Raw genomic sequence first — 230,686 nt, forward strand, 5'->3', positions numbered from 1 at the left:
GAGACAGTCTAAACTGGAGATTTCTGCCACATAACAGCAGGAGATCACCATGAAGAAGTCACGGTTCACCGAAACACAGATAGTCGCGATTCTCAAAGAAGCGGATGCTGGCCTGAAGGTCGATGATATTTGCCGCCAGCACGGGATTAGCAGCGCCACCTACTATAACTGGAAAGCCAAATATGGCGGGTTGGATGCCTCTGAGCTCAAGCGAATCAAAGAGCTTGAAGCAGAAAATGCCAAGCTCAAAAAGATGTTCGCAGACGTCAGTTTAGAAAACCAGGCCATGAAGGAGCTGTTCGAAAAAAAGGGTTGGTAGCAAGCAGCAAGCGCGATTGTGCATGTATGTTGGTGGCTGCAGGTCTTAGTGTCACCCGTGCGTGCCGACTCACGCTTTTGGGACGGGCCAGCTACTACAGAAGTCCCAAGGATTGGCGCATTGCCGACAGCGATGTCATCGATGCCCTGAACGCGGTGCTTGAGAAGTCACCCAATGCAGGATTCTGGAAATGCTTCAGGCGAATGCGACGAAAGGGAAAAGGGTTCAATCATAAGCGCGTATACCGAGTTTACTGCCGGATGGGGTTAAACCTAAAAAGGCGACAAAAACGCGTATTACCGGCTCGCATCGCTACGCCATTAGATGTGGTGAATCAATCGAACTATCAATGGGCACTCGATTTTATGCATGACAGCTTATATTGTGGCAAGCGTTTTCGGACACTGAACATTCTTGATGAATCGACCCGAGAATGTCTGGTGATAGAAGTGGATACGAGTTTGCCCGCAGGACGCGTGGTGCGCGCCTTAGAGCATTTGAAACAGGAGCGAGGTCTGCCAAAACAGCTTCGAATGGATAATGGGCCAGAGCTGATATCGTCCCAGTTAACCGACTGGTGTGAGGTTCATAACATCGAGCTGGTTTATATCCAGCCAGGAAAACCTCAGCAAAATGGGTTTGTAGAACGCTTCAACGGGTCATTTCGCCGCGAGTTCTTGAATGCCTATTTGTTCGAGTCACTTGAGCAGGTTCGGGATATGGCTTGGGTATGGATGTGCGATTACAACGAAGAGCGAACACACGAGAGTTTAGGCAATATTCCTCCGGCTGAATACCGGAGGCAACTGGAAACCTCTAGTTTTGAATTGTCTCGCTAAAGGGGAAGTGGACAAAATCCCATCACCATCTAACTGATTTAAAAATGGAATTGTCTGTTGGGCATTTGTATTGTTAATGCGAACGCATGGAAGGAAAGCCGCTCCATTACCATGAAGAAGAGAGAAATTCGACTGTAATGATTCTGATTTTAAGTCTCCAACTTCAGCATTGATGATTACTATTGGAGTGATCCCGTGTGAATTGAGCTTTTTAACAGCAGCAATTAATGGGTTAATATTTTTTCTAACCGGTTCAATAATTGGCCTGACTTTTCCCGGATGTAACCTTTGTGCAACATCTTTCAAAGCCCCTAAGTCAAACTGCTTGCCCCTTAGATATGGAAAGTACATTCGTATAACCTCTTTGTTGTTCTATGTTATTCAACAGTGAGCTTATGATACTGGTTTTTCCTTTTCTATCGATCTTGTAGCTAATCCCTATGTTTTTTAGGGATTCTGGCAACGAATTGATAAATTTGTGATCGTTCTTACGAAAATGCTTCAGGTTCTCTTTGAAAAGCTGATTGGCTTTATCAGAAGGGAGTGAGCAGAAGACTGATTTGCAAAAGTCAAAGAGCTCATAGCATGGTACTTTTGGTTCTTCGCCAAGCACAGTTTTGGCTATGTTTGTGTACTCAGGTTTGCGAAGAGAGTAGTACATGAGTTCAAGATCAAACGCTGTGTTTTGAGGAGCTTCTTTTACTGGTCGGCTTAAGTTGCCATTTTTGTTCGCTTTAATTACCCCGAAAACAGGCATTTCATCATGAAGCTTAAGAACTGAATTTAGGTGGGATTCGTGTGTAACAACATAGGTTTTATCGAACGCACGGTTGTACGCTTGGAGCTGATCGGGCAATCGTTTCAAAGAATCAAACTGGGTTTTGATTTCATAGCAAGTAGAAAGGCCATTTACAACAACACAATCAGCTTTGTTAATGCCTATGCGCAATTCACTCAACATGCTAGCAGTGTTCATGGAGTGCTTTCCGAGTAAAATGCGATTGGCAATTGTATTCTTGACTACATACTCGTTAGGGTACTTCAATCGCAGCAGGCGGTAAGCTTCTTCATAAATGTCTCGTAATGTATCAAGATCAGCTAACTCACCGTAGGACTCTTGCAGTTCTACTACAGTGCTAAAATTGCCTTTTGCAACCTTGCTGATATCTGCGCTGGTGAACAATTTTGCGAGTGGTTTGTAGTCCATACCGTCAGTTTTCTTCTCTGGGAACATATTAAATCTATAGCACTTTTAATCGTTTTCTTCGTTGTGACATGTCACAACGGTCGGTGATAATATGCAAATTACATCTGATCATCAACCTGTATACTTTGACAGTAGTCGTGTAGTAAATGTAATGATTTACAATATTCATTTCTTGTAAGTCTGATTCGTCGAAAAGGGCAAAGTTCATGTGGCTACGAGTCAAGGTAAACCCCCACCATCACACAGGAGATGTGCTGAGTACTTCAATGTGTGTTTGTAACTCATTGTACTGACAAACGTTTATCCGCAATAAGGACCCCGGCAGGAACAAGAAAGCTGGGCGCCATCATCAACCGATTTACTCTTGCTGATAATTGCGTGCTCACCGCATTGCAATAGATACGCATAGTTTTCCTAACTGCCTGACTGATAGGGTAATAGTAAGGAAAGACTGTGTTTTTGTGCATTGCTTATGTTGGTCGTTATTACAATGAGGTTTTAATCTGAGGTAAAGAGAGGTCGCACTGGATAAGCAAATTTAACTCGTTAGTCGCAGAGTAAATACAGGTAAGCAAGGACATGATAAAATTCGGGAAAATTTATTTTTGGCTGATGATTCTGCTAAATGTTGCTGTAGTTCTTAGTATGTTCGGAATGAATGTAATTACTTACCTTGCTCAAGGGTATTACGCTCTTCCTTCATTTTTTGAGCTTTGGAGCTGTGCAACCTTTATTAGTCTTATTTTGGGTGTACGTGCTTCGGTATATGAAAAACCATCGCTGACTAACAGCCATGTGATCCTGTTTATTTTAATTAATGGTATCGTTAGGCTTATTTTTCAGCTTTATGGTTTCAGTGAATCCACAATTCAGAAAAATATGAACTATGTCTACTATCTGACAGCATTTGTTCATTTACCATCTTCGTATTACATTTTTCAATACTGGCGTAAATTGGTAAATCGACACACAGTTGAAGAATGTAAATAAGGCCGCTAATCGGCCTTATTTACATCTGTATTGAAGGTTAACTACAAACCCTTTGAAATATCCGGATCAGCATTTACTTCATCCATAATCAGTTCACACACGGGAATCACTTCATCTTTCGCGTGGCTTTGTTGACTAAATCGGCTTGAACTTTTCTCACAGTCGCGATCGGATTTGATCAACGAAGCTCAATATAAAAGCCCGTTTTAGTACGAATTGCATCACTTACGCCCAAATTAAATAAATTGTGACTTCCATCCTCATCGGTTCTATCGTGGCTGATATGCTTGTGGCCATACCTTACAGATTGATGTCGTAAGAAACTTATTGTTAGAACTTATACATATAGGCAGCAATAATGAAAAAGGCCGCTGTGGCGACCTTTTTCTATTACGGCTTTTACGTTGTATTTTACTTGTCTGAACAGCGAATCACTCTTTCCCGTACACGTTATTTTCTTGCTCACGAACTCGGATAAACGTGGTGCGTTTGGTGAGCTCTTTGAGCTTCGCCGCGCCAACGTAGGTGCAGGTTGAGCGTACGCCGCCCATGATGTCCTGGATGGTGTATTCCACAGGGCCGCGGTAAGGCAATAGTACGGTTTTTCCTTCAGCGGCACGGTAGTTGGCAACACCGCCGGAATGCTTGTCCATCGCGCTCTGGCTCGACATCCCGTAAAATTTCATCAGTTGCTGGCCGTCTTTTTCAACGATTTCGCCGTTGCTTTCTTCATGACCAGCCAGCATACCGCCCAGCATCACGAAATCGGCACCGCCGCCGAAGGCTTTCGAGACATCGCCGGCGCAGGTGCAGCCGCCGTCGCCAATGATTTGTCCGCCCAGACCGTGTGCGGCATCCGCACATTCGATAATGGCAGACAGTTGCGGGTAGCCGACACCCGTTTTCACGCGAGTGGTGCACACTGAACCCGGGCCGATACCCACTTTGACGATGTCTGCACCCGCCAAAATCAGCTCTTCCACCATGTCGCCAGTGACGACGTTACCGGCGCTGATGACTTTATCAGGGAATGCGTGACGGACTTTTTCCACGTACTCGACCAGGTGCTCAGAGTAACCGTTCGCAATATCAATGCAGATAAACATCAGATCGTCGCTCAGTGCCATGATGTCTTTGGTTTTCTGAAAATCCGCATCTGATGTACCGGTAGAAACCATGGCATGTTTCAGGACATCGGCCTTGTTTTCTTTGATGAAACCGGCCCAGTCATCAACCGTATAGTGTTTGTGAATAGCGGTCATGACATTGTGTTTTGCCAGTGCTTTTGCCATCTCAAAGCTGCCGACTGAATCCATATTGGCGGCAATAATGGGGACGCCGGACCATTGACGGCCGCTATGCTTGAATGTAAAATCGCGGGTTAATTCAACTTGAGATCGGCTTTTCAGGGTTGAACGTTTCGGGCGAAACAGTACATCTTTGAATCCCAGTTTCAGGTCTTGTTCGATACGCATGGAAGTTCCTTCTTTATCTTCACTGTGACTATCGGATATTGCTCGACAGATTTGCGCTATTGGCAGATAGCAAGTTTCCTGAAGAGCAGGCACAAAAAAACCGGAGCGTTGGCAGACGCTCCGGTTTTCAGCATTATAGGCGCAGTTATTTTTTCTACAAGCCTGAAAAATGCATTTTTTTATGATATCCTCCCGAAGATTGCATCCTTACGCTTTACCCCGACGTTTCACAATCAGGTGACGTTTTGGTGAATCCTCAAGCACTCAAATCACTTCATAACCAGACGCGGATGACTTCCTGAATCCGAATGTCAAATTTATTATTTTTTGCTTCCAATCTGTTTCAATCCTTGGATAATCCTATGAGTCTCGCTGGCTAAGTGGATCGATTTACCTTGTTCAATAGAAGAAAAACAAAACAGATATTCCCGCTGGATTTTTACGGTGAAGATGGCAGCTGGCGCTTTATTCTGCGGGCATACTCGTCTGATGAAGTGCTGGATGCTATGTATTGGCGTGCATATATTTCTTGTCACCGGAAGGAGTTTGATCTGCTTCATCTGGCAATCGACAAGTTTAACTATAAGTACAACTACTCGGCCTCTGACGTCTCGGAATTGCATTTGGGAGCCGTGGGCTCTGCGATGCGGGTGAATATGATGGGGCCGATTGTGCCGGTTCAGCATTTGCTGGCTAACATTGCAGAAAGGCTGGCAAACAAGACGGGCGGCACTGAGAAAACTCAGGCCACAACGCATACCGGGCACCTCCAGGCGAAGTCATCATAAGCGTTGGCGTTTGGTCTGAATAACGGATGAATATTGAAAAGGAGCGATGGCTCCTTTTTTAATGCCCGATTTTGGTAAAAGCTTGTGGAGACATTATCTTAAGTTCGCTATGTTAGTAAACGGATCTGACAATAATCGTGTAGGTGAATCGATGAACTCATGGAAGCAGGGCAGATATGTGGCCGTATCATTGTTGCTGGCAACTCAGTTTGGGGTGGCCAGTCATGTGCACGCCACCACGGATCTGGCATCCATGTCAGAATTGGTCGGTAAGTGGCAGTGCCTGCCCGATGAAAAAGCGTCAGACAAAGAAGAAAGCTGGGTGAATTATGATTTTCAACTTGATGGCAAAGTGAATTCTAAAGAATGGATTCGCTATCAGGATCAAGGCAAAACTGAGCTGGAATTCAATTTGTTTGTCGACTATCACCTGGAGTCACTGGATGGTGAATACCGTTTAAAACCGTTATCAATGAAACGGGAAATTCTGTCAGACCCCAACCAGGCCAATCCTTTTGATTATGATGCACAGCGTGATCTCATGGGTTACCGTATATTCTTACAGCCTGTGATGAAAGGCAAAAACGCAGCGCAGTTCGAAATGTGGTATCACATCACTCCCCAGAATCATTTTTCTATGCAGTGCCAGCGGCAGGCAGCCTGACGGGCAATCAGTCTTTGCGCAGATTGCTTACACTTGAAATCGGCGTAGGAAAGCGGCTGACGACCCAGTAAGTGGACAGGATGAAAGTTGTGAGTGTTGCAGCCTGAATAAAGAGCATACCCTGATCGGAAACCAGACCGGCAGTTAAGGCTGAATAGGCCAGCAAAAGGGAAAACTCGCTGGCTTGACTGAGCCGGGCAGACAGCTCCTGAGGGGCTTTTTCGTTTGCCAGCTTCAGCGCAATCATGAAACCTGTCGCTTTGACTACCACCAGCAGGATGCCAAACAGCCCACCCCAAAGCAGAACGGTACCACCTTGCGTGATGTCCATTTTTGCGCCTACCGCGAAGAAAAATAAAATCAGAAAAAATTCCCTCAAGGGTTTCAGGTGCAGGGAGATGGCTTGCGACACCCGGCTGATGGCGATGGACAGTCCGGCGACGAATGCCCCGATTTCATAGGACAAGCCCGCCAGGTGAGCCATTTCCGCCCACAGCAGGCACCATGCCAGTGCAGTGACAAAAGTGTATTCCTGAATGACATCAAAACGACGAAACAGGGGAAGCACCAGGTAACGGACGCCTAAATATGCCAGCAGGCACAGCAATCCTAATTTCAGCAGGATGAGCACAAAGGCGCTGATCATGTCATCCGGTTCACGCACATTCAGGAACAGAATCACAATGATAGCCAGTATGTCTTGTATCAGTAGCACGCTGGTCATGACTTCACCCACACGCTGATGGTGAAGGGTAGTGGTTGGGATCAATTTCAACCCGATGACGGTACTGGAGAACATCAGCGCGGCGGCAGCCACAAGGGAATCACCAAGGGACAGGCCGATCAGCAAGCTAAACCCCAATGTCACCAGAAAGAAAAGACAGCAGGTCCCCAGTGTGATCAGCGCGCTCTCTTTAAAGAGACTCAGCAGCTTGAACGGTTGCAGGTTCAGACCCAGCAGGAACAGCAGAAGGATGACACCGAACTGGCCGAACTGGATGATCCTGTCGTTGTCATTCAGCAAGCCTAAGCCACTCGGTCCAAGAGCAATGCCGGCAACGATGTACGCCAGGATAATAGGCTGGCGGGCGTACAGGAAAATGGTGCCGATTAACGCTGAACTGACCACAATGATCCCGAGCTCGAAAATCATGGTTTGCAGTTCATTGAACATAGAGCACCTATACGACAGTCATCGGGCTTGTTGATCCCTTAAAAGCATAGATGCTTTCGTGGGACAGACACGATTGTGACAGGCTGCTTTAGCGGGACAGACACTTATATGTGCCGGGTAAATCCGGCCAGGATACTCGCCAATCGATCGATTTTGCTATTGGAGAGCTGGCGATAATCAAAGTAGGGGCAGATGACCAGCTTGTGCTCGCGGTTGAGTGCGAATTCATTATCCAGCCAGATGAATGGCACAGTTAGTTTCTCTTCGTGAATCAGCTTCTTGGCGTAGGTTCTGCCCATAATGATGTGATAGCGGGGGACGGTCTCAGTCACATCAAGAACAGGCGGATTGAATAACAGCGCTGTTTGGCTGGATTGCTGGAGAAGGAAATCATCTCTGAATGACTGCCAGCTCGGTGCATTCGTTGAGTGAGGAAACACCTTGCTGTCGAGGGCGTAAATCAGCTTAGCGTACACATTGAACACTTTTCGCCAGCCGTTGCCGCACGCCTGGCCGATAGTATGGATTTCACCTGATGTCGCCGGCTGTAATCGATCCAGATATGCTAATTCCGGCATAGGTGGCCTGTGTTCAATGTAAGCGGCCAGAGTAAAGTCGGGGCAGCCCAGTCCGATAAGGCTTCGTGTGCTATCTTCGGCGAAATTGTTTGTATTTTCAGGCATCTGTGACGATCTTCTTTTATGCAGTATGTTGCGCTTTTGTAAGCGTGATTTTACTTAAGGTTTACTTGCGGTTGACACTGCTTTACCAAGCAATATGTACGCTCTACACATATGTAGAAAAACAGGTAGTGTTATATGAAAACTCTATGGATTGGTATCTTGTGCGTGTCTCTGATTGCACCAGCAACCAGCTTTGCTCATGGAGGCAGAGATCACGGTGGCAGAGACCATGGTTATGATCATGGTTATAAAAAATACTATAAACATAAGCACAGACACCATCATCGTAAACCGGACAGACATTATCACCATCGTGAGGTTGTCGTCATTAAGGAACGCCCACGCAGGGAGTACCACCGGACCAATTTACCCGAATTGGTAACCTTTGCTGTGGTATCTGGCATTACCTATGCCATCATTGATAACGCATTTTATAAAAAATCTGGTGACAATTACGTTTATACCCCATACCGCCCTTAAGCTGCCACCAGACGGCTCCGTTTAGTATCCTCCAGATTTACAGACCTTCTGTCAGAAATGGCAGGAGGTTTTTTACACTCTGCGTTTTCACTTCCTCTGTACATGAAGAGATTATCAATATTTTTGGTGGGACACGCATCACAAACGGTATTTTATGCTGGCTTTTTGACAAGTTTACATCAGTGCCGCAGCCCGAGTGTCAAATCAGTAATCTATAAAAATCAGATGGTTATGATTTTTTCTAGCAAGGAACACTGCTTTTTCATGATGCCCTGTTAAAAACCCAGACTGTTAGGCCAGTCATAATCACTTTATTAGTTAAATATTCTTAATTTAACTAATTTAATGAAGTTTATGTCTGTTTGATCTTGGCATTGTCGAATTTTCCTTTACCCTACCTTGTAACTGAATTGTTAATCTCTTGTTTGTGGTTTGATGCAAATAGGAGAGCGTCCGGCACAGTTTCGGACGGCTAGGGATAAGGCGCTGCTAAGAGGAGCTGATGCAATGAATGTTTCACTGGATCGTACTTTTCAACTTACACAATTAAGCGGACAGGCTATCAATGAGCTTTCCCCTTCGTTTAATCATTTACCCAAAACCGGGCACGCAGATGGTGAATACCGTCTTCGCCGCTATTCCATTGTAAAAGCGACCGCCAGTGGTGTGCAGCACATGCCGGTCAGAGCTTTTGTTCAATCTGACGACATTAACCACTTTCAGGGCAATGTCAGCCGCACTTTTGAGCCTTTGGAAGACAAGATACTCTTCAGTGCCGGAATGCGTGAAATGTGTGAAGTGTTTAAACGCGCCAATGCCTTATCAGATGATCAGGAAATTGAAATTCATCAGATTCGTATTGCGACGCTGGAGGGCGAGACTCAGGTGGCGCCGGAAGGGGTTCATCAGGATGGTTTTAATCACATTGCGGTGATTGGGATTGGGCGTGAAAACATCGAGGGCGGTGAGTTTCTGGTCTACAAAAACAAAAATCAACTGCCTTTTCTGAGCATGGCGCTCGAGCAGGGTGAGGTTGCGATTCTGGCCGATGATCAGCTCTGGCATAATGCGCGTCCGATTAAGGCTGTGAAAAAAGATCAAAAAGGCTATATGGACCTGTTTGTTCTGACCGCCCGGGAGACGCAGTATGCAGTTTGATGTCTCAAGTGTTCGACAGCAGTTCCCTGCACTGGATCAACAGATCAATGATGCCCCTGTGTATTTCTTTGACGGACCGGGTGGCGCACAGGTGCCCGCCAGTGTTTTACAGGCGATGACGGATTATCTTGGCCGATACAATGCCAACCTGGGCGGTTCGTTTTTCTCCAGTGAGGTGACAGTGTCACTCATGGCAAAGGCGCGTCAGTCGGTTCAGGCACTATTGAATGCGCCGTCGCCCGACAATATTGTCTTTGGTCCGAATATGACCTCACTGACTTTTCAGCTCAGCCGTGCCATTTCACGCGACTGGAAGCAGGGGGATGAAGTGATTGTGACGTCTCTGGATCATTATTCGAATGTCTCCAGCTGGCAGCAAGCGGCAGATGACAAAGGGGTATTGGTTCGCCAGGTGCGGGTGAATGAACCCGACTGCACGTTAGACTACGAGCACTTTGAGTCTTTGCTGAATCATAAGACGCGGCTGGTGGCCGTCACCTATGCGTCGAATACGACCGGCTCGCTGGTGGACGTGGCACGTATTGTAAAAGCAGCACACAAGGTCGGCGCGCAAGTGTATGTTGATGCCGTGCACTACGCCCCGCACAATCTGGTGGATGTGCAGGCACTGGGCTGTGATTTTCTGGCGTGTTCGGCTTATAAGTTTTTTGGTCCGCATGTGGGAATCGCATATGTGGCGCCTCAGTGGCTGCAGACTTTGAAGCCGTATAAAGTTGAACCTGCGACCGATCTCGGTCCGGGACGCTTTGAAACGGGCACCCAGAATTTTGAAGGGTTGGCCGGTGTTGTGGCTGCCATTGATTATCTGGCACAGTGGGGCGATCCGCAGGACAGCTTACGCGAGCGCCTGACAGCCAGTTACACTCAGTATCAGTCTTATGAAGCAACGCTGAGCCAGCACTTTTTGAACTGGGTCAGAAAATTCAGCAACATCACTTTGTTGGGTATTGAGGACGAGAAACGGCTCGCAGAACGTACCCCGACGTTTGCGATACGTATTGATAATGTACCGCCGTCGGATATAGCTGCTCACCTGGGTAAACAGAATATGTGCGTCTGGAACGGTCATTTTTATGCGTTAGGGCTGTGTCAGCAGTTGGGCGTGCTTGAAAGTGGCGGCGTCGTCCGAATTGGTTTCATGCATTACAATACTCAGGCAGAAATTGATCGACTTTTCGAAGCGTTAGCGCCGTTTCTGGCCCCTGTTCCAAATAATAAATTACAATGATAACTGCAATTTGCAGACCCCTGTCACAGGCTTAATCCATTAAGCTGATCGAATCAAAGCCCACGTTATCTCGTGGGCTTTTTGTTGTTGAATACATGGTACGCCAGCTCAGCATCGGATTTTCTGTCAGGGGTGGTCTGACGCTGTTGGTTGAGAGACACACCGAACAAAATCAATATCATTCCCGCGATTGGCCAGATCATATCTAAAAGTGACTGTCCCTTTAAGAACAGCAAAACCAGGGAAAGTAAAACACCCACCAGCATTTGCCCGCTGATCACCAGCAAGCTTGTTCTCATTGCTCCAATTTTGGGGAGCACAAGGCTATTTATCGCCACAAACAACACACCAATGACTCCCCTGCGTACGCACTTAATGGGGTATTTTGTGGCAAAGTGAAAGAGCTGCCATGAACAAGCAGCACGAGTAGTGACAGAAAGATAAACCCTATCAGGTGGTTCCAGTAAGATGAGATCATTGCAGTTCGGTCAAGACTTAACCGACCGTTCAAAATGCGGCTTAGGCTAATACAAATACCGTTGAGTACAGCAAAAAAAATGAACCAGGTCATGGTGTATCCTCATTAATCAGGAATATTTTAATAATCAGCTTGGTGTAAAAATGATCAGCATGCTGCCCGAGAGAATGCAGCACACCACAGCTAAATCTTGCGAAGAAAATTTCCTTTTATTCGAGCCCATGAGCCCTAACACATCACTGAGCATCGCGAAAAGTGTCTGCCCCACCAGCATAAAAGCCACAGAGCCTGACAGTCCCAACGGGCTATTTACCGTAGCCGCAGCCAGAATCACGGTCAATGCACCGGGAATACCGCCCAGATAAGCCCACTTGGGAACAGGTTTGGTTGCCGGGCGAGTCGGTTTGCTCCGAAAATGACAGACGAACAATATCAAGCCAGCAAAGGCTGCCCCGATGCCATGTGCAATCCAGGAGGCCAGTAGAGGAGAGCTGTATGCGGCCAACTGGCTATTGAGCAGAATCATGAGCGACAACATGGCGCCCGCAAAAAGAGCAAGCAGCGCAGGGGACAGTTTCAGCATAGGTGATCCAATTTGTTGTGTGGTGGGTGAGATAGATTTTATATTGTGTCTATGAGGTTTATAATTGGGTTCAATAGAAAAACACTGTTGAGTAATAGTATACAAATGCGTGATAACGATGCTTTCAGTGCTATTCCTGTTTTCGTCACTGTGGTGGAATGTGGCAGCTTTTCAGCAGCAGCAGAACGGTTGGGGATCACTAAATCTGCAGTCAGTAAGCGTATCAATTACCTTGAAGCGAAACTGGGGACGCGACTGCTGAACAGGACTACGCGCAGTCTGAGTCTGACCGATGCCGGTGAGCAATACTTTGAATCTGCCAGAGCCGCTTATCAGCTTGCTCGTGATGCTGAAGATAAACTCGGTCAGTTACAGGGCAACCCCAGCGGACTGCTAAAAGTGACTGTCCCGATGACGTTTGGGCGCTTGCATATCAGTCCGTTGATCCCTGAGTTTCTGCAACGGTATCCCGATATCCGGCTGGAAATGACACTGGATGACAAAATGGTCGATCTTATCGAAGGGGGTTATGACCTCTCCATCCGTATTGGCCACATCCCTGAATCCAGCCTTGTTGCGCGGCGTTTAGCGCCTTGCCGAAGTGTGCTTTGCGCTTCTCCGCACTATTTGGAAATACACGGAACGCCGCAATCCCCTGCGGATTTACAGAAGCATAACTGTCTGTATTACAGCTATTTTCGTGGCGGTGCAGAATGGCGATTTGAAGGATCTGCTGGTGTAGAGAGCATTCAGCCCAGAGGGAATTTCCAGGCTAATAACAGTGAAGTGCTGCGAGATGCCTTGGTTGCCGGTTTGGGTATTTGTCAGATGCCGACCTTTATCGTGGGTCCGGATTTATCCTCCGGAAAATTGATTCCGGTAATGTCTGATTATGTTTTACCGCTGCATGCTGTTTATGCCATGTTCCCGGAACGTAAGCACTTACCTGAGAAGGTCAGGGTGCTGATTGATTTTCTGGTGGAGCAGTTGGGAGGCGATCAGCCGCAGTGGGATAACTTTTAGGAAAAGAAAACAGGACAGGCACTTTTGGGATAGTCGTACCTAAATGGGACAGGCAAATTAGCAGGCTAACCGGTTGAATTTTATTTGAGGTGGCTATTTGGTTTGAAAGGATTTGGACTCTTAACAAAAATGGAGCCAGATGCAGGGAAAGTGGAGGATAACCAGTAAAACTAGCAATAAGCGAGAAATGAGCAGTGATTTGAGATGCGTTGACCCGATCCAAAGTCTTATGCTGAAGCTTTGTAACGATTGACCGATCAAGGTTTAATTGGCGGGTAACTGAGTGCCGGAAATACGCTTCCGTCCCATTATTGGCAGGCCGGCTGTCATTGACGACTTTGCCCCTATGAGGCTGCCTTTCTCAAATTGTTTGTATGTGCGCAGCCAAGGTGAACCATCCAGTCCTAATCGTTTAAGAATGGGCGGCGCGTCGTGAGCAATCTGCCCCGTTTTGCCTTCATGAAAATGCCTGCCGATCCAGTCGAGAAGTCCCAGATAATCCGCCAGATGATAGGGGATTCCTTCTCGCGTGCTGCTGCTCTGGCCAATAAAAGGATACAGATAAGTAGCGCTGGTCTTGGGTTTAGACAAGTTATCGAGACGTGATTTGACTGACGTGAAGTTTGATGTTTCCGGTGTTTCAGCTATACCGGCACGGACGGGGTTTAAATCGACATACGCCATAGCTGCGGCCAGTGCTTTATCATCCAGTAGGGCCTGACTTTTGAATCGTCCCTCCCAGAAGTGTCCGCTACAACCATCTTCTTTATTGGCTTCGGTGGCAATGAATTGATTGAGCAACCGCATAAACCAGCTGATGCTGTAGAGACGTTGCCGCCAGGTCTGAATGATGGAACAGACTGCTTTGTATTCAATCTGGGTACGAATATCTCCTCGCAGGTAACGTTGGATCAAGACGGGCGGATTGTGAAACGATAGCCAGCGATCAATGACGTCACTGTCAGACAAAGAGTCAGCTTTAGCTTTGTGAATATGCAGTACAAGGTGATAGTGATTACTCATAATGGCGTAAGCACATAGGTCGATACAAAATACTTTTGCTAGTGCAAACAGTCTGTCTTCAACCCAGCTGCGGCGGTGCTCATAACTAACACCGGACCCTTCATCCAGCCCGCAGAGGAAAGCGCGACGAACACACCGGGAGACGCAGTGGTAATAGGCTGTGGCCTCAAGGCAAATTTGCTGATTTCTGGCTGTTGTCATGGATGCGCTCACAAAAATAACTGGATGTATAAACAGTATATGAGCGCGAGTTGGATGAGAAATCGGATCGTAAACAAATCGACGCAATACTCAATCTAGTGAAATTGAGAAAGTTGTAACTTTCATCTAATCCGCAGAATCTGCCTTGAAGTGTCTGTCCTTTTAGTGTCTTTTCGGTGTGCATGACCCATTTAATCGCGTCTGTCCCGTTAGGGGTAATATGCCTGTCCCTTTAAGATCGCCTCTCATCAGATCGCTCTGCGTCATACGGTAAGATACTCCCGGATGTGAGCCTCAGAAAGGCTTGCCATTTCTCCGCTGGCGACGGTTCGGCCTCGATCCAGCAGACAAAAACGGTCGCCGACTTTACGTGCAAAAGGCAGCTTTTGCTCAACCAGCAGCACAGTCAGGCCGAGCTCTTGGTTCAGTTTCAGGATGATGTCGCCGATTTCTTGTACGATGTTGGGTTGAATGCCTTCGGTGGGTTCATCCAGTAAGAGCAATGTCGGATCCAGTACCAGTGCGCGGGCGATCGCGAGCTGCTGTTGCTGGCCACCGGATAAATCGCCGCCCCGTCGGTGCAGCATGTCTTTTAATACCGGAAACAAATCGTAGATGTATGAGGGAATGCGGCGGTCGCCGCGCGGGCGCACAGGCAGGCCAATTTGCAGGTTCTCCTGTACGGTCAGCAGGGGAAAGATTTGCCGTCCCTGAGGCACATAGCCCAAGCCGCAGCGCGGGCGGGCTTCGGTTGTCAGCGGTAATAAGTTCTGTCCGTTAAAGGTAATTTGTCCACTGCGGGCTTTGATTAAGCCCATAATGCATTGTAACAGCGTGGTTTTTCCTACACCGTTCCGGCCCATCAGCACAGTACACTGACCTTCGGGGACAGACAGTTCAAGATCCCACAAAGTATGGCTTTCACCGTAAAACTGGTTCAATTTTTGTATTTCTAACATAGTGATTCCTTTTAACGTTCAGTGAAAAACTTACTGACCTAAATACACTTCCCGGACTTTGTCATTGTTCTGAATCTCTGCCATGTTGCCTTCAGCCAGCACATGCCCCTGATGGAGCACGGTCACTGTGCTGGCGATGGAGCGAACGAAATCCATATCGTGCTCGACAACCATCACAGAGTGCTGTCCGGCCAGTGAGCGCAACAACTCGGCGGTTCGATCCATTTCCTGATGCGTCATGCCTGCCACCGGCTCGTCAACCAGCAGTAGCTTGGGTTTCTGCATCAGCAGCATGCCAATTTCCAGCCACTGTTTCTGGCCGTGAGATAAACTTCCCGCCAGCATCTGGCGCTGCTCAGCTAATCCAATCAGTACTAGTACCTGTTCAATGTTGTCCTTTTGTTCGCCAGAAAGGCGTGCTCTGAAGGTCTGCCAGACCCCTCTGGGGCCGGTCATGGCCAGTTCCAGATTGGTCCAGACCGGCAGGCATTCAAAGACGGTGGGTTTTTGGAATTTACGGCCGACACCGGCAGTGGCAATCTCCGCTTCATCCATGTTCAGCAGGTTGAGATTCGAACCAAGCCAGACCTGGCCGCTGTCAGGGCGCGTTTTCCCGGTAATGATGTCCATCATGGTGGTTTTACCGGCCCCGTTTGGCCCGATGATGCAACGCAGTTCACCTTCTTTGATGTAGAGGTTGAGATCATTGATGGCCTGGAAACCATCGAAGGAGACGGAAACGCCTTCGACATACAGCAGTATGTTGTGTCGGGTGTCGATCAGCGGGTGGTGCTGAGGTTTCAGGAAGTCAAAGACTTCATGACGACGAGCCAGCGGCTGTAACGGATTGTGCGTCAGCAGCTTGTCCAGCCGTGATGACGTGGCGTGCGGGTTGAGCGTGGTGACTGTTGTCATGCGGATACCTCACGGCGTTGCAGCAGGCCGGCAAGACCTTTGGGCAGAACAAGGGTGGCGAGGACAAACAGGCTGCCGAGGGCAAAGAGCCACACTTCCGGGAACTCCACCGTAAACCAGCTTTTGGCATAATTGATCAGTACCGCACCGATGACGGCGCCATACAAAGTGGCACGGCCGCCAAGGGCAACCCACACCACGATTTCAATAGAGTTGAGCGGGGCGAATTCTCCCGGGTTGATGATGCCGACTTGCGGTACGTAAAGCGCACCGGCAATGCCAGCCAGAACGGCAGACAGGACAAAAATCGCCAGTTTGACATGTTCCACTTTATAGCCGATGAAACGCGTACGGGGTTCGGCATCACGGATGGCGATCACCACACTGCCTAACCGGCTGGCGACGACGGCGCGGCAAATCAGATAACCAAGGATCAGGGCCAGCACACTGGCAACAAACAGGGCAATTCGCGTGGTGTCGGCCTGCAAGTCGGCACCAAGCAAGTCTTTAAAATCCGTCAGGCCATTATTGCCGCCAAAGCCCATCTCGTTGCGGAAAAAAGCCAGCATCAGCGCAAAGGTCAGTGCCTGTGTCATGATAGACAGATACACACCCGAAACCCGCGAGCGGAATGCCAGCCAGCCAAAGACAAACGCTAATGCCCCCGGGATCAGCACGATCATCAGGCAGGTCAACCAGAAATGATCGAAGCCGTGCCAGAACCAGGGTAATTCGGTCCAGTTCAGGAAGACCATGAAATCCGGCAGTTCGGGGTTCGCGTACACCCCCCGGTCACCAATCTGGCGCATCAGGTACATGCCCATGGCGTATCCGCCCAAGGCAAAGAAAGCGCCATGGCCCAGACTGAGAATGCCCAGATAACCCCAGACGAGATCGACGGCCAGTGCCAGTAAGGCGTAACACAGGTATTTGCCCAGCAGCGAGACAGTGTAAGTTTCCAGATGAAGCGGATGCCCCTGCGGGACAGCAAGGTTGAGGACAGGCACGATGATCGCGGCAGCAAACAGCAGGGTCAGTAACACCTGTCCTCCGCGGTCCTGTCTGAGTATTGAGGTCAGCATAATGAATCCTTTTCTTATCCTTCAACGGCTCTGCCGCGTTGCGGGAACAGGCCACGCGGGCGTTTTTGAATAAACAGAATGATAAAAACCAGCACCAGGATTTTCGCCAGCACGGCACCTGCCCAGGGCTCGAGGATTTTGTTGAAAATGCCCAGGCTCAGACCGGCGACCAGGGTGCCCCACAGATTCCCGACACCGCCAAACACCACCACCATGAAGGAGTCGATGATGTAGCTCTGGCCCATGTTCGGCCCCACATTGGTCAGTTGGGATAGTGCAACCCCGGCAATGCCGGCAACGCCGGAACCCAGTCCGAATGTCATGGCATCGACCCACTCAGATCGGACCCCCATGGCCCGGGCCATGCCTCTGTTTTGCGAGACGGCGCGAACCTGCAGGCCGAGTGAGGTTTTTTTCAGCACCAGCAGCAAGAGGGTAAAGACCAGAATACAAAATCCGATGATGATCAGCCGGTTCCAGGTCAGGCTGAGCATGGGGGTGATTTCCAGCATCCCACTCATGAAATCCGGGGTCGTCACTGAGCGGTTCAGCGGAGAAAAAATACTGCGAACGGCTTGTTGCAGGATCAGGCTGATGCCGAATGTGGCCAGCAGGGTTTCCAAAGGACGACCGTACAGAAAGCGAATCACACTGCGTTCAATCGCGACACCGATAAGTCCCGACACCACAAAAGCCGCCGGAATAGCAAGGATCAGGGCCAGTGCCGTATGCTGAGGCATGAGCTGTTGCAGCACATAGGTGGTGTACGCGCCCAGCATAATCAGCTCGCCATGCGCCATATTGATCACCCCCATGACGCCGAAAGTGATGGCCAGACCAATACCGGCCAGCACCAGCACTGACCCCATGCTCAATCCGAAATACAGGGTTTCGACACCGTTGTAGAGGCGTTGCCGCTGCTCATACGCGCTGAGCGCGCGTGTTAGTGCGCTGTGAATCTCGGGATCCTTTGCCAGGGGTTCGGCCTGAGCCAGAGCGCGTTGGGCGGCAGGGTAGGCCGCATCTGTCAGCGACTCAATTAAGGCCAGCTGGCTGGCTTTGTGGTCTGCGATGCTGCTGTTCAGGCTCTCACCGGCCTCAAGATCAGTGGCCTGGCTGAGCTGGCCCAGTCTGGCGATGTCGAGCGCCAGGTTGATGGCCGCTTTGACCGCCGGGCTGCTTTCCTGGCTCAGCTGCAGGCTGAGCGCTGCAAGGATGTCCGGTTCTGTGTTGCCCGTCAGCGCCTGGACTGCCGTTAATCGGACAGACAGATCAGGGCTGCTCACATCAAGTGTGGAAAGCCGCCGTTGAATCAAGGTGCGCAGTGCATTATTGATGGCTACTTTTTTGTAGTCACGCGGGTTATCGAGCGTCACCGGTTTATTGCTGCTCAGCAACAACGCATGATGCTTATCCTGTAACAGGACCAAAGCGTGCGTGCGTTTCTGGTAAGCAATGCCGCGATTGAGCAGGCCATCAAGTATGGTTTTGGTCTGCGGATGATGCCGGGCAATCAACCATTCGATGGCTTCGGCTTTGCGCTCGAAATTGCGTTGGGCGAAGCTGTTTTCGACATCGGTGAAGCTGCTGACTGAACTGGCGTAAGCCGTTGAAACGAACATGGGTAAGCTGATCAACAGTATCAGCAGTTGCCGAATATCAGTGATGAAAGCCTGGTGCAAAGTCAGCAGTCCCGACAGTAACTGTTTGGTCATGAGTGTCGTCCGTGAGTGCAGGAAACAGGTCCAATCGTCCGGCAATCCGGGCCGGACGGTGGAGTGATGGGGTCAGTGGTTTATTCGTTGCTGCCCGCACATTTGCCTGAGACAACATTGAAGCTGCCGCAGGACATGGGTTTTTCCCAGCTGGCGAACAAGTCTTTTGAGCCGGGCAGAAAATCGGACCAGGCATCACCGGCCACTTCGTCTTTGGTTTCCCATACGGTCACGAACTGGCCGTCATCCTGGATCTCGCCAATCAGCACCGGTTTGGTGATGTGGTGATTGGGCATCATGGTGGCATAACCGCCGGTCAGATTCGGGACAGTCACCCCAATGATGGCTTCCTGTACTGCATCGGAATCTGTCGTTCCGGCTTTTTCGACCGCTTTCACCCACATGTTGAAGCCCAGATAAGAGGCTTCCATCGGATCATTGGTGACACGTTTGTCATCTTTGATGAACTTGTGCCATTTTTCGACAAAATCGTTGTTCTGATCTGTGTCCACACTCATGAAGTAGTTCCAGGCGGCGAGGTGACCCACCAGAGACGAGGTATCCATCCCTGACAATTCTTCTTCACCGACAGAGAAGGCAACCACCGGAATATCAGCCGCTTCGACGCCCTGAGCGGCGAGCTCTTTATAGAAGGGGACATTGGCATCGCCATTAATGGTGGACACAACGGCGGTTTTCTTACCGGTTGCGCCAAATTTCTTGATATCCGAAACAATGGACTGCCAGTCGGAATAACCGAACGGCGTATAGTTGATCATGATGTCGCTGTCTGCGACGCCTTTATCTTTCAGGTAAGCCGCCAGGATTTTATTCGTAGTACGTGGGTAGACATAATCGGTCCCGGCAAGGACCCAGCGTTTGACGCCCATTTCATTCATCAGATAATCAACGGCCGGGATGGCCTGCTGATTGGGTGCCGCACCTGTGTAGAATACGTTTTTGGACGATTCCTCTCCCTCATACTGCACCGGATAAAACAGCAGGCTGTCGAGTTCTTCAAAAACGGGCAGCACAGATTTACGTGAAACAGATGTCCAGCAGCCGAACACCACATCCACTTTGTCTTTCTCGATCAATTCGCGCGCTTTCTCCGCAAAAAGCGGCCAGTTAGAGGCAGGATCGACAACAACAGGCTCCAGCTTTTTCCCCAGAACACCGCCTTTTTTATTTTGTTCGTCGATCAGCATCAGCACAGTGTCTTTGAGCGTGGTTTCACTGATTGCCATGGTGCCGGAGAGTGAATGAAGGATACCGACTTTAATGGTGTCATCGGCGGCTAACGCATTGAAAGAGAGAGTCATTGAGGCGGCGAGGGCAGCCCATTTCAGTGTCACTGCTTTTTTATCCATGATGTTTGCTCCTTTTTAGTGTTATCACAGACACAAGCAAGGGACAGGCCAGAAAAATGTCTTCAGATAACAATCAAAAGAGTCAATGAAAAACAAGAGGTTACTCTGATTGAAATGAAGGTGTGCAGAGAAAGTAATACAGAACTGTCCATGAATGGTGCAGGCTGATCAGCCAGTGCACAATTTTGAGCCAGGAGTCAGAATTGTGATTTCACTGACCCCGCACCAGAAGCGTGAAAGGCACCGACAGTGACTTTCATCTATTGTCAGCTGTAGGTCATCTTTGGTCACTTATCTTGGCTTCGGTCTTGTTTTCTGGGAGCGAAGTGGCAAGCTTACGGTCTGTGCTGGCGGTATACTGCTTGTGAATCAACACAAATAACAGTGAGATAGCTATGTTGAAATACATTGTGATTGCCCTGGTGGGCCTGGGGATTTATATCGGTGTGACCTATAAAGATCAGATTGAAGATGCGATGAATGCACGTCCGATGGAGGAGGCGCAGGACATGCTTGAGGATGTGGGCGATCAGGCCGCGGATGCCAAAGATGCGCTGAACAAGCAACTGGAGACATTACAAAACTGATTGGTATCGCATGACTTAAAAAGTCATTCAAATAAAAATGGCGACCTCTAGGGTCGCCATTGTTGTTAGGTGCTTAGGTTCTGTGTTCAGAAAAGCGTCAAGCGTTATGCTCAGGCTTTCACTGGATTAGCAGCAGCTTCTTGCGCTTCGGCAGCACGGCATGCAGCCGCAGTGAAGATAACGTCAGTCGAGCTGTTCAGAGCCGTTTCAGCTGAATCCTGAATCACACCAATGATGAAACCAATCGCAACAACCTGCATTGCAACTTCGTTGGATACACCGAACAGGCTGCAAGCCAGTGGGATCAGCAGCAGAGAGCCACCGGCAACACCGGATGCACCACATGCAGACACGGCAGCCACGACGCTCAACAGCAGGGCAGTACCCAGATCAACCTGAATACCCAGCGTATGGACAGCCGCCAGAGTCAGTACAGTGATGGTAATTGCTGCACCCGCCATGTTGATGGTGGCACCCAGAGGAATCGATACGGAGTAAGTATCTTCGTGCAGATCCAGATCTTTACACAGTTGCATGTTCACCGGGATATTTGCCGCGGAACTACGGGTAAAGAAGGCAGTGATACCACTTTCACGGATACACTTCAGCACCAGTGGGAATGGGTTCTGCTTCGTTTTGTAGTACACAATCGCCGGGTTAACCACAAAGGCAATAATTGCCATAGAACCAAGCAGTACGGCCAACAGGTGCGCGTAGCTGGTCAAGGCAGAGAAGCCTGTTTCAGCGAAGGTTTGTGAGACTAAACCGAAGATACCGATAGGTGCCAGACGGATAACAAAACGAACGATCAGTGTGACGCCGTTAGACATGTCGTGGAACACTTGTTTGGTTGCATCTGATGCAGAATGCAGCGCAAAACCCAGACCTACAGCCCATGCCAGGATACCAATGTAGTTTCCGGTCAGCAGCGCGTTGATTGGGTTATCAACCACTTTGAACAGCAGTGTATTCAGTACTTCTGCAATACCTTCAGGCGCGGCCTGATTTGCAGTACCTGCGTCCAGAGTCAAAGTCGTCGGGAAAAGGAAACTCATGGTAACGGCAGTTAAGGCGGCCATCAGCGTACCGAACAGGTACAGCATAATGACTGGCTTCATATTGGTATGTGCGCCTTTTTTCTGGTTTGCAATTGAAGATGCAACCAGAATGAACACCAGCACAGGTGCTACAGCTTTCAGAGCACTGACGAACAGGCTGCCCAGGAAACCGACTTTTAGCGCGGCATCAGTTGAGACAGCGGCTAGGACGATACCTGCCACGATACCAATAATGATCTGGATAACCAGACTGCCATTGGCAATTTTAGCTAGGAATGGTTGTGGTTGACTCATACTACATCCTGAATGTTTTGAGTTGGTGTGGAAGCGTTTTATGTTGTTTGCGGGAGGTTTTTTAACAGGATAATCGAAGGATTTCCACTACTCTTTTTAGAAACTTTTAGGTTACACAATTTTAACGTTACTGAACGCTGATATTTGTGAGCGAATTATCACTAACAATTATCTGCTTCAGTCGGAGATGGCCTGCATTTATCTTGCTCTGTGCCGTGTCCATCGAACATTGCGCTGGGGCATGGGTGCTGAACAGAAAAATCCTGCCCGAAGGCAGGATTCGCTTTCACCTCATCTTTCGATCGCAGTTCATCACAACCGTGCGGGTTGGATGGAACAGGAACTGTGAGGGCCGGCAACTGTATGAGTTAACCGATCATTTTCGGTCTGCCGCCGGTATCTCTGGCACCAGCGGCTCCAGTCCATTGGCCGTTTGCGCCTTTTTACGGCGTTTCTGCTGGTGTTGCAGCAGAGCCAGCAGATCACTATTGTTCCATGCCTGAGGGGACTCACTGTAATGGGCAGCCATCATGGCATTTACCGCCTGATCCAGCTGCTGTCGGTGTTCCGCTGTCAGGTACGATTTATCCCAGGCATTGTAGTAGGTTTGTACCTGCATAGGCTGACATGCTGTCACCGCCGCGATCAGTTTGTCTGTGATGCTGTTATTGTCAGAGGCTGAATTGACGGGCTCTGTGGTCCGTGGAGGCTGTTTTCGGCTCCGCCACCACATCATCACAGTACCAAGCCAGAGAAGCGTGATGGCCAGCGTCAGCCAGGGCCACCAGGCAGAGACGCCCTGAGCCTGCTGATTCACAGCCGCAGGATTGTTATTCTGCGGGTTACTGAGCCCGGTCTGTGGCACGCCGTCACTCTGTTCATCCGATGGACGCATGTCACCGGGAATACTGGCTGTGGCATCTGGCTGAACCTGAAGCACTTTACCTTCAACCTGGCTGATGACTTTTTCCCCTTTATCGGTATTCCACCAGTTCACTTTCAAAGACGGCAAGGTAATCGTTCCGCTCTGACGGGGGATGATGACTTGTTTCAGCGTCATGACACTGTAATCGTTCTCTTGTTTGTAAACAGGCTTTTCGCTGTATACCCGGACCGAATCAGGATAGGTCAGGGACAAATCCGGCAGGTTACTTTGTGGTGTGCCTTTCATTTTCAGTGTCAGGGTACGTGAAACCGGTTCACCCACTTTCATATTCGGCTCATCTTTGTTCCATGTCTGCTCCAGCTGAAGATCCGCGGTTGGCAGCCACAGCCCTTGATAGTCATCGGGTTCAGCAAGGACAGTCAACGGCATTGGCTCGGCCTGAATATTGACGGGGATCCGCATGCCAAATCGCCGGCTGCTGTCACTTTTGAAGGCAGTGCCAGTGAGTTTGGCTCCCTGAAGGGTGATATCACCCGGCTTGGTTGCTGTGACTCGGTACTTACGGTTAATAATGGTGTAGCGTCTGCCATTCAGTACGGTGTCTGCCTGATGATCATCACCCACCTGAATCACTTCCAATCCTTCGCCCTGAGGGGCGATTAAACTGGCTTTTTCCAGCTGTTCTCCGAGCTTGAGTTGTACCATGTAGATCTGACTTTCACCGACATACAGGCGGCTTTTGTCCATCCGCCCGTTGACCTCAATCGCAAGATCGGTGGTGGAAGCGGCAGCATCTGAACGGTCATTGACCTGAATTCGAATCGGATCTGACGCGGACGCGCCAATACGAAAGGCCGGAATGGTGAAATTACCTTTCGCTTTGGCGGCGAGCGGCACTTGCCATTGCGTTTGTCTGGTGACAGTACCGTTGACAAAACGGCTAGAAGAACGGGTGCTGGCAGTACCGACAGTGAAGTCTTTTTCGAGTGGCGATAAATCAAGCGCACTGGCGCTGACATTGTCATCTATGCTGACCGTCAGCTCAAAGATCTCATTCACTCCAATCTGGCTGGACGACACAGTCGCCACCACCTGGGCGGCATACGCCGAGTAAGAGAGCAGGCTGCCAATCAGCAGCACGACACTTAACCAGAGCTTTGTCCGGCAAAATGCGGAAAGAAAAATAACATACTTAGAATGCATTGTGAGTCCTTGCTTCTGTAACTGTCTGTGGCTACCAACGATTTTCAGGTGCGTCCGGGGCTGGTTTTTCTCTCGCCTGGAGAATGATCTGAGCCCTGAGCAGTTCACGGGTGCTGTCTGGTATCTGCTCCAGTTTTTTTAATGTCGGATGGCTTGCACTCAGGCCACTGGTGTCTCCGCCACTGTCTTCATCGTCACCGTCTTCATTATTACCGGCGATTGGCTGCTCGCTTTTCTCAGCGTTTGGCTTGGCCTGTTCACCAGCAGGCGATATGCGCGACTGGTCGTCATTGCCAGCGGAATTGGCTGAGCTTGGATCTGAACCGGCTTGGGCTGGATTTCCCGCTTGTGAGGATTGCAGACTGTCAGCCGAAGAAGGGGATGATTCTCCGGCACTGTCATTATGATGACCCGACGCCGGCTGGCTTTGTTCATCTTGCAGCGATTGCCTGTCTTGCTGCGCATCGCCAGCAGACGCAGAAGCAGTCTGGTCAGATTGACTGGCGTTATCAGACTGGCCAGTTTGACTGTTTTGCTGGCTGGATGGCTGCTGCTCTGATGCTGATTGTCCATTGCTATCACGGGATGAGTTGCCAGCTTGTTGCCCGGACTGTGAGCCTTGGCCTTGCTGACCTTGCTGACCTTGCTGACCTTGCTGACCTTGCTGGTTCGCTTGTTGCTGGCGGAGTTGCTGCTCGACGATATCCAGATTGGTTTTTGCATCTGTGTTATCCGGATCTGCGTTCAGCAAGTCCTGATAGATATCGCGGGCCTTGTCCAACTGGCCGGCTTGTGCGTACGCATTGGCCAGGTTGTAACGAGAGGCCGGGTCGGTTAAACCTGACAGGGATTCGATGGCGCCTTCATAATCGCCCGCCTGATACTTGGCTGCTCCTTGCCAGGCGGGTGACTGGAACAGATCCGCTGCTGCCTGGTAGTCCTGTTGCTGATAGTGTTGATAAGCGTCCTGATCCTGATTCAGCCAGGGAGAGGCAAAGCTTTTCTCAACCGGCAGGAAAGCGATCAGTAAACAGGAAAATGCGATGCCTTTGCGACAGGCGGGCAGAAAGAGCAGGATCAGCGGGATCAACAGCCAGAATCCGCCATTGAGTTTTTCCTCAATGGTCTTGTCTTGCGCTTGTTCTGACTGCGCGCTGAGATGGGTCGTTTCCTGAATCAGCGCTAGAATATCCTGATCATTCCCCCGCCATCGCACCATGATGCCACCATGGCTGGCAGCCAGTGTTTCCAGCCGCCGGGGATGCATTTTGCTCACGATAGTGTTGCCCTGGTTGTCTTGTAACAGCCGGCCGTCTGGCATAGTGACCGGAGCTCCTTGCGGGGTCGCGACAGCCAGAATGGACAAGCGGTATTGATTGTCTTGTAGCAACTGGTCAGTTTGCGTGGCTTCCCGCTCACTGAGTCCGTCAGTGATCAAGATCAGATCCCCCTGAGGGTGCCCGGCTTGCCTGAGCAGATCAATGGCGGCTTTCACACCCGCGGCAGCGTTACTGCCCTGTATCGGCAAAATAGCAGGTGATAACCCCGGGATCAGGTGGCTCAATGTCGCACTGTCTGCAGTCAACGGGCTGATGATGTAGCCATCTCCGGCATAAGCGACCAGGCCTGTGCTGCCTTCCTGCCAGTAGGGCAGAAGGTCCATGGCTTTATAGCGGGCCTGGGTCAGGCGGTCAGGTGGCAGATCGGTCGCGTACATGGAGTTCGACATATCCATGATAATCACTCTGGCACCGCTCAGGTGAGAGGCGGGCAACATTTGTTTTTGCCAGCTGGGACCGGCCATTGCAACCACTGCCAGTATCCATCCTATGCTGAGGAGCAGAAGCGATAGCGCGCGGACTCGCTGCGAGGAGGGTTTATTGTCGGGTTGAAGGTGCGCAGCAATCAGCCCGGACTGTGCACGGCGTTGCGCCAGCCAGGGCAAAAGGACAGCCAGCGGAATCAATGCCAGCAACCAAGAAGGATGTAAGAAAGTAAAATCAGCCATATCGCCTCCAGCGGATTGCCAGCAGGACGCTGAAGAGCAATGCCCCTGCCAGTGGGAAGCGAAACAACTCTTCTCTTGGCCGCCAGGTTTGCTGAGCGGTTGATACAGGTTCCAGATCATTGATTGACTGGTAAATGCTGGCTAATTCCTGCGGATTCCTTGCCCTGAAATACTGACCCTCAGTGAGGGCTGCGATTTGGGTCAGCGCATGCTCGTCCAAATCCTGTGAAGGGTTAACCATACGATCACCAAAGAAACTGCGCTGCACCATTTCATCGGCACCTATGCCGACTGTGTATATCCTGACCTTATTTTCAGCGGCCAGCTTTGCCGCTTCCATCGGATTGATCACACCGGAAGTATTGGCACCGTCACTGAGCAGGATAATCACGCGTTGCTCGGCGTCACTGTTGATAAAGCTTTTCGCTGCGATGCCCAGTCCTTCACCAATAGCGGTGCTTTGTCCGATCAGTCCGAGCACTGTTCTGGCTAATTGCTGCTTGACCGTGTTCAGATCGAAGGTTAACGGCGTTTGCAAGTAGGCATGATTGGCGAACAGCACCAGACCCAGCCTGTCGCCCTGACGTTTGCTGATGAAGTCGGTGACTACCTGTTTTACCGCAGTCAGGCGATCAATCGTGTTGCCCTGGCCATCGATCATATCTTCAATCGACATTGAACCGGACAAATCGACAGCCAGTAACATGTCTCTGTGTTCAGGTTGTATCTGAACCGGATCACCAAACCAGACCGGCCTGGCGAGTGCCCCTAACAAGCTGACCCAGCACAGCAGGGCCAGAATGCTTTGCCAGCGTCGAACCGGCTTTTTGACCAGATTCTCCGGCAGCACCGGCAATGTGATGGCGGCCACGGGTTGAACCGGTTTGCTAAAGCGGTAGATAAACCAAGGCAGTGGAAGCAAAATGAGCGCCCACCACCATATAAATTCAAACATGCCTGTCCCCTTTTGCTGCGTCCTCTTTTATAGCTTGGCTATGCTGAGGAAAACGGGGCGGAAGGGCATGCCTTAACCAGATCTCTGCCTGATGCCGGCAGGCATCACGAATGTTCTCCTCAGTTTCTGAGGCATACATCGCCTGTGTCCATGCATCATGCAGCAACACAAACCCCTGGTGTTGTTCAGGCAGCTGATGGTCTAAAAATGCCATCCAGTGATGGCCACTTAGCCCTGCGACTTGCTCACGGGGAAAGTAGGTGAGCGCGGCCTGTCTGAGTAAGGTATTCATTTCTGACACCGATTGCGCGTGTTTGAGTTGTCCTAATGCCTGTTTTTTACCTGCTTTTAACCCGCGTCTGGCCGTGAGGTGACTCACGACCAGATACAGCAGGACAAGCAGGATGATGATAAGCAAAGCACTTGCCCACCATCCCCAGGCCAGAGGCCAGGGATCCGGCAAAGCTGGCAAATGGAGATCGGCCAGCTGCAATGGATGCGTCTGTGTTTGTGCCATAAAAGTTACATCTTGTTCTGTGTGGAAGGCTCAGTCGCCGGATGAGGCGCTTGCGTACTCCCGATTTGTTTCAATAATGGAATGCCAGCCGAAACAGCATGCAGAGGTATTGCCAGTGATGATGCCAGTTCCGTCAGATTATGCAGATGACGGGAAAATTCCTGCGCCATTTGTTCCCGGGTTCGCTGGGTGCCAAAGTTAATCCAGGCTGACTGCTGGCTGTCAGTGACGAATTCACGGCCGCGAAAACCCGTGTCACCCTGCTCAAGAGGATCAAACAGGTGCACAAACTGTAATCGGTTATGGCTTCGTAACTGACTGAGCCGTTTTTTATCACTGGCCTGTAAAGCATAGAAATCACTCAGAATGACAATTTCACTGCCTTTCGGGCATAAGTGGTGCATGTGGCGCAGCACATCAGAAAACGTCAGTCCGTTATCTGCAGAGGCGTTCGGGTCTGGCTGATGCATGTTGATCATGGCATTGATAACCGCCAGTGGACCTTGCTGACGAGCCGTCGGTTTGCACTCACTTAACCTGTATCCGTTGTACACCAGTGCACCAATGCGATCCTGCTGCTGTACGGCAAGCCAGCTTAGCAAACTGGCAAAGTGAGCAGCCTGTACCGATTTCAGCAATAGCTGGCTGCCAAAGCGCATACTCTGACTAAAATCTATCAGTAACATCACAGGTTGTTCGCGTTCTTCGCTGAACAATTTGGTATGGGTCTTTCCTGTCCGGGCCGTGACACGCCAGTCTATCGCTCGAATGTCATCTCCGGCATGATAGGGGCGCACTTCGGTAAAATTCATGCCCCGGCCTTTTTGCCGGCTTTGATGTTGTCCATTGAGTTGAGACCAGACGCTGCGAGCTGGAGGGAGCCACTTCACGGACTGATTTTTGTACTGTAACAGCTCGGCAAGGCACAATTCATACCCGTTACTGTGCGGTGGTAGCAGAGGGGGCGTTTTCGCCGTTGCTTTTATCATGCACTGGTGACCTGTTGAATCAGTGAATGAATGATGCTGTCCGGGGTGATGCCTTCAGCTTGTGCTTCATAGCTGAGTAGTAACCTGTGTCTCAGCACGGGAAAAGCCATGCGCTGAACATCGTCCGGCATAACAAAATCCCGACCATTTAACCAGGCGTATGCCCGTGCGCAGCGATCAAGCGCCAGCGTTGCCCTCGGACTGACCCCCATCTGCAGCCAGGCTGCCAGCTCATCGCTGTAACGCTTTGGTTCCCGTGTCGCCATGATGAGGCGGATAATATAGTGTTCAATGTCTTCGGCCATATGGATCTGCAGGACTTCTTTGCGGGCACTGAAGATATCAGCCTGACTGATTTGAACGGCTTCAGAAGGTTTGGGGATGTTGTCTTCCAGTGCTTCGCCGCGGTTCAGCCGTAAAATCGCAAGCTCGCTGTCAGCATTCGGATAATCAACGTTCAGTTGCAGTAGAAAACGGTCCAGTTGGGCTTCCGGCAACGGATAAGTCCCTTCCTGCTCAATGGGGTTTTGTGTCGCCATCACCAGAAATAATGCTGGCAGAGGATAAGTATTCCTGCCTGCAGTGATCTGCTTTTCGGCCATCGCTTCAAGCATCGCGGCCTGTACTTTTGCCGGGGCGCGGTTTATCTCATCGGCCAGTAACAGCGAGTTAAAGATAGGACCGGGCTGGAACACGAACTCGCCGGTTTCGGGGCGGAAAATATCGGTGCCCGTCAAATCTGCGGGCAGGAGATCTGGGGTGAACTGGATCCGGTGAAAATCACCTTCAATGCATTCGGCAAGGGTTTTGACCGCACGTGTTTTGGCCAGTCCCGGAGGGCCTTCTACGAGGATATGTCCGTCTGCTAATAGTGCAATCAGTAATTGTTGCACCATTTCGGCCTGGCCGATGACCTGTTGTTGTAAGTATTGATCGAGTTGTTGGAAGGTCTTTGCAAGCATGTGTTTTTTATCCCTTGGAGCGACTGTTTTTCCTGCACGCTCAGAAGCGTGTTGTATACACCAATAACGTATTAAAAAGAATGACGTTATTGGTATTCGACTTTGTTCCGCCAGTGAAGTTCACAACAAGTATCAAGCAAATGATAAATATTATTTCTCTTTTTTACATTGCAAGGTGATTTTTGTCACTAATCGGATAAAAAATAAAAAGCAGGACAAAAAGAATGAATCACTTAAAACTATTTTTCGTGAGGTCAGATGTGTTTTTTTTGTTGCAGTAATGCTTCATTTGTTTGTTTGGACATTAAAAATCACTTTTCCGAAACTTATTTATGCACCAGATGAAAAATGGTGCAACCCTGCACCATTAGAGTGCGATGAATCGAGTTTTGCGGCAAAAAAATCAATCTTAAAGCGTGAAATAGCTTGATTGACAGCATTTTGTAAACTTGGCATCACTCATGCATTGAAATATTCCGTTAACAAATCGAACCTATTATGTAATCGATTAATTGTTATTGAGTTGATTCCATATAGGGATTTCATGGAGAAGATGAATTCCCTATGTTGATATCTATATGTGCATGTGTTCTTATAATAATTGTGCAATGTAAACTTCACACAAGTGACTTGTGCGGTGGATACGCTGCGTAACAGTGGTGCAGGGAACAGGTCTGGTTCAGATGTACAGCAGCAGGTTCTCTTCAGAAAAAGTACAAAACCAGCCATCAGCGAGATGCGGTTTTTGTTTTGGCAACGGATGGAAAGGAGTCTGGTAAATGACAAAGGTAGCATTAGTAACTGGCGCGAAAGGTGGTATTGGTTCTGCAATTGCTCAGGGTTTAGTAGATGCAGGTTATCGTGTTATTGCCACCTATTTCCCAACAGGTGAAGCAAAAGCCAAAGAGTGGTTTGCTGAAAACAACTACTCTGATTCTCAAGTTCGCTTATTCCCTCTGGATGTTACGGATGCTGCATATTGTGAAGAGGCGCTGACTACTCTTTTAAAAGAAGAGGGTAAGATTGATGTGCTGGTTAACAATGCAGGGATTACCCGTGATAGTACGTTTAAACGTATGACTGTCCAGCAATGGAAAGAGGTGATGTCCACTAATCTGGATAGCCTGTTTAACGTGACTCATCCTTTGTTTGCTGCAATGTGTGATAGCGGATTTGGCAGAATTATCAATATTTCTTCTGTGAACGGCCTGAAAGGGCAGTTCGGCCAGGCAAACTACTCAGCGGCCAAGGCAGGCATGATTGGTTTCACCAAAGCACTGGCTGCAGAAGGCGCACGTTACGGTGTTACTGTAAATGCGATTGCACCAGGTTACACGGGTACACCTATGGTTGAAGCGATTAAGCCAGAAGTGCTGGACGCGATTAAAGCTGAAATTCCAATGAAGCGTCTGGCGCAACCCAATGAAATATCAGCATCAGTGAACTTCCTGGCCAGTGATGCTGCAGCCTATATTACCGGAGAGACTCTCTCGGTAAATGGCGGCTTATACATGCACTAATTTAGAAGTAAGGACACTCGACACATGACCAAAGTTTATATTGTTGCAGCCAAACGTACGCCAATCGGCAGCTTTAATGGCGCACTGAAATCAGTCTCGCCTGCGCAACTCGCTGCTGTTGCAATCAAAGGTGCCATCGCTCAGGCAAATGTTGACCCCGCTAAAATCGACGAAGTGATTTTAGGTAACGTAGTGGGTGCAGGCCAGGGTATGGGGCCAGGACGACAGGCGGCAATTTTTGCAGGGATTCCAGATCAGGTTCCGGCCTACAGCCTGAACATGGTCTGTGGTAGTGGCATGAAAGCGGTAATGGACGCTGCTGCACACATTAAAGCCGGTGACGCTGAGCTGGTGGTGGCTGCCGGTGCCGAAAACATGTCGCAGATTCCGTTTACCGTACCCGCTTCCATCCGTGATGGACAGAAAATGGGTAATCTGCAACTGACTGATTTACTGATTAACGACGGTCTGACCGATGTCTTTAATCAGTACCACATGGGTGTGACGGCTGAAAATGTCGTTGAAAAAGTGGGTCTGACCCGTGAACAACAGGACAACTTTGCACTGGCAAGTCAGCAAAAAGCAGTCGTTGCCATTGAACAGGGCAAATTTGCTGAAGAAATTGTTTCTGTTGAAGTGAAAGAGCGTCGTGAGACGAAAACGGTTGATACGGATGAGTATCCGAAAGCCGATGCAACATTGGAAGGTTTGCAGAAACTGCGCCCAGCATTCAAACCTGAAGGTTCAGTAACCGCAGGAAATGCATCAGGTATCAATGATGGTGCGAGTGCAATCATTGTGGCTTCTGCTGCCGCCGTAGAAAAATATGGTTTAACACCGCTGGCAGAAATCGAAAGTTATGCGCAAGCGGGTGTGGCCCCTGAGGTCATGGGTCTTGGCCCTGTACCAGCGGTCATGAAAGCCCTGGAGAAAGCCGATTTAAACATTGATTCAGTGGGTCTGTTTGAGTTTAACGAAGCCTTTGCCGGTCAGGCATTGGGCGTGTTGCACGAGCTGGCTGACAACTTGAATACCAAGGTCGAAGACTTGGCCGAACGTAGCAATGTGAATGGTGGTGCGATTGCCTTGGGTCACCCTCTGGGTGCATCGGGTAACCGTATTATTGTCAGTCTGCTGCACGAGATGCGCCGCCGTGGAACAGAGTATGGCCTTGCCACACTGTGCGTCGGTGGCGGTATGGGTACAGCAATCGTACTGAAAAGTGTCTAAACGACTCGTTAACTAACTGGCGTCAGTATTCACTGGCGCTGAAAATAGCACTTAAATTAAGGAAACATATTATGTATACGGAAATGTTTAAATCTTTCTCTGAGCAAACTGAAAAATCTCTGGCACCTTATGTGAAATTCAACAAGCTGTTCACTAAGAACGTGGAAGAGCTGACTGAGCTTCAACTGGCAGCAGTACGTGCTTACAGCGATTTGGGCCTGTCTCAGCTCAAAGCAATCAGTGAAATCAAGGATCTGCAATCACTGACTTCTTTCCAAAGCCAACAGCTGGAAAACCTGACGAACCTGTCTAAGCAACTGGTTGACGACAGCAACAAGTTTTCAGCACTGGCTCAAGGCTTCAAAACTGAAGTAGAAGAGCTGGTCGCAGAGAATGTAAAGCAAGTTACACCCGCTTAAGTTCTTTTCCTGTGTTCATGCCGTCCCGTCTTGTGGACGGCATTTTTAGTCCAAAAGCAGAGGTCATTGCGATGAACCCGAATTTTTTCACGGACTACTTTGCTAAACTCCAGGAAATGAACCAAGCGTGGTGGAAGGAGTTTGATTCCGGCAAGGCAGCCATTAATACTCCGCTCAATAAAGCGCTGAGTGAGTTGAATCTGGAAGACACAACGGCTTGGCTGGAAAATGCATCTGCGCAGCCTGCTGTTATTGCAAAAATTCAGATGGATTGGTTTGAAAGCCAGATGAAGATTTTGCAAAACGTCACTATGTCTGGTGATAATCAGGATGTTGTGACTCCGGCAAACGATGATAAACGATTTATCGATCCTGCCTGGCAAAACGAAGCTTTTTATAACTGCATCAAGCAATCTTATTTGCTGTTCAGCAATAAGATGAAAGAGACCATTGATTCTATTGAAGGTTTAGACGATAAAGCGAAAGAACGTTTGAACTTCTTTTCGCGTCAGGCCATTAACGCACTATCGCCGACCAACTTTATTACCACCAACCCTGAGCTGGCAAAACTGACGGTTGAAACCAACGGTCAGAACCTGATTAAAGGGATGGAACTGCTGCATGAAGACATGCAGTCCAGTGCGGATGTACTGAAAATTCGCATGACAAATGGCGATGCATTCCAGGTGGGCGATAATATTGCCAACACGCCAGGACAAGTCATTTTCAAAAATGACTTGTTTGAACTGATTCAGTACAAACCGCTGACAGAAACCGTGAATGCGACCCCTGTACTGATTGTTCCGCCGTTTATCAACAAATATTACATCATGGATCTGCGAGAAAAGAACTCTCTGGCTCGCTGGATGGTGGAGCAGGGACATACTGTTTTCATGATCTCATGGCGTAATCCTGATGCGACAATGCAGGATGTGGATTTCGATACCTATGTATTGGAAGGCGCGCTAAAAGCATTGGATGTCGCTGAAAGTGTGAGTGGTGTCAATCAAATTCATACCGTAGGTTATTGTATTGGCGGTACCTTGTTGGCCACTGCCCTGGCGTACAGCTCTGCGAAACGCATGCGTAACCGTGTGAAGTCTGCCACTTTCTTTACCACTATCCTCGATTTCTCTCAGCCGGGTGAAATTGGCGCTTATATTAATGATCCGATTATTTCGGCCATTGAAGCCCAGAATGAGCTGAAAGGCTATATGGACGGTCGCTCACTGAGCGTGACCTTTAGTCTGCTGCGTGAAAACAGCTTGTACTGGAACTATTACGTCAACAATTACCTGAAAGGAAACAGCCCAATCGATTTTGATTTGCTGTTCTGGAACGGTGATAGCACCAACGTGGCAAAAGCGTGTCACAGTACATTGTTACGTCAGTTCTATCTGGAAAATAAACTGATGGATCCGAAAGGGTATAAAGTAGGCGGCGTGTATATTGATTTGTCGAAGATCAAAGTACCGACTTACTTTATTTCCACTCAGGAAGACCATATTGCTTTGTGGCAGGGTACCTATCGCGGCTCGAAAGTCCTGAAAGGTGATTCAGTGTTTGTGCTGGGTGAGTCCGGTCATATTGCTGGCATCATTAATCACCCTGACAAAAATAAGTACGGTTTTTACACCAACGATAAGGCTGAATCTGATCCCGAAGCCTGGTTGGCGGGGGCGACCCACCACGACGGCTCATGGTGGAATCACTGGAATACCTGGTTGAGCGGCTTTAATTCTGAAGAGCAGGTATCTGCCCGTGATATCGGCAATGAAAGCTTCCCACCTATAGGTCCAGCGCCAGGTGATTATGTGAAGCAAACACTGCCGATTGAGTTTTCAAACCCAAATTAATCGTTTGATAACAGTATCGACATTGCAAAAACCAGTGGCTTGCCACTGGTTTTTTTTATGGGTGAAACTGAAACGTTTTTACTCGTCTGAATCATGGGTGCCTGTCCTAGGACTGTGGGCTAAAGTGCCTGTCCCGTTAATCTCGGTTTCGAAGTTATTCGCGTGGACTAAAGTGTCTGTCCTGACAATGCTCGTCAGCGCGGTGTTAAAGTGTCTGTCCCGACAAGACTCACCAGCTCGATTCATCTCTCTGTATTTGAACACTTTATCTCTTAAGAAATCCCCCTCATTTAAGGCGTCCCTATCTATACTGGTTTTATGACGACCCAAAGTGGTAAGGATGGCATGCAGCACGAGCAGAAAACTGCAGGGATAACAGGGTGTGAGGAATGCGGCCTGGTGGTTGCTTTACCTGTGTTAGAGCCTGGGCAGCGTGCATGTTGCCCGCGCTGTGGGCATTTGCTGATGAAAACCATTAAACACCCTCAGCAGCGAACATTGGCCTATGGCATCGCCTGTCTGGTTATGCTGGTACTGAGTGTCAGTTTTCCTTTTATGTCCTTCAGTGTGCAAGGTATTCAGCAAGAAATTACCCTGATGCATTCTGCTCAGATGCTCGCTCAGTTCGAGAACAGTTTATTAGGTTTATTGTTGTTAATGACAGTTGTCATTTTACCGGCTTGTTATATCACCTCGGTGTTATATCTGTATTGGGTCAGTGCAGAGCATGGAAAGATAGACAGTGACAGTGTCAGTCACAGAGTCAAAAGTTTGTGCCGGCTGACGCTGCGTATTGAACCCTGGTTGATGGTCGATGTCTTCCTGATAGGTATTCTGGTCAGTCTGATCAAAATTGCCGCACTGGCAGATGTCGGGCTGGGGATGTCATTTTGGGCATTTTGCCTTTATACAATGCTGGTTGTGAAATGTGTTGCCATGGTTGACAGAACCTGGCTCTGGCTGCAGTTTGCCCCTATGGTGCCATTGCCGGAAGTAAAAGCGGGTGACAGCCACCACTCTCATAACCATATCTCCTGCCACATTTGCGCGCAGCTGAACCCTATGACGGATGTGCAACAGCAAAGGTGTATACGCTGTGGTGGGAAGTTGCATCCCTACCACCCCGCTAAAAACCTGCAATATGCCTGGGCGTTATTGCTGGCTTCGGCCGTTTTTTTATTTCCGGCAAATCTGTATCCGATGATGTACACGGTCAGCTTGGGCAAATCGGAAGGTTCAACCATCATTGGTGGGGTTGTGCTGCTTTGGCATCACGGATCCTATCCTATCGCCATGGTGATTTTTCTCGCCAGCGTGGTGATCCCTCTGGCCAAAATCTTTGCACTTGGATGGCTTTTCTTTGCGGCAGCACGAAAGAATGACGATGAAGACAGAAAAGCCATACGGCGTTTAAAGCTATACAGGTTGGCCGAGTTTATCGGTCGGTGGTCGATGATTGATATTTTTGTCGTGGCACTGCTTGTTGCTTTAGTGCAGTTACAGAATTTGATGGCGATTTATCCGGGGCCGGCCGCGCTGTCTTTTGCTTCGGTTGTCATACTGACCATGTTAGCGGCGATGGTGTTTGATCCGCGTGTTTTCTGGCAAAGCATGTTGCCAGGAGAACAAACAGACCCGGCAACGAAACCGGAACACGGTGCCAACACGACCATTATTCAGAAGGAATCCCATTCATGAGCGATCAAACGCCGCCAAAGGCTGAAGTCAGCCAGATTCGACAGCTGTCACTGATCTGGCTGGTCCCGATTGTTGCTGTATTGATTGGCTTTTGGATGCTGATTCAGTTTCTGGCCAGTAAAGGCCCGGAAGTAACACTGAAGCTCAATACCGCAGAAGGTCTTGAAGTGGGTAAAACTGAAATCAAAGCTTTGAATGTTAAAGTCGGTGTCATTACCAATGTAAAACTCAGTGATGATTATAATTCAATTATTGCGACAGCCCAGATGGACAAAGACGCGGAAAGAATGTTGAGAACCGACACGCGGTTTTGGGTGGTGAAACCACGTATCGGCAAGGAAGGGATCTCCGGGTTGGAAACCTTACTATCCGGCGCGTATATTGAGTTGCAGCCCGGTGTGAAGAATGATGAGCAGCGCACATTCACCGTTCTGAATATCCCACCGGTGGCACCGCTGGATGCGAAAGGTTTGCGCTTGATTCTGACCCATAATGAGGCAGGTAAACTCAGCGTTGGTGATCCGGTTTTGTACGAAGGGTTTACTGTCGGGCGGGTGGAGCAGGTCAGCTTTGATACCCAATCCAAAAAAGCGAATTATCAGCTCTTTATCTTTGAACCTTATGACGGCCTGATTCGGAAACGTACCCGATTCTGGTTAACCTCTGGTGTCGAACTGAACATGTCGGCCGAGGGGTTTAATCTCAAAATCGGTTCGGTGGAATCACTCATCACAGGAGGCGTGAGTTTTAACATTCCGCAAGGTGCTGAACCTGGCGAACTCATCACCAAACAACTTAGCCGGTTCCGGCTATATAACAATCAGAATGAAGTCCGTGAGCGTTTTTATGATCAGTACCTGGAATATGTGCTGCTGTTCGACGAATCTGTACGTGGGTTGAGTGAAGGGGCGCCGATTGAATATCGCGGAATACGCATTGGTACTGTGTCTAAAGTCCCCCTGCGTTTGCCCAACCAAACCCGCGGTTTTTCCAATCAGCAAATTCCGGTACTTGCCAGATTAGAGCTCGCGCGCGTGCAGGAGTATGTAGGGACTGAAAACCTGCAGACATTACAGGAAGATCTCAGTCATCAGTTTCGGGAAGGGTTACGCGCCTCTTTGAAAACCGCGAATTTCTTAACCGGGCAATTAATGGTGGATGTAGAGTTTTACCCCGAAGAGCCGGATCCCAGGCTGCTGACCTACCAGGAGTATGATGTCTTTCCCACCAAAGCCGGTGGGTTTGCCGAGATTCAAAAACAGGTCGCTTCGCTACTCGATAAGTTGAACAACTTGCCGGTGGAAAATACCCTCAAGGGTCTGAATCAGACCCTGGCCGCGACAGAGCGCACGTTGAAAGCTGCCGAGCAGGCTGCAAAAAGTGTGAATGTGCTGCTTGCACAGCAGGATACAAAAGCCATACCAGCAGAACTGCGAAACAGCCTGGCTCAAATTCAGGCGACGTTAAACAGTTACGGCTCTGATGGGGCGACTTACCGAAATCTCGAACAGGTGCTGATACGGTTTGAGCAGGTGATGAAAGAGTTGCAACCGGTACTAAGGCAAGTGAACGACAAGCCTAACTCGCTGATTTTTTCAGACAGTAAAGGTAAAGATCCGATACCCGCAGCAGGAGTACAAGAATGAATTTTCGTCACTGTTTACTATCTGTCGTTTGGCTGGCTGGGTTGGTGTTGTCAGGTTGCAGCAGTCAGCCTGAAGAATCGGATATCACGACTTACCTGCTACCTCAGTCGCCTGAACAAGCGGCGCCGGCGTTAGTGACACAACAGCCAATATTAGTGGTATCACCGGTTGAGATGGCGTTGCACTTAACTGGCACGGGGTTAGTTTATCAAACCAGTCACACTGCCGTGGTTCAGGCGCAGCAAAACCTGTGGGCTGAAGATATTACCCGTCAACTGACCCGGCGTATTAACGGCGATCTGCGTCTGAAGCAGTCACGTTACTGGCCGACAGAGCTATCGGCAGCGATCAAAACGGCCAATGTGCCCAGACTGCAAGTCAGGGTAAACGCCTTTAATGGCCATTTCAGCGGCTTGGCGTATTTCAGTGGTGAGTGGATCTTAACCGGGCAAACCGGAGACCTGAAAACGGTGCAGCCATTCAGTTTTCAGGTCCCTTTAAAAGAGCCGGGTTACAGTGCGCAGGTGGATGCCTTGTCGGAAGCGGTGAATCGACTGACCACTCAAATCGCTCAGCGCTTGTCAGCTGTGACTTTGTATTCCGGGGAGCGCAGCAGCCTTTAACGTTGTTGTAATCGGTAATATCCGTTCATCCAGCACTCAGGCAGTCCTTCACCCGACGGGAAAGCCAGGTGCTGTTTGTCCATTGAGACAGGATCAGCCAGATCCTCACCGGATTGAAACTGTACAGTGACATGGCGTTTGAAGGGGTTGGTGAGTGAGGCCATGTCTACCACATCAACCAGATCCCCGGTTTTCGCTTCTTTCAAAAACATAGTACCAACCTCCAGCAGTCTTCAGGTCTTGGAAGGGGTATTCTAATTATGGTCGATTTTATCTCAGGCGTGGAAAAGGACGGTTTTTAATGGATCAGTATTATTGGGGCATCGATCTGGGTGGCACAAAAGTAGAGTGTGCGGTGATGGCACGCTCAGATGATCGCTGCGTCCTTCGTGAGCGCATTCCCAGTCAGGCCGAGAAAGGTTATACGCACCTGCTGCATCGAATCAAGTTGCTGGTGGATAGCTGTGCAGAGCAGCTTGGATGCTCCCCGAATGCGATTGGTTTTGGAACGCCGGGTGTGTTGGACCCGGCAACGGGCGTCATGAAAAATTGTAATTCAACGGCCTTGAACGGGCAGCCACTGGATGCTGATCTGGCGAAGTTGCTGAATGTTGAAGTCCGGCTGGCTAACGATGCGAACTGCCTGGTGCTGGCAGAAACGCATTTAGGTGTGGTGAAACAGATCAATCCTGATGCTGAAGTCGTTTTTGGCATCATTATGGGGACTGGTGTGGGCGCTGGCATTGTGGTGAATGGAAAAATCATTCACGGCTTGCATGGCATAGCCGGTGAGTGGGGACACAATGTTATCGAGCCGCAAGGACGTGCGTGTTATTGCGGAAAATTCGGTTGTCTCGAAACCGTGATATCCGGGCCGGGTTTGGAGCAGGCTTATCATGCCAGGACTGGCGAGCACATATCTTTGAGTGACATTATGCGACTGGCGCAGCAGGGCGATGCTGATGCGAGGTCTGTAGAGGAACGATTAATTCACTATTTTGGCCTTGCCGTTGCACAGGTGGTGAATATTCTGGATCCTGATGTGATTATCGTCGGCGGTGGTGTTGGCAATATCGACAAGCTATACGATGAAGGCAGGCAGGCGATCATGCCGCATTTATTTAATTCAGTGTTTAAAACCCCTGTTGTGAAACCGATTTTAGGGGACAGCGCAGGTGTTTTTGGTGCTGCAATGCTAGTGAAATAAGTCTATTGCTCTCTGTCAAACAACAAGATAAAGGCATGCATTGAGATATCACCCTCTGCTTTTGTAAGAGATATCTCACAATGACGTGGGAGATTACGTTTATTTTATTGCTGTGAATTCTCATGGAAAATAAATTAATCTTTATGATTCAATATAGTAGGTTAAATTACTGAGTTGTTGCTTTAATTGACATGTAAAGTGTGATCTCCGTTCGTTGCGCAGAATCCTGAATCGAGTAATCTGTACCGCGTCGGAAGGAACTGACGGAACGGAACAGGAACAAGCCACGGATTTTGGCAGTCTCAGGATGAGACAGGTACATCAGGAAGGTGTATCGACAAGGACTGTGAAGGGAAGAATCGGATGGATTCGATACGGTAGGTAGGATACTTACTGGTCAGGATGACAGAAGGACCACTTCAGGAAGAAGTCAGGGACACCTCCAGGATGGAGAAGAGAGTTGTGACAGGATGTTGCAATGGGTCAAGGTAAGACCAAGTGGAACACCTCCGGGACGGAGTTTTAGGGAAACGCTGAAGGATACAGCAATATCAAGGAATGATGCAGGGAGCACATTAGTAGCTGGATTGCTGCAAGTAAGACCTAAGGGCGCAACGAAAGTTGCGCCCGCTCTTTTTTATCGGCAGAAATTTTGGATTTCCGAAAAAATGCCTGTCAACCCGCCACAATCTGCGGCTTCTGTTTCAGACTGACAATCAGCATATAAACCGCCGTGCTGGCCAAAGCAACAAAGAAGAAGTTGTTCAGTCCGTGCTCCTGTTCCAAAAAGGTACCGGCGACCAACGGACCGGCAACAGAACCGAAGCTGTAGCTGAAGAGCATGATCTGTGTTGCCGATACAATCACTGACGAATCCAGCTCATCACATGCCAGCGAGATAGCAATCGGGTACAGCGCAAAAGAAGACATACCCAACAGCGCCAAACCCACCACCATAATACTGTAACCAGGGATCAGGCTCATCAGCCCGGTTGCAAAAATACCTAACAGACAGGCCGCTGCCATCAGCAGGGTTTTACTCATCTTACAGGACAATGCGCTGACCACAGGCTGAATGGCCATGCCCCCCAGAACGGTCGAAGCCATTAAGCCACCAATTTGCTCAGCGGTCAGGTTTTGCATCTGCAGCGAAATGGGCAAAAGACCATATACCGAGCTCATGACAATACCTGAAACGAAACAACCCAGTATCGCAGGTTTGCTCAATGCAAAAATCTGGCGACCAGACAGGCTGATGTGCTGTTCGCAAACCGGTTGGGATTGCTTGCAGGCCAGCGCGGGTAATGTCGCCAGCGCGATTAAACCCAGAATACTGACAAAAGGCAGCAATCCTTCCACACCAATGAAGCCAATGCCGAATTGCCCCAGCGTGCCGCCACCGTAAAGGGCTGTCATGTATAAACCCAGGCGCTTGGCTCGCTCTTTCTTGTTATCGCCAATCAGCAGCCAGGACTCAACGACCACAAAGATGCCTGCCACAGCGATACCGGCCACAAAGCGTGCCATCAGCCAGGTTAATTGCTCTGGGACTATCGGCATAATGACAATAGTGACTGCCAGCAGTGCCAGAAAACAGACAAAGGCCATTCTGTGCCCGACACGAGCCACCACTTTTTCGACCAGCAAGGCGCCAATCAGCAAGCCTAAATAAAACGTACTTGCCAGCCAGCTTGCCAGAGAAGCAGGCAAAGCAAAAAAACTTAACGTCAGTGGGATCAGGCTCATTAGATAACCTGATGCAATAGCAAAAATCGCCAGGCCGGCAACCGGTACAAAAATACCGCCGGACTGACGCGTAGCAGTGATATGACTCACTACACTAATCTCCAAATTAAAGGGTGCAGGCCTTGCAGGGGAGCCGTTTGGGTCAACAGCTTTGGGGTGACCTGCGCAAAGACGTTACAGGCAGTACCTGTGTATTTTGCGCAGAATATGGACTGAAACACGATGAAGGTAAAATGAGAAAAAGTAATATCCAGAGTCGTTTTTTCTCACACATATTATATGGAAAAGTGGCTATTTAGAGCTGTTAGTGTTTAATCTGGTTAAATTAGTGTTAACTACAATATTTGTTGTTATGATTCAGTCATTTATGGGTGTAAGAATGGAAATTAGCCAACTATTTAGACATGTAAATATTTGTTGTCTATCAAATAATTATGGTTAATTTTTGTACACTGCCTGGGCTGACAACATAAAATAATTTCTTTTTTATCTCATTGTCAGCATTGGTCTCGTGAAAAGAGGTCCGGTCGTTCTTTTTGGTGCAAAGATTCACTTATCCAGTGCAAATTTTTAGGGTTGTTATTGGTAAACAAGCGGAAGGAATTACATCAACTCGTTAAAAATTAATGACTTATAAAGTTGGCACGATGTGTGCTTTGTTATGGTCAGGCTGTGGTGGTGAAAACTTGTTATCTTGCAAGTCACTGATGACAAGCGATCTCCAAGCCACTGCAGACTACTGAGTGTAGGTACATTTTGTCGATTGATTGACTGTGGTGCTGTTCCGCGTAGCGGGGAACAGCACCTTTTTTTATGCGGCGTTTATCGCTTGTTTCTCAGATAGCGTTTACGTCTTTCTTCTTTGTTCTTGGCTTTATCGGCCGCTTTACGTTCGTTGTCCAAAGCGACATCAATCAATTCCTGAGTGATCATTTCAGGCCGTTCCATGGTGATTTGTCCCAGAGTGCCATTGCGCAGCTCATTGATCAGAATCTCGGACGCTTTGTGTAAATCCACTTTGCCGCCTGAACGCAAGCAGCCGCGTTTGCGGCCAATGGCTTCCATCAGCTCAATTTCAGATTCCGGTAGATCATCTTCCAGCTCGTAACGCTTCTGCAAAAGGCTCGGGTAGGCGTCTTTTAAATATTCCACCGTAAAGAAAGCCACATCAATGTAGTCCATGGCGGTATCTTTTACCGCACCGGTAGCTGCCAGGCGGAAACCACTGTGCGGGTTTTCTACTTTGGGCCACAGAATTCCCGGAGTGTCAGACAGTACAATGCCGTTTTGCAAATTAATGCGTTGCTGCTGACGGGTAACGGCTGGCTGGTTTCCTGTAATGGCCACCGATCGGCCCGCGAGGGTATTGATGATGGTTGATTTACCGACATTGGGAATCCCCATGATCATGGTGCGAATGTTTTTGCCCATTTCTTCACGGTTAGGCGCCAGCTTACGGCACAGCTCCAGAATCTTGTGCACTTCATTGTGGTTTTCTGTGGTGATCGCCATGGCTTTCACATTGTGCTCTTTCTCCAGATGCGCAATCCACAGCTCTGTCATTTCCGGATCGGCAAGATCGCGTTTGTTCAGCACCTTAATAACCGGTTTATCGCCACGCAAAGACGCAATCAACGGGTTTTCGCTGCTGAAGGGGATGCGGGCATCAAGCACTTCAATAATGACGTCGACTTTTGGAATGGCTTCTTCAATTTCTTTACGGGCTTTGTGCATGTGGCCCGGAAACCATTGGATAGTTGTGCTAGACATTAGAAAATTTGACCTTATTTGTGTTTCTTGGTGGAAATCCAACATCCGCTTGTCTGAGTCAGGCCAAAAGCCCGGATGTTGTTTTAGACTGATAGATCTGCAACCCTCATGATCGCAGCCCACAAAGTCGTGTTGTTTTTTGTGATCTTAACACTATAACGCCCGCACGTGGTAGGCAGGAGGGTGCGGACCAAAGGGATATAGATGTGGCACTGCCTGAAACCTGGTTTTTTATCCAATATTTTACTTGAGCGCCGTCACACTCAGACTTATAGTGCCATGTTGGTTATTGAGTTGGCATCTTATGTCCTGGCATATCATTCGCATGTTCTGGTTATCGTTTTTTGCGCTGTTCTTCTCTGCGCAGGCGATGGCGTGCCTGGATGATCAAGGCGCTGGGGCGTCGGTAAAGCCGCGGGTCGTTGCTGAATCCCGTCTGATCAATGCCGTTCTCAGCGAAACTTCTGCCCGCCATAAACAATCATCGGACTCAGCACCGGCAACCCAATCACAGCAATCGGGTTCTGCGGTCGCCATTCTTCATTCTGTCCGCTGGAACATCTCGCAGCGATACCAAGTTCACGACGGTGATCCGGTTGATCTGACATCACCTTGGTATCCGATCAGCGATAGCCGTCTGACGCAGCGTTTTGTTCAGCCGTCAGATTACATGGCTTATCAGGATTTTCGCCCTTCTTATCGTCTTTCCGGCTGGAAAGAGACCAACGCCATGTATGTGGCACTCAACAGCCATTACTTCATCTGATCATCCCTCGTTATTGAGTGACATTGTCACATTTATTGTTTTTTAACTCGGCATATTGCTGAGGGGATATTGATGAAGAAAAATCATTCGAGAGCATCAGTGCGGGTGCTGAATCACTACGCTGCCTGGAAATATCTGGTGCTGGCGGTCACCGTTGCAATACTGGCATTGAGTGCCATTCCGACCTGGTACGGCGAGCAGCCGTCCATTCAGATCCAGTCAACCAGCGCCGATAGTGAGCTGAATCATGTGGTCAGCGTGAACCAATACCTGAAACAGCAGGGGATTGAGGCGCAGGAAATTAAGCAGCAAAACCATCAGATGGTCATCGTTTTTGACAATGAAGCGGATCAGTCTAAGGCACGCGAAGCGCTGGATAAGCGGGTGAAAGAAGGCGACAACATCACCTATTCATACGTCTCCGTGGCGCCTGAGTGGTTCGGAAAAATGGGCTTCAGCCCGATTCAGCTCGGTCTGGATTTGCGCGGTGGGGTGCAGTTTCTGCTGAATGTGGATGTTGATACCGCGTTTCAGGAGCAGCGTGCCGCCATCGTGGATGATGTGACGGAAATGCTGCGCAGTGAACATCTGCGCGGCGTACGCATCAGGCAGCAAGGTACGGATGGCTTCAGCGTTGAAACCAAAACAGAGATGAAAGACGACGCTGTGTTGCGTCAGGTCAGCCAGTATGTGAAACAGCATTATCCGGGCTGGGAAGTCAAACGGGGCTCAGACAGCCTGACCGTAGCGCCGACCAAACAAAACAAGCTTGAATTCCAGTCGGCGACACTGCAGCAGAACCTGAAGATCATGCGTGATCGTATTGAAGAGCTGGGTATTACCGAAGCACTGGTTCAGCGCCAGGGCGAGCACAGCATTCGCATTGAGTTGCCTGGAGTGCAAGACCCGTCACAAGCTAAAAATGTACTTGGTGCTACCGCCAGCCTGGCATTTTATGAAGTGAAATCGGGTTCCGCAGTTGGTTCCGCTGAGGTGCTCCGCCTGAAAGACAACCATGGTCAAACCGTGATTCTGAATAAACGTCCGGTCCTGAGTGGCGAGCACATTGTGAATGCGCGGGCAGGGATGGATCCGGTGGGGTTCTCGGAAGTGAACATTTCACTGGATCATGCCGGTGGCAAGATCATGAGCGAGTTCTCAGGCAAACATATCGGCAAACCCATGGCGACTGTCTACCGGGAATACAAAACCAATGCCCGGGGGGACACTGAACGCAGCGAGCGCGTCATCAGTGTTGCGACCATTCAGTCGCAGCTGGGAAACCAGTTCCGTATTACCGGAGCGGGTTCCCCTGAAGAAGCGCAGCAACTTGCCTTGCTGTTACGTGCCGGATCGCTGACTGCACCGGTGACGATTGTTGAAGAACGCACCATAGGCGCATCGCTGGGGGCGGAAAATATAGAAAACGGTTTTGCAGCACTGGCACTGGGTATGGCGCTGACGCTGACCTTCATGGCCTTGTGGTATCGCCGTCTTGGCTGGGTGGCCAATGTCGCGCTGATGGCAAACATGGTGTGTCTGCTGGGCCTGATTGCCCTACTGCCGGGTGCTGTGCTGACGCTGCCAGGGATCGCCGGGCTGGTGCTGACTGTGGGCATGGCGGTGGATACCAATGTACTGATCTTTGAGCGAATCAAAGACAAACTGGCAGAAGGCCGGAGCTTTGCTCAGGCCATCGATCTGGGCTTTAGCAGTGCATTCAGTACCATACTGGATGCCAACATCACGACTATGATAACCGCCCTGATTCTGTACTCGATCGGAAACGGGCCCATTCAGGGCTTTGCGCTGACGTTGGGGCTGGGACTGCTGACCAGCATGTTTACCGGCGTATTTGCATCAAGAGCATTGATTAATCTGGTTTGGGGACGCGACAACCGTCGTGATGTGAGGGTATAAAGATGGTTCGTTATTTGACATCCCGGATTCGGAAAATCCGTTATATCACCAGTATTGTGTCTGTCGCACTGATGGTGATTTCGCTGGCAGCCTTTGCTGTCAGAGGGTTGAACATGGGGCTGGATTTTACCGGCGGTATGGTGACTGAAACCCTGATCAGCCCTACGGTGACCAGCCACCAACTGCTGGACGTGCTGAAACCGGCACTGGGCGAGTCCACCTCAGTGACACCATCCGGCGCTGACGGGCGCTGGGTGATTCGCTACGCATTGCCAGAGCAAGGATCGGCGCAAGGAGCAGAACAAAGCCAGACAGCACCGGATGTCGCACAGCTGCTGCATCAGGTATCCGAAAAGGTCGACATCATCAGTAACAGCATGGTGGGCTCTCAGGTCGGCCAGGATCTGGTGGAGCAGGGCGGACTCGCACTGCTGGTGTGTGTCTTGTGTATTTTGGCTTACCTCTGCTTTCGTTTTGAATGGCGTCTGGCCAGCGGGGCTTTACTGGCACTGATGCACGACGTCGTCCTGGTGCTGGGCTTTTTCGCGCTGACCCAGATGGAATTTAACCTCACGGTATTTGCGGCGGTGCTGGCGATTTTAGGGTACTCGCTCAACGATTCGATCATTATTGCAGACCGGATTCGGGAAATGCTGGTGGCGAAACAACAAACGCCGACGCCGGATATCAATGATCAGGCGGTAATTGCGACGTTTTCACGCACCATGGTGACTTCTGGCACGACGCTGATCACCGTTGCCGCACTCTGGCTCATGGGCGGGGCGCCCCTGGAAGGTTTCGCGACCGCCATGTTTATCGGCATCATTTCCGGTACCTGGTCATCGATTTCGATCGGGACTGTTTTGCCTGAATGGTTAAAGCTGGAGCCGAAACATTATCTGCCGGCCGAGGTCGATTCGGCGCCTTAATTTAGCAGATAAAAAGAGGTCAGCTTACGCTGACCTCTTTTTTTGCTTTACCGTAGGAATCTGGTTAGCCCTGGTCATAGCCAGACTTCGGCACCTGTCTCAATTTCCTGAGTCGGTTTATCTCTACAACGCAATGATCTTGTGACAGATTTTCTCCAGCGCTATTTTGTCATGGCTGATCAGCACTAAAGCGCATCCCATCTCCTGAGTCAGTTCCACAATCAACCGGAGCGTACTGGCTGCCGTAATCGGGTCGAGACGTGATGTCGGCTCATCGGCGATCAGCAGCTTAGGTTTCATCAGCAGTGCCCGCAAAATGGCAAAGCGCTGCAGTTCGCCGCCAGAAACCTGAGTGGCTTTACGGCTCAGCAGATCCTCAGAAAGTGCCAGTCGTTGCATCAGCGGTTGAATTTGACGGGTATCCAACTGATGGTGACGGCACACATCATTGAGCAAAGTCTGCAGCGTGACACTTTTGGCAAGTGCGCTGGGGGGATCCTGATACAGTTTCAGCGCATCACCGGTTCTGAGCTGCTGTTTGTTCACCATGCGCCCCGCAGCGGGGGCCTGTAAACCCAGGATCACATCCGCGAGTGTTGACTTACCACAGCCACTGTCGCCGCTGATGCCGAGAATTTCACCTTCTGCCAGTGTGAAACTCAGATCGCGGAACAGCGTTGTATCGCCAAATTGCATCGTCAGTGATTCGGCTTCTATCAGCGGCTGGCTGATATCTGTCAGCGTTGTCTGCGGCCAGAAGCGGGGATCGGCGGCGATCAATGCTTTGGCGTAAGCGGATTCCGGCTGTTGCAGAAGGCGTTCGGCCGGACCGCGCTCCTGAATGACGCCTTTTTTCATCACGATGATCTCACCGCCTAACCGCTGGGCAACTTCAATATCGTGGGTAATGGTCAGAACAGCACCGCGTTGTTTGTGGCTGACGAGTTGCTCGATGATCTGATCTTTGCGGCTGGCATCCAGCCCTTTGGTCGGTTCATCGGCGATCAGCAGCTCACCGCCTGCCTGCGTTGCACACAGGTACGCCACCCGTTGCGCCATGCCCCCGGAGAGCTGATGCGGGTATTTCGCCATATCCTGTTTCAGCGCCACGCTGGCGAACGCGCGCTCGGTATGGGCTTGTGCCTGCGCTTTATCATTGTTGACGATCTCATGCACTTCACGGACCTGATCACCCACGGCCATCAGAGGGCTGAGCGCATACCAGGGCTCTTGCGGCAGTACCGAGAGTTTTTTCCCCCACAGCTTCTGCCGCTCGGACAGGTTCAGATCCTGCTGCGCCTGTCCGAACAGGTGAATGCGCCCTTGCATCGACAGTGTGTCGGGCAGGGTGCCGATAATGGCATTGGCTAACAGGCTTTTGCCTGAGCCGGTTTCACCGAGAATCGTGACGGCTTCACCTTGGCGCAATTCAAAGGACAGCGGATTGACCAGCATGTGATGCTGCGCCTTCACCGAGAGTTGTTCGACATTTAAGAGTACGTTCATGACGGCTTACCTTGTGCCAGCAGGTGGAAACTCATCACCAGTAAAAAGACCACAGCGATAGGTTGCATCAGCACCCAGGGCGCCTGCTGGTAGTAACGGAACAATTCCACCATCATCAGGCCCAGTTCGGCTTCAGGCGGCTTGAGTCCGACATAGAGAAAACCGATGGAAGCCAGTGCCAGAATGGCGTTACCGGCGCCAAAACAACCCAGCGTGAACAGATCCGTTTTCAGCTCTGGCCAGAGGTGGCGTTTGAACTGGTACCAGGCACCAAAACCATAAAGGCGGGAGGCTTCGATCTCCGCTGAGCGCAGCAGCACCTGCGTACGGCTGCGAACCACCCGGAAATATTCAACCCAAAGCATCAGTGAAATCGCCAGATACAGGATCATGAAGGAGCCCGGCACCATCGCGCCAAACAGCAGCACCAGAATCAAACCCGGCAACGACAGCAAGATGTTCACCAGCCAAGACAAGGTTTTATCCCACCAGCCGCCTTTCCATGCGGCGATGATGCCTGTCAGCAGGCCGAACACCGCCGAGGTTACCACACTCACCAGTGCCATCAGCAAAGATGTCGTGATGGCGCTGCCAAGACGGGCATAGTTACTGCGTCCGTAATGGTCGCGGCCGAGCGGCTCCTGCCAGCTTGGTGCGGCAAATGCCTGAGACAGGGATTGCTGCGCCGGATCGCCACGATATAGCAATGTTTCAATGGCAGTGAACAGTACCAGTGCGGCCAGCACACAGAGGCCCAGCCACTGACGGCGAGAAAGTGATGTGAATACTGTCATGCCATCACCTGTTGCTTCGCCAGACGCTGGCGTGGATCAAGCAGGTACTGTGAGATGTCGACCAGGGTATTGATGGCAACAAACAGCAGGCCCATCAGCAGGGCGGCACCCTGAATCACAGGGATATCGCGACGAAAAATCGCGTGGGATAAAGCATGACCGATACCTGGCCAGGAGAACAGCGATTCAATCATCACAATACCTTCCACCAGGCTGACCGCCTGGATGCCGACGAAAGCCATGACGGGCAGCGCGATATTGAGCTGACCATGGCGGGTAAAAGCCTGTTCGTGGCTCAGTCCTTTCAGCCGGGCAAACTGAAAGTAGGGCGCGTTCAGCACCTGATGGGTAGCGTTGCGGATCATACGGCTCGACATGGCTGCCATACTGAGTGCCAGCGCAAGTGCAGGCAATACCAGGTATTCCGGACCGCCGAAACCTGCCACTGGGAACAGGTTGAAATGCAAAGCAAAGACCAGTACGAGCAGCAGACCAATCAGAAATACCGGCTGGGCTTTAATGATAATGGCACTGAACAGCGCCGCATGGTCGCTCCACTGATTAACGCGGCGGCCGCAATACAGGCCCACCGGAATCGCAATGAGCAGCGACAAAGCAGTGGCTGCCGCCGCCAGCAGCAATGAGTGGCCTAACTGGTGAGACAGTGCCTGTATGACAGGTTCGCCGCTGACCAGAGAGTTACCCAGATTAAAGTGCAGCAAATCCCACAACCAGTTGAAATACAACTCAATGCCGGAGCGATCCAGCCCCAGTTCAGTCTGAACCGCTTGTGCCGCTTCGGCATCGACGTAGTCGTAGCCATAGCGTCCTGCTGCAATACGATAAGCGATATCACCCGGGATCAGGCGCATCAGGACAAAGGTCAGTGTGCCGACAGACCAGGCGACAAACAGCGCCTGGCAGAGCCGAGAGAACAGTATCTTAATCATTGAACTGCATCTCCGACACCCGGTAGTTGATTTCAAACGGGTCGAACGAGAAGCCGCTGATCTTGTCGTTTACCGCAACAATCTGACGGTAATAAGTCACCGGAATCAGCGGCATTTCATCGGCCAGTAAGCCGGCAGCCTGCCGGGCCAGTTGGCGGTATTTCACTGAGTCCGGTTCTGCCGCCAGTTGGGCAAGCAGGCGAGTGAAGGTCGGCGAAGACCAGTGCATCGGTCCCCAGTCTGAGCCTTTTTCAGTGGCGAAGTCATTCATCAGCAGCGGTAATGGGTCTGCCAGAGTACCGAAGTTGCGGGCGATCAGGGCCATTTCAAGACTGTTGTCATGATGTTTGGCCGGGATTGCACTGGAATTATCAATCGAAATCTGAACATCGATGCCCAGCTCACGCCATTGCGCCTGAAGTGCTGTGCCGATCAGCGGCAGTTCCGGGCGATCGGCGTAAGTGACAAGCTGAAGGCGAAAAACCTTGCCGTCTCTTTCCAGCAGGCCCTGCTCGTTCGTGCGCCAGCCTTGTTCAGCAAGCAGATGTCTGGCCTGTTCCAGATTACGCTGAGCCGTGTCTTGCTGGTTAATATGCCAGGCCCCTAATGCCGGGGAAAAAAGCTGGTAGGCTTCCGAACCCGGTAAACGCAGCACCGATTGGGCAATCCCTTCACGATCCAGGGCCAGACTCAATGCCTGACGCACCGGCTTGTGATTCAGAAACGGATGAGCGTTGTTGAGCTTTACCAGCACAGTACGCGGCATGGACTCGACATGCAGCTGAAGATTGTTGGCCGCTTTCAGGCTCTCAATACTGATAGGATCCAGCGTGTAAACCAGATCCATCTGACCACTTTGCGCCAGTAACGCCCGGCTTTCAGAACGGTGGCCTGCCAGATATTCAATGGTTTCAATGTGCGCTTTTTGGCCCCAGTAGTCGGCAAAACGGCTGGCTTTGGCTTTGTGTGGTGGCTGCAGCGCGTCGATCTGATACGGACCTGTACCCTGAAGTGCCACGATCTTGCCGTTATCGCTGAAAGAGCCGGGGATCACAATCGCGGTCGAGTAGTGTGCCAGCACTGAAGGCAGCGCGCGGAATGGACGATCCAGCGTGATGATCACCTGGTTGTCCCTGGCCTGAATCGACTGTACAGGCACCTGCCGAATGACACCCGGCTTAGCCAGTGCCTGATTGAGCGACTGAGCTGCTGCGTCGGCCGTCAGCAGGCTGCCGTCGTGGAATTTGACCCCTGGGCGGATGTTGAAGACCCAGTTCAGGCCGTCTGTGCTTTGCTGCCAGCTTTCAGCCAGCAGCGGATAGAGTTCAGCCTGTTCGTTGATGCCGACCAGTGATTCCACCGCTTGCAAGCGGGAAAACAGAAATCCGTCTTTCGACAGATCCTGGCTGTTAAATTCAAACGGGCCGGAAATGGCCAGTGTCTGGGGGCCGGCGAAGACGGTTGCCAAAAGACGAGGGCGCCAGCTGCAATTACTAAGGTGAGCAAGAAGATTTTTTTCATGTGCCTTTAAATTGATTTGTTATAACATAACAATATTCCAGCATGAGAAAGGTTCTCATGTCTAGCGGATTTTTCTGGAGTGCAAGAAAAGTGAATCATCTCGAAGACGTTAAGGTGATATCAGGGGTTGCCGGTAAGTAACCTCGAAATAACTCCCTATCTTTACGGCAAGCAAAAAAGTGCTGACAATTTATGGTCTGTTCAAGCTGCATTCAACTTTGTTGTGCGAGGCTGAGTGCCTGGATGCAGGTATTGTCCTGTTTCCTGTACCTGATAATGAGGTGACAGATGAAAAATATCCTTACTGGTGTGATCGCACTGGTTATAGGTTTCTTTGCGTTGACCTTTGCGGCAGTCATGGGACTGACGATGGCCTTGATTGCATTCATTGCTCAGCCATTCCTCAAGCGCAAGCTAGCGAAAGAATTTGCCACTTTCAATGCAGCACAAGCTGATAATACCACGCCAAAAGGGCGTGTAATTGAAGGTGAATACGAGCCGGTTCAAGGCCGATAAGATTCATACATGCCAGATACCGAACGCCAGCACACAGTGCTGGCGTTTGTTCTTTCTGTGGCTGTGATGTTAACCCCGGGACATCCTTCTTGCTGCTGTTCCACTTATTTTGTCACCTGGTTTCTCAGGCAATCCAAAAAATCATTCAGATGACCGTCTTCCAGATAGAATCGATAGTGCTTGCTAGCACTGCGCAATTCAAAACGGCCTTCATCTTCTGCGATCAGCCTGACTAAGAGGTCAAAAGCTTGCCTTGGACTCGTGCTGCCTAATCTGACCAAATGGGAAATGCTGTAACTGCGGGAAGCGTTTGACAAGTTCAGATTGCCGTAATACTTTTTCCAGTCCGCGGTAAAAATCTCAACAGGCTGGCCGGTACGAAAATAACTGAAGTTTTCAAAGCCGACTGGATAAGAGATATCGGCTTTCAGTGCGACATACCGCCGGTTAAAGCCGTGATCCGCGACGAGCGCAATCTGAAAATCCGCTGCAATGTTGTTGTCCTGATTTCTGGCCAGATGGTAAAGGTCTAACCGGCAGGAGCGGGCATCCAGTTTTGTGGTGCTGGTCGGCAGAGGCAGAGGAGGGGCGCTGGAAGCAGAGTAAGCTACGAACAGCATGAAAAACACTGGGAGACGACCATACATCACTTGATTTTCCAGTTCATCGAGACAGGCATTACCCCAGTTAAACTCGAGACCTTATTGAATTGTTCGTTACTAATAGCATAGCGACTGGGTGACTATCAGTGAGGCAGGGAATGGAGCTAAGTTATTGATCTGGCAATTAAGTGATGCGAAATCTCATAAGTGAGTAATTCAGGCCTGGTAGATCTTCGCTTTGACCATATGACGGTACTGAGACGGACTCAGTGTAAACTGTTGCTGGAAACGGGTACTGAAATGATGGGCATCACGGTAACCGACCTGCTCTGCGACATCCTGAACAGATAATCCGAAATCACGTAACAGGATTTGTGCCGCTTCCATGCGCAGAGACTGTAAATATTCATGCGGAGTCTGGCCGACCTGGGTTTTGAATCGGCGTTGAAAAGTACGCAATGGCAAACCGCAATGCTCAGCCACGTCTTTTGCTGTTATGGGCCGCGATAAGTTGCGTTTGATCCAGTCCTGTGCCAGCGCGATGGATTCATCAAACTGGACCTCCCCGCCAATCTGATAGAAGGGTTGCTGATCCGACTGAGAGATTTCATGCCCGAAATGCGTTTCGACCGTTTTTGCCACGCTTTGGCCAAAATGCTCACGAATCAGGTACAGGATCAGCTCTGATTGCGAGTTGATACTGCCGGTACAATACAAACCATTGGCAACAGTAATGGATGCCTGGCGGTTCAGTACCACGGCCGGGTAGCGCGCGGCAAATTTATCGTAATAATACCAATGCGTGGTTGCGACTTGCTGATCAAGCAGCCCGGTTTCGGCCAGCCAGCACACACCTGTACCGGTTGCGATAATTTTGGCGCCTTGTTGGTACTGGCGGCTCAGCCATGACACCAGTTCCGGGCATTGCTTCAGCGCGGAGATCGGGTTGCCCCAGATAGGCGGCAGAATCACAAAATCGAATTGTCCTGATTTTTTCAGGGTCAGATCCGGTTGTAACCGCAAGCCGGATTTGACCGCTGGCGGCGAAAGGCTTTCTGCAACCACCGAAATAGAAACGGGCTTTGACCTCTGATCCTGTTTGGGCCTCAGGCTGGCAGCACTGCTCAGCATCTCTGCAGCAAGAGAAATACCTGTAATTAATGCACGCGGATAAAGGACAAAGGCAATCTTCATGGTCAGCGCTCTGTTTTAAACATCATGAGTAAGTTATTCGGGGCGATTTTTTCTGAACCTGAGCTGAAGCCGGCATCTCATCCCGACACAAATTTGTCATCTTGGGCAGGTTTGGCATTTATGTCAGCAATTATGGCGTAAAAGCCAGGTGAATTGCCAGTGGAACTTGGTAATCTGATAGACAAATAAATCATGAAGCAAGAAGCATACAATGAAATTACCTCTGATTGTCGGAATGGGCGGTATCAATGCCGCAGGTCGTAGTTCAGGTTTTCACAGTTATAAACGTATGCTGGCAGACATACTGCCGGCCAGCGATATGCATTCAACCTGGCAAGATCTGGCGCACCGAATGGGCCTGGCAGACGGTGACATCACTGACACTGTGATTGAGGCGATCAAAGACGGCACCTTAATTCGTCGTATTGAAACCTTCGATCCTAATCGTGTACTGCAGCAATATAAAACGGCGATTTCAGGCGGTAATGAACAGATCTGTTTCACGCTGCGCAAATCCAAGCTGCCCGCGCATGTGCCAGAGAACTGGCATCTGGAAGAAGAGGGTAGCAAAGTCCATATCACAGTCACTGGTGAGCTGGATGCGCTGCTGGCCGATTATGTCACTTTCCCTGTCAGCAGCGGCGGCAACATTCCCCGTGGCTTTGAACCGGGTAAGTTATATAACTCACGGTTTCATCCGCGCGGACTGCAACTGACCATTTACGGCGCTTCAGATGCGCTCAATTCCCTGGGTGTTGACTGGTCGGAAATACTGACTCATATCCGTCCCGACGAAGTGGCCGTGTATGCCGGTAGTGCGCTGGCGCAGATTGATGATCAGTCCATCGCTGGTATGGTGGCCGCACCGCTGACCGGCGGCCGGGTCAGCTCGAAAATGATGGCTTTATCGCTGGCTGAAATGCCAGCCGATTTCATCAATGGCTATGTGATTAACAGCGTGGGAACAACGGGGACCAACATGGGTGCCTGTGCAACCTTCCTGTACAACTTGCGTCAAGGCATGCAAGACATCCAAAGTGGTGCGGCCAAAGTGGCGATTGTCGGAAACGCCGAAGCGCCTGTAGTCTCGGAAATCATGGAAGGTTTTCGCGTGATGGGGGCGCTAGCTGAAGACGCACAAATCTGCGCCCTGGATGACAGCGAAACCGTAGATAACCGCCGGGCCTGTCGTCCGTTTTCTGATAACGCCGGATTTACCATGGCAGAGTCAGCCCAGTTTGTGGTGCTGATGGAAGAAGAGCTGGCCCTGAAACTGGGCGCAAACATCTATGGTTCTGCTGCCGATGTGTTTATCAATGCCGATGGCAATAAAAAATCGATTTCTGCACCGGGCGTTGGCAACTATGTCACTGTTGCGAAGGCTGCGGCGCTGGCGCAGGCCATTCTTGGCCCGGACGGTGTGAAGAAAACCTTTGTCCAGGCGCATGGTACAGGTACACCGCAAAACCGTGTGACGGAAAGCCACATACTCAACGAAGTGGCAAAGACTTTTGGCATTGAAAACTGGCCGGTGACGGCGATTAAATCTTATGTCGGCCATTCAATGAGTGCGGCAGCCGGCGATCAGCTGATGGCTTCTCTGGGGGTCTGGCAGTACGGCTGGATTCCGGGCATCAAGACCATTGATCATATTGCCGATGATGTGCATCAGTCCAATCTGAATATTCTGATGGATCATTACTTTGCCGGCACAGCGGGTGATGATATGCAGGGCGTGATCATTAACGCCAAAGGTTTTGGTGGCAACAATGCATCAGCCTTGGTGCTGTCGCCACAGAAAACCCTGGCGATGCTGCAAAAGAAATACGGTCAGCTTGCGATTGCCGAATATCTGGCACGTAATGTCAAGGTGCGTGGCGTCACCGCTGCGCATGATCAGCAGGCTTGCCAGGGTCAGGAAGAAATCCGCTATTCCTTTGGTGAGTCTGTGATGGATGAAACCTCAGTGACCATGACACAGGACAGCCTGACACTGTCGGCGTTTGGTGAAGCCATTGCATTGCCAACTGCCAATCCGTACGCCGATTACGAATAATCTATCTGTTCTCTGCAAAAAAATTCGGGCAGCGAAAAGCTGCCCGAATTTTTACAGATGTAAACGACCGCTTGTTGTCGCGGTGACGATGGCCGTGTTTATTCTTCCCATTGGATCAGTTGATCTTTTGGCCAGTTACAGCCGGTATCGTGATACTGTTTTTCCAGCAGATGACGCTTAATTTTCAGCGTAGGGGTCAGGATACCGTTCTCAATACTCCAGGGCTCTTTGATCATCAGAACCCCTTTGATCTTGGCGTGTGATTCCAGTTCCTGATTGATGGTTTCGATCGCCCGGCTCACTTTTTTCGCATATCTGTCACGGTCAAAATTAGGGTAAGCATGCGCGACTGCCAGCAAAATAGGGGCCGGCATCCCTGAACCCACCACACACATCATTTCAATGCCACAAAGTTCAAAGAGGCGTTTTTCAATCGGAACCGGTGAAACGAATTTGCCTTTCGCTGTTTTGAAGTTGTCTTTTTTCCGGCCCTGAATCGTCAGGAAGCCTTCTTCATCCAGACTGCCAAGGTCGCCGGTATGCAGCCAGCCTGCCTCATTAAAGCTTTCTTTGGTCGCAATGTCGTTTTTGTAGTAACCAGAAAACAGGCCTTTGCTGCGCACCAGAATTTCATCATCTTCGGCGATCTTGATATCGACTCCCGGTCCCGCATTGCCGACCGTGCCGATCTTGTCGCTACGAAACGGAAGATTGAGTGTGCCATAGGCATAGTTTTCCGTCATTCCCCAGGCTTCGGTGATATTGAGCCCGATGCTCTCATACCAGCGCAACAGTGCCGGTGAAACCGGAGCGGAACCACAGCCAAGTACCCGTGCTTCATTCAGGCCCAGGCCGTCTGCCAGTTTGCGTTTGATGAGACCAGACACAAAAGGGATTTTCAGCAAGATGTTCAGTTTTGCCTGTGGCAGTTTTTCCAGAATCCGCTGTTGAAATACCGTCCAGAGGCGAGGGACTGAGATAAATAATGTCGGGCGGTGCATTTTGACGTCTTCAATGAAAGTATCCAGTGATTCGGGAAATGCAACCTGCACGCCTGCCATCATTGACGTCCCCAAAATATAAACACGCTCTGTGATGTGCGCCAGAGGCAGATAGGAGAACAGACGTTCATTTTCTATGATGCCGATATGCTCGATCAGGTTCTGCGCTGAAAAAGCAAAGCCGCCATAAGAAAGAATGGCCCCTTTGGGTAAGCCTGATGTGCCGGATGTATACACCAGCGACATCACATCGTTGTCCTGATGGGACGGGCGCTCTTCACTCGGTGCGTGCGAGTCAATGAGCGCATGGAATGAATGCTGACATTCCGGGGTATTCGGGTACGGGAAGCTCACCGTGATGATCTCTTCCAGATTCTGGCAGACGCTGTTGATCGCGCGGTTATCATCCAGTTTACCGATGAAAACCAGCTTGGCTTCACTGTGCGTCAGGCAGTGCTCTATGGTGTCTGCACCGGCTGTTGGAAAGACAGGCACACTGATGTAACTGCCGAGCATCATCGCCAGATCGCAGATATACCATTCTGCGCAGTTTTTCGAGATCAACCCCACTTTGTCGCCAGGCATGAGGCCCTGAGCACGTAACGCGCTGACAAGACGAAGTGCCTTGTCGACAACTTCAGCGTAGGTAAAATCGGTAAACTGCCGGTTAATGATCTGGCGGAGAAAAATGTCATCCGGGCGCTCTTCTGCCCATTTCAACATGCGTTCATGAGGTAATGCCTGCGTCATGAGCGAATCCCTTAATGTGTCTGGCTGTAAAGGCAAAGTCATTGTAATGTTCCATTCCGTGGTTGTTATTATCTTGTTAAATAATTAAATGCGGCTTTAGGTGGAGCGTCAAGATATCACTGTATTGTATTTGCGGTAAAAATCTAACTTAGTGATCAAAAATAGCGATTGAAGTCATTGATAAAGCAGGAAGAGAGTCTGGCTGGCTGTACACCTGCAGCAGCTCTGTGAATTGTCAGAGCTGCGATGCAGTTTGCATGTGTTTTTGTTACTGAATGTAAACAGTCACCTGAATGAAGGGGATCCGTTACTGTGCTTGTGGCGCGGCAGGCGCCTGATACGCTTTCGTCCCCCACAGTGGCACAGTGGACAGGCTGTGTTTATAGCTGCCTGATGTTTCTTTGGTGGAATAAGACAAATACATCAGTGTCTGGCTGTCGTGATCAAATACCCGGCGAATTTTCATGGTTTTGAAAAAAACACTTTTTGACTTTTTGAATACCACTTCACCTGATTTCGATTTATCAATCGCGGCGATCATTTCCGGGGTAATTTCACCGGTTTGCCGGCAGGAAATGGATGAATCACTGGGATCGGAAAAATCCAGATCCGCTTCGATGCTGGCAATGTGGCAAGTGACACCAGGGACCAGCGGATCATTGAGCACATTCAGTTTGATGTCTTTGGTGGTAAATACGCCCAGACTGACGTCACCGACTTCGTTGTCTGAACAGCCTGCCAGTAAGGATGCTCCTGCGATCATGGCAGAAAAGAGCAGAGCGCGCTTCATGCAAAGTCTCCATTGTTCTGTAAGAATCGTGTGTGGAAAGGCGTCCGGAAAATAAGGACGCTTTCGCGGCGTGTGCATTCAGTTAGCGGTTTCTATTGCTTTTATTGGCTGCATGCCGTTCCAGATACCAAGATAGCAACCCGCCCAGCATGACTCCAGAAAGATTTGCCACGGCATCGGAAAAAGAGCTCTCGCGCCCAAGATGAAGAATGCCCTGAAAAACTTCAAGCAGACTGCCAAACATCATCAGCCCGACAAGCAGAGTCGTGTAGAAACGGTATTGCCGGCTGACACAAAGTGCCAGCATGGCGAAAAGCATATAAGTCAGCCCATGAAGCAGTTTATCCAGGCCTGATATGCCGTAACTGTCTAAGTCGGCCAGTGACCCTTTCTCTGCGGCCGGCATTAAGGTCAGTCCTGCGATAAAAACGCCATATAAGATAAATAGCAGCCATATCCATATCAGTAATTGCCGCGCTTTCAGTGAAACATACAGTGAGATAGGTTCCGTATGCTTGCTCATGGTCGATTGCGTGAGCTTAACAGCTGATTCAGGTGCCGAACGGGAATGGCATAAGTGATGGCGCTTGGCTGACTCAGTGCGTTTTCTTTGCTGGTTTGGACTAAGACCTTATTGATGACGGCGATGACTTCACCAGTATCCTGATGGTAGACCGGACTGCCGCTGTTTCCGGGGTAGGCCGTGGCATCAAACTGATAGACGACAAAAGGATTTTTCAGATGTTTGAGGCGCGCAACTGATAGCTCTTTTGCGGTGCGGGCCGGGACTGCAATGGGCGTGATGCTGGATACCATACCTCTGTGTGTCACCGGGTACAGGCCGAGTACGGCACCGATGGGAAAGCCCGTGAAGCTGTAGATCTCACCTTCACGCACCGGGCGGGGGAAAGCGACAGGCTGGGTAAGGGACTGCCTGTAATTTTCAGTAAGGCCAGATCGTGCTCGCTGTCACGTGCGACCACGGTTGCGGTGCGCACATCCGGCGAAGTGCCTGTCCCGACAAAGACAACAAAGCCGGTGCTCCTGTCCACTTCGATGGCCGTGGGGACAACATGATTATTGGTGGCAACCAGTGTACCATCGCCGACGACAAAGCCAGTTCCGATGAGATTCGCCCGCGGCGTCGCCAGCTTGTTATAAGTGCCGACGCCGACCACTGAAGGTTTTATTTTCGCAATCACGTCAGGCAATGCGGCTTGCGTGTTCGCGGTTGCAAGCAGCACACAGCCAAGGCAGAACAGCATTCGCATGATGAGCGGAGTGACTCGACGGCTACAGAAAAGCATGATTTTTTTGTCCTTACACGCTGGCAGAAAAGAAGGTGAACCTATCGCCCCGCATTGCGGGGCGTGAGTTTACAGCTGGATTTGTTCTTCCAGTTTGTTTTTTAACATCAGTAGCTTAGGGTCGGAGGTTGTCACGCCAACGAGAATTTCTCGTGCATTTTCCTTCATATTATTTGCCAGCAGGCTTTCTGCATAGTGAAGGGCGATTTCAGGATTAGTCTGTGCCTGTTTATAGGCTTTCTCCAGCATGGGCAGTGCATTGGCGGCCTGTCCTGATTTCAGCAGGCAATAACCGTAGGTATCCTGAATTTGCGGGTGCTCTTTCGCTAACCCTAAGGCTTTCGAAGCACTGTCGCAGGCTTGCGGATACTTTTCCTGAGACAAATACAGCCAGGCAAGATTATTCAAAGCCACGACATTATCGGGCTGTTGCTCCAAAATGCGCCGGTATTGCGCAATCGCCTGTTCAGGCTGTTGCTCAAATTGCAGCTGAGCCAGGGTCAGGCGCAAGGGAGCGGCTTTATCACCGTACTCTTTGATGACCCCCTGCAGGAATGCAATGGCTTCATCAGCTTGCTGGTTCAATGAATAAGCACTGGCCACATCGTTGGCGCTGGCGATCCCAGGTGAGGCATCATAGCGTTTCCGTTGCCACTCAATCGCCCGGGTAAAATCTTTGCGTTGCAGGTAATTCAGGGCTTGTAATCGCATGAAATAAGCTTGAGCCTTGACGTTGTCCGGCAATGCATCCAGCGTAGCCTGGCTGGCGCTGGCATTGTCCAGTTTCAGCTGCAACCCGGCTTTCATCAGTGAAAATATCGCCGTGTTCTGAAATAACTGTTCGGCTTTTTCAGCCAGTAACAGGCTGTCTCTCATTTTGTTGTTTAATTCTTTAATCTGGATATTGCGCATATAGGCTTGCTGGCTGAGTACATCTTGTTCAAGCCATTTGGTGTATGCCGGCTCGGCCTGACGGTAGTCGCGCTGACTGAAATAGATATCACCCAGCAGTCGCCAGCTTTGTGCGGTTTGCTGCTGGGGGTCAGACTCGTCATGAGACTGAGTGCCTGGTCCGGTTTTTTGCAGCATATAACCGCGGGCCAGATCTAATTTCAGTGCGGTATCATCCGGGTGTGCATCGACCTGAGAGGCGACCAGAGACACCGCCTCATCCAGCTGATCACTGAGCCGGCCATATTTGTACAATGCCCGGGTAGTCAGATTCTTTCCCGGGTAATCGGCATAGGCGGTGCGGGCATACCCGAACGCGGTGGCCATATCATTTTTGCTGGCGGCAATCTGGCCAAGCCCCAAGGTGGCTTGCAAGTTCTTGGGGTCTTTTGCCCGTACCTGCTGATAGATGGCTTGCGCCTGATCGGGCTTTTTCTCAATTTGCAGCACCAGCGCATTCAGCATCTGAGCCGTCTGATCGTCCGGATTACGTTCAAGCCAGGTCGCGACAAGTTGTTTGACCTCACTGGTCCGGCCTTGTTTTAAGTAATAATAGGCCAGACCCAAATTCGCTTCCGCCAGGGTCGGGTCGGAATCGAGAATGTGCTGGAGCGTTTCGACCCCAGTCGTATCATTACTGGCTAACTGAAGCAGCCCTAAACGAAGCTGTTTGCTGGTGGTTGGAGTCTGATTGGCTTTTTCTGCCAGTGACATCGCGGCGTCATTACGGCCGACTCTGGCAAGTTCCAGACTCATATCTGAGATAAAGTCGCTGCTTGCCTTGTCCGTGGCATCGAACTGATTCATGGTTTGCATGGCACCTTCGATGTCGCCCAGCTTAAGCTGGCTGGACGCATACAAGCGTTGGATCAGATGGTTTTGCGAGACAAAAGGTGCGACTTTTTCAAATCGTTCATTGGCCTGTTCATAATTTCCCTGATGATAGGCAACGACACCCGAAATTAAGTAAGTGGGCAGGTTTCTGGAACCGTTTCGGATGGCTAAGTCGGCGTGGACTTTTGCTTCAGTCTGTTTATCTTCGGCGTAGAGAATGGTGGCCTTCAGTTCATTGCTCAGGACGTGACCGCTTAATACCGTCAGCAGATGATCGACATACTTTTCAGCTTCCTGGTACTGCTCCGTTTTCACCAGCGCCTGTGCCAGATACAGGGTGTTTTGTAAGGCTTTCGGCGCGGTTTCTACGGCTTTGCGATAGCTCTCTGCTGCGGCTTTGTTATGACCCATGCTGGTTTCAATATGGCCTTTCAGCAGCCAGGCGTCACTGCTGGCGGGGTACACTTGTACGATGTTGCTGACCTGGCTCAGCGCTGTATCATTGAGCGCTTTGGTGGCATCTAAACTGGCTTTGGCAAGGCGGGAATAGAGCGTGATCTGTCCGGTTTGTTCGACCCGCTGAAAGGCTTGTTCAGCGCCATCTGAATCGTTATCGAGCAACAAAGCCAGAGATTCGATCGCGTATATATCTGCCAGTGCTTCAGCTTTCCGGCTCTGCGGATGTTTGGCCAGATCCATGATATCGGTTGTTTTTTTCTGTCCCAGATAAGCCTGGGCAAGCAGTGGTTCAATCGCGTCTTTCTCGTCGGCGCTTCTGAGTGCTTTATACAATTCTTTTTCGGCACTGGCATAATCGCCCTGAGCCAGGTAAATCTTGCCCAGCATAAGCCGGGCCTGGTTGGCATCCGGGTGTTGCTGTATGGCATTTTTCAGTTCAATCACCGCCGCATTGATTTGATTGCTGCTGAGATAAGTCTCTGCTTTGGTCATGTACTCATCAACAGACTGCTCTCCACAGGCTGTGAGTGTGACAGCGACAACACCAGCGAGTGCCAGCACATGAAATGTGGAGCGAGGTAAATTGGCCATATTCATCCCTGTCAGAATTTTAAGATGGACTTTTTTAGGATAGTCACATTTTTGACACTGAGACCAATCGCATTGACATAAAAACTGTTGCTGCACTTGCCATGACATGAAAAAACGCCGATCAAAGCGCCTGAAAAGTGTGTTGTCTGTTGCTCTGCTATGCTTGAGGCGAACGGATAAATCACGACGCAGGGCAAAGAAATGGAAAGCAAAAACAGTTCGATACAGTGCGAGTGGATGGTGAACCCCGATCAAAAGTGGTTAGAAAGACACTGGCGTGCGCTTGAGGCGCAGGCTGAACCGAATCTGTTTTTGTCCTGGTTATGGATAGGCACCTGGCTGGATTGTTTTGTGGACAACTGCTGTGTTGTTCTCGCCCGGCAAGAGGACAAAATTGTCGGCCTGGGCATTATCGTGATGAAAGAGAAAAAGATCGCCGGTTTGTCCTATGGCAGACAATTCTGCCTTCACCGGACAGGTATTCCCTCGCAGGATCAAATCTGGATAGAATATAACGATTTTCTGATGGAAAAGGCGCTGGCCAATACCGTTCGCCCGCTGATGACAGCCTGTGTGATGTCGCAAATGAACGGGACGGATATCTTTGAGATTGGCGCCAGTCTGGATGTGGATTTTGTCAATCATGGGCCACAGTCCGTGGCGGCGGATTGTGGCAGCGGAGGGGCTGATCCTCAGCCCGTCTTATCCGGGCTGGCACTTGCAGAAAAAGAGGTCGTGTGGGAGTCGGTCGGCTTTGCACTGGATTTTGGCCCGCTGAAGGATGAGCAGCAGACGCTCGACAGCTTCTTGTCGCGAAATGCCAGATATCAGATAAAGCGCAGCCTGAAGAAGTACAGTGCGCTGGGTGAAGTGAAAATCACGACCGCTTCTTCTGTCACGCAGGGACTTGAGTTTTTCAATCATGCGGCGGACTATCACCTGAGCCGTTGGGGCAGCAAATCAGAACAAAGTGGTTTTGCGAATCCCGGTTTTCTTCATTTTCATCACGAACTGATCCGGCGCGGGCTGCCTCAGCGGCAGGTTGCCATTCACCACCTGCAGGCCGGCGAGGAAGATCTGGGGGTGATTTATAATTTTCACCATGCCAACTGGGTGCTGTTCTATTTAAGTGCGCTGAATTATGGCTCGGGAGATAATCATCTGAAGCCCGGTTTGGTTGCGCACTATCTGCTGATCCAGGATGCCTGGAATAAAGGAGCACTGGGATACGATTTTATGGGCGGGATTGCCCGCTATAAAAAAACGTTTGCCAACCGAGAGTGCCGGTTGGCAATCAGTCAGTTCCGTTACCCGCATTTTACCTATTCAGTGAAGAAGGTTATTCGTGCTTTGAAGCGACGAGCTCTGAAGCGTCGGGTGTTGTCCGAAAGCAGTTCTGACTGTCCTTAAAGGCCCCGGCAAAGGTGTCTTGTGCACTGACCGGATTGCCACAGAAGTCCGAAAGATTCTTTTCCTGAGCCGTGACAGGATAGCCAGTGGCACTGCGGGTTAATTTGGCTTTGATTTCATCGTCTTTGGGTGAGAAATTACCGATGGCTGGCGAGGTAAACCAATCGTCCAGTTTCTGTTTTTCGGTCAGATAGTCAGGGGAAAGAATCAGGTTATGGGAGGCCGACGCTTTACCCTGGTCGCGTTCCCGTATTTTGCCGCTCACAATGTTGTTAATCAGCTCGGCACTGGATTGCGCAAACCGGACGTCGATGCCTGAGGTGTGATAGAGAATGTTGTTGTTTACCAGCGAATTACTGGATTTATTAATGTAAAGACCCACATCATTACAGTGCAGAACGATATTGTTACGCACAGTATGCTGATCCCCTTCGAAAGCGATTTGTCCTCGCCGGTTTTCCTGTTCCATACCGCCGCCACCGAGTGACAGACCAATCTGATAACCATTATGTTTCCGGCTGGTGCTGTTACAGATAACCAGGTTGTTTTCTATGATGCCTTGCTCGTTGCCGCCTTTCATGAAAGCGCCATAGCTGACCTGATTGCCACCGGATTTGATGAAATCACGAATGATGTTGCGGTCAATACGCCAGGCATTGCCATGGTCAAGGTTGATGGGCGTCACGGATCTCGAGGTGTCTCTTGGCTGAGTATTGTAAAAGTGATTGCGACGAATGGTGCCGTGATCCGGAAACTTGTCCGCCATCCGGTTGACCTTGATGGCGGCGTTGAAATCAATGAAGACATTGTTCTGAACCAGGCTGTGATCGGCATCGCCAACAATGTGCAGCGCATGATCGCAATCGGAAGGGGTTGGACAAACACCTTGAAAGGTCAGCCCTGATACCGTCCAGTAGGGCTGGTTAATCACTATCCCTTCCAATCCGTCGAGCTGCAGCAGCACTGTACCCGGTTCTTCTGCCCGTAAGACCACAGGACGCGATGCAGAGGGTGTAATCTGGCTGATATTCAGGCGCTTGCTGCTGAAAAAGTAAGTGCCTTTTTTCACGACTATGTCCTGGCCGGGTAACACCTCTTCCAGTGCTTTTTCAAAACTTTGTTCATCGGATACCCAAAGAGTGCCGAGCGAAGCGGGTTTGATCGCTTCTGGCTGAGGGCCTGCTGATGACCAGTCAGGTCCGACGGATGGCCAGTATCTTGTATCAAATTCGCGCCAGAAATAGGAAGGACTGGCGAGGTTACTGGCGACACTGGCAACGGCCTGATTGACAGGTGTCAGGCTCGGAAACTCTTGTTCAATGTGGCTGACTGACTGGCGCAAAGCGGCGGGCAGGGTCTGATTGTGTTTGCTCCAGTGTTTCACCAGAGACACACCGGCAACAAGGATGACCACGTGAGCGAGAACACCGATTGTCGCGAGATATGTTTTTATTCCTTTCGAAATCATCAGTCCGCTCCCGGCTAAAATCTGCTTTAAAAGTGTGATTAACATCAAACAATATTCATGATCGAGTATAGGTAAGAATGTTGGCATCGGGTGAAGCAAGTACCACAAATTAACCATCATTCTTCCATGTTATCAGGCTGAATATGAGTGCCGTGCTGGCGCAATCACTGAGTGGAGGGAAGCAGAAAAACTGAAATTATAAGCAGTTAGCTCAATGGCTGAAGGCGAAAGGACGATAGCTGGCAGGAATGGATTCAGAAAAAGGGTAAGACAATTTTATGATCTGACATGGTGGCACCGGGGTTCATGTGCCATTTTTAACTGAGGTATCCCAAAGAATTCATGCTGATTAAAACTGACCTCTGATGGCTGTCTGGGCAGTTCGGAATGGTGTTGTCGCAGGCTGGTATTGGAGTGAATCAGGAGAAAAGATGGACGTTAAACTACTGGTTGTGATCCATGCTGAGGAAGAATTTGAATGGGATCAGGGATTTAATAGTCGCAATACTGCCGTTACACACCATGATGCCCTGATCCCTTTTATGGGGGAACTGATTGAGACTGGCGCGAAGATCACGCTGGCGATGGACTATCCGTTCGTTGACAGTGCCGGCGGCAGGGAAGTGATCGCTCATTATCAACAAAACGCGGCGCAGTGTGTTGAATTTGCCGCGCATTTACATCCCTGGGTGAATCCGCCAGATATCGCTCATGATCAGTCTGTGACCGACTTTGAGTCGTATCCCTGTAATCTGGCGCCGGATCTTGAGTATCAAAAAATAAGCAGGCTGACAGACAAAATACACGCGGTGTCAGGGGTCGCTCCGGTGACTTATCTGGCGGGACGATACGGTTTTGGCCCTGTGACCAGTGAACATTTATGCGCATTAGGTTATCAGGTTGATCTCAGTATCAGTGCTTACTGTGATTTCAGCCATCAGCAAGGGCCAGACTTCAGTGAATATACCAATACGCCTTTTGTTGACAATGCTGTTCAGCATATACCGCATACCAGCTCCTGGTTATCTGTTTCCAAGCGGATAGAAAAGAAAGCCAATCAGTGTCCTGCCTGGTGCCGCGCTATCAATAGCAAGCGTTTTACCCGCTTCATTGCAAAGGCTTTTCGTCTGAGCAGGCACCGTCTGTCGCCGGAAGGCAATGATTTCTCTCAGCTGCAGGCCATCACACATGCGCAGATGGCAATAGGGCAAGAGGTGTTTGTGCTGTCTTTTCACTCGCCCAGCCTGGTGGCAGGGATGACTCCTTATGCGCCTACGTCTAAAGCTTGCGAGCGATTAAAATACACCACGCGGCGTTATATCGAGTGGTTCCAGCGGGAACTGAACGGAGAAATTGTCCTGGCGAAAGAGATGGCATTGGGCAAGGGATAAAGGCAGAGACCTATGGCAGATCAGTATTCCCAGGCGATATTTTCAGGTGCGAAGTGGTCGATGATCACGATTTGGTATAACCGCTGTATCGGGCTGGTCAGCACCTTAGTGCTTGTACGTTTACTGTCGCCGGAAGATTATGGCATCGCCGGTTTCACGATGTTTTTTGTGTATTTTTTCATTGCGTTATCGACTGTGGGGACCAAAAGATATGTGTTGATGGAAGATATGACTGACGAAAACAAATTGCACAGTATTTGGTCTTTGAATCTGCTGTTTCGTCTCGTGTCCGCGTTTTTTTATTTCTGTCGGCAGACTGGGTGGCTGTTTATACCAGTGAGCCAGAGATCGCGGTGGTCATTCGTGTTGTCAGCGTTATTCCCGTGATTCTTGCTTTTCATAATGTCGGCATGGATCTGTTCGAAAAAAACTTCAACTTTAAAATGGAAACCATGATGCTGATGGTCGCGAAAACACTCGGCAGTGTGTGTACCATAGCGGTTGCGTTAATGATCGGAAATTACTGGGCTTTAATTGCCGGTGTGATATTGATGGCCGTCATTGAAGTCATTACCAGCTATATTCTTTGTCCATTTCGGCCCCGCTGGTGCACACAGTACTGGAAACAACAGTGGGTCATATCTAAATGGTTATATCTGGTTTCAGTGTCTGGTTATATGCGATCCCGGTTCGATATGTTGCTTTTGGGTAATATTCTGAACAGCCGAAACGTCGGTTTTTATAATATGGGGCAGGAATTTTCCTGGCTGCCTTTTACTGACTTTCTGGCACCGATGAATCACGGGGCATTTTCCGTGTTTTCAAAACTGAAAGATCAGGACAGCTTACTGAAAGAAAGATTGTATTCACAAATGGCATTACTCATGTTTCTTGCCATGCCTGTGTCTTTTGGCGTATGCGCCATAGCGGAGGATTTTGTCTATGTCGTGCTTGGCGAAAAATGGATTGACGTGATTCCAGTCATGCAGCATCTGTCATTTTTAATGATAGTGATGACGATGTACATGTTAATCCAAACGGTATTGATCTTAAAATCCAGGATGCCGCTGTTATTTAAGTGCGATTGTCTGGCAATTTTGTTAGTGATTGGCAGTTTTTATGGTAGCGGCTATGACGATCCTGACAGCCTGTCTTTTGTTCGCTTACTGGTTGGTATTATATTTCTGGTGTGCGTAACCATTGTGTTTTTGTTTGTGATCCGGTTGCAGGCCAGCCGTTTATTGCCCGCTATTTTGGTACCATTTTTTGTTTCAGTTTTAATGTATTTCTGCGTGATGGCTGTGGTGTCTGAAATAGACAGTCATTTCTGGGGCTTACTTCTGGGTATAGGAACAGGTGTATTGGTTTATGCGGTTTGTATGCTGGTATTATTGCCAATTTCAATCCGAGTGATTCCGGAATATCGGAGTATACAAACTAAAATAGGAAAAATAATCCGAATCCCGATGTTTGATTAACGACATGACGGCAGAAAGATGGATGGATATTTCACAATAGTGATTGAGGTTTACTGAATTGATTGCATAACTATGTTTTGCAACGGATAAGCGCAGTTGATGAATGACAAATAATTCACAGTCAAAATTTTGTTGGTTCGTTCATCAGGACCTATAGTGAAAGTAGTGGTAAAAAAAGTCACAATATTGGTTCAATACGCCAGCTGGAAGCCCAGATCATCTGAGCCTTTCACAAGCTCAGATAAGGAGTTGAACAGTGGAATCAATCCTTTTCTCGATGGGTCTGTTTGTCTTGGTGTATCTTTGTGTGCGCTCAATAAGGCAGGACAAAGAATGCTCTGCAAAACAGAAAAATAATTCTAAGCATCGACGTTAGGGAGCAGGAAAATGAGAGATGTCGTCTTAATCAGCGTTTTCCTGATCCTGGCTTGTTTTGCGCTGAGACGCTCTTACATCGCGGTGTCACTCTGGTTGTGGTCGGGTTTATTTGTGCCGGCCTATTGGGTTTACGGGTTTGCCAAGCCGATCAGCTACAACACTGTGTTTGCCCTGCTGACGCTGATGACTTACCTTTTTTCCAGGAAGAAACCAGCGGTTATATTTGACGGGGTCGTCTTCATTGCGATCTTGTTTTGGCTCCATACCGGTTTAACCACTTACAACACCATTATTTTTCCTGAACTGGTTTGGCCGGAATGGGAAAAATTTTCCAAAATTTTCCTGTTGTTCATCATGATTGCACTCATCATCCGGCAAAAGCATGAGTTCGAAATGCTATTGTGGGGAATATTGATGTCAGTGGGCTTCTTTGGTGCTGTGGAAGGGCTGAAGTTCCTGGCCAGCTTAGGCGGACATAAAATCCAGGGGCCAACCGGTCATTTGCTCTCAGACAACAATCACTTTGCTGCCGCTTTATGTATGGTGATCCCTTTATGTATCTATCAGCTGAAGTCTGTTCGGGAAAGGTGGCTTCGCATCGGGCTGAGCGGCATGTTAGTCCTATGTATTTTGTCCGTGCTGGGGACGTATTCCAGAGGCGGTGTGCTTGCCCTGGCCGTAATTGGCTGTTATTTCTGGTTCAGAAGCAATAAGAAAGTCCTGACGTTATTGGGTGTGGCAATGATCGTGTCGCTCTCTGTCTTGCTGTTACCGGATAAGTGGTATGACAGGATGGAAACGATAGAAACGGCAACTCAGGATTCTTCTTTCACGAACCGTCTGACATCGTGGAAAATCCACACTTTAATGGCGTTGGAACGGCCGGTACTTGGAGCCGGATTTAAAGCCACCTACTTTCAACCGGTGTGGGACAGACTCGCGCTGGATATTTATAAAATAGATATTATTGAAACGCCGCCCCCGGGAGAAGAAAGCTGGGCCGCGCACAGTATTTATTTTCAGGTTTTGGGTGACCATGGCTTTGTCGGCTTCTTTCTGTTCATGCTGGTGATCCTGCTGCTGTTTTTGAAAATGCGCTGGGTCATTGTGACACTGAGGCGACCGCCATGGAACGACACTCACCACTGGCAGATTGATCTGGCGCGCATGATGCAGGTGTCTTTACTCGGCTATTGCACGGCAGGGGCCGCGCTCTCACTGGCGTATCTGGAGCTTTTCTGGGTATTAGCCGCGGCAATGGCGGCGTTAAGTATGCAAGTGAAAATCATGGTCAGCCAGCAGGCACGAAGAAAACCTGTGTCCGAATTACAGGGGATGTCTTCCACCTGACATCTGACTGATCAGCCCGATTGCAACCGTCTGTTTCCCGTCAGCATTCAGGGCCTGACAATCAAAGATTCAAAAATACGGACGATTTTTCGTGCATTGTCCGGCCAGGTCAGTTCTTGCCTGGCAATGCTGGCCGCTGCATTGTCACTTAATTGTTGCCGCAGTGCTTCGTCGGACAACAAACGTTTAATCTGCTCCAGCATATCGGCTAAATGACCCGCTTTGAACAGCAGGGCATTGTCGCCATCTGTCAGCAGCTCTTGAATGTTGTCGCTATCTGGCGCGACAATGGCTTTACCGCACGCCAGATATTCGATCAGCTTGAGCGGTGAGCACCAGGGGTGACCGCTGGTTGCAGAGCAATGTCAATCTGGGATATCCATGCCGCGATATGCTGACGATCAACCAACCCCGTAATGTGAATCTGGTGCTCGGCCTTGAGATCGCGTGCCTGTTTCTTGAGTGTATCCAGCACCGGGCCGTCACCGACGATGAGGAGCTTCACTTCCGGGTCGTCAGGGTTTCGTTGCCGGTTGAAATCAACAATCAGTGATAAAACATGATCTAACTGATGCCACTCCCGGCAGAATCCGACAAAGCCGACCACCAGGCTACCTGCGAGCTCAGGTTTTTTTCCTTTCCGGCAACAGGGTGAAACAAGCGGCTGTCGATTCCGTTGGCAATCACACGGATGGCCGGTTCAGCGACGCCTGCTCGCTGAACATAGCCGGCCAGTACATGGCTGACCGGCAGGGTATGATCGGCATTGCGCCATGTGAACAGTTCAGACCAGCGGGCCAGCCAGGTGAGTGATAATCCGCCGTAGGCATTGCGCTCATCGAACAACGGGGCATTAATTTCTAATACCAGTGGCACATTGAACAATTGTTTCGCCAGGATCCCGGAGGGAAGAAACAGGTTGTAGCGCTCGTAAATGGCATCTGGTTTTTCCCGGTATAAAGTGATGCACAGCTTGCCAAAATCATAAGCGCTGTAGCCAAATTCCAGGATCTCAGACAAGAAACGGGGCAGCATGCGGCGCACTTTGCTGACCCAGCCGCCGTCAGCGCCAAACTCGGCCTGATCGGACACGGCCGGTGCCACCACAACCACTTCGTGGCCTTGCTCGCGAAGGGCACTAATGATTGCATCAATATGGACATACTGGCCGTCTTTGGAAGCGACCCTGTGGTGATAGAGAATTTTCATGATGCGTCCCTGATCAAGCGGTTAAACAACTGATACTGACCTTCAGAGGTGGCAGACCAGTCGAACTGCTCGGCATAATGTCGTGTTTCCGCACGGGAAAAGGGGTTGCTCAGTCGCTGGCGGATACCGTCGGCGATAGCAGTGACATTACGCTCAACCAATGTTCCAGCCTGCGGCTTACGGACGACTTCAGGCGTTCCCCAGATATTGGTCGCCACAACAGGCGTACCACAAGCCATGGCTTCAAGCAGTACATTTGCCCAGCCTTCTCTGTCAGACGCCAGTGCCAGTATGTCAGCCGCGCCATAATAAGCGGATAGCTCTTCCTGGCTGAGTTTGCCCAGAAAGCGCACCCTGTGGCCAATGCCGTGCTGACTGGCCAGGGCAGACAGCGCTTTAGCTTTGGGGCCTGTGCCGGCAATCAGCAGCAGGGCATCCGGAATGTGACGCAGAGCCTCAATGACTAAGTGGTGACCTTTCCGCTCTATCAGCAAACCGACGGATAAGATGACAGGCACATTCACCGGCAGGTTCAGAGCCTGTCTGAGCGCGGGTTGCTGGCTTTCATCGCTGAAACTGAACAGCTCTAAATCCACCCCGTTTCTCAGTGTGCTGACTTTATCCGGCGACGCCCCGAGTTCGATCATGCTTTGCCGCAGGGCTTCACACACGGCAAGGTTATGGTTGCTGATCGACAGCACCTGCTGAATACGTTTTCGAGCTTTGGGGTAGGCGGGGATCAGATTGATGTCTGTCCCTCTTGCTGTCATGGTAAACGGTTTGTTTAAGGTGTGGGCGACCGAAGCAATGGCTACCCCGTCGGGGTAAAAATAGTGGCCGTCAATCAGATCAAATTCGAACCCTTGCCGCAATAAGCGCTCAATCTGCTTGCGCAGCGAATAGGCCAGCGTCGACGGTGTCAATGACATCCCCAGCTTAGGAATTACCAGGTATCTCGGATGATAAATACGGATGCCGTAGCGGCTCTCGGTAAAGGGGACAGACGCATATTCGCTGTATTGCCCAAACATCGGATGGCTGAATGGGAACCAGGGAACAGGCGCTATCACAGTGATTTCTGTCTGCGGATAATGTTTTTTTAACTGACGCAGCCGGGTTTCAACGAAAATGCCGTGCCTGGGATTATTTGCGTTCGGGTAGAGCGTTGAAATGGTCAGAATTTTCACTATGCCTGCCTCTCCATAAATTGGGCGAACATCAGTAAACTCCAGAGCACGACACCATGATCGCGCTGGCCGCTTTCGTGCTCAGCCACAAGGTTTCGCAGCTGATGCGGATTAAAATAGCCACAGTCCAGCATGGTGGAAGACAAGATCTGCGCATGAAGCATCGGCCGGAGCCGGGTACGAAACCAGTGGGCCAGCGGCATGCTGAATCCCATTTTGGGACGATATAAAATATCTTTGGGCAGATAAGGCTCCAGGGCTTTTTTAAAGCAGAATTTTCCTTCCTGTTTGCGAATCAGGTTCTGACTCGGAATTTGAAACGCCCACTCCAGCAGCTGGTGATCAAGCAGGGGAGCACGCACTTCAAGGGAATTAGCCATACTGGCGCGATCCACCTTGGTCAGAATATCGCCGGGCAGCCAGGTTTTTAGATCGAGATACTGGATCAATTTCAGCGGATCGTCGGTAGGCGCATTGAGGGCATGCCGGCGAAGTATTTCGCTACCTGTATAGCCATTGAGCTGATGGCGATAGGCCGGACTGAGCAGTCGCTGCCTGTCTGCGAACCTGAGTTTTGAGATCGTATTGGCATACGCATCGACACTGTTCATGGCCAGCGACTGGAAGGTCGTTTTGGCTCTGAAGCGCTGAGGTGCCCAGTCGGCTTTGGGGTATATCTGACCCAGCATGCCAAACACAGGTTCACGAATTGAAGAGGGGATCATCCCCCTGACTTTCTGTTCGGCCAGATGAAACCGGTAGCGGCGGTAGCCGGCAAAGATTTCGTCTCCCCCGTCGCCGGACAAAGCCACTTTGACCTGTTGCCGGGCCAGCTGGCAGACCAGATAGGTCGGCAATGCAGAATCGTCTGCAAACGGTTCATCGTACAGTCGCCCCAGCACTTCCACTAAGCTGACATCATCGGCGTTGATCTGGCGGTCATGATGCCGGGTTTGATATTGCTCAGCAATGCTGCGGGCATAATGGGTTTCATCAAACTGAGCCTGATCAAACCCGATGGCGCAGGTATTCACCGGATTGGATTGCAGGCCCGACATCAGGGCCACAATCGCGCTGGAATCCACTCCGCCTGACAGGAAAGCACCAAGGGGCACATCCGAGACCATGCGGACTCTCACAGCGTCCAGCAGTTGATCGACCAGTGCCTCCTGGGTATCGTGCCAGCTGAGTGTGGTCGCAGGTGCACGGAGATCCCAGTAGGCGGTGGCAGTCACCCCGGCACCCGGTGTCTGCTGAAGATAGTGCCCGGCAGGGAGCTTGAAGATGTGTTGATAAGCGGTGAACGGGTCAGGAATATAGCCGAACATCAGGTATTCTTCGGCCATTTCCTCGCGCAGGGTGCGGGACACATCAGGGTGTGCCAGCAATACTTTCAGTTCGGAGGCAAAAACCAGCTGCCCTTTGGCTGTCAGGCTGTAAAAAGCGGCTTTTTGCCCAGCCGATCGCGGGCAAGAAAGAGGGTCGAGGTGTTTTGATCCCAGAGAGCGAAGGCAAACATGCCACGAAAATGGCTGACGCAGTCTTTCCCCCATTGTTCCCAGGCATGAACAATCACCTCGGTATCACTAACGGTGCGAAATTGATGCCCCAGACTTTTCAGCTGTTTGACCAGGGCTTTGAAATTGTAAATTTCGCCGTTAAAGACAACTGCGACTGTGTTGTCTTCATTAAACAGCGGCTGATGTCCGCCGGACAGGTCGATAATCGACAGGCGGCGATGGGCCAGCCCGACAAGATCATCGATGAAATAACCTTCATCATCCGGGCCGCGATGATGCTGTATTCTGTTGATGTGCTGCAACAGCCGAGTGTCAATCAGGCCTGAATGTTGCACGTTGAAAATACCCGCAATACCGCACATAACCTTCTCCCTGGTGTGATTTCATCACCGCTGGTGGCTGTTCTTTAAGTTCACACTGTGCCTGTTTGTGCCGACATCAATGATGTCTTTTATCTGGTTATCACTCAGCTCAGTGCTCGCGATAGCGAAAACATCAGAGATGCCTTGCTGTCCGGCCAGACGATAAGACGCTTTGATTAACTTGATCGCCAGCGGATTGCTGCCGCAATATTCGTTCACACAATACCAATAGATGACCCGCATGGTCTTTCCCTTCGCATTGGACACTGACATGGATTTTGCCTGGATCCCTGCGGGTAACTCGACCGACCGGCTATTGTCGAGCGACCAGATGTCCTTGTTAAACAACTGATTCGTACTGCTGATCAATTCGCCCTCTTGTTGCCAGATGTTATAGCGGGCGGTATAGAGTTCTGCTTTTCCGTCGGCGGCGGTCAGGCGCTGGCTGCGCTCAGCGTGCGGGAATGAAATGCCCCAGTCGGTCAGCAGAGCGGGTTGCGTATGGCCGGTGCGATTTTGCTGATCTGACAGCAGGAGCCGACCCTGTTCAAGCTGCTTTGTCCACAGGGCGGCAGACATAAAAATGAGGGAAATCATGCCAACGACACCCCATGCCTGACGAGATGATGCCACTGGCTGCTGGATTGGCCGTTTGCTAAAGAGGGGCTGCGGGTCTGAAAACAGACTGGCGGTAAAAAAGATCACCAGCATGACGACACTGAAAAAGATCCAGCCGTACACCAGATGATCCGCCCCGGCGGCATACTCCATGTTGCTGAAATAACCTATCGTCACAATGCCGTAAGCCCGGATGCCATTGGCAATGATCGGGAAGATAAATGAAAAGACCACAAAGAGCGTCCGCTTGTAGACTTTGGTGAACTGCAGATAGGCGAATAGTGTGCCTAATGCCACGCTGGACATCAGAAAACGGATCCCTGAGCAGGCTTCGGCGACGTAAAACCGGCCATTGGGAATGGTCAGGTATAATCCCTCCCGATAGACAGGAATCTGGCTGATATTGAGCAGCCAGACAGAAAGATCGGCGGTGATGATCTGCAGCTTGGGAATCAGGCTTTCGCCAAAGGGAACAGCAAAGAGCAAGTAAAGCAAAGGGAACCAGAAACGGCGGACGATGGCGGTGCCCAATACGGCCCACAACAATAACTGCAGGCTGACGATGGCGGCAAAGTGCTCAAATAATCCGATACCGGCCGCCCGGCCCAACAGCCACAGCAAGCATGAGACGGCAAGCAATGTTGCTGCCGTCCAGCTGGCAGACGGCCGTAAAGGCCGAATGGCCTTGCGCTCTCGCCAGACCAGCCACAGACAGATCGGCACCACCAGAAAGCAATGCTCATAGGTTTTAGAATTGGCCCAGACATTCACCATATTGCTCAGTGAAGGCCAGAACAACCCTAACCAGCCAATGACGGGAATGGCCAGGCGAAATCCAATGCGATCAGACATGTTGCGCCTCAAGATAGGTGAGTACGGGGGATAACTTGGCCTCCCAGCTGAAATTGTCCTCAATCCACCGTCTCGACTGTGTGGCAGCACGAACAGGGCGGGCTAATTGTTCGCATACCCAGTGGGTGACATCCTGCGGGTCTTCTGCCACATAAAGTGTCTGTCCCATGAAGTTGTCCTCAACAGGATAACTCCCCGGGTAATGTTCCAGCCCTTCCATACCCTGCGGTGTGGTCAGAACCGGTTTTTCCATTGCCATGGCTTCCAGGATTTTGTTCTGGATACCCCGTGCGATTTGCATTGGCGCGATGGCGGCTTTGGCATGAAACAGATACGGGCGTACATCGTCAACCCGGCCGGTGACGACGATGCCGGGCAGCCGGCTAAGTGCCCTGACGCTGGCCGAAGGTGATGATCCGACGATATAAAATTTACTGTGGGGATGTTCCTGAAGAACCTTAGGCCAGACTTTCCGGGCAAACCAGGTCACGGCATCCACATTGGCCCAATAGTCCATGGCACCGGTAAAGACCACATAATTATCATGCTGAAGCGGGTGTTCGGTCACAGGGCTGAAATCGGCCTTCGGCGAGAAATAGCTGCTGTCGATGCCGTTTTCCAGGGTATGAATTTTATTTTGTAAGGCGGGCTCAACCATGGCCGCAAAAGACTGCCGCTCTGTTTCTGTGACAAAGCAGCTGACATCAAAATCGGCGCAAACCGCTTTTTCAAATTTTGCGAGTGTCCGGTATTCTCGCTGGTACAGATAACTGGCCACCCCCTGCTTTTTCTGGGCATACTGACGCCATTTTTCTGAATCCACATCCACGAAGTGCATGACTTTGTGCAGCGAAGGACGCGCATTGAGCAAATACTGCGCCATACTGCTGGAGAACACCAGGGCCCGCTCAATGGGATGCTGGTTCAGAGTACGCTGCACCCAGTCGGCCATTGCCGGATGAGCGTAATAAGGCAGCGTAATGGGTTGTCCTTTATACAACGCCTGCAAGCCTTTGAGGCGGGCCAGCGCCGGATGAAGGGTAATGAAACACACGTCCCGGCACAGCGCTTCCACCTTTTGACGATACTGTTGATCATGCCGATCGTCGATAAAACAACCCAGATAGACATCAAAGTGCTGACTGAGAAATTTCAGTAAATGATAACTGGCAATTTTATCGCCTTTGTTGGGCGGATATGGAATTCGGTGACAAAGGTATAGCACTGCTGGTTTCATTGTCCTGCTCCATTGTCGCTTAGCCAAGGTACTTGGAGATACGCGGTCCGATAAGCTTGCTGATGCCAACAGGCATGCTTTGCCAGGCCTTGATGAAATAACGGTATTTCGGGTTATTGGAGGACAGGTTGGGCGGCCGCTTTGCGTTCACCAGCGCGATCCGGTAGTGCAGCGGCTGCTCTTCCATGCCCCAGTGCTTTTTATAGTGGTAGGCGCCTGAATCAATTTTACTTCTGCCAAAGTCAAACACTTCAGCCCCTTTCGATCGGGCAAGCAGCATCAGCTGGTAATACATGAAGTCGTTACTTTTTAATTCCCTTGCGGCTTGTGTTCCGCCACCGTAGTAGGGCAGTACCTGGTTTTTATAGTAAAAACTCAGCACCCCGGAGACAGGCAGCCCGGAAGCATCACGGATAATCAGCGTGTTACAGCGCTCACCGAAGGTGTGCTGCAGTTTTTTAAACAGCGCGGGATGAAACACAGGCGTGCCGAGATTTCTGACGCTCTCTGCGTACAGATCAAAACACAGCTCGGGGTTATCTTGGTCGTCCCAGTTCAGTTTGTTGTTTATCGCATGGCGGATAACGGCTCTTTGTTTGCGCTTGATACCCGAGAGAATGGCCTCCGGGTTGTCGGCCAGAGTGTTGCTGAACGTGGCGTGCTGACAATGACGAAACCAAGGTTTATCACAAGGTTTTTCCTCGCGATCCCGTAACTCAATATAATCAACCTCAAGTGAGCAACCCAGCTCAAAGGCCGCCGTTTCTAACTGGTGCCTGATCTTTTCATCATCAGATAACACGCCGCCATAAACACAAAAAGGGGTTGAAATCAGCGCGTGACCAAACAGGGCGCTTTTCTGCTCGAATAACGGCAATACGCCAACCAGCTGATCGTGTTGCTGTGCCAGCAAATAGTGCGGTTGATGACCAAACACCTCTTTGATGACATCCAGCCAGCCCGTTAAATGAAAAAAACTGCCGTCCTGATGCGCATCAACGTACTGGTCCCAGGCTATGCAGTCGTTCCGGTTCAGCTTGCGGATCGTCAATTCCTGTTTCATCGTCATGTCCATTCAGTTGATAGGCCTGGCTGACAGTGCTCCACTGAAAATCCTGCAGCAAATGGTGAAGCCGTGCTGTCATTTGTTCAAGGTTGAGATAATGCCGGAAGCGCGATTTGAGCGATGCATGCGTCATTCGGGGCTGCTGTGGATCAATTTCCCAGGGATGAAAATAAAAACAGAACGGCTGTTGGTATTGCTCAGTAAAACGCCGGATAAGGTGCTTGCTGATTGCATAAGGATACAAGCGGAAATAACCGCCCCCCCGATTGGCAGATTGGTGCCAAATGCCTGATAGGTTGGAATGGGTATTTCAACCAAACCTTCATGTCGCTGATGAAGAAAGCGTGGCCAGTCAGGGTTGCCATAATGATCGTGCCTGACAGGGTAGGTGCTGCTGCTGAACGTAAAACCAAGGCGATGAAGAATATCGAATGCCCACAGATTCGTGTCGTCAATGGAAAAGCTGGGCGCACGGTAGCCATTGATATATTTACCAGAGAGATCTTCAATCAAAAACTTACTGCGACTGACATCCTGAAAAAAAGCTTTCTCCGTTTGTTGATTTGCTTTTACATGATGATAGCCATGGCATGCCAGCTCATGGCCTTGATCTGCAATGGCTTTTATCAGGGAAGGGCAAGCATCAGCCACCCAGCCGAGGATAAAAAAAGTCGCTTTCACATCATGTTCAGCGAAAATATCCATTATTTTTCGGGTGTTGTAGTCCACACGTAACGGATAGGATTTCCCCCATTGTTCTCGTTTAATAAAGGATGAAAAGGCAGACACATGAAAATAATCTTCGACATCAACAGTCATCGCATTGACGAATGAGTGGCGAACAGGAGAGTGAATGTCTTTCATGTTATCGCCCCTTACCAAACAATACGATTTCAGAAGTTCTGATCAGTATTAATATATCGAGTATTACGCTTTTGTGTTTGATGTAATAGAGATCGAATTTGAGCTTCTCAATCGTATCTTCGATGTTATCACCATAGGGGTATTTTAACTGGGCCCAGCCCGTTAAACCGGGTTTTACATATAAACGGTGATTATAATAGGGAATCTGCTGTTCAAATTGGCTGGAAAAACTAGGACGCTCAGGACGCGGGCCAACAAAATTCATATCGCCTTTCACGATGTTGATTAACTGAGGAAGCTCATCCAGCCGGTATTTCCTGATCACATTGCCGACTCGTGTGATGCGGGGATCGCGACGGCTGGCCATTTGTTCACCTTGCGACTCGGCGTCAATTTTCATGCTGCGAAATTTGTAGATCGAGAAACGTTTCCCTTTCAGCCCGACGCGCTCCTGAGAATAAAGTACCGGTGCGCGTACCCCGTCTTCCCATTTGATCATCACAACAATGGCGATCAGGATGGGCCAGGTGATCAGCAACAACAGCAATGCAATGGCGCAATTAAACAACCAGTACAGACTCCGACCAAGCTTGTTGCCGGTCGCATGAGGGTTGAAGATCACCCAGGACGGATGAATATGACTGACGGCGACTTGCCCGGTTTCCCGCTCAATGAAGTCAATAATGTCGATGACTTGAACCCCTTCCATTTTGCAGTGGAAAAGACTGTCGGTGGGCAGGTTCCCCCGACGCTCATCAGCAGCAATGATGATTTCTTTGATCTGGTTGGCTTGTACGAATGCTTCCAGCGAGCCGGCAATATCCAGAACAGGTGCCACGCTGGATTTTTCGCGGTTATCGCCAGGCATCGGCACATAACCTGTCAGCTCGACATGGACCCGGTCAGATTGCCGTCTCATGCAGCGATTGATCAGGCTGGCCCGCTCGCCTGCACCCAGAATGAGCACTTTGAGCCTGCCCAGCATCTGATAGCGAGAACGGATAGCGATAAAGCGTACAATCATCAAACCAATCAGCGCGCTGCCATACATCCACTCACGGCTAAAACCGGCAGGAAAAGGCAGGGGCGTGATCAGATACAGGCTGGTGGACAGCATGTACGCCAAACTAATGGCAACCAATATTCTGACAGTGATACCACTATATGATTCTCTGAGCTTTTCATTGTAAAGCCCGACAGCTAGCAGAGCCAGTTGAATGGGGAGTGTATAATAAATGAGATTCAGTACATTTATTATGATGTCTGGATGTTGTAAATACGCCGGATTGAAATAAAAAAGATATAGTTGAGTCCCTGCAAAAGTGCCCGAAAGCATTAATATATCTGCAAAAATAAGCACAGCATTGCTTAAATTTAAATCATGAAATCTTGAGTAAGTCATAATCACCCTTGTCCCAGGTGTAAATAAATAAAGTGCCCCTTCCTGTATTGAGTATCGGCAAGCATAAAAAATCTGCAAAATAAAAAAATCATATATAGTTAAATTAGTTCAATGACGTTTTTGCCTGCTGTAATTGCAACTTAGTTGGACGCTTCTGAACCTTGGAAAAGGTATGTGAGACACGGACTTATACGCAGGATGGATGCTGATATGACAAGAAGTGGTCACCTATTGAAGATAACCTGTTTGACGGCTGCCGCGATGGTGCTAGTCACTGGCTGTACGTCAAATTCGTTGCCCTCTTTACCTAAGGCTACCCCTCAGCCTTCTTTGACAAAAAACATCAATCAATACAAATACCTGATAGGCCCGGGAGATACCCTCAATATTTTTGTCTGGGGGAATCCTGAAATATCCGGTGCCTATATTGTCCGTCCGGACGGTATGTTAACCACATCTCTGGTGGATGATATTCCCGCATCGGGGCGTACGCCGACTGAGCTGGCCGGCAGTATTGAGGCCCGTTTGGCGGAATATGTCCGGGATCCCATAGTCAGCGTGATCGTACAGGGATTTGTCGGGCCTTACAGTGAACAGGTACGAGTGATTGGCGAAGCACAACAACCTATGGCGATTAACTATCGGGAAAACATGACGTTACTCGATGTGATGGTGGCCGTTGGTGGCTTAACGGATTTCGCTGACGGCAATGATGCTCGTTTGATCCGCGTGGTGAATGGTCAGCAAAAGGCCTATGGACTGAATCTGGGTAACTTGTTGCGTGATGGGGAGATTGGGGACAACGTCGACATACTGCCTGGTGACATCATTATTATTCCGGAAGCCTGGTTCTAATTGGAGGTTACATGCAGGAACAATTTCAGAACCTGATTGAGTATCTGCACAGTGTGTGGCTACGCCGCAAGTGGATCATCATCGCCACCTGGGTGATCTGCCCCCTTGGGTGGGCTGTGGTCACAATCTGGCCAAACCAATACACAGTTGAAGCCAGAGTTTATGCGGACACACGTTCGATATTGCAGCCTTTGCTGAAAGGCCTGGCGATACCGAATGATTCGAACCAGGAATTGAGCCTGATGGTGAAAACCCTGCTGAGCCGGCAGAATCTGGAAACCATTGCCCGTTATACCGATGCCGATCTCAAAGCCACCACCAATGAGGAATATGAAGACATTCTTGCTGAATTGAAAAAGAACATTGAGATCAAATCCGCAGGCAGAGAAAACCTGTTCAGTATCAGCTACAGCGGCACCGATCCGGTTTATGTCAAAAATGTCGTGCAGTCGGCATTGGATGTGTTTGTTGAAAATACCTTAGGCAAAAACCGACAGGATACGGATAAAGCCAGTGAGTTCATTGCGCGTCAGCTGTCCGACTATGAAAAGCGACTGGCACAAGCTGAGCTCAAGCTGGCTGAGTTCAAACGGGAACATGCCGGTTACCTGCCCAGTTCCGAAATGGGTTTCAGGGGCCAGTTAGATGCCGTGAATGGCGACATCGAAGACACCCAGCTTGAGTTGCAGGAACGGCAGACGCAACTGGAAACGGCCAAGCGTAAGCTGAACGAGGAAATGGCACAGGCTGCCAAAAATCAGGGCGCACAGCGCACTGAATATGATGACAGACTGGATGCGCTTCAGGTCCGGCTGGACAGTTTGTTATTCCGCTTTACTGACAAACATCCGGATGTCAAAGAAACCAAGCGTCAAATTGCGGAACTGGAACGTCAAAAGCGGGAGTGGCTGGCGTTGTCGACCGATGATGGCAACAGTGATTTCAGAGGCACTGAGTTTTTTCAGAATCTGAAATTGCTGATCAGTCAGTTAGAGAACGAAGTCGCCTCATTGCAGGTTCGCGAAAAGGCGCAAACAGATAAAGCGCTGTTCCTGCAGGATAAACTGGTTCGAATGCCAGATGTTGAAGCGCAGCTCACCGGGTTAACCCGGAGTTACGACATTACCAAAAATAAATATGAAGAACTGCTGTCCCGGCGTGAGTCCGCGCTGATATCCCAGAAAGTGGGCGCAGCGTCGGATGACATTACCTTCAGGGTTGTCGATCCGCCGCGAGCACCGCTGAAGCCATCCGGGCCAATTCGGCCATTGTTCTTAGCCCTGGTTCTGGTTGCAGGCCTGGGAGTGGGGGTAGGACTTGCTTTCCTGACCAGCCAGCTCTACCCGGTTGCCTCATCTGCTAACCAGTTGTACCAGCTGACAGGGTTTCCCGTACTGGGCGGTATTTCACCGACAGAGCAATCCGGCCTTGCTGCTGTTGCACGGCAGGAAAAATGGCGCTTTGTCTGGGTGAGTGCAGCACTTGTCGTGTGTTTCCTGGGTTTCATGGCGTTGAATGTCGTGACTTCAATTCATACGCTAATCATGCAGGAGATGGGTTGGATATGAGTATTATTCAAAAAGCGATGGAGAAAAAGTCGGCCGCTCAGAATCAGAAAACGGCAAAAAAGCCATCAGATAATGACCTGCCTGAGAACTCAGAACTGCTGTCGGGCCAGTCGTTCATTCAGGACTTGGTTCATGAAACCGACTCAGCCAACATCCAGAATCTGAGCCAGAACGTTGCGCAGGAAACTTTCCTGAAACCCGTTCATCAGCCTGTGATGTCAGACGGATTTCCGCAAGCCTGGCGCCGGCCGGAAACCATCGCGATCGATAGCGAGCGGCTTCGGGATTTAGGCATGGTTTCGCATACGGATAAGCAGGTCAATGCCGGTATTACCAATGAGTTCAGAGCCATCAAACAGAAATTGTTTCAAACCGCGTTCGGCAGCGGGGTTCAGTTTCAGCAAAGAGCCAATTTGTTGATGGTGACCAGTGCTTCGCCACGGGAAGGCAAAACCTTTACGGCAGTGAATCTGGCGCTCAGCATGGCATCCGAGAAAGACAAAACAGTATTACTGGTGGATGCCAATGTGCTGAAACCCGGGGTCAGTGACATGCTGGGTATCCAGGCACAGGCAGGACTGATTGATTTCTTGCAAGGCAGCGTCACTCACCTGTCGGAAATCATTTATCCGACGTCTATCCCGAATCTGCGTCTGATTCCGGCCGGTCAACCGCACCACCTCAGCAATGAGTTACTGGCCAGTAACAAAATGGAAAAACTGATGAATGAACTGGCGCATCGGTATCCGGATCGGATGGTGATCTTTGATTGCCCGCCGTTGCTTGGCATAGTCGAAACCATGACCTTGTCCAAGTTACTGGGACAGGCACTGGTTGTGGTGGAACAGGACAGATCAAGGTTGGACGATGTAGAAGTCGCGGTGTCTCAACTGAATAAGGATATGGCAATCGGATTTGTGATGAACAAAGCCGTGCGCAATGTATTTGGTCAATACAGACATGGACATGAGTATGGCGCTACAGAGGATCAATCCTAGTTTATATTTGCTGGGAAGCCTTTCACTGTTAGGGCAACCCAGTCAGGCGGCGGATGTGAAGTTAACGCCATATGCAGCAACAGAATTCACTTTTACCGACAACGTAGACAGAACAGCCAGCAACCCGCAAAGCAGTTTTATTACTGAGCTGGAAGCTGGCATTGAAGGCACCATCGAAGGGAACCGGGGGTTAATCAGCCTGGATTACGCGCTGGGGTATCTGTATTACACCGAGGGCGAAGAAAGCGATGAGCTGTATCAGGATTTAGATTTTATCGCCTACAAAGGTCTGGGGCGCAGTGGGTTTCAGGTCGATGCCAGTGCATCTATCGATAACATCGCCAGTGACATTGCAACCGATGCAAATGCTGATGTGATCAGCGGGAATACGATCCAGAGCAATGAAGCCGAAGTGGGCCTGAGCTATCAGACTAACCCGCTGAGTACCATGGATTTACGTTCCAGAATCTATACCAATGTGATTAATAACGAGGACGACATCGGTAATTACACGGGCTGGGGCGGAAATATTGTTTACGCCAATGGTCGTTCAGTACGGGACGCATTCTGGCGGTTAGGGGCATTTTATGATTACCGAAAAGGCCGCGATGATGGCATTTCCACCGAGTTTACCCGGTTGAATGAAATCATTGGCTTGCAGACCATCAGCGGATTTTCGCCCTTTTTGCGGCTGAATTATGAGAATTACAAAGGTGTAACGGATTCCTCCGAGAATGAAATTTTCAACTGGGGGGCGGTGTCCGCTATTTTATCGACCGTTATTCCTACGGTGAAGTCAGTTACAACTTCTCAGAAGATGATGTGAACAGTGATTTCTGGGCCGGGGCAATCAACTTAAATCCGACCGATAAAACGCGCCTTTATTTCGAATACGACAAGCGAATCAAAGGGGACAGTTATGCCGCTGAAATCCGAAATCAGACACGGCGCTGGACCAATACCCTGACTTACACGGAATCGCCGGACAGTTATGAAAGGGACAGATTTGTGGATGGCGGGCGCATTGACGAAATCTATCTGAGAAAAGAAGCACGCTGGTTGTCTGAACTGACACTTCGCCGCACGCTGTACAGCTTTTCTCTCTATCAGATAGACAGGGAAACGCTGGAGTCGTTGTCTGATCTGACAGACGACAACTCCCGGGGTATTGAACTGGACGTGAATCATCAGCTGTCTCGTGTGTTGTCCGGCCATATTGGCTATGCCTACGAACGATATGACTTTACGTATCTGTCAACCGGTGATGAAAGCGATGATTATCATACGTTCAGTCTGGACACGACGTACTTTTTCCGGCCTGAGTTGTTCACTCAGACAGGGGTGGAATATTACACGCGTTCATCGTCGGACTCGGTAAATGATTACGATGAAACCCGGATTTTCATCGATGTAAGGGTGGAGTTTTAGCTATGTATGAAGCGCATTTTGGATTTACGGATAAACCGTTTAAGTTAAGTCCCGACCCACGCTTTTTCTTCGCAAGTCCGCATCATGAGAAAGCGCTGTCCTATCTGCAATACGGGTTGTCTTTAGAAGAAGGCTTTATTGTGGTCTCAGGGCCGATAGGTACAGGGAAAACCATTCTGGTTCACCGCTTAATGTCCAGCCTGGATGAATCTGTCACTGCGGTCCAAATTGCGACCACCCGGCTTTCGCCAGATGAACTGGTGAAATTGGTTGCCGCTAAATTTAGCGTTCCCACAGAGGGGCTGAGTAAAGCTGATATCCTGAAGCGGTTTGAGCAGCACCTTTACGGGCTGAGGCAGCAAGGCCGGCGTGCTGTGTTGCTGGTTGATGAAGCGCAAAACCTGCCCCCGGAAACCATTGAAGAGCTGAGAATGCTGTCGAATTTTCAGTTCAATGACAAACCGTTATTACAGAGCTTTCTGTTAGGTCAGGAGGAACTGAAAGGCATTATCCGCCTGCCTGAAATGGAACAGTTGCGGCAACGGATTATCGCCTCCTGTCATTTGCAGCCGCTGACTGCCGATCAGGTGAAAAGCTACATGCTGCACCGCTTACAGTGCGTCAATTGGCGGGGAAATCCAACCCTGAGCGACGGCGTATTTGAAGCGATTACCCGATACACCAAAGGCGTACCGAGAAAAATCAACATCCTTGCCGACAGGATTTTTCTTTATGCCTGCATGGAAGGTCTGACGGCTATCAATACCATCAATGTCGAGCACGTCATCGCTGAGATGAGCGAAGAACTCCCCGGAGAAGCACCAAGAAGCAAATCCTCAGCCAATCTCAACGGTGATACAGCGACAATCCAGCCTGACACGTCACGCGGGTATTCCACATCGTATAAAAATCATTTTGATGCAGACAGACAGCCTGAAACCACCCATGCGTTTCAGGCACTGAATGACATTGAAAAGGTGCTGGATAATGTGATTGAACGAAAAATTGCCACCATCCGCAAGCTGGACCAGTTATTAATCAACAAGCGGAAAATGCTGTTACAGTCCGGCGAAGAGGGCATTGATGATGAGCTGATCCTGAATGAGGATTATCCGTCAGGGTTGCGGGAGAAGTATTGGGTGAGGAAGTTGATGGAGTCTTCTGACTAGGGAATTTGTATGTCGCGCATTTGGTTATGTGACTCATTTGAGATTTTTTGATGCGCGCCAGGTACTCTTTGTTGGGGCAAAGAGTACCCAGAAAGCCCCTTTTTGTTCTCTGGTGTGGTCCGGGTCGGTTGTAGGCGCTCCGGGCGCCGACAACCTAAAAATTCGTCCTGAATTTTTCCCTGGGTTAGTGCTTGCCAGCATATCTGTTCACGCTAATCGCTTGTGTAATTTTGGAGGTGCTGGGTATGTCGCGCATTGGGTTCTGTGGCTTATTTGACATGGGTTGATGCGCGCCAGGTACTCTTTTAAGGCAAAAAGAGTACCCAGAAATGCCTTTGAGTTCTTTGGTGTGGTCCGGGGCGGTTGTAGGCGCTCCCGGCGCCGACAACCTAAAAATTCGTCCTGAATTTTTCCCTGGGTTGTGCCTTACAGCATATCTGCTAATTCTTTTAGCAAGTGTATTTATTGTGGTTGAGTGGGTATGTCGCGCATAGGGCTCTGTGGCTTATTTGACATTGTCTGATGCGCGCCAGGTACTCTTTTGAGGCAAAAAGAGTACCCAGAAATGCCTTGTTATTCTTTGGTGTGGTCCGGGTCGGTTGTAGGCGCTCCCGGCGCCGACAACCTAAAAATTCGTCCTGAATTTTTCCCTTGGGGAGAGGCAGTATCGAACTTCTCATTTCTGCTTTTAAAGCACATGTCAAACCTGATTAAATTAATTGTAATTCAATGATTTATTTTCATTCCCGCGTAAGCGGAAATCCATGCGGCGAGTGTAATTCTGTGGTTTTTTGTGCTGGGGTAAGTGACCGATGTCGCTTTTTTCATTAGCTTATATGTCGCTGATTTTTGCGGTAAGTCATGAAATACAAAAAATAAAATAATATCAATAGGGTGGCATCAGTTGATTGAGTAAGATATACGACATGGTGTCGTGTATCTTACTGAGATGTATATCTAGTTAAGTGCGGTTAGTTTAATATAATCAATCGCTTAAGTTTTTTCTGATTAAAAGTGTTATATGACAGATTTATACGGCATGGTGTCGTTGAATAAAATGTTATGTTGTCTGGAGAGATCGTGCGTAAAGAAGATATTAATGACCCTTTAAAGGAGTATGCGTTTGATTTCTTTTATTGGTTCTCACGATTTGAGTTTGCGCTTAAAGAAAACCGTTTCTTAAAACGCAATGGCGCTGGAGAAAATGCAGAACCGGGGTGGGATGCGTTCGTAGAAAGGTACGCAGAGACGTTCGAACACACAGCGGAAACCAATAAGCTAATTGAACTTAACCCCAAAAGACAAAAGGTTGGGGAGCATTCAGACCTTCAATGGCGCGAAGTAGGCTTAGCAGATTGTAACTCTGAACTCTGTAGAGTTGTTCGTTTACTTAAAACGATCAGAAACAACCTCTTTCACGGAGGTAAACACGGTGCAGAGGGCTGGGATAATCCAGAACGAACACAAGACTTATTGGTTACAGGTAAATCAATCCTAGATCAATTGGCAAGGTTGGCTGACATTGAAGCAGACTATACCCAATACTATTAAAAACATAACAAGCAAAGGCAGCATCGCCCTGCGGGCTGGACGCGCTGCCGCGCGCCGCTGCTTTGGGCGTTATAAGTTTGAGGAAATATGACAACAATCAGAGAAGTTTTAGTTCGTACAGAACAAACGTTGGAAACAGCAAAGCATGGCTTTGACGACCTAGTTTCATCAAACAAGACTCGACGCTTTACTGGTTTAAGGAACCTTATCGTATTTGGTCGTTCGGTAACTTTTGTGCTTCAAAACTTAAGGACTGCTGTTGGTAAAGAAAGGTTCGATGCATGGTATGAACCTCATCAAGAATCGATGAAGCAAGATGTGGTGATGAAATACTTTGTGAAACTCAGAAACGAACTTGAAAAACAAGGACGTTTACCTGTCTCGACATCAGCACGTATCCATAATTTTTCTTCTGATATGATCTCACAATATAAGAAGCCACCGGGTACTGTTGGTTTTTTCATCGGTGATCAACTCGGTGGTAGCGGTTTTGAGGTTGAGCTTCCAGATGGTAGCAAGGAAAAATATTACGTTGAAATACCAACCAGTGTTGCAGAGGTAACGCAACATTTTAACGAATTACCTGTGCCTGATGACGATGAACTAAAATCAAAGACTATTGAGCAACTTTCTGAACATTTCCTCAAATCTTTAGAGGCTCTTCTGGATAACGCAAGAAAAGAGTTTCTTGACCAAGACACACAAATCATAAATGGACGCCGGTTGCCACCATACATGAGAGTGGTGAAATAAAACTTATAACAAACAATTTAAGAGGGATTCCCAACGCTTGGTATTTTTGATTCTACTTCAATTTTAGTGGTTACGGTACAATGCTTTAGGTTGGGTGGTAGCGTTGATCACCCCTTAATTGGGCGTTAACTGGCTAGCGGTAAATTAATTTGGAGTTATGATGTATCTGAATACAAGAATAAAAAGTCACCATCATGTACTTACCGACAGTGCATTTGAACTGTTTTCTCAGGAACGCTATTCATTTCGAATCTCTCAAGTTACAGAAGATGCGTTCACTTTAAGTATCAAGAGTGTTGAAGGAGAGGAGAAAGAAGCTTTTGTCGCTCGATCTCATTCAATAATTTCCTTTTATCTTGTAGCTTTAAATGTAGCGACGATGGGGCATTTTTCTTGGGATTTCCAAATGGTATCCCCCATACCATACTTTTATTCAGAAAAGCCAGATGACCTACAGAACTACTTGATTTTACATAAAGGAACTGACTATTTATACGACGAGGAGAAAATGGATATATCCTCTGAATTGGTGTGGCGCTCATTGAAAATAATGTTGGCACTAGCAAGCGAAAAAGATGATGTATTTATAGGTGAGTACATCAAAGGTATTTACTCTCTACATAATGATTTTTTCAATATTAAATTTACAGTTGAGTCATTCGCTAGTTTTTACAGGGCGTTTGAGTACTTTTGCACTGTTAAGGTTTTGAAGCAAAAAAGATTAAACAACGAAAAAAAGCAGCTCAAAACTATTTTGGCAGATTTTGGTTTCAATGATCTTATCTTAGAAGACTTTGACCGAATTTATAAGGTTCGATGTACTAAAGTTATGCATGCTCAGCGTCAACTATCCGAGCAAGTCGATGTTGACTTAATCATACGGTTAAAAATTTTTCTGGACGCTCTATTGCACAAGCATTACGAGCCAATATGGGGTAAGTCCGCCAGTTAACAATCTGTTTAAGAGGGATTCGCAACGCGTGGCATTTTTATTATGCGCTGCGTTTAGTGTTTAAGGTGGTATGCGGTAGCATCGGTATTGCGTTGCTCACACCTTAACAGGGCTCTGGCGGATCCCCTCATAATTTCCCCAACCCACAAGTGTGCGTAAGGCGTTGATATTCGAACATCGCCCAGTGATATTGGGACTCTTTAATCTTGTATCGTCGATGGCTCCTAACCTCTTTTCCTAGCCTTGGGATTGATAAAACACGTCGATGCTTGATGGTGTTGGCTTGGAAGTCATAGTGCCATGTTGCTTGTATGGCGATTAACGCATTCCACCACATGATGATTTCAGCCAGTAATACCATGAGCAGTAAGATGTCGATGCGTTTGTTACAGCGAGTGCGATTATGACGAAGTGCTTGGCCGTAAGCAGGGCTTGCAGCTTGTTGAGGAAAAGCTGATGACTCTTGGGGGAGTTGTAGTTTTTATATTCAAATGCCTGTTCGTAAAGGGTGACGCTCGTCCTTTCATGGCAACTGAAGCGCGCAATGTCATATGGCGAAGTTGTTCGCGAACATCAGACCAATCAACGAGGACGACAGGAAAAGGGTTGGCACGGGTAATAAACGAAGCATGCCATTTATAGATGGCATCTTTTTCTCGGTGAAGATTTTGATTCCCGAGCAATCGGTCGATGCGTTTGATGGCATGTTTGACCGTGGTACCAGTATCAAGGGCGCGTCCGATTTTGGTGAGGGTGAGATCGGAGCCATCGAGCACCGTTTTGGTGGCAAGCATCAGAGATCTAAGTCGTTTTTTGTGAATGCCAGGGCATTGATTTTCAAGAGTTTACTGTAGAATTTGAACGTCGCGCATCGTTAGGGTTCCCTATTAAATCCTTTTAATCCGGTGTCTTTTTGGCGAAATTCATTAGATCAGAATGAGCGATTCGCGTCTACTCATTGTTTTATAAAGAAATTATGAGGGGATTCGTTAGAACGCGGCGTTATGCTCTATGCAAAAATTCCTAGACAAAACCGAATATCCTTACGTACTAAAAATTTCATGTTTAAAGGTACCTTTATGGAAAAGCAATTAAGAGATGAGTTAGAAAAAAGCTTGAGTACTGAGCAGTTTAAAAAGATAGATGGCAACTGGATATTTATGAATCAAGGAGGTAATGCTCCATTCTATTCAAAATGTCGAGGCGTTGGCATCGGTTTTAAATTCCAAGGTAATAGAATAAAAGTAGAGCTTTATGCTACAGAGACATTTTCTAATAAATCTGAATTCAACGACGTATTAAGCAACCTTGAAAAGGCTAGAAAAATGTTCCCTATGGCTAAAGTTGAAAATACAGTGAATGCAACACATAAAATGTATAAAACCATTTTTATATCTCCAAGCGCAGCGGCAAACTTTGCATATGCGCTTACGGTACTCTGTATGGAGTAGTTGGTTTGAAAGAAGCATAACAAAGCGTTCAAGAGGGATTCATGCCGCGTGGCATTTTTGGTATGCGGTGAGTTTATTGGTGAAAGTGGTCTGCGGAAAGTTGGTTTAGGCGGCATTCACCCCTTAACGCGGCGTTAGGCATTAGGAGAAAGAACTGGTGAATCATTCAAATACGAAAGAGTGTATTGATCTTTTGGAAAGCAATTTGACAGCGGCAATTACTCACCTATCAAATTTGCCTTACTCGACTCAAAATAGCGCAATGCTTGGATTGTTTAGAGAAGCTCATAGGGAAACACATCGCCTACTAGCGTCGTTCAACGACCTTACTTTCTCTAGCCTCGCTGTACGAAATATATTTGAAATCTACCTTATTTCAAAACACATATCCTCCGATCAAAAAACTTTATACAGTTGGTATGGACAATCCCATAAAGATTCAAAAGAAGTCCGCGATGGTTTTATAAAGTTAATGGAGAAAAAGGGGTTAGATACTAGAGAGCTGAAAGACATTCAGTTGTTCGAGGATCAAGCACTAAAACAAAGCCCGTTTGAATCGAAAGGGTCGTTTCAAGTGAGAAACTTAGCCGAAAAATATGGTTACCTTGACGACTACTTGTTCATATACAAATTAAGTTCAAAATTAATCCATCCTTCTTCTATGAAAATCATGATCTACGATGTTCTCATAGAAAACTCAAATTATCAGAGTGTGGTTTTTCAGGTTGGTGCTTATTTCAGTAATAGATTTAGTACTTTATTGGAGTCGGTGGTTGCAAATGCCTAACAAACTGTTTAAGAGTGATTCGAAACGCGTGGCATTTTTACTATGCGTTGGTTTTAGTGTTAACGTGGTATGCAGCGGCATTGCGTTGCTCACACCTTAACAGGGCGTCATACGTCATGATTAAACGAACCATCGCAACAATATTATTGGTATTTTCAGGATTTTGTTTAGGGGGAGCTGTGCAAGAAGGCAAAGAAGAATCTCAGGAATTAATGGACGCAGTATTACCGCTTGCAGAAAGACTATTGTCCGAATATGGTGAATTCTTTCCGTATGGCGGTGCAATGACTCCTGAAGGGAAAATTATAAGTGTTGCAGCATATGGTGGCGACGAGCATCCTGCCTCATCAGAGGTAATAGACATGCTTCATAAGGCGTTTCATACGGCAGCTAAGAATAAGGAATATAAAGCCACTGCTCTTGTCTATGATGTTAGGGTTCAATTAGCTAACGGCAAACCTTCAGATGCATTAGCTATTGAGCTGGATCATGAGTCGGGTTATTCCATAGTTGTTATGCTTCCCTACATTTTAAGCAATGGCCAGCTTCAATACGGTGAGATTTCCGCGCAAGCAGGTGAAGGTAATGTCTTTAAATAGCAAGCAACGTGTAACAAGTCAAAGCACGCGGACGTGGCAAAGCTGTCACCTTTTGTGCAAAAACACGCACAAAATCCGCCAACTTTACCACGTCGGTGTTTGAGGCGTTAGTTCGCAATGTCTTCGATAGTAGAGGTAGAAATTGAATAAACAAGCAAAAGTTATTTTGTGGTCTTTGTTTGTTGTTTTACTAATGCCAATATTGGCTTACATATACAAGTTTGGTCTTGGGCTTTGGGATAAACCAGATGAATGGTCCGATTTAGGAGGTTATGTCGGGGGAGTATACGCTCCAATTCTTTCGATTGTTACCTTGGTTGTCATCTCGATACAAATATTTATACAACATCAACAATATCAGTATTCATTGATTCAGCATCAAGAGGAACAAATCAAAGAGTACATAGCAGCTCTGGAACAAGCATTAGACGTTAATGTAGGGAAGTTAGCTCGCGAGATTTTCTTGTAAGCCTATGCCGAGATGTATCTAAAGATTCCATCAACGTGATTCCTGCGGAGTTAATTATGGATTTTAATCAATGTAATCATAGACATTTACTCAATGTGGTGTGAGGTCATGAAATGCCTCGCGGTTTTGGAGAATATCTCAAACCAAAATGTTTATAACAAGGTCGTTTTTGCATCAAACAAAAATAAAGTCATAGCATACCTAAACCCTCAAATATGCAGAATACTTGATAGGTTTCACTTTATATTTCTTTGTAAATGTGAAGAAATTAACGTCCACATCGATACTCAAGGTCTTAAATATTACTATTCAGATCTGAGAACTGGTGGGTAGCGAACAAACATACGACTAAGGCGGATACACAAAGCGTGGCGCTATTACTTTGCCATTCTGGTGGCGCTATTTAGTCAGAATAAATGAAGATTATCGAAATCAAACTCGAACGTTAATAGTTCAAAATTGTAGGGTAAAAATACATGGATGTATTTTTAGGTTGTCGGCGCAGGGAGCGCCTACAACCGGCCCGGACAACACCAAAGAACAAAAGGCATTTCTGGTTACTGTTTGTGCCAGCAAAGAGTAACTGGCGCGCATCAACAATGCTGAGAAAAACAGCGAACTCAAGCGCGACAAACTTACTCAGCCTTAGAAATCGTACTCGCGGTTTGGATTCCCGCCTGTCGCGGAAATGACGGCTTAACAGCGTACATTGGTGACACAACACCAGAGAAACAAAGGCATTTCTGGTTACTGTTTGTGCCAGCAAAGAGTAACTGGCGCGCATCAAACAGTGGCAAGTGAATCACCGAACTCAAGCGCGACAAACTTACTTAGCCATGAAAAATCGCACTCGTTGAATGGATTCCCGCTTTTCGGTGCCGGGAGCGCCGACAACCGACCCGCAAGAGATGATGTCCTTCAAATCGCTGCTGTAGATCAACCCCTCACCTTGGTGATCCTCGCCGTGGGTACTAAAGTTATGTTTGGTTAAATCAATGTCATAGACGCACTTTGACACCAAGCGAGGAAAATCGGATGACTAGCATTGATATTGGAATAAATAGTGAAGATAGACAGAAAATCGCGGAAGGCTTAAAACGCCTTTTGGCTGACTCATATACCTTGTATCTACAGACACATAATTTTCACTGGAATGTGACCGGACCGCAGTTCCGCGAATTACATCTGATGTTTGAAGAACATTACACCGAATTGGCAACGGCTGTAGATGATATCGCAGAGCGTATTCGAACTTTAGATGTACCTGCTCCGGGCACTTACAAAGAGTTTTCAAGACTCAGCTCAATCAAGGAAGTGGAAGGCGTGCCGAGTTCAGAAGAAATGGTGGACTTGTTAACCAAAGGACATGAGCAGGTTGTGAAAACCTCACGAGAGGTCTTAAAGTTGGCGCAGTCTGCAGACGATGAATCAACGGCAGCGTTAGTCTCGGATCGAATGCGGATTCATGAAAAAACATCATGGATGTTACGGGCCATCAGGAAGTAAGTGCATCCGGCTCCTGTTCGGGAAATGGATGCTCCATTGCGATAGCGTCAGGCTGCGCAGTATGGCTGACATCATGACCGTGTCACGTATTACGCGTGTTTGGCTAAATCAATGCCATAGACATTGTGACATGGTGACCTCCGGCCAGAATGAAATCAGGCTGACTAAATTTGGCGAAGTCTGAAGGAGGAGCCATGTCATTTGTTAGGTGCGATGGGAGCAGGCCATGCTGACGCTAGTGGCTTTCAAGGCGCTGGTCATTTGGGTTGGCATCCTTGTTCTGGCTGTGGCCAATGGCGTGCTGCGCGAATCGGTACTTGTACCCAGGTTCGGAACGCCAGTCGCGCTCGTGCTTAGCGGTATGCTGCTCTCAGCTTTAATCATCGGCGTGGCGTACTTTTCCCTGCCATGGTTGCATGTTCGTCGGCCCCTTGAGCTCTATACTGTCGGGGCGGGCTGGCTTGTTCTTACACTCGTTTTCGAGTTTTCGTTCGGGCTTTGGCAAGGCAAGTCGTTTTCCGAGTTGCTTGAGGCCTACACATTCAAGGATGGCAATATCTGGTCTGTTGTTGTTGCAACCACAGCTTTTTCGCCATACATCGCTGCCTGGCTGCGAGGATGGGTCTGATGCGTCTAACCAGGCCCGTCACGGCGACACCTGCTGGCTGGCTAAGTGTAGGGGAAAGCTGAGATAATTTTCGAACATGTTACTTTTTGGATCAACATTTTGTCTTGCTGATTATTGTCATGGATACTGTATCTAAGTTTTGCTAAATCAATATGATAGACAGATGGTAATAGGGTCTCCGGTGTGTGTGTGGAATCACATATCAAATGCGGCTAAAGCTGAGAAATGCGAGTCCTTGTCATTCATCTAAGTATTCGGAGGCATTTTGAGAGTAACCTTGTTGATGATATGTGCAGCTTTGCTTAGCGGCTGTATGGGGATGCCCGAATCAGTAAAACCTGTGTCGGGGTTTGAACTGAACAATTATCTGGGTAAATGGTATGAGGTGGCACGCCTTGACCATTCATTCGAAAGAGGCCTCAGTCAGGTCACGGCTGAGTACAGTATGCGAGAAGATGGTGGTGTTTCGGTACTCAATCGGGGTTACTCTGAAGCTGATAACGAGTGGAAAGAGGCGGAAGGCAAAGCTTACTTTGTGAACACCCCAACAGACGGTTATCTCAAAGTCTCATTTTTTGGTCCATTTTATGGTTCTTACGTTGTGTTTGAATTGGATCGTGAAAATTACAGTTATGCTTTTGTGTCTGGCCCGAATACTGACTATCTATGGTTACTGTCACGAACGCCAACAGTCGAACCTGAGGTGATAGAAAAATTCATTCAAATGTCGTCTGAGCGAGGGTTTGATACAAATCAACTGATTTATGTTCAGCAGAAGTAACGACCCTACAAGCGATTAAGGCGGAGACATAAAGCGCAGCGCTTTGACTTTGCCACTGCTGATGGCGTTATGCATCAGGGCAACAGGAAGATGATGGTAACGAGTTTTAAAATTAGCGCAGTTATTGGATTATTGATTGGCTTTACAATGTGCTACTTAGGTTGGCAGCACAATCCTCATTGTGAGTTTCACTGTGATGGTTCTGTGGATTGGTTTGCTCTATTTATTCTGTGGGCGAGTTGGTTTGTTTCGGTAGGTATAATTGGTGGTGCGTTGATGAGCTTAATTTTGTTTATTTTCAATATCGCACGCAGAGGTCATAATATATGACAAGCTATCGAAATGGATCTTTTTATTTCACTACGTAACAAGTTAAAGTTCTCGGACATCAAAGCTGTCATTTTTTGCTCTTAAAAATTCGACAGCTTCACCAAGCCGGTGTTCGGCGCGTATCAAATCGTGCGAGACAAACACCGAACTCAAGCGCGACATACATCCGCCTGAGATGATATTTTTATAGTGGTTCCAAGATTCATGACAGATATCCACCTTGCCTTGATGATCCTCACCGTAGATACTGTAACTATGTTTGGCTACATCAATGCCATAGTGAAATTGTGGCATGGTAAACTCCGGTAATTTAACTCTGGCACTGGCATCAAGTGTGGAAAAATCTGATGTAGGGAGCCATGTTACTCTTTAAATTTCAAGGAATTATCGTGCAAGAAAAGCGAAAGCTAAAAGATTACTTAACCGATAGACCAAAGCCAAAGGGTATAGATATACATTGTGGCTTAAAGCATTTTGCGATTATTACTTATGCTGTTCCGGCTGAGCGTTTTCAAGGGATTTTACCTGAAAGGTTCCAATTGGATACTGTCGACATTAACGGTAAAAAAATGGGGTTAATATCAGTCGTTCCATTTATTGATGTTGATTTTACTTCGGCTGTTTTCCCATTCCCCAAATTTACCATGGGGCAAACGAACTATCGGATATACATCATCGATAGCAAAACGGGTGAACGTTGCGTCTGGTTCCTGGGTACAGTTTTAGATTCCTGGACACTAACTGTGCCAAAATATTTATGGAATCTTCCCTGGCATTCAGGAAAAATTAGCTTCGATTGCACCTTCAATGAAGCGACTGGTTTGTACGATAAATACCATATGGAAACACAGTCGAGTTGGGCTGAAGCATCTGTCGATTTAGTCCAATCAGAATCTGATTCATTTGACTTCCCGGGATTCCCGGATACCGAGTCTGCATTAGTTTATCTGACGCACCCTCTGGCAGGGTTTTATTATCGAAGAGACAAGAATCCAGGTACATATCGCGTGTGGCATAAACAGCTGGACGTTAAACCAGCTAAGTTACTGTCAGCAAAATTTAAGCTTCTGTCTGATCTCGGTATCGTTCACGAATCTGAGCAACAGTCTCCGTACAGTGTTTTAATTGAACCGATAAATGAATTTACGATTTACTTGCCCCCAACAGTTGTAGGGTAGAAATACATGGATGTATTTTTAGGTTTTCGGCGGCACGAGCGCTTACAACCAACCCGGACCACACCAGAGAAACAAAGGCATTTCTGGTGACTGTTTGTGCCAGCAAAGAGTCACTGGCGCGCTTCAGACAGTGCCAAGTGAGCCACTGAACTCAAGCGCGACATACCACCACATCATCAAACCCAGACATCCTCTCAAAGCACAATGACGAGATTACACATTTCATTCGAATCACTCTTTGATTTGATTAGATCCCTTAAATGAATCATAATTTGATTCGATTAAGGTGTTTTATTGCATTATGGAGTGACAGATGTGGATATGGCAACAACCCGACTGGCCGAATTTTACGTGGGATAAAAGCCTCATTGAACCGCGTCTCAGAGAGGTTCGCCTGAACCAGGGGATCTTGCTGGGCAAGATGATGAGTCAATCGCAAGACAGCACTCAAACTCTGCTCGACACGCTGTTAGCCAATATTCTTCACTCCAGCGCGATAGAAGGGGAGAAACTCAATGCGTTCTCTGTTCGCTCATCGTTAGCCAATAGGCTGGGGATTAGTGAGAACAAACCATTTCCGACCACAGAGCAGACTGACGGATTCGCTGAAATTATGCTCGATGCCGTCGAGAATTCAGACGCTCCGCTAACGCTGGCGCGTATTTTACATTGGCACGACAGACTATTTCCCGAAGGCTATACGATGTTTAACCCTGTCATTGGTGGCCGGCTAAGGGGAGAGGCGCCGATGCAGGTTGTTTCCGGCAGGATTGATCGCCCGGTGGTTCATTTTGAAGCGCCCGGCAGGGAAGTACTGGAAGGGGAGCTCGGTCAGTTTATTGAATGGTTCAATGTATCCAAAGCAGATCCTTCCCTTGATCCCTTATTAAGAGCCGCGATTACGCATCTATGGTTTGTCACGCTGCACCCGTTAGATGACGGGAATGGTCGTATTACCCGATTACTGACAGATTTAGCGCTGGCTCAGGCGGAACAGCAGTCAGTGCGTTTTTATGCTATGTCTGTGGCAATTCTGGCGAATCGAAGCAGTTACTATGAAATATTAGAGCAAACCCAGAAAGGTGAACTGGATATTACCCTTTGGCTACAGTGGTTTTTCAATATGCTGGATGAAACCTTCTCACAGGTGCTCAAAGAAATCGATCAAACCATTTATAAAACGAACTTCTGGCGGACAGTCGACCAGACCAGTCTCACATCAGAGCAGGTTAAGGTGCTGAACCGCATGTTGGATGGTGACTTTGAGCAGGGAATCAGCGCTGGCCAGTACCATAAAGTGGCGAAAGTGAGTAAACCAACAGCCACCCGGCACTTAGCTGCATTGGTTGAACTGAAGTGCCTGGTCAAGTCAGAGTCAGGTGGACGAAGCACTCGCTACCACCTGCCATAAGAAGCATCGGCGGACCATACATAGTGCCAGCTCACTGTATGGATTTCCGCCTGTCGCGGAAATAACGGCATGAAAATGTATATTGGTGACACAACTCCAGGGTAAAAATTCAGGACGAATTTTTAGGTTGTCGGCGCCGGGAGCGCCTACAACCGACCCGGCCCACACCAAAGAACAAAAAGGCATTTCTGGTGACTGTTTGTGCCAGCAAAGAGTCACTGGCGCGCTTCAGACAGTGCTAAGTGAGCCTCCGGACTCAAGCGCGACATACTGACTCAGCCTTTAAAATCGCATTCGTTATGTGGATTTCCGCCTGTCGCGGAAATAACGGCATGAAAATGTATATTGGTGACACAACCCCAGGGTAAAAATTCAGGACGAATTTTTAGGTTGTCGGCGCCGGGAGCGCCTACAACCGACCCGGACCACACCAGAGAAACAAAGGCATTTCTGGTGACTGTTTGTGCCAGCAAAGAGTCACTGGCGCGCTTCAGACAGTGCTAAGTGAGCCTCCGGACTCAAGCGCGACATACTGATTCAGCCTTTAGAATCGCATTCGTTATGTGGATTTCCGCCTGTCGCGGAAATAACGGCATGAAAATGTATATTGGTGACACAACTCCAGGGTAAAAATACAGGGATGTATTTTTAGGTTGTCGGCGCCGGGAGCGCCTACAACCGACCCGGCCCACACCAAAGAACCTAAAGGCATTTCAGGTGACTATTTGTGCCAGCAAAGAGTCACTGGCGCGCTTCAGACAGTGCCAAGTGAGCCTCCGGACTCAAGCGCGACATACCACCAAGCCCAGACATACCATCCACCAAATGGACTACCCCATACAAACTTACCCATGCTTCACCGTATACTTATCCATCAGCGAGTACAGGGTTGGCCGCGTGATCCCCAGGATATTAGCAGTGTGAGACATATTCCCGTTACTGAGTGACAGCGCTTTTGCGATGGCCTGTTTTTCAGCTGCTTCTCTGACCTGGCGTAAATTTAACGCCATGGGCTCGGGGCCGTCTTCGAGCGGTTGAAGCGCTAAATCGATTGAGCTGATGAATTTGTTATCCGACATGATCACCGCCGATTTCACCTTATTTTGCAGTTCACGGATATTCCCCGGCCAGTTGTGCTGCAGCATTGCGCGTATAGCGTCGTCGGTGAAGCCGCTGATTTTTCGCGGTGATTGCTGATTGGCCTGCTGTAAAAAATAGCGGGCCAGGATGAGGATATCCTGATCACGTTCGCGCAGTGGCGGGTTCTGAATGGTAATTTCACTGATGCGGTAGAACAAATCTTCCCGGAATGTTTTGTCTGTCATCATCTGTTCGAGGTTCTGGTGGGTCGCACAGATGATTTTCACATCGACAGGAATTTCATGACGGCCGCCGACCCGCTCAATCACTTTCTCTTGCAGGAAGCGAAGTATTTTAGCTTGCAGCGGATAGGGCATGTCGCCGATTTCATCGAGGAACAGGGTGCCGCCGTCGGCGCATTCAATTTTTCCGGCCGTGGTTTTGTGTGCGCCGGTAAATGCACCTTTTTCAAAGCCAAACAGTTCACTTTCAAGCAGATGTTCCGGAATCGAGGCGCAGTTGATGGCGATGAAAGGTTTATCCGCTCTCGGCCCTTTCGCGTGAATGGCGCGGGCGATCACTTCTTTGCCTGTGCCGCTTTCACCCAGGATCAGGGTGGTGATCTCCGTGGGGGCGATGCGCTCTATCATCCGGCAAACTTGTTGTATTTGCGGGCTGTTGCCAATGAACCCATTGGCTTCCAGTGAGGACTGGCGCAGATTGAGGTTTTCCGACTCCAGTTTGGCGACCACAAATGCCCGGTCGATAATCACGGCCAGAATGTCATCATCAATCGGTTTGTGATAGAAATCGTGCGCGCCCAGTTCAATGGCTTTCAGTGCATTGGCTTTGTCGTCATTGCCGGTGATCACGATAATTTTCGTGTCGGGAGCCAGCGCCAGAATCTCCTGCAATATCGCCAGCCCTTCTGACGCATTGGCTTCATCAGGCGGGAGCCCGAGATCCAGGGTAATGACTTTGGGCTCGTACCGTCGTAATGCAGTAATCGCCGATTTTCTGTCATCAGCCATCACGACGTCATACTGCGGGAAGCACCATTTCAGCTGCTTTTGAATACCCGGATCATCTTCAATGACAAGTAATGTATCCATATTTCGTTCCTTTCTGGCGAATGCTTTGTCCCGGGGGATCAGGCTGTCACAGCAACAGGCAGATGAATCGTGAAGGTTGTTCCTTTGCCTGGCTCGGACGCCACGTCTATATAGCCACCTAATTGCTCAATCAGGTTTTTTGCGTCATAGGCACCAATTCCCATGCCTGCGTTGCCTTTGGTGGTATCAAAGGGCTTGAATAATCTGTGTTCGATAAAATCGCGGCTCATCCCGCTGCCGTTGTCAGCGATGATGATCTGGTAATAGTGATCTTGGCGTGCTGTCGACACATGCACATAACCGTGTTCACCGGTGGATTCCTGCGCATTCTGAACCAGATGAGACAGGATGTTGCTGAAGCGTTCTCTGTCTGTTTTCAGGGTAAACGGCAAACTGGCCTGCTCTATGAATTGCGGGGCAGGGGTTCGGACGGCGCGGGTATCGCAGACTTGTCGGATCAGATCTTCTATGTCTGTGTCTTCTTCAGACTGGCTTTCCACTCGTTTATTGTTGAGCTGGTTCAGTACTTTTGTCAGCCGGTGAGCAGCCGAGTCAACAGTATCAAAGGCATCACTGATAAAATCCGGGTTATCCCGGTGTTTTGTTGCATTTTTGCTGAGTAATTGCAGTTGCGCTAACACGTTTTTCAGGTCATGGACCAGAAAAGCAGACATGCGGTTGAAGGTATCGAATTGCTGACTTTCCGCGAGTTTCTGATTGGTTTCAAAAACATTGAGATACACAGACAGCTGTCGGCTGATCGCCTTCATTAAATCCCGGTCTTCCCAGTTTACTTTTTCTGTTGAAGTGGGCCTGGAAAGCAGGCACACGCCAAGCGTCCCACTGCTGCTCGACAAGGGCACGATATAAGACAACGCTTGCACAGCGGACAGTGAGGCTGCATCTAACCGGAAAGGTGCGGGTTCTTTGCCTTGACGGGCCGCGTCTATATCCACAATCCACTGATGCTCAATCGCCGGCAGCGCTGCTGTGCTGAGCAGCATCTGAATATCCGGATGCTGGCTGTCAATATTGTGGCAGGCCCGGACTTTCATGTGCGGGCCTTGTCGGGTGGCTAACACACCGCTGTAACAACCAAACGGGTGCAGCATGGCACGCAGGGCTGTGTCGTATTGTGTGCCTTCAGGGTGTTCGAGCGCGGTGGCAAAACGCATCCATTCTTCACGGTATTCGTATTTGTTGGCAAAGAAATGTTTGGTGATAAAGACCATGATGTTTTTGCGAAACGTATCTGACAGAAAGAGGCTGGCCAGCACCAGGGCACTTAAAGCAAAAAACAGGATCTGAACCGTCTCGCTCCAGCTTTCGCCCATGGATTTAATATAGAAACCGGCAAGCGCCATGACCAGCAGATACCCTGCTGCTACGAGTAGCAGCGTGCTGTGATAAATAATATCGCGCGAGACGTACACCCGGCTTTGCCAGTGCTTGATCCGACGGGCGGTCAGCAGGATGAAAGGCAGGGACATCAGGGCTATCCAGCCTCTGCCGAGCCAGAAACCGGAATCCAGGATATTGGTAAGAAAGGCATCCGCATAAAGCGCAAAGTGGTAAGCAAAATAGACACCCAGTCCCAGACAAATTGGTTTGACGGCCCAGCGTTCGTCTTTGTGGGTTCTGCGAAAGCGCAGTTCGACAAACCACAGGCCGATGATCGCCTGACATAAGTGCAGAAAGAGGAAAGTACGCTGTCCGAATACAGGCCAGAAGAAGCGTGCCAGTTCAAGCAGTATGGTGGCCGCGATGAACAGGCAAAGCCAGCGGGGGGCTTTTTCCCGGAGGATGTCTTTCACCTGCACGGCATCGGTTAAGCTGCTGGACACCAGCAGACACCAGCCCAGTGTCAGTAAACTCTCAGCCAGCAACACAGGCAGAATTGAGAGCTGATAGCGATATTGAAGAAAGGAGGTGATGGCCCAGGCCGCGCCAAGGAGACAGGTGAGCTGTAACAGCCTTTTGGGCATGCTTTTTTCTTTCGTTGTCAGCAACAGCAAAAAAATGAACAGAAAACCGGTTGCGGCTGACAGGTAGCCAATGTTGCCAAGCAATGTATCCAAATATGCATTCCTTTATTCAACGAGGAACCCCAGCGAAAGTCACCGCTGAGTCATGCCTGAGTCACTGGGAGTGCAGCCTTCGCTCAGTAGGACATTTTTGCGATTCCTATTGAGAGAATAGTTCAGAATTGTGCAAAGAGGAGGGGTCAGTGACTGATATCAGGTTGTGCTGAATAGCAAAGGGTATGCAGGGAAACTTGCGGGGCATGGTGCAACCAATCAAGCCAGTCTGTCATGCTGATTGAACAGAGCGCTGGCATGAAGGCTAACAGCAGAATGAATAATGGTACAAGGTTAAGTGCCAGTATCAGCATGAGTTTTTTCACAGCAGCTCATCCTCTTTCCCAGCCACCTCCATCCTTTGGGGGTTAGATGATCGTTTGAGTTATATAGAGAAAGATAGCGTCATAACTCCCTCTGCTTTGGCTTAATGTTAAGAACGCCACACTTTCAGTTTTTTGCCCTGCTGATTCCGAGGATGTGAAGCCGGTGCCTGTTCATCAAACTGACGTATTTCTCTCATCATTCTGCCGCAGAACTGACACGGTTGAGTCACACATTCTTTTCATACTCGTATCGAACACCAACTTCGGATGGAGACAGTATGGAAACCGTAAGTCCTTTTCGTTTGCCACGGAAAACCCCGTTTGGGTTCGGTGAGAAACTGACTGAGTGGGCGACAGGGTTGCACAGACTGAGTCGCTTTTATGCTGACAGGCCTGTGGGACAAGACACCGAGTCGTTTCTTCGTTATTCCCTTGATGTGCTGGGGATAGATTTTCATGTTGTGAAAGGGAGTTGTCAGAATATTCCCGCTCAGGATGCGGTTGTGGTCGTGGCGAACCACCCGCTTGGATGTGCCGAGGGCATCATTCTGGCCCGGATACTGCGAGGAATCCGGCCGGACGTGAAGATTCTGGCGAACCATTACCTCAAGACGGTTCCTGAACTGGATTCACTCTTTATTGGTGTGGATGTCTTTGAAGGGGACAATGCGGTTCGGGCCAATGTCAAAGCCTTGCGTGAAGCTAACCGCCATTTAAGTGGCGGGGGATTGCTGCTGGTTTTTCCGGCCGGTGAAGTGTCGGCCTATGACAGGCAATCCAAACAGCTTCGCGACAAGGAGTGGAGTAAATCGGTCAGCCGTTTGATTCACAAACACAAAGCCACCACGGTGCCGGTTTTTATTGGCGGGCGTAACAGTCGCCATTTCTACATGGCGGGAAAAATTCATCCGATGCTGCGCACCCTGATGCTGGGAAGAGAAATGCTGAATAAGCAGGCATCACCCATTCCGATTGCCATCGGTGACAGCATTCGATTCAGCGAAGTGAAAAATATCAGCAACGACCAGCACCTGGTGAATTACCTGAAGTTCAATACCTATTTGCTGGGCAGCCAGGCGGGTTTGATCCCCGCAAATGCATCGGCTTCACTCGCAGATGCGCCAAAAATGGCCGCTACAAATGAACCCATTGCTGCGCCTGTCTCTTTATCCTTACTGAAAAAGGATATCGCCAATCTCGGCGAGGACGAATGGATGCTGAGCAGCGGTGAGTTTGACGTTTACTGTGCCCGTGCCGCGCAGATCCCGGCCATCTTGCAAGAGCTGGGGCGCATTCGCGAGATCAATTTCAGGGCGGTGGGCGAAGGCACAGGAAAAGCGAGCGATCTGGACCGATTTGATGAGACCTATCTCCATCTGTTTGTCTGGGATCGTCAGGCTGAAAAAATTGTCGGCGCATACCGGTTGGGACTGACGGATGAACTGATGGCTAAACATGGCCTGGAAGGTCTGTATTCCCGTACCTTGTTCCGTTACGACGAGCGTTTCATCAGCCAGTATGGCGCGTCCATTGAACTGGGGCGCTCTGTGGTGGCAGAAGAATATCAGCGTAGTCTGAGTGCCTTGTTGTTATTGTGGAAAGGCATCTCAGCTTTCGTGTGTCGTCATCCTGAATACACGCATCTGTTCGGCCCGGTCAGTATCAGTGATGAGTACAGTCATGAAGCCAGACAGTTACTTGCCGCTTGTATGTCAGTGCATCATACCGATCAAAACAGTGCACGGCTGGTGGCGCCGACACATCCCTTGTCCAGCAATCACCGGGTGTTCTGGCAGCCTGAAATGTTATCGGCACTGGCGGACGTCCAGTTGCTTTCCAGAGTGATTTCACGGATGGATGCAGGGAAAAGCGTGCCGGTATTATTGCGGCAGTATCTGGGTTTAAACGGAAAGCTGGTCTGCTTTAACGTTGACCCTGAGTTTAACGATGCGCTGGATGGATTGATCGTCGTTGATTTAACTCAGGTGCCGGAAAAGACCTTAGGCAAGTATATGACGCCGGAGAAAGCCGCAGCGTATCTGGCCTGGCACGGTAAGACTGACTGCTGAACCGGCCAGTCAGGGGGTTGTGGGATCGAGTGGCACGGACAGATCTTTGGGAACGAACGTCAGTACGTGCTGCTCCGTAGTCAGCGATAAGGTATCACTTTCAAGCGCCGTGGTATTCCACTGCTGCAAGGCACTGATGATGACTGCCTCAACAGTGGCAACTTCATTCTGGATGCAGGCCATCTTGGTGGATACAAGTGATGTGATACGGAACTGGTTACCGTTCTTCAGCTCCGCCAGGCCCATGAACTGATTGCAGCCACTGAATCCTGTCGCTTTAAACTGGCTGTCCAGGCTCATGCTGATAGGAGTCCGCGTTTCTATCTGAGTGATCTCTCTGCCATCAATTTTGGATAATACCCAGTCTTGCTGCAAATCGCTGGCAGTAAATCCTGCTTTGGGCGGTGGGTTGCAACCCAAAAGGCTCAATAAGACCATAAACAGTAGCCACTTTTTCATGTGAGCTTCACTCTCAGGTGTACGGCAATGTCACTCTAATAGTAGCAGTTAACCGTTTACAGCAGTGGCAGACTCGCGAGACAGGCACGACAAACACACTTGCCTTCCGGCAGGCTGCTGGTATCACGTCTGGCCAGCTCAAAACACCAGCATTGGCTGTTGCCATCCTCAATCGCGCAATAAGCCGGTTGCCCACAACGTTCACAGCTATGTGTGGTTTCATCCCCCTGGATCTGGGCGATGGCTCGGGTGTGCGCGTCATCATTCATTAATCGCCATTCTCCGATTTCTTTCATGGTCCGCAGGCAACCACTGCAGATCCCTTCCTGATTTTTACACTTCGCCACGCACGGTGTTTTCACTTGCCGATACTCACTTCAAAAAGCGGCTAGTTTACCCCAGACCAAATGAAATGTATCGGTCCGGGGCTGGCAAGTGAACAGTAAGATGCACCCGCTTGTGGTTAACGTTTCCGCCAGATGGTCATCTCAGACACAGTGTGCTGGAATTTTCGTTTCGTCTCGCGGATCACAAACGGAATTTCTTTCACAGCAATCAGTTCGAAATGCGGAATCAGCGTTTCTGTGAGCCCGTCTAAAGTGGTGAAATTCTCGCCATTTACCTTGATGCCTCCCAGCCACATGTCTTTGGGCGTATAGTCTTCCAGCCAGGTGTAGGGCGAGGTAATGACCAGATATCCTCCCGGTACAATCCGTTTGGCAATACTGTGAAGAAATGCCTTGGGATCCGCCAGCCGGTCAATGAGATTAGAAGCATAGACCAAATCATAGTCGGTAAACTGGGGTTTGAGATTACAGGCATCGCCCTGGCTGAAGTGAATGTCTCCTTTCAGGTTCTGGTAGCCTAATTCGTCAAGGGTGATACTTTTGAATTCAACCAGATCGCCTTCAGTTGGAATGGTATAGCGTTTCTCCCCCTGCTCAAGCAGGGCATAGGCTTGCTGAATAAAGCGGGCGGAAAAGTCGATACCGTCTACGTGGTCAAACCGTTTTGCCAGTTCAAAGCTGGCTCTGCCAACGGAGCAGCCGATATCCAGCGCCCGTTGCGTACTGTGTAATGAAATTTCCTGCAGGCACTGCTTCACCCCGTTGACACAGAAATTCGGGACAGAGAAATACTCATTCCCATAGTGAAACTCCAGGTATTGCGCGATTAACTCATTGGTCTCATAAATATTCAGATTTTCCATACTGGCTGGATCCTGCTCAGAGGCGACATAGCGGAATCCCGCATGCTGATAGAAATGGCGACGAAAAGCGTAGCGAGATTCAGGAATCGTCTCATTACCGGTTGAAATCCATGAACCGCCTTTCATCAGGTTATGCTGGCCGTCAAAGGTTGGGGTAGAAAAATCATCGTATAACGGATGGACTTTAAACCCCTGGAAGCCGTCGATGGCGGATTCTGTCCATTGCCATACATTGCCCACAATGTCGCAAAGGCCATTATGCTCGAAGCGGTCAACCGGGCATGACGAGGCAAAATAAGCCAGCTCGGTATTACCAGGCGCTTCTCGCCACGAGGGGAAGCCGTATCAAGGCATTGCCTCAGGATGTACCATTCGGCTTCGGTGGGCAGCCGAATGGATTGCTGAGTCTTGTCGGCTTTCCAGTTACAGAATGCCTTGGCTTCAAGTTGATTCACTTCTACCGGCCAGTTCAGCGGCAGCGGGATTTCCTGTGTCAGGTTACGTTGTAACAAGTTACCGTCGCGCTCAAGCCAGAATCTGGGCATGGTGGCTTGTGTGTAGGCCAGCCAGGCCAGGCCTTCGTCCGTCCAGTATCTTTTTTGCTGATATCCGCCGTCCTTCACGAAATCCAGATACTCCTGGTTCGACACCAGGTATTTACTGGTTTTGAAATCATGCACTTTATACTGCTGGATACCGTATTCATTGTCCCAGCCATAGGTCTCGGCATCTTCGGATTTACCCAGCGAGATCGAACGGCCCGCCATAGCGATCAGTGGATTAGAAGGCGCGGGTCCTGATTCCTGACAGGCCTCCCAGGCAGAAGACGGCGTCAGGTCAGCAACAGGGAGCTGGCGCATAATCACAGAAGAGGTTTCAAGGTGGATGCGTTCATGCTCAATGCCCATCAGAATCACCCAAGCAGGATCTTTGTCAGTAATGGGCAGAGTCAGAGGCATGTCATCAATCACTTGGTTGACCGTGTCTTTTACCTGCTGGCGATAGGCTTTTACCGCATCAACGCTTGGCCAGTCGTAGTGGGCGTCATTGAGATCGTCCCACGACATTTCATCAACACCAATCGCAAACATAGACTCAAAGTGAGGGTCAATCCTGTTTTCTATGTATTTGCCGAGCTTTAACTTGTTGATATAAAAGACCGCTGTATGGCCGTAATAAAAAATCAGCGGATGCCGGAGGGGTTCGGCTTTTTTGAAATAGGCTGAGTGGTTGTTAATCAGGGAAAAAAGGGATTCGTAAAGTGCCCAGGTTTCATTAAAAGCTGTTTTTAATTCTTGTCGTTTTTTGTGTTCTGATGAGCCTGTCAGTAATACGCTTCTCGTCGCTGCTGTCGAAAAATCAACCATGACTGTTTACTCTCCTGTAACAGTGATTTCTTATTTATTGTGTTTGATTTTATATTCAAAGTGTCTCTCTTATGTTGCAGTGAGATAAGATCAAGTTCAAGTCTCTGTTTTTTGCACGACAAAAACCAGAAGGCTCCCGTTCGGGAGCCTTCTTCTTAGCGACTGTACTTAGTTTTTACGTGAACCAGTAAATGCATAACGAGATGATTTCTGGCCGTTTTCAGTCGTGGCCTGGAATTTCACTGAGCGAGAAGAGTTCAGCTGCAGTGGGATGAATACACGACCACGTTCATCGGTGGTGTACGTTTTACGTTGTTGAGGTACGTTCGCAACAGATACAGATGCGTTGGCAGCAGGTTGACCATTTTCGGTCACAGTGACCCAAGCACCGTTATTCGCATCCGTCACACGAATATCAGCAAGAGCTGATGTCGACATTAGCAGTACAGCGGTTGCAGTGAGTACTTTAAAGCTAGTCATAATATTCACCTCATCTATCAGTGGCAAAGCCATTGATTAGGTTGTGCCTAAGTATCTTAGGGGTATCAATAGTTACAGGGCTCTCACTTTTAGACCTACCTGTTTCCAAAAAATTTCACTCCTGTGATAAGTAAACCCCGTTTAGGTTACAACGTCCTGTTTTCTGATTGGATAGTATGCCTGCCCCACTCATTACCCTTATGAATATAGTGATTCATAACTTAATCGTTACTTAACCGTCACCATTATTATAGTAACCAATGTATTTTACGGGTGATAATTTCGTTGCAGACTATTAACGAGGTGAATTATTCTGTGGTAATTTTTTGCTTTCTGGTATGAAATTGTCATCAGAGAAGAGGGGTCAAATCTCAATGAGGCTGGGATGAGTGGCTTCGTAATAGGAGAGATCTTCGGTGATTCTGTTGACACGTGTGGCATCCGGCTTGACGCGGACAAAGGTAAGACCGGCACGTTCAAGGACTTTTCCCGGTTTGGGATCGAGACGCCTGTGCTGAGCAAATATTCTGCTGAGTTTCAGATCAAAAAAACCAAAATCGACTAATCGGCGGGCAGCTTCGGCACAATAGCCCTGACCCCAGAATGGAACACCTAACCAGAACCCTAACTGCGCATTGTGCTGTTTGATATTGTGCAAGCCTATGCATCCGATTAATTGCTCTGTGTCCTTCAGTGTAATGGCAAAGATGGCCAGCGTACCATTGTCCCAACCAGCTAATGATCGGCCGATCCACTGTCCGGCCATGCCAGAATCATACGGGTAAGGCACATTCGTGGTTCCCAGAGCAATTTCAGGATCACCTGCCAGCTTTTGAATCAACGGTGCATCGGCAAGCTGTAACGGACGCAGCAACAAACGTTCCGTCGTTAAAGTTGGTTGTCTCACCTGAGCTTCTCCAGCCTGATCATTGAAAGAGAAACTATATTAACCCTGTTTCATTACCGTTTATTTTATCTGGATCAAACAAATGCCAGTTATCCGATCATCGTGTGTGGCCCGGGGGACCGAACAGGCAGTATAAACGTGATTTGAATGACAGGTTGGGGGCCAGTGCGCGACTGAAAATGTGTTGCCAGTGATGGAAGGTTGCCTGGATCGGCCGCCAGCCGGTGACATCTTCCCGAACGCCATAGCGTATGACGATACTGTCTTGCTCAGGTACGAAAGTGCCAAAGAGTTTATCCCAGATAATCAGCACCCCAGCAAAGTTCTTATCAATATACTCAGGGTTGCGGGCATGATGTACACGGTGGTGAGACGGGGTATTGAAGATGCGTTCCAGCCAACCTAATCGTTTGATCACTCTGGTATGCACAAAAAACTGGAATCCCAAATTAACAGAGACGACCAGAAGGACTGTTGCTGGTGGATAACCGATTAAAATGAGTGGCAGCCAAAAGATCCACATACCCGAAACCGGATAAGTCAGGCTTTGTCTGAATGCGGTGGTGAAGTTCATGTGCTGAGAAGAATGATGGACGATGTGTGACGCCCATAACCAGTTGATATGGTGCGAAGCCCGGTGAAACCAGTAGTAGCAGAAATCTTGCAGCAGAAATGCCAGTGCCACAGTGGCCAGGGACATTTGGATATCGAACAGGCGATACTGATAAAGCCAGAGGAAAAAGGCATCAGCAATAAGGTGGCGATGAGATCGGCACTCTGATGAAGACCTGCCAGGGTGAGGTTACACGCCAGTTCTTTCCAGTGATAGTCCTGGCTGTTTTCCCGGCGTAAACGCCTGTACTCCCATAGCATTGAGATAAAAAACAGCGGACTGATGGCCAGTAATATCAGCACTTCCATTTGCTTTCACCATGCTGGGCAAGATTGACCAGCGCTTTTCGGATGCTTTTCTCCAGTATGAGTTTGATCAGCCAGCCGGTGCCTTTAATTTTGGGGGAAAAGCTGATGCGGTACTGAATGTTACTTGTGCCAGCATTCAGGCTGTGCACCTGAATCCATCCGCCATGCTCAACAACGGGGCCACCGCTGATAATACGATAGTGCAGGTGTTCATTTTCTTTGTAGTCAATGATCTTTTCATCAAAGGTAAAAGGGCCAGCCGAGACTCTGCGTATGGCGCCAATGCCGTTTGGTTTGGGTTTACCGCTTCTTATCAGATGGTAAGAACCATCAAAAAATCGCCCCAGGTTCTGATGATCTGTTAATAACTCAAACAAGACTTTTCTCGGTGCCTGGGCAGATTGTTCTATTGTGATTGTGTGCGCTGGCATGATACGCCCCTGTTAATTTAGTAACATTATGTTAACAGTGAATGAGTATCTGTCAAATGGGAAAATATTGATAGAAAGCTTATTTTTCAATGTGTTCTGAGCAATCTCAGTCTGATCTGCTCAGAACATTGCTCAAGTATGGTGCAAAATCACACGAATTGATGTTGTGAATTTGTAGTAAATTGTTAAGGGGTTGATTCACAACACTTTGTAACTCTGATGTGTAACGTATGAGAAAAATGTGAGCATAAACTCACAAAAAAGGTCAAAAATGGTATTGAAAAATGTGTCAGACACTCTTATATTGATTTTTGTTGATGTGGACTAGATGGTGATAACTCTGAAAAAGCGTTGGAAAACCGAACCTCGAGTGAGGTAACTGAATCTAAGGTTAACGTTCCCCAAACGTCAAAAAGATCAGTGTCGGAACAGAACATTCAGTAACAATCCATCTCGCTTCATGTTTATTATTCTCCAGAATCTGAGCATAAAGGACACAACAGTTTTGTTGATTATGCCGATCAGTATTCGTCATTGGAGATAGTAACGTTAACGATACTTCAATGTCATTCATCTGTAATGAGTCTTTGAGTAAAGTTAAACGGATTAGGTAGCAAAGGTTTTTTAGTAATACTTGGCTTGTTATCTATGTTTTATCGAGAGGTGAATTATGACAAATAAAAGCCGTAGACAATGGTTCTATTATCAATCACAGTCTTCTAAGTCAAAACTGAAAAGTAAATGAACGCACTTGGTGCGAAAACGACGAAAAAGATAAAAATCAGATTGATAATATAAAAAAGTAAGTGAAGTTAGCCAGAGACACTCATCATGTGTTTCTGGCTTAAATGTTTTTGTCAGGTGAAAAAAATTATTTCAGCGCGCAGCTGATTGTATATGTCTATGCTATTGATAGATATTCCCGCCAACGCGTAATGTTTCCGGAATGGATTTCAACTGAATACCCCCTAAATAAATATCACCTTTTACCGTGATATTGGGAGGAAGCTCAGTAATCTTGGTATGAGCCAGATAGAGATCACCGCCGACTGACAGGTAGGGAGGCAATCGCGTAATTGGCATGCCAATCAAGCTTAAATCGCCTGGTATCTTAAGATACGGACTCAGCCGGGTAATTCGGGTGTGGGCCAGATTGAGATATCCCGCCACTTCCAGCTTTTTAGGCAGTGAAACAATGTTGCTATAGGCCAGATTGAGATTCCCATCCACGCGAACAACGCCGGGTAAATAGTTGATATCACTATTTTCGAGATTCAGGTTACCTTTCACGTGAAGCGGGTTGGGCAGGGTGATGCTCCGTGAATGCCGCAGCGATACGTTACCGTAACTGTCGGTATAATTAAGCAGCTTGATTTCTGAAATGAACTGGTTCGCGGCAACGGCCTGACTGAATATCAGGAAAAAGCTCAGAACCGCTAACAGAGAAAATGGCTGGCGTTGCTTCAACATACTTATCACGACACATGCATGTAATCATTCTATTCCTGACGAATTGTAATCCGTACCAGAAGAAAAGACAGCACTCGCTGATGAAATGGGAGTAGTATCACCAAACGATCAGAATAAAATATGCGATGACATAACTATCAACGCATATTTGAATCCGGGTATCGTTATTTATCAAATTGCTTGATCAAGACTGACGTGTCTGCGCGGTTAAAACCTCTTTCCTGAAGTTTCGCGTATTCAGCATCAACCTGACGTGCGAGCGGAAGCGGAACAGACAGTTTATCGGCGGCATCGAAACAGATAGACAAATCTTTTCGCATCCAGTCGATGGCAAAACCGAAATCAAATTTATCTTCCGCCATGGTGACGGCGCGGTTTTCCATTTGCCATGAACCCGCCGCACCATGCTTCAGAACATTGGTCATTTTCTCAATATCTAATCCCGCAGCTTTCGCAAGCGTAATGGCTTCAGATAAGCCCTGAAGAATACCGGTAATGCAGATTTGGTTCGCCATTTTGGTGATTTGACCGAATCCGACATCGCCCATCAGGGTCGAGGCTTTCGCATACGTGTTGAAAATAGGCTGGGCTGATTGAAACGCTTCTTCGCTGCCGCCGACCATGATGGTCAGACAGCCATTTACAGCGCCTGCCTCACCCCCAGAGACGGGCGCATCGATGAAGGTGGCAGATGCACGGTTTGCCGCTTCTGCCATTTCACGGGCAACATCGGCAGAGGCGGTTGTGTGATCCACCAGTAAGGTGCCCGGACGTATGGTTGACAGGATCCCCTGTTCTCCACAGTAGACTTCACGGATATCGTTATCATTGCCGACACAGGTCAGGACAACATCGGCCTCTTGTGCGGCCTCTGCCGGCGTCAGCGCAAGCTTACCCGGGTAAGTGTGAAGCCATCTCTCTGCTGTAGCTGTCGTGCGGTTGTACACCACGACCTTATATCCCGCAGTGGCTAAGTGCCCGGCCATAGGGAAACCCATAGTGCCTAATCCGATGAAAGCGATAGTTTTGTTGGTCATTCCTGCGCATCCTGTTGCATTGTTATCTTGGCATGGTTATCTGGCGGGAATGATATCACAGAGGTTCGGTGGGAATGGCTGCAAATAGCCATATCGAGCCGGATTTTTTACTCGATATGGCCATGGTATGAAGAATTATCGCGGAGCCAGTGAGCGGGATTTAAGATCGAATATCAGTTTTTCAGCACTGCATTCAAACTGCAGACTGGCGGTCATCGCGGTTTCGTCGTCACTGTAGCGCGTCTGGCATTGCACCTGGTTATTGACGCTTCTTGCTAATGCCAGGTAAGGCGCAAACTCTGCCTCTATCGCGTCTTTGCCTGAACCATGAAATGAAAGCGTTGAGACATCGTCTCCTTCGCGGATGAGAAAGCCAATTTCAGCCGCGACACCACAAGCTTCACAAGGCGCTTCAGTATGTTGTAAATCAGCCATCGTGTTTCCTTTACTAAAAAAGATTCTGTGAATGAGTGTATCTCCGGACAGGCGAATGCGCCATCGGAGTCAGTGGTCATCGCTTGTCACAGATCAAGGTAAGCTCAGGAAATGCGTAAAATGCCAGGTGGTGATGAAAAGGGGAGTCATGTCGGGGGAACAGGGGATCTGACTGGCCTGACAGCCAGACCAGTCAGTCCAGTGGTTATCTTTCTTCGAAGCGCTCGGCCAGTGCTTCAAAGTCGTCGACTTTAGACCTGAGTCCTGCGCTTGATTCCTCGACCAGCAGTAACTCTTTAAAGTTCTGCTCAGATGCTGCAGCGATCGAGTGAATGTGCTGGCGGGTATGGTCGGTGAGTTGAACCTGGCCCTCGGCCGCCTGGGCCATCTTACGGATCAACAGACTCATTTCTGCCATGTTGGCTTCCATGGTTTTCAGGCTTTCAGAACCTTCAGCGGCTGTTGATACACACTGATTGGTCTGATCGCGGTTGCATTCAATCACAGAGCGCCACTCGTTAATGGTATTCAACATGTGCTCAATACTGTTTTGGATCTGCTCTGTCGCCGTCTGAGTTCGTGAGGACAAAGCCCGGACTTCATCGGCCACCACAGCAAAACCACGGCCATGCTCACCGGCACGAGCAGCTTCAATCGCCGCATTTAAGGCCAGCAGGTTCGTCTGATCGGCAATGCCGCGAATTTCATCCATCACTGAGCTGACTTTCGCCGCTTCGTTACTTAATTGCAATGTCGTGGCCGTTGCCTGCTCTGCTTGTGCAGACAGCGTTTGCAGATTTTTCTGAGTGTTATTTAACTGCTCTCGGGTCTGGTCACTGTAATTTTGGGTGTTCAGTAACAATTGCTCCGATTGATCAGCATGCTGGTTGACCGTTTGTGCTGAGTCAGTCATGTCATCCAGAGCGTTGGCGACATTGCGGATATTGTCGTTCTGATGTCGGATCGCCTGATTAACACGAGTGGCTGTTTCACTCAGCTCTTCAGCAAGTTCCTGAAGCGGGTGGGCGGCATCTTTCATTCGGCCTAAAACAGTACGAATTCTTGCTGAGGCCATTTTGAGGTGATAATCCGCGACAGAAAACGCACTGTCGCCGGAAAAAATCAACCGGCTGATACTGTCATAACTCTGTTTCAGGTCATTTAACTGTTGCGGCGTCTGAAACAGTTCCTGACGGAAGAAAAGCAGCAGCACCAGAAGCGGAAGCAGCGGCAGTAGCGCGGCGAACGAGAATCCGCCCTGCACCAGACTATAAATCACTGGCAGCAGCATCGCGGCAGCCAAGAAGCCGTAACGCAAAGAAACCGGCAGCGAAAGCGATACACTGGTTTTGCCTTCACGCTGGCGTAATGTTTTGTAAGCCTGACTGGCGGTTTTGATCATGTCGGGGGTGGGTTTTACCCGTACCGATTGGTAACCCACGATTTTACTGTGTTCGTAAATAGGCGTGACGTAAGCATCGACCCAATAATAACCGCCATTCTTGGTCTTGTTCTTGACGATCCCCCGCCAGGCGTTCCCTTTTTTCAAGTGCAACCACATATCGCCAAAGGCAGCTTTGGGCATATCGGCATGGCGGATCACGTTATGCGGTTTACCCAGTAATTCGTCCTCGGTATAACCGGCAACCTGACAGAAGCAGGGGTTGCAATAAATGATATTGCCTTTGAGATCAGTGGCTGAAACGAGTTGTTCGCCTGCTGGGAAGGTGACTTCACCGTCCTTCATGGTGTGAATGGATATAGCGGACACGTATAACCCTTGTTTTAATAAGATTTTTTATCTGCGAATAAGAGCATAGATGCATTGGGTTTATCAATACTTGGATAGTGAAATACGCTATAACCGCACAAAAAATAATGGATAACAAGGTTAACAATAAGCAGCCGTATGCAGTGTTTAATCTTGCGTCGCCGGTACAGGCAGAAACAGGTGTTCATGCCGCCCCTTCGGGATGGGGGCTGGCCTGATCCGTTTGGGATACCTTTACGCAAAATTAACTATATTTATAGTGATAAGAATCTTGGCAGGTGGTGCAAGCATATCCACTTGTTCGATAGATCTGTTCTCTTTAAGACGTTGAGAGGGTTTGATTATGGTTCTGTCTGAATGCCGGGAAATGTTAATGAAGCACACTTTGGTGGAAGCTCGGCTCGTCCACGATTTTCTCAGTGCGGGCTGGAGTGTGAATTTTAAAGATGAAGCCGGGAATGATTATCCGCTGACAGATGTTTACGGGATACCCTGCAGTTATGATTCGCTGAAGCAGGCGCAGGATGCCGTCCATGAAGCAGGTGACTGCCCTGTTAAAGTTGACAGTCTTTTTCATTTTTCAGAGCGGTAAAGCTGAGTCGTCAAAAGTCACTCGGTGATTGATTGAGTTATTCTGTCGTGCCAGTCCTTGTCATTCTGCGACGGATAATCAGCGCCTGTAACCACCAACAGGGCCGTTTCAGGTGATCAAGAGGAGTCTGGTTGGACCTGACTCTTCTTGCATGAAAAAGAACGATCGTGCTTTAATCAGCTTCTTGTAACGGAAGGAAGTGTCATGAGCAAAGGGCGGGTCACCCGGGAACACATATTGAGAACGGCATTTGATCTGGCCAGCCGTGATGGTTTGGACAGCCTGACTGTCGGGCAACTGGCGAAGGCATCCGGGATGTCAAAAAGCGGGCTGTTTGCACATTTCAACTCAAAAGAGAATTTACAGGTCTCTGTATTGCAGTTTGCCGGCGAGTACTTTGCTCAGCATGTTATCCAGCCGGCACGCCTTGCTGGCTGGGAGTCAGTCGAAGAAAAAATCAGGTTATTGTTGCAGAACTGGTTAGCCTGGAATCATTCCTTTCAGGGCAGCTGTATGTTTATCGACGCCTGGAAAGAGGGCCGTTGCAGCGATGATCCTGTTCAGCAGGAACTGGACATGATTACCCGCCGGTGGATGGACTATTTGTGCCGGCAGGTTGAGCAGGGGAAAGCATGCGGGGAGTTCCGTACAGATTTAGACACCTGGCAGTCCGTATTCCGTCTCTATGGTGCTTACCTCAGTAGTCAGCTCTTTCATTCCTTAGGTCTGGAATCTGATGGCAACCCGCGATTCTGGACGGATGTGGACCTGATACTTGCCAGTTGGCGGTCAGGCAGCGAGTCAGACTAATTTTATTAATTTCAAAAAAAGCACGTGCGTGCTTTTTTATACAGGCCAAATCATGAGTAGCAAAATTTATTTCAACACTAAGGGTGGCGTGAATGTCAGACGCCGTGCAATTAACATGGCAACCCGTGCCTATCACCGTATTGCCCCTTCTCATGCCCGCAAAACCGCGCGGAACTTGTTGTTAACGCCAGAAAGGTTCGCTGTCAAAACGCAGGCACCTGAGGGTTTGCAACAAAAAGCGATCGAGACATCCGAAGGTAAAATCATGACGTATTCCCTCGGGAGCGGCCCCACATGGCTGCTGGGGCACGGATGGTCCGGATCGGCCAGTCAGTTTTATCCCCTGATGGAACGTATTGCAGCCTCAGGCTTTACTGCGCTGGCATTTGATAATCCTGCGCACGGTGCGAGTGAAGGACAGCACGGACATTTGCCCGGGTTTGTCAAAGGGCTGGAAGCTGTATTAGAGCAAGAAGTTGATACGCTTGCCGGCGTTGTTGCGCACAGTATGGGATGCACCATGATGCTTGAGAGCAAGCACAGCAAGCTGGCCGGCGTGCCCATGCTGCTGGTCGCGCCGATCCTGAACTACAAAGATAACTTGTACCGGGTTGTTGAGGGCTCGGGTTTCTCACTGCGTTTGTTTCAGGATGTCATTCGCGACGTTGAACAGCAGTATCAGTATCCGATTGACAGTGTCGATAGTCACCAGCGTCTGGCTGGCCACCAGGGGCGTGTCGTGATTGTTCACGATACGGGCGATCGTTTTGCGTTATTTGAACAGTCGAGGAAAGCCAATGCCCTGCCGCGGGTCAGTCTGATTGAGACCAGTGGGCTGGGGCATAACCGGATTCTGAAAAGTGAGCCATTGCTCAGCGCATTTGACGCGTTGAGCAATCATCAGACGCCTGAAAGCCATTAACCTGTTTTTGCTACGACTGCCGTGGACTGGGTGTTGAGTGTTGCCACTTCAGCATCCAGTTTCGCGATGTGATTCAGCATCATTTCACGGCAACGCTCAGCTAATTCCCGGGCATCGTGCATCGTCATGTCAGACGTATCAATCGGATCGAGGTACTCGGCAATCACAGTACCGTTATCCCGCTGATTCAGGTCAATTTTGTGATGGGTACTGCTGACAACCATCGGCACGATGGGCACGCCAGCCTCAATGGCCATTCGGAATGCACCGGTTTTAAAAGGCAGCAGACCACGCCCTTTGCTTCGGGTGCCTTCGGGATACATCCATACCGACAGGTTGCGCTCGTGAATGGTATCTGCGACTTGTTTGATGGTATCGCGGGCTTTGGCCTTATTTTCTCTGTCTATCAGTATATTCCCTGTGATCCAGTACAAAGGGCCGAAGAAGGGAATCCACAACAGGCTTTTTTACCGATTGAGACGGTTCTTGGCCGAACCATGCCGGGCGAGGTCACAAAGTCAAACACGTTCTGATGATTGGAGATATAAACGGCGCGGCCAACGCCTTTGATCCGCTCTTGCCCCCTTTCAATGATGTGCACATTGAGTATTTTTCTCAGTATCTTGAACCAGCGGCTGAAAAAATAGACATGCTTCGGATCTCTGGGGCTGAAAAGACAGTACACCAGAGCAAACAAACAGGTGAAAACAATAAAAAGGGCAGCCAGTAACAGGCGAATGAAAGCGAGCACAACAACTCCTTAAAAAACACGAACTACTTTCTTAGATTAATTCAGCAGAGAAATTTAGCAAAAGTGGCAGCGCTTTTGATATGCAACAAGTCACAAAATTCAAAAGTTAACCGGTTGAAAACTAATATATAAATAGTGACCGCGCAGGTTCCGGGAATCAGGCTCTTTTTACATCTTGATATCCTTGCGATGCAATGAATGATGAGCAGACGTACTGGCCGTCGCTGACGGGTGGTTTAAGATTAACCAGGCAGCACGCCAGACAGTGCATCAGGCTGTGGCTTCATGCATAATCACTTCTTTGTGGTACTTTTTTACGCAGAGGTTGATATGGCTGGAACAAGAAAGCGTGTCGGTTATCGCCAGCAACGGCTGGTTTTGATGATCACATCAATGGTTGTTCTTAGCGTGCTTACAGGCTGCAGTACCACAACGCAAGTGCCAGCGGAAACCCGCGAAATTCATGCCGCGGTTCATCAGCGACCTCAGCCACCCCGATCCATTGCCATGAAACCGCCAACGCCCACATTTCTGGATGTATACCAAAGCTGGAAAGGCACACCTTACCGTTTAGGGGGAAGCTCCAGACGGGGAATCGACTGCTCCGCATTTGTCCAGCTGACCTATTCTGAGGTGTATCGTCATATGCTTCCCCGTACGACCGCAGAGCAGTCGCAGTTGGGCAAGGCTGTCCCTCGCACGATGGCAAAAAAAGGCGACCTGGTTTTTTCAGAACAGGGCGGCGAATGCGCCATGTTGGCATCTATTTGGGGAATAATGAGTTTCTCCATGCTTCAACATCCCAAGGGGTCGTTGTATCCAGCTTAGATACCCCTTACTGGCAACGGGCATTCTGGCAGATCCGTCGGATCCAGTAAGTTGTTCGCCTGCCTTTACAATCACCCATGAAATTTATGGGTGTGAAGTTCGCAAAATTGCCGCACCCCTTTCATACTTTGGCTGTAGGGCGTTTAGCCCGAGCGCTGGATTTCCAGGAGGTGATTTATGGCGATGGCTATGACAGTTGGGCAATTCCTCAACAGCCATAATGTGGATTTCAGTCTGACGCACCACAGGCATACCGATACATCATTCAGTTCGGCGGTCTCTGCACATGTTCCGACTTCCCAAGTGGCGAAAGCCGTTTTGCTTAAGGATCAGCAGGGCGATTACCTGATGGCCGTAGTGCCCTCTAACCGCCGGGTCATGATTGATAAAATTAATCGCATCATGGGCAAGCAGTTCTTTTTAGTGGGTGAGCATGAAATAACCCAGATCTTTCAGGACTGCGAACCTGGTGCGATCCCTTCATTGGGACAGGCTTATAAAATCAACATGCTGGTGGATGATTTACTGCTTGAACAGGATGAACTGTATATCGAATCTGGTGATCATGAAAACCTGATCCACTTGGATAACAAGCAGTTCCATAAAGTGATGCGAGATGTACCACACAGAAACATTTCAGGCTATCGGATGTTGTTTACCCAGGAGCATGACGGTCGTCATTGGGAGTGGGAATAGCTACCGGAGTGAATAGCCTGCAAATAAAGATGCGCTTACCCATGACGGAAGCGCATCTTTTTATGGGCCGGTTAATTGATGCAGTTCAGCATGAAGTTAATGATGGGATCGGTGTCCGTCTTCATGTTGAGTGCTTTGGGCAGGTACTGAGGCGGCTGCAAAATCTCTCGTTCAATCAGCTCATCAAGCAATGGTTTAAACTCGAAGCCTGTTTTACCAATGAAAAGCGAGGTCAGGTCTGTTTCTTTATGTAGTCTGAGCGCATCTTTCAAACCACGAAGATACAGATAGTCTTTGGTGAAACCACCGCCACGGTATGCACGGGTTGTAATGGTAAACGCAGTATCATTGGACAGGCCGTAATCAAACTTCAGCGTATTGAAGGTTTCATTAAAGCTGCGTTTATTGACCATCATATCGACCGCAACGACACGTAACGCCAAAGTTTTTAACCTGTGTAACGGGAAATTACCCGACAGGTGCTCGCACAGAATCGCCAGACCTTCCTGGGTATGCGTATTCCCCGGTAAGCCAAGCTGCAAGACTTTGAGCGGCTGGGCTTCGGCGTTCACGCTGGTCACCATGTGTACGCCCATTTCGTGATGAATCAGCGCAAACAGATCAGAGGGAGTGAAACGGCTGTTGAGGTTGATCTTGACGGTACGGCCACTCACCATGGCACGGGCAATCAGCTTAGTCGTGCCCTGAACTTTACAGCTGAAGCCGTAATCGTCGGCGGCTTCATTGAATGCAGTGACTGCTTCCTCTGCACTGATGGTCGCGGTTTCGGGCTCTGCATATTCTCTGGCATGCAAAATGAAGTTGGCATTCGCGATATCGCTCTCATCGGGCCGGCCATAATAGCGAAGTGAGTTGTACAAAAACTCTTCGTGGCCCAGGCTGGTCAGCAGGTCAATACGAACGGCCAGCTGATCAATGACTTTGCGGTACATCGACTGAATACCCGCATCGCGAATGTCTTCTACCGGCAGACGGTATAATTGTTCGCGAAACTTATAGGGATCCAGATCTAACTGACGGTAGGTAAACTGCGGATGATACACATCACGGTTATGTAAAAACCGGCGCTTTTCCTGTTTCAGGTTGATCGGGTTGATGTAACTGAGCGTATTCAGGCCACGGGCAAATTTGTACAGCTGGCGGTCCAGCAGAACAACTTCCTTTGGCAGTTTTGAGTCCAGCACATGGGCGTTCTGCCGTCGACGGGCAGGTTGCTGTGTACGGTTTTGCATGACAAAAGCCGCATGGCCGGTCAGCGTATCTTTTAATTCTGTTTTCAATTGCTCAATGACTAACGGATAACTTTCACCACCTGTTTCATTCATATACACCTTCTTGATCTCAATGGGTAAGATGAGGGTGCGGGAGAAATTATCTCGAACAAAAGTCGCCTGATATCCCATACCCTGAAAAACAAGATTTTCACCAGCTGTCACCGCCTGGTTCGGCAGTTGGATCTGTCCTAGCCGGGTCAGAAGATTGCTAATTTCAGCCTGCCATGCTTTGCGATCAATCTGCGCCGTCCCCAAATTAAATGTCGGACAGGGCTGTGATATGCGCTCGTGATTATATGAGTGCATGTCATATATTACACAGTAGCCGAACTTGCGCTCGAGAGACGTGATCAGTGCACGAAAAATACGGTAATAGCAGGCATGCTTTGCCAGAGAGACCTGCTTTTCAGACTCGGTTAGTTTGGCGTGCCAGACATCTTTCCCCCAGGCCTGCTGATAAATACAGGTTTCCGGACTGCGGTTCAGGTCGTACTCATATCGAGAGTCTTCACCTTGCAGCACAATCGGCAGGGAAGTGATGAAATCGCCCGTGTACGGGTCTTCCTCATAGTACCTTTCCGTTTCTGAAAGGTGGCATTTTGCCACCAGTTCAGGGCGTAACCGACTGCCGTTGTGAATGGCCGTTGCAACAATCGGCTGGTACTCGGTGATGCGAATGGTGACACTCCCGTCAGCCAGCTGTCCCTCAAAAGGAATGTGCTGCTGGATGAAGGACAGCACATCACGTTCAGTTAGTTGACGCATCTTCGATAACCTGACGGAATTTATTTTTGCGAGCGATGCTGATGTCTTTGGCTTTGACAACACTCTCGACGAAATCAATCACCTCACGCTGAAGCTTGGTGCGGTTCAGACGGTTGATACGTGTAATACCACCAGGGCTCAGTACATTGACTTCAACCAATTTGCCATTGATGACATCCAGCCCCACAAAGTAAAGGCCGTCACGCACCAGTTTCGGGCCGATATGGCGACACAGGCGTAATTCCTGCTTGGTCAGGGCGTGCTTGACTTCCTGACCACCGGCGTGAATGTTTGAGCGGACGTCATCTTTGGCCGGCACACGCTTCATCGCGCCAATCGGCTCGCCGTTCAGCATCATGATACGCACATCGCCTTTTTCTGCGCCTTCGATGTAGTCCTGCAAAATCACATAGTTGTGGTCGTCACCGATATAAAAGTCCAGCAATGAGCGCACGCTGGATTTGGCGCTTTTTTCAACCAGAATCACGCCTTTGCCGCCATAACCGTTCAGCGGCTTCATGATCATGCGATCATTGGGGTTCTCTTCCAGAACGCGCTCAAGATATTCACGGTTTTTCGACACGTGTGTCACGGGAATGAACTCGCGGTTAGGATCCGGCAAAGAAGCGGTATAGAGCTTGTTGTTGGCTACACGCAGGCCGTCGATGTCATTGAAAATGAAAGTATCGTCACGTACTGAATCCAGAAAGTTCAGCGCCATGGTATCCAGCGGCGGGTTTGCACGCATGATGATGGCGTCAAATCCTGCCAGCGGCAGTTCTGCTTTGCGAAACTCCGCTTTGCGGTAAAAGCTCGGCACATTGTTAGACACTGTCGACTTTTTAAGCACCCGACAAAAAGCGATGGCCATGCTGTCACGCATAGTCAGGTTACTCGGGGTAGTCAGAGCGACAGTATGGCCGCGACTGGCAACTTCATGGATCAAACGCAGGGTAGAGTCTGTCTCAGGCTCTACTCTGCTCCATGGGTACATAACGAAGCAAATTTTCATTTCAATTAACCAGTTTATTGCCTGGTTTATCAGGCAAAAAGAAAAGAGCCATGCGCGTTGTGCGAATGGCTCGGTAAAGCATGTTGCTATGGCGATAAATGACGGATTAATTAAAAATCCATGTCGTCATCGCTACCGCCATCATCGCTATCATCGTCAAAGCTGCTTGCTGATGATTTGCGAGGTGAGTTACACAAGGTGTAGCTACGTGTTTTGGTAGACGTTTGTTTCAGGTACTTAACCCAGCACTTAGCAAAGTCTGAAGAGATTTCCTGTTGCCCTGTTATTTCAGCAAAAAACTGCTCTTCTTCCGGTGTTTCAGGCTTGAGTAAACCATCGTGGATGCCACGCATGGTTTTGCCGTAACTTTCCAAAATGCTGGCTTCACCCACAGTGAAGACACCGGAGCGGTTAAACCCGCGCGGGAAATGTTTATCGTCGTAAAATTTACCTACATTTCTCATCTGATCACCTGCCATGTGAGATTTTCGCAGATATTCTTTCAGGTTTGTCGAGTTGTAAATCAAAGCTTTTTCGTCGTAACGATAAAACTTTTTGATGATAATGGGGGAGGGGCAGTGTACTATCGCTAAGGGGATATATACCCAGAGTCCCACTCTTCATAATGTAGGTTTACTTGTGGACACCGAACTACTCAGAACATTTCTAGAAGTGACGAAAACACGTCATTTTGGCCGTGCTGCCGATAACTTATATCTGACTCAGTCTGCAGTCAGTTTCCGGATACGCCAGCTGGAATCCCAGTTAGGTAATGCTTTATTTTCACGCCAACGCGGTAATGTTCACCTGACTGCGGCAGGTGAACGTCTCCAGCCGTATGCAGAAGCAATCTTGCAGACATGGAGCAGGGCGCGTCAGGATGTGGCATTGTCAGACTCACGGAATAATCAGATCACGCTGGGTGCTTCCGCCTTAGTGTGGGAGTTTGATGGCCTGTCAGACTGGATCAGCCGTATCTATGGTGCGATTCCAGAATTGGCGCTACGTCTGGAAACCGTTCCCCGTCAGGCTCAGGCCAAACAAATACTGAATAAAAGCGTGGATGTGGTGATTACCAGTGAGCCACCGAAAATTGACGATCTGATGGTGAATAAAGTCAGGGATTATCAGCTGCAACTGGTTTGCCATCAGTCTGACTGCGGTATGTCTGACATCAAGGACTTTCCTTTAATTTATCTGGACTGGGGGACACGGTTTGCCGTTGATCACAGTCGGATCAATGAACTGCAGAAGACACCTATCTTACATACTCATTCCAGTAAGATGGCATTAGAGCACTTATTGAATAATGGCGGAGTAGGCTATTTACCTTCACCCGTGATTGCACACAGTGTGGAGTCCGGTGAACTGCACCTGGTGAACAACGCACCGGTTATGGAGCAGTCTTTGTACTTAGTCTGGCGTGATGACAATGAAAAAGTTGAGCTGCTGAACAGCTTGCTGGATGTCGCGTTTAGTGAAGTCAGTGAGCGTGTCTAGGCTAATTTCTTTAAGCAGAATATTTTATTGTCTTGATTAAAATATCTTGTTGTACAGAGATTCGGGCTTTGCATTAGTCTCGCTGCTGAAGGGGTCGGTTCAGTACACTTCATCGCTGTTTTGGCTATGTACGGCGATAGAACTGACCACCTGACTGTAACACTAAGCATTTGTGTATTTCTGAATCGTTACCCTATGCTTAGTGGTGATGGTTTGCCACTCATGGCAGCCTATATACTCAATGTTTTTATCTGGTTGTGTGTCAGGAAACAAGCATGGCAAAGTTAGATGAGAAGTTCCGCAAAGGGTCTAAGTCCAAATTCAAGAGTGACTTTAACGATGACTTTTTAGATTACAATCAGCAGGCGCGGAAGAAAAAACGCCGATCAACGCGTCAGCGTCAGGACAGCGGTGAGTACATCGATTTCGACTACGAATAATTACTGCTTTTTTGACGACATAGCCCCCCAGTTTGGGTAGCCAGACATGAAAAGCGCACTGATGAGTGCGCTTTGTTATATCAGACAGGCAACAAGCCTTTCGCCACTGATTTCCCGCCGTTACCTGAAGTCACTCCATTTAATTGAGTAAAAGACTCGTCAGCTCATCCAAATGGCGCACCGTATAGCTGGGCCTGATTCCCTCAGGTGCTTGCGCATCGTGGTGATTGAGCCAGCAAGTATCCATTCCAGCTTTGATGCCGCCCAGGATATCTGAATGCGGGTTGTCTCCCACCATCAATACTGTATTCGGTGCAGGATTGCCAATTGCATTGATGGCATAGTCAAAGATGACTGGGGAGGGTTTGGCGGCGCCCACTTTTTCCGAAATAATCAGCGTTGAAAAATAATGCTCCACGCCGGTTCTTTGCAGGCGGATATCCTGCAGCTCAGTAAAACCGTTGGTGATGATGCCCATTTTGACGTGAGGGTTGAGGCGTTCAAGCAGGGTGGCTGCCCCCGGTAAAAGAGAGCAGGTATCTGCCATGGCTTCGAGAAAGGCACTGTTGAGGGTCGCAGTGGTCACGCCCAGTTGCTGCGCCCAGAATTCAAAACGCTGATGCTTCAGCTGTTGTGCGTCGATATCGCCGTTTTGGTAGTCAACCCAAAGCGGTTGATTGACACGCTGATATTCGGAGAAATGCTCTGGCGTGAAATCGACCTCAAAGCGTGAAAACATCAGCTTCAGGCCACGATAAGCGTCAAAGTGAAAAAGAGTTTCGTCGGCATCAAACAGAATCCACTGGTATTTCATACATTAAGCCTTTGAAGTTGCAGAGGCACACATACTACTCTTTTACCGCTCCCCCAACAAAAGGAAATGGGAAAACCAGTGGAAACACATTGTTGACTGAAAGTTTACGCTGCCAGTTGATCGGTCATCATACCCACTGGTTCGTTGTAGAGCTTGATGACCAGCGTCAGCGTTTCCTTTCTGATGTCTTCTTTGATGGTATCGATGGCATAGTATTGCCCGTTCTTATTCTCAAGTGATTTATCGATAAGCTGGGCGATGCTGTCGTCGATATCGCCTTTTATCTCAATGGTTTCAATGAGCTGAAAATGCCCGAGGTTTGCTTCATCGGGAGAGAGCAGTTCTGGATTGGCGAAAGCGGTGCTGGAGGCGGTTAGAATAATGGCACTGAATACAATGCGCTTGAACATGGTGTTAATCCGTTACTGATAGCTGGAGAAAACTGGTTGCGGCAACTGTGCCATAGCTGCCGCAGTGAATGTCAGTTTTTTGTTAGTTCGGACTAAACGGTGTAATTTTTTTGAACTTCAGCCAACATTGCTTTCCTGGTGATGGTGCGCACCGCGAAGCATGGCATGGATTAACTCATTGGCTTCAAATTTAGTCAACGCTTCATGGGCACCGACCTGATGCGCCTGGGAGACACTGATCTCACTGGACAGTGAGGTATGGAGTATGATGTAAGTCCCAGTAAGCTTTGAATTATTTTGCACTTCAAAGGCTAACTCGTAGCCATCTAAGCCAGGCATCTCAATATCGCTGACCAGAATTTCAAATGGCTGGCCTGCATCGGCTGCCTGATTGAGCATTCTCAGTGCATCTGTCCCTGTGGTGGCGATGTGGTAGGGGATGCTGACACTGTCCATAGCCTGACAAAGCTGACGCCGTGCAACAGCCGAATCATCGACCAGAAGGATTTTCAGTGGCCTGAGCGTTTCTCGCTGAACATCCGTGAGCACCGGGTGCAGGCTTTCAGGGGAGTCAGGAAAGACTTTAGAAAGTAACAGTTCGATATCCAGCAGCTGAACGAGCTGATTCTCGATATTGGTGACGCCGGTAACAAAGATGTTTCTGCCAAGGGATGGCGGCGGTGCATCGATGTTGTGCCAGTTACATTCAGTGATTTTATCGATGCCACGCACCAAAAAACCGACCAGCTTACGCCGGCAGTCAGTAATAATGATGTAGCATTTCTTGAGTTCTTCCTGAGTCAGCGCCGGGTAGCCGATCGCTTTAGCCATGTCGATGACAGGCAAAGTATCGCCGCGCAGGCTCGCTGCGCCTAATACGGTTGGGTGGGACTGCGGAATGGCTGTCAATGGCGTAAAGGGCACGATTTCTTTGACTTTCAAAGTGCCGATAGCAAATAGTTGTCGGGAATTCAGCCTGAACAGCAGCATCCCCTGAGATTGATTCGTTGCGGTTTTGAGCATTGCAGCTTCCCTTAATCCACTCGTCGGATTGCCTCATGTCTGCACAGAGGAAGACAAGAAATGTATTCCGATTATAGTAGCCTGAGCGTCAGGCAAAAGGAATTCATCATATTGATTTTATTCTTAGTACTGGAAATTAGAGACCGATCCAGCTTTTACCGGCTCGCTGTGAAGCGGAGCGCGTGTGGCTTGAAAGCCACGTACTGCTTCTATTGAAGCTATAGTTAAAGTCACAGAGAGGGCTTCAGGGAAAGTTACACATCAGGGACGGGATATCAAGTAGGTGACAGAGATAGGTACGGTTATGGAATTACGTAATAGATCTGGTGATATCGCCCATCTGGCGGATAACCTGACATTGAAAGAAATTGTCGATATGGGTTTTTCAATCGACCTGTGTGATGAAAATTACGATCCAAATGAGCACTGGACAATTAAGCGTTCTCGTCAGAGAAAAGAAAGCGAGTATCCTGCCAGCTAACGGGTTTTCAGCCAGAGTGGTTCGCTCTGGCTTTTTAATTGATGTGTCAGAAAATGAGAAGTAACAGCAGTCTTGTCAGCAGGATTGCGGCTGTCTGTTTAATTACAAACTAAGCTCAGCAAACTGACTGAATATGATTGCAAGCAACCTGATATGCAGTTAGTGTCTTGGGTATGAAAATAATCAGCTTAACGCTTATTCTCTCCATTCGTTGGTGGCGCTCTTAACAGAGCGGCACTGAATTTTCACGTTCATTTGCCGCCATACTGGCTGCTAATGAATGCACTACGTTTCTTCTGAATGCATGTTTCCTTAGTGGCCACTGGCGTTTACTACACTGAGGAAAACAGATGAAAGAACAAATCCTTACGGGCGACAGACCAACCGGCCCTTTACATTTAGGGCACTTTGCCGACTCCCTTCAGCAACGGGTCACGCTTCAGCATTCCCATCAACAGACCATACTGGTCGCTGACTTACAGGCGTTAACCGATAACGGGCATAAACCGGAAAAGGTGGCAGAGAACATATTGAATGTCGTGGCCGATTATCTGGCCGTGGGTATTGATCCAGATAAAACCACCATCTGCCTGCAGTCTTCATTACCGGCTCTGCCTGAGCTCGCCATGTATTATGCCAACCTGGTGTCCATTGCGCGCCTGGAGCGTAATCCGACGGTAAAAAATGAAATCCATGCCAGAGGATTTGGCAGGGCTATCCCCGCAGGGTTTCTGACTTATCCAATCAGTCAGGCTGCTGATATTACAGCATTTCGGGCGGGCCTTGTTCCGGTTGGTGACGATCAATTACCCATGATTGAACAGACCAATGAGATCGTCCGACGCTTTAATCATATTGCAGGGCAGCAGGTTCTGGAGGAATGCAGCCCTTTGATCAGTAAGGTCCCCAGATTGCCAGGGCTGGACGGGAAAGCGAAGATGTCAAAGTCCCAGGGGACGGCCATCACGCTTGGCGCAAGTGCAAAGGAAATACGTGCAGCAGTCAAAGCCATGTACACCGACCCGAATCACTTAAGGGTTGAAGATCCCGGACAAATCGAAGGCAATGTGGTGTTTACCTATCTGGACGCATTCCATCCGGATCCTGCTTACGTACAAACACTGAAACAAGCCTACCGTCAGGGCGGATTGGGAGACGGAGAAACAAAACAGATACTGGAAGATTGCTTACAAACCCTGCTGGCACCTATACGGCAGGAAAGGGAGCGGTTACTGTCAGACAAAACCATGCTGTTGGATGTGCTGAGAAAAGGGACGGAGAAAGCCAATTCGGTTAGCCACGAGGTGCTACATGATGTGAAACGTGCGCTGGGGATAACCTTGTTCTGAAGAAAACAGAATGCAGAAATAAAAAATCCGGCTGGGAAAGCCGGATTTTTGAAGCAATATGGAGTCAGAATTACTGACGTACACCTTCTACATGCAGTTCCATGTCTGCGTAGCTGGAAGTGCCCATGACCTGAATACCAAAGTCAGCCAGCTCAATGCGGGTTGTGCCCATGAAACCGGCACGGTAGCCGCCCCATGGATCTTTACCTGCGCCGACAAATTCAGCATCAATCGTGATAGGTTTCGTCTGGCCGTGCAGCGTCAGGTCACCATCAATAGCCAGTTTACCGTTGCCTTTGTCTGTGACTTTGGTACTGGTAAAGGTGGCTTTCGGATACTTGCTGACTTCCAGGAAATCTTCGCTGCGAACGTGCTTGTCACGATCAGCCTGGTTGGAATCGAAGCTGCTGGTGTCAACGTTTACTGTAACTTTTGAAGCGGCAATGTTTTCAGGGTCATAGCTGAAAGTACCATCAAAGGTATTGAAACGTGCTTTGATCCAGCTGTAGCCGAGGTGGCTGATTTTCAGGTTCACAGAGGCGTGAGCGCCTTTGTTATCAATGGCATAATCGGCGGCATTCGCAATGCCAGGTAAAACAAGGGCCGCAGCCAGGCTCAACGCGGTAAGATGCTTCTTCATTTTTCCTTAACTCCCAACATTTTCTTTAAGGTATTATCTTTATTAACAAAGTGGTGTTTCAATGCAGCTACCGCATGCAGGGTAGCTAATCCGATTAAGGCGTAAGCGAGGTACTCGTGAATTTCGCCTGCCACATCGGATTGATCCGGAAAGAGTTCGCCCATTGAAGGAACGGTTAACCAGTCAAATACGTCTATGCCGCGTCCGTCCGACGTTGAAATGAGATAACCACTGACAAATAAACCGAACAACAGAACATAAATGATCAGGTGCGCCAGCTTAGCGAGCGCTTTTTCCCAAGCCGCCCCTTCAATCGCCGGCTGTTGCTTCACAGTTTTCCATAGCAGTCGGAACAGGGTTACAGCGGCCAGTGTTAAACCGACTGACTTATGCCAGTGAGGAGCAACCGTGTACCAGGATGAGTAGTAATTGAGATCGACCATCCACAGGCCGACAGCAAATAGTCCAATGATGACAACAGCACTTGCCCAGTGCAGGGTTACTGAAACCCAATCATAATGATTGACTGCTTTTTTCATGTACTTGGGTACCCTGATTAAAAACTACCTACCTATTCTAGTGGTAAATATTTCAAAAATCAGTGTATTAACCTGAACAACCTGGTCAAAGAAATTGAACAAGGTCGAAAAAGAGTAAGAAGATATTTCAGCCCTCTGTTTTTAAGGGCTGAATAGCAAAAATATGCTTACAGAAAGGTTATCGCTGAATGTCGTTTTCGTGATGCCAGTTCATGATGGTCCATTCCTGCATTTGCGCATGTAATGCAAGAGCCGGATCAGGATTCACAGCAAAAGGATGATCAACAGCCTGAAGCAGAGGCAGATCATTAATCGAGTCGGTATAACAATACAGCGCATTAAACGAGCCAGCATGCGCTTCCAGCCAGGCTTCTAACCGAACGACTTTACCTTCTCTGTAGCTTAAGGTGCCAACTGTATTCCCTGTCAGGGTGTTGTTTTGGGTTTCGAGGTTGATAGCCAGTGCGTCATCGACCTGCAGCAGCTCAGCAATCGGTTTGACCAGATGTTCGCCGGTTGCAGAAATAATAATGACGGTATCACCACGGCGTTTATGCCATTCAATACGCTCAATTGCCGCCGGAAACAGGGCGGGACGAATGCATGTCTGAATAAATTCTTCGATGAACGGTGTCAGTTCACTGGTACTCATCCCTGCAATTGGCGCTAATGTCGCAGTCATGTAGGACCGCATATCCATACTGCCTTTCGCGTAATCTTTCATCAGGTTTTGTTCTTGTTCGATGAGACGCGGCGATGCCAGCCCTTTATTGACAATAAACCTGATCCACAGTGAAGCAGAATCAGCGGCAATAAGCGTTTCATCCAAGTCGAAAATGGCAAGATTGGGCAATTTAATGATGGGTTGTGTGTTGGATAGCAACGTGTTTTTCCTTTTCATTGGATCTAAGGCCACAGGTTAGGTGTAAATCATGACACTAATGTTTCAGCCAGGTGTCGTTTTGAAGTCAGAAGTATAGGCAGAATACATAAATTTAACTTTTTTGTGACATTTTCCTGAGGGATATCGCATAAAATTATCATGTCTCAATTTTAAGACAGTTTCTGGTCGCTAATATCGATATATTCGGCATTTTTTGTTTAGCGGCGCAGGCCGTAACAGGCGACCTGCTCAATGTATGCCTTCCCGTTTTCGTATGAAGAGATGATGTGTGAGTAAAATTATTGCCACATTGGATGAGATTAACAGGCACTTAACCACAGAGGCTGATGGCAGTTACAGTGCTGTGTATGATGCTTATCATTTGAAGACGGCTTTTCAGCCCATTCACCAGATGAATGGCGATCTTTTCGGGTTTGAAGCCCTGGTCAGGGTGTTTAATGAATGTGGCGACGAGCTGAACACCGAACCTTTTTTTGCCCCTGAATACTATGATGAAACCGATCAGGTCAACATGGACAGGTTGGCCAGAGTGATTCATGTGAAAAACTTTGCTCAGTTTTTCGCATCTTACGCCTTGTTTATCAATATGGTGCCGGATGCGTTGCTGATTCACAGCAAAAATGTGCCTGCCGCACTGCTTCATCAGCGCCTGACCGCATTAGGATTGAAATCTGAGCAGGTGTTTTTTGAGTTACTGGAACACGACTGCTCCAGTAATATTGAGCTGTTAGACATATTGCAGCAAATGCGCGCACAGGGGATGAAGGTAGCGTTGGATGATTATGGTGTGAAAGCCTCATCTGAATGCCGAGCCCGTTTTCTACAGCCTGATATCATCAAAGTGGATCGTTCATTGCTGGCGGATTTTCTCTCCGGCCAAGAGTCGCCTTTGCGCAAAGTGGTCGGGCTTAGCCGGGAGCTTGGCGCAAAGCTGCTGATTGAAGGGGTAGAAAATGCAGCGGGATTGAAAGTGGCCAGAATGCTACAGGCAGATTATATCCAGGGCTTTTATCTGGGACGGCCACAGTTGCTATCTGAGATTTTACTGTCAAGGGTCAGCTGAGGCTGACCCTTGGTATTTATGATGCTGTTGAACGCTGCTCAGCAACGATATGGCATTCATGCTCAATATTAATGGGCAACACCGCCTGTGGTGAGCTTCTGCGGGTCAAGCAAACGCTCAAGCTCCTGCCGCGACAGCTCGGTTTCTTCTTCCGCGACATCCAGAATATCTCTGCTCTCTTTATAGGCTTTCTTGGCAATCTCGGCCGCTTTCAAATAACCAATGACAGGGTTAAGCGCCGTCACCAGGATCGGGTTTTTCGCCAGCGCTTCCTGCAGTTTATCTTCTCTTACATTGAAACTGGCAATGGCTTTATCTGCCAGCAGGTTGAAGGCATTCGACAGAAGTTCAATACTTTGCAGCAAATTATAGGCAATCACAGGTAACATCACATTGAGCTGGAAATTCCCGGACTGGCCAGCCACTGTGATCGTACTGTCGTTGCCAATCACCTGGGCGGATACCATCGCCGCGGCTTCAGGTATCACGGGGTTCACTTTACCCGGCATGATGGATGAACCTGGCTGCAGTGCTTCGAGCTCGATTTCCCCCAAACCGGCCAGAGGGCCTGAATTCATCCAGCGCAGATCATTGGCAATTTTCATCATGGCCACAGCGGCGGTTTTCAGCTGGCCAGACAGGCTCACAATCGCGTCCTGGCTGCTCAGGTTGTAGAAAAAGTTATCGCTGCTGGTAAACGGAATTTCTGCCGCTACTGAGAGGTTATTGGCAAAGACGGCCGCAAACTTAGGATCGGCATTGATCCCGGTGCCGACTGCCGTTCCCCCTGAGCCAATGCAGAAACATTGTCCAGGCTATGCAGTATGCCCAGACGAGCTTTTTCGATCTGCGTTTTCCAGCCAAGCAGCTCTTGCGCGAGTGTGACCGGCATGGCATCCATCAGGTGTGTCCGGCCGGTTTTGACAATATGGCCGACCGCAGAGGCTTTCTCATCCAGGGTATGACAGATGTGCGCCATCGCAGGCAGCAGTTGCTCGTGGCATGCCAGCGCGGCGCTGACCTGAATGGTGGTTGGGATCACATCGTTACTGCTCTGTCCCATGTTGACGTGATCATTCGGGCTGACTACATGCCCCGCACGCTTTGATGCGAGCGTGGCGATGACTTCATTGGCGTTCATATTGGAGCTGGTGCCGGAGCCGGTCTGGAAAACATCGATCGGAAACTGGTCGAGGTGCCGACCATCAATGATTTCCTGACAACTGTCGATAATGGCATGGGCGATGTCTGAATCCAGCAACTCAAGGTCGAGATTACTTCTTGCGGCGGCCTGTTTGACAAATGCCAGAGCTTTGATGAACTGGACGGGCATTGTCAGCCCGCTGACGGGAAAGTTGTTCACGGCTCGCTGGGTCTGCGCCTGATAAAGTGCCTCTTTCGGGACGTTCACTTCGCCCATGCTGTCTTTTTCAATACGGTAGGATGTCGACATATCCGAGGTTCCTTATAATCCGGAGGAATGATGTAACTGTAGAAGGCTTTGTTTCAGCGACAGGAATTTATTAACGTGATTTTCGCCATAACATTTTTTCAGAGCGAGTAAGGGGCAATGCAGATAATCCAGGCAAATTCGGCGAAACACACGGGATTGGTGTTTATCTTCAACACTGTTGCACAAATGAAAGAAAACACGCCTCAGAAACAGCTCCTGAAGCAGTGGGTTGCGCAATGCGTTCTGTTGCCCGTAGTACGCTGCCAGATTCATCCCGGCCTGCGTCATGTCAACAATGACATCCTGTTCGAACCCTGGAATCAGCGGGTGATTCAGAAAACGCTCTTCTGCCAGAAAGAACTGTCGGTACAGCGTACTGGATCTGCTCATCAATCGCTCCACGCTCAATAAACTTAATGATAATTATTATCATCATTGTGACTCAGTTACAAGCCTGCGCCTGAAGTTTATACAAGACCCTAAGTGTAGGAGATAAGAAGAATGCCTGTGTTTTAGGATGCCGGGATGAGGATCATCATAGAGACGGGCCGGACCAGGCAGTCTGACTGGTGAATATTCCGAGCGGAAAGGTGTTCCTCGGCGGTATCAACCAGACAAGTCCAGTTGCCCTGTGTCGGTGGCAAGCCAAAGCGTACCGGATAATCATCAGGGTTAAGCAGATAAAGCAGGGCGTTGTTTTCGTCGGCCTGAACCAGACAGGAGAAAGGCTGGCGCGCGGCCCAATTTTGCTCAGTCATGGTTGTTCCTGCGGGGGTGAGCCAGCGAATTGAGGCTGGTGCAGACGTCTTGTCTGCCATTGCCGCCATGATCGCGGGCATCACTGCCTGACGTTGCCGGATCAGTGACTGCAGCCAGATCCTGAAGGTGTGCGCTTCTTTGGAAAGTGACCAGTTTACCCAACTGGTGTCATTGTCCTGACAATAAGCATTGTTGTTGCCCTGCTGGCTGTGCGAATGCAGGTCTGCGCCTAACAGATGGGGCATGCCCAGGCTGAACAATAAGCTGGTCATCAGGTTGCGTTTTTGCTTTTCCCGTCTTTTTTGAATCGCGTCAGTTGCAGCCAGGCCTTCTGTCCCTTGATTATTGGAACGGTTATCAGGATGACCGTCACGATTATTTTCGCCATTGGGGTGATTATGCCTGTGATTGAAGGACACCAGATCCTGCAGGGTGAATCCGTCGTGATAACAGAGGTAATTGATGCTGTATTTATGCGGCCAGTTTGGGGCAGGAAACTGTGGTTGCGAGCCTAACAGGTGAGGGGCAACCGCAGCAGCAGGGGCATCATGCAGCCAGAAACTGCGCCAATGGTCCCGGAACTGGTCGTTGCACTCATGCCAGCCGGCCGGAAAAGCACCTGACTGATAGCCATCCGGGCCGATGTCCCAGGGCTCGGCAATCAGTTTTACGCTGCTGAGCACCGGATCATTACGTATTGCGTCAAAGAAAGCTGAGTCTGACGAAAAGTGGTCATGGTTCCGGCCCAGCGTTGCCGCAAGATCAAACCGGAACCCGTCCACCTGATAATTCAGCACCCAGCTACGCAATGACTGCAGGATGGCCTGCAGCATGGGCGGGTGGCTGACATTCAGCGTATTGCCACAGCCGGTATAGTTTTTGAACAGTCCCTGCTCGTCCATTAAATAGCTCTGATGGTCGAGTGCTTTAAAGTGATACACCGGGCCGCCATTTCCTTCTTCAGCGGTATGGTTGTAGACCACATCAAGAATGACTTCGATGCCGTGCGCATGCAGGGTGCGAATCATGGTTTTACACTCTCGCACCGGATCGACTGAGGCGAAACGTTCGTCTGGTGCCGACCATGCAATCGGGTTATAGCCCCAGAAATTGGTCAGAGATTTGGCAGCGAGGTGCGTTTCATCTGCTTTTGCCGCAATCGGCATGAGCTGCAAGCTGGTGATGCCTGATTGCCTGAAATGGGCCAAAGTAACAGGGTGGCACAACCCTGAATAAGTGCCGCGCAGGTTAGCGGGAAGATCCGGATTGGCTTTGGTATAACCTTTGACATGCACTTCGCACAGAACGGTTTTCTCCAAAGCGATGGCAGGGCGCTCGCATCCTTGCCAGTCGAAATCATGGCAAGTGGTGTAGGCTATCCATTCCGGCGCAGCGACCCGATCAGAGCCAGAATGACGTGCCTGATGATGCTGTACTCTGTGTGCATGGGGGTCAAGCAGCCATTGCGCGGATGAGCCAGTTGCCGTGGTCACCCAAAAGGCATAGCCGGTGTTTTCACCGATACCCGGGATGAAAACAGCCCAGTGATCGTTTGCTTGGCGCTCAAGACGATGAAGTGCGGTGGCAATGCCTTCCTTATCGAATAGCACCACCGCCAGCGTAAGAACATCCGGCCCATATAAACAGAAATGGCAGCCTTCGCTCGTGAGCGTAGCGCCAAAGCCAACGTCAGTTTGCTGCATGAAAGACACGTTTGTGATCCCCTAAAAAAACAACAGCCAGTCTGGGACTGGCTGTTTTTTACGACACAGGATTAGTGTTTGATTACCACCAGGCTTCAACCTGAGCACCAATGTTGTACTCAGTGTCGTTACCTGCGCCGAAGGCATTGTCGTTATCGTAATCAGACAGGTAGCTGGCGTAGAAACGCAGCTCAGGACGTGCCCAGAAGCTTGGTCCTGCTGTCAGCGCCTGAGCGATCGTCAGCTTGCTGCCAGACTTGTCGACGCCAGAATTGTCTTCGTCGTAGTAACCGGCTTCGAAGATAGTCTTCACGTTATCGTTCCACTTGTATTCAGGACGGATAACGGCACTGATGATTGTGTGATCATCTTTGCTGTCATAGCTGGTGTTTGCGTAAACCAGCTGGTGGCCAATTTCCCAGGTAGAAGAAGGTGCAATCACGCCCCAGTTGATCAGACGGTAACCCTGCGCACCATCGTTTGAAGTGGCGTTGAAGTAGTGACCCGCACCCAGGCCGGCCATTTGCTCACCGTAACCTTCGGTACCAAACTGCAGCGCGGTTTTGTTGAAGCCGTTCAGGAAACCATTTTGAGTCAGTTCAGCTGTCAGCATCACACCGTTGTTGAAATCACTGGCGGCATCTTGATCGTCTGTTGCGTTCACCAGGCCATAGTTCACACCCAGCTCCAGGCTGGCATCGCTCCACAGGCCCAGACCGGCATAGCGCAGATCTAAGTTGTTGACGTTCACATCGCCGGAATCATCACGAATGACCGCAAAAGACATTTTGCCCGGACCGACACTCAGGTTTTCCAGACCGGCACCGGCGCCTGAAGTGTCCCAGTAGTAGAAGTCAGAAATATGGATGTCGTGGCGCTGGTAGTAACGCTTACCGGCCCAGAAAGCGGCATCTTGATCGCCTGCAATGAAACCTTTTGCGACCACATTGAACTGGCGCAGTGCTGCGGTGAAATCATCTTTACAATTAACTTTCGATGGGTCATTGCTATCGACTTCGCAAGAAGGTGATGTTCCTTCCCAGTCATTTGAACCATTTGAGGTGACAGCAAGCATTGAATCTAAATAGAAACTTTTGCCATTTTCGTTGTAGACTTCCTTGCCCAGACCCAACTCGCCATACACGTCATTTTCGTTGCCCAGACGGCCGACTTTGTTTTTCTCATAAGCGACAGTTGAACCGTTTTCACCGCTCACACCGACACCCGCACGCATATAACCGTGAAAGTCCACTTCTGCATAAGTTGCGGCAGACATCAGTGCTGCGGAGACTGCAGCGGCTGTCAGGCAGATTTTGTTCAGTTTCATTGCTTAAACTCCTTGATGGATGCGTTTTTATTATCTTGTTTGCCTTCGGCTCCGCCGAAAGCAGTAATCAGAGTGTTCAGGTACAGATAATGCACACCCTGATCAGCGCGTCCTTTCGTCAACGTTGCACTGTATGAAATTAATCCTAGTGCTTTTTTTGATCAGGATGCGTCCGTAGTGGATGTTTTTATTCTGCGCCTGCAATAAAGACGTAACATCCTCCCTGAAGCGATTGATTTATGGAGGAGCTGGGGGGCTGAGTGTGTGGATCACACTTTGTAGGGGGGAATCAAAAACATAGGTTCAAGCGTATTTTTTGAACATCTGATCACAAAATTTCACCAATGCGATGTTATCCAGGTTAAAAATGGATAGTGAGATCACGCTTTGTCCGGGAGGAGAGCAATCGTCCGTCAATCGTGTCGGTGAACAAAAACATGAGTGCTGTTTGTAACTGATTCGTTTGTTATCGGATTGAAGGTTTGACGCTGCCTATACTTATGATCCTCTGGGACGCCGGATCAGCAAAACCGTGAATGGTGAGCAAGCGCAGTTTGACTGGCTGGGGAACACTTTACTCCGTGAATCTGGTCCTCAGGGTCAGAAAGATTATACCTACGGCGCCACAGGTTATGCCCCCGTTACTGTTGATGCAGATGGGCAGGTTGCAGATGTGCTGAGTGATCACCTGTCCGCCCCGGTCGGGCTGATTCAGGCACAAAACCTGATCTGGCAACAGGCGAGGAGTCCGTTTGGGGTTACTTTGGAATCAATACCACAACCTATATTGTTGAATATCGGGTTACCTGGGCAGTACAACGATTCTGAGTCAGGGCTAAGTTATAATTTATTTAGGGACTATGACACTAGAACTGGACGATATGTTCAGTATGATCCAATAGGGCTTACTGGTGGGGTAAATCCATTTATTTATGTGGTTGGGAACCCACTAAATTATGTTGATCCTTTAGGTCATTCTGCAGTTGCTGTTGTTGGTGGCTGGATTAGCACAGATACAGCGATACCAGATCCAACAGATGCAGCTTGGCCCAAATGGGTAGGGTACGGTATAGCCATAGGAGGAGCTGCCTTAATTGATTGGATTGTTTATAATAATGAGGAGGGGAGTACCGGTGACTCCAATGTTTGTCCTATTCCTGATTTTGACTTTGATGATCCAACAAAGTCTCCTATAGGTGAAGACGGTGAGGAATGGGTTTGGAAGGGAAAAGAACCTCAAGGTGGTCCATATGGAGGTTATAAGAACCCAAATGGTCCAGAGAGTTTACATCCTGATCCTGATCTTGATCATGGTGAGCCTGTTGGTCCGCATTGGGATTTAAATGATAGGAAAGGTCCAGGGTGGAGGATTTATCCAGATGGAACAGTTAAACCAAAATAATAACATTAACATTGATATTATTAATGTTGATATTGAAATAGTCAGAAAATATATTAGTAGCTACTTAAATGATAGTAATGAGTTTTATAAGAGCTTGATTGAAAAAATAAGTAATAATATTTATCCATGCTACGTAATTGTACCTAAGAATTTTAATGCTATTTCTGAGATAAATCTCAGTTCGGGTGGTGTGTTTAATGTGAATTCAAAGGATAATCAAAATGACTCTGGAATAGTGAAAGTTGTTGATTCAAGTGATTGGCTGTCATTATTTATTTATGATTTAATAAAAAGGAATGATTTGTGTTGTGTTTTTGATGATGTAATGGCGAGTGAAAATGAAATAAATGACTTTAAATCTCGGGGTTTTTTATATAATGGCGATGCCTATCATTATATAAGTAAACAGATGGTTGATTCAGATAAAGATTTACTTGAATTGATTTACGCAACCAAGCTAAGTTGGCACTTTGTATGTGTTTTATTCGAATGTTTTAATTCAAATGGCAATGTAGATGATATGAATAATTTTTTTCTAATATGTTGAAAAAATTGAATTTTATTATTCTTGGGATATTTGATGGTGAGAGTTATTTAGTTATTAATTTAAAAAAACAAATAATCTAGATAAGACCGATATTGGCGAAACACTCTAATTAAACAATAGCATTGAAACCTTCACCTACAATGACGCAGAACGTTTAGTTGGTTACCAACGAAGATGCCGGAAATGGTGAAACCATACTGCAATCCAGCATCGAAGTGACCGCTGCCTATACTTATGATCCTCTGGGACGCCGGATCAGCAAAACCGTCAATGGTGAACAAACGCAGTTTGACTGGCTGGGGAACACTTTACTTCGTGAAAGTGGGCCTCAGGGGCAGAAAGACTATACCTACCGGTGCCAATTCGAATGTGATGACTTAAGTTATGTAGCGGATACCGGGACGTTGGAAGCCGTTTATGTGTTTGGCATCTTTCCAGCTAATTCAGACCCGCCATTTCCAGAAATGCTGGTGAATTCTGGTTATGATTCGCCCGGCCATCATCTGGCCGGGCTGAGGAAATATGACTGAGGGTAATCACTCCCCGTCATCGGGATAGAAGCGACCTTCCGGGGTGTAAGGTTCTTTGTCATCCACAATACTGCGCTGGCCACGAATTTCTTTCAGTTGGTGTTCAAGCATTCTTACCTGCTGATAATCTCCCTCCTGATAGGCGGCTGTGAGGCGTAGTTCAATGTCTTCAATGCGTTCTCGGATACTCATTGTGACCTCCGGCTCAATCGCTGTGACACAGTGCCAGTCAGTGTCTTCCTGACACGTTCCACTAACAAGCATACTGTAAATTCTACCACCAGTTTATTTCTATCTTGTATAGATTTGCTGCGTATTAGAAGTATGAGAAATAAAGAAACCGGGAAGCATGACTGGCTTCCCGGTGCTTAGCGGTGAAAATGGTGTGGATTCAGTTTTATAGCCAAAGTGAAGGCAAATGAACTGATGCTGGACGGATTGAGATTACACGCCAAATTCCTGGAAGAGTCTGCGGCATGCCTTGCCGTCGCGATGGAACAGGTGGCAGCGATGCGCCGGAATACCAACTTTGAGCACCTGGCCTGCATCGACATCCAGTATGTCAGGCTGGCGGTAAACGAAATCGGCATCAACCCCTTTCAGGTTCAGATACACCTGAGTTTCGTTGCCCAGCTTTTCGACCACCTGAATATCACCCTCGACTGTGGCATCCCCTTCATCACCAGAAAGCAGGTGTTCAGGACGAATGCCCAGTGACATACGATCCCCGCGGGTGACAGTGGTGCCATCGACTGGAATCCAGAATGTGGTGCCGTTCGCCAGTTGAACCATCACACGTTCTTTTTCAACCTGCTCGACAAACACGCTGATGAAATTCATTTTCGGTGAACCAATGAAGCCGGCGACAAAGCGGTTCTCAGGGTAATGATATAACTCAAGCGGTTTACCCACCTGAGAGACGAAACCGCCGTCCAGCACTACAATTTTGTCTGCCATTGTCATGGCTTCTACCTGATCATGGGTCACATAGATCATGGTGCAGCCCAGTTGCTTATGCAGTTTGGCGATTTCAATCCGCATTTGCACACGAAGTGATGCATCCAGGTTGGACAAAGGTTCATCCAGCAGGAAAACATTGGGTTGCGCGACCAGAGTACGGCCAATTGCGACACGCTGGCGCTGTCCGCCAGACAAAGATTTGGGCTTACGGTCTAACAGGTGGCCTAACTGAAGAATGTCAGCAGCGTTTTCAACCCGCTTACGGATTTCTGCTTTATCGGCTTTGGCCAGCTTCATGCCGAACGACATATTGTCGAACAGGTTCAGGTGTGGATAGAGCGCATAAGACTGAAAAACCATCCCCACACCGCGCTGGGCTGGTGGGATGTCATTCATGCGCTGTTCACCTATGTATAAATCCCCGGAGGTAATGTCTTCCAGACCAGCAATACAGCGTAACAGCGTGGATTTACCGCAGCCTGATGGCCCGACAAACACCACAAATTCTCCTTCAGCGATATCCAGATTGACGTTTTTTGAAATCAGGTTATCGCCATAAGCTTTACTAACATTGCGTAAAGTGACACTCGCCATCTGGCTTCCCTCTCTGTTTATCTCTGGCCCGCACCATGGTAGATGCCATTCTGCGTACCAGTAAAGTCGGTGTAGAAAAAACAGGGTAGCGCCCAAAGTACAGCGGCATTGGAGTGGCTGCTACCCGTAAACTGCGAAAATGACTTCCCCAACATTCTCGCAGGTGTGACGATGCCAAGTGGTGGACATCAATGTTGCTTCATGCAGCAACAGTCAACAATAAAAAGACAGTTTACCGTTGAACACGCTCAAGCCTTGCTGAGGTCGATACCATTGTGCGGAAAACAGCTGTGTACAACATCCTCCCTGAACTATTCTTCTCAGGGGGATGAGTGGGGGAGGAGTATTCAGATCACATTTTCTCAGGCCTCATGCTGCCTGTTGAAATCATTGCAAGTAGTATGTGCTCTCTGTCACGAATGGTTATTGTTTTTTGAACTGGGTCACCCTCGTAAATGATAAGGATCACGATTTCCACTTTGCATGATGGGGGGCGTAGCGCTTGGGATGATGCTGCATAGGAATGACTGATAGATGATAGAGGCTGGAAAATGTGTTGCCGATTGAAAACGCAACGATAACCATCTGGAAGGATATAACAATGAAGAAAGTCCTCAGTACTGTCGCACTCTTTACCCTTGCCGCACTCAGTTCTGTCTCAGCGTATGCTGCCATTGAAGAAGGTCAGATCACGATTTGGATTAATGGTGATAAAGGCTATACCGGCCTGGCTGAAGTGGGTAAAAAGTTTGAAGCTGACACGGGCATCAAAGTCACGGTTGAGCATCCTGATAAGCTGGAGGAGAAATTTCCTCAGCTGGCATCAACCGGCGACGGTCCGGATATCGTACTCTGGGCACACGACCGTTTTGGCGGCTATGCTCAGGCCGGCCTGCTGACAGAAGTGAAACCTTCTGATGCTTACCGCAGCAAGTTTGCCGACTTTACCTGGGATGCCGTGTCGTACAACGGTAAGTACGTAGGTTATCCGGTTGCGGTAGAAGCATTATCATTGATTTATAACAAAGACTTACTGCCTGAACCGCCAAAGAACTGGGAAGATGTGGTTGCCCTGGATGCTGAGCTGAAAAAGCAAGGTAAACGCGCCATCATGTGGAACCTGCAAGAACCCTTCTTTACCTGGCCCCTGCTTGCAGCTGACGGCGGCTATGCCTTTAAATTCACAGCTTCCGGCTACGACGCGAAAGATGTTGGTGTCAACAACGAAGGTGCCAAACGTTCAATGAGCTTTGTGAAGAGCCTGGTTGATAAAGGTGTGATTGCACCAGATGTCGACTATGCCATCGCTGAGGCCGGCTTTAACAAAGGCGATGTGGCGATGACAATCAATGGCCCCTGGTCTTGGGCAAACATTGATAAAGCAGGCATCAACTACGGCGTTGCTATGCTGCCGAAGTTGAATGGCAACCCGTCCAAGCCATTTGTTGGCGTACTGACCGCGGGTATCAGCTCTGCTTCGCCAAACAAAGATCTGGCTGTTGAGTTTCTTGAAAACTACCTGCTGACGAACGACGGCCTGCGTACCGTCAACAATGACACACCGCTGGGCGCGGTTGCGTTGAACTCATTCCAGGAAGAGCTGAGCTCGGATGCCCGTATTTCCGCAACCATGGGGAATGCGATGAACGGTGAAGTTATGCCGAATATCCCTCAGATGTCTTCATTCTGGTATGCAGAGAAAGCAGCGATTAACAATGTGGTTAACGGGCGTCAGTCTGTGGAAGACGCATTAAATACTGTTGCTGATCGAATGACCAAGTAAACTTACCTATCGGAGCAAGCACCTGCTTGCTCCTTCCTCAGACGTACTGCGAGGAACGCTGATGCAGTCTCATCCTGTTGCCGAACTGGCCCTTGACGCTACCGATATGACCATGAACTCAAAAAACAAACCTGCCCTGCGAACCTGGCTCAAGTGGGCTGCGCTGGGCGGAGTGAGCGCCATAAACGGTTATGCCACCATACTGATGTATGCACGTGCTGAATATGCGTTTGCATTATTGACCCTTATTCTGACTGCGCTGGGCGTGTATGTGTTTGCCCGCAAGAGCACCTATGCGCATCGCTATATTTATCCGGGTGTCGCTGGGATGATTTTGTTTATCATCTTTCCTCTCGTGTATACCGTTGGCCTTTCATTCACCAACTATAGCGGGAGCAACCAACTCAGCTTTCAGCGCGCCCAGTCAGTGTTAATGGAACAGTCCTTTCAGACCGGTGAAAGCTATAGCTTTTCGCTGTATGGCGAAGAGGGGCGCTACCAGTTAGCGCTCAATACTCAGGATGGTTGGTATCTGAGTGAACCGGTTGACCTGAAGGCATTGCCTGAATCGTTAAGCCTGTCTCTGTCCCAGCAGCCGTCGACAGATGCGGCACCTCTGAAAACAGTGATTCAGAACCGTCAGCAACTGAGTGCCCTGGTCGTCAGCCTGCCAAACGGCGATAACCTGACAATGTCGGGCTTGCGTAAGTTTGCCGCCAGTCAGTCGCTTTTTGCACTGCAGGACGATGGTGAAACACTGATCAACCAGCAAACCAAGCAGGTGTACAAACCCAATTGGGAGACGGGTTATTATCAGGAAGTGAACGAGGCAGGGCAGTTTATCGGTGACTCCATGTCGCCGGGCTTTATCGTCAACAGCGGCTGGGATAACTTCACCCGGATATTTACCGATCCCGGTATTCAGGGGCCTTTTGTCAGCATCTTTATCTGGACCATCCTGTTCTCGGCTCTGACGGTTGTGTTCACGCTGGCCGTTGGTGTGGTCCTGGCGCAGGTGGTGTCCTGGGAAGCCCTGAAAGGGCGTGGCCTGTATCGCGTGCTGCTCATTTTGCCTTATGCCGTGCCCGCCTTTATTTCGATTCTGATATTCAAGGGTCTGTTTAATCAGAGTTTTGGCGAAATTAATCAGGTACTGCAAGGTCTGTTTGGCTTGAGCCCGTCATGGTTCACCGATCCGTTCCTGGCCAAAACCATGATTCTGATTGTGAACACCTGGCTGGGATACCCTTATATGATGATTCTGGCAATGGGCCTGCTGAAAGCCATTCCCGATGATTTATATGAAGCGTCCGCCATGGACGGTGCCGGCCCGCTGGATAATTTCTTCCGCATTACGCTGCCGATGCTGGTGAAACCTATGGTGCCACTCTTGATTGCCAGTTTTGCTTTTAACTTTAATAACTTTGTATTGATTCAGCTGCTGACAAACGGCGCGCCGGATATGCTGGGCACCAGCGTGCCTGCCGGCCATACCGATCTGCTGGTGAGTTATACCTATCGCATTGCTTTTGAAGGTGCGGGCGGACAGGATTTTGGTCTGGCTGGGGCAATTGCGACCTTGATATTCTTGCTGGTCGGCGGTTTGTCGTTACTAAATATGAAATTTACAAAACTGGATGCTGAGTAAGGGGAAGACTCATGGCGATGGTACAACCGAAATCTTTAAAATATCGCGTCTGGGCGACGCATATTGCAATGTGGTGCTTTCTTGCGCTGATCATGTTGCCGCTGCTGATGGTGGTCGCTATTTCCTTCCGGGAAGGGAATTATGCCTCTGGTGAACTGATCCCAAGTGACCCGTCACTGGAACACTGGAAACTGGCGTTAGGGATTGCCGTCGAACATGCCGATGGCAGTAAAACATTGCCGCCGTTTCCGGTACTGACCTGGCTTTGGAATTCTGTGAAAGTTGCCGGGCTCACTGCCATCGGAATTGTGGCATTGTCCACAACTTGCGCTTACGCTTTTGCCAGAATGCGCTTTGCCGGTAAAAGCCAAATTCTGCGTGCTATGCTGATATTACAGATGTTTCCGCCAGTTTTGGCATTGGTAGCACTGTATGCATTGTTCGACCGCCTGGGCGCTTATGTTCCGTTTCTTGGCATGAATACTCACGGTGGGGTGATCTTTGCTTACATGGGAGGGATTGCGCTGCACGTGTGGACAATTAAAGGGTATTTCGAATCCATCGACAATTCACTGGAAGAAGCTGCAGCCTTAGATGGGGCGAGTCCGTGGCAGGCATTCAGACTGGTTTTACTGCCGTTATCTGTACCTATCCTGTCTGTCGTGTTTATTCTTTCGTTTATTGCCGCTGTAACCGAAGTTCCTGTTGCATCCTTGTTATTACGTGATGTAAATTCCTACACATTAGCTGTTGGAATGCAGCAATATTTGTATCCGCAAAATTACCTGTGGGGTGACTTCGCAGCTGCTGCTGTCTTGTCCGCATTACCGATTACTCTGGTATTTTTGCTGGCTCAGAAATTTCTTGTCGGTGGTCTGACTGCCGGAGGGGTAAAAGGATAACTATAAACAGGCCTGCTTTCACTTAGGTGCAGGCCACTCCCGAGATGAATACTTAGCTTTGGTTTGGCCGCCGATCTGTTAAGTCACTTCTCTCACATTATTGGCGTTGCTGCATAGCTGGACCTTCTCTCTGTTTTTTAACAGACAGTGGTTTGATTGGTAACCATAGCCCGGTGTTCTCACTGGGCTTTTTATTATTGACACAGCCAATACCATCATAATCTCTATGGCCTTTTTCAGGCTTTTACCCAACCATTTTTGATGTTCCTGCTGATTATTTCTGCACGAATACCCATCTGAAAAATATGCCTTTTATTCATTCAGTGAATTCTGGATATTGAACTTTTTTGCTTGCAATAATTTTACTTGTGTTTGTGGCTGAGAATATTAGTCTAATATGCGACTCGTTTTTATGTAAACGTGTTGTTATTGGCGAATCAGGCTTCAGGAGCAGGGAATGGATCCAATATTTTATATTGAGATTGAGGGTGTCATCTGGAAAGTGATGCCAGACGGAAGCTGGCAAAGACTGGCACCAGATGAGCAGATGGATCCAGCCATCACGCTGGTAGAAGATACCGGTCAGGTTGAGCAAGCCGTGAAAGTGGGCGAGTCGGATCCTGACTCCTCCGCGCCTGCGTCTGCTGATATGAATACACCTGTATCATCCCCGCCAGCCTCCTCCGATAATAGCCAGGATCTCTCCAGCGACAGCGCGGGTTTTGTCACTTATATCGCGCCAGACTTACCTGAAGTTTTGCCGGAAGCCGGTTTCGACACTCAACCGACATTGTACCGGGCTGAAGCCAATTCCCCGACCGACGGTGTACTGAATCTGTTAAGCACAGAAGCCAAACTGACAGTGCGCATTGATGACGGTGGTGATGGTTACGAGAACCGGTTTGAAGTGCCCTCGGTCACGATCAGTGGTGAGGCCATCGACATCCGTGACGGGTGGACAATTACCGTCACTGTCACCGATGTGAACGGAAAAACACTGTCGTTATCAGCAAGGGCCAAGGATGAAAGGTACGAGATTGACAATGTTGATTTGAGCGTCCTTGCCGAAGGCCCGCTGGACGTTTATGCCGTTGCCACCGATGTGCTGGATAACCGCGTTGATGCCTCATCAGGTGATAGACCGCGGTGAATTTAAAGGCAGTTTCGCCTTTGATAACGTGAGTTTTCGTTACCCGGGTTCAGAGCTTGATGTCCTGGAAAAACTGACCTTCAGTGTGAAAGCTGGCGAACGGCTTGGCATCATTGGAAATGCGGGGTCGGGAAAATCCACCCTGATGGCGCTCATCGCCAGACAATTACAACCGACACACGGGCAGATGTACTACGAGCAACTGGACGCCAATTTGTGGCCTCCCAGCGCGGTACGCAATGCGGTTGGCTGAGTCGGGCAAACGCCAGGATTTATCTTTGGTACCGTTTACGAAAACATCACCTTTGGTAATGACGTCATTGATGAAACCCGGCTGGAAAATGCGATTGAGCTTTCCGGATTAAATGCCTACATGCCGCGTTTGATGCAGGGCCTGGAAACCCAGGTCGGTGAAAATGGCCGGCATCTTTCTGGCGGTCAGAAACAAGCGGTTGCTATCGCCAGGGCATTTTATCGCCATCCTTCTTTGCTGCTGATGGATGAGCCCACCACAGGCTTGGACAAACAGGCCACCGCACAACTGTTTCGCAGTCTCCAGAATTTACCGAGGAATATGTCCATCGTTATTTGTTCCCATCAGTCATCATTTTTGTCGCTCTGTGATCGTATCCTGGTGCTGGATAAAGGCAAGCTGGTGGCCGACGGGAAGCCGCAGGACATTTTGTCCCTTCACGAAAGCAGGCAAAACAGCCGGATTCGTTCCGTCAGCATCGTGAAAGGGGTCAGCATGAGTAGTCAGATCATGTGGTCCAATAATCGTCAGGCTTACCGATCCCGAAAACTGATCTGGTTATGTGTGCGCTGTGTCGACAACCCTGATCTGGGCCAGTTGGACCAGGCTGGATGAAGTGGTGGTGGGGGAAGGAAAAGTGGTTCCCACACTCTCGGTACAAAAGATTCAGAGCCTGGAAGGCGGGATTATCAGGCAGGTATTAGTGAGTCAGGCGACCGGGTGACTAAAGGCCAGCTGTTGATGATACTGGACGATACCCGCTTTCGTGCCGCCAAATTTCTCTAAGCTGGTGGATTGCGGCAGTGATCAATATCTGGCTACCCAGTTTCTCAGCAGCCATGATGAAATGAACGATCAGATCAGTCGCGATATCAATGCAATTGGCTACTCGGTATTGCCTATGGTTGTCGGCGGTTATAAGTAGGTACTGGACGGAATCGACGTAAGCACCTTATCAAAACGATAAGGTGCTTACGCTCTTACACAGAGAAGGAGACGGGTATGTTATACAACCTGGTTTCGGCCGTTTTGCTTCGCTTTATACAGTGCTTTGTCTGCCACTTTTAGCACATTAGCGGTTCTGGAGTCTTCCAGGCTGTCTGCAACACCAATACTGACGGTAATTTGTACGACTTCGGATTGCTTGCTCTTCCCGCGTTTTCGTTTGCCGTCTTCATCATCAGAAGGCCGTTTCTCAAAATCTCTGATGTGCATCGGGTAACTTGCTATGGCTTCCCGCAATTCTTCAAGCGCATCCAGACACTGATTTTTGGTTTTTCCCTTGATTAAGATAGTGAACTCTTCACCACCAAAACGGTAAACATCCGCTTTGATATTGATATTCAGGAGTAGCTGTGCAACTAAACGCAGGACATCATCGCCTGTCTTATGTCCGAATTTATCATTGAATTTCTTGAAATGGTCGACATCCAGCATCGCCAGTGTGTATGTACGGCCAAGGTGCTTCAACTCAGTTTCCATTGCCCGGCGTCCGGGTATGCCGGTTAGCGGATCTATGAAAGCCAATTCATGCGAACAGGAAATCAGATTCAGCAATAGCAGGCTGGAAGCGGCTGTAAAGGCAATACTGGAAATATAGGGTTGCTGGAACTGAAATAGCGTTAGCCCGGTAAACAACAGACAGATGAAGGTTGCCTGATCATAGCCTTGATTTCTTTTCAGAATAATAGAAGCGCTGGCACAAACCAGAGCCACAATCATTGTAATCAAGAGCAAAGGCAACGGCGAATACTCACCTAAGGTATAAAAATACATCTGCCAGGTGGCGTTATAACGTTCAGGATTTACGTGTTTTATCAGTAACCAGCCCCAGCAAAGCTGCAGGCCCAGCACGCTGAGGTAGATCAAACCAAAGCGCGAGAAAAGCCGCCTTTCAGGAATGAAGTGAAGTTGGAACAGGTTAAGCGGCAGCAGTACTGCCAGTAAAATATACGTCAGCCCGGTTTGCGACTGAGAAAGTGGTGCCTGAAGGTTTTGCTGGATCAGGTAGTAGGCAAGCAGCATCAGCATCGCACTGATCCCTGTCTTACTTTGGTTGAATGGCTGACACAGCATCATGACCAAACTCAAGAGTATATAGGGGAGCAGCAGCAAAACATCAACGTGCTGCGACATGATAGCAACGATGTCACTATGAGCCGCAAAAGTGCCTGCCACAAGGGCCAAAGGCAAAGCGAAACGCATTTTGGCGTTTCTAAATACTGAAAATGAGAGTGTATGCATTACAATATTCCCTATCAAGGAGATATCATAGCTAACTTAATGCTTAATCCCAACACATTTGAATGCTTACACTCGATAAGGTTGGCCAATGAGTTTTTTTGATTCATAGGTTAGATGTATGGAATTAATAAGCCCTGCTTGGTTATCATTTAGGGTTTGCTAAATAAAAACGGGAAAAGACGACGAACGTCTTTCTCAGATAATGCATTCATTTTTTCAATATTGCGCTCAGGTATTCCTTCAGGATCAGGATAGTGAGCCAGTACTTTTTCCATACTATCTTCACGGATCAGGTGAAAGATGGGGTATGGCGCACGGTTTGTCAGGTTTTCCGCATCATCTGGTTGAGTCCCGTAAAAATAATAATCAGGGTGAAAACTGGCGACTTGATAAATACCATCCCGGTCGCACTGTCTGATCAGGGCGTCTACCATATCAAGAAACTGATTGTACTCGTCAAAATCCTGTAAAACGTTAGGGCATACGACAAGGCTTGTATCAAGATCACACACTGGTGTCTCATCTAAACGTATTAATTCCTGATAGATATTCTCCATCAGTGTTTCCAGAGAATCCGTCTCATAAATTGCAATACGAATTTGTCCCTTTCTGCGTGGTTTTGCAGCGAACGGGCACAGATTTAAACCAATGACGACATTATCAAGCCATTGTTCAACGTTGTGGAGATACGACATGGAATACCAGAGTGTATGTATGACTAATCAGATTGGAGAGTGAAACCAGGTTGGAGCGTGCCAACCTGGTTTTTGAGATGATCACGCTTTTTCGGTTTCAGCCTGATTTTCTGCGGGTTCCTGAGGGTTTATTTCAGGGAATTGCTTCACAGGTTTGGCAACCAATTGACGTGTTGTTTCACGGACTTCAGTCAGAACAATGTCGAAGTGATCACCAAGCTGGAACTCACGCACTTTATCAATATTAATGATACCCAGATCACCGTTACATTCGATGCGTTGCTTGTTGTCCAGAATCAGTGGCGCAGGAATAAAGGCCGAGGCTCCGTTTTCAAGCAAGCGGACACGCATGCCGGCGCGGTTGATGTCGAACACTTCCGCGGTAAAGACGGTACCTTCCTGAACGGCGTCTTTGAGCAGGCGAACATACAGCCAGTCAGCCACATCACGTTCAGCCATGCGGTGATTACGGCGATGTGTGGCAATTTCCTCACCAATATTGTCATCTGGCGTTTGCGCAGGTGCATTGCCGGAAATGACCGCTTTCAGCATCCGGTGGTTGATCATATCGCCATATTTACGAATCGGTGATGTCCAGGTTGCGTAGACATCCAGGCCCATTGCGAAATGCGGAGCAGGCGTGTTGCCCACTTCACTGTAAGCCTGGAATTTGCGCAGTCGGTTATCCAGATAAGTCGTATCCAGCGTGTTCAGCCAACGGCGAAGGGCGCTAAAGCCTTCCAGTGTCAGCAACTGCTCTTTTTCGAATGGCGCTTCAGCATGGGTCAGGAAGTCCATGGCGGTATCGAGTTTTTCAGGATTGAAACCAGCATGGGTGTTATAAACACCTTTGCCGAATTTTTCCTGAAGCATACGACCGGCACAGATATTTGCGGTGATCATGGCTTCTTCAATCATTCGGTTCGCCGTACGACGCGGATCGGTATGGATCGCGATCACATCGTTGTCTTCGCTCAACTCGAAACGGTAGTCCGGACGATCCGGGAACACTACGGCGTTTTTGCTGCGCCAGTCGCTACGGGCATTGGCAAAAGCCTGCAGGGCTCGTACCTGCTCATTGATAACTGCTGAAGGAGACCAGTTTGCTGAGCTGCCATTTTCCAGATAGTCGGAGACATCATCGTAGCTTAAACGGCCTTGCGAACGGATCCATGCCGCAAAGAAAGTAATGTCGTCGCCAATCACACCGTTTTTATCAACCGTTACACGGCAACATAGGGCAGGGCGTTTTTCATTCTCCATCAGAGAACAAAGCTCATCACTCAATTCGCGCGGCAACATGGGGATGTTGCGGCCTGGCAGGTAGATTGTGAAGCCGCGTTCGCGAGCTTCTTTATCCATCTCATTACCAACTTCGATGTAAGACGTCGGATCGGCAATCGCTATGGTGATCTCGAAGCTGCCATCTTCTTTCGCTACGGTATAAATGGCATCATCCATGTCTTTGGTTGATTCGCCATCAATCGTAATGAAAGGAATCTCAGTCAGGTCTTCACGTGTCAGGCCTTCGTCCAGCATGTTCCAGCTCGCTTGCGGCGCAGGTTCAGCATTCGGAAGATCATGGCGTGCCAGCGTGACCCACCAAGGGGCAATTTTATCTTCGCTATCAGTAATCTTTTCTTTGATTTCACAGAAGAAAGTCTTGTTATCGCCAACAAGGGGGTGGCGAGTCAGATGAGCGACAGCCCAGTCACCTTCTTTCAGGGTTTCAGGGTTTAATCCCTTGACTGTGCGGGCTTTGATGGCTTCTTTCAGCTGTGGATGATCCGGAACAACATTCAGGCGATCTTTGAACAGCTTGACGCGGCCGATAAAGCGAGTCATGAACTGTTCAACCAATTCTTGCGGCTCAGCAACTTCACGCTCTTTTTCTGTACGAATCACAGCAACAACACGATCGCCGTGCATTACCTTTTTCATATAGTTAGGTGGAATGAAGATACTTTCTTTTCCATCGACTTCCAGAAAACCAAAACCGCGGTCAGTGGCTTTGATTTGGCCTTCCTTCTTAGGAAGCGATTCTTGAATTTGTTTTTTCAGTTGTGCTAAAAGCGGATTATCTTGAAACATTATGCCTGGTCCCGGATTATGAACCGTCACACTATACGTATTAACAGGCTCAAAACCAAGGGTAATCCGACTTTTCCGGCTTTCGGTGCCAAGAAGGGCAGTCAGTGCTGTTGATAAAGCGATTCATCTTGCAGAAAATCAGGTGATCAGGATGCGAACAATCATTTGCCGGAAAAATGTCAGAACGGCTTAATATACAGTGATATATGTATCAATAGGCAGGTGGGCTTTTCTGGCGGCATAACGGACATTAATTGTTCATATTAATGATTGGTCACAAATGTTGCAGAAAGTTATCCTTCAATTTTCGAAGTGTGCACCTGAGGTCGTTATTATTTTCAATCTGGAGTATTTTGTACTCTGTTCTACCCACGATGAAGTGATAAGACAGATAATCGCGTAAGGAAAAGCATGTCGTTTAAACTCAACGATGAGTTGGATAAACTCGTTGATACGCTTGCCCGTCAGGCAAACATGGAGCGTTGGTGCCATCGTTTGCTTTCAACGCTGCATCATATGCTGGATTTAACCTATCTGACATTGCTTGTTGAACATGAAGGCCAATCGAAAGTGCTAGCAAGCTGGATGGGTAATGAAGAGTTTAAGTACTACCTGCATCCTTTACCCTTATCGAATTACAATGGTGTACCGTCAGAGTTACTTTTAGAATCCAAACAGTCCCGTAAGAGCGTTTCTGCACAGTCTGCGACACCGTTCAAAGCCATCTGGAAAGATCAGTCAGGTGATTGGCGCCGAGTGATTTTTCCGATCATTATGCACGAAAAAGTCGTAGCCTATTTATACGCAGAAACGCCAATTCCAGAACGACTGGATGACAACCTGAAAGCCTTCGAGCGAGTGCTGTTATTGATCGCGTCTGATATCAGCGTACACATGCTGCGAGAAGAAGCACTGACGCATAATATCAGCCGGCGCAGTGTTGAGGCAGAACTGGAAGTTCGCAACTACTCGCTCAGAGAGTATTTGTCTCTATTAAAGCAGTTACATGAAGTCACGCTGGCACTTGCAGAATCTAACGATCTGGATTGTTTGTACAGAACCGCGATAGAGCTGGGCCGAAAAAAGCTGGGCATCGACCGGTTAGCTATCTTTCTGACTGATATGCAGCAGTACACCATGCAAGGGACGTATGGCACTGATCCTCAGGGTAACGTTGTGTCACGCCGCACTTTCGTGAACGATATTCCCGATCATCCGCTGGTCCATGAAGCACTCAGTCGCAAAGACGTGGTCGTCGTTAAGGAAAATGCGCCGCTTTATTATGGTACGCAGCAGGTCGGTACAGGCTGGAATGCCATGATATCCATGTGGAACAGTGACAACTGTATTGGCTGGATTGCAGCAGATAACCTGATCAGCCAGCGAAGCCTGACTGATCACCAGAAAGAAATCATGAAATTATTTGGCGCGGCGCTGGGCCAGCAAATCGTGATTAAGCAAAGTCATGAAGCATTGACCAAGCTGAATGCTGAACTTGAACAGCGCGTGCATTTGCGTACTCAGGAATTACAGCAGACCAATAAGGCATTAGAAGATGCGAACCGTCGGCTGGAAGCCTGGTCCATGCAGGATGGTCTGACTGGCGTGGCGAACAGACGCTTTTTTGATTTGACGTTGAAACGCTACTGGCAGGTGGCTAAACGCAGAAAGTTACCGCTGAGCATTATTATTCTGGATGTGGATCATTTTAAGTCTTTTAATGATACCTATGGGCACCAAAGAGGCGATGTGTGCCTTAAACAGGTCGCGGTGACATTAGACAATATAGCGAACCGCTATGAAAAAGCGGTATTCAGCCGTTATGGCGGCGAAGAGTTTGTCTGCCTTGTACCGGAAATGCATGCTGAGGCGCTCAGGCTGCTGGCTGAAGAAATGCTTGAGGCCGTCAATCAGTTAAAGATCCCGCATTCTGGTACGCGTCAAGGGGTTATCAGTATCAGCATGGGTCTGTATTCCAGAGTGCCGACGGAAGATATTCAGGAAGAGGTGCTGTTAGCCGGTGCTGATCAGGGGCTATATCTCGCAAAACAAGGAGGCAGGAATCAATATTTTCAATGGGATGAGAATCAGTATGTCTAGAAAACTTGTCAGAGTGTACATATCGCAAGCTGTTTGAATAATAAATAATTGCTTAAGTTATAATTTGTGACAGCAATCAATTTTTTCTGGTAATTTCGACTTGAATAGCGCACAATGCGCGCCTTAGTCGAGGCCCATGCTTGTGGATACAGTTGCTGAACCGTGTTAAAGGCAAAGGGGCCCCGTTTACGTTCGATTACCTATTGGGATCCCAATGCAAGAATCTGTTACAGAATTTCGCCAGTTAGAACTGGCCGACACTCTTTTATCCGCACTTGATGCGATGGGCTTCGTGGCACCTACTCCAATTCAGGCTGCTTCCATTCCACTTCTTTTAACCGGTACCGATGCGCTGGGTCAAGCTCAGACTGGTACAGGTAAAACAGCTGCATTCTCTCTGCCACTGCTGAACAAAATTAACCTGAAGCAACATAAGCCTCAGGCAATTGTTATGGCGCCTACGCGTGAGCTGGCTATTCAGGTTGCTGCTGAAATTAAGAACCTGGGTAAAAATATCCAGGGTCTGAAAGTATTAGAAATTTACGGCGGTGCGTCTATCGTCGATCAAATGCGTGTGCTTAAGACTGGTGCTCACATTGTTGTTGGTACCCCTGGCCGTGTCAAAGACCTGATCAGCCGTGATCGCCTGCACCTGGATGAAGTTCATACTTTCATTCTGGATGAAGCCGATGAAATGCTGAAAATGGGTTTTGTTGACGACGTTACCTGGATTCTGGAGCAAGCGCCAGAGTCAGCACAGCGCGTCCTTTTCTCTGCAACGATGCCACCGATGGTGAAGGAAATCGTTGACCGATTCCTACGCGATCCTGCACGCATTGATGTTGCGGGTGAAAACCGTACCGTAGCGAAAGTAGAACAGCAATTCTGGGTCGTAAAAGGCGTAGAAAAAGACGAAGCGATGATTCGTATGCTGGAAACGGAAGAAACCGATGCATCAATCGTCTTCGTACGTACCCGTCAGGATACTGAGCGACTGGCTGATTGGCTGTCTTCCCGTGGCTTTAAAGCCGCTGCACTTCACGGTGATATTCCTCAGTCTCTGCGTGAGCGTACGGTTGATCACATCAAACGTGGCGTGATTGATATTCTGGTTGCTACAGACGTTGTTGCACGTGGCCTTGATGTACCACGTATTACGCATGTATTTAACTATGATATCCCGTTCGATGTTGAATCTTATATCCACCGTATCGGTCGTACTGGCCGTGCTGGACGTAAAGGTAAAGCGATTCTTCTGGTTCGTACAAACCAGATCCGCATGCTGCGTACCATTGAGCGTGTAACCAAATCGCGTATGGAAGAGATTCAGCTTCCTATGCGTGATGACGTGGCTCTGGCGCGTTTGGATCGTCTGGGTAAAGAGCTGGAAGAGCAGAAAGAAAGCGCCAGCCTGGAAGCATTTGTTGAGCTGGTTGAGAAACTGCAAGGCTCAGTGGATGTTGATGCAACCACTTTGGCAGCCATTCTGCTGAAACGTCAGCAAGGTAATCGTCCTCTGTTCTACAAAGGTCCGGACCCTATGATTGCTGCGATCGAGCGTGAGAAGCAGCGTCGTGATCGTCGTGGTGACCGCCCGGAACGCGGTGAGCGTGGCGAGCGCAGTGAACGAGGCGAGCGTCGTGAGCGCCGTCAGTCCAACAATGCTGATTGGGATACTTACCAGTTGCAAGTTGGCCGTGAGCAAGGTGTTCAGGTGAAAGACATCGTTGGTGCTATCGCGAACGAGCTGGGTCTGAGCAAAGACTATATCGGTGCTATCAAACTGGCTCCTGAGCATACTTATGTTCAGTTACCGAAGAAGATGACCCCGGAAATCATCGCTCAACTGAAGAAACTGCGTATTCGTCAGAATGATGTGAAAGCCGTGGTTGTTGAAGACAACGTTCTTCGTGAACACCGTCGTGGCGGCCGTGATGGCGCTCCACGTGATGGTGCACCGCGCGGTGGACGTGATGGAAACCGTGGCCGTCGTGAAGGCGAGCGCCGTTTTGACCGCAACCGTGGTGGCGACCATCGTGGCAGCTTCCGTGGCGAGCGTAACCACGCTCCGCGTCAGGAACGCAGTAAGCCAAGCGCTGAATAATTTCTGACTGAAATGTCATGAAAGAAAAACCGGGGTTTCCCCGGTTTTTTTATGCCTGAAATTTACCGAAAACACGATGACAAAAGATCTATGGCAGATTTAGATTGTTACCCGTATTTTAACTGGGTCGGGCAATCCCAGAGATTTTTTATTTATTTTGTCCATTTCCTCAACGCGCCCAATTAAATAGTCTTTAAAATTGACACAACGTACAGGCATATATTTACGGGGTTTAAAGTAAAGATTCAGTTCAAACTGGCTGCTGACATAATTTTTGAGAACAGCTTGAAGTTGGCCGTTATTTAATTCTTCACTGACAAGACTGTAAGGCAGATAAGCAATCCCCCTCCGGCAAGCGCAATATTCTTCAGTATTTCACTGTCGTCAGCTTCAACGGTTTGGGCTATTTCTACTGAGTTGTATTCTCCATTTTGCTCAAATATCCATTTATTGCCTCCGACCAGTGTCGTAGCATAAAGACAAAAATGCTGCTTTAACTGCTCGGGGAGGCGCGGCTCACCGTACTGTGCAATATATTTTGGTGAACAGCAGGCGATCAATGGTTCACGGATGAGTGATCGCTTTACCAGCAAACTGTCTTTATCCTGAAAACCTCTGAAGGTTGCGTTTGCACGGATAGCGAAGTCAACTTCATGAACATGATCGACTTCAAACGCTGTTTCAAGAACAACAAAATTAATAGACGGATGGAGCTGGACATATTCACCAATAATCTGGCTAAGGTAATGCTTAGCAAACAGAGGCGTGCTGGCGATGCGTATCTGACCTTTATCTTCATGACTCAGATTTTGTACTTCATTGAAGACGTCATTGATTTCAGCGTTTATCAGGTTGAATCTGTCGTATAAACGTTGTCCTGCCTGGGTCGGTGAAATTTTTCGTGTCGTTCTTTTCAGCAGACTAACACCCATGCTTTCTTCCAGCTCATTGAGCCAGCGGCTGCCTGCAGACGCAGAAATCCCGTATTGCTTTGCAGCTTCACTTAACGAGCCATGTCGCACTACGTGTAGAAAAAAACTACTTTATCAAGCATGTCTGCATCTGATCCTTGCGCACTTCCCTGATACATTTATAGCAAATGCCGTCTTCATTACCAGTGAAGAGTTCATGACGAGGGAATGAAAACGACTAATTCACTGTTTTATATGAAATAGTACAGGATGCTCAGAGGAAAAATGCGATGTGTGTAATTTAATGTCATATTGGTAACAAACTGTCTTGATAAAGTTGATGATTATCGCTGCGGTATTCAGCAGGGCGAATTGATTAATCGATTCATTAGAGTGGTCGCAAAGGTGAATTGCAGCATTGAGGGTAATCTTTTGATTTGTTTCATCTAAAATCAACATGATGGAAGTGAGCGGTGAAGCAGTGTGCCCGCACTGGATTCGATTTTCGCTTCAGTTTTTTGAACTAAGAGGGAATTATGTATGTTGAACAATAAAGTTTGCATCGTTACGGGAGGCGCACAAGGTATAGGCCGTTGTATTGTCGAGACCTTTGCCAACCAGCAGGCTGAAATGGTCTATGCCTGCGATATGAATGCAGCAGCAATGGCTGAACTGGAGAAAACTTACAAAAATGTAAAAGCCATTGAGCTGAATGTCTGTGACCGGGAGTCGGTAAGTCGCTTTGTTGGCAACATTGTAAAAGATTATGGCCGTGTAGATGTACTGGTAAATAATGCGGGGATCACCAGAGATAACCTGATTGAGAAAATGACTGAAAATGAGTGGGATATGGTATTGGACGTGAACCTGAAAGGGGTGTTCAACATGACGCAGGCCGTTGCACCTGTCATGATGGCGTCCGGCGCAGGATCAATCATTACCATGTCATCTGTGGTAGGTACCGATGGTAATATCGGACAAAGCAACTATGCCGCCACGAAAGGCGGCGTGATTGCGATGACTAAGGGCTGGGCTAAGGAATTTTCACGAAAAGGGGCTCAGGTGCGAGCAAACTGTATCGCCCCTGGTTTTGTGGAAACGCCGCTGACTGTTAACCTGCCTGAAAAAATTCTGGAGTATATGAAGTCGAAAACGCCATTGCAGCGTATGGGTAAGCCAGAAGATATTGCAAACGGTGCGTTGTTTTTAGCCAGTGATAATTCAGCGTTTATCACCGGGCAGACGCTGAAGATTGATGGTGGTCTTGTCATTTAATGCTCAGGATTCTGCCGTTGCTTTGTTCACAGAAGCCTTGAGAAATCGAGGCTTTTTTGTTTTTAAGTCTTTCAAGTGAGATCTCAGTCCAAGGATGTATTTCTGGTCTTTTGTCCTAATAATTATGCCACTCTGAGTGAATGTAAATGTGTATAAATCATCTTTAAATATTCCGTATAACACCGTATTATTCCGGTCGTTGGCATATTTTTGAGGTGAGTGTGTGCTTTTTGGTTATATTGCACCAAGTTTGCTGCTTATCGTTGTAGGGTGTTTGTTCACGCTTGCAATGGCATTGCATAAGCAATGGCTGTGGCTGACTCGTCTCTCGCTGATTGGCTTGCTTCTGGCAGCCGCGATGGTCGTTAAATATCAGTATCAGGATCTGCAATCAGTAGGTTCCTGTCTTCATCGCCTTGAAAATCCTCGTTCTGTGCAGCATGGCTGCATACGGATGGACTGATCCCGTAACAAACAAGAAGCTTGTTTTTTATCGCGTTATGCTCTGAGGGTATTTCTCTGCTCGCCATTGTCATCTTGCTGTTAACTTTCGTAGCTGGTACTGCTTTGACTGCAATAACTCGTTAAGCTTGCTCAAAAAGCGAGTGGAGCAGTGTAATGAAAAAACTAATCTTGGCTGGTGCGGTCAGTATGCTATTGGCAGCTTGTGGTTCAGATTCCGATGACCAGTCGACGGGAAAAGTTTCCCTGGCCATGTCTGACGCCCCGGTTGATGGTTTAAAGCAAGTCTGCGTGGCATTTGACAATATTACGGTTCATCACACAGGTGGCAGCGAAGCGTCTTGGGGAACAACGTCTTTTGCCGCGGATCAAAGTTCAGCATCGTGCGTGCCCGATGGACTCTCTATTCCAGAAGATGCGAACGGAAACCCTGAGTTTATGGTGATTGACTTGCTGGATTATCAAGGTTCAAATGCCCTTCAGGTGCTGAGCGATGAAGTATTACTTGCCGGTCAATACACACAGATGCGCCTTTCTGTGCTGGAAAATGGTTCGTATTCTGACGGCACACCCTATTCACATGTTGTGACTGACACAGATGCTGTGGAAGGTATTCGCGTGCCGAGCGGTGAACTGAAACTTGATGGCTTTACTGTCGAGGCTGATTCAACTCAGGCTTACACCATAGAATTTGATTTACGCAAAAGTATGGTACTGAATGCCAACGGCTACCAGCTGAAACCTCGTGGTGTCCGTGTGGTTGATAATACAGCAGTCGCTGCCATTGGCGGCACGGTTGACGCATCGCTGTGTAGTGGCGACTTGTCTGATGCATTTGTCTATGTGTATTCACTCGCCAATGGCGGACAGTTCGGTGATTTAGGTTCTGAAAATGAAGCTCTGGCATCGGCAGCTGTTGATCCTGTCACGGGTCAGTATGAGATTGGTTACTTGCCATTAGATACTTATGACCTGAACCTGGCTTGTAACGGTAATGAAGATGACCCGGAGCAAGCCGGTGATACCCTGATTATTGATACCACACTGCTGGACCAAATACTTGGCACTGATGGTTTGACAGTGAATTTTTAATCAGCTCATTCAAAAAAAACCGCCTTCATGAAGGCGGTTTTTTTACACCTGATTATTCCTTTGCGCCCAACTGCCAAGAAAGATGAAAGTTCCCAGTATGACGGTAAACAGCCACACATTACTCATCCCGCTCAGTTGCCTGGCTAACCAGGGTGCGGCAGCAATGATCATAAAGCCATAGCCGAATGCATTGACAAAAATGAAGGCACAGGTGCGCAGGATAAAGTTCGTTCCCGACAGATAGCGCCGCAGGATCATATTGATATCTGAGCCAAATACTACAAGCAGGCATGCCATCATGGCCATTGCGATGTCGCTGATCCAAGGACGTAAAAACTGGCCAGACTCTGCGATATACCCGAGAAGAATATTCATAACCGACTGTTGTAAAACATAATGATTTTTGATGACGACAGGATACGATCACTTAGGGATACCATGAATCCCCACGCAGGCGAGATGTAGAGCAGATCACATATTGAAAGGGTTATCACGCTGGCTTATTTGGCTTTTCGCTGGTATTTCAGTCTTCAGACTCAGATAATACCCGTAGGGAAGTCCAAACGATTAAGTAGTTATGTTGCATATATCGAACACAGTACAGATAGCAGACTGGGAAATAGAAATTACTGCCATTCGCGCTCAGGGAGCGGGCGGGCAGAATGTCAATAAAGTCTCCAGTGCCATACACCTGCGTTTTGATATTAAGCGCTCCAGTTTGCCCGATTTTTATAAAGAAAAACTGTTGCAGCTCTCTGATCAGCGAATAACCAAAGAGGGTGTCATTATCATCAAAGCTCAGCAGTTCAGGACGCAGGAGCAGAATAAAGAAGATGCGCTGCAAAGGTTGCAGGCCCTGATTCAGTCGGCAACAAAGCAAGAGAAAAAACGTCAGCCCACAAAGCCGACCAAATCCTCCCAGCGGCGTCGGGTCGATAAGAAAACCCAGCGCGGACAGATCAAATCGATGAGAGGCAAGGTAACGGATTAAACGCTTGAATACTTTTGCTTTAAATCCGCCTGTTTATTCGTTTGTTTGCCGCGAAGAAGGCTGGCATACTGAGATTCTCTTCAAGTTTTCTGATAATCCGAGTGGTGATGATAAGGATGAAAAGCATTAATTCTGTAGCAGTTGTGGGCGGCACTCATGGGAACGAATTCAGCGGTATTTACCTGCTGCGCAAATGGCAGCAAGATGCCAGGCGTATTACCCGAGAGAGCTTCACGACGCAGACTCTGTTTGCTAATCCCAAAGCGCATGAAGAGAATAAACGCTATGTTGACAGCGATCTGAACCGCCAGTTTGCGGTGGACGATCTGGCCAACCCTGAGCTGGCAAACTATGAGCAAAGCAGGGCGAAGGTCATGAATGCAGTTTTGGGGCCAAAAGGGGATGCCAAAACAGATTTCATCATTGATTTACACAATACAACCAGCAACATGGGGCCAACGTTAATTGTGCTGCAATCGGATGACTTCAATATCCGAATGGGCGCGTATGTGAAAGCGCACATGCCTGAAGCTGTGGTGGTCTTTGAAGATCAAATTCCGCTGGCTGATCATAAGTTCGTTTGCTCGATTGCCCAGCAGGGCGTGATTGTGGAGATTGGCCCTCAGCCGCAATCTGTGATTCGCCAGGATGTGCTGGATTGGATGGAGACAATGACGGGTCATATCCTGGATTATGTCGATTTGTATAACAAAGGCCAGTTGCCGGAACTGCCGCCGACCTATGAAGCATTCCGTTACACTGAAACCTTAAAACTGCCGGAAAACGCGCAGGGTGAGCGAATCGGCATGGTGCATAAACATGTACAGGATAACGATTTCAAACTCCTGCATCGCGGCGATCCTATCTTTACCCTGTTTGACGGCAGTGAGATTTGCTGGGACGGCGATTATGAAGCTTACCCGCATTTCATCAATGAAGCCGCGTACTATGACAATAATCTGGCCATGTCGCTGGCGGAAAAGATCACCGTCGAGCTGTAAAAATCGCGGTGTGTACGGGTAATTGTTTACCCAGCCAGCGAGCATGAATCGTGTGATCATTGAGCTCATTCGCGGATACCGGGTGGATCAGTACAGACAGACCTTCTCTGTGCTGATCCAGCCACTCAATCAATCCTGTCTGATTATCGGCAAAATGCATTTCAAACATCGGCTTGTCGTGCGGGCCTACCAAGCGTGGCACCAGCGGGTAAATCGCCAGAATATCGGCTTTTCTTTCTGCGATAATGCGCTGGCGCACCTGCTCCGCTAACTCCAATTGCGGTAAATCAAAATAGACGTGAGCATGAAACATAAGGACTCCCTCTCTCGCAGTAAATACCTTTCAAGTGCCTTCATCTTACCTTGACCATGGCACAGCACCAGAGTGCCAGAATGAATAGATCGTTCGAAAAAGTTGAACTAGCCTGAACAATCATCGTGATACCAGGATTGTTAATTTATGGGTTTCACTGCATATTGTGCATTTGCTGACTGATTATTTCGGTCAGTTTTCTGCCACACAATCATGTAAGGACACACGATGAAAACAGCCGTTCTGGTGATCGACGTACAGCGTATCTGCTTTGAACCGCAACCTCAGCCATTTGAAGCAGATGCCGTGGTGGCTCGGATTAACCAGCTCACCACATGGGCCAGAGACAAAGCCTTGCCTGTGATTTTTGTTCAGCATGAAGCGCCTGATACAGAGATAGCCTATCAGACCGAGGGCTGGCAGTTGCATACTGATTTGATCACCGCAGAAGGCGATGTTTTTGTCCGTAAAACGACGCCGGACGCCTTCCATGACACCCGACTGAAAGCCACTCTGGATCGTCTTGAGATCGAACAGCTTATCGTCTGTGGCTATGCGACGGATTTTTGTGTGGATACCACCACACGGCGTGCGGCGGTTATGGGTTATGAGATTGAATTAGTGTCAGATGCGCATACAACCCATGACAAGCCGTATGCAACTGGAGAATTGATCCGGCAGCATCATACCTTTGTGTTGTCGGCAGCACAGAGTTTCCCGACCAAGATTCAGGCAGTCACCACCGCTGAGCTGATCGAACGCTGAGTAACTGTTGAAAGTGCCGGGGATGAGTGAAGGGGAGGAGAGTCTCCCCCTATATTTGGTCCCGGCTCATCAAGAGGCCTGATAACCCATCAGGCTAAGCAGTTCCTGAGCGGTTTCAATGGCTTCACTACGATTGGCGATGTTGAGTTTCTGATACAAATTACGGATATGGGTTTTTATCGTCGTGGCAGCGACATCCAGTTCAGACGCAATTTGTTCGTTGCTGTAACCGGTATAAATTAATCCCAGCACTTGCCATTCCCTTTGTGTCAGCGGGCTGGTTCTGATCAGCTCGGGCAAATCAGGTAAATTGAGCAGTTTTTCAACAAAGGCTTCATCAAAATGGACCAGCCGGTGGCGCTCTTTACTGTTCATTTCACGCAGCAATTGACGCGCTCTGTGTTGCGACAACTCGTTTAATAATTTTTCATCGATCAGTTCTTGCAGTAAGTCCTGAATTTCTTCGGCTACAATCAGGAAGTTGCCGACCATGCCAGTGCTGTTGGTCAGTCGCAGTGCTTCAGCAAGATGGGTTAACGCGGCTTTGCGATCCCCGGCTTTTTTCCTGATCACAGCCTGGAGGATCAGGTTCCGGTTTCTGTCCGTGACCAGATGATGCTTGTCGCAACTGTCCAGCAGCATACTGAGAATATGCTGGGCCTGGTCAATCTGACCCAGCATCAGGTGCGCCATCGCCAGATTGCGCCATTGTTGCTGCTGGAAATGGTTGCAGGCGCCTTCAGGCTGCTCTGCTTGCGACAACCAGTGACGGACACTCTCCAGCTCTTTGGTTCGTTGCCAGTAAAGCAGATTCGCGACATCGGTATTCGCCCGCCAGTCGATGTGGAAATCTGCAGTGTCCATCAAATCGTTGCAGCGTTGCAGATAACGCGCGGCTTTGTCCTGTTCACCCCGGGTGATCGCAATCCGGGCCAGCATAGAGTAGGCCTGCAGGGATTTCGTGTCATCATAGGGGGCCAGCACATCCAGGCTTTTCAATGCGGCTTCTTCGGCTTCATCAAGCCGGTTCCAGCACCAGAGTATCTGCGATTTCAGGCGCAGCAGAAATTCATGCATAGGAACTTGCTGTAACTGCTGCTCACGGACTAATTTGAATCCTTGTTCCAGCAGTTCAAAGGCGGGCTGGACGGATCCCTGCGCCAGCAGGATTTCACTTTGCTGTAATAAGGCCCACAGTGCCTGATGATAGACATGGTATTGACGCGCCATCTTTTCAGTTTGCTGCATCATCGGCAGCGCACGGCTCAGATTGCCGAGACAGTGATGCACTTCGCCGACCACAGAGGTGGCGACGATGCGGCTGCGATAGGTGTTGGCCGGCAATTGTCCCAGCGACTGCTCAGAGAGCAACAGGGCTTCTTCCGGTTTGCCTTGATTAATCGCTACCTGCGCACGCAGCGCATTAAACTCGCCCTGAAGTGCATCATTAAAACTGATGTGATTACTTTGCATTTCAGCTTCAGATTCAGCAATCAGATCACTCACTTCGTTATACCTGTGCTGGCTTTGAACCAGCCAGAGCCGGAGCAGGATCAGGCGCGGGCAGCTAAAAAGCATGTCGCGATCTAACGTTGCGATGCACTCTTCCAGCAGTTTGAGTTCACCGTGGTGAAACATACTCCAGCCATGATCGCTGAGAATAGATACCATCATTGTCTGGTTGTTGCTTTTTCGCACGTGGTAAAGTGCTTGCTGCGGACTGCTTTGATTCAGCCAGGCCCTGGCCGCTTTGTTATGGAGATCCTTCCGCTGTTCTGGAATGTGCGAGTGGCGCTTGTGGCGCAGAAATTCTGCAAATAAGTGATGGAACCGGTACCAGTTATCCGCTCCTTCCAGCGGGGTGATAAAGAGTCCGTAGCGGTTCAGGTACTCCAGCTTCACCAGTGCATCGCTGCGTCCGGTTAAGTCAATCACCAGCTCGGCGTTAAACATATCCAGTACCGAGCATTGCAGCAGGAAGGCTCTTGTGTCTTCATCGAGTAAATCGAAAACCTCTTCGGCCAGATAGTCCCAAAGGTGGCTGCGGTTAAAGTTGGCCAGAGACAGCGCTGATTCAATCAGATGGTTCGGTCTTTGCTGTGCATGAAGGGCGATGAGCTGCAAGGCGGAAGGCCAGCCTTCTACCTGAGCACGAAGGCTGCTGAGTGCACTGGTTTCGATCTCATTGGCGACACGTTTACTGAAAAATCGTGTTGTTTCCTCTTCATCAAAAGCTAACCATTCATGGTCGACTTCGATCAGCAGATCTCTGACTCTCAGGTTTGCTGTTCCCAATGGTGGCAGGCTGCGGCTGGTGACCACCAGAGTCAGTTCATCCGGCATGTTTTTCAGGAAGAAACGCATGCCGTCGTGGATGTCTTCGTTGTTGATGACATGATAGTCATCCAGCACTAGATAGGTCTGGTGCGGGTAATCCTGCAGCTCGGCAAACAACTCGCTGAACAGGGTACTGAGGCAGGCGAATTGGCGGCGCTCAGCCATCGCCCTGGTCTTCAGACAGGCATCTTTTGTGGCCTTATTGAGGGCTTGTAGCAGGTAATTCGCGAAACGAAAGGTGTCATTATCACTGTCATCAAGGTTAACCCAACCCGTATGCGGATGTTCATTCAGCCATTGAGAAGCCATGGTGGTTTTGCCATAGCCCGCCGGAGAGCGGAAAAGCACCAGGCGATATGAGGGGGCCTGATGCAGCAGGTCCAGCAACCTGGGACGCATAATCGCATTGTGCAACCGTCCGGGACGGGTAAGCTTTGAAGGTATCCACATAATTATGATTAATCTTTATCGTCATGAATGATTGTGCAGGCGTATTTATCATTACCCGAGTTACTCACTAAATCATCAGTTGTTATACCTCTCATCCCCGGAAATCAGGGGTTGGTCACACTTTCGTAACAAGTACCGTTATTTTTATCACTTCCCTGTACAAGCGCATTGCCAGCGATATTTGTGATAAACATCAGAACCGCAGTGGGGGATCTCCCCAAAAGTCAGCGGCTTGTCACACAATTCTCGCGAGCGGATCACTACGCCCTCGAGCTCCTCCCTCCACCTCCACGGCATGGGATGATGTTTTTCCGGTACCGCGCAGGCAGCATTAGCCTCAACAGTTTTTCATTTTCTACAATGACAACCCGACAGCGAGAAACGAATGATGCAAACGCAAACCAAGATGCCTACCTTTGATAAGGCGGCTTTTCAGGCTTCGGTTGAGCAACATCTTCTGGTGACTTATGCCCAGACACCTGCGACAGCGACATCACGCCACTGGTATCTGGCCATGAGCCGTGCACTGGCAGACATCAGCACAGGCAACCTCATTGAGACCGAGCAGCAGTTATCTGCCCAAGCCTGCCGCAGTGTGAATTACCTCTCACTGGAGTTTTTGATTGGTCGCCTGACCGGTAACAATCTGATCAGCCTGGGCTTGTATGAGCAGGTGTCCGGCGCTATGGCTGCGCTGGGTCAGAACCTGACCGATTTACTGGAAGAAGAACGCGATCCTGCGCTTGGCAATGGCGGACTCGGCCGGTTGGCGGCATGTTTTATGGACTCACTGGCCGCGCAGGAATTTCCGGCTGTGGGTTATGGGTTGCACTATGAGTACGGGCTGTTCAGGCAATCTTTTGATCATGGCCGCCAGATGGAAGCCCCGGATGCATGGCGTGGTCAGGAAGGCTATCCGTGGGAAGTCCTGCGTCCCGAGCTGAACCAGAAAGTCGGTTTGTATGGCCACGTCGAGGTGTACACCGATGAAGCTGGCGCAGAACGTCGCCGCTGGGTGCCTGGCATGCAAGTCGACGGGATCGCCTGGGATCTGCCGATTATCGGTTATCAGAATAACAGCGTTTATCCTTTGCGCCTGTGGGAATGCCGTGCGCCGGCACCCTTTGATCTGGCGCTGTTTAACGACGGTGACTATACCGGGGCGCAGCAGGCGGCGATTCAAGCCGGTAATGTCACCAAAGTGCTGTACCCGAATGACAATCATGAGCAGGGTAAAACCTTGCGTCTGATGCAGCAGTATTTCCACTGTGCCTGCTCGGTGGCCGATATTCTGCGTCGTCATCTGGCCGCAGGCCATGCGATTGAAGATCTGGCCAAGCTGGAAACCATTCAGCTGAATGACACCCACCCGACAATCGCAATTCCCGAACTGATGCGCATTCTGCTCGATGAGCACTTCATGAGCTGGGACGATGCCTGGTCTGTCTGTAATTCAGTCTTTGCCTATACCAACCATACCTTGCTGCCGGAAGCACTGGAGACCTGGAGCGAATCACTGATTGCTAATCTGTTACCGCGTCACTTGGAAATCATTTTTGAGATCAACCACAGATTTATGGATCTGGTCGAGGCGAAATGGCCGGGCAATGATGAAGTGAAACGCAAGCTGTCTGTGATTCAGGAAGGCAACGAGCGTATGGTGCGCATGGCAAACCTGTGCGTGATTGGCGGTTATGCGGTGAACGGCGTGGCAGCGCTGCACTCGGAGTTGGTTAAGCGTGACCTGTTTCCTGAGTTCGACGCACTGTATCCGGGGAAACTTCAGAATGTCACGAACGGTGTCACCCCGCGGCGCTGGCTGAAATTCTGTAACCCGGCGCTGAGTTCACTCATTAATGAAAAAATCGGCACAGACTGGCCTGCTAAACTGGAACAGTTATCGTCACTGGCTGACTTTGCCGATGATGCCGAGTTCCAGCAAGCTTTCATGGCTGTGAAAAAGGCCAACAAACAGCGTCTGGCCGACTGGGTGGCTGACAACATGGGGATTGAACTGAACACAGACGCCATCTTCGATGTGCAGATCAAGCGCCTTCATGAATATAAGCGCCAGCACCTGAACCTGATCCATATTTTGTCGCTCTACCACCGTCTGCTCAGTGATCCGAAATTTGAGATGCAGCCGCGCGTGTTTATCTTTGCAGCCAAAGCGGCGCCGGGTTATGCACTGGCGAAAGACATCATTTTTGCCATCAACAAAGTGGCAGACAAAGTGAACAATGATCCTCGCCTGGGTGGCAAGCTGAAAGTGGTCTTTATCCCTGACTATCGTGTCAGCCTGGCGGAGATCATCATCCCGGCGGCCGATGTGTCGGAGCAAATTTCGACGGCCGGTAAGGAAGCATCCGGTACCGGAAATATGAAACTGGCTCTGAACGGTGCGCTGACTGTCGGCACCATGGACGGCGCCAATGTTGAGATCCGGGAAGAAGTCGGCGATGACAACATCTTCATCTTTGGCTTGCTGGTCGACGAGGTGATGGAACTGGTTCAGAAAGGCTATCAGCCAACCCGTTACTACGAGTCTGACAGCTTGCTGAAAGCTTCACTGGATCTGCTGCTGGGCGAGACCTTTACACCGGGTGAGCCGGACGCATTGGCGGGCATTCGAGACAATCTGCTGGAAGGGGGCGATCCGTATCTGGTACTGGCCGATTTCGCTGATTACGTCACGGCTCAGGAACGTATTGACCACGCTTACCGGGATCAAGCCGGCTGGGCGAGAAAAGCGATCCTCAATACCGCGCTGGTCGGCAAGTTCAGCTCAGACCGCAGTATTCGCGACTATGTAGAAAACATTTGGCAACTAAAAGCGGTCAAACGCTGATATTTATGCCGGGGCTGACTAGTCCCGGCGTTATTGTAAGTAGTGACATAGGCTGAATCTGTGGGAGAGACAGTCAGCCTTAACCGTGTCACGGAGAAGAAGAATGAGAACAGAAAAGGTTGTGAAAGAGATTGCCGGACAGGTCGGGCTGGCTGACAGCTATATCAGTGCCTGGGGCGATGAAACATCGGTGAGTACGGAAACACTGAGCAGCTTACTGAGCGCGCTGGGTTACGATACCAGCAGTGATCAGGCGCTGACAGCCTCAGCGGCCAGATTACAGCCAAGAGAAGTGCTGGCGCCGGTGAAAGTGGTCCGTCGCGGTGAACCTGTGCAGATCGAGCTGACTTTGGGGCGCAGTGCCCGTATCAGCGATTTCAGCTGGCGGCTCGAAACCGAACAGGGCGAGGTGATGGAAGGCTGGCTGCAGTCGCAGCTGGTGACAGATGACCGTGAGCAAGGTGGCGGGATGACATTCGCGTTGCCTGAACTGGCGCTGGGCTACCACAAGCTTGAGATTTTCCGTAAACGCCGTCAGTCACCCTATGAGATGACGCTGATCGTCACCCCAACGGCTTGTTATAAGCAGCCGGCTCTGGAAAAGGGCAAGAAACTCTGGGGTGCCAGTGTCCAGCTGTATTCAGTACGTACCGGTCATAACTGGGGGATTGGTGATTTTGGCGATCTCAAACATCTGGTGTCTGATATTGCATCCCGTGGCGGCGATTTTGTCGGCCTGAACCCGATCCATTCTTTGTTTCCGGCCAATCCGGAAGGGGCAAGCCCGTACAGTCCGTCTTCCCGCCGCTGGCTCAACATTATCTATATCGATGTGTGTTCCGTACCGGAATTCGCTCAGTGTGATGAAGCGTTGCAGTTAGTGGGTAGCGATGCATTCCAGCAGCGTCTGGTGGCGGCCCGTGACAGCAACTGGGTGAACTACAGCGAAGTGGCATGCCTGAAAATGCTTGTGCTGCCGATGCTGTTTCACACCTTTCAGCAACGCCATCTGGCGTCACTGACCGCCCGTGGCCGACAGTTCCTGGATTTTGTCGAAACCGGCGGTGAAAGTCTGCTGCATCAGGCCGCGTTTGATGCCTTGCACGCTGAACTGAAAGCGCAGAACGACCAAATCTGGGGCTGGCCGGTTTTCCCGGAGCAATATCGTCATTTTGATAATGCAGCCGTGAAACACTTCATTGCCGCCCATCCTGAGCAGGTGCAGCTGTATATGTATCTGCAATGGCTGGCTGATACTCAGTTGGCAGAAGCGCAGCAGCTTGCCGAAGAAAAAGGCATGGTGATGGGGCTTTACCGGGATCTGGCCGTCGGCGTGTGTGATTCCGGCGCAGAAACCTGGGCCGATCAGGATGCCCTGTGCCAGGGAGTCAGTGTCGGGGCGCCACCGGATATTCTTGGTCCGCTGGGACAAAACTGGGGATTGCCGCCATTCAATCCGCAGGCCTTGCGCAAAACGGCCTATCAGCCGTTCATTGAACTGCTGCGTGCCAATATGCGCCATTGCGGCGCGTTACGGATCGACCATGTGCTGGGACTGCTTCGCTTGTGGTGGATTCCAAAAGGTGAATCGGCCAAGCAAGGCGCGTATATGTACTATCCGGTTGATGACCTGATGGCGATTCTCGCGCTGGAAAGTCACCGCCATCAATGTACCGTCATCGGTGAAGATCTGGGCACAGTGCCGGATGAAATCGTCGATAAACTGGCGAGCGCCGGCATTCACTCTTACAAGGTCTTTTTCTTCGAAACGGCGGAAGACGGTGGCTATTATTCTCCGTCGCATTATACCGCGCAGTCGATGTCGGCCCTGTGTACCCATGATATGCCGACACTCAGAGGCTTCTGGCATTGCGACGATCTCAAGCTGGGCCGGGAGCTGGGTTTGTACCCGGATGAACAGCAACTGCAGGGACTGTTCGACAGCCGTGCTGAGAGCAAACAGCGCATTCTGGACAGCGTCAACTGGCATGGCTTCCTGCCGAAAAATGTTGGCCGCGACGCGCAGTATGTCCCGATGGATCGCACCCTGGCCGAAGCGCTGCAGTTACATCTTGCAGCCGGTGCCAGCGCATTGCTGAGCCTGCAACTGGAAGACTGGCTGGAAATGGATAAGCCGGTCAATATTCCGGGCACTGTGGATGAATATCCGAACTGGCGACGTAAACTGGCAGTGAATCTTGAAGATCTTTTTCACCGTCAGGACATCATGGATCTAACCAAACGGTTGACGGATGTACGCCGTCAGGCGGCTGAGAAGCAGGAGTAACACGTGGGCGCCGGACGTGTAAACATCAAAGACTGGTTGCCGGATGTTGCTGAGCTGGCGCATCCTTCAAGCCAGTATCATCATATGGGCGCGCAACGCTTAACGGTTGAAACCGGCGGCTTACCAATCTCCGGCGTCCGTTTCCTGGTATATGCCCCGAATGCCTCTGCAGTGAGCGTGGTGGGTGATTTTAACCACTGGGACAGCCGCGCCCATCCGTTATCCGCACTGGCGCAAGGCTATTGGGGCTGTTTTGTCGAAGGACTGCCCACCGGGGAGCGCTATAAGTTTGAACTGCGCGATCCATCGGGCAACAGCCTGCCGCATAAGGCCGATCCCTGGGGTTATGAGGCGGAGCAGTATCCGTCGTTTGCATCCAAAGTGTATGACCACAGTACCTATCGCTGGCAGGATGCACACTGGCAGCAGCGGCAGGTGACAGCCAAACACGAACAACCGCTTTCCATTTACGAGCTGCACCTGGGCTCATGGCGGCGGCAGGCATCCGGTGAAAGCCTGAGTTACCGTCAGCTGGCGGCAGAGCTGATCCCTTATCTGACAGAGATGGGCTATACCCATGTTGAGCTGATGCCGGTGGCGGAACATCCTTTTTACGGCTCCTGGGGCTATCAGCCGGTAGGACTGTTTGCTCCGACAAGCCGCTATGGCTCGCCGGATGATTTCAAGTATTTCGTCGACCAGTGCCATCAGGCCGGGTTAGGCGTGATTCTCGACTGGGTGCCGGCGCATTTCCCGGCCGATGATCATGGTCTGGCCTTTTTTGACGGCACCGCCTTGTTTCACGACCCGGATCCGCGTCGCGGCTGGCATCAGGACTGGCAAAGCTATATCTACGATTACAGCCGTGAGCATGTGCGCCGTTTTCTGGTCGCCAATGCCCTGTACTGGTTTGAGCATTTCCACATCGACGGCCTGCGGGTCGATGCCGTCGCATCCATGCTGTATCTGGATTACTCACGACAGCCCGGAGAGTGGATACCCAATGCCGAAGGCGGCAATATCAATCATGATGCTGCCAGCTTATTGCGCTGGATGAATGAAGAAGTGTACCGCCTGTATCCCAATGCCATGACGATTGCGGAAGAGTCGACAAGTTTTCCCGGTGTCTCACGGCCAACCTATGAAGGCGGGCTGGGGTTTGGGTTCAAATGGAATATGGGCTGGATGCACGACAGCCTGAGTTATATCCGCCAGGATCCGATTCACCGACAGCACCATCACGATACGCTGACGTTTCCTTTGGTATACGCCTTCAGTGAGAACTACGTGCTCTCGCTGTCACACGATGAAGTTGTCTATGGCAAAGGTTCGCTGCTCAATAAAATGCCGGGTGATGAATGGCAGCAAACGGCCAATCTGCGTGCTTATATGGCGTATATGTATGGTCAGCCCGGTAAAAAGCTGAACTTTATGGGCGCAGAAATCGCCCAGAGTGCGGAGTGGAATCACGATGGGGTGCTGGAGTGGCATTATCTGCAGTATGATCGCCATACCGGCGTTCAGCGTTTAATGCGGGCGTTAAATATCCTGTATCAGTCGACCCCGGCTTTGTATGAACTGGATTGTGATGCGGCTGGCTTTGCCTGGTGTGTGCAAAATGATGCGTCCCGCAGTGTGATCGCGCATGAGCGTTTCGCCCGCAATGGCGGCAAGGTGCTGGTGGTCAGTAACTTTACCCCTGTGCCCCGGCAGAATTACCGAATTCCGGTGCCGCAGCCAGGCCAGTACCGGTTAATGCTCAACAGTGATGACAGTCAGTACTGGGGCAGCGGGATGCCGGTAGAGCAAACGGTGAATACCGTCTGGGATGAGGCGTCAGGCAGTGAAGTGCTGATGATTGATCTGCCGCCATTGTCGACCTTGTTCTGGCAATTTATGCCGGGTTAAATCGCGCGACGCGTTTTTCAGAGAGTACAGCAACCCGAATGGCGCAGAGCGGATGGTTGCGATGAAACAGAAAGGGCCATTTGATGGCCCTTTTTTTATGTCAAACGCAGCCTTTGACGGCCAGCTTGTTTTTGTTGTCCCGGTTCGAGACGATTTGCTGGTGATCATCAATCGCACCCAGTGTTTTGGCTAATCTGTCATACAGGACCACATTGACCGTTGCTGCCAGATTCATGCAGCCATTGGTAGGCACATACACAACATGATGGGCTTTATCGACAACCTCTTGTGGCAGTGAGCTGTCCTCCGGGCCAAACACATACACGGCGTTTTCCGGATGGGTAAAGCGAGGCAATGCCGTTGCGCCAACCACTAATTCAACACAGACAATTTCTACGTCGTCCGCTAACCCGGCGGTGAGATCGTCCATCTCGACCAATTCAATACGCTCATGGCTGTTGTGGGTATCGGTGTGAAATTTTGCCGCGCGGTTATAGCGGTTACCGTTATAGCGCACCTGGGTCGCGTCATAGCAGCCTGCGGCACGCATCACTGCGCCAACATTCGTCGGGCTTTTGGGGTTGTACAGTCCAATAATGACCGTTGACTGTGTTGTCATTGTGTTTGATCTACTTTTGTATTGCTTTAAGGGGAGCGTGTTGGACACGTGAGTGGGGGGATTATGGCCTTAATGCAGCAGAAGTGCTATTGCGGGGTAACATTTTTTGGGATTCGGTGAGTATGTCGCGCTTGAGTTCGGTGTTCATTTCGGCATGGTTTGATGCGCGCCAGGTACTCTTTGTTGGGGCAAAGAGTACCCAGAAAGCCCCTTTTTGTTCTTTGGTGTGGTCCGGGACGGTTGTAGGCGCTCCCGGCGCCGACAACCTAAAAATTCGTCCTGAATTTTTCCCTGATTTTGTACTATCAATGCACATTATCAAGCTGTCATTCCCGCGACAGGCGGGAATCCATAAAGCGAGTTAGTTTTTGGTGGCTGGGTGAGTATGTAACATGGCTACGGCTTCCTTGCACTTAGTAAGTGATTGATGTCACTTACTTACAAACATAGCGTTGCTGATTTTTGGTGTAAGTCATGAAATAGAAAGAAAGTAAAGAATATAAATTGGGTAGCAGCAGTAGTTGAAGTAAGATATATGAGATGTTTATCTAGTCTCGGGAATATCTGATATTTGAAGTAAATTAGGACTATGTTTACATTTTGGGAAAGTGTTTGTTTGGGTGAATATAGTTTGCGAAAATCAATAAGTGATTCGATAATTGAGCGATTTATTATAGTTGAATTACTTTTATTTCAATAAAAACAATTCACTCATCAAAGAAGGTTGCTATATTACGCTATGTGTAACTATTAGTAAATTGTTACCTTTTTAAATATGGAATACTCTAAATTCATGGATATACAAGAATATTTTTCAAAGCTTAATAGTGAATCTCAGAATGTATTTACCAAAACGATTTTAGAAAAAGAAAAACTAGGTACACTTCACCATTTGGCTTCATGTATATTTGAGTTTTCAGATTGCTTACTTGATCCTCAAGAAAGGCAAATGCTAGTGACGGTTAGTACTCAGCTCGAATCGGCAACGCTTAATTTAACTTTAGGGTTATATCGACAAGCATTTTCATCCTTAAGGTTAGCATTGGAAATGGGCTTGGCAACAATGTATTTTTCTGTTAATAAGATGGAATTACATGAATGGCTTGATGGTAGGACTGATATTAAATGGTCTAAGCTTGTAGATGAAGAGAATGGAGTGCTATCCAACAGATTTACAAAAGCATTTTTCAGTGAATGCGCTCCGTATACTAGTGGCTATCGTGATAAAGCGATGTCCACGTATCGAAAATTATCAGAATATGTACACGGAAATAATGAAACTTGGGGAAAAAGTGGTCTTAAAGTAAGCTACAACTCGAATCTATTAAATTTATATTTAGAAAGCTATAAAAACACATCTGAAGTTATTTTGTTTGTTGCTATATGCCGGTATACAAGATTACTTGATGATGCTGCTCGCGAGTCACTTCAGTTTATACCTGAAGAATTTAGTCACATATCTGAGGTTAGAGAGATTTTTGGCCGTTCATAGGAATTGAAATGAGTGAGTTTTATCTTCGAACAGAAAGTATTAAACAGGCTGACATATTAGATTTGTCCGTAGTTAATTCTTCGGATAGGAATATATTGAATGCTCTAAAATCAAATGAGCCATGTTTGCTAGAAGGATCCAGGGGAACAGGAAAGTCATTTTTAATGAGAGTGGCTGAATTGGAATTAGAAGCTGAAAGTGATAAAAATATCACTGTATTTGTTCCTTTCAATATGAGTTCATTAATAACTACTGATGACGACCTCCAGTTCTACCATTGGATGCTAGCTAAAACGCTAAAATACTTGATGAATAAACTTAGAAAAAAAGGGATAGTAGTATCGGGCCTAACTGCAAACCTTCTAAGTAATGATGAAAGTGATACAGAAGATGGTGTTCATGTTAGTTTAAAGGAAATTGTAAAGATATTTGAGGATTCATATAAAGGGAAATCAACGTTAAATATCTCATCTCTTCCGGATATTGAAGACGTTAAAGAGGCTATTCAACTAATATGTGAGGGTAACTCTTTAGAAAAAGTAGTATTCTTTTTTGATGAAGCGGCCCATGTTTTTAGACCTGAGCAACAGAGACAATTTTTTAATCTTTTCAAAGATCTACGATCTCCATATATAAGTTGTAATGCTGCCATATATCCAGGTGTAACGCACTTTGGTGATTCTTTTGAAATAATACACGACTGTACTTATAAGAAACTTGAAAGGAATATCTCAGATTCTGATTATCTTCAATATTTTAAAGATATTGTTTTTAAACAGTCTGATGATAAGTTAAGAGCAGATATTGATAGGCAACGAGATTTATTCAATACATTAGCTCTTTCGTCAGGTGGAAATCCTAGGATGTTGCTAAGAACTCTTCAAGATTTATCAAAGTTTAATACATCAAATGTTAATTCTGTTATTAAGTCATTTTATAGAAATCAGATATGGGTAGAACATACGGAGTTGGGAGAGAAATATAAAGGACACCAAGGTGTAATTGATTGGGGGCGAGATTTCTTGGAAAATTCAGTTATTCCAAGAGTTGAAGAATATAATTCTTCTAGAAAGGAAAAAGGCATAGACGAATCTACGATATATTTCTGGATACATAAGGATTCTCCAGAGGCAGTGAAAGAATCTTTAAGATTATTAACATATACAGGAATTATAAGAATGGTTGATAGTGCTATGAGGGCTACTAGAAAAGAGTTGGGTACAAGGTACGAAATAAAATATGGATGTATGATCTCACTAGAAAGCAGTCCTCACGGAGAATCTTCAGATTTTTATAAAAACTTATCAATTAAGAAGTTTCCTGAATTTGGTAAAAATCATGCTTCATACTCAGGCAGTGATGATCTTCTACAGACTGATGATGAGCTTCAGTATAAAGAGTCTTTGAAATCACTGTTGGAAAAACCAATTGATGTTTTAGTTCTGCTTACGCCATGGCAAAAGGAAAAGTTAAAGTCAGTTGGTATTCAAACAATAGCAAATTTACACACTAAAACAGAAGATAGTTTAATTGAGAGTATTTATGGTGTTGGGCCGGCAAGAGCACGACTGATGAAAAATGCAGCGAATGCTGAGCTTTTAGAATATATCTCTGGATAAATTTAGAAAGCGATTGTTTTAGATAGGGGTTAGCTGATGATATAATCCTATCGTAAATGAAAACTGCATTTCCTGCAGTAATTCATGAAATACATGAATTAAATAATATCAATTGGGGGCTATGAGAATCGTTAGTATGATAATTGAAATGGCGTTATGTAAATCACTTGTTTTTATATGGCTAAATTGAATTATAAAAACAAACATATTCCTAATCGGTTTTTGTCAGAAATTGTTATGCGACAGAGTGATTCGATTCGCTGTCGTATAACAAAAATTTAGTCCCACAGAATTAAGGATAATTGGTGAATATCTATTGGAAACCCAAAGCATGGGTCGCAATACTTTTAGGCGTGTTTCTACAAGCATTCACATTTTTATACCTTAATCGACCCAAACTATTTTGGTTGTATTTTATTCTTTCTTGTATTGCTTCATTGCTGGATTGGAGATATCAAACGTCATTTATAGTGAGCTTCTCCTTACTCTGTCCAATTCATGCGTATTTTGTAGTAAAAAAATATGACCACTCTTTTAAAAGGGCTTGGTATTCAAGGTGGTGGGGCATACCTACAATTTATGGAACCTTCTTCATGATGGTCTTCCTATTACGCTCCTTCTTGTATGAGCCATTTGTTTTCCCTGCAGGTTCAATGGAACCGACAATAAAATCTGGAAATAATATCCTTGTACAAAAAATTGGCTATGGCACATACGGGACGTATGGTTTCACACTAGTCAATGAGGAAATATCGTCTACTGATCTAATGCAAAGAGGTCAGTTGTATGCATTTTATCCGCCGGAAATAGATTTTCCTGTTGTTAAGAGATTAATCGCATTACCTGGAGATACGCTGTCTATTAGAGGTAATGAAATTACTGTTAATGGTTCAGTCTTAACTACGGAAAAACTATATGATACAGACAGAGAAACAATCTTTAAACAACAGTTAAATGGAGTTACATACTTCATTCAACGGGACAGTATGCGGCCATCTGCTGATGTGGATGAAAAAGTATTACCAGAAAAAAGTTACTTTTTCATGGGTGATAATCGCGACAATTCAGCGGATAGTAGGCATTGGGGGTATATTACAAGTGACAGCATTATCGGTGAGGTCGTCTATATTTTTGATTAATGGCCTTACAAACGGCTCAAGAGAGACTTTCAACGCATAGCGTTTCCAGTTCTTTTGACCCGCGATGGTTATGTCTATTGTGATTGAGCTTTGTGGTAATGCATGCCAGCACTTTAGCTGGGTAAGTGCGTCATATTCATAACAAAGGATTGGAGAAGATAATGATCCCTAAATCAGCAAAACTTAGAGTCGCTCGCCCAACGGATAATCTGGCAAAAATTACGGAAATGTACGTCAATGGTTTGGGCTTTAAACTATTGGGTTCTTTCGAAGATCATAATGGCTTTGATGGCTCAATCATTGGTCACGAGCTTCATCATTATTATCTAGAGTTTACTCATCATAAAGGTACGGTAGTAGGGCAGGCTCCCACGCAAGATAACCTGCTTGTATTTTATCTTCCTGAACAGGATGTTTGGGCTCAATGTTGCGAACAAATGGAGAAAGCGGGATTTGTCGTCGTACCTTCTTATAACGATTACTGGGATGTTGTAGGGAAAACGTTTGAGGATATCGATGGCTATCGGGTTGTTCTTCAAAACAGAGAGTGGTCATCATAAGCCACGTATAGCAAATGGCTCAAGAGGGACTGTCAACGCGTTGCGTTTCCAGCCCCAATAACTCGAAGTGGTTAGGGCTGTTGTGATGAAGTTTGATGTAGTGTGCTGCCAGCGTCTTAAGGAGAAACTTCTGATGTCATCTGTACCTGAAAATGATTGGAAAGTGTTGAGTGGTCTCAAGGCGAACCTGCTCAATTCGGTATGCGAGACGATCTTTCAACGCATCGACCAAGTATCATCTGACCGAAAAGGTCGGGAACATGAAAGTTATTTAGAGCTCTGGAAGTTAATGAGCAAAGAAGATGACGCCATCGCTGAGATGTTTAATGATCTCAAACGAAGTAATGCATTGTTTAAGATTGCAGCTTTAAAGCATTATGGCGTGTTAACTGATGAACAATTGACGCTGTTTTCACCAGAAACACAAGATGAAGTAGCACGTCTTTTAGGAAAAACATGGGACGCAGAAGAGAACTAGGTAGTATTGCAAGCGGTGTTATCGGTTCGTTTAATAGCAGAAACAATGATGTCGATGGCTATTGGGGTATTGGTAAGCTATACCTGTTCGTAGCGACTCTTCAAAGCAAGAGTGTTTACCTTGATCTTTGCTCCCAACAGATTATCCCGTACTCCCCGAGCTTTGACCCCATGACTAAGCATTATTCAAAGATGTTTAAGCGTTTACTTATAAAACGTTCAATCCCACTTGAATGGGTCAGTTCAGCTCACGTTTACGTAGAATTTGAAGCGGACTATGAGGAACGTCATCATTATTGGCGAAGTGCATTGGGCAAGCCGTGTAATCTAGTTTGTGTTGTCGTAGATGATAATGGTAGAACTCATGTGGCTCGTTCTTATACAAATTGTTTGCCACATGACCCTAAAAGAGAAATTCGAAGCACTAGGTGAGTAAAATTTTAACAAAGCTTTGAAGAAGGATTGTACTGATTTAATGAAGCCGGGGTGTCTTCATTGACATTTGAGTGTTGTTTACAATCCCTCATTCATTAGAAAGTATTATACATGCCCGCCGCATTCTCAGAGCATCACAGATAAGGAATATTGGTGAAACTAAAGCAAGTGAATAAGGAAAATTGTCTTGATCTCCTCTCAATTTTTATTGAGCTTGAAAAGTATTATTTCGGGGATAAAGCTGCGTCAGAGAGTGAATTGGTTAACTACTTAAGCCAGCAAGTGTTTTCTGAGCACTCTGGTGTGAAAGTGGTTGCGGCCTTTGATAACGATAAGGTTGTTGGATTCGCGACCTATGCGATGATGTTTCCCGCCCCAAAACTCTCTGGCCAGATGTATATGAAAGACCTGTTTGTTTCTGCTTCAGCGCGGGGTAAAGGTGTTGGTCTGAAATTGATGAGGCACCTGGCTTCAATTGCTGTGAGTCATGATTGTCAGCGTCTGGATTGGACGGCAGAGCGTACGAATCCGACAGCAGGCAAATTCTATGTATCTATTGGGGCCAGTTTGGTCCAGGAGAAAGAGTATTTCCGTTTTGAAGGCAAAGCGTTACGTGACTTTGCACAGTCTTTATAACAACCGGCTTCGCGGGATTGTGAAACTGTGGCATTTTCAGGATATGATTTATTAATATGCTATACAAATCATACCTTTAAATAGGTTTCGTCATGACGGGTTCCTCTAATTTCAGTATCAGGCTTGGCTGTTTTGGCAAAGACTGCTGAGGGCAGGGCATGTCATTCATCCGCCAGTATGGAGCTTGCTATACTCTAAGTGATAGAATAGTATCACTTTTGCTTTTTCTTGGAGTGGTTCGAATGAAAGTAGAACTGGTGACATCACTGAAGCGTCAAGCGACTAAGATCCTTGCTGATCTTCATGAAACAAAAGAGCCAGTGCTGATTACTGAGCACGGTAAGCCGTCAGCTTATCTCGTTGATGTTGATGATTATGAATTTATGCAAAATCGTTTAGCAATCCTTGAAGGGATCGCTCGTGGTGAGCGCGCATTAGCGGACGGTAAGACTGTGAGTCATGAAGGAGCGAAGGACAGAATGTCAAAATGGCTGAAATAATCTGGACGGAACCAGCGTTATCTGATCTTAACGAGATTGCTGAATATATAGCCCTTGAAAATACTGATGCTGCCAAAGAACTTGTTCAAACCATTTTTGCAAAAGTTGGACGCCTGGAAACCTTCCCGGAATCAGGACGTGTACCGCCTGAACTGGATTATTTAAATTACCGTGAAGTTGTGATTAATCCCTGCCGCATTTTTTACAAGTATGAGGCTGAAAAAGTGTATATCTTGTTTGTCATGCGAGTAGAAAGAGACTTACGCCGTTTCTTATTAAGAAAGTAATATCAGGAAGGAAACTGTATTGACTAGGCTGTCAGGATTACTCTGCTGGTTGACAGAGCCTGATGTGGGAGGAATCCATGTCATCTGTTAGCCGTTTTGGGAGGTTTTTTGAATAATCGGGTCGTTTTTACGGGTGGTCCTGGCTCAGGGAAAACCTCAGTGATCAAGTTTTTAGAGCAATTGGGATACCCAAGTGCGACAGAAGTTGGCCGTAAAGTCATTCAAACACAGGTTGAGCGCAATGGGCTCGCTTTACCCTGGAAAGATAAAGCGGCATTTCGTGATGCAATGGTTCTTGAAGAACTGAACAACTACAAAGTACACGATAATACAGTTTTGACCTTCTTTGATCGGAGCATCATCGATTCATATGGTTACAGTCAACTTGAAAAAATAGCCGTTTCAGAACTCTTGTTAAGAAGTTGTCGCGAACTGACTTATCACAAAAATGTGTTTATTTTCCCACCTTGGGAAACCATCTATGAAAATGACATCGAGCGTAAACAAGATTTTAATGAAGCGGTTGCGACATATCACGAAATGCTGAACGCATACAAAAAGTTCGGTTATGAACTGATTGAAGTTCCAAAGTTTTCAGTTCGAGAAAGGGCTGAATTCATCTTAGATATTGTAGGTATCGGCCGTTCGGCTTGAGTTTGATCGCAATGTGTTGCAGCACCTTAATCCGGGTGTAATGAGTAAAAGGGAATTACATTGGCGGTATATTTAGATTCAATAAGAGTTGCTCCAAGAAGAGATTTTTTAAAATTCATAGATGAGTATTCTTTATCTTCTGTGAGTGTTGATTTAACTGATGCGATTCGCTTCAAGTTGGTGGAATTGCTTCCTTTGAGATCGGCATCGGATGCAGCAGAGATTGATACGAAGGATGTATCTTTGGTCGTTCGTGTTCCATATCACAGGAGAGGAACTTTGTTTTTCGGCCTTGGATTTCTGTTTGGGTGGAGGCCGTTGGTAACCATTGAATTTGATATAATTTCTTTGTCTCAAGAGAAGCAACTCGAAACATTACGTTCAACAGAAAGGTTGAGCTGGGGAAATTACATTAAAGGTCTGCTGCGTTTTAATTCAATCTTTCATTTGAAGCCTGAGTTTGGCTTTCTTGATCTAAAGCCTCTCATCGAAAAGTCAGTATTGAATCTACTTGTTGATATTCGTGCGAAGTACTCATAATAAATGTTCAAAGTTTCAACGAGTTTATACCCTAAGAAACCCACAACCCCAGGGGAAAATTCAGGACGAATTTTCAGGTTGTCGGCGCTGGGAGCGCCTACAACCGTCCCGGGCCACACCAAAGAACCAAAAGGGCTTTTCTGGGCACTCTTTGGCCCAACAAAGAGTGTCTGGCGCGCGTCACACAATGCTGAGAGATACACCAAACTCAAGCGCGACATACTTTTCGTCTTACCTGAAATCGCTTTTTTATCGTCTGCGTCACATTGACGTAATACACTCCCCAGGGGAAAATTCAGGACGAATTTTCAGGTTGTCGGCGCCGGGAGCGCCTACAACCGTCCCGGGCCACACCAAAGAACCAAAAGGGCTTTTCTGGGCACTCTTTGGCCCAACAAAGAGTGTCTGGCGCGCGTCACACAATGCTGAGAGATACACCAAACTCAAGCGCGACATACTTTTCGTCTTACCTGAAATCGCTTTTTTATCGTCTGCGTCACATTGACGTAATCCCCAACCCCAGAGAAAAACTCAGAACAAACCTCAACCCGCCGGCACGGGCGGTGCTTTCAGATCTAACGTTTCTAACGGGTTAGGGCAATACTGCCGGGTCTTCTCCATCACCTGTTTTTGTAACGCTTTATCAGCGTCGATCTCTGGGTATTGTTTCCTGAGATCTTCCACGCAGGTTTGTGTGGCTGCCATCATCTTTGTGAGCTCATCTTTGGAATTCATCAGACCGGACAGGTCATTGCCCTTGTCTGTTTTCACTGTCTGTAAGGCTTTCTCAAGTTCGGCATAGGGCTGGGCGAGGCAGCCGCAGACATCTTTTGCAGCCTGTTCCAGATCATCGGCCAGTACAGGAAGGGCTGTCAGGGTGGCAATCAATAAGGGGGCTATCAGGGATTTCATCTCTGCCTCCTGGCATGTCCATAAAAAAAGAAAAAGTTTGGTATTAGGCATCAGATCCAGTGTCAGAAAAGTAAATAGCCTGACTTCAACGAGTTGCTCAAGAATGTTGTGTCCATTACATACTGAAGCGTAATACTTCGAATCGCAAAAAAATCGTAGTGTTATTTTTGCGACACTGCTCAAAATTTCACCTCCCTATACTCAAGAAGCAAGTATTTGTGACGATGTATTAGATACGTCTAATAAAGGCGTACGGATAACATAAGCGTGTAGTTTAGGGGGCTGTATGAAGAGCGCACATCGGTGTCGCGGGGTCGGGTTGTCTGTTGTGGTTCTGGCAGCCACGTTACCCTCAGTGACATGGGCAGACAGCAGTCAATTCAGCTTGGTCAGCTCGGTATCCGACGAGGTCATTGACTCGTTATCGTCAATGGCCAGCGATGTCAGGGTAGATAAACCCAGTAAGAAAGAAGCCCTTCACCCAGCCGCCAGTCTGAGTGCTTCATCTTTTGCTTTATACCCGGGTGATGTCAGTTCGCGCACAAGCAGTGTCAGGGAAGATAACCGTCTTCGCTCATTCAGCGCAAGTGATTACACTCATTCATCGTATTTTGAAAATACACCAAGTGGTTTGGGCACTTATATGCGCGTTGAGCGCTCTCAGCCTCAGTTTCACTTCAAATCGTCCCCGGTTGATCGCACCTCTCCTGCAAATAACAGTTATTCGCTGACCATGGGGGGCGATTATCTGCTGAATAATAATTATCTGTTTGGTTTGGCGTTGGGCATGCCTTCTTACCAATCTTCTGATTATGAAAATGAAGGAAGTAGCGATATCGACGGCTTGGTCGCGTCTGGCTATTTCAGCTATTTTGAAAACGAATGGTTTCTTGATTTCACTGCCAGCTATGCACTGATTGATACAGACATGAGTCGTCAGGTGAATATGTATACCGATCCTGTGGTCAGCAGTATGAATGATGCCGATTCTGACGTGTGGGTGTTTATGCTGGGCGGCGGTTATGTGATTGATTACCCCTACGCCAAAATAGCGCTGGAAAGTTCGGTGCAGTACACCTTATCAGACAGGGACAGATATACCGAGAGGCTGTCGAAAGGCAATTCAAACTATGTGATTTCACAAGTTGATGATGTCAATAAACTGGAAGGCACTACCTTTATTACCGGCGCAACGATTTCTAAGCCCTTCCGTACCAGCTTAGGGCTTTTCCAGCCTTATGTGAAAAGCTACCTGCACTATGACTATCAATACCATTCAGACCGTATTATCAGTCAATTCAAATCCATGTATTCCAGCAGTGACCTGCCTGTGATTACTCAGTCTGACGATCAATTTTACGGTCGCTTTCACCTCGGTGTCTCTGGCGCCTTCAATGACAAGTGGATCGGCTACGCTGAAGCGAGTACGCTGGTCGGACTCAATGATATGAACCCGACTTTATACAGCATGGGTGTGATTATCCCATTTAAATAAAGGTCGGACTGCGGCTTAGCAAGCAGCCTTGAGCGCCATGAGGCATATATTTACCTTCAGGCGAGGTACCTTTGTCCATACCGTTTCGCGTTACCAGCGCTGTGGCAAATGATTGCTCAGATAATCAAGAAACAGGCTGAGTTTACGGGATCGCTTACTTTTTTCTGCCGATACCAATGCCACGATATTGGCTTTGGGGAGCTGATAGTCAGTCAGTACCGGGACCAGCAGACCACAATCGATTTCTTTCCTGACATCCCATTCCGAGCGCTGAATTATCCCGTAGCCATCCAGGGCCCATTGCTTGGCAACCTGTCCGACATTGCAGGACAATTTGGGTTCGATCCGAATACTGATCGTTTGCTTCGACGGAAGATTGAATTTCCACATCGTGACATCCTCGTCATTCTCTTTCAGAGCGATACACGCATGATGATGAAGATCTTCCGGTGTTTTCAAGGGTGGCGCTGAAGCAAGATAGCCAGGAGAGGCGAGAAGAAAGCGTTTGTTCTCAACCAGGTGAATACAACGGAGTGATGAATCTTTTAACCGGCCGATATAGATCATCACATCCGGTTTGATAGGGTGCGACCAGCTCGGTTTATCGGTGAGCGTTAAATCAATGATCAGTTTGGGGTACTGATTCTGAAACCTGGCGATGAGTGGCGCAATATGGGTGGTGCCAAATCCCAGCGGTGCAAGAACATTCAGTTTGCCTTCAATCATTGACTGGTTCGACAGGAGATCATTTTGCAGTGCTTCCAGTGCCAGCAGTATCTCTCTGCCTTCTCGGGCAAGCTTTTTTCCTTCCTGCGTCAGCTTGGTGGTTCTCAGATTTCTGTCGACTAACGTGACGGACATTTTCCGCTCTAATGCCTGCAGGCGCTGGGTGACACTGGGTGGCGTCACATTGAGTTTTCTGGCGGCAGCAGCCAGGGAAGGACTGTCTGCAATCACACTGAAAAATTCAATATCCTGAGAATTTATCATTAAGCTCAATCTTAATATGGCAATAAATAATGATTAATTTAACTTAATATGCAACCTTGTTACAACTATGTCCGCTCCTTCTAACTGATTAAGAGTGGAATAATTACAATGACTCGTCTTGACGTAACAGTTGCTTCATTGGCTAGTGAAGCGAAGCCCCTGGCTCCAAGCTTTGGTTTGGAGTTTACCCACAAACAACTCGCTACTTTAGTATCAGAGCAGTTCGACGAACTGTACTCGACACTGGTTCGGCATAAGTTACTCATTTTCCGCAAGCAGGACACCTCGCCTCAGCAGCTGATGCAGATTGCGAAACGGCTCGGTGACGTGCAGCGCTATCCGTTTTCCAGCGGTATTGAAGGCTTCCCGGAAATTGTCGAAATCCGTAAAGAACCTGAGCATAAAAATGTGTTCAGTGGAGTGTGGCATGTTGATTCCACTTACCTGGATTCTCCTCCCGATTTCACTTTACTGGCGGCGAAGCAAACCCCGGAAGTTGGGGGAGATACCGTATTTTCTGATTCCCAGAAAGCGTTTGCCGCTTTGTCGGAAGGGATGCAGAAGTTTCTGCTGTCTGAGAAAGCGGAATTCATTTCAAATAAAATTCAGGAAGCAGGTAACAAAGCCCCGCATCTGGTGAATTTTACAGATATCGCAATGGCTAATACCTTCTTTAGTGCCTCACATTTTGCGGCCAAGCGACATGAAGAATCAGGGATCCCTGGGATCTACGTGAATGCTGAGCACACCAGCCGCTTTACATCGATGTCCGCGGAAGAGAGTGCACCAATTCTTAATTATCTCTTTAGCCATATTACCCGTGATGAATTCACCGCAAGGGTGCGGTGGGAAAACGATACGATTGTGTTGTGGGATAACCGTGGTCTTCAGCACCATGCCGTGAACGACTATTACGGTCAGTTACGCGTGATGCACCGTATCATTGTTCGTTCGGCAATGCGTTAAACAACATACATGTACAGCGCCCGACAATTTGTTGCAGCGCTGTACATGTGGTTGATGAATGAAGTAGTTGAAAAAGAAAGGAAAAAATATGTTGGAATCCATAGCCTTTGTCCCCTCAGACAGTGTATTCATCATGCTGTTCTGTGCGGCATTTATTGCCGGTATTGTCGATGCGATTGCAGGTGGTGGCGGTTTAATTACGGTGCCGAGTCTCTTGCTGGCCGGTGTGCCGCCGCTGACGGCGCTCGGTACGAACCGCTTGCAGGCCGTGATTGGTGAACTGACGTCTTTCGTGACTTATTTATGGCACAAAGAAGTGAAGCTCGCCGGCCTGCTTCTTGGCATGATCGCGACGGCAATCGGGGCAACGGCGGGTTCTTTTGCTGTCAGCTTGTTCCCGGCAGATATTCTGAGGGCGCTGCTGCCCATTCTCATGGTTGCCATTACGGCTTATTCGATTTTGTCTAAACGCCTGAAGAATGTTGTTGCGCAACAGGCGAAGGTGTCGTCCCGAACTTTTATGCTGTCAATGGGGCTGATCATTGGTTTCTATAATGGCTTTTTCGGGCCGGGTACAGGTGCGATCTGGATGATTGCGTTTGCGATCTTACTGGGATACACGATCAAGCAGGCCAGTATTGCCACTAAGCCATTAAACCTGATGGGCAATCTGGTGTCGTTGATTTTCTTTATCTCGATCAGCAGTGTGAATTATCAGATTGGTCTGGTGATGGGGGTCGCCCAGGTGCTGGGGTCTGTGCTGGGCAGCAAAGTGGTCATTCGCAATGGCGACAGAGTTGTGCGGCCGATCTTCATCACGGTCACTTTATTGATGACGATGAAACTGATTTATGAAACAGGCACAGGACCTGTGCTGGCTTTCGTGACCGGGCACTGATTGCCCAACGGGAATCAGTGCTGAAAAAACGGACCGTCACAGTGAATGACGGTCCGTTTTTCATACCGAATGGCCTGATGGCTGAGTCAGCAGCTCACAGTCAGCCGTTTAGTGCCAAGAATCAGCGTAAAGCTCTGGCCCGGTAAGAGCGGCTTTTGATTTTATCGCTGGTGATCTTCGCAAGCGCTTTTTTCATGACTTTTCTGTCAACGGCAACATAAGCGCGCAAATCTGTGATGTGGATTTTTCCGACTTGCGAACCTTCAATACCGTTATTGCCTGTGAGTGCGCCCAGAATGTCACCAGGGCGAAGTTTTTGCTTCTTGCCGCCATCAATCTGGAGAGTGACCATGGCAGGGACTGCCGGTCTGTTATTCAGTAACGTCACTGGCGGCAATGGATCGCTGGTGATCTCGCGCTCGAAATGATCAGCCAGTAACGCCATCTTGTAGCCATCTTTTTCGCCATAGAAGGTGTACGCGTTACCCTGGCTGCCAGCACGGCCTGTTCGACCGATACGGTGAATATACACTTCGGTATCGTGGGCCATGTGATAGTTGAAGACGGCGTCCAGCGCATCGATATCCAGCCCGCGGGCTGCAACATCTGTGGCCACCAGAATACAGGCACTCTTATTGGCAAATTGCAGCAGCGTCTGATCCCTGTCTCTTTGTTCCAAATCGCCGTGCAGCGATAACACGCTGAAACCGGCATCGGCCAACTCATCCGCGACTTGCTGTGTTTCGCGCTTGGTATTACAGAACACCACGGCGCTTTCCGGCTGTTTGTCCAGCAGCAGCAGACGCAGCGCCTGCATGCGCTCTTTGTTATCTTCCAGACGGAAAAAAGACTGGGCAATGGTGCTTTTTTCATGCGTCGAGGCGACTTTCACCATCACAGGTTTGTGAAGGATTTGTTCCGCAACCGACTGGATCTGTTTGGGAAACGTTGCGCTGAACAGCAGGGTCTGCCGCTGTTGCGGCGCTTGTTCAATGATGGCATCCAGCGCGGGCTGGAATCCCATTTCCAGCATGCGATCGGCTTCATCAAGCACCAGCATATTCAGATTGCTCAGGCTTAAGCGTCCACGCTCTAAGTGATCGAGCACCCGGCCAGGCGTTCCGACGATAATATGGGCACCGTGTTCCAGCGAGCCGATTTGACGGCCCATAGGCACACCGCCACACAATGTCAGCACCTTGATATTGTGAATACCACGGGCCAGAGTACGGATGTCCTGCGCGACCTGATCGGCCAGTTCGCGGGTAGGGCACAGCACCAGCGACTGCACTCGAAAACGTTTTACATCCAGCTTGTTCAGCAGACCTAATCCGAAAGCGGCGGTCTTACCTGAACCGGTTTTTCCCTGGCCGATAACATCGCTACCGTTCAGGATTGACGGCAGGCTTTGTGCCTGAATCGGCGTCATAGAGGTAAAACCTATTGTGGCGAGGTTTTCCAATAGTTCAGGCTTTAATGACAGTGCGGAAAAAAGCAACGGGTTGTCGTTCGACGGTGTCGAGGCAATGTCGGCATGGCTCAAGGTATGTGTCCTGTAATAGGTGGTTAATATGACTAACCACGAAGAAATAGGGGTTAGCACGATCTGCCATTAAAATTAGCTGTGTTCATGATAAACGTCGAACCGTGCTGATCGGCATCATGGCCGCTATTGTATCAACCCAGGCTGTGCTTCGCCTTAACTATTCGTTCTGGTACTGATTTGTTACACACTGGATTTGTGCGGTTTACTCTGTCGTAACATCAGGGCTTGGGTATGCTGCGGTAAAGCTGGTTAAATTGTCGGTTTTTGGTGAAATACAATTCTATTTCGGCCAGAAGGCCTGGATTAGCTTTATAGTCATACTCTTCCTGAAAGTTGACTGTGGGAGTTAATTTCATATAAAGCCAGTCTTTATGCAGTCGTCGTTGCCAGCTGAATGATAGCCAGGCGTTCTCCACGCTTAAGTCCGGGCGGCTGTTGGCACTCATGCCGATCGAATAAGTGAATAAATTACGATTACTGATACGGTCATAAACTTCAGCCAGGTTCACAAATTGCCAGTTATGATCATTATCCAGGAATTGTGCGCTTGAGCCGATTCTCAGAATCGTGAGTTCAGCAGGTTCCAACGTGTAGTAGAAATCTGCCGAAGTGACGCTGCCAGGCCCTTTGCGGTGATAGTAAAACACTTCTTGTCTGACGAGCGAAGTCCATCCATCAACGAGTCTGTCCACCCGGCGAAATTGAGCCCGGACGAAGGGATCTAACGGTAAGCGAAGTTTTAAGCCCACATCAAAATCGGCATACCACTCACCAAACTGGCGGCTTTCAAGGCGGACACCGCCAATCGCACCTTTGTTTTCCGTGCGGGTTGTGTCAACCAGGCCACGCTCTTTATCTTCCAGGCTGCCGTAATCTTCTGGATCTGTTTCAAAAATCAGTTTCCAGTCTTTTTCCGTGTGTGGAAGATCCATACGTAAAGAGACACTGGAGTCGAAATTAAAATAGTCTCTGTGGGTGTAAGACGGTTTGATGCGAATTCGCAGATAGCTTTCATTGACCATCGGTTCTTCATCATCCTCAAGGCTGAGAAACTGATCAATGTTGGTACTCATATCAGTAATGGTGTCGGACAGAGAAGTTTGTGTTTCGTCCAGCCAGCCTGAAAAAATAATGTCCTCCGGACCGTCTTCGATGAGCAGACGGGGATCGATGTCCGGCGGGTCATCTGCCAGACAAACCGCAGGTAAACAAAGCCAGATAACTGATGCCAGAATTGTTCTGAAAATTGGCAGACACCGCATGTAAGCCCTCGAAACCGAATGCTAACAAATTGAAACTCAAGCCAATTAAGTATAGCCACTGAAAATGGGATTGAGTGATTTAATCATGACATATAAAAATTCGAAGTTGATCTAAGTTTTGGCAGCAACAAATGAAAATGATCAAAGTGCCCCGTGTGGAAATGGGAGGAAATCGCTTTTGCAGCGGTGGGTTATCGCAAATAGGAATGATTTGCGAATATTTTGCCCTTGAAATGGCAACTTTATTGTCACAGAACTGGGCTACACTAATCTGGATTAGAAAATCTATACAAGTCTGTATAGGTTATTTGTGGTGAGGTGTAAGATGGATATGTCAGATTTTGATGGAATCAAACGTGATATCTCACTAAAAGTAGAACATATTTTCGAAGTCTACGAAAAAGAACATTATTGTATGCCGACGATGGAAGAGTTTCGGACCATGTTTAATGAGCATATTGATCAATATGTCGGGCCTGATGATTCGCTGAAAGGCGCCGGATTAAACATGTCATCGGATACCAAGCAACGACGTGAGCAGAAGGTATGGCGAGTGGTGAATGAGCTGGAAGCAGAACAGCGATATTTACGTTCTGACTGAATTGCCTTCACCGGAGTAGAAAGCATGGCCAGCAATCGGGTTGGCCATGCTTTTTACATTTGATCAGTGATTGATATCCGACTTGCCTGCTAACAGTGCCATTGCTGTATTTGAAGCCGTGGGCTTACCCAGCTGCCTGCAAATGAAATCACCCGCCTGAGCCAACTTCATGAGATCAACGCCTGTTGATATACCGGATTGTTCGCACAGGTAAACCACATCTTCGGTTGCCACATTACCGCTTGCGCCCGGCGCATAAGGGCAACCGCCAAGCCCGGCGACACTGGCATCCACAGTGCTGATCCCCATCAAAAGCGCCTGGTAAATATTCGCCAGCGCCTGTCCCCAGGTGTTATGGCAATGCACGGCCAGTGCATCGGCAGGGATATGAGAGAGACAGGCATCCAGCATACGTGCAAAACGCAGTGGCGTGGCTTTGCCGATGGTATCGCCCAGTGACACTTCATAACAACCCATCTGGTACAGCAGCCTGGCGACACTGGCAACTTGCTCTGGCGTTGTCTGCCCGTCGTAAGGACAATCGGTGACGCAGGAAAGATAACCGCGGACACGGAGATTGCGCTGTTTGGCATTCAGTAACACAGGCTCGAACCGAACCAGGCTTTGGGCAATACTGCAATTGATGTTCTTCTGGCTGAAGCCTTCGGATGCGGAAGCGAAAATGGCAATTTCATCGGCACCGGCAGCAATGGCGAGATCAACACCTTTGGCATTGGGCGTGAGGGCTGAATACACAATGCCCGGTGCTCTGTGAATGCGGCGGAACACCTCGGCCGAGTCGGCCATCTGCGGCACCCACTTCGGAGAGACAAAAGACCCGGACTCAATGTGCGTCAGCCCGGTTGCTGACAGCATATCAATCAACTGAATTTTATCGCTGAGGCTGACATTGGCTTCATTCTGAAGTCCGTCTCGCGGGCCAACCTCGACGATTTTTACCCGACTCGGCAGATCGCTGGTGGCAGGAAAAAAGCTGTCATTATTTACACACTCTGGTTTCAATCGGCTGAATCGGTGGCCGGGCTGAGCTGAACCAGCTCCTGGCCATGCTGTACCTGATCACCTGCGCCCGCTAAAACAGATAACACCTGGCCCTGATGGGGAGCGCGCACTGTGTATTCCATCTTCATGGCTTCAATCACAATCAGTCCTTGATCTTTGTTTACCTTATCTCCCGGCTGACACAATACGTCAACCACGATGCCATTTAGCGGCGCCGTCGGACTGTCTTTCTCGGCTGACTCATGCGGCCCAAAGCTTGGGCGAAGCTGATAAACGCACTGTTCCTGTCCGGTGAAGGTCATGACACTTTGCGCTGCATGATCGAACACCAGACGTATCTGCTCGTGTTTTCCTTCAACCTCAAGCGTGACGTCCGTGACCGGTTGAACGGTTCTTGTCGCCAGCAAGCGCAGGGACAGCGGGGATAGCACGGGTTTTTCATCACCAACATGCTGCGATGGATCGACTGAACATTGGGTGAGATGTAACTGATTACGATCGGCTTGATCTGTCACGAAACGAAAGGTGTTAGCCGTCATTTCTGCATCATACAGCGTGATCAGGTGTTGTGCTGCCTGGTTAAGCCGCCAGCCGGACTGCTGATCCGCCTCGTTTTGCAGCAGGCACAAACTGGCAGCGCTGAGTACTAAGTGACGGGGTAACTGATATTCAGCGCCGTCCGGTGTATGTACAGAAATCGTGCTGACAACCTTTGCCAGCAGGGCGTCTTGATGATGTTCGATGAAATGTGTGCTCAGCTGGCCCTGGATAAAAGACGGGTGAGCCAGAATTTGCTGCAGATATTGGATATTGGTGGCAAGCCCGCCAATCTGATACTGAGACAAGACAGACTGTAACTGATGGAGGGCAGAAGCTCTGTTATCCCCCCAGGCAATAACTTTCGCCAGCATCGGGTCGTAGTGGGTAGTGACAGTGTCACCTTTCGTGATCCCACTGTCGATACGAGCGCCGACTGCGTGCACCTTGCCCGCAGAGAATGCGGCAGAATCCGGTTCGCTGAGAAAGTGAATCAGGCCAGAGGCCGGCAGGAAGTCTTGCTGCGTATCTTCTGCATAGAGCCTGGCTTCCACCGCATGCCCCTGATGTTGGATCTCAGACTGAGTCAGCGGTAAGGGCCGGCCTTCGGCCACCCGGATCTGCCATTGCACCAAATCCTGACCTGTGATCATTTCAGTGACCGGATGCTCAACCTGCAACCGGGTGTTCATTTCCATGAAGAAATAGGTGTGTTGCCGGGCGTCATACAGAAATTCGACCGTGCCCGCCCCAACATAGTCGATGGCCTGTGCCGCCTGAACAGCCGCTTCACCCATCTGACGGCGAAGTGTGTCGCTGAGGCCGGGCGCAGGTGCTTCTTCGATGATTTTCTGGTGGCGTCGCTGAACAGAACAGTCACGATCGGAAAGATAAACACAGTCGCCGTGCTGATCAGCAAAAATCTGGACTTCAATATGACGGGGCTCGGTGAGGTATTTTTCTAACAGTAATTTGTCATTGCCAAAAGCGGATTTTGCTTCCCGCTTCGCAGACAGCACTGCCTCGGCGAGATCGCTTTGCTGACGCACGATTTTCATCCCTTTGCCGCCACCGCCCAGCGCCGGTTTGAGAATGACAGGATAGCCGATGCGGCTTGCCTCGGCGGTTAAATTTTCAAGGCTGTCGTCATCGCCATGGTATCCGGGTAACAAGGGGACACCAGCCGTTTCCATGATGGCTTTCGCATCTGATTTGGAGCTCATCGCCGCCATGGCATCCGGGCCGGGCCCGACAAAAATAATGCCGTGCCGGTGACAGGCTTTGGCGAACGCCACATTTTCCGAGAGGAAGCCGTAGCCCGGATGAACAGCGTCAGCCTGGCTGGCTGACGCGGCGTTGATCAGTTTGTCGATGGCCAGATAAGAATCCAGCGCAGGGGATGGGCCGATATAGAGCGCTTCGTCCGCCATACGGACATGCTTGGCATGGCGATCTGCATCAGAATACACCGCAATCGTGGTGATCCCCATAGACTTGGCGGAGTGAATGACCCGACAGGCAATTTCTCCCCGGTTGGCAATCAGTAAGCGACGGATAGGGGTCTGCGCGGTGTCCATTTCACTTATCCTTGTGTGTTGGGCATGATGTGCCGGATGCTCAGAAACGGGCTGCAGCAAGTCCTCGGGTTTACTCATTGTGCTCTCCTTGCCCTGTTGTATTGTGTTTCACCCAGGCTGGCAGACGCTGCTCAAAAAAGGCGTTCAGTCCTTCCTGCCCCTGAGGGGAAATCCGGATATCGGCGATCATTTCACTGGTTTGTCGGATCAGAGCCCCATCGATTGGCCGCTGTTCACAAAGCTTACACAGGGTTTTGACCTGAGTCATCGCGGCCGGACTGTTCGCCAGCAGACGAGCAAGGGTTTGTTCCAGCAATTCATCTAGGCTTGCAGAGTCGGTTGTCTGCTCATGATTTGTGCTGCTGACCTCATGAAGTATGCCAAGCTGACGCGCCATGTCAGCATCGATAGTTTCAGCGGTCAGCATGAAGCGTCTGGCCTGCCGTTGTCCTATGGTACGGCAGACGTAAGGGGCAATGGTTGCCGGAATCAGTCCGAGCTTGACCTCGCTGAGAGAAAAGCGCGTCTCCTGACTGCCCAGGGCGATATCGCAACAGCAGATCAGGCCCAGCGCACCGCCAAAAGCGGAGCCTTGCACCACGGCAATGGTCGGATGGGGGAAGGTATCCAGCTCATTCATTAAAAAGGCCAGCGCCTGCGCGTCGTTCAGGTTGTCATGGCGTCTTTTCTGTCCCATGGCTTTCATCCAGCGCAGATCAGCACCGGCCGAGAAATGTTTGCCCGATGCGCGTAACACCAGCACGGAGACATCCGGATGACTTGCCAACCGCTGCAGATAATGCCGGATTGCCGCAATCAGCTGATCATCAAAGGCGTTGGCTTTCTCCGGGCGGTTCAGTGTGAGTGTGGCAATCCCCTGACGGCTGATGGTACAGAGCACCGGGTCACTGGCGGTCGCATGGAGAATTTCTGCGGTATCGCTGTATTGAAATACAGGGGTCATCTTAGAAGTCATGATCCATCCTCACAGATGTCAGCGGTTACATTCGGAATATGCCAAATTGTGTGCTTTCGGCAGGCGCATTGGCTGCCGCTTGCAACGCAATACCGAGTACGTCACGGGTTTGCGCGGGATCGATAATCCCGTCATCCCACAGGCGGGCACTGGCAAAATACGGTGATCCCTCTTGCTCATAGCGTGCTTTGATCGGGGCTTTGAAGGCTTCTTCCTCTTCAGCAGACCAAGTTTCGCTATGACGCTGTTTGTTGTCCCGCGTGACCTGTGCCAGTACACCGGCTGCCTGATCACCACCCATCACGGATATCCGGGCGTTTGGCCACATCCAAATCATGGTGGGATCGTAAGCACGGCCGCACATGCCATAATTCCCTGCGCCATAAGAACCGCCGATGATGACAGTGAATTTCGGCACATTGGCACAGGCAACCGCCATTACCATTTTGGCACCATGCTTGGCGATGCCTTCTGCTTCATATTTCTTCCCGACCATAAATCCAGTGATGTTTTGCAGAAATAACAAAGGGATGTTGCGCTGGCTGCACAGTTGGATAAAGTGCGCCCCTTTTTGCGCAGACTCGGAAAACAGAATGCCGTTGTTGGCAACAATACCGATGGGGTAGCCGTGTAAACGGGCAAAGCCGCAGACCAGGGTGTCGCCGTACAAGGCTTTGAATTCATCAAAATCTGATCCATCAACCAGCCGGGCGATCACTTCACGGACATCAATTTGCTTGCGCAGGTCGGTGCCGACAATGCCATAGATCTCGCGGGCAGGGTACCGGGGAGGCAGAACAGACGTTGGTTGTTCTGTCAGTGGTACAGGGCGGTGACAACTGGCGACCGCCTGTCTGGCGAGCGCCAGTGCGTGGTACTCATCATCGGCGTAATAATCAGCAACACCGGATGTTTTGCAGTGCACATCGGCGCCACCCAGCTCTTCTGCGCTGACATCCTCGCCGGTTGCCGCTTTCACCAATGGCGGACCGGCCAGAAAAATGGTGCCCTGATTTTTCACCATAACGGCGACATCGGCCATGGCAGGCACATACGCACCACCTGCCGTACATAAGCCAAGGACGATGGCAATCTGAGGGATCCCCTTGGCTGACATTCTGGCCTGATTAAAAAAGATCCGCCCGAAGTGTTCTTTGTCCGGAAAAACTTCAGCCTGATGGGGCAGGTTAGCGCCGCCTGAGTCGACCAGATACAGGCAGGGCAGGTGGCAGCGTTCGGCGATTTCCTGTGCCCGTAAATGCTTTTTCACCGTCAGCGGGTAATAAGTGCCCCCTTTCACGCTCGGATCGTTGGCGATGATCATGACATCAGTGTCTGACACGCGGCCAATACCGGCGACAACGCCCGCACAGGGGATGGCCTCGTCATAGACTTCCCAGGCCGCAAACTGGCCGATTTCAAGAAAGGGACTGCCTGAATCAAGTAAGTTGTCGATCCGTTCTCTGACCGGGAGTTTGCCTTTTTTGCGTTGCTTCGCCTGTGCGTCTTGACCGCCACCCTGCACCTGAAGAGCAAGGCGCGTGTGGAGCTCATCGACCAGCTCAGCCATGGCCTGCTGGTTGTGCCGGAACTGTGAGTCATGTGTCTGAATATGACTGTCTAAGATTGCCATGATGCCGTGTCCCTGTTGACTGTGTTCTGGTGACTGCGTTCAGTGAATCGCCTTTAAAATCCTGTTTAACGGCTTTGCTCAAATAACTCCCGGCCGATCAGCATGCGACGAATTTCCGATGTCCCCGCACCAATTTCATACAGCTTGGCGTCCCGCAGCAGGCGGCCGGTCGGAAATTCGTTGATATAGCCGTTACCGCCCAGCAGTTGTATCGCATCCAGCGCCATCTGGGTGGCCAGTTCAGCGCAGTAAAGAATGACACCCGCAGCATCCTGGCGTGTGGTTTCACCGCGATCACAGGCCGCAGCGACTGTGTAAACATAGGCCCGGGCTGCGTTCATTCGCGTATACATATCCGCGATTTTGGCTTGTACCAGCTGGAATTCCCCGATGGATTTTCCGAACTGTTTTCGGTCGTGGATATAGGGCAGGCAGACATCCAGACAGGCGCGCATAATGCCCAGCGGCCCGGCTGCCAGAACTACCCGCTCATAGTCCAGCCCGCTCATCAGCACTTCGACACCTTTGTTGTGCGGGCCTAACAAGTTATCAGCCGGTACTTCGCAGTCGGTAAACACCAGTTCGCAGGTGTTGGAGCCGCGCATGCCTAATTTGTCGAGCTTCTGGGCGCGGGTGAAGCCGGGGAAGTCTCGTTCGATGATAAAGGCGCTGATCCCTTTCGAGCCTGCCTGAGTATCTGTTTTTGCGTAGACCACAAAGGTATGGGCATCCGGACCATTGGTGATCCACATCTTATTGCCGTTCAGAATGTAGCGATCGTCTTTTTGGTCTGCCCTGAGCTGCATGCTGACCACATCGGAGCCCGCATTGGCTTCACTCATGGCCAGCGCGCCGACCTGTTCACCACTGATGAGGCCAGGCAGGTATTTTTCTTTCTGTGCCTGGGTGCCATTGCGGAAAATCTGATTGACACACAGGTTGGAATGCGCACCGTAACTCAGTCCAACAGAAGCTGAAGCGCGGCTGATTTCTTCCATGGCGACCACATGCGCCAGATAGCCCATACCGGCACCGCCAAATTCGTCACTGACAGTCACCCCCAGCAAACCCATCTCACCGAGCGCCGTCCATAAGTGAGACGGAAACTGGTTGTCTTTGTCAATTTGTTCAGCAATGGGGGCAATGGCATCGGCGGCAAAGTGGTTGACGTGATCGCGTAACATATCCAGCGTTTCGCCAAGGCCGAAGTTGAGCGGGGTAAACAGGTCTTTCATAGGATCTCCCTTCATCCGTTGACCGGACTGGTCCTGAGAAACGGCTGTATTCTCAACAAGGTGTTGTCATACCAGGTTGGCGGTTCGCCAACGGGTCATTGTTATTTCGCTTTACCGTTCAGTGCCAGCTTACACCGGCTTTTTGCGGCATTGAGTTCTTCCATCACGACTTTGATGTCATCTAACTGACGTTGAAGCTTGTGCTGTTTTTCGTCGATCATTGTGATCATTTGCCGCAATTGACCGTCACTCTGGTTGGTATCGTACAGGTCAAACAGTTCACGGATTTCGGCCAGCGAAAACCCCAATCGTTTTCCCCGCAAAATTAATTTCAGCCGTGTTTTGTCCCGCCGCTGATAGATGCGTATGGCACCTTCTCTGTCTGGCTGGAGCAGGCCCACATCTTCGTAAAAACGAATGCTGCGGGTGGTGATACCAAACTCTTTGGCAAGTTCACTGATCTTAAAGGTGTTCACCACGCTGCTGTCCTCTCGTTGCGGATTAAGCGGGACTGAATAACCGACTGTCACAGAGTGGTGTCAGAACGCTGGCCTGGCCGGCATCATGGCAACAATTCTGTACGCCTATCAACCAAATAGAAGTGACATTGTTGTTGTTTTGTTTCTTAACGTTTACGTAAATGTTAGTGCTATGCTTACGTAAACGTCAAGAAAAGTGGAGCCGGGTCATGGAAACCACCACCAAGACAGCCGCACCCCAACGCGGCGAGTCTCAGCAGCCTGAAAAGGAAGTCTGGATCGTGTCTGCCAAGAGAACCCCACTGGGTAGTTTTCAGGGGCAGTTTTCTTCTTTATCAGCAACGACACTGGGGGCGTATGCGATTAAAGGCGCTCTGGAAAGTATTGGCATTTTCGCCGATGAATTAGCGCCTGATCAGCCCGGTGGTCTGAACATCGATGAAGTACTGATGGGTTGTGTACTACCGGCAGGCTGTGGTCAGGCGCCAGCCCGACAGGCGGCATTGAATGCCGGTTTACCCATTTCTACCGGTTGCGTGACCGTGAATAAAGTCTGCGGATCCGGAATGAAAACTGTAATGCTGGCAGCGGATATGATCCGTGCCGGCAGTATTCACACTGCGGTGGCCGGTGGCATGGAAAGCATGACCAATGCACCGTACCTTCTCCGGCAGGCCAGAGGCGGTTTTCGCCTCGGGCATCAGACAACGGAAGATCATATTTTTCTGGATGGTTTACAGGATGCTTACGAGGGTGAGTTGATGGGCGTGTATGCCCAGCAGATTGCGGATGAACTGCAATTCAGCCGTGAAGACATGGATGACTGGGCCGCAATGTCAGTGGAGCGGGCGCGTCTGGCCATAGAGCATGGCTGGTTTGATCAGGAAACCTGTCCGGTGGTGGTGGCTGATCGTCGCGGAGAGCATCTGGTCAAAACAGATGAGCACCCCAATGAAGTGGATCCGGCAAAAATCCCGCAGCTGAAACCGGTATTTGCCAAAGACGGGACAGTGACCGCCGCCAATTCCAGCGCTATTGCCGATGGCGCCGCCGCGTTGCTGATGATGGACAGTGACACTGCCCGCCATCATGGTTTGGCCCCCGTAGCGATCATTCGCGGTCAGACAACCCATGCCCGTTTGCCGTCTGAGTTTACCCTGGCACCTGTCGACGCCATCCGTCAGTTACTGGATCGTCTGAACTGGTCAGTCGAAGAGGTGGATTTGTGGGAAATCAATGAAGCGTTTGCAGTCGTGACGCAAATTGCGGTGCGTGAACTGCATTTAAACGCCGATAAGGTCAATATTCATGGCGGTGCCTGCGCCCTGGGGCATCCGATAGGGGCCAGTGGTGCCCGCATCATTGTCAGCCTGATCCATGCTCTTCGCCGCAAACAACAGGAAGATGGCGCTGCCAGCAAAGGCATTGCTTCTTTATGTATCGGTGGCGGGGAAGCTACAGCGATCGCTATCGAATTACCGGCTCAGTGATATTCGTGTCTGGCAGCGGTAACGCCAGCAATGGAAAGACAGGTGAGAGGACGTGAAAATGATTGAGAAAGTACCTCTGTTTATTGAAGGAAAATTTTGCCAGTCGCAGTCAGATGAATGGATTGATGTGACCAACCCCGCGACCAACGAGGTGATCGCCCATCTGCCATGCGCACTGACAGCCGAGATTGACCAAGCCATCGCCAGTGCCAAAGCCACCTTTGAAAAATGGAAAACGGTGCCCGTGCCTGAACGGGCCAGGTTGATGCTGAGTTACCAGCAACTGCTCAAAGCGCACCATGATGAGCTGGCCTGTTTGCTGTCCAGTGAAACCGGAAAAATTCTGGCCGACGCAAAAGGGGATGTCTGGCGCGGGATTGAAGTGGTTGAACAGGCAGCAAACATTGCCAGCCTGATGATGGGTGAAACCACTGAAAATGTCGCCACGAACATCGACACTTACTCTCTGATTCAGCCACTGGGTGTCTGCAGCGGAATCACGCCATTTAATTTTCCGGCCATGATTCCGCTGTGGATGTTCCCGCTGGCTATCGCGGCCGGTAATACCTTCGTTCTTAAACCGTCCGATCAGGTGCCGCTGACATCAGTCCGGCTGGCGGAATTGTTCGAACAGGCCGGTGCGCCTCCCGGTGTGCTTCAGGTCGTCCATGGCCGCAAAGCCCAGGTGGATCATCTGCTGGAGCATCCGGATATCCGCACTGTGTCTTTTGTCGGCTCCGTGCCGGTCGCCCGCTATATCTATCAGACCGGCACACACAATCTGAAACGGGTTCAGGCGTTCGCGGGTGCGAAGAACCATCTGGTTGTCATGCCTGACGCGAACAAAGCACAGGTGATCAACAATCTGGTGGGGGCGTCCGTCGGGGCGGCCGGTCAACGGTGTATGGCCATATCAGTTGCTGTATTTGTCGACGGCGCAAAAGCCTGGATACCCGAGCTGAAAGAAGCCATGGCCGCCATGAAGCCCGGCGGCTGGGATGAAGAAGATGCCGCTTACGGCCCGCTGATCAGTGCGGAGGCCAAAACACGGGTTCTGCGACTGATTCAGGAAGGGAAAGCACAGGGGGCGGTGTGTGAACTGGATGGCACTGAATGCACAGTGAAAGATTACCCGAACGGGAACTGGGTCGGGCCGACCTTATTCAGTGGCGTCACCCCTGAGATGAGCATATACCGCGAGGAAATTTTTGGTCCTGTGCTGGTCTGTGTCGAAGCGGGCTCGCTTGAAGAAGCCATTGCGCTCATCAACAACAACCCTTACGGAAACGGGACGTCTATTTTCACCGCCAACGGCGCTGCGGCGCGCAAGTTTCAGCATGAAATTCAGGTTGGTCAGGTGGGGATTAATGTGCCGATTCCTGTGCCATTGCCATTTTTCTCATTCACGGGCTGGCGCGGCAGTTTCTATGGTGACTTACATGCTTATGGTAAGCAGGCCGTCCGTTTTTACACAGAGACCAAAACCGTGACAGCGCGTTGGTTTGATGACGACATCCCGAAAGGGCCTAATCTGACGATCAATATGGATCATTGATGACGACCTGTACCGGAGTGAGCGATGGATTTTGAACTCAATGAAGATCAGCGTGCTTTTGAAGATGCTGCACGTCAGTTTGCCAGGGAGCAGTTATTCCCGATGGCTGCCAGTTGGGATGAAACGTCTACCTTTCCCAAAGATGTGTTGCGTCAGGCCGGAGAAATGGGTTTTCTCAGCCTGTATACACCGCCGGAACAAGGGGGGATGGGGCTGAATCGGTTGGATGCCTCTGTTATCTTTGAGCAATTAGCCATGGGCTGCACCTCAACCACAGCGTTTATGACCATTCATAATATGGTGAGCTGGATGGTCGCCAGTTTCGCGACAGATCAGGCCCGAGCAGAATGCTGTCCGAAACTGAGCAGCGGTGAATGGCTCGGATCTTACTGTCTGACTGAAGCCAACGCGGGTTCTGATGCGGCATCACTGACGACCAAAGCGGTGCGTCAAGGGGATCACTATGTGATCTCCGGTGCGAAAGCTTTTATTTCCGGCGCCGGAGATACGGATTTGCTGATTGTGATGGCCCGAACCGGAGAAGCCGGGCCTGACGGCATCTCGGCGTTCATTGTGCCGGCCGATGCTGAGGGCATCAGCTATGGCCGGAAAGAACCTAAGCTGGGCTGGCACAGCCAGCCAACACGCGCAGTGACATTTGAGAAAGTCCGGGTTCCGGCCTATTACCTGTTAGGTGAAGAAGGCCAGGGATTCCGATTCGCCATGAAAGGCCTGGATGGCGGCAGGATCAACATAGCCACCTGCTCTGTTGGGACTGCGCAGCAGGCGCTGAATCTGGCCCGGCAGTACATGACAGAGCGTAAACAGTTCGGCAAACCGCTGGCGCACTTTCAGGCTCTGCAATTCAAACTGGCAGATATGGCGACTGAGCTGGTGGCGGCCCGTCAATTGGTGCGATATGCCGCCAGCAAACTGGATCGCGGCGATCCGGAAGCGACGGCTTATTGCGCCATGGCAAAACGCTTTGCAACCGATGTGGGATTTGCTGTTTGTGATCAGGCGCTGCAGCTCTATGGCGGTTATGGCTATATCCAGGAATATCCGATTGAACGCCATTTCCGTGATGTGCGGGTGCACCAGATTCTGGAAGGAACCAATGAAATCATGCGCTTGATCATCGCGCGTCGTTTATTAAACGATGATACTGCACTGCTTTGAATCATTGTGCTCAGTCCACAGTCAAAATATCACGCAAACTTCGTCATTACAGAGTTCGCAATTCCATCGTACGCAATTAAAGAGAAAGAGGGCGGGATGATGCATCCACTGACACAAACAGGCGGTTCGATTGAGGTGAAGATTGATGGCCATGTCGCGGTACTGACCATGAACAATCCGCCAGCCAATACCTGGACCGCAGACAGTCTTCATCAGCTGAAATCTCTGATTGAAGCGTTGGACAAGGACAAATCTATCTATGCCTTGGTGCTGACGGGAAAAGGTGAGAAATTCTTTTCAGCCGGTGCCGATCTCAAACTCTTTGCCAGCGGCGATAAAGGCGTGGCGGCTGACATGGCGTATTGTTTCGGCGAGGCTTTCGAAACCTTGTCGTCCTACCGGGGTGTCTCGATTGCTGCGATTAACGGTTATGCAATGGGCGGTGGCCTTGAGGTGGCGTTAGCCTGCGATATCCGTATTGCTGAGGCCCACGCGGTGATGGCTCTGCCCGAAGCCAGTGTCGGTCTGCTTCCTTGCGCTGGCGGCACGCAGAACCTGGCCTGGCTGGTGGGCGAAGGCTGGGCAAAACGGATGATTTTGTGTGGTGAACGGGTTGGCGCCTCGCAGGCGCTGGACATTCGTCTGGTTGAGGAAGTCGTGGCTTCAGGGCAAGGGCTGGAAACCGCAATGAAACTGGCTGCAGAAGTGGCTAATCAGTCACCGACAGCGGTTACAGCCTGTAAAACATTGATTCAGCAGGCAAGGTTTGCGCCTTTACATCAGGGGCTGATTCAGGAAAGGGAACGATTTGTCCGCCTGTTTGAGACCGCCGATCAACAGGAAGGGGTGAATGCGTTTCTGGAGAAACGCGCACCTGTCTGGAAAAACGAATAAGACAGAAAGACTGGATGTCGTGTCCGCCACAATGGTCTTGGCGGACACGCAGGATGAAAAGATCATGAATGGAGAGATCATGACAGGAACAATGAAATTTAACGAGCTGGAATGCGCAGACGGTTCCCGCATTGGTGTTGCGGCGCTGGACAACCCTGCCGCACTGAATGCACTGACCCTGCCTATGCTCAAGCAGTTAAGCATTCAACTGGCTGACTGGGAAAATGACAGCAACATCGCGTGTGTTTTTCTTCACAGCGAACACAGCAAAGCCTTTTGTGCCGGCGGTGACGTGCGCGCTATGTATCATGCCATGATTGAAGCTGATGCTCACAAGCAGGCTGGTGAGAGCGGTGCTTCTCCTGAAGCGTTTCTGACCGAGTATTTCAGCGTCGAGTATCGTTGTGATTATCAGATCCATCAGTACAAAAAGCCGCTCATCGTATGGGGTGAAGGCATCGTGATGGGCGGCGGTATCGGCCTGTATATGGGGGCGAGCCACAGGGTGGTGACGCCGACCAGCCTACTGGCCATGCCGGAAGTCACGATTGGCTTGTATCCGGATGTTGGCGGGACCTGGTTTCTGAATCAGTTACCTCCCGGCATTGGATTGTTTCTGGGGCTGACGGGGGCACGTGTGAATGCCAGTGATGCGCTCGATCTGAAAATGGCCGACTATATTTTGCTGGCAGAGCACAAAGAGGCCGTGCTTTCAGCTTTGCAGGCCATTAACTGGCAGCAGGCCGGGGAACCCGATAAAGCGGTCACATCGTGCCTGAGTCAGTTGGCGGAGTTGGCGAAACCATCATGGCCACCCAGCCAGATGATCCCTTACTTCCCTCAGATCCAGGCTGCCAGCGTCGGGCGTGATTTGAATGAAATCTGTCAGCAAATTCAGGCCATTGACGGCTTAGGTACCTGGCTGGAAACTGCAAAATCGACTCTGAAACACGGCAGTCCCGTTACCGCGCATATATGCTACCGGCAAATGACAGACTACAAAACCCTTTCGCTGGCGGATTGTTTCCGTCTTGAGCTGGGTTTATCTGTTCGCTGCGGCATGCTGGGCGAGTTTCAGGAAGGTGTCAGGGCGCGATTGATTGATAAGTGCGGCGAACCGAAATGGATTTTCCCTGATGTGTCGGCGGTAGACAGCAGCGTGATTGATGATCTCTTTGCTCCGATGTGGAGTGATGATGAGCATCCGCTGCGTGACTTAGACGCAGACTGATATCTCCACCCTACACATAGATCCGGGCTTACAGAGTCTGAACAGGAGTGTGTTATGGCAGCAATTGCATTTGTTGGATTAGGCAACATGGGCAGTCCGATGGCGAGAAATTTACTCAGCGCGGGCTATCAGGTCAATGTTTACGATATCAATACAGACGCGGCTCGTAAGCTGGAAAAAGAGGGAGCCAGAGTGGTGTCCTCTTTAAAAGAAGCAGTCACCGGCGCGGATACCGTGATCACTATGCTGCCGGCAGGTCAGCATGTCCATGATGTTTATCTGGGGCCAAAAGGACAGCCTGAAGCAGGCCTGCTCAATCTGGTTTCAACCGGCACGTTTCTGATTGACTCTTCCACCATTGATCCTGCAACAGCAAAAGAAGTGGCCCGTCATGCCCGGCAACACCAGCTGGAGTTTGTCGACGCGCCTGTCTCTGGCGGTGTGGCCGGTGCAGAAGCCGGTACGCTGACATTCATCGTCGGTGGCACTGATTCCGCTTTTCATCGTGCAGAAACGGTTCTGCAGCATGTGGGCAAAAACATCTTCCATGCGGGACCAGCCGGTGCCGGGCAGATGGCCAAAATCTGCAATAACCTGATGCTGGCCGTCCAAATGGCCGGCGCCTGTGAAGCGATTAATCTGGGTATGGAAAACGGACTGGATCCCAAAGTCTTGTCTGACATCATGCTGCAAAGCTCTGGCCGCAACTGGGTACTGGAACTTTATAACCCTTGTCCTGGGGTGATGGACAATACGCCAGCCAGTCAAGGCTATCAGCCTGGGTTTATGAGTAAACTGATGCTCAAAGATTTGGGGTTAGGCATGGATGCCGCACTGCAAAGTCAGACGTCTGTGCCTATGGGGGCGCTGGCTCGCAATCTGTATGCTTTTCACAATGCAAACGGCAATGAACAGCGCGATTTTTCCAGCCTGTTTGAGTTTTATCACAGTGAAGCAAAACAATCTTAAAGTGAAAGGAGATCAGTATGGATCTACGAAATGCTGTGATAGCAATTACCGGTGCGGGCCAGGGTTTAGGGCAGATGATGGCCGTGACACTGGCTCAGGCTGGTGCGGACTTAGCTTTGATCGATCTGAATCAAGAAGGTCTCGCCCAGACGCGGACGCAATGCCAGATGTTAAGCAGTAAAGCGTTAACGTATGAAGCAGATGTTACACAGGAAAACCAGGTCGAGCGGGTATTTGATCAGATCATTGACGATTTTGGCCAGCTGGATGGTTTAGTGAACAATGCCGGTATTTTGCGTGACGGCTTGCTGGTCAAAGTGAAAGATGGCGAGTTAACGAAAATGTCGCTTGAACAGTTTAATGCCGTGATGACAGTGAACAGTACAGGGACTTTTCTCTGCGGGCGGGAAGCCGCTGCCCGTATGATCCAGACCCAACGCCCTGGGGTGATTATTAATATTTCCAGTGTTGCCAGAGCCGGAAATTTTGGTCAGAGCAACTATGCCGCCTCTAAAGCCGCAGTTGCCACCATGGCTGTTTGCTGGGCAAAAGAGTTGGGGCGTTATGGGATTCGCGCTGCGGCTATCGCACCGGGCGTTGTCAAAACGGCAATGGCAGATCAGATGCCACAGGAAGCCATAGACAGACTTGAAAAAATGATCCCGTTAAAGCGTGTTGGTCAGGCCAAAGAAATTGCGCATGCGGTGAAATTCATTCTGGAAAATGACTATTTCACCGGACGGGTACTGGAAGTGGATGGCGGGATGAGAATGTAGATACTGCATTGTTGTATTGACGGAGATTCCAGATATCACGGGCCGTCATGGCCCGTGAATGCTTGCAGATAAACTAGGGGCCGTACACGATGGCGTACAATGCGAGTCCGCCACCAATGACCAACATCAGCAGCGACAGGTAAACAGTGATTTTCGTCAGGATTGACATCCATTTAGGCTGGTTTTCAGGCATCGTCTTCTTGTCTTCGGATTAATGTGTGGCGGTTTCTGTCGCGGGACAATGCCACAAAACAGACGGGCAGGCGAGTGCTATTCACATTTGATTGCAGTTTTCATCATTGTGATTCCATGCGGTTTTTCTAAAGGCTGTGAATCACATTGGATCACTGGCGGATTGCGCTGAAACGCATGGCTGATCGATTGAGCCTGCTGAGCGGTCAACCGGGACTGTGACCCGGATGCCAACGCCAGCACGATATCAATATTCGGCAGTGGTGGCAGCCAGTCGGTATGAAGAACCTGTAAATCCGGCGCCATACTGCTGCGCGCCATTGCCCCGATGGCCAGTCCGGCCCGAACCATTCCGCGTTGTGCGGTCGCACTGCTGCTGCAACTGATCAGCTCAAAACTGATTTCCTGCTTTATCAAGCCATCCAGCGCCGCGCCATGAAATTTACAATCTGCCTGAAAAAGCGCAATCGGCAGTGGACGACGATGAAGTAAATCGACCTGTGATGTGCCATACCATACGCCTTGATCGTGCATCAGAAAGTGGCCTTCTTCCGAGTCCGGATGGCGTGTCAGCATGGCGGCATGGAGCTCGCCTTTATCCATCAATTGTCGTAAACGCGCACTGGACGCACAGGTGACGTGGATTGGTACCGGGCCAAGTTGCGCGCGAATCAGGAAAACAAGGTGCGGCAGCAAGGTTTCTGCATAATCATCCGGGCAGCCGATCAGTAAAGGCTGGGTGTCAGTATTTGATTTCAGGCTGGACACGGCCTCGTCATGCAGGCTTAACAAGCGGCGGGCATAGCTGGCTAACTGTTGCCCTTCGTGGGTTAACACCAATTGACGACCTTCACGCTGAAACAGGCACTTCTCTAATTCCTGCTCCAGTTTTTTCATCTGCATACTAATGGCAGACTGTGTTCTGAAAGTCTGTTTTGCTGCCCGGGTGAAACTTCCTGTATCGATAAAAGCGAGAAAGCTGCGCAGCGCATCAATATCCATAAGCGTCCCTGACGAAAATCCATCGACATGTAAGAGTCAGGCAAGCATACAGCGAGTGTGGCCAAAATGTCACGAAGCGAAAGCCAGTAAACAGTACAGGCAGCCCTATGGGGCTGCCTGTGTTCGTGGCTGTGAGGGATAGAGTTAAGAGGCAGACTATTACAGCTTTTCGGATGCAGTATCGGCAGTTTCTGTTGAAGGTGAACTTGCAACGTTATAAGGCGCGTCTTGTTCAAAATAAGAGAGATCACGGACATTTTTCTGAGTCACAATTGCACTGAACAGCCCGAGAATAAACGCAATGGCAAAAAAGCCTTTTTCATTCAGTGCAAGTGTATCGGCGTTCCACAGACCAATGACCATCAACGCACAGGCGATAGCTACGCAGGCAATCACCAGCATTTTATATGCGCTGGTGACTTTAATGCCTTCCATTTCATCCCGTACCGTCTTTTGTAAAGTGATCACACTGAACAGGCCAAAGAGCATGACCACAAGATAGTAGCCTTTTTCATTGAGCTGCAGGTCTGCATTGAGTAATCCTACGGCATAGGCACATAGCGCAATCGCAAGTGCCGCCCAAGAAGTGAAGACGAACGCTTTGGTTGGCTTTAAAGATGAGTTCATTTTGTACCTTTTTGTAAGAAAACAAGATCGATGCGATGAAACGGTTTATACCGTAATCAGCTCTTTCAGATAGGCGACAGCTTAGTGAATGAATGTTTAATGGTTTAGATACTTTTTAAAGGCATCATGTAAGTGTTTATTTGTCATACGGCGAGCCTGGAAACGGCGTATCGGAGGCCTCGCCAGTGCCGTCGAAGAGTACGACAACCTCTGTGGTGTTATCAGGTGAGCGAATTACCCAACCATTGGGGTCAGCGTTCTCTCTGGGCGTGCAGTCATCCAGTTTTGAAAAGCAATTCATTGTGTAAAGAAGGCGAACGCGCGGGCCGTCTACAATTAATTGCATTGCAGTATTTGCTGTTTTAAAGCTCTTGTAAAAATCTCGAAGAGCATTAATTTTCAGCCCTGCAAGCTCGTTGTCTATTTGATTATTGATCCTGTAAAACGCTATGAATTTATTTCCTTCGGCATTGTATTTCGCCCAAAACCCATTGATTTCATCAGGTATGCTGATAGCACCTATATCTGCGCTTTTTCCGCTGTAACTGCTTACTGCACCATATCCAAAGCCAGCATTTACACCTGTTGTATCTTTTACGTTCATAACCCTAATACTGTGGTATCCGGTGGTGCTGCCTGCCGTGCCAATCGAGGTTACCGGAGTTAAGCTAATTGAACAGCCTGTAAGCAGGCTGCAATACATGAGCAGGATGAAGGGCTTGTCGTTCATTTATCGTATGGCGAGCCAGGAAACGGCGTATCGGAGGCCTCGCCATTGCCGTCGAAGAGTACGACAACCTCTGTGGTGTTATCAGGTGAGCGAATTACCCAACCATTGGGGTCAGCGTTCTCTCTGGGCGTGCAGTCCATACGATATGAATAACAATTCATCGAATATAAAATACGAACTCTTTCACTGTCTACGACAACTCTAATCCTTGTATTCAATGCTCTATGGTTTCTGTAGTAATTTCTCAGCGCTTCAATTTTTTGCTTTGCCAGATTACTGTCAATGGATGTTGAAATACGATAAAAAGCAATTAATTCATCTCCGTCAGCATGATATTTGGCCCAATAACCGTCAATGTGTTCAGGGATACCAATGCTACCGATATCTGCACTAGCTCCCGAGTAGCTATTAACTGCTCCATGAGCAAAACTGGCTCCTCCACCTTGTGTATCTTTTATGTACATCAATTTGATACTGTGATAACCGGTTGTACTTCCTGCCGTGCCAATTGAGGTTACCGGAGTTAAGCTAATTGAACAGCCTGTAAGCAGGCTGCAAAACATGAACAGGATGAAGGGCTTGTCGTTCATTTATCGTATGGCGAGCCAGGAAATGGCGTATCTGAGGCTTCGCCAGTGCCGTCGAAGAGAACGACAACCTCTGTGGTGTTATTCGGTGAACGCTCAACCCAACCGTTAGGATCTGCGTTTTGTCTGGGTGTGCAGTCATTAAATTTTGCAAAACAGTTCAATGTGTAAATGAGACGAACACGCGGACCATCAACAGCAAGTACCATTGCTGCCAGATGATCCCCGTGATTTTTATAATAGTCTCTTAATGTACTGATTTTATTTTCTACCAGTTTACTGTCGATAGAAGCCGTAATATGGTAGTACTTTTCATAGCTATCCCAGCCTTTTGACCAATACCCCTGAATGAAGTTAGGTGTACCAATTGATCCAATGTCTGCACTTTTACCTGGATAACTACTAACAGCACCATAAGCAAAATTTGTCCGGCCGCCATTTGTATCAGTTACAGTCATCCGTTTAATAATATGCGGACCGGTTGTACTTCCCGCATTGCCAATCTCTGCAAAATTTTCAGCATAAGGTGAAAATGAACACGCAGAGAGAGCTATGCACGAAATCAATAAGGTGGATAACCATTTAAGCATTCTCAAATATGTCCCTTACTATTTTATCGTCGTCGTTACGATTAGGTTTATTCACAAGCCACTCATAGACCTCAAAGTAGCCGGGGTTAATGAGTGCATCATGTGGGCGATGGATCCATTTGTGTCCGTGTTTTTCTATGTTGGCTTGCCAGTGCTCTTGTGAGATGCTCCCTACCGGAAGAGCGGCTAGTTTCTGCCAAAGTTGCTGAATGTCGTCGTCTGTGACAAAGTCTTTGGGTTGCTCGTAAGCGGATGCAATCCATTTGATTCCGATGCTTTCCGCCTGTTGTTTCATGCGTTCCTGAGTGAGACCGGATAGTGCGTTGTTAACCGGTTGCAGGCGGTAATAATGCAACACGGCTTTATCTCTTTTGATGGCACCATATTGCCCATACGAATCCTGACAGTGCTGTATCCAACCCGGCTCTCTCTCGGCCATTAAGAACTCTAGGTATGGAATTAATTTACTGTCTGGGTTTTCGGGAACCGTTCTCACTCCGTCACTGGTCTGAATCACTTTACCAACCAGTGATTCAGATTTGATCCATTCTCTGTTGTAAGTCGTGAGCATGGGGAACTCATATCGTTCGTCCAGGCCCTTTTTATCATACTGCTCAATGGAGGAATAACCACCACCGACATCTGAGTGTGCACCAGGGAATACTTCCTCATAAAAGTTGTCTGGTAGTGTACCTTTGGTCTTTAGTGTCGTTAATGGAAAATTCACACGAAATTCGTGATGTGCGCACAACTGCACAACGCTTTGCGCACAATTCGGTTGCAGTACAAGTTGGAAGTTACCCTCATCGGCATTGCCGGGCCAGTAAAACGATCCGACCGTGTCGAACAGTCCGACAAATCGGACACTGACCTGCCGTGAGGTATCCAGTTCATAGCCTTGTTCACTGTTAAACCAGTGAGCGTCTTCTGTACCTAACAGGTTGGGAGTGATACCGAGAGAATCTCTCCCTCGACGACTGCGAGTGTAATCGGGAAGGCCCTTTAACGCGGCATTGACAAAATGGCGGGCTAAAGCAGCGCCTCGACTGAAGCCGAAGACATCAAATTCAATATGGGTTATTGCAGCATAAGAGCCTTCTGTATCTAACTCTTTGATAATGTTAGCAAGCTGTTTGAGCAAGTTTTGCCATTTGGCGAAGGCTCCTGTTGAATCAAAGACACCTAATGCTTGGCCAAAGGTTTTTTCATCATCGCCATCATCAATCTCACCAGGATCTTGATGGGCACCATCAACAGTACCAACTCCTGATACATAGATAGCATACGATTCTTCCTTGATATCAGGATAAGCATCGAATAATCGCCCAATATTCGAACGGGACTTGTTGCCATAGGTCTCTTTGTACAAGTCATTGTCTTTGTTCTGGCCCGTTCCGTCGAAGAAGACGCCGATTCGCAGGATGCGCTGTTTTACCTGCGTGGTATTCACGACAGGGGTTTGGGCGAGAATTTTACTGTTCTCCTGAATATGCAGCAGGTCAGGCATCAGGTAGCGCTGAGTGTAGGTGCCCCACACATTGCCAAAAGGATAGCCTTTTCCGGTTTCAATGTTGGTGAGCGGAGAGGGGATATCGGGTTGTTGAGGTTGTGAGTTCCTGTTCAGCTCGGTGATTTGCAAAGCATCGCCGATTTGCAGTTTCAGGGGATCGTCGTTGTACTGCGGATTCAGATCCAGTAGCTGCCTGGCAGTCAGACCGTATTGTGCCGCAATATCCGACCAGCTTTCACGTTGTCGGGTATCTGGCTGCATTTTGACGGTGTGATGTGTTTTCTCGGCGGTGTTTTCTGGCGGTGTGGCTTCGTGAGTGTCGCGTTCAAGCAGTGCCTGTGTACGGCTGGTGACAATGCTCTGCATATCCAGCGCAACGGCATGCTCTGCCAGCCATGCCGGTGAAATTGTGGCAAATTCGTCGTCAGAGAGCTTTTGTTTGCGAAACAGGATGTACTGATCGGAGACGGGCTGCCTTTCGATTTTATAAGGCAGCAGCAGGCTGCTGTAATGATGTTCAGACAATAATTCGTCGGTCAATGTGGTGGCGTCTGAACGGGTGAACTGAAAGCTCCACCTGTCTTCACCGGTCAGCTTACATTCTTTGACCAGCTTGCTGTCGCAAAAATAATAAAAGTAGCCAAGCGTTGGCCAGCCAAGCCATTTTTCTGACTGTACGGCTAACTTTACCGGGACAAATTCTGCGTTGATATAACCGGTATTGATTGGCTGAGGGTGAATCGTATAAGAAGATGCTAATCCCGCCTGCTGGAAAACCTCGTGCAGAAGCTGCTTGTCTTCCTGTTCAATACAAGATGCCGTCAGCAGACTGTGGCCGTTTTTCCACGGTGACTTTTTCCAGGTCGTTACCGCGTTCTCCGCGTCGGTACGTTTCAGAGTCCAGCTGCCCACTTGCAGCGCTGTCAGTTCTGACGGTGAGCAGAGTATCAGCAGATTACATTCAAACTGCGCTGTTTCCAGTACGGTTTCACTTAATGTTTTAATCGGCGGCTTACTGGAAACTATTTGATTATCCAGTGGTTTATAACCCGCTTTTACGAACTGTTTTGGTTTGTTCCGATTGAATGACATTGTGATAGTAATCTGTGATTGTTTTTTGTGATTTTACAGTTCTAACCTATTGATGTGAATCAGTTATTCTTAGGCTATGCGTCGTATTGGCCTGTCATTTTCACTCTTTTTGCAGACGATTTATTAATTGCGGACTAGTTCGCAAATAAAAATTTAATGTGGGTCAGGTTAGGGTGTGCGAAACAGTTCTGAACTATCTCTGCATGAAGGCCTGGGCTGATGTACCGTTCACATCAGGAAAATTGATGAATACCCATTCGGAATCCTGATAGGTCATATCAAAATTATGCGTTAGTCAGCTGAGCAGCAAAGACGTAGGGTATACGGAAACGTTAGGTTCTATCTGGGATGAGGACAAGAGATGCAATTGATTATTGGCAATAAAAACTATTCAAGCTGGTCTTTTCGTGGCTGGCTGATGTTGGTTCAGAATGGCATACCTTTTCATGAAAACAAGCTCACGCTGTTTACTGACAATTTTTATCGCACGCTGGAAGTTTATTCACCGGCTGCGAAAGTCCCTGTGTTAATCGATGGTGATGTGACGGTTTGGGATTCGCTGGCAATCTGTGAGTACATCAACGAAGCTTACTGTCAGGGACGAGCCTGGCCGCAGGATAAAATTGAACGTGCAAAGGCGCGGGCAATCAGCTGTGAAATGCATTCTGGCTTTACAGCACTGCGCAATGAAATGCCGATGAACTGCCGTGCCCGACGACAAGTTGAGTTGTCTGAGGCGGCCCAGAATGATATCGCCCGGATTGATCAGATCTGGCGTGATCAGATGTTGAAATACAGTGACAATGGCGGCTGGCTGTTCGGTGAATGGAGTATCGCCGATTGCATGTATGCGCCTGTCGTACTTCGTTTCAAAACGTATGGTATTGAAGTGTCCGATCTCAGCAAGCGCTATATGGATAAAGTGTTGCAGTCGGCACCGGTGAAAGCCTGGCTGAAAGAAGCTTTGCTGGAAACCGATATTGTGCCGGAAGATGAAGCGGGAACAGACCTCGTCTGAAGGGCTCGGTTTCCCCCTCGGTTTCCCTCTCAATGATGGATGAGGGAAATCGGAAGATAATTCTGCTCACTGGTCAGCAGACTCCGTGGTAAACTCCCGCGCTTGATGTAGGGCCTGCTCTACTTTTACCGCGTTCAGATCAACCAGGGGCGATACATGCCATTTTCTACTCTCGGACTTAGTGCACCACTGAATAAAGCAGTGGCCGAGCTGGGTTACACAAAACCGACAACGATTCAGGCGAAAGCCATTCCTGTGATACTGGAAGGGCAGAATCTTATTGCTGCCGCCCAGACAGGTACAGGTAAAACAGCCAGTTTTGTGTTGCCAATACTGGAAAGGCTGAGTCAAGGCCAGACCCAGCGCAAAAAGCGCGTTCGTGCCTTAATTCTGGTGCCGACCCGCGAGCTGGCGATGCAGGTGGAAGAAAAAGTTACCCATTATGGTAAGCACCTGGGTTTGACGTCGCTGGCAATGTACGGCGGTGTGGATGAACAGCAGCAAAAACAGCGTTTGATTGACGGTGTGGATGTGCTGGTGGCAACGCCGGGCCGTTTGATTGATATGTATGGTCAGCGTGCTGTGTATTTCGAAGAAATCGAAATGGTGGTGCTGGATGAAGCCGATCGGATGCTGGATATGGGCTTCATTGAAGCCATCAACAAGATCCTGGATCGTCTGCCAGACAATAGTCAGTTTTTGCTGTTTTCTGCCACTTTGTCGAATAAGGTGCGGGATCTGGCTAAATCGGTCGTCAATAATCCATATGAAATTAGCATCGCGGCCAATCAGGCATCTAAAGCGAATATTTCACAATGGTTAATCACGGTTGATAAAGATAAAAAATCTGCGCTGTTAAGTCATCTGATTCAGGAAAACCAGTGGGATCAGGCGTTGATCTTCATTGAGACCAAGCACGGTGCAGCGAAACTGGCTTCTCAGCTGGAAAAGCGCGGTATTGAAGCCGAAGCATTTCACAGCGGGCGCAGCCAGGCGATTCGTGCTCAATTGCTGGCCGATTTTAAAGCAGGCAAGATTAAATACCTGATAGCAACTGGCGTCGGTGCCCGCGGTATCGACATTGAAGAATTGTCACGTGTGGTCAATTACGATTTACCATTCCCGGCAGATGAGTACGTACACCGTATCGGTCGAACCGGACGGGCAGATGCGGCCGGCGAAGCGATCTCTTTTGTGTCAAAAGATAACTTCAAAAACCTGTGCATGATCGAGAGTCGTCTTGGGCATTTGATTGAGCGCCGGGAAATCGAAGGCTTCGCACCGAAAAAGCCTGTCCCTGTCAGTGTGCTGAACTACGTTCCGAAAAACAAACGTCCTAAAAGAGACTGATGCAAGACTGATCTTGTCGTCAATGCTTGTTTGTATGCTCTGGCCTGACAGCCAGGGCATATCAACCATTTTACTGACTTTGAACCACTGACTGACTTTCCCGAATCGATTCCAAAGCCCGGACACGGCGGATCTGGCTTGCGGAAAACGAGGCCTGCCTGAGTTCATGCAACGCCTGCTGCGTTTGTTCTCTTGCCAGGTTGTTGTCCGCTAAAATCGCATCCCGTTGCTGAAAATATTGCTCCAGCTTTGTTTCAAAATCTGCACGTGCTTTGCGCAAAGTCACCAGTCTGTCTGCCGCTTCAGCCCCCACTAATGCTTGCTGTTTCAGATACCTCTCCTGTTCGTCTAACGCATTTGTGGCTTGAAGTTGCGACAGTACGGCTGCATTTCGGTAGCTCTGCTGCATGACAGGTGGAAGCGTATTGATTTCCTGCTCCCAGGCAGCGTCGTAATCGTCCTGATGGATCATGCGATCTTTTAATTCAAGTTGCCGTAAGGCGAGTTGTCGCTGCATATTTTCTTCACCAAACAGCTTTTGCTGTTCTTCGGCACTGAAAAAGGCTGACTGGGTTTGCAACACCTGATCGTTCAATCGCTGCAGGCTTTCTGTGTTGAATGGATGTTGGTTGTCGGGGGTAAGGTTGCTCAGCGACATCCGATATTGAATGAATCGCTCGAACAAGTCGTTGTCCAGCTGATAAGCATTCGGCTGACCGGCATTGTAAGTGTTGAAATGTGTTTTTAGTGTTTCAAGATCTGCTTCGCCAAGCCCTGACAGAAAATAATCAAACGTATCGCGAGAAGAATAGGTATCTACCTTGGTGTCTTGCTGGGAAGGCACTTGTATAGCGGGTGCATCGGAGGTCGTTGGGTTGTAGAAACAGACCGCACTTGCCGCTGCTGCTACACCGATGAGTGAAAGTACGGTCTTTTTCATTATTTATAGGCCCTGTAGCTGTAAACGGTTCGCATGCTGGCGGTAAAGTGTAGTGGGCGCGGTTTCGAACAAATGCGTAATGCCCAGCAAGCCGTTGATTTCATCGAGATGATTCATTTGATAATCATCCCGTATGACTTTGCCCAGGTGAGAGCTGCAACGACCCACCAGTCCATCATTCGGCTCGTCGAATACCAGGCCCAATACAGTCATCGCAGCATCGGTCGGGTCCAGCGCATTGGTGAAATTCCCTGTACCGCTCCACGAGAAGTAATACACACCATTGTCAGCGACATAGTCTCCTTCACCGCACCGGGTGGTGGGGATGCCTTCCGGATATTTCCGGTTAAATGCCAACGAGCCTTCAGTGGTGAGCGCAGCCAGTGAGGCAAGCGGGTCTTGCGGTAATGCACTCCCGCCGGATAACAGGTTGATCAAGGTAACCAGTCCCTGTGCCAGTTCAACGGCGACGCCTTCCGGCAGCGAGCCTTCCGGTATGGTGCCCCGGACAATATCAGCAATGCGCGAGCCTTTGTTCACGCCGCCGATACTGGTCACAGAAGCGACCATTTCTGGTGCAACGGCAGCGACATAGCGGGCTGTCGGGCCACCGTGGCTGTGTCCGATCAGGTTCACTTTTTCAGCGCCGCTGATGGCCAGAACATCTTCTACTTGCGCCAATAGCTGCTCACCGCGTAATTCGCTGCTGTTTGTGGCAGAGACCTGAGCAACATAAACGGTCGCGCCGTCTTTATTCAGTGCATGTGGTATACCGTAGAAATAATCGATTCCTGCCAGGGAATCAAAACCAAACAGCCCATGAACCAGTACGATGGGATATTGGGTTTCGGTATAGCCTTTTCCTGCTACACCGGCAGTACTACTTCCTGCCTGACAGGTAAAGGTTGCGATACAGCAGATGAAGAAACTGATGAATTGTTTCAATGTAACTCTCCTTGTTAGACCTCCGATGAGTAGGAATCATAGTGGCAAAATTCAGCCTCGATTTAAGAATGTTATTTATTTGTGATCATTGTTTTAATTTTGTTTCATATCTGTCTTTGTAAGAGACGGCTTACAAATCGTCAGGGTGATAGTTTGGGAGTGCTTTCTATCTGTCTTCACTCAACTTAGAATCACTTTGCTCAGTAAACTCTTCGTTGCCTTTAGTTACAAAAAGGAACCTGTTATGACTTCTATTGATGTGGAAAAGCTTAAGGCTGACTACCCATTACTGAATCAATTGATCGCTTTGGAGGAAGTGTGCTGGTTTAACCCGGCTGTCACCCGTGTCAGTGAAGCCTTACCTTACGTCGGTTTAGAGGTTCAGGACATTCAGGATGCCAGTGACAGGCTGGCGAGGTTTGCACCTTTTCTGGCCACGGCATTTCCTGAAACGGCAAAGACAAACGGTTTGATTGAGTCTGAGCTGGTTGATATCCCCGCGATGAAGCAGTGCCTTGAAGCGTATTATGGCACTGAGATTGCTGGTCGTTTGATGCTGAAAAAAGACAGTCATCTGCCGATTTCCGGCTCGATCAAAGCGCGGGGCGGGATTTATGAAGTGCTGACACACGCTGAAAAGCTGGCGACAGAAGCCGGGCTGTTATCTGTATCTGATGATTACAGCCAATTGTATTCAGATACTTTCAGGGATTTTTTCAGCCAGTACAGTATTGCGGTGGGCTCGACTGGGAATCTGGGGATGTCGATTGGCATCATGAGTGCCAAACTGGGGTTTTCTGTGTCGGTTCATATGTCAGCGGATGCCAGGGAGTGGAAAAAGCAGAAGCTCAGAGAGCATGGCGTGAATGTGGTGGAGTATGAGCAGGATTATGGCGTTGCGGTCGAAAAAGGGCGCAAAGAAGCCGAGAAAGATCCGCGCTGCTTTTTTATTGATGATGAAAACTCCCGTACTTTATTTCTTGGTTATTCTGTCGCCGGCGAACGGCTGAAAAAGCAATTCGAGGCGCAGGGAATTGTTGTTGATGAAGCGCACCCGCTGTTTGTGTACCTGCCCTGTGGCGTCGGAGGCGGGCCGGGTGGCGTTGCCTTTGGATTAAAAATGGCGTTTGGCGATCACGTCCACTGCATTTTTGCTGAACCGACTCATTCTCCCTGTATGTTACTGGGCGTGCATACAGGATTGCACGATGCAATCTCTGTCCAGGACATTGGCCTGGATAACTTAACGGCAGCTGATGGACTTGCAGTCGGTCGGGCGTCTGGTTTTGTGGGACGGGCGATGGAGAGAATGCTGGACGGGTATTTCACGCTGTCTGATGCGCACATGTACCGTTTGTTGGGGCAGTTAGCGCAAAGCGAGGGCATTGAACTCGAGCCGTCTGCTTTGGCGGGCATGCCCGGTCCGGTGCATGTCATCCGGGACAAGGACTACGCTGCCCGAATGCTGTTTGATCCCCAGAAAATGCACAATGCGACTCATCTTGTCTGGGCTACGGGCGGTGGCATGGTGCCACCGGAAGAAATGGCGACGTACCTTGCCAAATCGGGTGTGGATACAGTCTCTTAAACAGATGATATCTGAAACCTCAGGGGGCTGGACTCAGCCCCCGGTTGCCCGCCCGTCATCGTGATGTTGATGCGGGTTTTATTGTGAATATCAAACCCTGTCAGACTCATGTTCATATTGATAGGGTGTATACGCTTTCCTTGTGATGTTCGCAGATCTGCGGCGATATAAAACTCGTCTGTCAGCCGAAACGACGTGTGGCAGTGGATACTGAAAGCATGACCCGCAATGACACGATTATTCTTCAGTAACTGAATGCCTGTATATTTATTGTCCGTCGTTTTCCTCACGCTGATCATCCTGGTGTCCTGAGTAATGAGCAGCCCATGTTCGTCGTGATGGGGGAGTTTCTCCGGGGATAAATCTCTGGCAACGCTGTAATTCCCCTGGTTATCACAGAGCCGGTAGCTGTAGTTCGTCTCTATGGTGAAGGGATGACTCCATCTGTACTGGCAGTGCGGTATGACTTTCCATGCGATGCATCTTGCTTCTTCATCCAGATAGTTTTTCTGGAAGATGGTGACACTCGGTAAATGAGTGTTCAATGACAAATTGCGAAAGCAAATATCCGTTTGCATACTTCCCCCTTAGCCGGACGGCGAACGTATTAGTCGTCACTTTTCAATAAAGCACTGAAGCCCATAATGTAGCCGAGTTCTTCTTTTTGAAATGGCTCAAGACCGTATGTGAAGTGAACCCGAAGAAAAATATCCATGGTATTACTTTCCAGCGCCACCCATCCTTTCACGGTAAAATCAGAATTGTCTTCATTGCTTGAATCAGATTGTGCAACCTGGTTATTTTCCGGCGCCGTGCTGGTTTGTTCAGACGTGGCGTCAGCTGTGGTTGTCTCGTTGTTCTCAGGCGTAGACTCGGGTTCTGAAGTTGAAGTTTCACTGCTTTTGTCAGAGTCAGAATCAGCGGAGTCGGTCAGCGCTTGCGGTGCAGGAATGTCTGTTTGCCCTTGTGCGGTTGTTAATGCCTGAATATGACTGCTGATACCTGCCGGATTATTTGTGTAATCTGCAATAGTAATGGCCGCTGAGATAAATGTGCCGTTATCACTATATTGCGGAATACCGGTGATCTGAACGCCATTATACGGAGCCTGAGTGTTGGTTTTTTCTTTCCAGTCGCCAGACTGCCAGGTGTGTGCAGTTGCGGGTGTTTGATTATCAGTCATCATCGTGCCTCTTTGCAGTAGAAGGAATTGAAGCGGGTGTTACAGTTACAGCTGTAACACCCGGGCTATTCAGTCTTACTTGTTGATGTTTTCCAGATGGAATTCAAATGGTGAAGCTGTTGGCCCAGAACCACCACCAGTCATTACAAGATCGGCACTTTGAATGCCGAACAGGTTAATTTCAGTGTTTACTTGCTGGATAATCGCTGAATTCATCACTTCGCCTTCAACAACTTGTGAGACAACCCCGACGAAAATACTTGGATGGAACTGGAAAACCCCTTTTTGACCAGGTGACACATTGGTTTTAGCAGCCAGTAGCTTTCCGTCACGATAGATATTGGCATTAATCGAACCACTGCTCAGGTTATTACGCACTTCTACTTCTTGTTGAGATACGGCGGGCGTGCTGGCAAGCCGCAGGACATCACCGGAAGTATCTTTGACCATTTCATAAGCCTGGCCGTCGTAAGCCGTCATCTGTGGTGTGTAGTTACCATAGGAGTCGCTCGCACAGACTTCAAATTTCAAAGGATAAACGAAAGGATGGTTATCATTACGTCCACAGTTTTGGATAACACGCCACGCAATGGCTATTTCGTCAAAACTCTCTGCGACATTTTTCTGGAAAATAACCACTTCGCTGTTGTTGACATCATTAGAGCGGTTAATGAAGTTTAAGTTGATTTGTGACTGTGACATATTATTTTCCTCATAGATTAACTGACGTTTATATTCGTTGATTAAGGTGCTTGAGTTTTCAGGCACAAGTTAAAGGTAATGCTATTTTGTACGAATAACCTTTGTTTCATACCTTATTTTCTTTTTGATATCTTGGTATTCGGTTTCTAATGTGATGGACTTTGTCCTTTAAATAAAAAAGCCCATTGAATGGGCTTTTTTATTTGTGACGGGAGACGGATGGGCTATGGCGCTGTACCCGTAACCTGATAACTGTTAGCGCTATCAAAGCTTTGATTCAGTGCTGATTGCACTTTTCTCAAGACTCCCTGTTGATTGGGCTGATCATTAGTCATGGTTTCTTCAGACACATTGACATGAGCAACAGTGCTATTGCCATTCACGCCATTGACCTGAACCTGAAGGTTATGAAAACGATAGTTACCTTGCATAAAGGTGCCCTGCATGTCCAGACGCATGATTTGGTTTTGGACAATTGTGCCTGCATTATTACGGTAAATATCTGCATAGGTCAGTTGTCCGATAACATTGTAAACCGCTTCCTTCTGATTGTTGTTAAACACATTGGGTGAGCCAGGGAATAAATTATTGATGGGGCCTGTTTGTTGTACGTTAATTGCCATGATGAATTTCCTTCTGACGTTATAGTGGATTTTCCTATATTGTTCTTTGACGTTGAAAATGGCTGTCTCAGAACAATATAATTGTTATGTCATCTTGACCTGTTTTCCTTTTGTACAATCACCTTAAACTTTGCGTGCAGCATAGTTTAATGGGTTAATCCTGCATGGAGGACTTAAATTGCTTTCTGAACTGACTCGGACAGTGATGGTAGATACGCTTAAATGCAGTTGAGAAGTTATTCGAGTCCATATATCCCACTTTTTCTGCGATTTGAACAATGTTGAGTGATGATGTTTCGAGTAACTCTGCTGCTTTGTACATCCTTTGTTTTCGCAACCACTCGAAGACAGTCATGCCTAAATGATCTTTAAACACCTGGTTAAGTTTGTTTCTGTTTGTGCCAAGTACCCGACAGAGTGTCTCTAATTTGACATCTTCAGATATCGCACCATTGAGGTGTGTGATGCATTTTTCAATTAATATAAGCTGTGAGTCCATGGAACGACTATTCGTACCGATGTCTCTTTTCTCAGTGAAGGGATGATTATTTACATGTGTGTTTTTTGTATTTTTTTCTGCATGCAATATGTGTTTTATTCGATAGTTTATCTCTTTGCTGATGAATGGGCAGCTGATGTAATCAGTAATACCAATATCAAATAACTGCTTTTTTCGCTCAAATTCACTATGAATGATCGCAATGAACGCTGGTGGTGTTGTTTGTTGCAGAATAAACCGAAATGTTAACGCGTTTTTTGTGAGCTTTATGCGTTCAAAATCATTGTTGATGGCGTCAATGATGATTAAATCTGGTGTGTCTCTGAAGTGTAACTGTCCAATGTTATTGATGCTTTTTTGTATGAAAAGTATGTCCGTATTGAGTAAATTCTCTTGCAGTTCTATGGCGTAAGTGGACTTTTCACTCATTACCCAGGCCAATGCAAAGTATTTTTTTACAGTTTGTGATATTCATATCGATATTCCTTTATTAATTTATTCTTATGTTGGCGTACTGTGAAGTAACGCTCTGACGTTGTCTGTGTTAGCCATTTTATTGCTTTCACATCAGTAACTTTAGGGAATTATATCGACACTGCCTTTGAGAGAATCACTGACAGCTTTGTATGACGCACTATGATTCTGCTGACATTGATCTGAACGTTTATCACTATTGCGATTGGTATTTTCTTCTTTTGTGAATGCTTATGACAAAGGTGTCATTGCTGTAATCTATAGTCCGTAGAGCCGATAATCTTTCTGGTATACATTCAAACAGAACATTGATTTAACATTTTGACTTGAAATGAATAGGGTAATGTCCTGTTCAAATCTGTTTGAAGATACATATTGCTGTTTCAGGCGGATTATTCGAATTTACGTTTTTTGTCGTGGCGGTACGGCTTTGCACTATAACTGGACACCATGGTTTCAGAGACAGACTTATCGATGGAAGCTTTTAACCCTTCCATCAACAGGATTTCATCAGAGCGATTGATATAATCTTTGATGTTGTCTGCCAGCCTCTCAATGATCTTATCTGCCTGCCGAATCCTGAAACTGGTGGACTCAGCCAGTTTTAACAGATGGTGTTTATCCGGGAAAACTTTGCTGTTCGCCATCTTGAGTGCCATTTTATTGTCAATTGTGTCGTAAATCAGGGTATGGGTGATATCAAAAGGCGGGGAAACAAAGATGTGTTTCATGTCTTGTGTGTATTGCAATGCGAAATTTTTCAGATGTGCATCACCGTTGCCAATCAGGCAGTTAAAGACAATGTATTGATACATTTTCTCCACCTCAGCCAAACTATTGGTGTACAGATGGGTTGCTTTGAGCAGCGTTTCGTAGCTGCCGGTATATTTGGCATCCGGGTTGTTGGGCTTTTTCAGCAAGGTGGTGAAATCTTCATATCCCAGTAACTGGCCATCGGGTTTATCAAAACGTTCGACAATAAAGGTTTCCATATTGTCGGACAGATAAGTGGCCGGCGGTTCTAATCCGCAATAGCGTGCCGCTTCCATACAGACATATTCGTTGACTGTCAGCAACGGAAACTCCGAATCAAACGATTTAACGATCAGATCTTTTTGTTCTACCGTGCGATCGGTTTTGGGAATACTGACTTTAGGTTGCACACCGGCCAGCGCATTACGCAGATAATATTTCTCGAGCAGTTGCGGAAACAAAGGCGTGCTGCCCTGATAAGTCAGAATGTCTGTCAGGGATACCGAATCCGCTTCCGGAAGCTGCAACTCACTTCGGTAGCTGAGCATACCTATACTGTGTTCACCCTGCAGCGCGAGCAGGTACATGTCGTTGACCCGGGCATATCTTGCCAGTTTTTCAGCAATGAACCGGCGATTGAATCCCTCAGGCAGATTCTGCGCAAAAATAGGGTGTAATGCACCGGAGGAATAGCCATCCAGGTTGGATTTTGTCATGGTGAGGGAGACATGGCGCTGAGTTTGTATTGGTTGATAATGGTGAACAGAACCGTGCGTTAATACGCCCAATTCATCTTCATCCAGACACACAGTTATCTTTTCTATTTTGGCGGGCAGGTGATCCAGAGCCATGTTCAATCCTCATCAAACAGTGTGTCGATATCATCCCAGTCAGGTAATTGATGTTGCTTCGGTGATACCTGTAATTGCAAGCCAACGGCATCCAGGTAGCGCTCGAAAATGTCCAGAGAGCCGGTAAAGCGGCCGTTTTCAATTTCTGACAGGGTGGTTTTGTTAATGCCCGTCTGTTTTGCCATGGCTTTCTGTGTCGCGCCCCTGGCTTTCCTCGCCGTGGCGATTGCTTTACCTATGCTCTCTCGGTTGGCCATCTTGATATCCTATTTGCTATATAGCAAACAGTGTAGTTGATTGTGTGAAAGTTATCTATATAGCTAACATAATGTCGGTGATCACGCTTGTTAGCTATATGGCTAATTCAGATGATATGAAATGTAAAGCAAAGGGTCTGAAACACGAAAATGACTGATTGTCAGATCAGCCCCATGACCTGTAATTTCAGAAACACCGCCAGTGTTTTGGCATCCTGAATATTATTGCTGACCACTTTTCCGGTGAAAGTTTCAACAGACATAGTGACGACTTCGAGGATTTCATCTGCATCAAGATCCTCTTGAGCCGGAGACAGGTTCTTAGCCAGAAAGACATGCTGCACTTCATCACAAAAGCCGGGAACCGGCAGAAGTTCTCCCAGCGCCTGCCAATGACTCGCGGCGAGCTGGGTTTCTTCAGCTAGTTCTCGTTTCGCGCAATCGGCGATATCTTCCCCTTTTTCCAGAGTGCCTGCGGGGAACTCCAGAATCCAGCGCCCGATTGCAGGGCGGTATTGGCGTAACAGAACCAGTTCCCCGTGCGCCGTGACAGGCACAATAACCACAGCGCCCGGATGGCGTACTGTGGTAAAAGTGATGTCGCGTCCATCCGGCAATTGGTGCGTGCCTTGTTCTACGGAAAAGCCTTTCCATTGGCACAGGGTCTGTGATTTCATATTGCCTCTATGTGGTTTCATCACTGAATGTGTCAGCCAGTGTAACACCGAACGCCAGGCAGCGTGTTTATTGCAGTGATAAACATGCTGGCGTTGATAATCAAGAAATTATCGATTTCTGTGCGATGAGAGAAGCGCAGCAATCATGCGTCAGATGACGGTTGAAGATTCTCTGATATACTCAGCATCTGCAGCATAATGAAGCACTAAAAAACAAGGAGATTGTATGCGCGTTCTGGTCACAGGCGGTATGGGGTATATTGGCAGCCATACCTGCGTACAAATGATAGAAGCGGGAATGACCCCAATCATTGTCGACAACCTGTACAACAGCAAGAAGACCGTGCTGGAGCGAATTGAAAAACTGACCGGCGTCAGACCGGCATTTTTTGAAGGCGATATTCGTGATCGCGCATTTCTGGATAAAGTATTTCGTGAGAATGATGTTGAATCCGTGATTCACTTTGCAGGCCTGAAAGCCGTTGGTGAATCGGTTGCAAAACCGCTGGAATACTATGACAACAATGTTCACGGAACGCTTGTGCTGGTTGAGGCAATGCGTGAAGCCGGTGTGAACAGCATCATCTTCAGCTCTTCAGCGACAGTATACGGCGATCCGGCAAGCGTGCCGATCCTTGAATCATTCCCGACCAGTGCGACTAACCCTTATGGCCGCAGTAAGCTGATGGTAGAAGAGTGCCTGACGGATATTCAGCATGCTCACCCTGAAATGAGCATGACACTGTTGCGTTACTTTAACCCGGTAGGGGCGCATGAATCCGGAGAAATGGGCGAAGATCCTCAGGGGATCCCCAATAACCTGATGCCGTTTATTGCTCAGGTCGCTGTGGGCCGACGGGAATTCCTGTCTGTGTTTGGCGATGACTATCCCACAGTGGATGGTACAGGTGTGCGTGATTATATCCATGTTGTCGATCTGGCTGATGGCCATGTGGCCGCACTGACGCACAAAGGCAAAGAAGCCGGTTTGCATATTTACAATTTGGGTACTGGCAATGGCCTGAGTGTTTTGCAAATGGTTGACGCCTTTGCAAAAGCTTCAGAGAAAGCGGTGCCTTATCAGATTGCACCGCGACGCCCCGGTGATATTGCAGAATGCTGGGCTGATCCAGGTAAAGCAAAGAAAGAACTGCACTGGACGGCATCCCGTACTGTAGAGCAAATGACGCGGGATACCTGGCGCTGGCAGTCTCAGAACCCACAAGGGTATCCGGACAGTCACTGACAGTTATGATATTTATTGCATAAGCGGCCTTTCACGGGCCGTTTTTTTATGCATGTGTAATACGTTAACTCACTACTTTTCAATGCTTTTTCATCGTTAAGACATATATCTTTCATGCGTTTGTAAGATTTAGTGCATATGCTCCGCTCGTTAAATCTATTTGGATATGCGAAGAATAATAAGGAGCATACGATGTGGAAGCGTGATGAGCAGGACTCGCAACTCACTAAAATGATTGAAGCGAGATTATCGCGCCGTCATTTTCTGACTGGAACCGCTGTCGCCGGAGCAGGAGCATTTCTGGCATTAAATCCGGTGGCGAAAGCCGTAGCAGCTTCACCTAAATCCTCCCTGTTGAATTTTGACGCCGTACCTGTTTCCACAGCAGATACTGTGATTGTGCCGAAAGGCTATAAGGCAACACCACTGATGTCATGGGGTGACCCTATCTTTCCGGGGGCGCCTGAATTTGACCAAAGCGGAAAACAGGATTCACGAGCACAAGAGCGCCAGTTCGGTGATAACACGGATGGTATGAGCTTTTTTGCGATCAGTGAAGATCGCGGTGTGATGGCCATTAACAACGAATACACCAACTATGAGTATTTGTTCGATCACAAAGGTGACCGCATGACAGCTGATGATGTGCGTAAGGCACAGGCAGCCGTCGGCGTGACTATCGTCGAAGTTGTGCGCAAAAACGGACAATGGGCTGTTGATCAGAGTGGTAAACGAAATCGCCGTATTACAGCGAATACCCCGATGATGCTCACAGGGCCTGCCGCAGGTCATGCACTGATGAAAACGAAGGCGGATCCGACAGGCATGAAACCATTCGGGACGTTTAATAACTGTTCTAACGGTCAAACCCCCTGGGGGACCTATCTGACTTGTGAAGAAAACTTTGATGATTTCTTCGGGAGTGATGACAAAGGGGAGGTCAACGCCGATCAGGCCCGTTATGGTATTTCGGCATCACCCAGCGATTACAAATGGCATCAGCACGATGAACGTTTTGATGTGCTGAAAAACCCGAACGAAGCCAATCGCTTCGGCTGGATCGTCGAGATCGATCCAAATGATCCGCAGTCAACACCGATGAAGCGCACGGCATTAGGCCGCTTCAAACACGAAAATGCGGCGCTGACGCTGAATAAAGACGGCCATGCTGTGGTGTATCTGGGGGATGATGAGCGCGGCGAGCACCTGTACAAATTTGTTTCTAAGCAACGTTATCAGCAAGGCAATGATGCAGCGAATCGTAAGTTGCTCGAAGAAGGCACACTTTATGTTGCTCAGTTCGATATGAATGACGACCAGCTGAAAGGTCAGGGCAAGTGGATTGAACTGACGTTCGGCAAGCATGGTTTAACGCCGGAAAATGGGTTTAACGATCAGGCCGAAGTGCTGATTTTTGCCCGTCGCGCTGCGACTCAGGTCGGCGCCACCACGATGGATCGCCCTGAGTGGGTCGCCGTGCATCCAGACAATAAGCACGTATTCTGTACACTGACGAATAACAAGAACCGTGGTAAGGAAGGCCAGCCTGTGGGCGGACCGAATCCCCGGGCGAAGAATCACTACGGTCAGATTTTGCGCTGGATGCCACTCAATGGCGATCATACCAGTGAAGGCTTTGTCTGGGATTTGTATTTGATTGCCGGCAACCCTTCTGTTCACCAAGGTGATTTGTATGCCGGCAGCGACAATATCAACACGGGTAATATGTTCAACAGCCCGGATGGTATCGGGTTCGATAGCGCTGGCCGCTTGTGGATTCAGACCGACGGCAATTACTCGAACAAAGGCGATTTTGCCGGGCAGGGGAATAACCAGATGCTGTGTGGTGATCCTATGACGGGTGAGGTTCGCCGGTTTCTGACCGGGCCAATCGCCTGTGAAATTACAGGGCTGGCATTCTCACCTGATTACACAACGATGTTCGTGGGCGTTCAGCATCCGGGTGAAGAAGGCGCACCATCGCATTTCCCTTACGGTGGTAACACCAAGCCGCGTTCGACCATCATGATGATAACCCGTGAAGATGGCGGCGTGATCGGTGCCTGATGGTAAGACAGTAACCGCGTAATGATAACCAAAACGAAAATGGCCTCAGTCTGACTGAGGCCATGTTGTGTTGAAATTTCGTAACCTCTGGCAGCGCTTTTGCACCGTTGATCGAATCAAAACGTGTCGTGCTATGTCCTGCTATCTTGTCGTGGTTAATCAAGATAATTATGGTATAATCCGCCGCTAAATTTTCTCCCGGCTGTGAGACAGATCACAAGCAAACCACGGGGAAAATAATCTTATTTTTAGAGCGTTTTACCGGAGCAATACTTTGCACTTTAAAGATCTTGGTCTTGATCAGCGACTGTTGAAAAAATTGAACCACATGGCCTTCTCGCAGGCGACAGAAATCCAGCAGCAAGCGATTCCTGTAGCGATTGCCGGAAAAGATTTGCTGGCTTCCTCGAAAACCGGTTCCGGTAAAACTCTGGCATTTCTGCTGCCGGCCATGCAGCGCATGTACCGAGGTAAACCCTTTACCAAGCGTGATCCGCGCGTGGTCATTCTGACGCCGACCCGTGAACTGGCAAAGCAGGTTTATGCACAACTACGTACGCTGAATGCCGGTACACCTTATGACAGCACGTTAATTGTCGGTGGTGAAAACTTCAATGATCAGGTAAAAGCGCTGCGCAATGACCCCATGTTTGTTGTTGCAACACCTGGCCGTTTAGCGGACCATCTGGAGCACCGCAGCACGCACCTGAACGGTTTGGAAATGCTGATCATGGATGAAGCGGATCGTATGTTGGATCTGGGTTTTGCGCCAGAGTTGCGCAAAATACATCAGGCCGCTGATCACAGACGCCGTCAGACTTTGATGTTCTCCGCCACGTTAGACGATCCGGAAGTAATTGATATTGCATCGGAAATGCTGAACGAGCCTAAACGTATTGCCGTTGGTCATGCGGCGCAGGATCATGGTGATATTGAACAACGTTTTATCTTGTGTGATCACCTGGATCACAAGCAGGCTAATTTGGATCGCTTACTGGAGCAGGAAAATTATGACCAGGTCATTATTTTTACCGCGACACGAGAAGACACGAACCGCCTGACTGAGTTGCTCAATGAGCGGAAACTCAAAGCGGTAGCCTTGAGCGGTAACCTGAATCAAACCCAACGTAACAATATCATGAGCCAGTTTGAGCGGAATGTTCACAAGATTCTGGTGACGACGGATATTGCCTCGCGTGGTTTGGATATCAGTAAAGTCTCACACGTGATTAACTTTGACATGCCTAAGCATGCTGAAGAATATGTTCACCGGATTGGTCGTACTGGCCGGGCCGGCAATAAAGGCGATGCGGTGTCGCTGGTGGGGCCGAAAGACTGGAAAAGCTTTAAGAATGTGGAAGCTTTCCTGCAGAAACAAATCAGTTTCACCGCTCTTGAAGGATTGGAAGGCAAGTTTAAGGGGCTGAAACCAGCACCGAAGAAGGCCTATACACCGAAGAAGAATACCAAGGCGAAACCTCAGCAGGATAAAGCCAAGGCGACCTCTAAACCGAAGAAGAAGCTGGATAAACGTTTCTACGACAATATGGCGGTCGGGGATAACGTCTTTATGCCGAAGAAGAGAAAACCGGTAGAACCGTCAGCAGATGACGAATAACGCAAGATAAAACGGAAATAAGACAGGCCAGCTTTGCACTGGCCTGTTTTTTTATGTGCTAGCCATGCGGCTTTGACAGGTGCTGGACAAGGGCCCTGACAAACCGGGCAGCTTCCCCGCCTGTGCAGGCTCTGTGATCAAAGGTGACCGACAGCGGCATGGCTTTCACAGACAGCGGCTTATTGTCCTTCATCACAAGTTTATCAATGAGCCGGCCTGCGCCCACAATGGCAACCTGGGGCGGGGTGACCACAGGTGTGGCATAGATCCCCGCAATCGCACCGAAATTAGACAGTGTGATGGTGGCATGCTGAAACTC

At 48.8% G+C, this 230,686-nt stretch carries 203 protein-coding genes and 14 pseudogenes (1 of these 217 cut by a window edge); 103 read left to right on the plus strand and 114 right to left on the minus strand.

Features of this window, described 5'->3' with window-relative positions; genetic code table 11:
• Positions 1–49 precede the first annotated feature (49 nt).
• A protein-coding gene (locus P4S53_RS00005; RefSeq protein WP_337110801.1) for an IS3 family transposase occupies positions 50–1,158 on the plus strand; the annotation gives its coding sequence in 2 pieces (ribosomal slippage) (positions 50–302 and positions 302–1,158; 1,110 coding nt in all).
• Here P4S53_RS00005 and P4S53_RS00010 read toward each other — a convergent pair.
• Both P4S53_RS00010 and P4S53_RS00015 read right to left on the minus strand, forming a co-directional pair.
• Positions 1,090–1,509 carry a sce7725 family protein gene (locus tag P4S53_RS00010; RefSeq protein WP_337110802.1) on the minus strand — a complete coding sequence of 140 codons (420 nt, stop codon included), beginning with the start codon at positions 1,507–1,509 and terminating at the stop codon, positions 1,090–1,092. The two genes, P4S53_RS00005 and P4S53_RS00010, sit on opposite strands and share 69 nt — an antisense overlap.
• On the minus strand, positions 1,475–2,365 hold the full coding sequence (locus tag P4S53_RS00015) for a sce7726 family protein (RefSeq protein ID WP_337110803.1): 891 nt from the start codon (positions 2,363–2,365) through the stop codon (positions 1,475–1,477). The genes P4S53_RS00010 and P4S53_RS00015 overlap by 35 nt, the downstream gene beginning before the upstream one ends.
• 579 nt (positions 2,366–2,944) lie before the next feature.
• Between P4S53_RS00015 and P4S53_RS00020 the strand changes: the two genes are divergently transcribed.
• Positions 2,945–3,355, plus strand: a complete 411-nt coding sequence (locus tag P4S53_RS00020; protein WP_337110804.1) for a hypothetical protein — start codon at positions 2,945–2,947, stop codon at positions 3,353–3,355.
• A 431-nt stretch (positions 3,356–3,786) separates the two neighbouring features.
• On the opposite strand, the gene P4S53_RS00025 is transcribed toward P4S53_RS00020, so the two are convergent.
• On the minus strand, positions 3,787–4,830 hold the full coding sequence (locus P4S53_RS00025; protein ID WP_337110805.1) for a GMP reductase: 1,044 nt from the start codon (positions 4,828–4,830) through the stop codon (positions 3,787–3,789).
• 395 nt (positions 4,831–5,225) lie between these two features.
• Here P4S53_RS00025 and P4S53_RS00030 point away from each other — a divergent pair, with 395 nt between their 5' ends.
• Both P4S53_RS00030 and P4S53_RS00035 read left to right on the plus strand, forming a co-directional pair.
• Entirely contained in the window at positions 5,226–5,618 is a 393-nt protein-coding gene (locus tag P4S53_RS00030) for a hypothetical protein (RefSeq protein WP_337110806.1), read from the plus strand.
• A gap of 151 nt (positions 5,619–5,769) precedes the next feature.
• Entirely contained in the window at positions 5,770–6,282 is a 513-nt protein-coding gene (locus tag P4S53_RS00035) for a hypothetical protein (protein WP_337110807.1), read from the plus strand.
• A 7-nt stretch (positions 6,283–6,289) separates the two neighbouring features.
• Here P4S53_RS00035 and P4S53_RS00040 read toward each other — a convergent pair whose 3' ends face one another.
• Entirely contained in the window at positions 6,290–7,456 is a 1,167-nt protein-coding gene (locus P4S53_RS00040) for a cation:proton antiporter (RefSeq protein ID WP_337110808.1), read from the minus strand.
• Positions 7,457–7,560: 104 nt separating this feature from the next.
• A complete protein-coding gene (locus P4S53_RS00045) occupies positions 7,561–8,139 on the minus strand; it encodes a DUF6942 family protein (RefSeq protein ID WP_337110809.1) in 579 nt (192 codons plus the stop codon).
• Positions 8,140–8,274: 135 nt separating this feature from the next.
• Here P4S53_RS00045 and P4S53_RS00050 point away from each other — a divergent pair, with 135 nt between their 5' ends.
• The 3 genes from P4S53_RS00050 (at position 8,275) to P4S53_RS00060 (ending at position 11,026) form a co-directional block, all read left to right on the plus strand.
• The gene (locus P4S53_RS00050; RefSeq protein WP_337110810.1) at positions 8,275–8,619 is read left to right on the plus strand and encodes a hypothetical protein; all 345 of its coding nucleotides are present in this window, start codon (positions 8,275–8,277) and stop codon (positions 8,617–8,619) included.
• Positions 8,620–9,126: 507 nt separating this feature from the next.
• On the plus strand, positions 9,127–9,777 hold the full coding sequence (locus P4S53_RS00055; protein ID WP_337110811.1) for a 2OG-Fe dioxygenase family protein: 651 nt from the start codon (positions 9,127–9,129) through the stop codon (positions 9,775–9,777).
• Positions 9,767–11,026 carry a cysteine desulfurase-like protein gene (locus tag P4S53_RS00060; RefSeq protein ID WP_337110812.1) on the plus strand — a complete coding sequence of 420 codons (1,260 nt, stop codon included), beginning with the start codon at positions 9,767–9,769 and terminating at the stop codon, positions 11,024–11,026. The genes P4S53_RS00055 and P4S53_RS00060 overlap by 11 nt, the downstream gene beginning before the upstream one ends.
• Before the next feature lie 65 nt (positions 11,027–11,091).
• Here the strand turns inward: P4S53_RS00060 and P4S53_RS00065 are convergent, their stop codons facing one another.
• The 3 genes and pseudogenes from P4S53_RS00065 to P4S53_RS00070 form a co-directional block, all read right to left on the minus strand.
• The gene (locus P4S53_RS00065; RefSeq protein WP_442958630.1) at positions 11,092–11,490 is read right to left on the minus strand and encodes a DMT family transporter; all 399 of its coding nucleotides are present in this window, start codon (positions 11,488–11,490) and stop codon (positions 11,092–11,094) included.
• A pseudogene (locus P4S53_RS22545) lies at positions 11,397–11,597 on the minus strand (DMT family transporter); the annotation flags it as partial. The gene P4S53_RS00065 and the pseudogene P4S53_RS22545, both read right to left, overlap by 94 nt.
• A gap of 34 nt (positions 11,598–11,631) precedes the next feature.
• A complete protein-coding gene (locus tag P4S53_RS00070; RefSeq protein ID WP_337110813.1) occupies positions 11,632–12,087 on the minus strand; it encodes a DMT family transporter in 456 nt (151 codons plus the stop codon).
• 105 nt (positions 12,088–12,192) lie between these two features.
• Between P4S53_RS00070 and P4S53_RS00075 the strand changes: the two genes are divergently transcribed.
• Positions 12,193–13,110 (plus strand): LysR family transcriptional regulator, encoded by a 918-nt coding sequence (locus tag P4S53_RS00075; protein ID WP_337110814.1) that lies wholly within the window; start codon positions 12,193–12,195, stop codon positions 13,108–13,110.
• A gap of 264 nt (positions 13,111–13,374) precedes the next feature.
• Here the strand turns inward: P4S53_RS00075 and P4S53_RS00080 are convergent, their stop codons facing one another.
• From P4S53_RS00080 to urtA, 6 genes are all read right to left on the minus strand, one after another.
• Positions 13,375–14,334 carry a transposase gene (locus tag P4S53_RS00080; RefSeq protein WP_337112024.1) on the minus strand — a complete coding sequence of 320 codons (960 nt, stop codon included), beginning with the start codon at positions 14,332–14,334 and terminating at the stop codon, positions 13,375–13,377.
• 263 nt (positions 14,335–14,597) lie between these two features.
• Entirely contained in the window at positions 14,598–15,293 is a 696-nt protein-coding gene (urtE, locus tag P4S53_RS00085; RefSeq protein WP_337110815.1) for an urea ABC transporter ATP-binding subunit UrtE, read from the minus strand.
• 30 nt (positions 15,294–15,323) lie between these two features.
• Entirely contained in the window at positions 15,324–16,208 is an 885-nt protein-coding gene (gene urtD, locus P4S53_RS00090; RefSeq protein ID WP_337110816.1) for an urea ABC transporter ATP-binding protein UrtD, read from the minus strand.
• Positions 16,205–17,290, minus strand: a complete 1,086-nt coding sequence (gene urtC, locus P4S53_RS00095) for an urea ABC transporter permease subunit UrtC (protein WP_337110817.1) — start codon at positions 17,288–17,290, stop codon at positions 16,205–16,207. Before urtC ends, urtD begins: the two co-directional genes overlap by 4 nt.
• Before the next feature lie 14 nt (positions 17,291–17,304).
• Entirely contained in the window at positions 17,305–19,005 is a 1,701-nt protein-coding gene (gene urtB, locus P4S53_RS00100; RefSeq protein WP_337110818.1) for an urea ABC transporter permease subunit UrtB, read from the minus strand.
• Between the two features lie 80 nt (positions 19,006–19,085).
• Positions 19,086–20,375: an urea ABC transporter substrate-binding protein gene (urtA, locus tag P4S53_RS00105; protein WP_337110819.1), complete on the minus strand. Its 1,290-nt coding sequence runs from the start codon at positions 20,373–20,375 to the stop codon at positions 19,086–19,088.
• 395 nt (positions 20,376–20,770) lie between these two features.
• On the opposite strand from urtA, the gene P4S53_RS00110 reads away from it, so the two are divergent.
• On the plus strand, positions 20,771–20,962 hold the full coding sequence (locus P4S53_RS00110; protein WP_337110820.1) for a YtxH domain-containing protein: 192 nt from the start codon (positions 20,771–20,773) through the stop codon (positions 20,960–20,962).
• Between the two features lie 110 nt (positions 20,963–21,072).
• Here P4S53_RS00110 and sstT read toward each other — a convergent pair whose 3' ends face one another.
• From sstT to P4S53_RS00145, 7 genes are all read right to left on the minus strand, one after another.
• On the minus strand, positions 21,073–22,314 hold the full coding sequence (sstT, locus tag P4S53_RS00115) for a serine/threonine transporter SstT (RefSeq protein WP_337110821.1): 1,242 nt from the start codon (positions 22,312–22,314) through the stop codon (positions 21,073–21,075).
• A gap of 376 nt (positions 22,315–22,690) precedes the next feature.
• Complete coding sequence (locus P4S53_RS00120) at positions 22,691–24,403, minus strand: BatD family protein (RefSeq protein ID WP_337110822.1); 1,713 nt, start codon at positions 24,401–24,403, stop codon at positions 22,691–22,693.
• Positions 24,404–24,434: 31 nt separating this feature from the next.
• On the minus strand, positions 24,435–26,411 hold the full coding sequence (locus P4S53_RS00125; RefSeq protein WP_337110823.1) for a vWA domain-containing protein: 1,977 nt from the start codon (positions 26,409–26,411) through the stop codon (positions 24,435–24,437).
• Positions 26,404–27,366 carry a vWA domain-containing protein gene (locus P4S53_RS00130; RefSeq protein WP_337110824.1) on the minus strand — a complete coding sequence of 321 codons (963 nt, stop codon included), beginning with the start codon at positions 27,364–27,366 and terminating at the stop codon, positions 26,404–26,406. The genes P4S53_RS00125 and P4S53_RS00130 overlap by 8 nt, the downstream gene beginning before the upstream one ends.
• Positions 27,359–27,883: a DUF4381 domain-containing protein gene (locus P4S53_RS00135; protein ID WP_337110825.1), complete on the minus strand. Its 525-nt coding sequence runs from the start codon at positions 27,881–27,883 to the stop codon at positions 27,359–27,361. The genes P4S53_RS00130 and P4S53_RS00135 overlap by 8 nt, the downstream gene beginning before the upstream one ends.
• A 5-nt stretch (positions 27,884–27,888) precedes the next feature.
• Positions 27,889–28,872 (minus strand): DUF58 domain-containing protein, encoded by a 984-nt coding sequence (locus P4S53_RS00140; protein ID WP_337110826.1) that lies wholly within the window; start codon positions 28,870–28,872, stop codon positions 27,889–27,891.
• On the minus strand, positions 28,869–29,834 hold the full coding sequence (locus P4S53_RS00145) for an AAA family ATPase (RefSeq protein ID WP_337110827.1): 966 nt from the start codon (positions 29,832–29,834) through the stop codon (positions 28,869–28,871). Before P4S53_RS00145 ends, P4S53_RS00140 begins: the two co-directional genes overlap by 4 nt.
• Positions 29,835–30,613: 779 nt before the next feature.
• On the opposite strand from P4S53_RS00145, the gene P4S53_RS00150 reads away from it, so the two are divergent.
• The 7 genes from P4S53_RS00150 (at position 30,614) to P4S53_RS00180 (ending at position 38,826) form a co-directional block, all read left to right on the plus strand.
• Entirely contained in the window at positions 30,614–31,354 is a 741-nt protein-coding gene (locus P4S53_RS00150; RefSeq protein WP_337110828.1) for an SDR family oxidoreductase, read from the plus strand.
• 24 nt (positions 31,355–31,378) lie between these two features.
• Positions 31,379–32,584: an acetyl-CoA C-acetyltransferase gene (locus P4S53_RS00155; protein WP_337110829.1), complete on the plus strand. Its 1,206-nt coding sequence runs from the start codon at positions 31,379–31,381 to the stop codon at positions 32,582–32,584.
• A gap of 71 nt (positions 32,585–32,655) precedes the next feature.
• Positions 32,656–33,003, plus strand: a complete 348-nt coding sequence (locus P4S53_RS00160) for a phasin family protein (protein ID WP_046220227.1) — start codon at positions 32,656–32,658, stop codon at positions 33,001–33,003.
• Positions 33,004–33,074: 71 nt separating this feature from the next.
• Complete coding sequence (gene phaC, locus P4S53_RS00165; protein WP_337110830.1) at positions 33,075–34,859, plus strand: class I poly(R)-hydroxyalkanoic acid synthase; 1,785 nt, start codon at positions 33,075–33,077, stop codon at positions 34,857–34,859.
• Positions 34,860–35,204: 345 nt separating this feature from the next.
• Positions 35,205–36,557, plus strand: coding sequence for a paraquat-inducible protein A (locus tag P4S53_RS00170; protein WP_337112025.1), 1,353 nt, complete (start codon positions 35,205–35,207; stop codon positions 36,555–36,557).
• Positions 36,554–38,203 (plus strand): intermembrane transport protein PqiB, encoded by a 1,650-nt coding sequence (gene pqiB, locus P4S53_RS00175; RefSeq protein ID WP_337110831.1) that lies wholly within the window; start codon positions 36,554–36,556, stop codon positions 38,201–38,203. Before P4S53_RS00170 ends, pqiB begins: the two co-directional genes overlap by 4 nt.
• Positions 38,200–38,826: a PqiC family protein gene (locus tag P4S53_RS00180; RefSeq protein WP_337110832.1), complete on the plus strand. Its 627-nt coding sequence runs from the start codon at positions 38,200–38,202 to the stop codon at positions 38,824–38,826. Before pqiB ends, P4S53_RS00180 begins: the two co-directional genes overlap by 4 nt.
• Here P4S53_RS00180 and P4S53_RS00185 read toward each other — a convergent pair.
• Positions 38,823–39,038, minus strand: a complete 216-nt coding sequence (locus P4S53_RS00185; RefSeq protein ID WP_120512904.1) for an acetyltransferase — start codon at positions 39,036–39,038, stop codon at positions 38,823–38,825. The genes P4S53_RS00180 and P4S53_RS00185 overlap by 4 nt on opposite strands.
• An 89-nt stretch (positions 39,039–39,127) precedes the next feature.
• Between P4S53_RS00185 and P4S53_RS00190 the strand changes: the two genes are divergently transcribed.
• Positions 39,128–40,033, plus strand: a complete 906-nt coding sequence (locus P4S53_RS00190) for an ROK family protein (RefSeq protein ID WP_337110833.1) — start codon at positions 39,128–39,130, stop codon at positions 40,031–40,033.
• A gap of 675 nt (positions 40,034–40,708) precedes the next feature.
• On the opposite strand, the gene P4S53_RS00195 is transcribed toward P4S53_RS00190, so the two are convergent.
• The gene (locus P4S53_RS00195) at positions 40,709–41,869 is read right to left on the minus strand and encodes an MFS transporter (RefSeq protein ID WP_337110834.1); all 1,161 of its coding nucleotides are present in this window, start codon (positions 41,867–41,869) and stop codon (positions 40,709–40,711) included.
• 732 nt (positions 41,870–42,601) lie between these two features.
• Positions 42,602–43,549, minus strand: a complete 948-nt coding sequence (ylqF, locus tag P4S53_RS00200) for a ribosome biogenesis GTPase YlqF (protein ID WP_337110835.1) — start codon at positions 43,547–43,549, stop codon at positions 42,602–42,604.
• Between the two features lie 304 nt (positions 43,550–43,853).
• Between ylqF and P4S53_RS00205 the strand changes: the two genes are divergently transcribed.
• The 3 genes from P4S53_RS00205 to secF all read left to right on the plus strand — a co-directional run bounded on the left by P4S53_RS00205 (position 43,854) and on the right by secF (position 47,164).
• Entirely contained in the window at positions 43,854–44,315 is a 462-nt protein-coding gene (locus tag P4S53_RS00205; protein ID WP_337110836.1) for a hypothetical protein, read from the plus strand.
• 69 nt (positions 44,316–44,384) lie between these two features.
• The gene (secD, locus tag P4S53_RS00210) at positions 44,385–46,235 is read left to right on the plus strand and encodes a protein translocase subunit SecD (RefSeq protein ID WP_337110837.1); all 1,851 of its coding nucleotides are present in this window, start codon (positions 44,385–44,387) and stop codon (positions 46,233–46,235) included.
• A gap of 2 nt (positions 46,236–46,237) precedes the next feature.
• Positions 46,238–47,164, plus strand: a complete 927-nt coding sequence (gene secF / locus P4S53_RS00215; RefSeq protein ID WP_337110838.1) for a protein translocase subunit SecF — start codon at positions 46,238–46,240, stop codon at positions 47,162–47,164.
• 123 nt (positions 47,165–47,287) lie between these two features.
• Here secF and P4S53_RS00220 read toward each other — a convergent pair whose 3' ends face one another.
• From P4S53_RS00220 to P4S53_RS00235, 4 genes and pseudogenes are all read right to left on the minus strand, one after another.
• Complete coding sequence (locus P4S53_RS00220; protein ID WP_337110839.1) at positions 47,288–48,670, minus strand: ABC transporter ATP-binding protein; 1,383 nt, start codon at positions 48,668–48,670, stop codon at positions 47,288–47,290.
• Positions 48,667–49,464, minus strand: coding sequence for an ABC transporter permease (locus P4S53_RS00225; RefSeq protein ID WP_337110840.1), 798 nt, complete (start codon positions 49,462–49,464; stop codon positions 48,667–48,669). The genes P4S53_RS00220 and P4S53_RS00225 overlap by 4 nt, the downstream gene beginning before the upstream one ends.
• Positions 49,461–50,414, minus strand: coding sequence for an ABC transporter permease (locus tag P4S53_RS00230; RefSeq protein WP_337110841.1), 954 nt, complete (start codon positions 50,412–50,414; stop codon positions 49,461–49,463). The genes P4S53_RS00225 and P4S53_RS00230 overlap by 4 nt, the downstream gene beginning before the upstream one ends.
• Positions 50,407–51,935 (minus strand): annotated as a pseudogene (locus P4S53_RS00235) (ABC transporter substrate-binding protein). The gene P4S53_RS00230 and the pseudogene P4S53_RS00235 overlap by 8 nt, the downstream one beginning before the upstream one ends.
• A 288-nt stretch (positions 51,936–52,223) precedes the next feature.
• Here P4S53_RS00235 and P4S53_RS00240 point away from each other — a divergent pair.
• The gene (locus P4S53_RS00240; protein ID WP_337110842.1) at positions 52,224–52,451 is read left to right on the plus strand and encodes a hypothetical protein; all 228 of its coding nucleotides are present in this window, start codon (positions 52,224–52,226) and stop codon (positions 52,449–52,451) included.
• A 104-nt stretch (positions 52,452–52,555) separates the two neighbouring features.
• Here the strand turns inward: P4S53_RS00240 and P4S53_RS00245 are convergent, their stop codons facing one another.
• Both P4S53_RS00245 and P4S53_RS00250 read right to left on the minus strand, forming a co-directional pair.
• Positions 52,556–53,071 carry a hypothetical protein gene (locus P4S53_RS00245; protein ID WP_337110843.1) on the minus strand — a complete coding sequence of 172 codons (516 nt, stop codon included), beginning with the start codon at positions 53,069–53,071 and terminating at the stop codon, positions 52,556–52,558.
• Between the two features lie 198 nt (positions 53,072–53,269).
• Positions 53,270–54,247 (minus strand): GlxA family transcriptional regulator, encoded by a 978-nt coding sequence (locus P4S53_RS00250; protein WP_337110844.1) that lies wholly within the window; start codon positions 54,245–54,247, stop codon positions 53,270–53,272.
• A gap of 211 nt (positions 54,248–54,458) precedes the next feature.
• Between P4S53_RS00250 and P4S53_RS00255 the strand changes: the two genes are divergently transcribed.
• A complete protein-coding gene (locus P4S53_RS00255; RefSeq protein ID WP_337110845.1) occupies positions 54,459–56,303 on the plus strand; it encodes a beta-ketoacyl synthase in 1,845 nt (614 codons plus the stop codon).
• A 98-nt stretch (positions 56,304–56,401) separates the two neighbouring features.
• On the opposite strand, the gene P4S53_RS00260 is transcribed toward P4S53_RS00255, so the two are convergent.
• The 5 genes and pseudogenes from P4S53_RS00260 to prsT all read right to left on the minus strand — a co-directional run bounded on the left by P4S53_RS00260 (position 56,402) and on the right by prsT (position 62,986).
• Positions 56,402–58,054 (minus strand): AMP-binding protein, encoded by a 1,653-nt coding sequence (locus tag P4S53_RS00260; RefSeq protein ID WP_337110846.1) that lies wholly within the window; start codon positions 58,052–58,054, stop codon positions 56,402–56,404.
• A gap of 307 nt (positions 58,055–58,361) precedes the next feature.
• Positions 58,362–58,844 (minus strand): CreA family protein, encoded by a 483-nt coding sequence (locus P4S53_RS00265; protein ID WP_337110847.1) that lies wholly within the window; start codon positions 58,842–58,844, stop codon positions 58,362–58,364.
• Positions 58,845–58,926: 82 nt separating this feature from the next.
• Positions 58,927–59,367 (minus strand): VanZ family protein, encoded by a 441-nt coding sequence (locus tag P4S53_RS00270; protein ID WP_337110848.1) that lies wholly within the window; start codon positions 59,365–59,367, stop codon positions 58,927–58,929.
• Positions 59,364–60,151: pseudogene (locus P4S53_RS22550) on the minus strand (S1 family peptidase). The gene P4S53_RS00270 and the pseudogene P4S53_RS22550 overlap by 4 nt, the downstream one beginning before the upstream one ends.
• 69 nt (positions 60,152–60,220) lie before the next feature.
• A complete protein-coding gene (gene prsT, locus P4S53_RS00285; RefSeq protein ID WP_337110851.1) occupies positions 60,221–62,986 on the minus strand; it encodes an XrtA/PEP-CTERM system TPR-repeat protein PrsT in 2,766 nt (921 codons plus the stop codon).
• A gap of 201 nt (positions 62,987–63,187) precedes the next feature.
• On the opposite strand from prsT, the gene P4S53_RS00290 reads away from it, so the two are divergent.
• Complete coding sequence (locus tag P4S53_RS00290; RefSeq protein WP_337110852.1) at positions 63,188–64,396, plus strand: GNAT family N-acetyltransferase; 1,209 nt, start codon at positions 63,188–63,190, stop codon at positions 64,394–64,396.
• Here P4S53_RS00290 and P4S53_RS00295 read toward each other — a convergent pair.
• Positions 64,326–65,864, minus strand: a complete 1,539-nt coding sequence (locus tag P4S53_RS00295) for a chondroitinase-B domain-containing protein (RefSeq protein ID WP_337110853.1) — start codon at positions 65,862–65,864, stop codon at positions 64,326–64,328. The two genes, P4S53_RS00290 and P4S53_RS00295, sit on opposite strands and share 71 nt — an antisense overlap.
• A gap of 431 nt (positions 65,865–66,295) precedes the next feature.
• On the opposite strand from P4S53_RS00295, the gene P4S53_RS00300 reads away from it, so the two are divergent.
• The 3 genes and pseudogenes from P4S53_RS00300 to P4S53_RS00310 all read left to right on the plus strand — a co-directional run bounded on the left by P4S53_RS00300 (position 66,296) and on the right by P4S53_RS00310 (position 70,461).
• Positions 66,296–67,255, plus strand: a complete 960-nt coding sequence (locus P4S53_RS00300) for a hypothetical protein (RefSeq protein ID WP_337110854.1) — start codon at positions 66,296–66,298, stop codon at positions 67,253–67,255.
• A 159-nt stretch (positions 67,256–67,414) separates the two neighbouring features.
• Positions 67,415–68,733, plus strand: a pseudogene (locus P4S53_RS00305) (oligosaccharide flippase family protein).
• Positions 68,734–69,120: 387 nt separating this feature from the next.
• A complete protein-coding gene (locus P4S53_RS00310; protein ID WP_337110855.1) occupies positions 69,121–70,461 on the plus strand; it encodes a putative O-glycosylation ligase, exosortase A system-associated in 1,341 nt (446 codons plus the stop codon).
• A gap of 47 nt (positions 70,462–70,508) precedes the next feature.
• On the opposite strand, the gene P4S53_RS00315 is transcribed toward P4S53_RS00310, so the two are convergent.
• The 11 genes and pseudogenes from P4S53_RS00315 to P4S53_RS00365 form a co-directional block, all read right to left on the minus strand.
• Positions 70,509–70,781, minus strand: coding sequence for a glycosyltransferase (locus P4S53_RS00315; RefSeq protein WP_337112026.1), 273 nt, complete (start codon positions 70,779–70,781; stop codon positions 70,509–70,511).
• Positions 70,778–71,068, minus strand: a complete 291-nt coding sequence (locus tag P4S53_RS00320) for a glycosyltransferase (protein ID WP_337110856.1) — start codon at positions 71,066–71,068, stop codon at positions 70,778–70,780. The genes P4S53_RS00315 and P4S53_RS00320 overlap by 4 nt, the downstream gene beginning before the upstream one ends.
• Positions 71,026–71,670 (minus strand): glycosyltransferase, encoded by a 645-nt coding sequence (locus P4S53_RS00325; RefSeq protein WP_337110857.1) that lies wholly within the window; start codon positions 71,668–71,670, stop codon positions 71,026–71,028. The genes P4S53_RS00320 and P4S53_RS00325 overlap by 43 nt, the downstream gene beginning before the upstream one ends.
• The gene (locus tag P4S53_RS00330; protein WP_337110858.1) at positions 71,667–72,857 is read right to left on the minus strand and encodes a glycosyltransferase family 4 protein; all 1,191 of its coding nucleotides are present in this window, start codon (positions 72,855–72,857) and stop codon (positions 71,667–71,669) included. The genes P4S53_RS00325 and P4S53_RS00330 overlap by 4 nt, the downstream gene beginning before the upstream one ends.
• Positions 72,857–74,398 (minus strand): asparagine synthase (glutamine-hydrolyzing), encoded by a 1,542-nt coding sequence (gene asnB / locus P4S53_RS00335; protein ID WP_337112027.1) that lies wholly within the window; start codon positions 74,396–74,398, stop codon positions 72,857–72,859. Before asnB ends, P4S53_RS00330 begins: the two co-directional genes overlap by 1 nt.
• Positions 74,287–74,739 (minus strand): hypothetical protein, encoded by a 453-nt coding sequence (locus P4S53_RS00340; protein ID WP_337110859.1) that lies wholly within the window; start codon positions 74,737–74,739, stop codon positions 74,287–74,289. Before P4S53_RS00340 ends, asnB begins: the two co-directional genes overlap by 112 nt.
• Before the next feature lie 24 nt (positions 74,740–74,763).
• Complete coding sequence (gene xrtA, locus P4S53_RS00345; RefSeq protein ID WP_337110860.1) at positions 74,764–76,209, minus strand: exosortase A; 1,446 nt, start codon at positions 76,207–76,209, stop codon at positions 74,764–74,766.
• Positions 76,202–77,446, minus strand: coding sequence for a TIGR03087 family PEP-CTERM/XrtA system glycosyltransferase (locus P4S53_RS00350; protein ID WP_337110861.1), 1,245 nt, complete (start codon positions 77,444–77,446; stop codon positions 76,202–76,204). Before P4S53_RS00350 ends, xrtA begins: the two co-directional genes overlap by 8 nt.
• A 19-nt stretch (positions 77,447–77,465) precedes the next feature.
• Complete coding sequence (locus P4S53_RS00355) at positions 77,466–78,509, minus strand: FemAB family XrtA/PEP-CTERM system-associated protein (RefSeq protein ID WP_337110862.1); 1,044 nt, start codon at positions 78,507–78,509, stop codon at positions 77,466–77,468.
• A pseudogene (locus P4S53_RS00360) lies at positions 78,442–79,376 on the minus strand (XrtA system polysaccharide deacetylase). The gene P4S53_RS00355 and the pseudogene P4S53_RS00360 overlap by 68 nt, the downstream one beginning before the upstream one ends.
• 1 nt (position 79,377) lies before the next feature.
• Positions 79,378–80,856, minus strand: a complete 1,479-nt coding sequence (locus tag P4S53_RS00365) for a TIGR03013 family XrtA/PEP-CTERM system glycosyltransferase (protein ID WP_337110864.1) — start codon at positions 80,854–80,856, stop codon at positions 79,378–79,380.
• Between the two features lie 252 nt (positions 80,857–81,108).
• Between P4S53_RS00365 and P4S53_RS00370 the strand changes: the two genes are divergently transcribed.
• The 9 genes from P4S53_RS00370 (at position 81,109) to P4S53_RS00410 (ending at position 90,052) form a co-directional block, all read left to right on the plus strand.
• Entirely contained in the window at positions 81,109–81,633 is a 525-nt protein-coding gene (locus P4S53_RS00370; protein ID WP_337110865.1) for an XrtA/PEP-CTERM system exopolysaccharide export protein, read from the plus strand.
• An 11-nt stretch (positions 81,634–81,644) separates the two neighbouring features.
• Positions 81,645–83,201 (plus strand): XrtA system polysaccharide chain length determinant, encoded by a 1,557-nt coding sequence (locus tag P4S53_RS00375; RefSeq protein WP_337110866.1) that lies wholly within the window; start codon positions 81,645–81,647, stop codon positions 83,199–83,201.
• The gene (locus tag P4S53_RS00380; RefSeq protein ID WP_337110867.1) at positions 83,198–84,199 is read left to right on the plus strand and encodes an XrtA-associated tyrosine autokinase; all 1,002 of its coding nucleotides are present in this window, start codon (positions 83,198–83,200) and stop codon (positions 84,197–84,199) included. The genes P4S53_RS00375 and P4S53_RS00380 overlap by 4 nt, the downstream gene beginning before the upstream one ends.
• 55 nt (positions 84,200–84,254) lie before the next feature.
• Positions 84,255–85,025, plus strand: coding sequence for a hypothetical protein (locus P4S53_RS00385; protein WP_337110868.1), 771 nt, complete (start codon positions 84,255–84,257; stop codon positions 85,023–85,025).
• The gene (locus tag P4S53_RS00390) at positions 85,022–85,627 is read left to right on the plus strand and encodes an outer membrane beta-barrel protein (protein WP_337110869.1); all 606 of its coding nucleotides are present in this window, start codon (positions 85,022–85,024) and stop codon (positions 85,625–85,627) included. Before P4S53_RS00385 ends, P4S53_RS00390 begins: the two co-directional genes overlap by 4 nt.
• 2 nt (positions 85,628–85,629) lie before the next feature.
• Entirely contained in the window at positions 85,630–86,796 is a 1,167-nt protein-coding gene (locus tag P4S53_RS00395; protein ID WP_337110870.1) for an XrtA/PEP-CTERM system-associated ATPase, read from the plus strand.
• 1,080 nt (positions 86,797–87,876) lie between these two features.
• Positions 87,877–88,347: a hypothetical protein gene (locus P4S53_RS00400; RefSeq protein WP_337110871.1), complete on the plus strand. Its 471-nt coding sequence runs from the start codon at positions 87,877–87,879 to the stop codon at positions 88,345–88,347.
• A gap of 87 nt (positions 88,348–88,434) precedes the next feature.
• Complete coding sequence (locus tag P4S53_RS00405; RefSeq protein WP_025534375.1) at positions 88,435–89,100, plus strand: hypothetical protein; 666 nt, start codon at positions 88,435–88,437, stop codon at positions 89,098–89,100.
• Between the two features lie 160 nt (positions 89,101–89,260).
• Positions 89,261–90,052, plus strand: coding sequence for a hypothetical protein (locus P4S53_RS00410; protein WP_337110872.1), 792 nt, complete (start codon positions 89,261–89,263; stop codon positions 90,050–90,052).
• Between the two features lie 127 nt (positions 90,053–90,179).
• Here the strand turns inward: P4S53_RS00410 and P4S53_RS00415 are convergent.
• Positions 90,180–90,873, minus strand: a pseudogene (locus P4S53_RS00415) (hypothetical protein).
• Positions 90,874–91,131: 258 nt separating this feature from the next.
• Here P4S53_RS00415 and P4S53_RS00420 point away from each other — a divergent pair.
• The 7 genes from P4S53_RS00420 to P4S53_RS00455 all read left to right on the plus strand — a co-directional run bounded on the left by P4S53_RS00420 (position 91,132) and on the right by P4S53_RS00455 (position 96,273).
• Positions 91,132–91,503 (plus strand): hypothetical protein, encoded by a 372-nt coding sequence (locus P4S53_RS00420; RefSeq protein ID WP_337110873.1) that lies wholly within the window; start codon positions 91,132–91,134, stop codon positions 91,501–91,503.
• A gap of 157 nt (positions 91,504–91,660) precedes the next feature.
• Positions 91,661–92,290: a DUF5677 domain-containing protein gene (locus P4S53_RS00430; protein WP_337110874.1), complete on the plus strand. Its 630-nt coding sequence runs from the start codon at positions 91,661–91,663 to the stop codon at positions 92,288–92,290.
• 116 nt (positions 92,291–92,406) lie between these two features.
• Positions 92,407–92,889: a hypothetical protein gene (locus tag P4S53_RS00435; protein ID WP_337110875.1), complete on the plus strand. Its 483-nt coding sequence runs from the start codon at positions 92,407–92,409 to the stop codon at positions 92,887–92,889.
• Positions 92,890–93,031: 142 nt separating this feature from the next.
• Positions 93,032–93,358, plus strand: coding sequence for a hypothetical protein (locus tag P4S53_RS00440; protein ID WP_337110876.1), 327 nt, complete (start codon positions 93,032–93,034; stop codon positions 93,356–93,358).
• Positions 93,359–94,393: 1,035 nt separating this feature from the next.
• A complete protein-coding gene (locus tag P4S53_RS00445) occupies positions 94,394–94,864 on the plus strand; it encodes a Dps family protein (RefSeq protein ID WP_161442331.1) in 471 nt (156 codons plus the stop codon).
• A gap of 226 nt (positions 94,865–95,090) precedes the next feature.
• Positions 95,091–95,492, plus strand: a complete 402-nt coding sequence (locus P4S53_RS00450) for a hypothetical protein (RefSeq protein WP_337110877.1) — start codon at positions 95,091–95,093, stop codon at positions 95,490–95,492.
• Positions 95,493–95,775: 283 nt separating this feature from the next.
• Complete coding sequence (locus P4S53_RS00455) at positions 95,776–96,273, plus strand: lipocalin family protein (protein ID WP_442958631.1); 498 nt, start codon at positions 95,776–95,778, stop codon at positions 96,271–96,273.
• 372 nt (positions 96,274–96,645) lie between these two features.
• Here P4S53_RS00455 and P4S53_RS00460 read toward each other — a convergent pair whose 3' ends face one another.
• Positions 96,646–96,897: a hypothetical protein gene (locus P4S53_RS00460; RefSeq protein WP_337110879.1), complete on the minus strand. Its 252-nt coding sequence runs from the start codon at positions 96,895–96,897 to the stop codon at positions 96,646–96,648.
• A gap of 95 nt (positions 96,898–96,992) precedes the next feature.
• On the opposite strand from P4S53_RS00460, the gene P4S53_RS00465 reads away from it, so the two are divergent.
• A complete protein-coding gene (locus P4S53_RS00465) occupies positions 96,993–97,781 on the plus strand; it encodes a DUF2071 domain-containing protein (protein ID WP_337110880.1) in 789 nt (262 codons plus the stop codon).
• A gap of 313 nt (positions 97,782–98,094) precedes the next feature.
• The gene (locus tag P4S53_RS00470; RefSeq protein ID WP_337110881.1) at positions 98,095–99,192 is read left to right on the plus strand and encodes a Fic family protein; all 1,098 of its coding nucleotides are present in this window, start codon (positions 98,095–98,097) and stop codon (positions 99,190–99,192) included.
• A gap of 845 nt (positions 99,193–100,037) precedes the next feature.
• Here P4S53_RS00470 and prsR read toward each other — a convergent pair.
• Positions 100,038–101,384 carry a PEP-CTERM-box response regulator transcription factor gene (prsR, locus tag P4S53_RS00475; protein WP_337110882.1) on the minus strand — a complete coding sequence of 449 codons (1,347 nt, stop codon included), beginning with the start codon at positions 101,382–101,384 and terminating at the stop codon, positions 100,038–100,040.
• A gap of 38 nt (positions 101,385–101,422) precedes the next feature.
• The gene (gene prsK / locus P4S53_RS00480; RefSeq protein ID WP_337110883.1) at positions 101,423–103,462 is read right to left on the minus strand and encodes an XrtA/PEP-CTERM system histidine kinase PrsK; all 2,040 of its coding nucleotides are present in this window, start codon (positions 103,460–103,462) and stop codon (positions 101,423–101,425) included.
• 604 nt (positions 103,463–104,066) lie between these two features.
• Here prsK and P4S53_RS00485 point away from each other — a divergent pair.
• The gene (locus tag P4S53_RS00485) at positions 104,067–105,857 is read left to right on the plus strand and encodes a lysophospholipid acyltransferase family protein (protein WP_337110884.1); all 1,791 of its coding nucleotides are present in this window, start codon (positions 104,067–104,069) and stop codon (positions 105,855–105,857) included.
• 9 nt (positions 105,858–105,866) lie between these two features.
• Here P4S53_RS00485 and P4S53_RS00490 read toward each other — a convergent pair whose 3' ends face one another.
• From P4S53_RS00490 to P4S53_RS00545, 12 genes and pseudogenes are all read right to left on the minus strand, one after another.
• Entirely contained in the window at positions 105,867–106,316 is a 450-nt protein-coding gene (locus P4S53_RS00490) for an META domain-containing protein (RefSeq protein WP_337110885.1), read from the minus strand.
• 56 nt (positions 106,317–106,372) lie between these two features.
• Entirely contained in the window at positions 106,373–106,678 is a 306-nt protein-coding gene (locus tag P4S53_RS00495) for a cysteine-rich CWC family protein (protein WP_337110886.1), read from the minus strand.
• A 101-nt stretch (positions 106,679–106,779) separates the two neighbouring features.
• Positions 106,780–107,766, minus strand: a complete 987-nt coding sequence (locus P4S53_RS00500) for a putative 4-mercaptohistidine N1-methyltransferase (RefSeq protein ID WP_337110887.1) — start codon at positions 107,764–107,766, stop codon at positions 106,780–106,782.
• The gene (gene ovoA, locus P4S53_RS00505; RefSeq protein WP_337110888.1) at positions 107,652–108,893 is read right to left on the minus strand and encodes a 5-histidylcysteine sulfoxide synthase; all 1,242 of its coding nucleotides are present in this window, start codon (positions 108,891–108,893) and stop codon (positions 107,652–107,654) included. The genes P4S53_RS00500 and ovoA overlap by 115 nt, the downstream gene beginning before the upstream one ends.
• A 168-nt stretch (positions 108,894–109,061) precedes the next feature.
• Positions 109,062–109,373: a hypothetical protein gene (locus tag P4S53_RS00510; RefSeq protein WP_192016882.1), complete on the minus strand. Its 312-nt coding sequence runs from the start codon at positions 109,371–109,373 to the stop codon at positions 109,062–109,064.
• Between the two features lie 364 nt (positions 109,374–109,737).
• Positions 109,738–110,280, minus strand: coding sequence for a GNAT family N-acetyltransferase (locus P4S53_RS00515; protein WP_337110889.1), 543 nt, complete (start codon positions 110,278–110,280; stop codon positions 109,738–109,740).
• Between the two features lie 97 nt (positions 110,281–110,377).
• Positions 110,378–111,201 (minus strand): annotated as a pseudogene (locus P4S53_RS00520) (sterol desaturase family protein).
• A complete protein-coding gene (locus tag P4S53_RS00525; RefSeq protein WP_337110890.1) occupies positions 111,189–111,632 on the minus strand; it encodes an SRPBCC family protein in 444 nt (147 codons plus the stop codon). The pseudogene P4S53_RS00520 and the gene P4S53_RS00525 overlap by 13 nt, the downstream one beginning before the upstream one ends.
• 906 nt (positions 111,633–112,538) lie before the next feature.
• Positions 112,539–113,102 (minus strand): hypothetical protein, encoded by a 564-nt coding sequence (locus tag P4S53_RS00530; RefSeq protein WP_337110891.1) that lies wholly within the window; start codon positions 113,100–113,102, stop codon positions 112,539–112,541.
• Positions 113,103–113,266: 164 nt separating this feature from the next.
• The gene (locus tag P4S53_RS00535) at positions 113,267–114,139 is read right to left on the minus strand and encodes an NAD(P)-dependent oxidoreductase (protein WP_337110892.1); all 873 of its coding nucleotides are present in this window, start codon (positions 114,137–114,139) and stop codon (positions 113,267–113,269) included.
• Positions 114,140–114,274: 135 nt separating this feature from the next.
• A complete protein-coding gene (locus P4S53_RS00540) occupies positions 114,275–114,574 on the minus strand; it encodes a DUF406 family protein (protein ID WP_337110893.1) in 300 nt (99 codons plus the stop codon).
• Positions 114,575–114,779: 205 nt separating this feature from the next.
• Positions 114,780–116,321, minus strand: a complete 1,542-nt coding sequence (locus tag P4S53_RS00545; RefSeq protein ID WP_337112028.1) for a methyl-accepting chemotaxis protein — start codon at positions 116,319–116,321, stop codon at positions 114,780–114,782.
• Positions 116,322–116,718: 397 nt separating this feature from the next.
• Between P4S53_RS00545 and P4S53_RS00550 the strand changes: the two genes are divergently transcribed.
• From P4S53_RS00550 to P4S53_RS00560, 3 genes are all read left to right on the plus strand, one after another.
• Positions 116,719–116,937, plus strand: coding sequence for a hypothetical protein (locus tag P4S53_RS00550; protein WP_337110894.1), 219 nt, complete (start codon positions 116,719–116,721; stop codon positions 116,935–116,937).
• 204 nt (positions 116,938–117,141) lie between these two features.
• Positions 117,142–117,747: a TetR/AcrR family transcriptional regulator gene (locus P4S53_RS00555; RefSeq protein ID WP_337110895.1), complete on the plus strand. Its 606-nt coding sequence runs from the start codon at positions 117,142–117,144 to the stop codon at positions 117,745–117,747.
• A 52-nt stretch (positions 117,748–117,799) separates the two neighbouring features.
• Entirely contained in the window at positions 117,800–118,669 is an 870-nt protein-coding gene (locus tag P4S53_RS00560; protein WP_337110896.1) for an alpha/beta fold hydrolase, read from the plus strand.
• On the opposite strand, the pseudogene P4S53_RS00565 reads toward P4S53_RS00560, so the two are convergent.
• Positions 118,666–119,420: pseudogene (locus P4S53_RS00565) on the minus strand (1-acylglycerol-3-phosphate O-acyltransferase). The gene P4S53_RS00560 and the pseudogene P4S53_RS00565 overlap by 4 nt on opposite strands.
• Before the next feature lie 507 nt (positions 119,421–119,927).
• On the opposite strand from P4S53_RS00565, the pseudogene P4S53_RS00570 reads away from it, so the two are divergent.
• A pseudogene (locus P4S53_RS00570) lies at positions 119,928–120,298 on the plus strand (NlpC/P60 family protein).
• 133 nt (positions 120,299–120,431) lie between these two features.
• Positions 120,432–120,944: an aminoacyl-tRNA deacylase gene (locus tag P4S53_RS00575; protein WP_337110897.1), complete on the plus strand. Its 513-nt coding sequence runs from the start codon at positions 120,432–120,434 to the stop codon at positions 120,942–120,944.
• A 71-nt stretch (positions 120,945–121,015) separates the two neighbouring features.
• On the opposite strand, the gene P4S53_RS00580 is transcribed toward P4S53_RS00575, so the two are convergent.
• The 3 genes from P4S53_RS00580 to maoP all read right to left on the minus strand — a co-directional run bounded on the left by P4S53_RS00580 (position 121,016) and on the right by maoP (position 124,495).
• The gene (locus tag P4S53_RS00580; protein ID WP_337110898.1) at positions 121,016–123,004 is read right to left on the minus strand and encodes a flavohemoglobin expression-modulating QEGLA motif protein; all 1,989 of its coding nucleotides are present in this window, start codon (positions 123,002–123,004) and stop codon (positions 121,016–121,018) included.
• Entirely contained in the window at positions 122,988–124,016 is a 1,029-nt protein-coding gene (gshB, locus tag P4S53_RS00585) for a glutathione synthase (RefSeq protein ID WP_120512984.1), read from the minus strand. The genes P4S53_RS00580 and gshB overlap by 17 nt, the downstream gene beginning before the upstream one ends.
• Positions 124,017–124,126: 110 nt before the next feature.
• The gene (maoP, locus tag P4S53_RS00590; protein WP_337110899.1) at positions 124,127–124,495 is read right to left on the minus strand and encodes a DUF413 domain-containing protein; all 369 of its coding nucleotides are present in this window, start codon (positions 124,493–124,495) and stop codon (positions 124,127–124,129) included.
• Between the two features lie 160 nt (positions 124,496–124,655).
• On the opposite strand from maoP, the gene hdfR reads away from it, so the two are divergent.
• Both hdfR and P4S53_RS00600 read left to right on the plus strand, forming a co-directional pair.
• Positions 124,656–125,516 carry an HTH-type transcriptional regulator HdfR gene (gene hdfR, locus P4S53_RS00595; protein WP_337110900.1) on the plus strand — a complete coding sequence of 287 codons (861 nt, stop codon included), beginning with the start codon at positions 124,656–124,658 and terminating at the stop codon, positions 125,514–125,516.
• A 275-nt stretch (positions 125,517–125,791) separates the two neighbouring features.
• Positions 125,792–125,956, plus strand: coding sequence for a hypothetical protein (locus P4S53_RS00600; RefSeq protein WP_162836569.1), 165 nt, complete (start codon positions 125,792–125,794; stop codon positions 125,954–125,956).
• Positions 125,957–126,095: 139 nt separating this feature from the next.
• On the opposite strand, the gene yjjG is transcribed toward P4S53_RS00600, so the two are convergent.
• From yjjG to P4S53_RS00615, 3 genes are all read right to left on the minus strand, one after another.
• On the minus strand, positions 126,096–126,770 hold the full coding sequence (gene yjjG, locus P4S53_RS00605; RefSeq protein ID WP_337110901.1) for a pyrimidine 5'-nucleotidase: 675 nt from the start codon (positions 126,768–126,770) through the stop codon (positions 126,096–126,098).
• A gap of 104 nt (positions 126,771–126,874) precedes the next feature.
• Positions 126,875–127,180, minus strand: a complete 306-nt coding sequence (locus P4S53_RS00610; protein ID WP_337110902.1) for a hypothetical protein — start codon at positions 127,178–127,180, stop codon at positions 126,875–126,877.
• Positions 127,181–127,297: 117 nt separating this feature from the next.
• On the minus strand, positions 127,298–128,203 hold the full coding sequence (locus P4S53_RS00615; RefSeq protein WP_337110903.1) for a chemotaxis protein: 906 nt from the start codon (positions 128,201–128,203) through the stop codon (positions 127,298–127,300).
• Positions 128,204–128,507: 304 nt separating this feature from the next.
• On the opposite strand from P4S53_RS00615, the gene P4S53_RS00620 reads away from it, so the two are divergent.
• Both P4S53_RS00620 and trpS read left to right on the plus strand, forming a co-directional pair.
• Complete coding sequence (locus P4S53_RS00620) at positions 128,508–128,684, plus strand: hypothetical protein (protein ID WP_169449967.1); 177 nt, start codon at positions 128,508–128,510, stop codon at positions 128,682–128,684.
• Positions 128,685–129,034: 350 nt separating this feature from the next.
• A complete protein-coding gene (gene trpS / locus P4S53_RS00625; protein WP_337110904.1) occupies positions 129,035–130,033 on the plus strand; it encodes a tryptophan--tRNA ligase in 999 nt (332 codons plus the stop codon).
• Between the two features lie 70 nt (positions 130,034–130,103).
• On the opposite strand, the gene P4S53_RS00630 is transcribed toward trpS, so the two are convergent.
• The 3 genes from P4S53_RS00630 to P4S53_RS00640 form a co-directional block, all read right to left on the minus strand.
• Entirely contained in the window at positions 130,104–130,673 is a 570-nt protein-coding gene (locus tag P4S53_RS00630) for a YceI family protein (protein WP_337110905.1), read from the minus strand.
• Positions 130,670–131,212, minus strand: a complete 543-nt coding sequence (locus P4S53_RS00635) for a cytochrome b (RefSeq protein ID WP_337110906.1) — start codon at positions 131,210–131,212, stop codon at positions 130,670–130,672. Before P4S53_RS00635 ends, P4S53_RS00630 begins: the two co-directional genes overlap by 4 nt.
• A gap of 178 nt (positions 131,213–131,390) precedes the next feature.
• On the minus strand, positions 131,391–132,095 hold the full coding sequence (locus P4S53_RS00640; protein WP_337110907.1) for an HAD family hydrolase: 705 nt from the start codon (positions 132,093–132,095) through the stop codon (positions 131,391–131,393).
• 289 nt (positions 132,096–132,384) lie between these two features.
• Here P4S53_RS00640 and P4S53_RS00645 point away from each other — a divergent pair, with 289 nt between their 5' ends.
• Positions 132,385–133,179, plus strand: coding sequence for an EAL domain-containing protein (locus P4S53_RS00645; protein WP_337110908.1), 795 nt, complete (start codon positions 132,385–132,387; stop codon positions 133,177–133,179).
• 68 nt (positions 133,180–133,247) lie between these two features.
• On the opposite strand, the pseudogene P4S53_RS00650 reads toward P4S53_RS00645, so the two are convergent.
• The 4 genes and pseudogenes from P4S53_RS00650 to P4S53_RS00665 form a co-directional block, all read right to left on the minus strand.
• Positions 133,248–134,632, minus strand: a pseudogene (locus P4S53_RS00650) (class II fumarate hydratase).
• Between the two features lie 12 nt (positions 134,633–134,644).
• Positions 134,645–135,022 carry a hypothetical protein gene (locus tag P4S53_RS00655; RefSeq protein ID WP_337110909.1) on the minus strand — a complete coding sequence of 126 codons (378 nt, stop codon included), beginning with the start codon at positions 135,020–135,022 and terminating at the stop codon, positions 134,645–134,647.
• Positions 135,023–135,144: 122 nt separating this feature from the next.
• Complete coding sequence (locus tag P4S53_RS00660) at positions 135,145–137,094, minus strand: glycogen debranching protein (protein WP_337110910.1); 1,950 nt, start codon at positions 137,092–137,094, stop codon at positions 135,145–135,147.
• A gap of 82 nt (positions 137,095–137,176) precedes the next feature.
• Complete coding sequence (locus P4S53_RS00665; RefSeq protein ID WP_337112029.1) at positions 137,177–138,415, minus strand: maltoporin; 1,239 nt, start codon at positions 138,413–138,415, stop codon at positions 137,177–137,179.
• A gap of 538 nt (positions 138,416–138,953) precedes the next feature.
• Between P4S53_RS00665 and P4S53_RS00670 the strand changes: the two genes are divergently transcribed.
• The 3 genes from P4S53_RS00670 (at position 138,954) to P4S53_RS00680 (ending at position 140,900) form a co-directional block, all read left to right on the plus strand.
• On the plus strand, positions 138,954–139,823 hold the full coding sequence (locus tag P4S53_RS00670) for an RHS repeat-associated core domain-containing protein (protein WP_337110911.1): 870 nt from the start codon (positions 138,954–138,956) through the stop codon (positions 139,821–139,823).
• A complete protein-coding gene (locus P4S53_RS00675) occupies positions 139,801–140,370 on the plus strand; it encodes a hypothetical protein (protein ID WP_337110912.1) in 570 nt (189 codons plus the stop codon). The genes P4S53_RS00670 and P4S53_RS00675 overlap by 23 nt, the downstream gene beginning before the upstream one ends.
• 158 nt (positions 140,371–140,528) lie before the next feature.
• On the plus strand, positions 140,529–140,900 hold the full coding sequence (locus P4S53_RS00680; protein WP_337110913.1) for a hypothetical protein: 372 nt from the start codon (positions 140,529–140,531) through the stop codon (positions 140,898–140,900).
• Positions 140,901–140,906: 6 nt separating this feature from the next.
• Here P4S53_RS00680 and P4S53_RS00685 read toward each other — a convergent pair whose 3' ends face one another.
• Both P4S53_RS00685 and malK read right to left on the minus strand, forming a co-directional pair.
• Positions 140,907–141,092 carry a hypothetical protein gene (locus tag P4S53_RS00685; RefSeq protein ID WP_337110914.1) on the minus strand — a complete coding sequence of 62 codons (186 nt, stop codon included), beginning with the start codon at positions 141,090–141,092 and terminating at the stop codon, positions 140,907–140,909.
• A 252-nt stretch (positions 141,093–141,344) separates the two neighbouring features.
• On the minus strand, positions 141,345–142,454 hold the full coding sequence (gene malK, locus P4S53_RS00690) for a maltose/maltodextrin ABC transporter ATP-binding protein MalK (RefSeq protein WP_337110915.1): 1,110 nt from the start codon (positions 142,452–142,454) through the stop codon (positions 141,345–141,347).
• A 601-nt stretch (positions 142,455–143,055) separates the two neighbouring features.
• Between malK and malE the strand changes: the two genes are divergently transcribed.
• The 7 genes and pseudogenes from malE (at position 143,056) to P4S53_RS00725 (ending at position 149,115) form a co-directional block, all read left to right on the plus strand.
• A complete protein-coding gene (gene malE, locus P4S53_RS00695) occupies positions 143,056–144,237 on the plus strand; it encodes a maltose/maltodextrin ABC transporter substrate-binding protein MalE (protein ID WP_337110916.1) in 1,182 nt (393 codons plus the stop codon).
• A 106-nt stretch (positions 144,238–144,343) separates the two neighbouring features.
• The gene (gene malF, locus P4S53_RS00700; protein ID WP_337112030.1) at positions 144,344–145,885 is read left to right on the plus strand and encodes a maltose ABC transporter permease MalF; all 1,542 of its coding nucleotides are present in this window, start codon (positions 144,344–144,346) and stop codon (positions 145,883–145,885) included.
• Positions 145,886–145,896: 11 nt separating this feature from the next.
• Positions 145,897–146,787 (plus strand): maltose ABC transporter permease MalG, encoded by an 891-nt coding sequence (gene malG / locus P4S53_RS00705; RefSeq protein WP_337110917.1) that lies wholly within the window; start codon positions 145,897–145,899, stop codon positions 146,785–146,787.
• Between the two features lie 457 nt (positions 146,788–147,244).
• Positions 147,245–147,937: a hypothetical protein gene (locus tag P4S53_RS00710; RefSeq protein ID WP_337110918.1), complete on the plus strand. Its 693-nt coding sequence runs from the start codon at positions 147,245–147,247 to the stop codon at positions 147,935–147,937.
• A pseudogene (locus P4S53_RS00715) lies at positions 147,909–148,439 on the plus strand (ATP-binding cassette domain-containing protein); the annotation flags it as partial. The gene P4S53_RS00710 and the pseudogene P4S53_RS00715, both read left to right, overlap by 29 nt.
• 246 nt (positions 148,440–148,685) lie before the next feature.
• Positions 148,686–148,964: pseudogene (locus P4S53_RS00720) on the plus strand (HlyD family type I secretion periplasmic adaptor subunit); the annotation flags it as partial.
• Positions 148,957–149,115 carry a hypothetical protein gene (locus P4S53_RS00725; RefSeq protein ID WP_337110919.1) on the plus strand — a complete coding sequence of 53 codons (159 nt, stop codon included), beginning with the start codon at positions 148,957–148,959 and terminating at the stop codon, positions 149,113–149,115. The pseudogene P4S53_RS00720 and the gene P4S53_RS00725, both read left to right, overlap by 8 nt.
• An 80-nt stretch (positions 149,116–149,195) precedes the next feature.
• Here P4S53_RS00725 and P4S53_RS00730 read toward each other — a convergent pair whose 3' ends face one another.
• From P4S53_RS00730 to P4S53_RS00740, 3 genes are all read right to left on the minus strand, one after another.
• Positions 149,196–150,434 (minus strand): GGDEF domain-containing protein, encoded by a 1,239-nt coding sequence (locus tag P4S53_RS00730; RefSeq protein ID WP_337110920.1) that lies wholly within the window; start codon positions 150,432–150,434, stop codon positions 149,196–149,198.
• 149 nt (positions 150,435–150,583) lie between these two features.
• On the minus strand, positions 150,584–151,129 hold the full coding sequence (locus P4S53_RS00735; RefSeq protein WP_337110921.1) for a DUF1415 domain-containing protein: 546 nt from the start codon (positions 151,127–151,129) through the stop codon (positions 150,584–150,586).
• 81 nt (positions 151,130–151,210) lie between these two features.
• A complete protein-coding gene (locus P4S53_RS00740; RefSeq protein ID WP_337110922.1) occupies positions 151,211–153,220 on the minus strand; it encodes an exoribonuclease II in 2,010 nt (669 codons plus the stop codon).
• A gap of 411 nt (positions 153,221–153,631) precedes the next feature.
• Here P4S53_RS00740 and P4S53_RS00745 point away from each other — a divergent pair, with 411 nt between their 5' ends.
• Both P4S53_RS00745 and P4S53_RS00750 read left to right on the plus strand, forming a co-directional pair.
• Complete coding sequence (locus tag P4S53_RS00745) at positions 153,632–155,320, plus strand: sensor domain-containing diguanylate cyclase (RefSeq protein ID WP_337110923.1); 1,689 nt, start codon at positions 153,632–153,634, stop codon at positions 155,318–155,320.
• A 214-nt stretch (positions 155,321–155,534) separates the two neighbouring features.
• The gene (locus P4S53_RS00750) at positions 155,535–157,424 is read left to right on the plus strand and encodes a DEAD/DEAH box helicase (RefSeq protein ID WP_337110924.1); all 1,890 of its coding nucleotides are present in this window, start codon (positions 155,535–155,537) and stop codon (positions 157,422–157,424) included.
• A 99-nt stretch (positions 157,425–157,523) separates the two neighbouring features.
• Here P4S53_RS00750 and P4S53_RS00755 read toward each other — a convergent pair.
• Positions 157,524–158,478, minus strand: a pseudogene (locus P4S53_RS00755) (LysR family transcriptional regulator).
• 397 nt (positions 158,479–158,875) lie between these two features.
• Between P4S53_RS00755 and fabG the strand changes: the two are divergent.
• The 3 genes from fabG (at position 158,876) to P4S53_RS00770 (ending at position 161,164) form a co-directional block, all read left to right on the plus strand.
• Positions 158,876–159,610, plus strand: a complete 735-nt coding sequence (gene fabG / locus P4S53_RS00760; protein ID WP_337110925.1) for a 3-oxoacyl-ACP reductase FabG — start codon at positions 158,876–158,878, stop codon at positions 159,608–159,610.
• Between the two features lie 223 nt (positions 159,611–159,833).
• Positions 159,834–160,073: a hypothetical protein gene (locus P4S53_RS00765; protein ID WP_155804819.1), complete on the plus strand. Its 240-nt coding sequence runs from the start codon at positions 159,834–159,836 to the stop codon at positions 160,071–160,073.
• 155 nt (positions 160,074–160,228) lie between these two features.
• Entirely contained in the window at positions 160,229–161,164 is a 936-nt protein-coding gene (locus tag P4S53_RS00770; RefSeq protein ID WP_337110926.1) for a DUF4382 domain-containing protein, read from the plus strand.
• Positions 161,165–161,206: 42 nt separating this feature from the next.
• Here P4S53_RS00770 and P4S53_RS00775 read toward each other — a convergent pair whose 3' ends face one another.
• A complete protein-coding gene (locus tag P4S53_RS00775; protein ID WP_337110927.1) occupies positions 161,207–161,539 on the minus strand; it encodes a DUF3392 domain-containing protein in 333 nt (110 codons plus the stop codon).
• A 202-nt stretch (positions 161,540–161,741) separates the two neighbouring features.
• Between P4S53_RS00775 and arfB the strand changes: the two genes are divergently transcribed.
• Both arfB and P4S53_RS00785 read left to right on the plus strand, forming a co-directional pair.
• A complete protein-coding gene (gene arfB / locus P4S53_RS00780; RefSeq protein WP_337110928.1) occupies positions 161,742–162,155 on the plus strand; it encodes an alternative ribosome rescue aminoacyl-tRNA hydrolase ArfB in 414 nt (137 codons plus the stop codon).
• Positions 162,156–162,271: 116 nt separating this feature from the next.
• Positions 162,272–163,156 carry an aspartoacylase gene (locus P4S53_RS00785; protein ID WP_337110929.1) on the plus strand — a complete coding sequence of 295 codons (885 nt, stop codon included), beginning with the start codon at positions 162,272–162,274 and terminating at the stop codon, positions 163,154–163,156.
• Here the strand turns inward: P4S53_RS00785 and P4S53_RS00790 are convergent.
• Complete coding sequence (locus P4S53_RS00790) at positions 163,140–163,469, minus strand: DOPA 4,5-dioxygenase family protein (protein WP_337110930.1); 330 nt, start codon at positions 163,467–163,469, stop codon at positions 163,140–163,142. The two genes, P4S53_RS00785 and P4S53_RS00790, sit on opposite strands and share 17 nt — an antisense overlap.
• A gap of 228 nt (positions 163,470–163,697) precedes the next feature.
• Here P4S53_RS00790 and P4S53_RS00795 point away from each other — a divergent pair, with 228 nt between their 5' ends.
• Positions 163,698–164,234 carry a cysteine hydrolase family protein gene (locus P4S53_RS00795; RefSeq protein ID WP_337110931.1) on the plus strand — a complete coding sequence of 179 codons (537 nt, stop codon included), beginning with the start codon at positions 163,698–163,700 and terminating at the stop codon, positions 164,232–164,234.
• A 69-nt stretch (positions 164,235–164,303) separates the two neighbouring features.
• Here P4S53_RS00795 and malT read toward each other — a convergent pair whose 3' ends face one another.
• Positions 164,304–167,021 carry an HTH-type transcriptional regulator MalT gene (gene malT, locus P4S53_RS00800; protein WP_337110932.1) on the minus strand — a complete coding sequence of 906 codons (2,718 nt, stop codon included), beginning with the start codon at positions 167,019–167,021 and terminating at the stop codon, positions 164,304–164,306.
• 385 nt (positions 167,022–167,406) lie between these two features.
• On the opposite strand from malT, the gene P4S53_RS00805 reads away from it, so the two are divergent.
• The 3 genes and pseudogenes from P4S53_RS00805 to glgB all read left to right on the plus strand — a co-directional run.
• Positions 167,407–169,869, plus strand: coding sequence for a glycogen/starch/alpha-glucan phosphorylase (locus P4S53_RS00805; protein WP_337110933.1), 2,463 nt, complete (start codon positions 167,407–167,409; stop codon positions 169,867–169,869).
• A 103-nt stretch (positions 169,870–169,972) separates the two neighbouring features.
• Positions 169,973–172,156: a 4-alpha-glucanotransferase gene (gene malQ / locus P4S53_RS00810; RefSeq protein WP_337110934.1), complete on the plus strand. Its 2,184-nt coding sequence runs from the start codon at positions 169,973–169,975 to the stop codon at positions 172,154–172,156.
• 51 nt (positions 172,157–172,207) lie between these two features.
• Positions 172,208–174,064 (plus strand): annotated as a pseudogene (glgB, locus tag P4S53_RS00815) (1,4-alpha-glucan branching protein GlgB); the annotation flags it as partial.
• Between the two features lie 100 nt (positions 174,065–174,164).
• On the opposite strand, the gene P4S53_RS00820 reads toward glgB, so the two are convergent.
• Positions 174,165–174,683 carry an RNA methyltransferase gene (locus P4S53_RS00820; RefSeq protein ID WP_337110935.1) on the minus strand — a complete coding sequence of 173 codons (519 nt, stop codon included), beginning with the start codon at positions 174,681–174,683 and terminating at the stop codon, positions 174,165–174,167.
• A gap of 793 nt (positions 174,684–175,476) precedes the next feature.
• Here P4S53_RS00820 and P4S53_RS00825 point away from each other — a divergent pair.
• From P4S53_RS00825 to P4S53_RS00870, 10 genes are all read left to right on the plus strand, one after another.
• Positions 175,477–176,175 carry a hypothetical protein gene (locus tag P4S53_RS00825; RefSeq protein ID WP_337110936.1) on the plus strand — a complete coding sequence of 233 codons (699 nt, stop codon included), beginning with the start codon at positions 175,477–175,479 and terminating at the stop codon, positions 176,173–176,175.
• An 8-nt stretch (positions 176,176–176,183) separates the two neighbouring features.
• A complete protein-coding gene (locus tag P4S53_RS00830) occupies positions 176,184–177,794 on the plus strand; it encodes a hypothetical protein (protein WP_337110937.1) in 1,611 nt (536 codons plus the stop codon).
• Between the two features lie 305 nt (positions 177,795–178,099).
• Complete coding sequence (gene lepB, locus P4S53_RS00835; RefSeq protein WP_337110938.1) at positions 178,100–178,933, plus strand: signal peptidase I; 834 nt, start codon at positions 178,100–178,102, stop codon at positions 178,931–178,933.
• Between the two features lie 161 nt (positions 178,934–179,094).
• A complete protein-coding gene (locus P4S53_RS00840) occupies positions 179,095–179,493 on the plus strand; it encodes a VOC family protein (RefSeq protein WP_337110939.1) in 399 nt (132 codons plus the stop codon).
• Between the two features lie 133 nt (positions 179,494–179,626).
• Positions 179,627–179,971, plus strand: a complete 345-nt coding sequence (locus P4S53_RS00845; RefSeq protein ID WP_337110940.1) for a hypothetical protein — start codon at positions 179,627–179,629, stop codon at positions 179,969–179,971.
• 581 nt (positions 179,972–180,552) lie between these two features.
• Entirely contained in the window at positions 180,553–181,041 is a 489-nt protein-coding gene (locus P4S53_RS00850; RefSeq protein WP_337112031.1) for a GNAT family N-acetyltransferase, read from the plus strand.
• 242 nt (positions 181,042–181,283) lie between these two features.
• On the plus strand, positions 181,284–181,541 hold the full coding sequence (locus P4S53_RS00855) for a type II toxin-antitoxin system Phd/YefM family antitoxin (protein ID WP_192013602.1): 258 nt from the start codon (positions 181,284–181,286) through the stop codon (positions 181,539–181,541).
• Positions 181,529–181,828 (plus strand): type II toxin-antitoxin system RelE/ParE family toxin, encoded by a 300-nt coding sequence (locus P4S53_RS00860; RefSeq protein ID WP_192013604.1) that lies wholly within the window; start codon positions 181,529–181,531, stop codon positions 181,826–181,828. Before P4S53_RS00855 ends, P4S53_RS00860 begins: the two co-directional genes overlap by 13 nt.
• Positions 181,829–181,936: 108 nt before the next feature.
• A complete protein-coding gene (locus P4S53_RS00865) occupies positions 181,937–182,482 on the plus strand; it encodes an AAA family ATPase (protein WP_337110941.1) in 546 nt (181 codons plus the stop codon).
• A gap of 60 nt (positions 182,483–182,542) precedes the next feature.
• Positions 182,543–183,022 carry a hypothetical protein gene (locus P4S53_RS00870; RefSeq protein ID WP_337110942.1) on the plus strand — a complete coding sequence of 160 codons (480 nt, stop codon included), beginning with the start codon at positions 182,543–182,545 and terminating at the stop codon, positions 183,020–183,022.
• A 543-nt stretch (positions 183,023–183,565) separates the two neighbouring features.
• Here P4S53_RS00870 and P4S53_RS00875 read toward each other — a convergent pair.
• Positions 183,566–183,934: a hypothetical protein gene (locus P4S53_RS00875; RefSeq protein ID WP_337110943.1), complete on the minus strand. Its 369-nt coding sequence runs from the start codon at positions 183,932–183,934 to the stop codon at positions 183,566–183,568.
• Positions 183,935–184,220: 286 nt separating this feature from the next.
• On the opposite strand from P4S53_RS00875, the gene P4S53_RS00880 reads away from it, so the two are divergent.
• Positions 184,221–185,429 carry an autotransporter outer membrane beta-barrel domain-containing protein gene (locus P4S53_RS00880; protein ID WP_337110944.1) on the plus strand — a complete coding sequence of 403 codons (1,209 nt, stop codon included), beginning with the start codon at positions 184,221–184,223 and terminating at the stop codon, positions 185,427–185,429.
• Between the two features lie 90 nt (positions 185,430–185,519).
• Here P4S53_RS00880 and P4S53_RS00885 read toward each other — a convergent pair whose 3' ends face one another.
• Entirely contained in the window at positions 185,520–186,419 is a 900-nt protein-coding gene (locus tag P4S53_RS00885; RefSeq protein WP_337110945.1) for a LysR family transcriptional regulator, read from the minus strand.
• A gap of 108 nt (positions 186,420–186,527) precedes the next feature.
• On the opposite strand from P4S53_RS00885, the gene P4S53_RS00890 reads away from it, so the two are divergent.
• Both P4S53_RS00890 and P4S53_RS00895 read left to right on the plus strand, forming a co-directional pair.
• Positions 186,528–187,385, plus strand: coding sequence for a TauD/TfdA dioxygenase family protein (locus P4S53_RS00890; protein ID WP_337110946.1), 858 nt, complete (start codon positions 186,528–186,530; stop codon positions 187,383–187,385).
• An 88-nt stretch (positions 187,386–187,473) separates the two neighbouring features.
• A complete protein-coding gene (locus P4S53_RS00895; protein ID WP_337110947.1) occupies positions 187,474–188,283 on the plus strand; it encodes a TSUP family transporter in 810 nt (269 codons plus the stop codon).
• A gap of 121 nt (positions 188,284–188,404) precedes the next feature.
• On the opposite strand, the gene dbpA is transcribed toward P4S53_RS00895, so the two are convergent.
• Positions 188,405–189,781, minus strand: a complete 1,377-nt coding sequence (dbpA, locus tag P4S53_RS00900; protein WP_337112032.1) for an ATP-dependent RNA helicase DbpA — start codon at positions 189,779–189,781, stop codon at positions 188,405–188,407.
• Between the two features lie 266 nt (positions 189,782–190,047).
• On the minus strand, positions 190,048–191,091 hold the full coding sequence (locus tag P4S53_RS00905) for a hypothetical protein (protein ID WP_337110948.1): 1,044 nt from the start codon (positions 191,089–191,091) through the stop codon (positions 190,048–190,050).
• 325 nt (positions 191,092–191,416) lie between these two features.
• Here P4S53_RS00905 and P4S53_RS00910 point away from each other — a divergent pair, with 325 nt between their 5' ends.
• Complete coding sequence (locus P4S53_RS00910; protein WP_337110949.1) at positions 191,417–191,692, plus strand: hypothetical protein; 276 nt, start codon at positions 191,417–191,419, stop codon at positions 191,690–191,692.
• A gap of 63 nt (positions 191,693–191,755) precedes the next feature.
• Here the strand turns inward: P4S53_RS00910 and P4S53_RS00915 are convergent, their stop codons facing one another.
• The 6 genes from P4S53_RS00915 to P4S53_RS00940 form a co-directional block, all read right to left on the minus strand.
• A complete protein-coding gene (locus P4S53_RS00915) occupies positions 191,756–192,715 on the minus strand; it encodes a hydroxymethylglutaryl-CoA lyase (protein ID WP_337110950.1) in 960 nt (319 codons plus the stop codon).
• Positions 192,712–194,907, minus strand: coding sequence for an acetyl/propionyl/methylcrotonyl-CoA carboxylase subunit alpha (locus P4S53_RS00920; protein WP_337110951.1), 2,196 nt, complete (start codon positions 194,905–194,907; stop codon positions 192,712–192,714). Before P4S53_RS00920 ends, P4S53_RS00915 begins: the two co-directional genes overlap by 4 nt.
• Positions 194,900–195,793, minus strand: a complete 894-nt coding sequence (locus P4S53_RS00925) for an enoyl-CoA hydratase-related protein (RefSeq protein ID WP_442958632.1) — start codon at positions 195,791–195,793, stop codon at positions 194,900–194,902. The genes P4S53_RS00920 and P4S53_RS00925 overlap by 8 nt, the downstream gene beginning before the upstream one ends.
• Positions 195,794–195,830: 37 nt before the next feature.
• A complete protein-coding gene (locus P4S53_RS00930; RefSeq protein WP_337110953.1) occupies positions 195,831–197,438 on the minus strand; it encodes a carboxyl transferase domain-containing protein in 1,608 nt (535 codons plus the stop codon).
• 65 nt (positions 197,439–197,503) lie between these two features.
• Positions 197,504–198,673 (minus strand): isovaleryl-CoA dehydrogenase, encoded by a 1,170-nt coding sequence (locus P4S53_RS00935; RefSeq protein ID WP_337110954.1) that lies wholly within the window; start codon positions 198,671–198,673, stop codon positions 197,504–197,506.
• Between the two features lie 101 nt (positions 198,674–198,774).
• Positions 198,775–199,149, minus strand: a complete 375-nt coding sequence (locus P4S53_RS00940; RefSeq protein WP_337112033.1) for a MerR family transcriptional regulator — start codon at positions 199,147–199,149, stop codon at positions 198,775–198,777.
• A 212-nt stretch (positions 199,150–199,361) separates the two neighbouring features.
• On the opposite strand from P4S53_RS00940, the gene P4S53_RS00945 reads away from it, so the two are divergent.
• The 7 genes from P4S53_RS00945 to P4S53_RS00975 all read left to right on the plus strand — a co-directional run bounded on the left by P4S53_RS00945 (position 199,362) and on the right by P4S53_RS00975 (position 207,246).
• A complete protein-coding gene (locus P4S53_RS00945) occupies positions 199,362–200,642 on the plus strand; it encodes a thiolase family protein (protein WP_337110955.1) in 1,281 nt (426 codons plus the stop codon).
• 58 nt (positions 200,643–200,700) lie between these two features.
• Positions 200,701–202,197, plus strand: coding sequence for a CoA-acylating methylmalonate-semialdehyde dehydrogenase (locus tag P4S53_RS00950; protein ID WP_337110956.1), 1,497 nt, complete (start codon positions 200,701–200,703; stop codon positions 202,195–202,197).
• Between the two features lie 24 nt (positions 202,198–202,221).
• On the plus strand, positions 202,222–203,376 hold the full coding sequence (locus P4S53_RS00955; RefSeq protein WP_337110957.1) for an acyl-CoA dehydrogenase family protein: 1,155 nt from the start codon (positions 202,222–202,224) through the stop codon (positions 203,374–203,376).
• A gap of 96 nt (positions 203,377–203,472) precedes the next feature.
• Positions 203,473–204,270, plus strand: a complete 798-nt coding sequence (locus P4S53_RS00960; protein ID WP_337110958.1) for an enoyl-CoA hydratase — start codon at positions 203,473–203,475, stop codon at positions 204,268–204,270.
• Positions 204,271–204,349: 79 nt separating this feature from the next.
• Positions 204,350–205,501: an enoyl-CoA hydratase/isomerase family protein gene (locus P4S53_RS00965; RefSeq protein ID WP_337110959.1), complete on the plus strand. Its 1,152-nt coding sequence runs from the start codon at positions 204,350–204,352 to the stop codon at positions 205,499–205,501.
• Positions 205,502–205,555: 54 nt separating this feature from the next.
• Positions 205,556–206,470, plus strand: a complete 915-nt coding sequence (gene mmsB / locus P4S53_RS00970; RefSeq protein WP_337110960.1) for a 3-hydroxyisobutyrate dehydrogenase — start codon at positions 205,556–205,558, stop codon at positions 206,468–206,470.
• Positions 206,471–206,487: 17 nt separating this feature from the next.
• Positions 206,488–207,246, plus strand: a complete 759-nt coding sequence (locus tag P4S53_RS00975) for an SDR family oxidoreductase (RefSeq protein WP_337110961.1) — start codon at positions 206,488–206,490, stop codon at positions 207,244–207,246.
• A 270-nt stretch (positions 207,247–207,516) separates the two neighbouring features.
• Here P4S53_RS00975 and P4S53_RS00980 read toward each other — a convergent pair whose 3' ends face one another.
• The 6 genes from P4S53_RS00980 to P4S53_RS01005 all read right to left on the minus strand — a co-directional run bounded on the left by P4S53_RS00980 (position 207,517) and on the right by P4S53_RS01005 (position 213,396).
• On the minus strand, positions 207,517–208,440 hold the full coding sequence (locus P4S53_RS00980; protein ID WP_337110962.1) for a LysR family transcriptional regulator: 924 nt from the start codon (positions 208,438–208,440) through the stop codon (positions 207,517–207,519).
• Between the two features lie 159 nt (positions 208,441–208,599).
• Positions 208,600–209,067, minus strand: coding sequence for an inner membrane protein YiaA (gene yiaA / locus P4S53_RS00985; RefSeq protein ID WP_337110963.1), 468 nt, complete (start codon positions 209,065–209,067; stop codon positions 208,600–208,602).
• Between the two features lie 136 nt (positions 209,068–209,203).
• Entirely contained in the window at positions 209,204–209,797 is a 594-nt protein-coding gene (locus P4S53_RS00990) for a hypothetical protein (protein ID WP_337110964.1), read from the minus strand.
• Positions 209,794–210,387 (minus strand): hypothetical protein, encoded by a 594-nt coding sequence (locus tag P4S53_RS00995; RefSeq protein WP_337110965.1) that lies wholly within the window; start codon positions 210,385–210,387, stop codon positions 209,794–209,796. Before P4S53_RS00995 ends, P4S53_RS00990 begins: the two co-directional genes overlap by 4 nt.
• Complete coding sequence (locus tag P4S53_RS01000) at positions 210,384–210,974, minus strand: hypothetical protein (protein ID WP_337110966.1); 591 nt, start codon at positions 210,972–210,974, stop codon at positions 210,384–210,386. The genes P4S53_RS00995 and P4S53_RS01000 overlap by 4 nt, the downstream gene beginning before the upstream one ends.
• Positions 210,967–213,396 (minus strand): phospholipase effector Tle1 domain-containing protein, encoded by a 2,430-nt coding sequence (locus P4S53_RS01005; protein ID WP_337110967.1) that lies wholly within the window; start codon positions 213,394–213,396, stop codon positions 210,967–210,969. Before P4S53_RS01005 ends, P4S53_RS01000 begins: the two co-directional genes overlap by 8 nt.
• Before the next feature lie 541 nt (positions 213,397–213,937).
• Between P4S53_RS01005 and P4S53_RS01010 the strand changes: the two genes are divergently transcribed.
• Both P4S53_RS01010 and P4S53_RS01015 read left to right on the plus strand, forming a co-directional pair.
• A complete protein-coding gene (locus P4S53_RS01010; protein WP_337110968.1) occupies positions 213,938–214,594 on the plus strand; it encodes a glutathione S-transferase family protein in 657 nt (218 codons plus the stop codon).
• Between the two features lie 156 nt (positions 214,595–214,750).
• Complete coding sequence (locus P4S53_RS01015; protein ID WP_337110969.1) at positions 214,751–215,944, plus strand: DEAD/DEAH box helicase; 1,194 nt, start codon at positions 214,751–214,753, stop codon at positions 215,942–215,944.
• A gap of 70 nt (positions 215,945–216,014) precedes the next feature.
• Here P4S53_RS01015 and P4S53_RS01020 read toward each other — a convergent pair whose 3' ends face one another.
• Together P4S53_RS01020 and P4S53_RS01025 are read right to left on the minus strand one after the other, a co-directional pair.
• Positions 216,015–216,884: a lipase secretion chaperone gene (locus P4S53_RS01020; RefSeq protein WP_337110970.1), complete on the minus strand. Its 870-nt coding sequence runs from the start codon at positions 216,882–216,884 to the stop codon at positions 216,015–216,017.
• A gap of 3 nt (positions 216,885–216,887) precedes the next feature.
• Positions 216,888–217,796, minus strand: coding sequence for a lipase family alpha/beta hydrolase (locus P4S53_RS01025; protein ID WP_442958633.1), 909 nt, complete (start codon positions 217,794–217,796; stop codon positions 216,888–216,890).
• A gap of 277 nt (positions 217,797–218,073) precedes the next feature.
• Here P4S53_RS01025 and P4S53_RS01030 point away from each other — a divergent pair, with 277 nt between their 5' ends.
• Positions 218,074–219,417 carry a D-serine ammonia-lyase gene (locus tag P4S53_RS01030; protein WP_337110972.1) on the plus strand — a complete coding sequence of 448 codons (1,344 nt, stop codon included), beginning with the start codon at positions 218,074–218,076 and terminating at the stop codon, positions 219,415–219,417.
• Here the strand turns inward: P4S53_RS01030 and P4S53_RS01035 are convergent.
• From P4S53_RS01035 to P4S53_RS01070, 8 genes are all read right to left on the minus strand, one after another.
• Positions 219,414–219,995 carry a hypothetical protein gene (locus tag P4S53_RS01035; RefSeq protein ID WP_337110973.1) on the minus strand — a complete coding sequence of 194 codons (582 nt, stop codon included), beginning with the start codon at positions 219,993–219,995 and terminating at the stop codon, positions 219,414–219,416. The two genes, P4S53_RS01030 and P4S53_RS01035, sit on opposite strands and share 4 nt — an antisense overlap.
• 29 nt (positions 219,996–220,024) lie before the next feature.
• Positions 220,025–220,603 (minus strand): hypothetical protein, encoded by a 579-nt coding sequence (locus tag P4S53_RS01040; RefSeq protein ID WP_337110974.1) that lies wholly within the window; start codon positions 220,601–220,603, stop codon positions 220,025–220,027.
• 72 nt (positions 220,604–220,675) lie between these two features.
• The gene (locus P4S53_RS01045; RefSeq protein ID WP_337110975.1) at positions 220,676–221,302 is read right to left on the minus strand and encodes a hypothetical protein; all 627 of its coding nucleotides are present in this window, start codon (positions 221,300–221,302) and stop codon (positions 220,676–220,678) included.
• 224 nt (positions 221,303–221,526) lie between these two features.
• Positions 221,527–221,925, minus strand: coding sequence for a hypothetical protein (locus P4S53_RS01050; protein WP_337110976.1), 399 nt, complete (start codon positions 221,923–221,925; stop codon positions 221,527–221,529).
• 154 nt (positions 221,926–222,079) lie between these two features.
• Positions 222,080–222,853: a helix-turn-helix domain-containing protein gene (locus tag P4S53_RS01055; RefSeq protein WP_337110977.1), complete on the minus strand. Its 774-nt coding sequence runs from the start codon at positions 222,851–222,853 to the stop codon at positions 222,080–222,082.
• A 437-nt stretch (positions 222,854–223,290) separates the two neighbouring features.
• Complete coding sequence (locus tag P4S53_RS01060; protein ID WP_337110978.1) at positions 223,291–224,502, minus strand: type II toxin-antitoxin system HipA family toxin; 1,212 nt, start codon at positions 224,500–224,502, stop codon at positions 223,291–223,293.
• A gap of 2 nt (positions 224,503–224,504) precedes the next feature.
• The gene (locus P4S53_RS01065; protein ID WP_337110979.1) at positions 224,505–224,759 is read right to left on the minus strand and encodes a helix-turn-helix domain-containing protein; all 255 of its coding nucleotides are present in this window, start codon (positions 224,757–224,759) and stop codon (positions 224,505–224,507) included.
• 161 nt (positions 224,760–224,920) lie between these two features.
• Complete coding sequence (locus P4S53_RS01070; protein ID WP_337110980.1) at positions 224,921–225,436, minus strand: NUDIX hydrolase; 516 nt, start codon at positions 225,434–225,436, stop codon at positions 224,921–224,923.
• 226 nt (positions 225,437–225,662) lie between these two features.
• On the opposite strand from P4S53_RS01070, the gene galE reads away from it, so the two are divergent.
• The 3 genes from galE (at position 225,663) to P4S53_RS01085 (ending at position 230,367) form a co-directional block, all read left to right on the plus strand.
• Entirely contained in the window at positions 225,663–226,682 is a 1,020-nt protein-coding gene (gene galE, locus P4S53_RS01075; protein ID WP_337110981.1) for a UDP-glucose 4-epimerase GalE, read from the plus strand.
• A 192-nt stretch (positions 226,683–226,874) separates the two neighbouring features.
• Positions 226,875–228,749: a PhoX family protein gene (locus tag P4S53_RS01080; RefSeq protein ID WP_337110982.1), complete on the plus strand. Its 1,875-nt coding sequence runs from the start codon at positions 226,875–226,877 to the stop codon at positions 228,747–228,749.
• 274 nt (positions 228,750–229,023) lie between these two features.
• On the plus strand, positions 229,024–230,367 hold the full coding sequence (locus tag P4S53_RS01085) for a DEAD/DEAH box helicase (RefSeq protein ID WP_337110983.1): 1,344 nt from the start codon (positions 229,024–229,026) through the stop codon (positions 230,365–230,367).
• A gap of 58 nt (positions 230,368–230,425) precedes the next feature.
• Here P4S53_RS01085 and P4S53_RS01090 read toward each other — a convergent pair whose 3' ends face one another.
• Positions 230,426–230,686, minus strand: partial view of a dihydrolipoamide acetyltransferase family protein gene (locus P4S53_RS01090; RefSeq protein WP_337110984.1) — the final stretch only. 897 nt of this gene lie beyond the right edge of the window; only the last 261 of its 1,158 coding nucleotides appear in the window; the start codon falls outside the window, past its right edge; it ends in the stop codon at positions 230,426–230,428.

Source organism: Photobacterium sp. Hal280, assembly GCF_037162255.1.
Taxonomy (GTDB): Bacteria; Pseudomonadota; Gammaproteobacteria; order Enterobacterales; family Vibrionaceae; genus Photobacterium.

Excerpts from the sequence above, each read along its gene's own strand:
- P4S53_RS00855 (WP_192013602.1), top strand. The coding sequence starts at position 181,284 with ATGAAAGTAGAACTGGTGACATCACTGAAGCGTCAAGCGACTAAGATC.
- P4S53_RS00795 (WP_337110931.1), top strand. The coding sequence starts at position 163,698 with ATGAAAACAGCCGTTCTGGTGATCGACGTACAGCGTATCTGCTTTGAA.
- P4S53_RS00070 (WP_337110813.1), bottom strand. The coding sequence starts at position 12,087 with ATGCTGAAACTGTCCCCTGCGCTGCTTGCTCTTTTTGCGGGCGCCATG.
- P4S53_RS00355 (WP_337110862.1), bottom strand. The coding sequence starts at position 78,509 with ATGAAACAGGAATTGACGATCCGCAAGCTGAACCGGAACGACTGCATA.
- P4S53_RS00895 (WP_337110947.1), top strand. The coding sequence starts at position 187,474 with ATGTTGGAATCCATAGCCTTTGTCCCCTCAGACAGTGTATTCATCATG.
- P4S53_RS01070 (WP_337110980.1), bottom strand. The coding sequence starts at position 225,436 with ATGAAATCACAGACCCTGTGCCAATGGAAAGGCTTTTCCGTAGAACAA.
- urtD (WP_337110816.1), bottom strand. The coding sequence starts at position 16,208 with ATGACAACAGTCACCACGCTCAACCCGCACGCCACGTCATCACGGCTG.
- P4S53_RS00655 (WP_337110909.1), bottom strand. The coding sequence starts at position 135,022 with ATGAGCAGATCCAGTACGCTGTACCGACAGTTCTTTCTGGCAGAAGAG.
- P4S53_RS00510 (WP_192016882.1), bottom strand. The coding sequence starts at position 109,373 with ATGACTAGCTTTAAAGTACTCACTGCAACCGCTGTACTGCTAATGTCG.
- P4S53_RS00020 (WP_337110804.1), top strand. The coding sequence starts at position 2,945 with ATGATAAAATTCGGGAAAATTTATTTTTGGCTGATGATTCTGCTAAAT.
- P4S53_RS00205 (WP_337110836.1), top strand. The coding sequence starts at position 43,854 with ATGTCCTGGCATATCATTCGCATGTTCTGGTTATCGTTTTTTGCGCTG.
- P4S53_RS00295 (WP_337110853.1), bottom strand. The coding sequence starts at position 65,864 with ATGATTTCGAAAGGAATAAAAACATATCTCGCGACAATCGGTGTTCTC.
- P4S53_RS00735 (WP_337110921.1), bottom strand. The coding sequence starts at position 151,129 with ATGTCGTATCTCCACAACGTTGAACAATGGCTTGATAATGTCGTCATT.
- mmsB (WP_337110960.1), top strand. The coding sequence starts at position 205,556 with ATGGCAGCAATTGCATTTGTTGGATTAGGCAACATGGGCAGTCCGATG.
- urtE (WP_337110815.1), bottom strand. The coding sequence starts at position 15,293 with ATGTTAGAAATACAAAAATTGAACCAGTTTTACGGTGAAAGCCATACT.
- P4S53_RS00310 (WP_337110855.1), top strand. The coding sequence starts at position 69,121 with ATGAGAGATGTCGTCTTAATCAGCGTTTTCCTGATCCTGGCTTGTTTT.
- P4S53_RS00635 (WP_337110906.1), bottom strand. The coding sequence starts at position 131,212 with ATGAAAAAAGCAGTCAATCATTATGATTGGGTTTCAGTAACCCTGCAC.
- P4S53_RS01000 (WP_337110966.1), bottom strand. The coding sequence starts at position 210,974 with ATGCTTAAATGGTTATCCACCTTATTGATTTCGTGCATAGCTCTCTCT.
- prsT (WP_337110851.1), bottom strand. The coding sequence starts at position 62,986 with ATGGCCAATTTACCTCGCTCCACATTTCATGTGCTGGCACTCGCTGGT.
- trpS (WP_337110904.1), top strand. The coding sequence starts at position 129,035 with ATGAAAGAACAAATCCTTACGGGCGACAGACCAACCGGCCCTTTACAT.
- P4S53_RS00925 (WP_442958632.1), bottom strand. The coding sequence starts at position 195,793 with ATGACCCCTGTATTTCAATACAGCGATACCGCAGAAATTCTCCATGCG.
- urtA (WP_337110819.1), bottom strand. The coding sequence starts at position 20,375 with ATGGATAAAAAAGCAGTGACACTGAAATGGGCTGCCCTCGCCGCCTCA.
- sstT (WP_337110821.1), bottom strand. The coding sequence starts at position 22,314 with ATGAGTCAACCACAACCATTCCTAGCTAAAATTGCCAATGGCAGTCTG.
- P4S53_RS01035 (WP_337110973.1), bottom strand. The coding sequence starts at position 219,995 with ATGCAAACGGATATTTGCTTTCGCAATTTGTCATTGAACACTCATTTA.
- galE (WP_337110981.1), top strand. The coding sequence starts at position 225,663 with ATGCGCGTTCTGGTCACAGGCGGTATGGGGTATATTGGCAGCCATACC.
- P4S53_RS00230 (WP_337110841.1), bottom strand. The coding sequence starts at position 50,414 with ATGATTAAGATACTGTTCTCTCGGCTCTGCCAGGCGCTGTTTGTCGCC.
- gshB (WP_120512984.1), bottom strand. The coding sequence starts at position 124,016 with ATGAAAATTTGCTTCGTTATGTACCCATGGAGCAGAGTAGAGCCTGAG.
- P4S53_RS00135 (WP_337110825.1), bottom strand. The coding sequence starts at position 27,883 with ATGGCACAAACACAGACGCATCCATTGCAGCTGGCCGATCTCCATTTG.
- P4S53_RS00250 (WP_337110844.1), bottom strand. The coding sequence starts at position 54,247 with ATGAAGATTGCCTTTGTCCTTTATCCGCGTGCATTAATTACAGGTATT.
- P4S53_RS00225 (WP_337110840.1), bottom strand. The coding sequence starts at position 49,464 with ATGACAGTATTCACATCACTTTCTCGCCGTCAGTGGCTGGGCCTCTGT.
- P4S53_RS00950 (WP_337110956.1), top strand. The coding sequence starts at position 200,701 with ATGATTGAGAAAGTACCTCTGTTTATTGAAGGAAAATTTTGCCAGTCG.
- P4S53_RS00470 (WP_337110881.1), top strand. The coding sequence starts at position 98,095 with ATGTGGATATGGCAACAACCCGACTGGCCGAATTTTACGTGGGATAAA.
- P4S53_RS00450 (WP_337110877.1), top strand. The coding sequence starts at position 95,091 with ATGCTGACGCTAGTGGCTTTCAAGGCGCTGGTCATTTGGGTTGGCATC.
- secF (WP_337110838.1), top strand. The coding sequence starts at position 46,238 with ATGGTTCGTTATTTGACATCCCGGATTCGGAAAATCCGTTATATCACC.
- P4S53_RS00975 (WP_337110961.1), top strand. The coding sequence starts at position 206,488 with ATGGATCTACGAAATGCTGTGATAGCAATTACCGGTGCGGGCCAGGGT.
- P4S53_RS00150 (WP_337110828.1), top strand. The coding sequence starts at position 30,614 with ATGACAAAGGTAGCATTAGTAACTGGCGCGAAAGGTGGTATTGGTTCT.
- malE (WP_337110916.1), top strand. The coding sequence starts at position 143,056 with ATGAAGAAAGTCCTCAGTACTGTCGCACTCTTTACCCTTGCCGCACTC.
- P4S53_RS00820 (WP_337110935.1), bottom strand. The coding sequence starts at position 174,683 with ATGACAACACAGTCAACGGTCATTATTGGACTGTACAACCCCAAAAGC.
- P4S53_RS00290 (WP_337110852.1), top strand. The coding sequence starts at position 63,188 with ATGGAAAGCAAAAACAGTTCGATACAGTGCGAGTGGATGGTGAACCCC.
- P4S53_RS01045 (WP_337110975.1), bottom strand. The coding sequence starts at position 221,302 with ATGTCACAGTCACAAATCAACTTAAACTTCATTAACCGCTCTAATGAT.
- P4S53_RS00035 (WP_337110807.1), top strand. The coding sequence starts at position 5,770 with ATGAACTCATGGAAGCAGGGCAGATATGTGGCCGTATCATTGTTGCTG.
- P4S53_RS00770 (WP_337110926.1), top strand. The coding sequence starts at position 160,229 with ATGAAAAAACTAATCTTGGCTGGTGCGGTCAGTATGCTATTGGCAGCT.
- P4S53_RS01040 (WP_337110974.1), bottom strand. The coding sequence starts at position 220,603 with ATGATGACTGATAATCAAACACCCGCAACTGCACACACCTGGCAGTCT.
- P4S53_RS00560 (WP_337110896.1), top strand. The coding sequence starts at position 117,800 with ATGAGTAGCAAAATTTATTTCAACACTAAGGGTGGCGTGAATGTCAGA.
- P4S53_RS00130 (WP_337110824.1), bottom strand. The coding sequence starts at position 27,366 with ATGTTTGAATTTATATGGTGGTGGGCGCTCATTTTGCTTCCACTGCCT.
- P4S53_RS00060 (WP_337110812.1), top strand. The coding sequence starts at position 9,767 with ATGCAGTTTGATGTCTCAAGTGTTCGACAGCAGTTCCCTGCACTGGAT.
- P4S53_RS00045 (WP_337110809.1), bottom strand. The coding sequence starts at position 8,139 with ATGCCTGAAAATACAAACAATTTCGCCGAAGATAGCACACGAAGCCTT.
- prsR (WP_337110882.1), bottom strand. The coding sequence starts at position 101,384 with ATGGATACATTACTTGTCATTGAAGATGATCCGGGTATTCAAAAGCAG.
- P4S53_RS00530 (WP_337110891.1), bottom strand. The coding sequence starts at position 113,102 with ATGTTGAAGCAACGCCAGCCATTTTCTCTGTTAGCGGTTCTGAGCTTT.
- P4S53_RS00730 (WP_337110920.1), bottom strand. The coding sequence starts at position 150,434 with ATGCATACACTCTCATTTTCAGTATTTAGAAACGCCAAAATGCGTTTC.
- P4S53_RS00455 (WP_442958631.1), top strand. The coding sequence starts at position 95,776 with ATGATATGTGCAGCTTTGCTTAGCGGCTGTATGGGGATGCCCGAATCA.
- P4S53_RS00125 (WP_337110823.1), bottom strand. The coding sequence starts at position 26,411 with ATGGCTGATTTTACTTTCTTACATCCTTCTTGGTTGCTGGCATTGATT.
- P4S53_RS00155 (WP_337110829.1), top strand. The coding sequence starts at position 31,379 with ATGACCAAAGTTTATATTGTTGCAGCCAAACGTACGCCAATCGGCAGC.
- P4S53_RS01060 (WP_337110978.1), bottom strand. The coding sequence starts at position 224,502 with ATGGCTCTGGATCACCTGCCCGCCAAAATAGAAAAGATAACTGTGTGT.
- P4S53_RS00955 (WP_337110957.1), top strand. The coding sequence starts at position 202,222 with ATGGATTTTGAACTCAATGAAGATCAGCGTGCTTTTGAAGATGCTGCA.
- P4S53_RS00545 (WP_337112028.1), bottom strand. The coding sequence starts at position 116,321 with ATGAAGGACGGTGAAGTCACCTTCCCAGCAGGCGAACAACTCGTTTCA.
- P4S53_RS01030 (WP_337110972.1), top strand. The coding sequence starts at position 218,074 with ATGACTTCTATTGATGTGGAAAAGCTTAAGGCTGACTACCCATTACTG.
- P4S53_RS00180 (WP_337110832.1), top strand. The coding sequence starts at position 38,200 with ATGAATTTTCGTCACTGTTTACTATCTGTCGTTTGGCTGGCTGGGTTG.
- P4S53_RS00920 (WP_337110951.1), bottom strand. The coding sequence starts at position 194,907 with ATGAGTAAACCCGAGGACTTGCTGCAGCCCGTTTCTGAGCATCCGGCA.
- P4S53_RS00805 (WP_337110933.1), top strand. The coding sequence starts at position 167,407 with ATGATGCAAACGCAAACCAAGATGCCTACCTTTGATAAGGCGGCTTTT.
- P4S53_RS00170 (WP_337112025.1), top strand. The coding sequence starts at position 35,205 with ATGCAGCACGAGCAGAAAACTGCAGGGATAACAGGGTGTGAGGAATGC.
- malT (WP_337110932.1), bottom strand. The coding sequence starts at position 167,021 with ATGTGGATACCTTCAAAGCTTACCCGTCCCGGACGGTTGCACAATGCG.
- P4S53_RS00445 (WP_161442331.1), top strand. The coding sequence starts at position 94,394 with ATGACTAGCATTGATATTGGAATAAATAGTGAAGATAGACAGAAAATC.
- P4S53_RS00875 (WP_337110943.1), bottom strand. The coding sequence starts at position 183,934 with ATGAAATCCCTGATAGCCCCCTTATTGATTGCCACCCTGACAGCCCTT.
- P4S53_RS00980 (WP_337110962.1), bottom strand. The coding sequence starts at position 208,440 with ATGGATATTGATGCGCTGCGCAGCTTTCTCGCTTTTATCGATACAGGA.
- P4S53_RS00535 (WP_337110892.1), bottom strand. The coding sequence starts at position 114,139 with ATGACCAACAAAACTATCGCTTTCATCGGATTAGGCACTATGGGTTTC.
- P4S53_RS00245 (WP_337110843.1), bottom strand. The coding sequence starts at position 53,071 with ATGCTGTTCGTAGCTTACTCTGCTTCCAGCGCCCCTCCTCTGCCTCTG.
- P4S53_RS00885 (WP_337110945.1), bottom strand. The coding sequence starts at position 186,419 with ATGATAAATTCTCAGGATATTGAATTTTTCAGTGTGATTGCAGACAGT.
- P4S53_RS00185 (WP_120512904.1), bottom strand. The coding sequence starts at position 39,038 with ATGTTTTTGAAAGAAGCGAAAACCGGGGATCTGGTTGATGTGGTAGAC.
- xrtA (WP_337110860.1), bottom strand. The coding sequence starts at position 76,209 with ATGTCTGATCGCATTGGATTTCGCCTGGCCATTCCCGTCATTGGCTGG.
- P4S53_RS00825 (WP_337110936.1), top strand. The coding sequence starts at position 175,477 with ATGGATATACAAGAATATTTTTCAAAGCTTAATAGTGAATCTCAGAAT.
- P4S53_RS00190 (WP_337110833.1), top strand. The coding sequence starts at position 39,128 with ATGGATCAGTATTATTGGGGCATCGATCTGGGTGGCACAAAAGTAGAG.
- P4S53_RS00145 (WP_337110827.1), bottom strand. The coding sequence starts at position 29,834 with ATGCTTGCAAAGACCTTCCAACAACTCGATCAATACTTACAACAACAG.
- P4S53_RS00110 (WP_337110820.1), top strand. The coding sequence starts at position 20,771 with ATGTTGAAATACATTGTGATTGCCCTGGTGGGCCTGGGGATTTATATC.
- P4S53_RS00945 (WP_337110955.1), top strand. The coding sequence starts at position 199,362 with ATGGAAACCACCACCAAGACAGCCGCACCCCAACGCGGCGAGTCTCAG.
- fabG (WP_337110925.1), top strand. The coding sequence starts at position 158,876 with ATGTTGAACAATAAAGTTTGCATCGTTACGGGAGGCGCACAAGGTATA.
- P4S53_RS00575 (WP_337110897.1), top strand. The coding sequence starts at position 120,432 with ATGGCTATGACAGTTGGGCAATTCCTCAACAGCCATAATGTGGATTTC.
- P4S53_RS00995 (WP_337110965.1), bottom strand. The coding sequence starts at position 210,387 with ATGAACGACAAGCCCTTCATCCTGTTCATGTTTTGCAGCCTGCTTACA.
- ylqF (WP_337110835.1), bottom strand. The coding sequence starts at position 43,549 with ATGTCTAGCACAACTATCCAATGGTTTCCGGGCCACATGCACAAAGCC.
- urtB (WP_337110818.1), bottom strand. The coding sequence starts at position 19,005 with ATGACCAAACAGTTACTGTCGGGACTGCTGACTTTGCACCAGGCTTTC.
- P4S53_RS01020 (WP_337110970.1), bottom strand. The coding sequence starts at position 216,884 with ATGAAAAAGACCGTACTTTCACTCATCGGTGTAGCAGCAGCGGCAAGT.
- P4S53_RS00220 (WP_337110839.1), bottom strand. The coding sequence starts at position 48,670 with ATGAACGTACTCTTAAATGTCGAACAACTCTCGGTGAAGGCGCAGCAT.
- P4S53_RS00405 (WP_025534375.1), top strand. The coding sequence starts at position 88,435 with ATGACAACAATCAGAGAAGTTTTAGTTCGTACAGAACAAACGTTGGAA.
- P4S53_RS00540 (WP_337110893.1), bottom strand. The coding sequence starts at position 114,574 with ATGGCTGATTTACAACATACTGAAGCGCCTTGTGAAGCTTGTGGTGTC.
- P4S53_RS00010 (WP_337110802.1), bottom strand. The coding sequence starts at position 1,509 with ATGTACTTTCCATATCTAAGGGGCAAGCAGTTTGACTTAGGGGCTTTG.
- P4S53_RS00325 (WP_337110857.1), bottom strand. The coding sequence starts at position 71,670 with ATGAAAATTCTCTATCACCACAGGGTCGCTTCCAAAGACGGCCAGTAT.
- P4S53_RS00485 (WP_337110884.1), top strand. The coding sequence starts at position 104,067 with ATGGAAACCGTAAGTCCTTTTCGTTTGCCACGGAAAACCCCGTTTGGG.
- yjjG (WP_337110901.1), bottom strand. The coding sequence starts at position 126,770 with ATGAAATACCAGTGGATTCTGTTTGATGCCGACGAAACTCTTTTTCAC.
- malK (WP_337110915.1), bottom strand. The coding sequence starts at position 142,454 with ATGGCGAGTGTCACTTTACGCAATGTTAGTAAAGCTTATGGCGATAAC.
- P4S53_RS00905 (WP_337110948.1), bottom strand. The coding sequence starts at position 191,091 with ATGCGGTGTCTGCCAATTTTCAGAACAATTCTGGCATCAGTTATCTGG.
- P4S53_RS01010 (WP_337110968.1), top strand. The coding sequence starts at position 213,938 with ATGCAATTGATTATTGGCAATAAAAACTATTCAAGCTGGTCTTTTCGT.
- P4S53_RS00300 (WP_337110854.1), top strand. The coding sequence starts at position 66,296 with ATGGACGTTAAACTACTGGTTGTGATCCATGCTGAGGAAGAATTTGAA.
- P4S53_RS00075 (WP_337110814.1), top strand. The coding sequence starts at position 12,193 with ATGCGTGATAACGATGCTTTCAGTGCTATTCCTGTTTTCGTCACTGTG.
- pqiB (WP_337110831.1), top strand. The coding sequence starts at position 36,554 with ATGAGCGATCAAACGCCGCCAAAGGCTGAAGTCAGCCAGATTCGACAG.
- P4S53_RS00015 (WP_337110803.1), bottom strand. The coding sequence starts at position 2,365 with ATGGACTACAAACCACTCGCAAAATTGTTCACCAGCGCAGATATCAGC.
- P4S53_RS00420 (WP_337110873.1), top strand. The coding sequence starts at position 91,132 with ATGGAAAAGCAATTAAGAGATGAGTTAGAAAAAAGCTTGAGTACTGAG.
- P4S53_RS00990 (WP_337110964.1), bottom strand. The coding sequence starts at position 209,797 with ATGAACGACAAGCCCTTCATCCTGCTCATGTATTGCAGCCTGCTTACA.
- P4S53_RS00965 (WP_337110959.1), top strand. The coding sequence starts at position 204,350 with ATGACAGGAACAATGAAATTTAACGAGCTGGAATGCGCAGACGGTTCC.
- P4S53_RS00860 (WP_192013604.1), top strand. The coding sequence starts at position 181,529 with ATGGCTGAAATAATCTGGACGGAACCAGCGTTATCTGATCTTAACGAG.
- P4S53_RS00120 (WP_337110822.1), bottom strand. The coding sequence starts at position 24,403 with ATGCATTCTAAGTATGTTATTTTTCTTTCCGCATTTTGCCGGACAAAG.
- P4S53_RS00255 (WP_337110845.1), top strand. The coding sequence starts at position 54,459 with ATGAAATTACCTCTGATTGTCGGAATGGGCGGTATCAATGCCGCAGGT.
- malG (WP_337110917.1), top strand. The coding sequence starts at position 145,897 with ATGGCGATGGTACAACCGAAATCTTTAAAATATCGCGTCTGGGCGACG.
- P4S53_RS00685 (WP_337110914.1), bottom strand. The coding sequence starts at position 141,092 with ATGAGTATCCGAGAACGCATTGAAGACATTGAACTACGCCTCACAGCC.
- P4S53_RS00930 (WP_337110953.1), bottom strand. The coding sequence starts at position 197,438 with ATGGCAATCTTAGACAGTCATATTCAGACACATGACTCACAGTTCCGG.
- P4S53_RS00660 (WP_337110910.1), bottom strand. The coding sequence starts at position 137,094 with ATGCAGCAAACTGACGTTGGCTTTGGCGCTACGCTCACGAGCGAAGGC.
- P4S53_RS00160 (WP_046220227.1), top strand. The coding sequence starts at position 32,656 with ATGTATACGGAAATGTTTAAATCTTTCTCTGAGCAAACTGAAAAATCT.
- P4S53_RS00830 (WP_337110937.1), top strand. The coding sequence starts at position 176,184 with ATGAGTGAGTTTTATCTTCGAACAGAAAGTATTAAACAGGCTGACATA.
- ovoA (WP_337110888.1), bottom strand. The coding sequence starts at position 108,893 with ATGGTTGATTTTTCGACAGCAGCGACGAGAAGCGTATTACTGACAGGC.
- P4S53_RS00460 (WP_337110879.1), bottom strand. The coding sequence starts at position 96,897 with ATGCCACAATTTCACTATGGCATTGATGTAGCCAAACATAGTTACAGT.
- P4S53_RS00630 (WP_337110905.1), bottom strand. The coding sequence starts at position 130,673 with ATGAAGAAGCATCTTACCGCGTTGAGCCTGGCTGCGGCCCTTGTTTTA.
- P4S53_RS00775 (WP_337110927.1), bottom strand. The coding sequence starts at position 161,539 with ATGAATATTCTTCTCGGGTATATCGCAGAGTCTGGCCAGTTTTTACGT.
- P4S53_RS00240 (WP_337110842.1), top strand. The coding sequence starts at position 52,224 with ATGAAAAATATCCTTACTGGTGTGATCGCACTGGTTATAGGTTTCTTT.
- P4S53_RS00960 (WP_337110958.1), top strand. The coding sequence starts at position 203,473 with ATGATGCATCCACTGACACAAACAGGCGGTTCGATTGAGGTGAAGATT.
- P4S53_RS00350 (WP_337110861.1), bottom strand. The coding sequence starts at position 77,446 with ATGAAACCAGCAGTGCTATACCTTTGTCACCGAATTCCATATCCGCCC.
- P4S53_RS00555 (WP_337110895.1), top strand. The coding sequence starts at position 117,142 with ATGAGCAAAGGGCGGGTCACCCGGGAACACATATTGAGAACGGCATTT.
- P4S53_RS00140 (WP_337110826.1), bottom strand. The coding sequence starts at position 28,872 with ATGATAAAAGCAACGGCGAAAACGCCCCCTCTGCTACCACCGCACAGT.
- malF (WP_337112030.1), top strand. The coding sequence starts at position 144,344 with ATGACCATGAACTCAAAAAACAAACCTGCCCTGCGAACCTGGCTCAAG.
- P4S53_RS00040 (WP_337110808.1), bottom strand. The coding sequence starts at position 7,456 with ATGTTCAATGAACTGCAAACCATGATTTTCGAGCTCGGGATCATTGTG.
- P4S53_RS00435 (WP_337110875.1), top strand. The coding sequence starts at position 92,407 with ATGATTAAACGAACCATCGCAACAATATTATTGGTATTTTCAGGATTT.
- P4S53_RS01080 (WP_337110982.1), top strand. The coding sequence starts at position 226,875 with ATGTGGAAGCGTGATGAGCAGGACTCGCAACTCACTAAAATGATTGAA.
- P4S53_RS00740 (WP_337110922.1), bottom strand. The coding sequence starts at position 153,220 with ATGTTTCAAGATAATCCGCTTTTAGCACAACTGAAAAAACAAATTCAA.
- P4S53_RS00845 (WP_337110940.1), top strand. The coding sequence starts at position 179,627 with ATGTCATCTGTACCTGAAAATGATTGGAAAGTGTTGAGTGGTCTCAAG.
- P4S53_RS01050 (WP_337110976.1), bottom strand. The coding sequence starts at position 221,925 with ATGGCAATTAACGTACAACAAACAGGCCCCATCAATAATTTATTCCCT.
- arfB (WP_337110928.1), top strand. The coding sequence starts at position 161,742 with ATGTTGCATATATCGAACACAGTACAGATAGCAGACTGGGAAATAGAA.
- yiaA (WP_337110963.1), bottom strand. The coding sequence starts at position 209,067 with ATGAACTCATCTTTAAAGCCAACCAAAGCGTTCGTCTTCACTTCTTGG.
- P4S53_RS00600 (WP_162836569.1), top strand. The coding sequence starts at position 125,792 with ATGGCAAAGTTAGATGAGAAGTTCCGCAAAGGGTCTAAGTCCAAATTC.
- P4S53_RS01065 (WP_337110979.1), bottom strand. The coding sequence starts at position 224,759 with ATGGCCAACCGAGAGAGCATAGGTAAAGCAATCGCCACGGCGAGGAAA.
- P4S53_RS00340 (WP_337110859.1), bottom strand. The coding sequence starts at position 74,739 with ATGTGCGGTATTGCGGGTATTTTCAACGTGCAACATTCAGGCCTGATT.
- P4S53_RS00410 (WP_337110872.1), top strand. The coding sequence starts at position 89,261 with ATGTATCTGAATACAAGAATAAAAAGTCACCATCATGTACTTACCGAC.
- P4S53_RS00055 (WP_337110811.1), top strand. The coding sequence starts at position 9,127 with ATGAATGTTTCACTGGATCGTACTTTTCAACTTACACAATTAAGCGGA.
- P4S53_RS00550 (WP_337110894.1), top strand. The coding sequence starts at position 116,719 with ATGAAGCACACTTTGGTGGAAGCTCGGCTCGTCCACGATTTTCTCAGT.
- P4S53_RS00840 (WP_337110939.1), top strand. The coding sequence starts at position 179,095 with ATGATCCCTAAATCAGCAAAACTTAGAGTCGCTCGCCCAACGGATAAT.
- P4S53_RS00790 (WP_337110930.1), bottom strand. The coding sequence starts at position 163,469 with ATGTTTCATGCTCACGTCTATTTTGATTTACCGCAATTGGAGTTAGCG.
- P4S53_RS01015 (WP_337110969.1), top strand. The coding sequence starts at position 214,751 with ATGCCATTTTCTACTCTCGGACTTAGTGCACCACTGAATAAAGCAGTG.
- P4S53_RS00710 (WP_337110918.1), top strand. The coding sequence starts at position 147,245 with ATGGATCCAATATTTTATATTGAGATTGAGGGTGTCATCTGGAAAGTG.
- P4S53_RS00935 (WP_337110954.1), bottom strand. The coding sequence starts at position 198,673 with ATGAAAGACCTGTTTACCCCGCTCAACTTCGGCCTTGGCGAAACGCTG.
- P4S53_RS00080 (WP_337112024.1), bottom strand. The coding sequence starts at position 14,334 with ATGACAACAGCCAGAAATCAGCAAATTTGCCTTGAGGCCACAGCCTAT.
- P4S53_RS00615 (WP_337110903.1), bottom strand. The coding sequence starts at position 128,203 with ATGCTCAAAACCGCAACGAATCAATCTCAGGGGATGCTGCTGTTCAGG.
- P4S53_RS00490 (WP_337110885.1), bottom strand. The coding sequence starts at position 106,316 with ATGAAAAAGTGGCTACTGTTTATGGTCTTATTGAGCCTTTTGGGTTGC.
- P4S53_RS00910 (WP_337110949.1), top strand. The coding sequence starts at position 191,417 with ATGGATATGTCAGATTTTGATGGAATCAAACGTGATATCTCACTAAAA.
- P4S53_RS00375 (WP_337110866.1), top strand. The coding sequence starts at position 81,645 with ATGCAGGAACAATTTCAGAACCTGATTGAGTATCTGCACAGTGTGTGG.
- P4S53_RS00890 (WP_337110946.1), top strand. The coding sequence starts at position 186,528 with ATGACTCGTCTTGACGTAACAGTTGCTTCATTGGCTAGTGAAGCGAAG.
- P4S53_RS00260 (WP_337110846.1), bottom strand. The coding sequence starts at position 58,054 with ATGACGCAGGCATTACCTCATGAACGCATGTTGAAATGGGCAGAAGAG.
- phaC (WP_337110830.1), top strand. The coding sequence starts at position 33,075 with ATGAACCCGAATTTTTTCACGGACTACTTTGCTAAACTCCAGGAAATG.
- P4S53_RS00745 (WP_337110923.1), top strand. The coding sequence starts at position 153,632 with ATGTCGTTTAAACTCAACGATGAGTTGGATAAACTCGTTGATACGCTT.
- maoP (WP_337110899.1), bottom strand. The coding sequence starts at position 124,495 with ATGGCAGGTGATCAGATGAGAAATGTAGGTAAATTTTACGACGATAAA.
- P4S53_RS00380 (WP_337110867.1), top strand. The coding sequence starts at position 83,198 with ATGAGTATTATTCAAAAAGCGATGGAGAAAAAGTCGGCCGCTCAGAAT.
- P4S53_RS00620 (WP_169449967.1), top strand. The coding sequence starts at position 128,508 with ATGGAATTACGTAATAGATCTGGTGATATCGCCCATCTGGCGGATAAC.
- P4S53_RS00610 (WP_337110902.1), bottom strand. The coding sequence starts at position 127,180 with ATGTTCAAGCGCATTGTATTCAGTGCCATTATTCTAACCGCCTCCAGC.
- P4S53_RS00050 (WP_337110810.1), top strand. The coding sequence starts at position 8,275 with ATGAAAACTCTATGGATTGGTATCTTGTGCGTGTCTCTGATTGCACCA.
- P4S53_RS00580 (WP_337110898.1), bottom strand. The coding sequence starts at position 123,004 with ATGCGTCAACTAACTGAACGTGATGTGCTGTCCTTCATCCAGCAGCAC.
- urtC (WP_337110817.1), bottom strand. The coding sequence starts at position 17,290 with ATGCTGACCTCAATACTCAGACAGGACCGCGGAGGACAGGTGTTACTG.
- malQ (WP_337110934.1), top strand. The coding sequence starts at position 169,973 with ATGAGAACAGAAAAGGTTGTGAAAGAGATTGCCGGACAGGTCGGGCTG.
- P4S53_RS00675 (WP_337110912.1), top strand. The coding sequence starts at position 139,801 with ATGGAACAGTTAAACCAAAATAATAACATTAACATTGATATTATTAAT.
- P4S53_RS01055 (WP_337110977.1), bottom strand. The coding sequence starts at position 222,853 with ATGAGTGAAAAGTCCACTTACGCCATAGAACTGCAAGAGAATTTACTC.
- P4S53_RS00785 (WP_337110929.1), top strand. The coding sequence starts at position 162,272 with ATGAAAAGCATTAATTCTGTAGCAGTTGTGGGCGGCACTCATGGGAAC.
- P4S53_RS00025 (WP_337110805.1), bottom strand. The coding sequence starts at position 4,830 with ATGCGTATCGAACAAGACCTGAAACTGGGATTCAAAGATGTACTGTTT.
- P4S53_RS00270 (WP_337110848.1), bottom strand. The coding sequence starts at position 59,367 with ATGAGCAAGCATACGGAACCTATCTCACTGTATGTTTCACTGAAAGCG.
- P4S53_RS00265 (WP_337110847.1), bottom strand. The coding sequence starts at position 58,844 with ATGAAGCGCGCTCTGCTCTTTTCTGCCATGATCGCAGGAGCATCCTTA.
- P4S53_RS00525 (WP_337110890.1), bottom strand. The coding sequence starts at position 111,632 with ATGCCAGCGCACACAATCACAATAGAACAATCTGCCCAGGCACCGAGA.
- P4S53_RS00750 (WP_337110924.1), top strand. The coding sequence starts at position 155,535 with ATGCAAGAATCTGTTACAGAATTTCGCCAGTTAGAACTGGCCGACACT.
- P4S53_RS00880 (WP_337110944.1), top strand. The coding sequence starts at position 184,221 with ATGAAGAGCGCACATCGGTGTCGCGGGGTCGGGTTGTCTGTTGTGGTT.
- P4S53_RS00395 (WP_337110870.1), top strand. The coding sequence starts at position 85,630 with ATGTATGAAGCGCATTTTGGATTTACGGATAAACCGTTTAAGTTAAGT.